The organism is Pseudomonas sp. F(2018), from assembly GCF_005508865.1.
Taxonomy (GTDB): domain Bacteria; phylum Pseudomonadota; class Gammaproteobacteria; order Pseudomonadales; family Pseudomonadaceae; genus Aquipseudomonas.
On the sequence record NZ_SCOM01000003.1, the window covers coordinates 451,950 to 647,976 of the forward strand.

Annotated in this window: 193 protein-coding genes, 1 tRNA gene and 1 pseudogene (1 of these 195 running past the window's edge); 91 read left to right on the plus strand and 104 right to left on the minus strand. The window is 66.2% G+C overall.

Annotation, left to right across the window (positions count from 1 at the left end; all coding sequences use genetic code 11):
• Positions 1 to 898 carry the 3' portion of a Na/Pi cotransporter family protein gene (locus FFS62_RS15965; protein ID WP_137973819.1) on the plus strand. Its footprint begins 785 nt before the window's first position, so the window shows 898 of its 1,683 coding nt (coding positions 786-1,683); the start codon falls outside the window, past its left edge; it ends in the stop codon at positions 896 to 898.
• 3 nt (positions 899 to 901) lie between these two features.
• On the opposite strand, the gene FFS62_RS15970 is transcribed toward FFS62_RS15965, so the two are convergent.
• The gene (locus FFS62_RS15970) at positions 902 to 1,642 is read right to left on the minus strand and encodes an ABC transporter substrate-binding protein (RefSeq protein WP_137973820.1); all 741 of its coding nucleotides are present in this window, start codon (positions 1,640 to 1,642) and stop codon (positions 902 to 904) included.
• A 127-nt stretch (positions 1,643 to 1,769) separates the two neighbouring features.
• Here FFS62_RS15970 and FFS62_RS15975 point away from each other — a divergent pair, with 127 nt between their 5' ends.
• Both FFS62_RS15975 and FFS62_RS15980 read left to right on the plus strand, forming a co-directional pair.
• Positions 1,770 to 2,774 (plus strand): DUF5924 family protein, encoded by a 1,005-nt coding sequence (locus FFS62_RS15975; RefSeq protein WP_137973821.1) that lies wholly within the window; start codon positions 1,770 to 1,772, stop codon positions 2,772 to 2,774.
• Positions 2,775 to 2,835: 61 nt separating this feature from the next.
• Positions 2,836 to 3,438, plus strand: a complete 603-nt coding sequence (locus FFS62_RS15980; RefSeq protein ID WP_137973822.1) for a hypothetical protein — start codon at positions 2,836 to 2,838, stop codon at positions 3,436 to 3,438.
• A gap of 4 nt (positions 3,439 to 3,442) precedes the next feature.
• Here FFS62_RS15980 and FFS62_RS15985 read toward each other — a convergent pair whose 3' ends face one another.
• Both FFS62_RS15985 and hmpA read right to left on the minus strand, forming a co-directional pair.
• Positions 3,443 to 5,059, minus strand: a complete 1,617-nt coding sequence (locus FFS62_RS15985) for a methyl-accepting chemotaxis protein (protein WP_137973823.1) — start codon at positions 5,057 to 5,059, stop codon at positions 3,443 to 3,445.
• 107 nt (positions 5,060 to 5,166) lie between these two features.
• Positions 5,167 to 6,348 (minus strand): NO-inducible flavohemoprotein, encoded by a 1,182-nt coding sequence (gene hmpA / locus FFS62_RS15990; RefSeq protein WP_137973824.1) that lies wholly within the window; start codon positions 6,346 to 6,348, stop codon positions 5,167 to 5,169.
• A 140-nt stretch (positions 6,349 to 6,488) separates the two neighbouring features.
• On the opposite strand from hmpA, the gene norR reads away from it, so the two are divergent.
• Entirely contained in the window at positions 6,489 to 8,054 is a 1,566-nt protein-coding gene (gene norR, locus FFS62_RS15995) for a nitric oxide reductase transcriptional regulator NorR (protein ID WP_137973825.1), read from the plus strand.
• 121 nt (positions 8,055 to 8,175) lie between these two features.
• Here the strand turns inward: norR and FFS62_RS16000 are convergent, their stop codons facing one another.
• The 4 genes from FFS62_RS16000 to FFS62_RS16015 all read right to left on the minus strand — a co-directional run bounded on the left by FFS62_RS16000 (position 8,176) and on the right by FFS62_RS16015 (position 10,447).
• Positions 8,176 to 9,402 carry a nucleoside recognition domain-containing protein gene (locus FFS62_RS16000; RefSeq protein ID WP_137973826.1) on the minus strand — a complete coding sequence of 409 codons (1,227 nt, stop codon included), beginning with the start codon at positions 9,400 to 9,402 and terminating at the stop codon, positions 8,176 to 8,178.
• Positions 9,403 to 9,529: 127 nt separating this feature from the next.
• Positions 9,530 to 9,694 (minus strand): DUF1328 domain-containing protein, encoded by a 165-nt coding sequence (locus tag FFS62_RS16005; protein ID WP_137973827.1) that lies wholly within the window; start codon positions 9,692 to 9,694, stop codon positions 9,530 to 9,532.
• A gap of 91 nt (positions 9,695 to 9,785) precedes the next feature.
• A complete protein-coding gene (locus FFS62_RS16010) occupies positions 9,786 to 9,995 on the minus strand; it encodes a hypothetical protein (RefSeq protein ID WP_137973828.1) in 210 nt (69 codons plus the stop codon).
• A 20-nt stretch (positions 9,996 to 10,015) separates the two neighbouring features.
• On the minus strand, positions 10,016 to 10,447 hold the full coding sequence (locus tag FFS62_RS16015; protein WP_137973829.1) for a PA2169 family four-helix-bundle protein: 432 nt from the start codon (positions 10,445 to 10,447) through the stop codon (positions 10,016 to 10,018).
• Between the two features lie 237 nt (positions 10,448 to 10,684).
• Here FFS62_RS16015 and algB point away from each other — a divergent pair, with 237 nt between their 5' ends.
• The 4 genes from algB to FFS62_RS16035 all read left to right on the plus strand — a co-directional run bounded on the left by algB (position 10,685) and on the right by FFS62_RS16035 (position 15,068).
• A complete protein-coding gene (gene algB / locus FFS62_RS16020) occupies positions 10,685 to 12,031 on the plus strand; it encodes a sigma-54-dependent response regulator transcription factor AlgB (protein WP_137973830.1) in 1,347 nt (448 codons plus the stop codon).
• Positions 12,028 to 13,791, plus strand: a complete 1,764-nt coding sequence (locus FFS62_RS16025; RefSeq protein ID WP_137973831.1) for an ATP-binding protein — start codon at positions 12,028 to 12,030, stop codon at positions 13,789 to 13,791. The genes algB and FFS62_RS16025 overlap by 4 nt, the downstream gene beginning before the upstream one ends.
• Before the next feature lie 123 nt (positions 13,792 to 13,914).
• The gene (locus tag FFS62_RS16030; protein ID WP_137973832.1) at positions 13,915 to 14,571 is read left to right on the plus strand and encodes a DUF3313 domain-containing protein; all 657 of its coding nucleotides are present in this window, start codon (positions 13,915 to 13,917) and stop codon (positions 14,569 to 14,571) included.
• An 86-nt stretch (positions 14,572 to 14,657) separates the two neighbouring features.
• Positions 14,658 to 15,068, plus strand: a complete 411-nt coding sequence (locus FFS62_RS16035; RefSeq protein WP_137973833.1) for a DUF1330 domain-containing protein — start codon at positions 14,658 to 14,660, stop codon at positions 15,066 to 15,068.
• Here FFS62_RS16035 and FFS62_RS16040 read toward each other — a convergent pair.
• The 3 genes from FFS62_RS16040 to FFS62_RS16050 all read right to left on the minus strand — a co-directional run bounded on the left by FFS62_RS16040 (position 15,065) and on the right by FFS62_RS16050 (position 18,148).
• Positions 15,065 to 16,639 (minus strand): EAL domain-containing protein, encoded by a 1,575-nt coding sequence (locus tag FFS62_RS16040; RefSeq protein WP_137973834.1) that lies wholly within the window; start codon positions 16,637 to 16,639, stop codon positions 15,065 to 15,067. The two genes, FFS62_RS16035 and FFS62_RS16040, sit on opposite strands and share 4 nt — an antisense overlap.
• A 105-nt stretch (positions 16,640 to 16,744) precedes the next feature.
• Positions 16,745 to 17,518: an N-acetylmuramoyl-L-alanine amidase gene (locus FFS62_RS16045; protein ID WP_137973835.1), complete on the minus strand. Its 774-nt coding sequence runs from the start codon at positions 17,516 to 17,518 to the stop codon at positions 16,745 to 16,747.
• A gap of 36 nt (positions 17,519 to 17,554) precedes the next feature.
• A complete protein-coding gene (locus tag FFS62_RS16050; protein ID WP_137973836.1) occupies positions 17,555 to 18,148 on the minus strand; it encodes a MarC family protein in 594 nt (197 codons plus the stop codon).
• Positions 18,149 to 18,336: 188 nt separating this feature from the next.
• On the opposite strand from FFS62_RS16050, the gene FFS62_RS16055 reads away from it, so the two are divergent.
• Entirely contained in the window at positions 18,337 to 19,758 is a 1,422-nt protein-coding gene (locus tag FFS62_RS16055; RefSeq protein WP_137973837.1) for a DASH family cryptochrome, read from the plus strand.
• Positions 19,759 to 19,781: 23 nt separating this feature from the next.
• Here FFS62_RS16055 and FFS62_RS16060 read toward each other — a convergent pair whose 3' ends face one another.
• From FFS62_RS16060 to FFS62_RS16080, 5 genes are all read right to left on the minus strand, one after another.
• On the minus strand, positions 19,782 to 21,710 hold the full coding sequence (locus FFS62_RS16060; protein WP_137973838.1) for a GGDEF domain-containing protein: 1,929 nt from the start codon (positions 21,708 to 21,710) through the stop codon (positions 19,782 to 19,784).
• 24 nt (positions 21,711 to 21,734) lie between these two features.
• The gene (locus FFS62_RS16065) at positions 21,735 to 22,580 is read right to left on the minus strand and encodes an endonuclease/exonuclease/phosphatase family protein (protein WP_137973839.1); all 846 of its coding nucleotides are present in this window, start codon (positions 22,578 to 22,580) and stop codon (positions 21,735 to 21,737) included.
• A 10-nt stretch (positions 22,581 to 22,590) separates the two neighbouring features.
• Positions 22,591 to 23,220, minus strand: a complete 630-nt coding sequence (locus FFS62_RS16070) for a thiol:disulfide interchange protein DsbA/DsbL (protein WP_137973840.1) — start codon at positions 23,218 to 23,220, stop codon at positions 22,591 to 22,593.
• 146 nt (positions 23,221 to 23,366) lie between these two features.
• On the minus strand, positions 23,367 to 24,017 hold the full coding sequence (locus tag FFS62_RS16075) for a cytochrome c (RefSeq protein WP_137973841.1): 651 nt from the start codon (positions 24,015 to 24,017) through the stop codon (positions 23,367 to 23,369).
• Between the two features lie 45 nt (positions 24,018 to 24,062).
• On the minus strand, positions 24,063 to 24,356 hold the full coding sequence (locus FFS62_RS16080) for a cytochrome c5 family protein (RefSeq protein WP_137973842.1): 294 nt from the start codon (positions 24,354 to 24,356) through the stop codon (positions 24,063 to 24,065).
• Positions 24,357 to 24,559: 203 nt separating this feature from the next.
• Between FFS62_RS16080 and yihA the strand changes: the two genes are divergently transcribed.
• A complete protein-coding gene (gene yihA / locus FFS62_RS16085; protein WP_137973843.1) occupies positions 24,560 to 25,210 on the plus strand; it encodes a ribosome biogenesis GTP-binding protein YihA/YsxC in 651 nt (216 codons plus the stop codon).
• Between the two features lie 310 nt (positions 25,211 to 25,520).
• On the opposite strand, the gene polA is transcribed toward yihA, so the two are convergent.
• Positions 25,521 to 28,292, minus strand: coding sequence for a DNA polymerase I (gene polA, locus FFS62_RS16090; protein WP_137973844.1), 2,772 nt, complete (start codon positions 28,290 to 28,292; stop codon positions 25,521 to 25,523).
• A 74-nt stretch (positions 28,293 to 28,366) separates the two neighbouring features.
• Between polA and FFS62_RS16095 the strand changes: the two genes are divergently transcribed.
• Both FFS62_RS16095 and FFS62_RS16100 read left to right on the plus strand, forming a co-directional pair.
• Positions 28,367 to 28,651, plus strand: a complete 285-nt coding sequence (locus FFS62_RS16095; RefSeq protein WP_137973845.1) for a DUF2782 domain-containing protein — start codon at positions 28,367 to 28,369, stop codon at positions 28,649 to 28,651.
• A 6-nt stretch (positions 28,652 to 28,657) separates the two neighbouring features.
• The gene (locus FFS62_RS16100) at positions 28,658 to 29,608 is read left to right on the plus strand and encodes a homoserine kinase (RefSeq protein ID WP_137973846.1); all 951 of its coding nucleotides are present in this window, start codon (positions 28,658 to 28,660) and stop codon (positions 29,606 to 29,608) included.
• 129 nt (positions 29,609 to 29,737) lie between these two features.
• Here FFS62_RS16100 and FFS62_RS16105 read toward each other — a convergent pair whose 3' ends face one another.
• Positions 29,738 to 30,088, minus strand: a complete 351-nt coding sequence (locus FFS62_RS16105) for a hypothetical protein (RefSeq protein WP_137973847.1) — start codon at positions 30,086 to 30,088, stop codon at positions 29,738 to 29,740.
• Positions 30,089 to 30,097: 9 nt separating this feature from the next.
• On the minus strand, positions 30,098 to 31,006 hold the full coding sequence (locus FFS62_RS16110) for a zinc ABC transporter substrate-binding protein (RefSeq protein ID WP_256662284.1): 909 nt from the start codon (positions 31,004 to 31,006) through the stop codon (positions 30,098 to 30,100).
• Positions 31,007 to 31,069: 63 nt separating this feature from the next.
• On the opposite strand from FFS62_RS16110, the gene FFS62_RS16115 reads away from it, so the two are divergent.
• From FFS62_RS16115 to FFS62_RS16145, 7 genes are all read left to right on the plus strand, one after another.
• Positions 31,070 to 31,570, plus strand: coding sequence for a Fur family transcriptional regulator (locus tag FFS62_RS16115; protein ID WP_137973849.1), 501 nt, complete (start codon positions 31,070 to 31,072; stop codon positions 31,568 to 31,570).
• Positions 31,567 to 32,358, plus strand: coding sequence for a zinc ABC transporter ATP-binding protein ZnuC (gene znuC, locus FFS62_RS16120; RefSeq protein WP_137973850.1), 792 nt, complete (start codon positions 31,567 to 31,569; stop codon positions 32,356 to 32,358). Before FFS62_RS16115 ends, znuC begins: the two co-directional genes overlap by 4 nt.
• Positions 32,358 to 33,146: a zinc ABC transporter permease subunit ZnuB gene (znuB, locus tag FFS62_RS16125; protein WP_137973851.1), complete on the plus strand. Its 789-nt coding sequence runs from the start codon at positions 32,358 to 32,360 to the stop codon at positions 33,144 to 33,146. The genes znuC and znuB overlap by 1 nt, the downstream gene beginning before the upstream one ends.
• A 53-nt stretch (positions 33,147 to 33,199) precedes the next feature.
• Positions 33,200 to 34,207 (plus strand): hypothetical protein, encoded by a 1,008-nt coding sequence (locus tag FFS62_RS16130; protein WP_137973852.1) that lies wholly within the window; start codon positions 33,200 to 33,202, stop codon positions 34,205 to 34,207.
• Between the two features lie 209 nt (positions 34,208 to 34,416).
• A complete protein-coding gene (locus FFS62_RS16135) occupies positions 34,417 to 35,424 on the plus strand; it encodes a methionine ABC transporter ATP-binding protein (protein ID WP_137973853.1) in 1,008 nt (335 codons plus the stop codon).
• Positions 35,424 to 36,104, plus strand: coding sequence for a methionine ABC transporter permease (locus tag FFS62_RS16140; RefSeq protein ID WP_137973854.1), 681 nt, complete (start codon positions 35,424 to 35,426; stop codon positions 36,102 to 36,104). Before FFS62_RS16135 ends, FFS62_RS16140 begins: the two co-directional genes overlap by 1 nt.
• A gap of 76 nt (positions 36,105 to 36,180) precedes the next feature.
• Positions 36,181 to 36,960 carry a MetQ/NlpA family ABC transporter substrate-binding protein gene (locus FFS62_RS16145; RefSeq protein ID WP_137973855.1) on the plus strand — a complete coding sequence of 260 codons (780 nt, stop codon included), beginning with the start codon at positions 36,181 to 36,183 and terminating at the stop codon, positions 36,958 to 36,960.
• 47 nt (positions 36,961 to 37,007) lie between these two features.
• On the opposite strand, the gene FFS62_RS16150 is transcribed toward FFS62_RS16145, so the two are convergent.
• The 6 genes from FFS62_RS16150 to FFS62_RS16175 all read right to left on the minus strand — a co-directional run bounded on the left by FFS62_RS16150 (position 37,008) and on the right by FFS62_RS16175 (position 41,728).
• Complete coding sequence (locus FFS62_RS16150) at positions 37,008 to 37,685, minus strand: hypothetical protein (RefSeq protein WP_137973856.1); 678 nt, start codon at positions 37,683 to 37,685, stop codon at positions 37,008 to 37,010.
• Positions 37,686 to 37,691: 6 nt separating this feature from the next.
• Positions 37,692 to 38,330, minus strand: coding sequence for an SCO family protein (locus tag FFS62_RS16155; protein ID WP_137973857.1), 639 nt, complete (start codon positions 38,328 to 38,330; stop codon positions 37,692 to 37,694).
• A gap of 70 nt (positions 38,331 to 38,400) precedes the next feature.
• Positions 38,401 to 39,300, minus strand: coding sequence for a heme o synthase (gene cyoE, locus FFS62_RS16160; protein ID WP_137973858.1), 900 nt, complete (start codon positions 39,298 to 39,300; stop codon positions 38,401 to 38,403).
• Between the two features lie 15 nt (positions 39,301 to 39,315).
• On the minus strand, positions 39,316 to 40,374 hold the full coding sequence (locus FFS62_RS16165) for a heme A synthase (protein ID WP_137973859.1): 1,059 nt from the start codon (positions 40,372 to 40,374) through the stop codon (positions 39,316 to 39,318).
• A 42-nt stretch (positions 40,375 to 40,416) separates the two neighbouring features.
• The gene (locus FFS62_RS16170; protein WP_137974017.1) at positions 40,417 to 40,998 is read right to left on the minus strand and encodes a hypothetical protein; all 582 of its coding nucleotides are present in this window, start codon (positions 40,996 to 40,998) and stop codon (positions 40,417 to 40,419) included.
• Entirely contained in the window at positions 40,973 to 41,728 is a 756-nt protein-coding gene (locus FFS62_RS16175) for an SURF1 family protein (protein WP_137973860.1), read from the minus strand. Before FFS62_RS16175 ends, FFS62_RS16170 begins: the two co-directional genes overlap by 26 nt.
• Positions 41,729 to 41,805: 77 nt before the next feature.
• Here FFS62_RS16175 and FFS62_RS16180 point away from each other — a divergent pair, with 77 nt between their 5' ends.
• Positions 41,806 to 42,009 carry a twin transmembrane helix small protein gene (locus FFS62_RS16180; protein WP_137973861.1) on the plus strand — a complete coding sequence of 68 codons (204 nt, stop codon included), beginning with the start codon at positions 41,806 to 41,808 and terminating at the stop codon, positions 42,007 to 42,009.
• Positions 42,010 to 42,018: 9 nt separating this feature from the next.
• Here FFS62_RS16180 and FFS62_RS16185 read toward each other — a convergent pair whose 3' ends face one another.
• Genes FFS62_RS16185 through coxB form a run of 4 tightly spaced genes read right to left on the minus strand, consistent with a single transcriptional unit; the run spans position 42,019 to position 46,241 of the window.
• Positions 42,019 to 42,906 (minus strand): cytochrome c oxidase subunit 3, encoded by an 888-nt coding sequence (locus FFS62_RS16185; protein WP_137973862.1) that lies wholly within the window; start codon positions 42,904 to 42,906, stop codon positions 42,019 to 42,021.
• 12 nt (positions 42,907 to 42,918) lie between these two features.
• On the minus strand, positions 42,919 to 43,497 hold the full coding sequence (locus FFS62_RS16190; RefSeq protein WP_137973863.1) for a cytochrome c oxidase assembly protein: 579 nt from the start codon (positions 43,495 to 43,497) through the stop codon (positions 42,919 to 42,921).
• 10 nt (positions 43,498 to 43,507) lie between these two features.
• Entirely contained in the window at positions 43,508 to 45,112 is a 1,605-nt protein-coding gene (gene ctaD, locus FFS62_RS16195; protein WP_137973864.1) for a cytochrome c oxidase subunit I, read from the minus strand.
• A gap of 4 nt (positions 45,113 to 45,116) precedes the next feature.
• Positions 45,117 to 46,241: a cytochrome c oxidase subunit II gene (coxB, locus tag FFS62_RS16200; RefSeq protein WP_171016355.1), complete on the minus strand. Its 1,125-nt coding sequence runs from the start codon at positions 46,239 to 46,241 to the stop codon at positions 45,117 to 45,119.
• 375 nt (positions 46,242 to 46,616) lie between these two features.
• On the opposite strand from coxB, the gene FFS62_RS16205 reads away from it, so the two are divergent.
• The gene (locus tag FFS62_RS16205; RefSeq protein WP_137973866.1) at positions 46,617 to 47,258 is read left to right on the plus strand and encodes a hypothetical protein; all 642 of its coding nucleotides are present in this window, start codon (positions 46,617 to 46,619) and stop codon (positions 47,256 to 47,258) included.
• Between the two features lie 46 nt (positions 47,259 to 47,304).
• On the opposite strand, the gene FFS62_RS16210 is transcribed toward FFS62_RS16205, so the two are convergent.
• From FFS62_RS16210 to prlC, 5 genes are all read right to left on the minus strand, one after another.
• A complete protein-coding gene (locus FFS62_RS16210) occupies positions 47,305 to 48,030 on the minus strand; it encodes a carbonic anhydrase (RefSeq protein WP_137973867.1) in 726 nt (241 codons plus the stop codon).
• Positions 48,031 to 48,127: 97 nt separating this feature from the next.
• Positions 48,128 to 49,189, minus strand: a complete 1,062-nt coding sequence (locus tag FFS62_RS16215; RefSeq protein WP_137973868.1) for a PA0069 family radical SAM protein — start codon at positions 49,187 to 49,189, stop codon at positions 48,128 to 48,130.
• A gap of 66 nt (positions 49,190 to 49,255) precedes the next feature.
• A complete protein-coding gene (locus FFS62_RS16220) occupies positions 49,256 to 49,744 on the minus strand; it encodes a hypothetical protein (RefSeq protein ID WP_137973869.1) in 489 nt (162 codons plus the stop codon).
• A 65-nt stretch (positions 49,745 to 49,809) separates the two neighbouring features.
• A complete protein-coding gene (locus FFS62_RS16225) occupies positions 49,810 to 50,073 on the minus strand; it encodes a YheV family putative zinc ribbon protein (protein ID WP_137973870.1) in 264 nt (87 codons plus the stop codon).
• Positions 50,073 to 52,121, minus strand: a complete 2,049-nt coding sequence (gene prlC / locus FFS62_RS16230) for an oligopeptidase A (RefSeq protein WP_137973871.1) — start codon at positions 52,119 to 52,121, stop codon at positions 50,073 to 50,075. Before prlC ends, FFS62_RS16225 begins: the two co-directional genes overlap by 1 nt.
• A 124-nt stretch (positions 52,122 to 52,245) precedes the next feature.
• Between prlC and FFS62_RS16235 the strand changes: the two genes are divergently transcribed.
• A complete protein-coding gene (locus tag FFS62_RS16235; protein WP_137973872.1) occupies positions 52,246 to 52,788 on the plus strand; it encodes a gamma carbonic anhydrase family protein in 543 nt (180 codons plus the stop codon).
• Positions 52,789 to 52,871: 83 nt separating this feature from the next.
• A complete protein-coding gene (locus FFS62_RS16240) occupies positions 52,872 to 53,822 on the plus strand; it encodes a hypothetical protein (protein ID WP_137973873.1) in 951 nt (316 codons plus the stop codon).
• A 5-nt stretch (positions 53,823 to 53,827) separates the two neighbouring features.
• Here FFS62_RS16240 and FFS62_RS16245 read toward each other — a convergent pair whose 3' ends face one another.
• Entirely contained in the window at positions 53,828 to 54,058 is a 231-nt protein-coding gene (locus tag FFS62_RS16245; protein ID WP_137973874.1) for a DUF1161 domain-containing protein, read from the minus strand.
• A 31-nt stretch (positions 54,059 to 54,089) separates the two neighbouring features.
• Positions 54,090 to 55,154 (minus strand): aminopeptidase, encoded by a 1,065-nt coding sequence (locus FFS62_RS16250; RefSeq protein ID WP_137973875.1) that lies wholly within the window; start codon positions 55,152 to 55,154, stop codon positions 54,090 to 54,092.
• 43 nt (positions 55,155 to 55,197) lie between these two features.
• On the opposite strand from FFS62_RS16250, the gene FFS62_RS16255 reads away from it, so the two are divergent.
• Together FFS62_RS16255 and FFS62_RS16260 are read left to right on the plus strand one after the other, a co-directional pair.
• Positions 55,198 to 55,611 carry a hypothetical protein gene (locus FFS62_RS16255; RefSeq protein ID WP_137973876.1) on the plus strand — a complete coding sequence of 138 codons (414 nt, stop codon included), beginning with the start codon at positions 55,198 to 55,200 and terminating at the stop codon, positions 55,609 to 55,611.
• A gap of 41 nt (positions 55,612 to 55,652) precedes the next feature.
• The gene (locus tag FFS62_RS16260; protein WP_137974018.1) at positions 55,653 to 56,069 is read left to right on the plus strand and encodes a hypothetical protein; all 417 of its coding nucleotides are present in this window, start codon (positions 55,653 to 55,655) and stop codon (positions 56,067 to 56,069) included.
• A 7-nt stretch (positions 56,070 to 56,076) separates the two neighbouring features.
• On the opposite strand, the gene FFS62_RS16265 is transcribed toward FFS62_RS16260, so the two are convergent.
• The 6 genes from FFS62_RS16265 to FFS62_RS16290 form a co-directional block, all read right to left on the minus strand.
• On the minus strand, positions 56,077 to 56,502 hold the full coding sequence (locus tag FFS62_RS16265; RefSeq protein ID WP_137974019.1) for an OsmC family protein: 426 nt from the start codon (positions 56,500 to 56,502) through the stop codon (positions 56,077 to 56,079).
• A 70-nt stretch (positions 56,503 to 56,572) separates the two neighbouring features.
• A complete protein-coding gene (locus FFS62_RS16270; protein ID WP_137973877.1) occupies positions 56,573 to 57,571 on the minus strand; it encodes an LLM class flavin-dependent oxidoreductase in 999 nt (332 codons plus the stop codon).
• A gap of 125 nt (positions 57,572 to 57,696) precedes the next feature.
• Complete coding sequence (locus tag FFS62_RS16275; RefSeq protein WP_137973878.1) at positions 57,697 to 57,921, minus strand: DUF1161 domain-containing protein; 225 nt, start codon at positions 57,919 to 57,921, stop codon at positions 57,697 to 57,699.
• 91 nt (positions 57,922 to 58,012) lie between these two features.
• Entirely contained in the window at positions 58,013 to 58,228 is a 216-nt protein-coding gene (locus tag FFS62_RS16280) for a dodecin (protein WP_137973879.1), read from the minus strand.
• 73 nt (positions 58,229 to 58,301) lie between these two features.
• On the minus strand, positions 58,302 to 59,189 hold the full coding sequence (locus tag FFS62_RS16285; RefSeq protein WP_137973880.1) for a LysR family transcriptional regulator: 888 nt from the start codon (positions 59,187 to 59,189) through the stop codon (positions 58,302 to 58,304).
• Positions 59,190 to 59,193: 4 nt separating this feature from the next.
• Positions 59,194 to 59,862: a DUF3592 domain-containing protein gene (locus tag FFS62_RS16290; RefSeq protein ID WP_171016357.1), complete on the minus strand. Its 669-nt coding sequence runs from the start codon at positions 59,860 to 59,862 to the stop codon at positions 59,194 to 59,196.
• A gap of 123 nt (positions 59,863 to 59,985) precedes the next feature.
• Here FFS62_RS16290 and trpB point away from each other — a divergent pair, with 123 nt between their 5' ends.
• The 3 genes from trpB to FFS62_RS16305 all read left to right on the plus strand — a co-directional run bounded on the left by trpB (position 59,986) and on the right by FFS62_RS16305 (position 64,298).
• Complete coding sequence (trpB, locus tag FFS62_RS16295) at positions 59,986 to 61,212, plus strand: tryptophan synthase subunit beta (RefSeq protein WP_137973882.1); 1,227 nt, start codon at positions 59,986 to 59,988, stop codon at positions 61,210 to 61,212.
• Positions 61,212 to 62,021 (plus strand): tryptophan synthase subunit alpha, encoded by an 810-nt coding sequence (gene trpA / locus FFS62_RS16300; RefSeq protein WP_137973883.1) that lies wholly within the window; start codon positions 61,212 to 61,214, stop codon positions 62,019 to 62,021. The genes trpB and trpA overlap by 1 nt, the downstream gene beginning before the upstream one ends.
• Positions 62,022 to 62,174: 153 nt before the next feature.
• Positions 62,175 to 64,298 (plus strand): TonB-dependent siderophore receptor, encoded by a 2,124-nt coding sequence (locus FFS62_RS16305; protein WP_137973884.1) that lies wholly within the window; start codon positions 62,175 to 62,177, stop codon positions 64,296 to 64,298.
• Between the two features lie 42 nt (positions 64,299 to 64,340).
• Here FFS62_RS16305 and FFS62_RS16310 read toward each other — a convergent pair whose 3' ends face one another.
• The 3 genes from FFS62_RS16310 to FFS62_RS16320 form a co-directional block, all read right to left on the minus strand.
• Positions 64,341 to 65,318, minus strand: coding sequence for a fatty acid desaturase family protein (locus FFS62_RS16310; protein ID WP_137973885.1), 978 nt, complete (start codon positions 65,316 to 65,318; stop codon positions 64,341 to 64,343).
• A 16-nt stretch (positions 65,319 to 65,334) separates the two neighbouring features.
• Positions 65,335 to 66,165: a PaaX family transcriptional regulator C-terminal domain-containing protein gene (locus FFS62_RS16315; protein WP_137973886.1), complete on the minus strand. Its 831-nt coding sequence runs from the start codon at positions 66,163 to 66,165 to the stop codon at positions 65,335 to 65,337.
• A gap of 153 nt (positions 66,166 to 66,318) precedes the next feature.
• The gene (locus FFS62_RS16320) at positions 66,319 to 67,443 is read right to left on the minus strand and encodes a M14-type cytosolic carboxypeptidase (protein ID WP_137973887.1); all 1,125 of its coding nucleotides are present in this window, start codon (positions 67,441 to 67,443) and stop codon (positions 66,319 to 66,321) included.
• A gap of 172 nt (positions 67,444 to 67,615) precedes the next feature.
• On the opposite strand from FFS62_RS16320, the gene FFS62_RS16325 reads away from it, so the two are divergent.
• The 5 genes from FFS62_RS16325 (at position 67,616) to FFS62_RS16350 (ending at position 72,062) form a co-directional block, all read left to right on the plus strand.
• The gene (locus FFS62_RS16325; protein WP_137973888.1) at positions 67,616 to 68,521 is read left to right on the plus strand and encodes a LysR family transcriptional regulator; all 906 of its coding nucleotides are present in this window, start codon (positions 67,616 to 67,618) and stop codon (positions 68,519 to 68,521) included.
• Positions 68,522 to 68,598: 77 nt separating this feature from the next.
• Positions 68,599 to 69,885 (plus strand): FAD-binding oxidoreductase, encoded by a 1,287-nt coding sequence (locus tag FFS62_RS16330; protein ID WP_137973889.1) that lies wholly within the window; start codon positions 68,599 to 68,601, stop codon positions 69,883 to 69,885.
• 113 nt (positions 69,886 to 69,998) lie between these two features.
• Positions 69,999 to 70,556, plus strand: coding sequence for an XRE family transcriptional regulator (locus FFS62_RS16340; protein ID WP_137973890.1), 558 nt, complete (start codon positions 69,999 to 70,001; stop codon positions 70,554 to 70,556).
• A gap of 16 nt (positions 70,557 to 70,572) precedes the next feature.
• On the plus strand, positions 70,573 to 71,925 hold the full coding sequence (locus FFS62_RS16345) for a glutamine synthetase family protein (protein WP_137973891.1): 1,353 nt from the start codon (positions 70,573 to 70,575) through the stop codon (positions 71,923 to 71,925).
• Positions 71,926 to 71,986: 61 nt separating this feature from the next.
• Positions 71,987 to 72,062, plus strand: a tRNA-Thr gene (locus FFS62_RS16350).
• Between the two features lie 54 nt (positions 72,063 to 72,116).
• On the opposite strand, the gene pbpG is transcribed toward FFS62_RS16350, so the two are convergent.
• The 4 genes from pbpG to hemF form a co-directional block, all read right to left on the minus strand.
• On the minus strand, positions 72,117 to 73,022 hold the full coding sequence (pbpG, locus tag FFS62_RS16355) for a D-alanyl-D-alanine endopeptidase (RefSeq protein WP_137973892.1): 906 nt from the start codon (positions 73,020 to 73,022) through the stop codon (positions 72,117 to 72,119).
• A gap of 76 nt (positions 73,023 to 73,098) precedes the next feature.
• The gene (locus FFS62_RS16360) at positions 73,099 to 73,965 is read right to left on the minus strand and encodes an EamA family transporter (RefSeq protein ID WP_137973893.1); all 867 of its coding nucleotides are present in this window, start codon (positions 73,963 to 73,965) and stop codon (positions 73,099 to 73,101) included.
• A 1-nt stretch (position 73,966) separates the two neighbouring features.
• The gene (gene aroE / locus FFS62_RS16365; RefSeq protein WP_137973894.1) at positions 73,967 to 74,788 is read right to left on the minus strand and encodes a shikimate dehydrogenase; all 822 of its coding nucleotides are present in this window, start codon (positions 74,786 to 74,788) and stop codon (positions 73,967 to 73,969) included.
• Positions 74,785 to 75,702: an oxygen-dependent coproporphyrinogen oxidase gene (gene hemF, locus FFS62_RS16370; RefSeq protein ID WP_137973895.1), complete on the minus strand. Its 918-nt coding sequence runs from the start codon at positions 75,700 to 75,702 to the stop codon at positions 74,785 to 74,787. The genes aroE and hemF overlap by 4 nt, the downstream gene beginning before the upstream one ends.
• A gap of 117 nt (positions 75,703 to 75,819) precedes the next feature.
• Between hemF and FFS62_RS16375 the strand changes: the two genes are divergently transcribed.
• Complete coding sequence (locus FFS62_RS16375) at positions 75,820 to 76,797, plus strand: NADPH:quinone reductase (RefSeq protein ID WP_137973896.1); 978 nt, start codon at positions 75,820 to 75,822, stop codon at positions 76,795 to 76,797.
• A 186-nt stretch (positions 76,798 to 76,983) separates the two neighbouring features.
• Here the strand turns inward: FFS62_RS16375 and FFS62_RS16380 are convergent, their stop codons facing one another.
• The 3 genes from FFS62_RS16380 to FFS62_RS16390 all read right to left on the minus strand — a co-directional run bounded on the left by FFS62_RS16380 (position 76,984) and on the right by FFS62_RS16390 (position 79,776).
• Complete coding sequence (locus FFS62_RS16380; protein ID WP_137973897.1) at positions 76,984 to 77,541, minus strand: L-threonylcarbamoyladenylate synthase; 558 nt, start codon at positions 77,539 to 77,541, stop codon at positions 76,984 to 76,986.
• 43 nt (positions 77,542 to 77,584) lie between these two features.
• Entirely contained in the window at positions 77,585 to 78,673 is a 1,089-nt protein-coding gene (dprA, locus tag FFS62_RS16385; RefSeq protein WP_137973898.1) for a DNA-processing protein DprA, read from the minus strand.
• Positions 78,674 to 78,735: 62 nt separating this feature from the next.
• On the minus strand, positions 78,736 to 79,776 hold the full coding sequence (locus FFS62_RS16390) for a LysM peptidoglycan-binding domain-containing protein (RefSeq protein ID WP_137973899.1): 1,041 nt from the start codon (positions 79,774 to 79,776) through the stop codon (positions 78,736 to 78,738).
• Between the two features lie 133 nt (positions 79,777 to 79,909).
• Here FFS62_RS16390 and def point away from each other — a divergent pair, with 133 nt between their 5' ends.
• From def to FFS62_RS16420, 6 genes are all read left to right on the plus strand, one after another.
• A complete protein-coding gene (gene def, locus FFS62_RS16395) occupies positions 79,910 to 80,416 on the plus strand; it encodes a peptide deformylase (RefSeq protein WP_137973900.1) in 507 nt (168 codons plus the stop codon).
• Between the two features lie 60 nt (positions 80,417 to 80,476).
• Positions 80,477 to 81,409 (plus strand): methionyl-tRNA formyltransferase, encoded by a 933-nt coding sequence (fmt, locus tag FFS62_RS16400; protein ID WP_137973901.1) that lies wholly within the window; start codon positions 80,477 to 80,479, stop codon positions 81,407 to 81,409.
• Entirely contained in the window at positions 81,406 to 82,716 is a 1,311-nt protein-coding gene (gene rsmB / locus FFS62_RS16405) for a 16S rRNA (cytosine(967)-C(5))-methyltransferase RsmB (protein ID WP_137973902.1), read from the plus strand. Before fmt ends, rsmB begins: the two co-directional genes overlap by 4 nt.
• Before the next feature lie 12 nt (positions 82,717 to 82,728).
• Positions 82,729 to 84,102, plus strand: a complete 1,374-nt coding sequence (trkA, locus tag FFS62_RS16410; protein WP_043311939.1) for a Trk system potassium transporter TrkA — start codon at positions 82,729 to 82,731, stop codon at positions 84,100 to 84,102.
• An 83-nt stretch (positions 84,103 to 84,185) separates the two neighbouring features.
• Positions 84,186 to 84,962 (plus strand): hypothetical protein, encoded by a 777-nt coding sequence (locus FFS62_RS16415; RefSeq protein ID WP_137973903.1) that lies wholly within the window; start codon positions 84,186 to 84,188, stop codon positions 84,960 to 84,962.
• Positions 84,963 to 84,992: 30 nt separating this feature from the next.
• On the plus strand, positions 84,993 to 85,322 hold the full coding sequence (locus FFS62_RS16420; RefSeq protein ID WP_137973904.1) for a tetratricopeptide repeat protein: 330 nt from the start codon (positions 84,993 to 84,995) through the stop codon (positions 85,320 to 85,322).
• On the opposite strand, the gene FFS62_RS16425 is transcribed toward FFS62_RS16420, so the two are convergent.
• From FFS62_RS16425 to FFS62_RS16440, 4 genes are read right to left on the minus strand one after another with little or no spacing between them, the layout of a single operon-like run.
• Positions 85,319 to 85,588 (minus strand): PilZ domain-containing protein, encoded by a 270-nt coding sequence (locus FFS62_RS16425; RefSeq protein WP_137973905.1) that lies wholly within the window; start codon positions 85,586 to 85,588, stop codon positions 85,319 to 85,321. The two genes, FFS62_RS16420 and FFS62_RS16425, sit on opposite strands and share 4 nt — an antisense overlap.
• Positions 85,589 to 85,648: 60 nt before the next feature.
• Positions 85,649 to 86,536, minus strand: a complete 888-nt coding sequence (locus tag FFS62_RS16430; protein ID WP_137973906.1) for a lysophospholipid acyltransferase — start codon at positions 86,534 to 86,536, stop codon at positions 85,649 to 85,651.
• A 55-nt stretch (positions 86,537 to 86,591) separates the two neighbouring features.
• Positions 86,592 to 87,143 carry a DNA-3-methyladenine glycosylase I gene (locus tag FFS62_RS16435; protein WP_137973907.1) on the minus strand — a complete coding sequence of 184 codons (552 nt, stop codon included), beginning with the start codon at positions 87,141 to 87,143 and terminating at the stop codon, positions 86,592 to 86,594.
• 48 nt (positions 87,144 to 87,191) lie between these two features.
• Positions 87,192 to 88,406, minus strand: a complete 1,215-nt coding sequence (locus tag FFS62_RS16440) for an SAM-dependent methyltransferase (protein WP_137973908.1) — start codon at positions 88,404 to 88,406, stop codon at positions 87,192 to 87,194.
• A gap of 157 nt (positions 88,407 to 88,563) precedes the next feature.
• Here FFS62_RS16440 and glyQ point away from each other — a divergent pair, with 157 nt between their 5' ends.
• From glyQ to FFS62_RS16490, 10 genes are all read left to right on the plus strand, one after another.
• Positions 88,564 to 89,511 carry a glycine--tRNA ligase subunit alpha gene (gene glyQ / locus FFS62_RS16445; RefSeq protein WP_137973909.1) on the plus strand — a complete coding sequence of 316 codons (948 nt, stop codon included), beginning with the start codon at positions 88,564 to 88,566 and terminating at the stop codon, positions 89,509 to 89,511.
• A complete protein-coding gene (gene glyS, locus FFS62_RS16450) occupies positions 89,511 to 91,565 on the plus strand; it encodes a glycine--tRNA ligase subunit beta (RefSeq protein ID WP_137973910.1) in 2,055 nt (684 codons plus the stop codon). Before glyQ ends, glyS begins: the two co-directional genes overlap by 1 nt.
• Before the next feature lie 46 nt (positions 91,566 to 91,611).
• Positions 91,612 to 92,142 carry a D-glycero-beta-D-manno-heptose 1,7-bisphosphate 7-phosphatase gene (gene gmhB / locus FFS62_RS16455; protein WP_137973911.1) on the plus strand — a complete coding sequence of 177 codons (531 nt, stop codon included), beginning with the start codon at positions 91,612 to 91,614 and terminating at the stop codon, positions 92,140 to 92,142.
• A gap of 15 nt (positions 92,143 to 92,157) precedes the next feature.
• Positions 92,158 to 92,931, plus strand: coding sequence for a 1-acyl-sn-glycerol-3-phosphate acyltransferase (locus tag FFS62_RS16460; RefSeq protein WP_137973912.1), 774 nt, complete (start codon positions 92,158 to 92,160; stop codon positions 92,929 to 92,931).
• A gap of 232 nt (positions 92,932 to 93,163) precedes the next feature.
• The gene (locus FFS62_RS16465) at positions 93,164 to 93,787 is read left to right on the plus strand and encodes a CDP-alcohol phosphatidyltransferase family protein (RefSeq protein ID WP_137973913.1); all 624 of its coding nucleotides are present in this window, start codon (positions 93,164 to 93,166) and stop codon (positions 93,785 to 93,787) included.
• Between the two features lie 10 nt (positions 93,788 to 93,797).
• The gene (locus tag FFS62_RS16470) at positions 93,798 to 95,552 is read left to right on the plus strand and encodes a bifunctional alpha/beta hydrolase/class I SAM-dependent methyltransferase (RefSeq protein WP_137973914.1); all 1,755 of its coding nucleotides are present in this window, start codon (positions 93,798 to 93,800) and stop codon (positions 95,550 to 95,552) included.
• Entirely contained in the window at positions 95,552 to 96,895 is a 1,344-nt protein-coding gene (locus FFS62_RS16475) for a phosphatase PAP2/dual specificity phosphatase family protein (RefSeq protein WP_137973915.1), read from the plus strand. The genes FFS62_RS16470 and FFS62_RS16475 overlap by 1 nt, the downstream gene beginning before the upstream one ends.
• A complete protein-coding gene (locus tag FFS62_RS16480) occupies positions 96,885 to 97,340 on the plus strand; it encodes a hypothetical protein (protein WP_137973916.1) in 456 nt (151 codons plus the stop codon). The genes FFS62_RS16475 and FFS62_RS16480 overlap by 11 nt, the downstream gene beginning before the upstream one ends.
• 13 nt (positions 97,341 to 97,353) lie before the next feature.
• Complete coding sequence (locus FFS62_RS16485) at positions 97,354 to 97,977, plus strand: 1-acyl-sn-glycerol-3-phosphate acyltransferase (protein WP_137973917.1); 624 nt, start codon at positions 97,354 to 97,356, stop codon at positions 97,975 to 97,977.
• Between the two features lies 1 nt (position 97,978).
• On the plus strand, positions 97,979 to 98,911 hold the full coding sequence (locus tag FFS62_RS16490) for a phosphatidate cytidylyltransferase (protein ID WP_137973918.1): 933 nt from the start codon (positions 97,979 to 97,981) through the stop codon (positions 98,909 to 98,911).
• A gap of 353 nt (positions 98,912 to 99,264) precedes the next feature.
• On the opposite strand, the gene gyrB is transcribed toward FFS62_RS16490, so the two are convergent.
• From gyrB to FFS62_RS16515, 5 genes are all read right to left on the minus strand, one after another.
• Positions 99,265 to 101,688 carry a DNA topoisomerase (ATP-hydrolyzing) subunit B gene (gyrB, locus tag FFS62_RS16495; protein WP_137973919.1) on the minus strand — a complete coding sequence of 808 codons (2,424 nt, stop codon included), beginning with the start codon at positions 101,686 to 101,688 and terminating at the stop codon, positions 99,265 to 99,267.
• Entirely contained in the window at positions 101,685 to 102,785 is a 1,101-nt protein-coding gene (recF, locus tag FFS62_RS16500; protein WP_137973920.1) for a DNA replication/repair protein RecF, read from the minus strand. The genes gyrB and recF overlap by 4 nt, the downstream gene beginning before the upstream one ends.
• A gap of 10 nt (positions 102,786 to 102,795) precedes the next feature.
• Positions 102,796 to 103,899: a DNA polymerase III subunit beta gene (gene dnaN / locus FFS62_RS16505; RefSeq protein ID WP_137973921.1), complete on the minus strand. Its 1,104-nt coding sequence runs from the start codon at positions 103,897 to 103,899 to the stop codon at positions 102,796 to 102,798.
• A 30-nt stretch (positions 103,900 to 103,929) separates the two neighbouring features.
• On the minus strand, positions 103,930 to 105,381 hold the full coding sequence (gene dnaA, locus FFS62_RS16510) for a chromosomal replication initiator protein DnaA (RefSeq protein ID WP_137973922.1): 1,452 nt from the start codon (positions 105,379 to 105,381) through the stop codon (positions 103,930 to 103,932).
• A gap of 142 nt (positions 105,382 to 105,523) precedes the next feature.
• Positions 105,524 to 105,910, minus strand: a complete 387-nt coding sequence (locus FFS62_RS16515) for a hypothetical protein (protein WP_137973923.1) — start codon at positions 105,908 to 105,910, stop codon at positions 105,524 to 105,526.
• On the opposite strand from FFS62_RS16515, the gene rpmH reads away from it, so the two are divergent.
• From rpmH to glmS, 21 genes are all read left to right on the plus strand, one after another.
• The gene (gene rpmH, locus FFS62_RS16520) at positions 105,909 to 106,043 is read left to right on the plus strand and encodes a 50S ribosomal protein L34 (protein ID WP_137973924.1); all 135 of its coding nucleotides are present in this window, start codon (positions 105,909 to 105,911) and stop codon (positions 106,041 to 106,043) included. The genes FFS62_RS16515 and rpmH overlap by 2 nt on opposite strands.
• A 13-nt stretch (positions 106,044 to 106,056) precedes the next feature.
• Positions 106,057 to 106,452, plus strand: coding sequence for a ribonuclease P protein component (gene rnpA, locus FFS62_RS16525; RefSeq protein WP_137973925.1), 396 nt, complete (start codon positions 106,057 to 106,059; stop codon positions 106,450 to 106,452).
• Entirely contained in the window at positions 106,445 to 106,681 is a 237-nt protein-coding gene (gene yidD / locus FFS62_RS16530; protein ID WP_137973926.1) for a membrane protein insertion efficiency factor YidD, read from the plus strand. The genes rnpA and yidD overlap by 8 nt, the downstream gene beginning before the upstream one ends.
• Before the next feature lie 3 nt (positions 106,682 to 106,684).
• A complete protein-coding gene (yidC, locus tag FFS62_RS16535) occupies positions 106,685 to 108,355 on the plus strand; it encodes a membrane protein insertase YidC (protein WP_137973927.1) in 1,671 nt (556 codons plus the stop codon).
• A 78-nt stretch (positions 108,356 to 108,433) separates the two neighbouring features.
• On the plus strand, positions 108,434 to 109,801 hold the full coding sequence (gene mnmE, locus FFS62_RS16540) for a tRNA uridine-5-carboxymethylaminomethyl(34) synthesis GTPase MnmE (RefSeq protein WP_137973928.1): 1,368 nt from the start codon (positions 108,434 to 108,436) through the stop codon (positions 109,799 to 109,801).
• A 390-nt stretch (positions 109,802 to 110,191) separates the two neighbouring features.
• Positions 110,192 to 112,084: a tRNA uridine-5-carboxymethylaminomethyl(34) synthesis enzyme MnmG gene (gene mnmG / locus FFS62_RS16545; RefSeq protein ID WP_137973929.1), complete on the plus strand. Its 1,893-nt coding sequence runs from the start codon at positions 110,192 to 110,194 to the stop codon at positions 112,082 to 112,084.
• Positions 112,084 to 112,731, plus strand: a complete 648-nt coding sequence (gene rsmG, locus FFS62_RS16550) for a 16S rRNA (guanine(527)-N(7))-methyltransferase RsmG (RefSeq protein WP_137973930.1) — start codon at positions 112,084 to 112,086, stop codon at positions 112,729 to 112,731. Before mnmG ends, rsmG begins: the two co-directional genes overlap by 1 nt.
• 12 nt (positions 112,732 to 112,743) lie before the next feature.
• On the plus strand, positions 112,744 to 113,532 hold the full coding sequence (locus tag FFS62_RS16555; RefSeq protein ID WP_137973931.1) for a ParA family protein: 789 nt from the start codon (positions 112,744 to 112,746) through the stop codon (positions 113,530 to 113,532).
• 8 nt (positions 113,533 to 113,540) lie between these two features.
• Entirely contained in the window at positions 113,541 to 114,413 is an 873-nt protein-coding gene (locus FFS62_RS16560; RefSeq protein ID WP_137973932.1) for a ParB/RepB/Spo0J family partition protein, read from the plus strand.
• A gap of 154 nt (positions 114,414 to 114,567) precedes the next feature.
• Positions 114,568 to 114,975: a F0F1 ATP synthase subunit I gene (locus FFS62_RS16565; RefSeq protein WP_137973933.1), complete on the plus strand. Its 408-nt coding sequence runs from the start codon at positions 114,568 to 114,570 to the stop codon at positions 114,973 to 114,975.
• 16 nt (positions 114,976 to 114,991) lie between these two features.
• Positions 114,992 to 115,861 (plus strand): F0F1 ATP synthase subunit A, encoded by an 870-nt coding sequence (gene atpB, locus FFS62_RS16570; protein WP_137973934.1) that lies wholly within the window; start codon positions 114,992 to 114,994, stop codon positions 115,859 to 115,861.
• An 83-nt stretch (positions 115,862 to 115,944) separates the two neighbouring features.
• Entirely contained in the window at positions 115,945 to 116,202 is a 258-nt protein-coding gene (gene atpE / locus FFS62_RS16575; RefSeq protein ID WP_003097235.1) for a F0F1 ATP synthase subunit C, read from the plus strand.
• Between the two features lie 55 nt (positions 116,203 to 116,257).
• Complete coding sequence (locus tag FFS62_RS16580; RefSeq protein ID WP_137973935.1) at positions 116,258 to 116,728, plus strand: F0F1 ATP synthase subunit B; 471 nt, start codon at positions 116,258 to 116,260, stop codon at positions 116,726 to 116,728.
• Positions 116,729 to 116,740: 12 nt separating this feature from the next.
• Entirely contained in the window at positions 116,741 to 117,277 is a 537-nt protein-coding gene (locus FFS62_RS16585; RefSeq protein ID WP_137973936.1) for a F0F1 ATP synthase subunit delta, read from the plus strand.
• A 21-nt stretch (positions 117,278 to 117,298) separates the two neighbouring features.
• Positions 117,299 to 118,843, plus strand: a complete 1,545-nt coding sequence (gene atpA, locus FFS62_RS16590) for a F0F1 ATP synthase subunit alpha (protein WP_021702536.1) — start codon at positions 117,299 to 117,301, stop codon at positions 118,841 to 118,843.
• Between the two features lie 50 nt (positions 118,844 to 118,893).
• Positions 118,894 to 119,754 (plus strand): F0F1 ATP synthase subunit gamma, encoded by an 861-nt coding sequence (gene atpG / locus FFS62_RS16595; RefSeq protein WP_137973937.1) that lies wholly within the window; start codon positions 118,894 to 118,896, stop codon positions 119,752 to 119,754.
• Between the two features lie 30 nt (positions 119,755 to 119,784).
• The gene (atpD, locus tag FFS62_RS16600; RefSeq protein WP_137973938.1) at positions 119,785 to 121,161 is read left to right on the plus strand and encodes a F0F1 ATP synthase subunit beta; all 1,377 of its coding nucleotides are present in this window, start codon (positions 119,785 to 119,787) and stop codon (positions 121,159 to 121,161) included.
• Positions 121,162 to 121,202: 41 nt separating this feature from the next.
• Positions 121,203 to 121,622, plus strand: a complete 420-nt coding sequence (locus FFS62_RS16605) for a F0F1 ATP synthase subunit epsilon (protein WP_137973939.1) — start codon at positions 121,203 to 121,205, stop codon at positions 121,620 to 121,622.
• Between the two features lie 117 nt (positions 121,623 to 121,739).
• Complete coding sequence (gene glmU / locus FFS62_RS16610) at positions 121,740 to 123,104, plus strand: bifunctional UDP-N-acetylglucosamine diphosphorylase/glucosamine-1-phosphate N-acetyltransferase GlmU (protein WP_137973940.1); 1,365 nt, start codon at positions 121,740 to 121,742, stop codon at positions 123,102 to 123,104.
• A gap of 114 nt (positions 123,105 to 123,218) precedes the next feature.
• The gene (locus FFS62_RS16615; RefSeq protein WP_137973941.1) at positions 123,219 to 123,986 is read left to right on the plus strand and encodes a DeoR/GlpR family DNA-binding transcription regulator; all 768 of its coding nucleotides are present in this window, start codon (positions 123,219 to 123,221) and stop codon (positions 123,984 to 123,986) included.
• 11 nt (positions 123,987 to 123,997) lie between these two features.
• On the plus strand, positions 123,998 to 125,845 hold the full coding sequence (glmS, locus tag FFS62_RS16620) for a glutamine--fructose-6-phosphate transaminase (isomerizing) (RefSeq protein WP_137973942.1): 1,848 nt from the start codon (positions 123,998 to 124,000) through the stop codon (positions 125,843 to 125,845).
• Between the two features lie 51 nt (positions 125,846 to 125,896).
• Here glmS and FFS62_RS16625 read toward each other — a convergent pair whose 3' ends face one another.
• From FFS62_RS16625 to tssA, 23 genes are read right to left on the minus strand one after another with little or no spacing between them, the layout of a single operon-like run.
• Positions 125,897 to 126,439 (minus strand): hypothetical protein, encoded by a 543-nt coding sequence (locus FFS62_RS16625; RefSeq protein WP_137973943.1) that lies wholly within the window; start codon positions 126,437 to 126,439, stop codon positions 125,897 to 125,899.
• Positions 126,439 to 129,129: a DUF2235 domain-containing protein gene (locus FFS62_RS16630; RefSeq protein ID WP_137973944.1), complete on the minus strand. Its 2,691-nt coding sequence runs from the start codon at positions 129,127 to 129,129 to the stop codon at positions 126,439 to 126,441. The genes FFS62_RS16625 and FFS62_RS16630 overlap by 1 nt, the downstream gene beginning before the upstream one ends.
• A complete protein-coding gene (locus FFS62_RS16635; protein WP_137973945.1) occupies positions 129,114 to 129,659 on the minus strand; it encodes a DUF3304 domain-containing protein in 546 nt (181 codons plus the stop codon). Before FFS62_RS16635 ends, FFS62_RS16630 begins: the two co-directional genes overlap by 16 nt.
• On the minus strand, positions 129,644 to 130,180 hold the full coding sequence (locus tag FFS62_RS16640) for a DUF3304 domain-containing protein (protein WP_137973946.1): 537 nt from the start codon (positions 130,178 to 130,180) through the stop codon (positions 129,644 to 129,646). The genes FFS62_RS16635 and FFS62_RS16640 overlap by 16 nt, the downstream gene beginning before the upstream one ends.
• Positions 130,177 to 130,971 (minus strand): DUF4123 domain-containing protein, encoded by a 795-nt coding sequence (locus FFS62_RS16645; protein WP_171016358.1) that lies wholly within the window; start codon positions 130,969 to 130,971, stop codon positions 130,177 to 130,179. Before FFS62_RS16645 ends, FFS62_RS16640 begins: the two co-directional genes overlap by 4 nt.
• 13 nt (positions 130,972 to 130,984) lie before the next feature.
• Positions 130,985 to 133,102, minus strand: a complete 2,118-nt coding sequence (tssI, locus tag FFS62_RS16650; RefSeq protein WP_137973948.1) for a type VI secretion system tip protein TssI/VgrG — start codon at positions 133,100 to 133,102, stop codon at positions 130,985 to 130,987.
• A 25-nt stretch (positions 133,103 to 133,127) separates the two neighbouring features.
• The gene (locus FFS62_RS16655) at positions 133,128 to 134,087 is read right to left on the minus strand and encodes a serine/threonine-protein kinase (RefSeq protein ID WP_137973949.1); all 960 of its coding nucleotides are present in this window, start codon (positions 134,085 to 134,087) and stop codon (positions 133,128 to 133,130) included.
• A complete protein-coding gene (locus FFS62_RS16660; RefSeq protein ID WP_137973950.1) occupies positions 134,084 to 134,815 on the minus strand; it encodes a PP2C family serine/threonine-protein phosphatase in 732 nt (243 codons plus the stop codon). The genes FFS62_RS16655 and FFS62_RS16660 overlap by 4 nt, the downstream gene beginning before the upstream one ends.
• The gene (tssM, locus tag FFS62_RS16665; RefSeq protein ID WP_137973951.1) at positions 134,815 to 138,336 is read right to left on the minus strand and encodes a type VI secretion system membrane subunit TssM; all 3,522 of its coding nucleotides are present in this window, start codon (positions 138,334 to 138,336) and stop codon (positions 134,815 to 134,817) included. Before tssM ends, FFS62_RS16660 begins: the two co-directional genes overlap by 1 nt.
• 6 nt (positions 138,337 to 138,342) lie before the next feature.
• Positions 138,343 to 139,203: a type IVB secretion system protein IcmH/DotU gene (gene icmH, locus FFS62_RS16670; protein WP_137973952.1), complete on the minus strand. Its 861-nt coding sequence runs from the start codon at positions 139,201 to 139,203 to the stop codon at positions 138,343 to 138,345.
• A 2-nt stretch (positions 139,204 to 139,205) separates the two neighbouring features.
• Complete coding sequence (gene tssK / locus FFS62_RS16675; protein ID WP_137973953.1) at positions 139,206 to 140,537, minus strand: type VI secretion system baseplate subunit TssK; 1,332 nt, start codon at positions 140,535 to 140,537, stop codon at positions 139,206 to 139,208.
• Positions 140,538 to 140,540: 3 nt separating this feature from the next.
• The gene (gene tssJ / locus FFS62_RS16680; protein WP_137973954.1) at positions 140,541 to 141,011 is read right to left on the minus strand and encodes a type VI secretion system lipoprotein TssJ; all 471 of its coding nucleotides are present in this window, start codon (positions 141,009 to 141,011) and stop codon (positions 140,541 to 140,543) included.
• A gap of 18 nt (positions 141,012 to 141,029) precedes the next feature.
• Entirely contained in the window at positions 141,030 to 142,256 is a 1,227-nt protein-coding gene (tagH, locus tag FFS62_RS16685; protein ID WP_137973955.1) for a type VI secretion system-associated FHA domain protein TagH, read from the minus strand.
• Between the two features lie 18 nt (positions 142,257 to 142,274).
• A complete protein-coding gene (locus tag FFS62_RS16690; protein ID WP_137973956.1) occupies positions 142,275 to 142,412 on the minus strand; it encodes a type VI secretion protein in 138 nt (45 codons plus the stop codon).
• A gap of 46 nt (positions 142,413 to 142,458) precedes the next feature.
• Positions 142,459 to 143,964 carry a sigma-54-dependent Fis family transcriptional regulator gene (locus FFS62_RS16695; RefSeq protein WP_137974020.1) on the minus strand — a complete coding sequence of 502 codons (1,506 nt, stop codon included), beginning with the start codon at positions 143,962 to 143,964 and terminating at the stop codon, positions 142,459 to 142,461.
• 22 nt (positions 143,965 to 143,986) lie between these two features.
• Positions 143,987 to 146,563 (minus strand): type VI secretion system ATPase TssH, encoded by a 2,577-nt coding sequence (tssH, locus tag FFS62_RS16700; RefSeq protein WP_137973957.1) that lies wholly within the window; start codon positions 146,561 to 146,563, stop codon positions 143,987 to 143,989.
• Between the two features lie 12 nt (positions 146,564 to 146,575).
• Positions 146,576 to 147,583 (minus strand): type VI secretion system baseplate subunit TssG, encoded by a 1,008-nt coding sequence (tssG, locus tag FFS62_RS16705; protein ID WP_137973958.1) that lies wholly within the window; start codon positions 147,581 to 147,583, stop codon positions 146,576 to 146,578.
• Positions 147,547 to 149,337, minus strand: coding sequence for a type VI secretion system baseplate subunit TssF (gene tssF, locus FFS62_RS16710; protein WP_137973959.1), 1,791 nt, complete (start codon positions 149,335 to 149,337; stop codon positions 147,547 to 147,549). Before tssF ends, tssG begins: the two co-directional genes overlap by 37 nt.
• Complete coding sequence (locus FFS62_RS16715; RefSeq protein ID WP_137973960.1) at positions 149,337 to 149,834, minus strand: carboxypeptidase-like regulatory domain-containing protein; 498 nt, start codon at positions 149,832 to 149,834, stop codon at positions 149,337 to 149,339. Before FFS62_RS16715 ends, tssF begins: the two co-directional genes overlap by 1 nt.
• A gap of 9 nt (positions 149,835 to 149,843) precedes the next feature.
• A complete protein-coding gene (tssE, locus tag FFS62_RS16720; protein WP_021702434.1) occupies positions 149,844 to 150,251 on the minus strand; it encodes a type VI secretion system baseplate subunit TssE in 408 nt (135 codons plus the stop codon).
• 7 nt (positions 150,252 to 150,258) lie between these two features.
• Complete coding sequence (gene tssC / locus FFS62_RS16725) at positions 150,259 to 151,734, minus strand: type VI secretion system contractile sheath large subunit (protein WP_137973961.1); 1,476 nt, start codon at positions 151,732 to 151,734, stop codon at positions 150,259 to 150,261.
• 23 nt (positions 151,735 to 151,757) lie between these two features.
• Complete coding sequence (gene tssB / locus FFS62_RS16730; RefSeq protein WP_137973962.1) at positions 151,758 to 152,264, minus strand: type VI secretion system contractile sheath small subunit; 507 nt, start codon at positions 152,262 to 152,264, stop codon at positions 151,758 to 151,760.
• Positions 152,265 to 152,303: 39 nt separating this feature from the next.
• Entirely contained in the window at positions 152,304 to 153,866 is a 1,563-nt protein-coding gene (gene tssA / locus FFS62_RS16735; RefSeq protein WP_137973963.1) for a type VI secretion system protein TssA, read from the minus strand.
• 504 nt (positions 153,867 to 154,370) lie between these two features.
• Here tssA and FFS62_RS16740 point away from each other — a divergent pair.
• The 3 genes from FFS62_RS16740 (at position 154,371) to FFS62_RS16750 (ending at position 157,456) form a co-directional block, all read left to right on the plus strand.
• The gene (locus tag FFS62_RS16740; protein WP_137973964.1) at positions 154,371 to 154,877 is read left to right on the plus strand and encodes a DUF3617 domain-containing protein; all 507 of its coding nucleotides are present in this window, start codon (positions 154,371 to 154,373) and stop codon (positions 154,875 to 154,877) included.
• Positions 154,878 to 154,958: 81 nt separating this feature from the next.
• Positions 154,959 to 155,525, plus strand: coding sequence for a LemA family protein (locus tag FFS62_RS16745; protein WP_137973965.1), 567 nt, complete (start codon positions 154,959 to 154,961; stop codon positions 155,523 to 155,525).
• Between the two features lie 2 nt (positions 155,526 to 155,527).
• Positions 155,528 to 157,456, plus strand: coding sequence for a DUF2207 domain-containing protein (locus FFS62_RS16750; protein WP_137973966.1), 1,929 nt, complete (start codon positions 155,528 to 155,530; stop codon positions 157,454 to 157,456).
• A gap of 53 nt (positions 157,457 to 157,509) precedes the next feature.
• Here FFS62_RS16750 and FFS62_RS16755 read toward each other — a convergent pair whose 3' ends face one another.
• Entirely contained in the window at positions 157,510 to 157,863 is a 354-nt protein-coding gene (locus FFS62_RS16755; RefSeq protein WP_137973967.1) for an NADH:ubiquinone oxidoreductase, read from the minus strand.
• A 70-nt stretch (positions 157,864 to 157,933) separates the two neighbouring features.
• Here FFS62_RS16755 and FFS62_RS16760 point away from each other — a divergent pair, with 70 nt between their 5' ends.
• Positions 157,934 to 158,896, plus strand: a complete 963-nt coding sequence (locus tag FFS62_RS16760; RefSeq protein WP_137973968.1) for a GTP-binding protein — start codon at positions 157,934 to 157,936, stop codon at positions 158,894 to 158,896.
• Here the strand turns inward: FFS62_RS16760 and FFS62_RS16765 are convergent.
• On the minus strand, positions 158,893 to 159,246 hold the full coding sequence (locus FFS62_RS16765; RefSeq protein ID WP_137973969.1) for a hypothetical protein: 354 nt from the start codon (positions 159,244 to 159,246) through the stop codon (positions 158,893 to 158,895). The genes FFS62_RS16760 and FFS62_RS16765 overlap by 4 nt on opposite strands.
• 81 nt (positions 159,247 to 159,327) lie before the next feature.
• A complete protein-coding gene (locus FFS62_RS16770) occupies positions 159,328 to 160,161 on the minus strand; it encodes a plasmid partitioning protein (protein ID WP_137973970.1) in 834 nt (277 codons plus the stop codon).
• Positions 160,162 to 160,468: 307 nt separating this feature from the next.
• On the opposite strand from FFS62_RS16770, the gene FFS62_RS16775 reads away from it, so the two are divergent.
• Both FFS62_RS16775 and FFS62_RS16780 read left to right on the plus strand, forming a co-directional pair.
• Positions 160,469 to 162,229, plus strand: a complete 1,761-nt coding sequence (locus FFS62_RS16775) for a DUF1302 domain-containing protein (RefSeq protein WP_171016359.1) — start codon at positions 160,469 to 160,471, stop codon at positions 162,227 to 162,229.
• 11 nt (positions 162,230 to 162,240) lie between these two features.
• Complete coding sequence (locus FFS62_RS16780; RefSeq protein WP_137973972.1) at positions 162,241 to 163,593, plus strand: DUF1329 domain-containing protein; 1,353 nt, start codon at positions 162,241 to 162,243, stop codon at positions 163,591 to 163,593.
• 23 nt (positions 163,594 to 163,616) lie between these two features.
• Here the strand turns inward: FFS62_RS16780 and FFS62_RS16785 are convergent, their stop codons facing one another.
• A complete protein-coding gene (locus FFS62_RS16785) occupies positions 163,617 to 164,237 on the minus strand; it encodes a TetR/AcrR family transcriptional regulator (protein WP_137973973.1) in 621 nt (206 codons plus the stop codon).
• 179 nt (positions 164,238 to 164,416) lie between these two features.
• Here FFS62_RS16785 and FFS62_RS16790 point away from each other — a divergent pair, with 179 nt between their 5' ends.
• Genes FFS62_RS16790 through FFS62_RS16800 form a run of 3 tightly spaced genes read left to right on the plus strand, consistent with a single transcriptional unit; the run spans position 164,417 to position 166,531 of the window.
• A complete protein-coding gene (locus FFS62_RS16790; RefSeq protein ID WP_137973974.1) occupies positions 164,417 to 165,217 on the plus strand; it encodes an alpha/beta fold hydrolase in 801 nt (266 codons plus the stop codon).
• 53 nt (positions 165,218 to 165,270) lie between these two features.
• A complete protein-coding gene (locus FFS62_RS16795) occupies positions 165,271 to 166,152 on the plus strand; it encodes an alpha/beta fold hydrolase (protein WP_137973975.1) in 882 nt (293 codons plus the stop codon).
• A 1-nt stretch (position 166,153) separates the two neighbouring features.
• On the plus strand, positions 166,154 to 166,531 hold the full coding sequence (locus FFS62_RS16800; RefSeq protein WP_137973976.1) for a hypothetical protein: 378 nt from the start codon (positions 166,154 to 166,156) through the stop codon (positions 166,529 to 166,531).
• Here FFS62_RS16800 and FFS62_RS16805 read toward each other — a convergent pair.
• Positions 166,528 to 166,932 carry a DUF3301 domain-containing protein gene (locus FFS62_RS16805; RefSeq protein WP_137973977.1) on the minus strand — a complete coding sequence of 135 codons (405 nt, stop codon included), beginning with the start codon at positions 166,930 to 166,932 and terminating at the stop codon, positions 166,528 to 166,530. The genes FFS62_RS16800 and FFS62_RS16805 overlap by 4 nt on opposite strands.
• A gap of 128 nt (positions 166,933 to 167,060) precedes the next feature.
• Here FFS62_RS16805 and FFS62_RS16810 point away from each other — a divergent pair, with 128 nt between their 5' ends.
• The 4 genes from FFS62_RS16810 to FFS62_RS16825 all read left to right on the plus strand — a co-directional run bounded on the left by FFS62_RS16810 (position 167,061) and on the right by FFS62_RS16825 (position 170,703).
• A complete protein-coding gene (locus tag FFS62_RS16810; RefSeq protein WP_137973978.1) occupies positions 167,061 to 167,594 on the plus strand; it encodes a zf-TFIIB domain-containing protein in 534 nt (177 codons plus the stop codon).
• 8 nt (positions 167,595 to 167,602) lie between these two features.
• Positions 167,603 to 168,844, plus strand: a complete 1,242-nt coding sequence (locus tag FFS62_RS16815; RefSeq protein WP_137973979.1) for a hypothetical protein — start codon at positions 167,603 to 167,605, stop codon at positions 168,842 to 168,844.
• Positions 168,845 to 168,906: 62 nt separating this feature from the next.
• Positions 168,907 to 169,272 (plus strand): DUF2946 family protein, encoded by a 366-nt coding sequence (locus tag FFS62_RS16820; protein ID WP_137973980.1) that lies wholly within the window; start codon positions 168,907 to 168,909, stop codon positions 169,270 to 169,272.
• Positions 169,273 to 169,326: 54 nt separating this feature from the next.
• Entirely contained in the window at positions 169,327 to 170,703 is a 1,377-nt protein-coding gene (locus FFS62_RS16825; protein WP_137973981.1) for a PepSY domain-containing protein, read from the plus strand.
• 41 nt (positions 170,704 to 170,744) lie between these two features.
• On the opposite strand, the gene FFS62_RS16830 is transcribed toward FFS62_RS16825, so the two are convergent.
• Complete coding sequence (locus tag FFS62_RS16830) at positions 170,745 to 171,227, minus strand: acyl-CoA thioesterase (RefSeq protein ID WP_137973982.1); 483 nt, start codon at positions 171,225 to 171,227, stop codon at positions 170,745 to 170,747.
• 182 nt (positions 171,228 to 171,409) lie between these two features.
• On the opposite strand from FFS62_RS16830, the gene FFS62_RS16835 reads away from it, so the two are divergent.
• Positions 171,410 to 172,117, plus strand: coding sequence for a tetratricopeptide repeat protein (locus FFS62_RS16835; protein ID WP_137973983.1), 708 nt, complete (start codon positions 171,410 to 171,412; stop codon positions 172,115 to 172,117).
• 4 nt (positions 172,118 to 172,121) lie between these two features.
• Here FFS62_RS16835 and FFS62_RS16840 read toward each other — a convergent pair whose 3' ends face one another.
• Positions 172,122 to 173,489, minus strand: a complete 1,368-nt coding sequence (locus tag FFS62_RS16840; protein ID WP_137973984.1) for a glutamine synthetase family protein — start codon at positions 173,487 to 173,489, stop codon at positions 172,122 to 172,124.
• Positions 173,490 to 173,531: 42 nt separating this feature from the next.
• A complete protein-coding gene (locus FFS62_RS16845) occupies positions 173,532 to 174,923 on the minus strand; it encodes an aspartate aminotransferase family protein (RefSeq protein WP_137973985.1) in 1,392 nt (463 codons plus the stop codon).
• A 189-nt stretch (positions 174,924 to 175,112) separates the two neighbouring features.
• Between FFS62_RS16845 and FFS62_RS16850 the strand changes: the two genes are divergently transcribed.
• The 5 genes from FFS62_RS16850 to FFS62_RS16870 all read left to right on the plus strand — a co-directional run bounded on the left by FFS62_RS16850 (position 175,113) and on the right by FFS62_RS16870 (position 180,560).
• Complete coding sequence (locus tag FFS62_RS16850) at positions 175,113 to 175,775, plus strand: GntR family transcriptional regulator (protein WP_137973986.1); 663 nt, start codon at positions 175,113 to 175,115, stop codon at positions 175,773 to 175,775.
• 103 nt (positions 175,776 to 175,878) lie between these two features.
• On the plus strand, positions 175,879 to 177,477 hold the full coding sequence (locus FFS62_RS16855; RefSeq protein ID WP_137973987.1) for a tetratricopeptide repeat-containing response regulator: 1,599 nt from the start codon (positions 175,879 to 175,881) through the stop codon (positions 177,475 to 177,477).
• Entirely contained in the window at positions 177,474 to 178,154 is a 681-nt protein-coding gene (locus FFS62_RS16860; RefSeq protein WP_137973988.1) for a sensor histidine kinase KdpD, read from the plus strand. The genes FFS62_RS16855 and FFS62_RS16860 overlap by 4 nt, the downstream gene beginning before the upstream one ends.
• A gap of 32 nt (positions 178,155 to 178,186) precedes the next feature.
• On the plus strand, positions 178,187 to 178,867 hold the full coding sequence (locus tag FFS62_RS16865) for a Fe2+-dependent dioxygenase (RefSeq protein WP_137973989.1): 681 nt from the start codon (positions 178,187 to 178,189) through the stop codon (positions 178,865 to 178,867).
• A gap of 307 nt (positions 178,868 to 179,174) precedes the next feature.
• Complete coding sequence (locus FFS62_RS16870) at positions 179,175 to 180,560, plus strand: pectinacetylesterase family protein (protein WP_218569295.1); 1,386 nt, start codon at positions 179,175 to 179,177, stop codon at positions 180,558 to 180,560.
• Positions 180,561 to 180,563: 3 nt separating this feature from the next.
• On the opposite strand, the gene FFS62_RS16875 is transcribed toward FFS62_RS16870, so the two are convergent.
• The 8 genes from FFS62_RS16875 to uvrD form a co-directional block, all read right to left on the minus strand.
• Positions 180,564 to 181,202 (minus strand): hypothetical protein, encoded by a 639-nt coding sequence (locus tag FFS62_RS16875; protein ID WP_137973990.1) that lies wholly within the window; start codon positions 181,200 to 181,202, stop codon positions 180,564 to 180,566.
• A 91-nt stretch (positions 181,203 to 181,293) separates the two neighbouring features.
• Positions 181,294 to 181,701, minus strand: coding sequence for an SMI1/KNR4 family protein (locus FFS62_RS16880; RefSeq protein WP_137973991.1), 408 nt, complete (start codon positions 181,699 to 181,701; stop codon positions 181,294 to 181,296).
• A gap of 234 nt (positions 181,702 to 181,935) precedes the next feature.
• Complete coding sequence (locus tag FFS62_RS16885; RefSeq protein ID WP_137973992.1) at positions 181,936 to 183,933, minus strand: PhoX family phosphatase; 1,998 nt, start codon at positions 183,931 to 183,933, stop codon at positions 181,936 to 181,938.
• Between the two features lie 105 nt (positions 183,934 to 184,038).
• Complete coding sequence (locus tag FFS62_RS16890; protein WP_137973993.1) at positions 184,039 to 184,488, minus strand: hypothetical protein; 450 nt, start codon at positions 184,486 to 184,488, stop codon at positions 184,039 to 184,041.
• Between the two features lie 93 nt (positions 184,489 to 184,581).
• Positions 184,582 to 185,427, minus strand: a complete 846-nt coding sequence (locus FFS62_RS16895; RefSeq protein ID WP_137973994.1) for a Tim44 domain-containing protein — start codon at positions 185,425 to 185,427, stop codon at positions 184,582 to 184,584.
• 114 nt (positions 185,428 to 185,541) lie between these two features.
• Positions 185,542 to 186,117, minus strand: coding sequence for a TetR/AcrR family transcriptional regulator (locus FFS62_RS16900; RefSeq protein ID WP_137973995.1), 576 nt, complete (start codon positions 186,115 to 186,117; stop codon positions 185,542 to 185,544).
• A 74-nt stretch (positions 186,118 to 186,191) separates the two neighbouring features.
• Complete coding sequence (locus FFS62_RS16905) at positions 186,192 to 186,641, minus strand: hypothetical protein (protein WP_137973996.1); 450 nt, start codon at positions 186,639 to 186,641, stop codon at positions 186,192 to 186,194.
• A gap of 27 nt (positions 186,642 to 186,668) precedes the next feature.
• On the minus strand, positions 186,669 to 188,870 hold the full coding sequence (gene uvrD, locus FFS62_RS16910) for a DNA helicase II (RefSeq protein ID WP_137973997.1): 2,202 nt from the start codon (positions 188,868 to 188,870) through the stop codon (positions 186,669 to 186,671).
• Between the two features lie 227 nt (positions 188,871 to 189,097).
• Here uvrD and FFS62_RS16915 point away from each other — a divergent pair, with 227 nt between their 5' ends.
• On the plus strand, positions 189,098 to 191,977 hold the full coding sequence (locus FFS62_RS16915) for a bifunctional diguanylate cyclase/phosphodiesterase (RefSeq protein WP_137973998.1): 2,880 nt from the start codon (positions 189,098 to 189,100) through the stop codon (positions 191,975 to 191,977).
• Here FFS62_RS16915 and yegQ read toward each other — a convergent pair.
• From yegQ to FFS62_RS23460, 5 genes and pseudogenes are all read right to left on the minus strand, one after another.
• Complete coding sequence (gene yegQ, locus FFS62_RS16920) at positions 191,952 to 193,283, minus strand: tRNA 5-hydroxyuridine modification protein YegQ (RefSeq protein WP_137973999.1); 1,332 nt, start codon at positions 193,281 to 193,283, stop codon at positions 191,952 to 191,954. The genes FFS62_RS16915 and yegQ overlap by 26 nt on opposite strands.
• A 73-nt stretch (positions 193,284 to 193,356) precedes the next feature.
• Positions 193,357 to 193,566 (minus strand): hypothetical protein, encoded by a 210-nt coding sequence (locus FFS62_RS16925; protein WP_137974000.1) that lies wholly within the window; start codon positions 193,564 to 193,566, stop codon positions 193,357 to 193,359.
• 77 nt (positions 193,567 to 193,643) lie between these two features.
• Positions 193,644 to 194,528, minus strand: a complete 885-nt coding sequence (locus FFS62_RS16930) for a hypothetical protein (RefSeq protein ID WP_137974001.1) — start codon at positions 194,526 to 194,528, stop codon at positions 193,644 to 193,646.
• Positions 194,525 to 195,445, minus strand: coding sequence for a DUF2515 family protein (locus tag FFS62_RS16935; protein ID WP_256662285.1), 921 nt, complete (start codon positions 195,443 to 195,445; stop codon positions 194,525 to 194,527). The genes FFS62_RS16930 and FFS62_RS16935 overlap by 4 nt, the downstream gene beginning before the upstream one ends.
• Before the next feature lie 86 nt (positions 195,446 to 195,531).
• Positions 195,532 to 196,027 (minus strand): annotated as a pseudogene (locus tag FFS62_RS23460) (type VI secretion system tip protein VgrG); the annotation flags it as partial.

Below are 196,027 nucleotides of genomic sequence, written 5' to 3' on the forward strand. Positions count from 1 at the left end.
CTGGATGGAACAGCTGGACTGGTCCGCCGCGACCCTGGTGATCGGCTTCCACCTGGCCTACAACAGCCTGCGCTGCCTGCTGATGCTGCCCAGCGTGGGGCTGATGGCGCGTCTGTGCAGCCTGCTGCTGCCGGAGCGGACGCGCGACGAAGGCGTGGCCCGGCCGCGCCATCTCGACCGCACGGCGTTGGAGACGCCGAGCCTGGCGCTGGCCAATGCGGTGCGCGAGACCCTGCGCATTGGCGACCTGGTGGAGCAGATGCTGGTGCACCTGCGCGAGGTGCTGCGCGGCGGCTCCGGCGAGGCCAGCCAGCAGTTGCGCCGCCTGGACGACGACGTCGATGCGCTGTACGGCGCGGTCAAGCTGTACCTGGCGCAGATGCCGCGCGACGACCTGCCGGCCCACGACAGTCGGCGCTGGGCGGAGATCATCGAGCTGGCGGTGAACCTGGAGCATGCCGGCGACCTGATCGAGCAGATGGCCGGCAAGCTCGACAATCACAAGCGCGCCCGCCACTACAGTTTTTCCGACAGCGGCCTGGAGGAGCTCAGCGGCCTGCACGAGCTGCTGGCCAACAACCTGCGTCTGGGCCTCAACGTGTTCCTCAACGGCAACCGCGACAATGCCCAGCGCCTGCTGCAGGAGAAACGCCGCTTCCGCCGCGAGGAGCGCAAGCTGGCCCACGCCCATGTCGGCCGCCTCAGCCGCCAGGTGGTGCAGAGCATCGAGACCAGCGCCCTGCACCTGGAGCTGATCGCCGACATGAAGCGCCTCAACTCGCTGTTCTGCGGCAGCGCCTATGTGGTGCTGGAGGACATAGGCAGCGACGGCGCGCAGGAAGAGGAGAACGGCGCCGCGCTGCCCCCGGAAAATGGCGAGGCGCCGCCAGCTGCCTGAGACTCAGTGCTTCAGGTAGCCAGCCTTGATCCGCTCCAGGCTGCCGTCGTCGCGCATGCCCTGTACCGCCGCGCCCAGGCGCTTCACCACGTTCGGATCGCAGAGCCGCGAGCAGGCCAGGTACTGCCCGGTGGAGCCGAGCAGCTCGCTCTGCACCAGATGCAGGCCGCCCTCCTGGCGCTGCAGCAGCTCGGCCTCCAGCACCGGGTTGTACCAGGCATCGACCCGCCCGGCGCGCACCATGTGCAGCGCCGAGGGCCCTTGGTTGACCTCGACAATCTGCGCCGGCGCGAAGCCTCGGGCGAGCAGGATGCTGTGTCCGGCGGAGCCACGCGATACGGCGATGCTGCGCAGCGCACGAGCCTCGGCGAAGGAGCCGAGCCGCCGCGAGCGGGTGTAGAAGGCGCGCTCCACCCGCATGATCTCGGCGATCCAGGTGAACTGTGGCTCGCGCTCGGGCAGCCGCGCCAGGGGAATGATCAAGGTGTCCTGCAGCCCCGGCACCAGCGCCAGGGCCCGCGGGCTGGGCACCACCACCAGCTGGTGGGCGTAGCCGGCGCGGCGCAGGGCCTCGAGGGTGATGTCGCCGACTATGCCCTTGCGCTCGGCCTGGTTGATGGTGATCGGCGGCACCTCCATCAGGTACAGCGGCAGCCCCTCGGCCGCCTGGCCGACGGCCGCCGGCAGCGCCGCCAGGGCGCCCAGGGCCGCTCGCCAGCCCGCCATCCATTGCCACCGCGTCATCGACTGCCCTCTTTCCGCATGCCCTGAAGTGTTGACCCGGTCATCGCGTCGCGCCAGTGCGCCGCGCCATGACGGCGATGCTGCTGGTATCCTGCCGCCCCCGATCACGCCTGCCGCCACCTCTCCGATGCCGCACTGGAAACCCCACCTGCTTCGCCTGCTCGCCCTGCTGCAACGCTACCCCGGTCTGATCGCCGCGTTCGGTTTCTGCTCAGGTGTGGCCAGCTTCATCCTGGTCGACCGCCAGGCGGGCGTGGGCAAGGTGATCGCCGTGCTGATGCTGCTGAGCTGGGTCTGGCTGCTGCTGGAGGGCCTGCTGACCCGCAGCGCGGCGCGCTGGCTGGGGATCGAGGTGCCGCCGCTGCTGTTGCGCTACCTGACCCAGCTGATCCACCAGGAAAGCCTGTTCTTCGCCCTGCCGTTCTTCTTCATCACCACCGCCTGGAACAGCGGCCAGGCGCTGTTCACCGGCCTGCTCGGCGCGGCCGCGCTGCTGGCGATCATCGACCCGCTCTACTACAAGTGGCTGGCCGCGCGGCGCTGGCTGTACCTGAGCTTCCACAGCCTGGCGCTGTTCGCCGTGCTGCTGGTGGCGCTGCCGCTGATCGTCCACCTGACCACCGCCGAGAGCTACCGCCTGGCCCTGGGCATCGCCCTGGTGGCGACTCTGCCCAGCCTCGGCAGCAGCCTGCGCATCCAGCGCGGTTGGCGCTGGGCGACCCTGGCCGGACTGGTCGCCGCCCTCGGCGTCGGCGCCTGGCTGGCGCGGCCCTGGGTGCCGCCGGCGACCCTGTGGCTGACCCAGGTGGCGGTCACCGAACAACTGCAGGAACGCAAGCCCGGGCGCAGCCTGAAGCAGGTCTCCACCGCCCAACTGCAACAGGCCGGGCTCTACGCCTACACCGCGATCAGCGCACCGCGCGGGTTGAACGAACGCATCTATCACGTGTGGAAACGCGACGGCGTAGAGATGGACCGCATCGCCCTGGATATCCACGGCGGGCGCAAGGCCGGCTACCGGGCCTGGACCCACAAGCGCAACTTCCCCGGCCAGCCGGCAGGCGACTGGCAGGTGCAGGTGGTGACCGAGGCCGGCCAGCAGATCGGCGTGCTGCGTTTCCGCGTCGACTAGTCGCTAGCCAGGGCGGGAGCGCTGCGGCAAGCTGCGCCCAGGCACATCGCAAGGAACGCCCATGCTCAGAACCATCACCTGCCTGCTGCTCGTCCTGTTGCTGGGCGGCTGCAGCGACGACTCGCAACCCAGCGCGGCGGAGCGCCAGCTGCTGCTCACCGGCGCCGACTTCGGCTACGGCGAGGAGGCCGGCTACTTCAGCAAGACCACCACCTACTGGACCCGCACCACCGACCTGAGCTACGACTCCGAGCCGCTCAGCGGCCTCTACCTGCACAGCACCGTGTCGCTCACCCCCAGCGCCGGCGAGGCGCTGATGGCCAGCTACAGCTCGCTGCAGGGCGCCGGCATCGCCCTGGGCCTGCTGGGTGAGGGGGTGACCGAGGAGGAGATCGAACTGACCCGCAAGCTCGGCAGCCACGCCAAGCTGATCCTGCTGCGCAAGGACGGCGAGCCCATCGGCAACATGTTCTCCGTCAGCATCGGCAAGAAGCTGCTGTTCACCGTGTTCACCGGCCAGCACCACTTCGACTCGGGGCCAGCCTTCGAGGCCTTTATCGAACCCAAGCTGGCCGCCCTGGAGGCGCACCAGTACGACGACCCGCTGCTGGAGTGGGGCAAGGGCCTGTTCGCCGACGAGGACGACGAACAGGCAACCCGTTGAGCCGCTACAGGCGGAAGCGCTGCACCATGCCGTTCAGCTCGCTGGCCAGGCGCGCCAGCTGGTCGCTGGCCACCGAGGTTTCCTGGGCGCCGGTGGAGTTCTGCTCGGCGATGTCGCGGATCGCCACCAGGTTGCGATCCACCTCGCGCGCCACCTGAGCCTGTTCCTCGGCGGCGCTGGCGATCACCAGGTTCATCTCGTTGATCTGCCCGACCCGCTCGGCGATCAGCGCCAGGGCACCGTCCGCCTGGCTGGCCATGTCGCTGCTGCGGCTGGCGTACTCGCTACTGGCGCCCATGGCATCTACCGACTCCTGGCTGGCGCTCTGGATCGCGCTGATCATCCGCTCGATCTCCTGGGTCGAGCTCTGCGTGCGTTGGGCCAGCGCACGCACCTCGTCGGCCACCACGGCGAAGCCGCGGCCCTGGTCGCCGGCCCGCGCCGCCTCGATGGCGGCGTTGAGCGCCAGCAGGTTGGTCTGCTCGGCGATGGTGCGGATCACCTCCAGCACCCGGCCGATGGCGATGGCCTCGTCGGCCAGGCGGGCGATGGTGCCCGAGGTGATCTGCAGGCGATCACTGAGCTGCTCGATGGTGCTGCGCGTGGTACTGACCTGGCGCCGCCCGGCCTCGGCGGTCTCCTGCGCCTCGCGGGAGGAATCCGAGGTGTGGTTGGCGTTGCGCGCCACCTCGTCCACCGCCGCCGACATCTCGGTGACAGCGGTGGCGGCCATCTGGATCTCGTCGTTCTGCCGGTTGATGCCCTGGGCCGACTGCTCGGTGACCGCGTGCAGCTGCTCGGCCGCCGAGGCCAACTGGGTGGCGGCGCCCTGGATGCCCTGCAGGGTGTCGCGCAGGTTCTCCTGCATCAGCTTGAACGAGGTCTGCACCTCGGTGATCTCGTCGCCGCCGCTGCACTGCACCGGCTGGCTGAGATCACCGGCGGCGTTGCGCGCCACCACCTCGCGCAGCTCGGTGAGACGCAGGTTGATGCCGCGGCTCATCGTCCAAGCCTGAATGCCGCCGCCGATCAGCAGCAGCGCCAGCAGCCCGGCGACCAGGTTGAAGTTGCGCTGGTACAGCGCCAGGCCCCGCTCGTACTGACGCTCAGACTCCTGCAGCTGCACCTCGATCAGCTTGCCGAACTGTTCCGACAGCGGGTCGATGTGCGGATACAGCTCCTGGGCGGTAAAGGCCGCCAGGGCCTCGCCGTCGTTGGCCCGCAGGATCGCCTTGAGCCGTTGTATCGGTTCATGGGCTTGCTGCATCAGGGGTTGGATCTGCTCGATCAGACGCTTCTCGTCGTCGATCAGGTGAGTCGCCAGGTAGGTTTTCCAGATCTGCTGGATCTTGCCTTCCGCCAGCTCCACCTGGCTGGCCGCCTCGGCGGCGGGGATGCCGCCGTTGCGCGCCTTGTGACTGGCGTCGACTATGTTCACCGCGTAGAGATCGGCGATCACCTTGAGGTCGCGCAACGGCACCACGCGATCCAGGTAAACGCTGTTGAGGCCGTCGAGCACGCCACGCAGGCCGGTGAGGCCGGCGGTGCCGATAGCCAAGCTGCCCGCCATCATCAGGACGATGAGAACGAACAACCTTGTCCGTATGGTCCAGTTTTTCATGGTAGGTCACCTACTACAGGCGCAATGCCTACCAGAACCATAGCTGCGTTTTGCCAGCATTGCAGGCCGGCGCATGCATCAGCGATGCATGGCGCCGGCCGCTGGTCTCACGCCTCCAGCGCGGACGCCGGACCGAAGAACTCGTAGCGGGTCTGCGCCTCCGGCACCCCCAGCTCGCGCAGGTTGCGCTTGAGCGCGGCCATGAACGGCTTGGGCCCGAGGAAATAGGCATCCAGGTCGCGCTCGGCCGGCAGCCATGCACGCAGGCGCTCCAGGCCGAGGCGGCCGTGCGCATCGGCGCCGTCGTCCGGGCGCGCCTCCTCGAAGCAGTAGAAGCGCTGCAGCTGCGGATGCGCCGCCGCCAGCTCGTCCACCCGCGCGGCAAAGGCCTGCACGCCGGCATGCCGCGCGCAGTGGATGAAGCGGATCGGCCGGCCGCTGTGCACCGCCGCCTCCAGCATGGTCATCAGCGGAGTGATGCCGACGCCGGCGCTGATCAGCACCAGCGGCTTGCTCGAAGGGGTGAGGGTGAACTCGCCGGCCGGGATGAACAGCTCCAGCTCGTCGCCTTCGCCGACCCGGTCGTGCAGGTGGTTGGACACCCGGCCGCCCGGCTCGCGTTTGACGCTGATGCGGTACTCGCGACCATCGGGACCGGCGGACAGCGAGTAGTTACGGCGTACTTCCTCGCCCTCCAGCGTCAGGCGCAGGCCGATGTACTGGCCGGGAATGAAGTCGAGGATGGCGCCGCCGTCGACCGGCTGCAGGTGGAAGGAAGTGATCTCCTCGCTCTCGCGTACCTTGCGCGCCACGCGGAAGGCGCGGCCACCACGCCAGCCGCCCGGGGCACGCTCACTGGCGGAGTAAACCTCCTCCTCGGCGCCGATCAGCAGGTCGGCCAGCTGGCCGTAGGCGGCGGCCCAGGCGGCGATCACTTCATCCGTAGCGATTTCGGCGCCGAGCACTTCGCGAATGGCGCGCAGCAGGCAGCTGCCGACGATCGGATAGTGCTCGGGGAGGATCTGCAGCGACACGTGCTTCTGCACGATCTGCCCGACCAGCGGGCCAAGGGCCTGCAGGCGGTCGATGTGCTTGGCGTACATCAGCACGCCGTTGGCCAGGGCCCGCGGCTGGTCGCCGCTGGCCTGGTGCGCCTGGTTGAACAGGGGGCGCACCTGGGGGTATTCGCCGAGCATCATGCGGTAGAAATGGGTGGTCAGCGCCTCGCCGCCGCTTTCCAGCAGGGGCACGGTGGCCTTGACGAGGGCGATGTGTTCGTTGGACAACATATGGGTATTCCTCTTGCACGCAGGGTTTTCTGTCAGAGGAATATCAGGATTTATGCCAATATATTTATCCTTATAAATCATATATTTATGTTATTCATAGTCGATTGAACAACAGGTCATATCGACATCACGGAGTCACGATGACTACGAATCCGTTGCTGCAGGCCCTGCTACCGCTGGTCGACGACCTCAGCCGCGAACTGGCCGAGGACGAGCGCTACCGGCGCCTGCTCAGCGCCCTGCGCGCGCTGATCCCCTGCGACGCCACCGCGCTGCTGCGCCTGGATGGCGAGCAGCTGATTCCGCTGGCGGTGGATGGCCTCAGCGCCGATACCCTGGGCCGCCGTTTCGCCCTGGCCGAGCACCCACGATTCGAGGTGCTGCTGGGCGATCGCCGGCCGACCCGCTTCGCCGCCGACAGCGACCTGCCCGACCCCTACGACGGCCTGGTGGAAGAGCACATCGGCCAGCTGGAAGTACACGACTGCCTGGGCTGCCCGCTGTTCATCGACGACCGCCCCTGGGGCCTGATCACCCTGGACAGCATGGAGCCCGGCAGCTTCGCCCAGGCCGATCTGGACAACCTGGAGGCCTTCGCCCGCCTGGCCGCCGCCTCGGTGAAGGCCAACGACCGCCTGCTCAGCCTGACCCAGCGTGCCGAGGCCGAGCGCCAGCTGGCCGCGCGTTTCCGCGAGGTGGCCGGCCAGGCCGTGCATGCCGAGCTGATCGGCCAGAGCGCCGCGCACAAGCGCCTGCAGGCGGAGATCGACACGGTGGCGAGCAGCGACCTGACGGTGCTGATCGAGGGCGAGACCGGGGTCGGCAAGGAGCTGGTGGCCCAGGCCATCCACGGTCGCTCGCCGCGCGCCGGCAAGCCGCTAATCAGCATCAACTGCGCGGCGCTGCCCGAGCAGCTGGTGGAGAGCGAACTGTTCGGCCACGTGCGCGGCGCCTTCACCGGCGCCAGCGGCGAGCGTAGCGGCAAGTTCGAGCTGGCCGATGGCGGCACCCTGTTCCTCGACGAGGTCGGCGAGCTGCCGCTGCCGGTGCAGGCCAAGCTGCTGCGCGTGCTGCAGAGCGGCCAGCTGCAGCGCCTGGGCTCGGACCGCGAGCACCGGGTGGACGTGCGCATCCTCGCCGCCACCAACCGCGACCTGGCCGAGGAAGTGCGCGCCGGGCGCTTCCGCGCCGACCTCTATCACCGCCTCAGCGTCTACCCGCTGCAGGTGCCGCCGCTGCGCGAGCGCGGCCGCGACGTGCTGCTGCTGGCCGGCCACTTCCTCGAACAGAACCGCGCCCGCCTGCGCCTGCGCGGCCTGCGCCTGGCCGCCGAGGCCCAGGCGGCGCTGCTCGGGCATGCCTGGCCAGGCAACGTGCGCGAGCTGGAGCACCTGCTCGGCCGCGCCGCGCTCAAGGCCCTGGCGCGCCAGGTGGAACGCCCGCGCATCCTCACGCTGGAGGCCTGCGATCTGGATCTGGCGCCGCTGGCGCAGGCGCCGGCCGTGGCGGCGGTGGCCGTTCAGGCAGGCGATGGGGCAGGGCAGGAGCCGGTCGGCGATCTGCGCCTGGCGGTGGACGCCTACCAGCGCCAGCTGATCCAGGCCGCTCTGCGGCGTCAGCAGGACAACTGGGCGGCCGCCGCCCGCGAGCTGGGCGTGGATCGCGCCAACCTGCATCGGCTGGCGACGCGGCTGGGGCTCAAGTAGGAGCTCGGCGTGGGGAGGTGGGCTGCCCGCTGCGCGGGCGAGGCCACCCTACGATGGCCGCCAGCTCGGCGCTGAAGTAGGTGGGCCACTCGCCGCAGGCAGCACACCAAACGAGCTCCCCTCAGCCGAAGAACCAGTAGCAGATCAGGATCGAGGCGATCACTCCGACCAGGTCGGCGAACAGGGCGCAGCCCACCGCGTGGCGGGCGCGCTGGATGCCCACCGAGCCGAAGTACACGGCCAGCACATAGAAGGTGGTCTCGGTGCTGCCCTGCATGGTCGCCGCGATCAGCGCCGGGAAGCTGTCGACGCCCTGGGTCTGCATGGTCTCGATCAGCATGGCCCGCGCCGCGCTGCCGGAGAACGGCTTGACCAGGCCGGTGGGCAGCGCCTCGACGAAGCGGCTGTCCCAGCCCAGGCCCTCGACGCACCAGCGGATGCCGTCGAGCAGCACGTCCAGCGCCCCCGAGGCGCGCAGCACGCCCACCGCGCAGAGCATGGCGACCAGGTAGGGCAGCAGGTTCTTGGCGACCTCGAAACCTTCCTTGGCACCCTCGACGAAACTCTCGTACACCGGCACCCGCTTCAGCGCGCCGAGCAGCAGGAAGCATAGGATCAGGCCGAACAGGGTAAGGTTGCCGAGCAGCGAGGACAGCGCGGTCAGCGCCGTGGCGGAGAGACCGGCCAGCACGGCCATAAAGCCGCCGATCAGCAGCGCAGCGCCACCGAACCAGGCCAGCAGCACCGGGTCCCACAGGCGCAGGCGCTGCATCACGCCCACCGCCAGCAGGGCGCTGAGGGTGGACACGGCATTGGCCAGGAGGATCGGCAGGAACACCAGGGCCGGGTCTTCGGCGCCCTGTTGCGCGCGGTACATGAAGATCGATACCGGCAGCAGGACGAACGACGAGGCGTTCATCACCATGAACAGCACCTGGGCATTGGTCGCCGAGGTGGGATTGGGGTTGAGCTCCTGCAGCGCCTTCATCGCGCGCAGGCCGATGGGCGTGGCGGCATTGTCCAGGCCCAGGCCGTTGGCGGTGAAGCTGAGGGTGACCAGGCCGAGCGAGTGATGGCCGCGCGGCACGTCCGGCATCAGCCGGGCGAACAGCGGGCCGAGCAGGCGGGCAAGCACCTCGACCAGGCCGGCCTTCTCGGCGATGCGCAGAAAACCCAGCCACAGCGTGAGCGTGCCGAACAGCAGGATCATCACATCGACGGAGGTCTTGGCCATGGTGAACAGGCTCTCCACCATGGAGGCCCACACCGTGGCGTCCCCGCCGATCCAGCGCACCAGGGCGGCCAGCGCGGCCACCACGAAAAACCCCAGCCACAGGCCGTTGAGCATGCTTCATCTCCCCACAGGTGCAGGGATGATAGCGCGCCCGCCCCCCCGTCAGGCCAGCGCCTGCCGGGCTTTGTTACAGACACACGCCTGCGCCGGGCGGTACGGCCGCCCGGCGCTCGCGGTCAGGTCAAGGACGCGGTCGGCGGCCGAGGATGAAGGACAGGATGAACATCACCAGGAAGACCAGGAACAGAATCTTGGCGATTCCCGCTGCGGTACCAGCGATTCCGCCAAAGCCCAGTACGCCCGCGATGATGGCGACGATCAGGAAGGTGATGGACCAACTAAGCATAATGTTTCTCCTTGGTGGGACCCCGCCGCAAGGCACGGATCGTAAGCGGCGGTGCTGCGACCACAATGGTCCGCGGCATGGCCGTTAATCTTCAGAACACCCAGCGCTGTCGCTGGTTCAGCTGCAATTCGGAGTGCCGTACGGTGGGCAGGTCCGCGGCCACCTGGCGTATTTGCGGCACGGCGGCCGGGGTCTGTGCCTGGCCGGCCTGGCCGGTGGCGACGCCGAGGGCGAACAAGATGGCGGCGCGGGCGAGCAGATCGAACTTGTTGCGAAGCGATGGCGAGCGGAGAACATTCATCCTGGTTCCTCCTGATGAGCTCACAGAGAGCTCTTCAATTCCTGCATCCGCGCATGACAGGCGCGTATCTGGGGCAGTTCACGATCCAACAGCTGTTGCAATGGCGGCGTGGCTTCTGCGCGGGCCTCGGCAAAGGCCCGCAGAAGGCGGTCCTCGGCGTCGGCCAGCTGGGCCACGTAAATGGCGTCTTCGTTGCGGGAGAACCTGGCGCGGGTGTCGACGTACACACGTTGCAGCGCACCGAGCAGCGTTCCACCACGAGCCGGTTCCTCGTCCTGCGCGGCGGTGGCCAGGGCCAACGCCTCGACCAGCTGCTGCTTGGCCCTGGCCAGTTCGCCGAACAGGCTGCGCAGGCTAGGCTCATGAACCTCCTGCGCCGCATGCCGGTAGAACTGTTCGCCATCCCGAGTGATCTCAATCAGCTCGTTGAGGTGGGCCGTCTCGCTGGACATGGAACTCTCTCCCTTCTGCGCGTCGGCTCACGAAACCGGGATTCGCCGAGCGCTCCTGCGGCTGATATCGCAAGCCCCGTGCCAGTCTTTTTTCAGGTGTATTTTCCTTGCATTTCAATAACTTACATATGAAACGAGAGAGCCTTCACCTTGCAATCTGCAACTAAGCCTTGTCACGGCCGTGCAACTTGCACGACTTTTCCTGGCCTAAGCTGAGCTACCGCCTTGGAGAACCTCATGCAAACAACTGGACCGAACAGCGGCCGCATCCTGCTGGTGGATGACGAAGCGGCCATCCTGCGCACGTTTCGCTACTGCCTGGAGGACGAGGGCTACCAGGTAGCCACCGCCGGCAGTGCGACCCAGGCGGACGCCCTGTTGCAGCGCCAGGTCTTCGACCTGTGCTTCCTCGACCTGCGCCTGGGCGAGGACAACGGCCTGGAAGTGCTGGAGCGCATGCGCATCCAGGTGCCGTGGATGCGCGTTGTGGTGGTCACCGCCCATTCCGAGGTGGACGTGGCGGTAGATGCCATGCAGGCCGGCGCCGCCGATTACCTGGTCAAGCCCTGCAGCCCCGACCAGCTGCGCCTGGCCGCCAGCCAGCAACTGGAAGTGCGCCAGTTGGCCGCACGCCTGGAGGCGCTGGAAGGCGAGGCGCGGCGCAACCAGGGCCAGCTGGACTCGCACAGCCCGGCGCTGAAGGCCGTGCTGGAGACCGCTCGGCAGGTGGCCGACACCGACGCCAACGTGCTGATCCTCGGCGAATCCGGCACCGGCAAGGGCGAAGTGGCGCGCCTGATCCACAGCCACAGCCGCCGCGCGAAGAAACCCTTCGTCACCATCAACTGCCCGTCGCTGACCGCCGAGCTGATGGAGAGCGAGCTGTTCGGCCACAGCCGCGGTGCCTTCACCGGCGCCAGCGAAAGCACCCTGGGACGGGTCAACCAGGCCGATGGCGGCACCCTGTTCCTCGACGAGATCGGCGACTTCCCCCTGCCGCTGCAATCCAAGCTACTGCGCTTCATCCAGGACAAGGAATACGAGCGGGTCGGCGACCCGGTGACCCGTCAGGCCGATGTGCGCATTCTCGCCGCCACCAACCTGGACCTGAACGAGATGGTCCGCGCCGGCACCTTCCGCGAAGACCTGCTGTACCGCCTCAACGTCATCACCCTGACCCTGCCGCCCCTGCGCGAGCGCGCCGAGGACATCCTGACCCTGGCCGAGGGCTTCCTCGCCCGCTTCGTCAAGGACTACGCGCGCCCGGCCCGCGGCTTCAGCGAGGCTTCGCTGAACGCCCTGCGCCGCTACAACTGGCCGGGCAACGTACGCGAGCTGCGCAACGTGATCGAGCGCGCCAGCATCATCTGTCCCGGCGAGTGGGTGGAGCCCAGCCACCTGGGCCTGGATACCCGCGACGATGGCGGCGTGGCGCGGGTCGGCTCGGACATGACCCTGGAGGCCCTGGAGAAGGCCCATATCGCCGCCGTGCTGGGCAACAGCCCGACCCTGGAACAGGCCGCCACCACCCTCGGCATCGACGTCTCCACCCTGTACCGCAAGCGCAAGCAATACGGCCTATGAAGCTGCGCAACCAGCTGTTCCTCAGCATCAGCGCGCTGATCACCCTGGCCCTGCTCGGGCTGCTGCTGGGCATGCTCAGCGTGCTGATGCTGGCGCGAGCGCAGAGCGAGTCGATGGACCGCAACCTGCAGATGCTCGAAGCCGGTCTGGTCCTGCGTCAGGAACTGGGCGCCCAGCTGGTCCTGATCCTGCGCGACAAGCTCGATCGGCAGGCACTGGAGGACTCATCCAGACGCTTCCGCCAGGCCCTGACCAACGCCGGTGAGAGCGCCCTGGACGACGCCGACCGGCAGGCCCTGCAGGAGATCGAGCGCACCTACGCGAACTTCGAGAAGCGCCTGCACGACCCCCAGGAAGTGCGCAACCGCCTGTTCGCCGACGACAGTTTCCTCTTGGTGCTGGAGGCCGTGCGCAGCCGCCTGATGGCGACCCAGGCCCGCTATGTGGAGGCGGTGGAGCTGACCCAGGAAGAGTCGCGCCAGCACGCCTGGATGATCACCGCGCTGCTCGGCCTGATCGGCGTAGCCCTGCTGCTGATCGGTTTCATCACCGCCCACAGCATCGCCCGACGCTTCGGCCGGCCGATCGAGGCCCTGACCGAGGCGGCCGACCAGATCGGCCTGGGCAACTTCCAGGTCACCCTGCCGATCACCCGCGAGGTCGAGCTGGCCTCGCTGACCCGCCGCTTCGGCTTCATGGCCGAGGCGCTGAGCCAGTTCCGCGCCAGCAACGTGGCCGCCCTGCTGGCCGGGCAACGGCGCCTGCAGGCGGTGCTCGACGGCATCGATGACGGCCTGCTGATCCTCGACCGCGAGGGCCACCTGGAACACGGCAATCCGGTGGCGCAGAACCAGCTCGGCTGGGAGGAACTGCCCCTGGGCCAGCACCTCAGCCAGCTGCTGCCACAACCGGCATTGCAGGCGCAACTGGAGCAGGCCCTGGAAGGCCACCACCCGTCGCGCCACGGCGAGGACCTGCAGATCGGCGAGCGCCTGTTCAGCTACAGCCTGACCCCGGTCAGCGACGACAGCGGGGCGATCATCGCCGCAGTGATGGTGCTGCACGACGTGACCCGCCTGCGCGCGTTCGAACGGGTGCGCAGCGAGTTCGTCCTGCGTGCCTCCCACGAGCTGCGCACCCCGGTCACCGGCATGCACATGGCCTTCGAGCTGCTGCGCGAGCGCCTGCATTTCCAGCCCGACAGCCGCGAGGAAGACCTGCTGCATACGGTGGGCGAGGAGATGCACCGCCTGCTGCGGCTGATCGACGACCTGCTCAACTTCTCCCGCTACCAGAGCGGCCTGCAGAAGCTCGAACTGCAGCCGTGCAACCCCGCCGAGCTGCTGGAGAAGGCCGCGCGACGCTTCGCCCACAAGGCCGAGGAGCAACAGGTGGAGCTGCGCGTGGAGCCGGCCGAGGACCTGCCGCAGCTGCAGCTGGACTGCATGCAGCTGGACCGGGTGCTGGACAACCTGATCGGCAACGCCCTGCGCCACTGCCATCCGGGCGGGCTGATCGTGCTACAGGCGCGCTGCCAGGGCGATCGCCTGTTCATCAGCGTCGAGGATGACGGCGAGGGTATCCCGCAGAGCCAGCAGGCGCGCATCTTCGAGCCCTTCGTCCAGGTCGGCCGGCGCAAGGGGGGTGCCGGGCTGGGCCTGGCCCTGTGCCAGGAAATCGTCCAGCTGCACGGCGGGCGCATCGGGGTGAAATCGCAGCCCGGGCAGGGTGCGCGCTTCTACATGGCATTGCCGTACTAGCGGCCTGTCGCGCGCCGCAGGGAGGCGGCGCGTCAGCCTACAAGTATGTTCTAAGCAGTCAGGCGAAGGTCACAAATCCCTACTAGGATTTCTGCCAAACCGTCCCGCTTAGGAGTGTCAAGGATGCATCGTTCCAGCCTGCTGTCCCTCGGCCTGGTCGCCGGTCTGCTGCTTGCCGGTTGCGCCAGCAATACCACCCAGCCTTCCCAGTATTCCGGTTTCCTTTCCGACTATTCGCAGCTGCAACCGGCCACCTCGGCCAGCGGCGCGCCGGTGCTGCGCTGGGTGTCGCCGGATTACAACGCCGGCAACTACCGCTCGGTATACATCGAGAAGCCGGTGTTCCATCCCGAGCCCAAGCCCAGCGACGAAGTCAGCCAGGCCACGCTCGATCAGATCACCGGCTATCTGCAGCAGTCCATGCGCCGCGAGCTGTCCAGCCGCATGACCGTGGTCGACGCGCCCAACACCGACACCCTGGTGCTGCGCAGCGCCATCACCGGGGTGAGCACCTCGGCCGAAGGCCTGAAGTTCTACGAGGTGATCCCGATCGCCCTGGTCGCCGCCGCCGCCAGCACCGCCGCCGGCACCCGCGACCGCAACACCGATATCTATGTGGAGCTGGAGGCGCTCGACGCCCGCACCAGCCAGCCGATGGTGCGGGTAGTGCGCAAGGGCCACGGCCTGCAGCTGGAAAACAGCAGCACCCAGCTGACCCTGGATGACCTGAAACCGGCCCTGGATGTCTGGGCCCGCGACGCCCGCGCCTTCCGTCCCTGATATGGCGGGCCATGCGGCCCGTGGATGGCGATTGACCATTGCGGCCAGCCCCTCCAGGCTGGCCGCAGTCATTTGCGGAGATCGCCATGCCCAGCATCAACCCCAGCCGCGAACAACTGGCCGCCTTCGCCGCCGACATGCCCGCAGACCAGCCGATCCTGATGCTCAACCTGCTGCGTTACCACACCGATGCCCGCTATCCCGCGGACTGCCCGCACGCTCCCTGCAGCGGCCGCGAGGCCTATGCACGCTACAGCCGCACGGCGCTGGCCAAGGTGCGTAGCGTGGGCGGCAATGTGCAGCTGCTGGCCCAAGCCAAGGCGGCACTGATCGCTCCGGCCGGCGAGCAGTGGGACGAGGTGCTGCTGGTGCACTATCCCTCGCGCCAGGCCCTTCTCGGCATGCTCGCCGATGCCGAGTACCAGGCCGCCACCGTGCACCGCACGGCGGCCCTGGCTGACTCGCGGCTGATCGGCTGCCTGGCGCCGCCGGCCTAGCCGGCCTGACGCTCCAGCAAGCGGCGGAGCTGGCGCGCGGTCAGCGGCTTGGCGAACAGCCAGCCCTGCCCGCACTGGGCGCCCTGGGCGGCGAGGAACACCGCCTGGGCCTCGTGCTCGATGCCTTCGGCCACCACCTTGAGCTGCAGCGCCGCGGCCATCTGGATGATGTGCGGCGCCACCCCACTGCTGGCCGCGTCATGGCCGAGAGCGTCGACGAACGACTTGTCGATCTTCAGCACATCGGCCGGCAGCTCCTGCAGGTAGGCCAGGCTGGAATAGCCGGTGCCGAAGTCGTCGATCAGCACCCGATGGCCGCTCTCGCGCAATTGCGCCAGCACGCCCTTGGCCGCCTGGATATCGGCCAGGCCCGACTCGGTGACCTCGAAGGCGATCTGCCCGGCCGCGACCCGGTGCTGCAGCAGCAGGCGAGCAGCCAGCACGCTGATGCGCGGCTCGGCGATGTCGCAGGCGGCCAGGTTGATCGAGATATACAGCCCCGGCTGCTGGCGCAGCAGGTCGCCGAGTTGCACCAGCACCTGCTCCAGCATGTAGTCGGTAATCTCGCGGATCTGCCCGCTGCTCTCGGCCATGGGGATGAAGTGGTCGGGGCCGAGCAGCTTGCCGTCGGCCCGGCGCCAGCGCACCAAGGCCTCGGCACCGACGCAGCGGCGGCTCTCCAGATCGAAGATCGGCTGGTAGCGCACGCGCAGGGCGCGGCGGCGCAGGGCGGAGGCCAGCGAACCACCGAGGGACTGGCGATAGCTGACCAGGTGATAGGTACTCAGGCCGGCGAGCAGGGCCAGCAGCAGGGCCACCGGCAACCAGCCGAACAGGCCTTCGCGCAGGCGCTGCTGAAGGAGGCTGCGGTCGGCGAACAGCACTAGGTCGAAGTCCGGGCTGTTGGTCGGCATGCGGTAGATCAGCTGGCCCGGGGTCAGCTGCAACTCCTGGCCCTCGGGCCATTGCGCGGCCGGCGGCCAAGGCTGCGCCGGGCCGAGGATCGGCAGGGCCTTGGCGCCATCGCGCGGCACTATCATCAGGCTGCCGCCGGCCGGCAGCTCGACCATGTCGGCCAGGTGCCCGCGCGAGGTGGACAGGCGGAAGTAGCCGCGGCCGACCACCAGCGCGGCCAGGTCGTCGTCGGGCTGGGCGGTGGTATTCAGCCAGTAGCGCTGGCGCTCGCCCTCCAGGTCCGGCGCCCGCTCCGGCCCCAGCGAGCTGCGCCGCGGCGACGAGGAGCAGCGCTGGTCGCCACCGATGAAGGCCGCCTCGTAGACGAAGCGGTGCTGGAACACCACGCGGCGCAGGGTCTCCACCATGGCCAGGTCGCAACCGCGCAGGGGTTGCTGCTCCAGTTCGTCGAGGGCCGCGCCGAGCTGGCCGAAGATCTGTTCGATGCGCTGCAGAAAGCGCTGGCCCTGCACCTGTAGACGCTCGGCCTCGGCGCGCTGGGCCTGGTTGTTGGCCAGCCACAGGCCGGCCAGGCCGAACAGCAGGATGCCGAGGCAGGTAGCCAATAGCGCCGCCGGCCAGGGACGGAAGAGCAGGCGGCGCAGGCTGAGGGACATGGGTTGGGCTCCGTAGGGAACCCTTCAGGTATAGCGCAGCGGCTGCGCCTGATGCGGCTTCGCTGGCGTGCACGCAGCGCACGCGACAGACGGCGTACGCCGGTCTCAGCGCTGGTTGAGTACCTGCAGGATCGCCGCGCTCTCGGCGTCCGCCTCGCCGTCATAACGGGCCGGGCGGTACTTCATCTGGAAGGCGATCAGCACGTTGCGCGTGGCCGTATCGAGCAGGCCGGTGCGCGGCACCGGGTAGCCGAGTTGGTGCAGCTGCTGCTGGAACCAGAGGATTTCCGGTAGCGCGGCGGCGAAGCGCGCCTGCTCGCGAGCCACAGCGGCGGCCTCCGGCCAACGGATCAGGCCGGCATCGGCCAGGCGCTTCCAGGGGAACAGCGGGCCGGGGTCGACCTTGCGCTGGGGAGCGATGTCGCCGTGGCCGATGATGCTGTCGATCGGCAGGTCGTGGCGCTTGACCAGGTCCTTGAGCAGGGCGATCAGCGCCTGTATCTGCGCCTCGCCATAGGGCTGCCAGTAGCGCCCGGCCGGCCCCTCGTAGTAGCCCTGGTTGACCAGCTCGATGCCGATGGTGCTGGCGTTGAGCCAGGTGCGGCCCTGCCATTCGCTGTCGCCGGCATGCCAGGCGCGGCGGTCCTCGTCGACTAGGCGATAGACCTTGGCCGCACCATCGTCGATCAGGTAGTGGGCACTGACTTCGCCCCGGGTCAGCAGCGCCAGCGAGCGCACCAGATCGGTGGAGGTGTAGTGCAGCACGATGTACTGCACGCGGCTGCTCTGGCCCTGGGCGCGCAGGCTGTCGTCAATCTGCGGGCCGCTGGCGCAGCCGGCAAGGAGCAGGGCGAACAGGGCGAGGGCGGCGAGTCTCATCGGGATCGGCACGGCAGGTCGGGGCGGCAGTGTACCTCAGGGGGCGATGTGCAGAACGCTCTGCAGGTTGTCCAGCAACATGTCGACACTCAGCATGATCAGCAGCATGCCGGTCAGGCGCTCCACCGCAGTGAGGCCGCGGGGACCGAGGAACTTCTGCAGCCAGGAGGCCTGCAGCAGGATGCTGGCGGTAGCCAGCCAGGCCAGGCCGACGGCCAGGTACAGCTCCCACAGCGGCCCCTCGTAGGTGCTGCGCAGGGTCATCAGCACGGCCAGGGCCGAGGGCCCGGCCACCGCCGGCGTGGCCAGCGGTACCAGCAGCGGTTCGCCATCCGGCAGGTCGCCCAGCACGCCCTCGGGACGCGGGAAGATCAGGCGCATGGCGATGACGAACAGGATGATGCCGCCGGCGATGGCCGTGGCCTCGCGCGACAGGCCCAGGCCGCTGAGGATCTTGTCACCGAAGGTGAGGAACACCATCAACAGCACCAGGGCCAGCAGCAACTCGCGCAGGGCCACGCGCATGCGCCGCTCGGGCGCGACGTTCTTCAGCGCGGCCAGGTAGATGGCGATATTGCCGAACGGATCGGTGACCAGAAAGATCAGCACGGCGATGCCGAAAATGTCCATGTAGCGCTCCTCGGGGAATGCTCACAGTTTATCCGCCGCCATCACGCTCGTCTGCGCAGCCGGCAAATGCGAAGTCCGTCACAATCGCTCGACACTTCGGACACGGGGAAGCGGTGCGGGGACAAACGGCCATGCGCGGCGGTCATAGCAGTCGTATCGTCAATTCATGCCTCCTCGAGGATGACGCCATGCGCCGCGTGCTGCTCTGGTTCAAGCAGGATCTGCGCCTCGACGACCACCCGGCCCTGCAGGCCGCCATGGACGCCGACCGGGTACTGCCGCTGTACGTGTTCGACCCCGACCTGCTGCAACCCGGCCCGCTCGGCTGCCGCCGCCTCGGCGTGCACCGCGCGCGGTTCCTGATGGAGAGCCTGGCCGCCCTCGACGGCGAGCTGCGCCAGCGTGGCTCCGGCCTGCTGGTGCTGCAGGGCCACGCCGAGCAGCTGATCCCGCGCCTGGCCGAGCAGCTCGACCTCGACGAGGTACTGACCCTGGAAGAGATCGCGCCGCAGTCGCGCGCCCAGCTCGACGCCCTGCGCCAGGCCCTCGGTCCGGCACAGCTGCGCGAGCTGCCGGGCAATAATCTGCTGCACGCCGCCGACCTGCCCTGTGCGCCCAGCGAGCTGCCGCAGGTGTTCAGCCAGTTCCGCGAGCGCATCGAGCAGCGCCTGCCGGTGTTCCAGCCGCGTCCGGCGGCGATGCGCCTACCGCCCCTGCCGGACAACGCCAGCGCCTATTTCGCCGCCTTGCCCAGCCTGTCCCAGCTCGGCCTTGGCGAGCCGCTCAGCGTGCCCAACAGCGCCTTTCCCTTCTCCGGCGGCGAGCCGGCGGCCCAGGCACGCCTGCGCGACTACCTGTGGCTGACCCAGGGCGTGCGCAGCTATCGCGAGACGCGCAACGGCATGATCGGCAGCGAGTACTCGTCCAAGCTCTCGCCCTGGCTGGCCAACGGCGCGCTCTCACCGCGGCGGGTGGTGGCCGAGCTGCGCCGCCACGAGTCGCAGTACGGGCAGAACGACTCGACCCGCGCCCTGTGGCAGGAAATGCTCTGGCGCGAGTTCTTCCGCTGGACCCTGGTGCGCCATGGCGACGCGCTGTTCCGCGCCGACGGGCTGAAGGCCACGGCACGCGCGCCACAGCAGCTGGATGAGCGCTTCGAACAGTGGTGCCAGGGGCGCACCGGCATGCCGCTGGTGGACGCCAATATGCGCGAGCTGGCCGCCACCGGCTTCATGTCCAACCGCGGCCGGCAGATAGTCGCCAGCTACCTGGTCGGCAACCTGCAGCAGGATTGGCGGCACGGCGCCGCCTGGTTCGAGGAACATCTGCTGGACTACGACCCGGCCAGTAACTGGGGCAACTGGGCCTACCTGGCCGGCGTCGCCAGCGACCCGCATCGCCAGCACCTGGCCAACGCCCTGCGCCAGGCCCGCCAGTACGACCCCAGCGCGGCTTACGTCAGCCTGTGGCTGCCGGAGCTGCGCGAGGTGCCGCAGCACCTGCGGCACACGCCGTTCCTGCTGCCGCACCTGCAGCTGGATGCCATGGGCTATCCGCGCCTGGAGCGAATTCCGGAGGACTGGAAGCCTTATCTGCCGAGCGCGGCCTAGCGCCCGATCACCGAGCGCCTGGGCTAGCCCAGCTCGACGCGGTTGCGTCCCTGGCGCTTGGCTTTGTACAGCGCCTGGTCGGCGCGGCCGAAGGCGGTCTCGCTGCTCTCGCCAGGCAGGAAGGCGGTCAGACCTCCAGATAAGGTGATGGTCACCGGCTCGCCACGGAAGTGGAACGGGCAGGACTCGATAGCACCGCGCAGGGTTTCCAGCAGTTGCTGGCCGCCCTCCAGCGGCGTGCTCGGCACCAGCAGGACGAACTCCTCGCCGCCGAAGCGGGCGAGGAAGTCGGTCTTGCGCAGGCGCTTGACCAGCTCGCCGGCGATGATCTTCAGCACCTTGTCGCCGGCCAGGTGGCCGTAGCCGTCGTTGATGCGCTTGAAGTGGTCGATGTCGAGCACCGCCAGCAGCAGCTCGCCGCCGTAGCGGCGCCAGCGCGCCACCTCCAGCTCCAGGCGCTCGGCCCAGCCGGCACGGTTGGCCAGGCCGGTGAGCGGATCGGTCAGGGCCTTCTGCCGCTGCTCCTCGAGGTGATCGCGGAAACCCTGGGCCTCCTGCTCCATCTCGGCGACCCGCTGCGACAGTGCCTGCAGGCGCTGCGCCACTTCTTCCTCGCGCCCCTCGCGCTGGCGCTGGTGATCGCCCACCGTGCTGAGCAGGCCGTCCAGGCGCTGTTCCAGGGCGCGCTTGAGACTGGGCAGGTCGACCGCCTCCTGCACGCTGGCCTGCAAGCCGCTGACCTGGTCGCGCAGTTCCTGGTTGAAGTTGCGCGCGCTCTCCACCGACTCGCTGTAGCCCTCGTGGGCCTCGGTGAGGGTGCCGAGGAAGGCGGCCAGGCGCTCGTTGAGCTGCTTGAGATAGCCGGCGAACTCGCGCTGGCCACTGTCGGTGACGGCCAGCACCAGCACCGCCAGGTCGTCCAGCAGCGGCACCAGCTCGTACCAGTTCAGGCCGCCGCGCAAGCGCTCGCGCAGAGCCTCGCCCTGGGGCTGGTGGTGCTCCGGCAGCTCCAGTTCGTCGAGCAGACCCAGCAGGCTGTCGGCGATATGCGGCGCCACGGCGCTGTAGCCCGGCTCCGGACGCTCGGGCAGGGCGAAGGCGGGGTCGCCATCGCCGGTGATGATGCGTGCGTCCAGCGGCAGGCTGTCCAGGCTGGCAGCCGAAGGCACGGCGCGGGTTACCGAGGGAGTGACGGCTGGCTGCGGCTGGCCGGGCTCGGTCCGCTCGACCGGCTGCTCTATGGCGACGGGGTTGGCAGAGGCTGCCGGCGGTGGCGCTGCGGGGGCCATTGGAGCCGGTTCGACAACGGGCGCCGCCTGAGCCGGCGCCGGGGCAACTGGTGCCGGTGGCTCGTCGTCCTCGAGTTCGAAGTCCTGCTCGCTGGCGGGTTGTGTCTTGGGCTGCTCGGTCGGCGCATCACCGGCCGCCTCGTCGCGGCCACCGAACAGGCGTTGCAGCAGGCCGGGGCGCGCCACCTGATCGCTGCCCAGCACGCTCAGGGTCTTGCCCTGCAGGCTGCTCAGTTCGGCCAGCAACGCCGGCAATTCGCGGGACTGGCTGGCGCGTTCCTCGATACGCTTGGAGAACTGCTTGAGCGCCTTGCGCACCTCGCGCGGCGGATCGAGCGCCAGCAACTGCTGGGTCAGCCCGGTGATGCCGGCGACGTTCTGCTCGATCCGTTGCTGGCGGCGGTGCTCGGAGTCCAGTACCGCCTTCTCCAGGCGCGGGATCAGGGCCGAGAGGCCGTTGTCCATCTGCTCGCTGCGGATCAGGTCACGCAGCTCCTGCATGCACTGGTCCACCGCCTTGTCGCTGCCCTCGGCCGCCAGGGAGCTGCGCACCAGGCCGCGGCGCAGCAGGTCGAGACGCTCGTTCCAGCGCTGCTCCTGCAGCTCCTGCTGCTCCAGGCTCTCCAGGTACTTGGCTTTCCAGCGCTGGGCATCATCGGTCATGGTGGCGATCCAGTGGCAAAGCCACTACAGCATAGGCAGATTGAGGCCGGTCGGCAGGCGGATATCCACCGCCACCGGCAAATGATCGGAGATCGGCTGACTGAGCACGGCAACCCGCTCCAGCACCAGCTCCGGACTCAGCAGAATATGATCCAGACAGCGCTGCGGACGCCAGCTGGGAAAGGTCGCGTCGATCTGCGGGGCGACCAGACCCAGGTCGCGCAGCGGCGAGTGCTGCAGCAGGTCGATGGCGTGGGTGTTCATGTCGCCCATCAGCACCACGTGGCGAGCGCCGTCGATCAGCTCGCGCACATAGGCCAGCTGGCGGGTGCGGGTGCGCGGCCCCAGGGCCAGGTGCATGTTGATCACCACCAGCGCATCCGCGCCCTCGCCGAACTTCAGCAGCACGGCGCCGCGCCCCGGCGGGCCGGGTAGCGGGTGATCCTCCAGCTGGTCGGGACGCAGCCGGCTGAGCACGCCATTGCTGTGCTGGGCCAGGCGGCCGAGGTTGCGATTGAGCTGTTGGTACCAATAGGGGAAAGCGCCCAGCTCGGCCAGGCGTTCGACCTGGTTGACGTAGCCCGAGCGCAGGCTGCCACCGTCCACTTCCTGCAAGGCGACCAGGTCATAGTCGCCGAGCAGCGCGCCGATCCGTTGCAGATTGCCGGCCCTGCCAGGGTGCGGCAGCAGGTGCTGCCAGCCACGGGTCAGGTAGTGGTGATAACGCTCGGTGCTGATGCCGACCTGGATGTTGAAGCTGAGCAGGCGCAGGCGGCCATCGCCACAGTGGCCGCCGGAGTCCGCGCAAAGACCGTTGACCTGCGTCTGGCGCAGGCCCGCGGAACGCCCGGAACTCCAGCGGCGCAGCATGGTTAGGTACTCAGTTGGCGGAACGCTCTTTCTGGATCAGGAAGTCGGCGACGCCCAGGGTCTCTTTCGGACCACCGGAAGAGCCCACGTCGAAACGATACTTGCCGTTGACGATCAGCACCGGCACGCCGGTGATCTGGTAGGACTTCGCCAGCTGCTTGGCCTTGCCCATCAAGCCTTTGACGGCGAAGGAGTTGAAGGTGCTGATGAACTTGTCCTTGTCCACGCCCTGGCTGGCGAGAAACTCGGCCATCTCTTCCGGAGTTTGCAGCTGCTTGGGATTGCCATGCAGTTTCTCGAAGATCGCATGGTGAACCTTCTGCTCCACACCCATGGACTGGAGGGTGATGAACATCTGGCCGTGTGCGTCCCACAGGCCACCGAACAGGGCGGGGATACGCACGAAGTTGACGTCTTCCGGCAGCTTCTCGACCCAGGGGTTGAGGGTCGGCTCGAACTGGTAGCAGTGCGGGCAGCCGTACCAGAACAGCTCGACCACCTCGATCTTGCCCGGCTGGGAAACCGGTACCGGGCTGCTCAGCTCGGCGTACTGGCGGCCGGCTTCGATGCTCTCGGCCTGGGCGCCCAGGCCCAGCAGGCTGAGGCTGGCGAAGGCGGCGCTGAGAATCAGGTTACGCATGCAGAACTCCTTGACGATGGGAACCGCGCAGGCGGACGCGGCTCGGTTCGACCGGCGGCGCAGCGGCGGGTTCCGGCATTGTAGCGGCAGCACCAACGAAAAAGGGTGGCCGTGGCCACCCTTTTGTTTCCGCTTGTCAGCGCTGCTTAGTGCAGGCCTTGGATGTAGCTGGATACTGCTTCGATGTCCTTGTTGCTCAGCTTGGCGGCGATGGCGCGCATGATCATCGCGTCGCCGTCGTTGGTGCGGTTGCCTTCGCGGAAGTCGGTCAGCTGCTTGGCCACGTATGTCGCATGCTGGCCGCCCAGTTTGGGGAAGCTGGCAGCGGCCAGACCGGCGCCGTTCGGCGAGTGGCAACCGGTGCAGGCCGGCATGCCCTCGGCGATCTTGCCGCCGCGGAACAGAGCCTCGCCACGCTCGACCAGCTTGGGATCGGCGGCGCCGACGCTCATCTGCTGGGAAGCGAAATAGGCGGCGATGTCGGCCAGATCCTGCTCGCTGAGGTTATCCAGCAGACCGGTCATCTCCAGCACCTTACGGCCAACGCCCGGCTCGGCGGTCGGCGTGGAGCCGGCCTTGATGTCGTGCAGCTGCTTCAGCAGGTAACGCTCGCCCTGGCCGGCCAGCTTGGGGAAGTTCGGCGCGGCGCTGTTGCCGTCGGCACCGTGGCAGGCACCACAGACAGCCGTCTTGGCCTTGCCGGCTTCGGCATCGCCGACGATCTTGCCAGCGTCGGCGGCTTGCGCGGCCACGGAGACACCCAGGCTCAACAGGAGACTCACGAGTACTTTGTTCATCAGCTAATCCAATAACGGCTAGAGGTAATTAGGTTTCTTACGGGACTACTCGCTCATCAACTTGATGACGGCCTGGTAGTCCTCGGCACTGCAATCCATGCACAGGCCACGGGGTGGCATGGCATTCAAACCGTTGGTGACGCTCAGCACCAGCGCGTCCATGCCCTTGGCCACGCGTGGCTCCCAAGCTGCCTTGTCGCCTCGTTTGGGCGCCATCGGCAGTTGACCATTGTGGCAGGCCGCACAGGCCTTGGCATAAACCGCTTCGGGATCCTGCGCCGCATTCGCGACACCCGACAACCACAGCAACGCCGCGCCGACGATCAGCACTTTATTCATAGCCTAAACCTCATCAGGGAGGGAACGGCCTGCGTCTAGTCGCGCAGCGTGTTCTGTCTCGTTCCCGGCGGAAGGACAAAGCGCACACAAAATCTGCGGCATTATATACTGGCGTCGCTGAAACGGAAGCGACAGCATGCCGCGCCCCGGGGCCTCCCGGGCCGTCGCCGAGCGCTCCGGCTCCCCGCCCATACGGACTCCCCATGTCATCCAAGAATCCCATTCTCGGCCTGTGCCAGCAGGCAACCTTTCTCATCAGCGCCGCCAAGGTCGACCAATGCCCGGACGATGCGGGCCTGGAAGTGGCCTTCGCCGGCCGCTCCAACGCCGGCAAGTCGAGCGCGCTGAACACCCTGACCCACGCCAGCCTGGCGCGCACCTCGAAGACCCCGGGGCGCACCCAGCTGCTCAACTTCTTCCGCCTGGACGATGAGCGCCGCCTGGTCGACCTGCCCGGCTACGGCTACGCCAAGGTGCCGATCCCGCTCAAGCAGCACTGGCAGAAGCACCTGGAAGCCTACCTGGGCAGCCGCGAGAGCCTGTGCGGACTGGTGCTGATGATGGACATCCGCCACCCGCTGACCGAGTTCGACAGCATGATGCTGGATTGGTCCAAGGCCAGCGGCATGCCGCTGCATATCCTGCTGACCAAGGCCGACAAGCTGACCTTCGGCGCCGCCAAGAATGCCCTGCTCAAGGTGCGCCAGGAGATCCGTAAGGAGTGGGGCGACGACGTCGCCAGCATCCAGCTGTTCTCCGCGCCCAAGCGCATGGGCGTGGAGGAGGCACAGCTGGTGCTGGCCCAATGGCTGGGGCTGATCGAGGACGAGGAAGAGGCCGGCGAACAGGCTTGAATCACGGTAATTTTTGCCGCCGCTTGCGCCGGCCTGCGTGGCCGCCACGCAGAAAATCGCGGGCAAAAAAAACCCCGGGCTTCGTATGGGGAGGGAGAAGACCGGGGTTCAATTCTGAACCGCTAGGGCGGGGTTCAGAGATCTGCCAACACTAAAACACAGCTAGGAGCATCGAAAGGCACGCATGCCATTCGTGATCTCTGACTGGCCAATCTGGCGGTTAGTTCAGTTTTTTTTAAATCGCATTGCCATAAGCATGCGGTGATAACGCTGAAAGCGGCATAAGGCGTGCGACCTTATGCCGCAGCCATCAATGCGCCTCGTCCCAGTTGTCGCCCACTCCGGCCTCGACCACCAGCGGTACATCCAGCGCCGCGGCACCGCTCATCAGCGGCAGCAGGCCGGCCCTGAGCGCATCCACCTGATCCTCGCGCACCTCCAGCACCAGCTCGTCGTGGACCTGCAGGATGACTTTCGCATCCAGCCCGGACTGCGGCAGCCACTGGTCCACGGCGACCATCGCGCGCTTCATGATGTCCGCCGCCGTGCCCTGCATCGGCGCATTGATCGCGGTGCGTTCGGCGCCCTTGCGCAGCGCCGGGTTCTTCGCGTGGATGTCCGGCAGGTACAGACGACGGCCGAACAGGGTCTCGACATAACCCTGCTGGGTGGCCTGCTCGCGGGTGCGCTCCATGTAGGCCAGCACCCCGGGATAACGGGCGAAGTAACGGTCGATATAGGCCTGGGACTGCTTGCGGTCGACGCCGATCTGCTTGGCCAGACCGAAGGCGCTCATGCCATAGATCAGGCCGAAGTTGATCGCCTTGGCGCTGCGCCGCTGGTCGTTGGTCACCTGTTCCAGCTCGACCCCGAACACTTCGGCAGCGGTGGCGCGGTGCACGTCGCGGTCGTGGCGGAAGGCGTCCAGCAGGCCCTCGTCCTTGGCCAGGTGGGCCATGATGCGCAGCTCGATCTGCGAGTAGTCCGCCGACATCAGCTTGTAACCCTTGGGCGCGACGAATGCCTGGCGAATGCGCCGGCCCTCGGAGGTGCGGATCGGGATGTTCTGCAGGTTCGGGTCGGTCGACGACAGCCGCCCGGTGGCCGCCACCGCCTGGTGGTAGCTGGTGTGGATGCGCCCGGTGCGCGGGTTGATCTGCTCCGGCAGGCGGTCGGTGTAGGTGCTCTTCAGCTTGCTCAGCGAGCGGTACTGCATGATCACCTTGGGCAGCTCGTAGTCCTGCTCGGCCAGCTCGGCCAGCACGTTCTCGGCGGTGGACGGCTGGCCGGTGGCAGTCTTGCTCAGCACCGGCAGGCCGAGCTTTTCATAGAGGATGGCGCCGAGCTGCTTGGGCGAACCGAGGTTGAACTCCTGCTCGGCAATGGCATAAGCCTCGCGCTCCAGGCCGATCATCTTCTCGCCCAGCTCCAGGCTCTGCTGACCGAGCAGCTTGGCGTCGACCAGCGCGCCGTTGCGCTCGATGCGCGCCAGCACCGGCACCAGCGGCATCTCGATCTCCTTGAGCACCTTGACCAGCGCCGGCGTCGCCGACAGCTTGGCCCACAGGGTCTGATGCAGACGCAGGGTCACGTCGGCATCCTCGGCCGCATAGGGGCCGGCCTGCTCGATGGCGATCTGGTCGAAGGTCAGCTGCTTGGCGCCCTTGCCGGCGATGTCCTCGAAACGGATGGTGCTGTGCTCGAGATACTTGAGCGCCAGGCTGTCCATGTCGTGGCGGGTCGCCGTGGAATCCAGTACGTAGGACTCGAGCATGGTGTCGAAGGCCAGGCCCTGCACCTCGATGGGCGTGGTGGCGTTGGCCAGCACGTTCATGTCGTACTTGCCGTGCTGGCCGACCTTGGCCTTGGCCGGGTCCTCGAGAATCGGCTTGAGCGCGCGCAGCACCGCGTCGCGGTCGAGCTGCTCGGGCACGCCCATGTAGGAGTGCGCCAGCGGCACGTAGGCCGCCTCGCCGGCGGTAACGGCGAACGACACGCCGACCACCTGGGCCTGCTGCGGGTCGAGGCTGGTGGTCTCGGTGTCGAAGGCGATCAGCTCGGCCTGCTCCAGCTTCTTCAGCCAGGCATCGAACTGCGCCTGCTCCAGTACCGTCTCGTAGTTGCTGGCCACGGCCGGCGTCTCGCTCAGCGGGCCCTCGTCGAACAGGCCGCCGCTGATCGGCGGGGCCGGCGGGTTCTTGGCCTTGTCGCGCAGCAGCTCGTCCTGCCAGCTCTTGAACTCCAGCTCGGTGTAGAGCTGCAGCAACGCCTCGCGATCCGGCTCGCCGGGATGCAGGTCGTCGATCTGGATGTTCAGCTCGACGTCGGTCTTGATGGTCGCCAGCTGATAAGAGAGGAAGGCCATGTCCTTGTGCTCGGCCAGCTTGGCCGGCAGGGTCTTGGCGCCGCGGATCGGCAGCTCGGGCACCTTGTCGAGGTTGGCGTAGAGCACCTCCAGGCCGCCGCCGACGCCGACCAGCAGGCCCAGCGCGGTCTTCTCGCCGACGCCCGGCACGCCGGGAATGTTGTCGACCTTGTCGCCCATCAGCGCCAGGTAGTCGATGATCAGCTCGGGGCCGACACCGAACTTGGCCTTCACCCCATCGATGTCGTAGACGCTGCCGGTCATGGTGTTGACCAGGGTGACGTGCGGGCAGACCAGCTGGGCCATGTCCTTGTCCCCGGTGGAGATCACCACGTCGCGACCGAGAGCCGCGCACTGGCGGGCCAGGGTACCGATCACGTCGTCGGCCTCCACGCCCTCCACGCACAGCAGCGGGTAACCGAGGGCGCGCACGCTGGCATGCAGCGGCTCGACCTGGCCACGCAGGTCCTCCGGCATCGGCGGGCGGTTGGCCTTGTACTCGGCGAACATGGCGTCGCGGAAAGTGCCGCCCTTGGCGTCGAAGACCACGGCGAAGGGGCTGTCCGGATACTGCTTGCGCAGGCTCTTGAGCATGTTCAGCACGCCCTTCACCGCACCGGTCTGCAGCCCCTTGGAGGTGGCCAGCGGCGGCAGGGCATGGAAGGCGCGGTACAGATAGGAGGAGCCGTCGACCAGAACCAGAGGGGCGTTGGACATACGCGAGATCAACCTTTTGCCGGGGGCGAGCGCTAGAATGTGCGCATCAACCTGAAGAAAGGGACAAGGTTACCATGCGCCTGCTCACCCGCCTGACTCTGGCCACCCTGCTGGCCGCCAGCCCCGCGCTCGCCCTGGCCGAGGACGAAGTCACCGGCGACCCGGACGTGACCATCCGCCAGGATGGCGACAAGACCATCACCGAGTACCGGCAGAACGGTTTCCTCTACGCCATCAAGGTCACGCCCAAGAACGGCAAGCCGTACTTCCTGGTACGTGCCGACGGCAGCGAAGGCAACTTCATCCGCTCCGATCAACCGGACATGCTGATTCCCGCCTGGGAAATCTTCAGCTGGTAATACGCCATGTCGGTCTTCACGCCCCTCGAACGCCATGAACTGGAAGTCTTCCTCGAACCCTACGGCCTGGGCCGTCTGAAGGATTTCCGCGGCATCGCCGCCGGCACCGAGAACAGCAACTTCTTCGTCAGCCTGGACGGTGGCGAGTTCGTGCTGACTCTGGTGGAGCGCGGCCCGCGGGCCGACATGCCGTTCTTCATCGCGCTGCTCGAACGCCTGCACCAGGCCGGCCTGCCGGTGCCCTACGCGGTGCCGACGCAGAATGGCGAGGCGCTGCGTGAACTGGCGGAAAAGCCGGCCATCCTGCAGCCGCGCCTGGCCGGCAAGCACGTCAGCCAGCCCAACGCCCATCATTGCGCGGAAGTCGGCACCTGGCTGGCGCGCCTGCACCTGGCGACCCGCGACAACATCCTCGAACGGCGCAGCGACCGCGGTCTCGACTGGATGCTGGAAGAGGGCCCGGTACTGGCCCTGGAGCTGCACGACGAGCAGCTGCCGCTGCTGCGCGACAGCCTGCACGAGGTGGGCGAGCTGAAGGCGCGCATCCTCGCCCTGCCGCGGGCCAATCTGCATGCCGACCTGTTCCGCGACAACGCGCTGTTCGACGGCAACCAGCTGGCCGGGGTGATCGACTTCTACAACGCCTGCTCGGGGCCGATGCTCTACGACCTGGCGATCACCCTCAACGACTGGTGCTCGCAGGCCGACGACGACCTGGACCTGGCCCGTGGTCGCGCCCTGCTCGGCGCCTACGCCGCGCTGCGCCCCTTCACCCGCGCCGAGGCCGAGCTATGGCCGGCCATGCTGCGCATCGCCTGCCTGCGCTTCTGGCTCTCAAGGCTGATCGCCGCCCGCCGCTTTCAGGGCCGCGATGTGCTGGTCAAGGATCCGGCCGAGTTCCAGCGCCGTCTGGCGCACCGTCAGCAGGTCAGACTGCCGCTACCGTTCGCCCTCTGAGAACCTGCTTCCGACCTCCGGACTCGCGGCCAGCCGGCGTTAAAAGCAGCCTGGATCGCCAGCCCGGTAGGGATGCTCATTTACCGCTTGTAAACTGCGCTTCCTCGGCCGCTTTTGCCTTGCCTGACTCTAATTCCGAAGCTCGGAAACGGGTTCTGAGGCGGGCTGCAGGTTGTACAGCCAGCGTTCGCCGCGCGGGTTGTCCACCGGCTGCAGTCGCCCGAACTCGCTCTTGTCGATCAACAGCTCCAGCTGCGCCTGGGCGTTGTATTCGCAGAAGCGCACACGCAGGCGGGTGTCCGCCGGCAACTGCAGGCCGCCGCCATCGTGCAGGGCCACCTCGGTGCGGTACTCGCGGAAATCGCCGGGGCACAGGATGTCCTGCAGCCCGGCCTGCCAGCGCGCAGCCTGGTAACCCACCAGCGCACCGACTCCCATCATCCCCAGCGTCGCCGCCGGCCAGCGCCATCCCTTGCGCATGTTCACTCCTCAGAGGCTTTCCAGGCAGCCGGCCAGGCCGCTGCCCAGATCGGTCAACAACTGTTCGTAGCTCGTGGCCTTGGCACCCAGCGCATCCAGCTCGGCCAGCTTCACCGGCAGGCCGGCGGACAGGGTGTCCGCCAGACGCGGGCGCAGCGGCGGCTCGCTGAACACGCAGGCCGGACCAGTCGCCTGTAGCCGTTCACGCATCGCCGCCACATGGCGCGCGCCCGGCTGCACCTCGCTGGCGGCGGTGAAGACACCGGCGTGTTGCAGACCGTAGGCGGACTCGAAGTAGTCGAAGGCCTGGTGGAAGACGAAGAACGACTTGCTGGCCAGCGGCGCCAGGCGTGCCTCGAGCGCCGCATCGGCGGCGGACAGGCGCTGCTCGAAGGCCTGCAGGTTGGCCCGATAGCGCGCGGCGTTGGCCGGGTCGGCAGTGGACAGATCGGCGGCGATCTTCGCGGCGATCACCCGCGCATTGGCCGGCAGCAGCCAGAGGTGAGCGTCCAGGCTGCCGGGGCGATGCTCGTGGTCGTGCTCGTCCGCGCCATGCTCGTCGTGGTGCTCATGCTCGCCTTCGCTCTCGCCGAAGTGGCGCAGGGTCAGGCCCGGCAGCTCCTGTACCGCCACGCTCGGCAGCTCGCGGCCACTCAGCACGCGCGGCAGGAAAGTCTCCATGTCCGCACCGATCCAGTACAACAGGTCGGCGCTCTGCACCCGGCGCACGTCCGACGGACGCAGGGCAAAGTGGTGCGGCGAAGCACCCGGCGGCAGCAGCACCTCGGGCTGGCCGAGATCGCCCTGCACGGCGGCGGCGATCAGCTGCAGCGGCTTGATGCTGGTCAGCACGCGCACCTCGGCCTGAGCGGTCAGGCTGAACAGGGAGAAAGCGAGAACAACGAACAGACGCGACACGACGGCAAGACTCGGCAGAAAAAGAGTTATAGAATAACGTCTCTTCACCCGGACGTCCTCGTCATGTTCAAGCCGCTGACCGATAACACCCCGCTGGCCTGCCTGCCGCACGACCATTCGCGCTGCGTGGCCGCCGCCCTGGCCGAGGCCGAGGCGCTGTGCGCCAAGCAGGGCACGCGCCTGACCGCGCTGCGCAAGCGCGTGCTGGAACTGGTTTGGGCCAGCCACAAGCCGCTGGGCGCCTACGACATTCTCGGCGTGCTGAGCGACGAGGACGGCCGCCGCGCCGCGCCGCCCACCGTGTACCGCGCCCTGGACTTCCTCCTGGAAAACGGCCTGGTCCATCGCATCGCATCGCTCAACGCCTTTATCGGCTGCGTGCACCCGGGCGAGCTGCACCAGGGCCAGTTCCTCATCTGCCGCACCTGCCACACCGCCATCGAGCTGGAGCAGGCCTCGATCAGCCAGGCCATCGTCAGCGGAGCCAGCCAGGTCGGTTTCGCCGTGGAGAGCCAGACCGTCGAAGTGGTCGGCCTGTGCGCCGGCTGCCAGGGCCCGCGATGAGCGAGGCGCTGATCCATCTCGACGGCGTCGGCGTCGGCTTCGCCGGCCAGGCCGTGCTGCAGGACGTGCAGCTGACCGTGCGCCCCGGCGAGATCGTCACCCTGATCGGCCCCAACGGCGCCGGCAAGACCACCCTGGTACGCACCGTGCTCGGCCTGCTCAAGCCCGACCGCGGCAGCGTGCAGCGCAAGGCGCGCCTGCGCGTCGGCTACATGCCGCAGAAGCTCCACGTCGAGCCGACCCTGCCGCTCTCGGTGCTGCGCTTCCTGCGCCTGGTGCCGGGCGTGGATCGCGCCGCCGCCATGGCCGCGCTGGCCGAAGTGGGCGCCGAGCAGGTGCTGGACAGCCCGCTGCAGAGCATCTCCGGCGGCGAGCTGCAGCGCGTGCTGCTGGCCCGCGCCCTGCTGCGCGAGCCGGAACTGCTGGTGCTCGACGAGCCGGTGCAGGGTGTCGACGTGGCCGGCCAGGCCGAGCTGTACCGCCTGATCACCCGCCTGCGCGACCGCCACGGCTGCGGCGTGCTGATGGTGTCCCACGACCTGCACCTGGTGATGAGCACCACCGACCAGGTGGTCTGTCTGAATCGCCACGTGTGCTGCTCCGGCCACCCGGAACACGTCAGCAACGACCCGGCCTTCGTCGAGATGTTCGGCCAGGACGCCAAGAGCCTGGCCATCTACCACCACCACCACGACCACAGCCACGACCTGCACGGCGCGGTGGTCGAGGCGCCCGGCCTGACCATTCACGGCCCGGCCCATGTGCACGGCCCGGGGTGCAAGCACTGATGCCCGACTTCCTCCTCAACGCATTGCTCGCCGGCCTGGCCCTGGCCCTGGTGGCCGGCCCGCTCGGCTCCTTCGTGGTGTGGCGGCGCATGGCCTATTTCGGCGACACCCTGTCCCACGCCGCCCTGCTCGGCGTGGCCCTGGGCTTCCTCCTCGACCTCAGCCCGACCCTGGCGGTCACCGTCGGCTGCCTGCTGCTCGCCGTGCTGCTGGTCACCCTGCAGCAGCGCCAGGCACTGGCCTCGGACACCCTGCTCGGCATCCTGGCGCCGACCACCCTGTCGCTGGGGCTGGTGGTACTGAGTTTTATGGACGAGGTGCGCATCGACCTGATGGGCTACCTGTTCGGCGACCTGCTGGCCGTCGGCAGCGCCGACCTGGCCTGGATTCTCGGCGGCTGCGCCCTAGTCCTGGCCCTGCTGCTGCCGTTGTGGCGGCGCCTGCTGGCGATCACCGTGCACGAGGAGCTGGCGCGGGTCGAAGGCCTGCCGGTGGCGGCACTGCGCCTGGCGCTGATGCTGCTGATCGCGGTGGTCATCGCCGTGGCCATGAAGATAGTCGGGGTGCTGCTGATCACCTCGCTGCTGATCATTCCGGCCGCCGCCGCCCAGCGCCATGCACGCACCCCGGAACAGATGGCGATCGGCGCCAGTTTCCTCGGTATGCTGGCGGTAGCCGCGGGCTTGAGCCTTTCCTGGTTCCAGGACACGCCAGCCGGGCCTTCTATCGTGGTATCAGCGGCAGCAATTTTCCTCATAGGCTTTGCCCTGCCCCGTCGGGCCCGTTAGCATTGGGCGTTTTTTGCCCAATCCAAAACGCACCGAAACCAACGGGTCACATGATGAACAAGGGAAGCTATCGTTATCTCGCCGCGCTCGGCCTCGGCCTGCTGCTGGGCGAAGCCCGTGCCGAATACTGGACCGTGGATGAACTGGTAAAGGACTTCAGCCAGATCTCCGCACAGATCTCCCGCGGCGAGTTGCAGGCTGCCGAGAGCGGCCTCAATACCCTGCGCCAGCACACCGCCAGCAACGATGTACGCATCGGCCAGTACCAGCGCGAACTGGCCAACGCCTACCTGAAACAGGGTCGCCAGCAGCTGCAGGCCGGCAATGCCGCCGCGGCCAACGCCACCCTGAGTCAGGGCCAGCAGCACCTGAGCGCGGCCTCCCCGGCGCTGAAGCAGGAATACCAGGCCAGCCTGGCCGCCAGCGCCGCCGAGAGCGGTGCCAAGCCGGCAGCAGTGGCCGCAGCCAAACCGCAAGCGCAGCCGGCTCCGGCTCCGGCCAAGGTCGCGGCCAAGCCGGCGGTGGCCGCCGTCGCCGAGAACCCCACAGAGCGTCGCGAGGACGTCGAGCGCCGCCTGCAGGAAGCCGAGGCGATCATCGCCAAGAAGGAGGCCGAGCGCGCCCGCCAGCAGAAGTTGGCCGAGGAAAAAGCCGCCGCCGAGCGCGAGGCCCGTGCCCAGCCGGCCGCCGCCGCGCAACCTGCCGTTGCCCCAGCGCCCGCGGTGGCCAAGGTCGAAGCCGCCAAGCCGGCCGTGGCCGCCGCGCCCCGCGCACGCCTGATCGATCCGGCGGCAGCCAGCAGCAGCGTGCCCATGCCGATGCTCGATGCCAATGACCGCGACAGCCTGCGCAACCTGCTGGATCAGGTGGCCGCCGACGTGGTGGCGTTCGATTGCGCGGTGCGCCTGGAAGTACGCGAGGCCAAGGACTACCCCTTCGTCGCCGCCCTGCTCTCGGCGCGGATCAAGAAGCTCGACCCGGCCTTCGCCCCGCAATTCTCGCCGGTACTGAAGCCGGATCAGGAACCGCGCCTGGTGCTGAGCCCGCAAAGCAACGGCTGATCTCCGATCTGTGTCACCACGGCCGCCCACGAGGCGGCCGTTTCGTTCTTATTCCCTTCTGAAAACAATTCAGGTCAATAAAGACTAAGAGCGTATAAACAAAGCGGCTAAAATGCGCGGCTTTCGGCCAACCGCCTACGCTTGCTGAAATCGCCGGCCCCACCTCCACGCCGGCAGACAGCCTTCAACGTACCCACAAGGTTCGCTCCGTGATCGAGTTTCACCACGTCAACAAGACCTATCGGGTCGCCGGGCGCGATGTGCCTGCCTTGCAGCCCACCAGTCTGCGCGTCAAACGCGGCCAGGTGTTCGGCCTGATCGGCCATTCCGGGGCCGGCAAGAGCACCCTGCTGCGCCTGATCAATCGCCTGGAAGAACCCAGCGGCGGTCGCATCGAGATCGATGGCGAAGACGTCACCGCGCTGGATGCCAACGGCCTGCGCCGCTTCCGCCGCCAGGTCGGGATGATCTTCCAGCACTTCAACCTGCTGTCGTCGAAGACTGTCGCCGCCAACGTGGCCATGCCGCTGGAGCTGGCCGGCGAGCTGAGCCGCGAGCAGATCACCCAGCGCGTCGCCGAACTGCTGGCCCGGGTCGGCCTCAGCGATCACGCCAACAAGTTCCCGGCGCAGCTGTCCGGCGGCCAGAAGCAGCGCGTCGGCATCGCCCGCGCCCTGGCCACCCGGCCGAAGATCCTGCTGTGCGACGAGGCCACCAGCGCCCTCGATCCGCAGACCACCGGCCAGGTCCTGCAGCTGCTGGCCGAGATCAACCGCGAGCTGGGCCTGACCATCGTCCTCATCACCCACGAGATGGACGTGATCCGCCGGGTCTGCGACCAGGTGGCGGTGATGGACGCCGGCACCATCGTCGAGCAGGGCCCGGTGGCCCAGGTGTTCCTCCACCCGCAGCACCCGACCACGCGCCGCTTCGTGCAGGAAGACGAGCACATCGACGAGAACGAGCAGCGCGACGACTTCGCCCATGTCAGCGGCAGGATCCTGCGCCTGACCTTCCAGGGCGAGGCCACCTACGCGCCGTTGCTCGGCACCGTGGCCCGCGAGACCGGCGTCGACTACAGCATCCTTGCCGGGCGCATCGACCGCATCAAGGACACGCCCTACGGCCAGCTGACACTGGCCCTGACCGGCGGCGACATCGACGCCGCGCTGGCGCGCTTCGGCGCCGCCGACGTGCACCTGGAGGTGCTGCGCTGATGCTCGAGCAACTGCTGACCAACTGGCTACCGAATGTCGACTGGCAGGAAATCGGCTACGCCAGCCTCGACACCCTCAATATGCTCGGCGGCGCCACCCTGTTCACCGTACTCCTGGGACTTCCCTTGGGCGTGCTGCTATTCCTCACCGGCCCGCGGCAGATGTTCGAGCAGCGCGCGCTGTACGGCGTGCTGTCGCTGGTGGTCAACGTGCTGCGCTCGGTGCCGTTCGTGATCCTGCTGATCCTGATGATCCCGCTGACCGTGCTGATCACCGGCACCTCGCTGGGCGTCGCCGGCGCCATCCCGCCGCTGGTGGTGGGCGCCACGCCGTTCTTTGCCCGCCTGGTGGAAACTGCGCTGCGCGAAGTCGACCGCGGCATCATCGAAGCGACCCAGGCGATGGGCGCCAGCACGCTGCAGATCATCTTCCGCGCCCTGTTGCCGGAAGCGCTGCCGGGGCTGATCGCGGCCACCACCGTGACCGCCATTACCCTGGTCTCCTACACCGCGATGAGCGGCCTGATCGGCGGCGGCGGCCTCGGCGACCTGGCCGTGCGCTACGGCTACCAGCGCTACCAGCCGGACGTGATGGCGGTGACCGTCATCCTCCTGCTGATCCTGGTGCAGGTCCTGCAGATGGGCGGCGACAAGCTGGTCATCCACTTCTCACGCAAGTAACCCATTCGCACCACCTAGAACAGCGGGCGACCGGCCACCCGTCGCACCCCGCGCCATATCCCACAAGGAGCTGAACATGAAGAAACTGCTGACTGCCCTGGCCGCCGCTGCGGCCCTCACCTCCGCCGCCGCCCACGCCGGCGAGATCAGCGTCGCGGCCACCGCCGTGCCGCACGCGGAGCTCCTCGAATTCGTCAAACCGGCCCTGGCCAAGGAAGGCGTGGAGCTGAAGATCAAGGTCTTCACCGACTACGTGCAGCCGAACGTGCAGGTCGCCGAAGGCCGCCTGGACGCCAACTTCTTCCAGCACCAGCCGTACCTGGACGAGTTCAACACCTCGCGTGGCACCCAGCTGGTGAGCATCGCCGGCGTGCACGTCGAGCCCTTCGGCGCTTACTCCAGCAAGATCAAGAAGCTCGACGAGCTGAGCGAAGGCGCCCAGGTGGTGATCCCCAACGACGCCACCAACGGCGGCCGCGCCCTGCTGCTGCTGCAGAAGGCCGGTGTGATCAAGCTGAAGGCCGACGCCGGCATCACCGCCACCGTCAAGGACATCGCCGAGAACCCGAAGGGCATCAAGGTACGTGAACTGGAAGCGGCCACCCTGCCGCGCGTCCTGGCCCAGGTCGACCTGGCCCTGATCAACACCAACTATGCCCTGGAAGCCGGCCTCAATCCGACCAAGGACGCCCTGGTGATCGAAGGCTCCGACTCGCCGTACGTGAACATCCTGGTGACCACCAGCGAGAAGAAGGACAACGCCGACCTGCAGAAGCTGGCCAAGGCCCTGCACACACCGGAAGTGAAGAAATTCATCGCCGACAAGTACAAGGGTGCCGTGGTCCCTGCGTTCTGATCGCCGTCAGCCGCCAAGAAAAAGCCCGCTCATCGAGCGGGCTTTTTTCATTGCGGATGGCGCCATAGCCATAGCGCCAGCCAGAGGAACCAGAGCAGGGCGAACAACGAGGCGGGCATGCTCCAGTTCATCGCCCGTTCGGAGAAGCCGTCGTGGCCCTGCAGCAGGGCGGCCAGCAGGTTGGCGCTCCCAGCCAGCAGCACACCGAGCGCCAGGCCGCGCGGCGCCGGGCGGCTCAGCCACAGCGCCGGCGCATAGAACAGCAGGCTGATGGCGAAGCCCAGGCCGAACAGCGCGGCCAGGCCCGCCTCGATCTGCCGCACGCCGAAGGTGGCGGCGAACAGCTGGCTCCTGAGCGGCTCCTCGGCCCGCGCCCACTGATCGACCATCAGTTTCAGCGCCACCCCATCCACCGCCTGCAGGGCGAAGGCCAGGGCCAGGCTGGCCACGGCACAGGCGGCGCCGAACAGGGCCCAGACCCCAGCCTTGCCATCGCGCAGGCGCCAGGCCAGAGCCAGCAGGGCGAGCACACCGAGCAGCACGCCCAGCAATTGGATCAGGTGGCTGCTCAGCCAGTGGTGGTCGGCGGCGTATTCGGCGAAGGCCGCGGCAGCATCCCAGGGCGGCGCCTGCATCGGATGCAGAATGGTGCCCAGCATCAGCAACACTGCGCCGAGCAGGGCGGCCACGGCGCCCAGGCGCGAGCAGTACCGCGTATCGGGCATGGCGCCTCAGCTACCGCTCTGCAGCAGGCTCGGCAGTTGCTCGGCCAGCTTGTCGTTGTGCACCGGCGCGCGGATGAAGCCGCGCTGGGTGCCGTCCGGGCCGATGATCACCAGGTTGCCGCTGTGGTCGACGGTGTAGTTTTCCTTGCTGGTATCGGCCGGGATATAGGGAATGCTCACCGCCGCCGCCAGCTTCTGCAGGTCTTCCTGGCTGCCGGTCAGGCCGAGGAAGGCCGGGTCGAAGAAGCCCAGGTATTTCTTCAGCTGCTCCGGGGTATCGCGGTGCGGGTCGACCGTCACCAGCACCACGCGCAGCTTGTCCTTGGCCTCGGCCGGCAGCATGCCCTGCAACTGGCGCAGCTGCGCCAGGGTGGCCGGGCAGATGTCCGGGCAGAAGGTGTAGCCGAAGAACAGCAGGCTCCACTTGTCCTTCAACTGATCGACCTGCAGCGCCTGGCCGTTCTGGTCAGTCAGGGCCAGCGAGGGCAGGCTGCGGCTCTGCGGCAGCAGAACGATGCCGGCATCCAGCAGCGCCACCTTGTCGGTGCCGTCACCCTTGCTGTTGAGTACCTTGTTGACGGTGAGGCCCATCACCAGGGCGACCAGGGCGGCGAGGACGACGACGGTTTTCTGCGTACGACTCATGAACTCTCTCTTGGAAGCGGCGGGCGGCGCGCGACTATCGCGGCCGCCCAGGGATGCGGCGGGGTTGCGCTCAGAGGTTGAGCAGCAGGTAGTGGTCCGCCAGCAGGGCGATGAACAGCAGGAACAGGTACCAGATACTGTACTTGAAGGTGTTGATCGCGGCGTGCGGCCGGCTGTCACGGTACAGCACCCAGGCCCAGAACATGAAGCGCCCGCCGAGCACCAGCGCGGCGGCAAGATAGAGCGGCCCGCTCATGTGGATGGCGTAGGGCAGCAGGGTCACGGCCAGCATCACAGCGGTGTACAGCAGGATGTGCACCTTGGTGTAGTGCTCGCCGTGGGTCACCGGCAGCATGGGGATGTCGGCCTTGGCGTATTCCTCCTTGCGGTGGATGGCCAGGGCCCAGAAGTGCGGCGGCGTCCAGGCGAAGATGATCAGCACCAGCAGCAGCGGCTCGGCACTGATATGCCCGGTGACTGCGACCCAGCCCAGCAGCGGCGGCGCGGCACCGGCCAGGCCGCCGATCACGATGTTCTGCGGCGTGGCGCGCTTGAGGAAGCCGGTGTAGAGCACCGCATAACCGAGCAGCGAGGCCAGGGTCAGCCAGGCGGCCAGCTCGTTGGTGAAGCTGAGCAGCAGCGCCATCCCGGCCACCGCCAGCAGCAGGGCGAAGCCCAGCGCTGCCGGCACCGAGAGCCGCCCGGCGGTGACCGGACGCTTGTGGGTGCGTGCCATGATCGAGTCGATGCGCCGGTCGACCACGTGGTTGACCGCTGCCGCCGCACCGGCGCACAGGCCGATGCCGAGGTTGCCGAACACCAGCACGGTCCAGGGCACGCCGGCTCGGGTGGCGAGGAACATGCCCACCAGCGAGGTGATCAGCATCAGCAGCACCACCCGGGGCTTGGTCAGCTCCAGGTAGTCGCGCCAGCTGGCGGATTCGGAGTGGGCTCGCAGCGCAGTAGCCATGGCGTATCTCCTTGCTTATTTACCCAGCGGAGCGAGGCGGGCAGAGGCCAGGTCGGCCTCCACGCGCTGGCTCGCCGCCAGGGGAACCGCCCGCAGGCGATAGTTGATCAGCACCAGCACCAGCAGCAGCGCGGCGCCACCGGCGTTGTGCGCCACGGCCACGGCCAGCGGCAGGTGCAGCAGCACGTTGCTCACGCCCAGGCTGACCTGCGCGGCCAGCGCCAGCAGTAGCAGACCGGCCAGGCGACCGAGCCCAGCCGCGCGCAAACGCCAGGCCAGCAGCAGCAGGACCAGGCTGAGCACCACCGCGCCGAGCCGATGGGTCATATGGATGGCGGTACGGGCGTCGCTGTCCAGCTGGCCGCCCAGGTAGTTGGGGCCGATGTGCTGGCTCAGGTGGAAGCCGTTGGCGAAGTCCATCTCCGGCCACCATTCGCCATGGCAGGTCGGCAGGTCGACGCAGGCCACAGCCGCATAGTTGGAGCTGACCCAGCCGCCCAGGGCGATCTGGCAGCCCGCCAGCACCAGCGCCAGGCCGGCCAGTGCGCGCAGGCGCAGGGAGAGGCCGGGCAATACCGGCAGCGCGCCGGACAGACGCAGACTGAGCAGAAACAGCAGGGCCAGGGTGGTGAAGCCGCCGAGCAGGTGTGCGGTGACCACCTGCGGCCACAGCTTGAGGGTGACCGTCCACATGCCGAAAGCCGCCTGGGCGATGACCACGCCGAGCAACAGCAGCGGAAGCTTCAGCGGCTGGCCATCGACTCCACGACGACGCAGGGCCTGCACGGCCAGACCGAGGATGACCAGGCCAAGGGTGCCGGCGAAGTAGCGGTGGACCATCTCGTTCCAGCCCTTCTCCACCTCCACCGGCGCCTCGGGGAAGCGCACCTCGGCCAGGGTCTGCTTGTGCTCGCTCATCGGCACGCCGATGAATCCGTAGCAACCCGGCCAATCCGGGCAACCGAGGCCGGCGTGGGTCAGCCGGGTATAGGCGCCGAGTAGCACCACCACCACCGCCAGTGCGGTGGCGAACAGGGCCAGGCGGTAACCGGGCAGGGTCTTGCGTTCACTCATCCGGGGCCTCTCTTGTTGTTATGGGCCGGCAGTCCGAGTCGCTCAGCCGATCTGCGACAGCTTCAGCAGCAGGCGCAGGTCGTTGAGGACGTCCTTGCCCTTGGTCTTGGCGTCATAGCGCAGCACCAGGTTGCCGTTCGGGTCGACGATCCACAGCTGGGCGCCCTCGGCGGCCGGCACAGCCTTCTCGTAACGCAGGCTGTCCAGGCTGTAACGGCCCAGCTGCGGATACTCGCGCTGCAGCTGCTGGTCATAGTCGGCGGCCAGCGGGCGAGAAACGGCCAGACCGTGGACCGCGCGGGCGGCCTCGCGATTGAGGCCGATATGGATCTGCCGGGCGGCGTAGATCAGCTGGCGACAGTCGTCGGCACAATCGCCGCTGGTGGTGACCAGCAGTTGCCAGCGCTCCTGCTGGGCACCGACCACGCCGATGTCGGCCAGCTGGCTGCCGTCGCCGATCAGGGCACCGTGATAGTTGCGCGCATCCGGCACCCAGAAGCGCCACTGGTACATGGCGGTGGCGAGGATCATCGGGCCGATCGCCACCAGCAGCAGCAGGATCAACTGCCAGCGCCCGCGGGCACGCGCCGGCGGCGCCTCAGGAGTGGAAAGGGCCGGATTCATGGCTGGGCTCATGCTGTTTCTCCCGCACGGTCTGTCTTGAATTGTGTATGCCGAGATAGAGGTAGAGGCCGACCAGGGCGCCGGCCAAGGCAAACCACTGCACGGCATAACCCGTGTGCTTTTCCGGGCTCATGGCCACCAGCGGCCATTCGGCCTGGTAGGCGGCGGGGCCGGGCTCGAGGCGCACCTCGTAGGCCATGCCGCCACGACCGAGCTGGCGCCACAGGCGCTCGGGCTCGACGGCGGTGATCAACCGCGGCCAGGTGTTGCCCGCCGGGTCGGCCTGCAGCTGGAAGGCCTCGCCAACCGGCACGTAGACCCGCGCCACCAGTTCCAGCGGCTGTTGCGGGGTAGTGAATTTGGGGGGATTGCGTCGGTCCGGCCAGGGTAGCCAGCCGCGGTTGACCAGCAGCCAGAGGCCGCTGGGCTGGTCATAGAAGGGTTGCAACAGCTCGACGCCGACCTGACCGCCACGCTGGCGATTGTCCAGCAACAGACTGTGGCCCTCGTCGAACTGGCCCTGCAGGCGGATGCGCATGTGGGCGAGATCGCTGCGCCGCTCCAGGTCGGTCACGGCGACGGGCTCGGCGTGCTGGCGCGCCTCGAAGCCGGCGAGCAGGGCATGCTTTTCCTCGGCACGCGTCAGCTGCCAGAAACCCAGGCCGACCAGCAGCGGCAGCAGCAGGGCCACCACGATGCTGGGCAACACGCCCGGGCGAAAACCGCTCATGACCTTCCCCCGAAGATCAGGATGCGGCTGGCTATACTGGAACTGCACACCATCTACCTCGTCCCCCGGAGTCACGCATGCTCAAAGCCGCGATCATCCTCCTGCTGCTGGCCACCCTGGTCAGCCTGTTCAGCGGCCTGTTCTTCCTGGTCAAGGACGACGGCCGCGGCTCGCGGGTGGTCAACGCCCTGACCGTCCGCGTGATCCTGGCCGCCGCGACCCTGGCGCTGATCGCCTGGGGCTTCTACAGCGGCCAACTGGTTTCTCATGCCACCTGGTAGGTGGCCCCGTTACAGCACGTAGACGAAGACGAACAGACCGATCCACACCACGTCGACGAAGTGCCAGTACCAGCTGGCCGCTTCGAAGGCGAAGTGCTGGTCGGCATTGAAGTGCCCGCGCCACACCCGCACCAGCATCACCGTGAGCATCAGCGCGCCCAAAGTCACGTGTGCACCGTGGAAACCGGTGAGCATGAAGAAGGTCGCGCCGTAGATGCCCGAACCCAGGGTCAGACCCAGTTCGCTGTAGGCGTGAACGTATTCCTCGACCTGGAAGAACAGGAAGGCGATGCCGAGCAGCACGGTCAGCGCCAGCCAGATCTTCAGCTGCTTGCGGTTATCCTTCTTCAGCGCGTGGTGGGCGAAGGTCACGGTGAAGCTGGAGGTCACCAGCAGAATGGTGTTGAGCAGCGGCAGCCCCCAGGCCGAGATCACGCCACTGGGCGCGGGGAAGAGTTTCGGATCCGGGTTGTTCAGCAGCGGCCAGGTGTACTCGAAGTTTGGCCACAGCATGTTGGACACGCCCTTGTCGCCCTCACCGCCGAGCCAGGGAGCGGCCCAGGTACGCACGTAGAACAGCACGCCGAAGAAGGCGGCGAAGAACATCACCTCGGAGAAGATGAACCAGCTCATGCCCCAACGGAACGAGCGGTCCATCTGCGGACTGTACAGGCCTTCTCGACTTTCCTTGATCACGTTGCCGAACCAGCCGAACAGCATGTAGGCGAGGATCAGGCCACCGACGAAGAAGATCAGCGGGCCGTTGGACTCGGCGCGATCGGCCTTGAGGTCGTTGAACCAGGTGCCGACACCGTAGACGGTGGTGAGCATGCCGATGGTGGCGATAATCGGCCACTTGCTCTGGGCGGGAACGTAGTAGTTCTCGTGACTCGACATTTCTTGTTCTCCTTATGGAGCCGCCCGGCTAGGGGCTGTCTGGGCAAGAGTCGCCTGCGCGACGGGTGGTTTGCGCGCAGTGATATCGAACAGGGTATAGGCCAGGGTCAGGTGCTTCACATCCTTGGGTAGATCTCTGTCGACGATGAAGCGCACCGGCATCTCGATGCGCTCACCGGGTTGCAGCACCTGCTGGGTGAAGCAGAAGCACTCGGTCTTGTGGAAGAAGGCGGCGGCCTTGGACGGCGCGACGCTGGGGATGGCCTGGGCGGTCATCGGCTTGTCGGTGGGGTTGTAGGCGACGAACAGCATCTCGTTGCTCGCACCCGCCACCACCGTCAGCTCGTCCGCCTTGGGGCGGAACTCCCAGACCATGTCCGCGGCGTTGGTGGCGAGGAACTGCACGCGCACTTGGCGCGCCTCGTCCACCACCTGTGCGCCCTCGTAGGCCCCAGCGGTCTTGCCGTTGATGCCGAAGGCCTGGCACATCACGTCGTAGATCGGCACCAGCAGGAAGCCGAAGGCGAACATGCCGACCACCACCGCCAGCAGGCGGAGGACCAGGCGGCGGTTGTCCAGGGCTTCGCTCACGGGCGTGCTCCTACTTCACTTCCGGCGGAGTGGTGAAGGTGTGGTAGGGCGCCGGCGACGGCACCGTCCACTCCAGCCCCTCGGCACCGTCCCAGGGCTTGGCCGCGGCCGGCTTGCCGCTGCGGATGCACTTGATGACGATGAACAGGAAGAGGAACTGGGTGGCGCCGAAGGTGAAGGCGCCGATCGACGAGATCATATTGAAGTCGGCGAACTGCAGGTTGTAGTCCGGAATCCGCCGCGGCATGCCGGCCAGGCCGACGAAGTGCATCGGGAAGAACGCCATGTTCATGCCGATGAAGCTCATCCAGAAGTGCAGCTTGCCGAGGGTCTCGTCGTACATGTGGCCGGTCCACTTGGGCAGCCAGTAGTACGCCGAGGCGAAGATGCCGAAGATCGCCCCGGGCACCAGCACGTAGTGGAAGTGCGCCACCACGAAGTAGGTGTCGTGGTACTGGAAGTCCGCCGGGGCGATGGCCAGCATCAGGCCGGAGAAGCCGCCGATGGTGAACAGGATGACGAAGGCCACGGCGAACAGCATCGGCGTCTCGAAGGTCAGCGAGCCCTGCCACATGGTGCTCACCCAGTTGAACACCTTCACCCCGGTGGGCACGGCGATCAGCATGGTGGCGTACATGAAGAACAGCTCGCCGGTCAGCGGGATGCCGACGGTGAACATGTGGTGCGCCCAGACGATGAACGACAGGAAGGCGATCGAGGCAGTGGCGTAGACCATCGAGGTGTAGCCGAACAGCGGCTTGCGCGCGAAGGCCGGGATGATCGAGCTGACAGCGCCGAAGGCCGGCAGGATCATGATGTACACCTCGGGGTGGCCGAAGAACCAGAACACGTGCTGGAACAGCACCGGGTCGCCACCACCGGCCGCGCTGAAGAAGCTGGTGCCGAAGTGGATGTCCATCAGCATCATGGTCACCACCCCGGCCAGCACCGGCATCACCGCGATCAGCAGGAAGGCGGTGATCAGCCAGGTCCAGACGAACAGCGGCATCTTCATCAGGGTCATGCCCGGGGCGCGCAGGTTGAGGATGGTGGCGATCACGTTGATCGCGCCCATGATCGAGCTGATGCCCATCAGGTGGATGGCGAAGATGAAGAAGGTCACCGACTCCGGCGCATAGGTGGTCGACAGCGGCGCGTAGAAGGTCCAGCCGAAGTTGGGTCCGCCGCCCTCGGTGAACAGGGTGCTGACCAGCAGACCGAAGGCCGCCGGGAGCAACCAGAAGCTGAAGTTGTTCATCCGCGGCAGGGCCATGTCCGGCGCGCCGACCATCAGCGGGATCATCCAGTTGGCCAGGCCGACGAAGGCCGGCATCACCGCGCCGAACACCATGATCAGGCCGTGCATGGTGGTCATCTGGTTGAAGAAGGCCGGCTCGACGATCTGCAGGCCGGGCTGGAACAGTTCGGCGCGGATCACCATGGCCATGGACCCGCCGAGCAGGAACATGGCGAAGCTGAACCACAGGTACATCGAGCCGATGTCCTTGTGGTTGGTGGTGAGCACCCAGCGCATCAGGCCCTTGGCAGGGCCATGGTGATGGTCATGTCCGGCATGACCGTGGCCAGCATGGCCCGGATCGATCACTGCACTCATGTCCTTACTCCTGAGCCTGTTTGAACGCGAGGATGTCCTTCGGCGTGACCATGTCGTTCATGGCGTTGCCCCAGGCGTTGCGCTCGTAGGTGATGATGGCGGCGATGTCGACTTCCGACAGCTGCTTGCCGAACGCGGCCATGGCGGTGCCCGGCTTGCCCTGGACCACGATGTGGATGTGGTCGGCGACCGCGCCGGTGGCGATCTTCGAGCCCTTGAGCGCCGGGAACATCGGCGGCAGGCCCTCGCCGTTCGGCTGGTGGCAGGAGGCGCAGTTGGTCTGGTAGGCCTTCTCGCCACGGGCCATCAGCTCCTCGCGAGTCCACTCCTTGCTGGTCAGCTCCTTGATCTTGGCGGCTTCTTCCTTGCGCTCGGCCAGCCACTTGGCGAAGTCTTCCTTGCTCTTGGCCTCGACCACCACGGGCATGAAGCCGTGGTCCTTGCCGCACAGCTCGGTGCACTGGCCACGGTAGATGCCGGGCTCCTCGATGCGCGTCCAGGATTCGTTGACGAAGCCGGGGATGGCGTCCTTCTTCACGGCCAGGGCCGGCACCCACCAGGAATGGATCACGTCGGCGGCGGTGATCAGGAAACGCACCTTGGTGCCCACCGGCACCACCAGTGGCTGGTCGACCTCGAGCAGGTAGTGCTCGTCCTTCTCGGCCTTGTTGTAGATCTGGTCGGAAGGCGTGGCCAGGTTGCTGAAGAACTCGACGTCCTGGCCCAGGTACTTGTAGTGCCACTTCCACTGGTAACCGGTGACCTGGATGTCCAGCTCCGATTCGGAAGTGTCGTAGATGTCGATCAGGGTCTTGGTGGCCGGAACGGCCATCGCCACCAGGATGACGAAGGGCACGACGGTCCAGAGGATCTCAACCGTAGTGCTCTCGTGGAAGTGCGCCGGCTGCTGGCCGGTGGAGCGACGGTGGATCAGCATCGACCAGAACATCACGCCGAAGACGACCACGCCGATCACGACGCAGATCCAGAAAATGATCATGTGCAGGTCGAAGACTGAACGACTGACCTCGGTGACACCCGGCAGCATATTCACTGCCCACTCGGCGTGTGCCGAGCTGAGTGTCAACCACAGCAGGAGGCCCATCCAGACTCGTGGATGTCGCATCATTTGCGGGTTCCCCTCGTTGTTCTTGTTATCCCGCCGGCTAAGCCTGCGGCAAAGGGATCGACTGCCAAAACGGCTGGCTACTACTGTCGAAACCTCTCCGTGCCGAAGCCCGTCCGGTTCCATCAGGTAAACGCCTTGCGATTTCGAGTATAGCCAGCGACCGCGTCAGCACAACGCAGTCAGAAAAATAACGCCCCATTTCTGCGCCTGCCGTGCAGGCTTAGAGCGATGCGGGATGCGCCGCAGAGCGGCGCCTTGGATATAGCAACGCCGAATAAAAATTAAATAATTATGACAATCAGGTCTTAGCCGTCGCCCTTGGCCAGCTAACGTGAATTCTCGTTTGCTTGCCTCATGTCCCTGCCCGGAGCCGTCATGAATACCCTCGCCCTGCGCGATCAGATCCAGCGCGCCCTTGTCCACGAAACCTCCACCGGTGATCTGGCCCGCCAACTCGATAGCCAGCTCGACCGCCTCCATCCGACCATCCAGCTACCCACCCGCGATGCCCGTGGCGTGCTCGAACGCTTCGTCGCCGCCTACGTGGAGCAGGTGCCGGACGTACTCGACGCCGCTAATGCCGTGGCCCGCGAGGCCGGCATTGAGGCGCAGGTGAAACCGGTGCTCAAGCTGGCCGAACAGTTCTTCCTCAGCCCGCCGAGCATCATGGAGGGTCACCAGGGCCTTGATGCCTTGCTGGACGAGGCCTACCTGGCCCATCGCCTGGTCGAGGAAGTGAACGACCGCTACATCGCCCACCTGGGCCAGCCGCTGATCCCGCTGGATACCACGGTGGCCAACGTGATCGCCCATCAGCTGATCGGCGAGCCCTTCGCCAACCAGCTGGACGAAGCCGTGCACCATGCGGTGGAGGAGATGCTGGGCGAGCAGGTGTTCCAGCAGGACTCGGTGCAGGAATACCGCGCCCGCCTGAGCAATCCGCAGACGGTCGCGGCCTGGCAGAACTGGCCGTGCCTGTCGCGCCAGCTGGGCGTGGAGCTCGGCCTGCCGGCCTGAGCAAGCCGCAGATACAACGAGGCCCGCGATTGCGGGCCTTGTCGTTTCACTGGGACTGGTAGCGCGCTCTGGGCGTGGCCATCGGCACCACCTCGCCGTCCAGCGGCAGGAAGCTCCCGCTCTCGGCGTCGTAGGCACGGATCGCGCTGGTCTCGATGTCGTAGACCCAGCCATGGATGAACAGCTGGCCGCTGGCCACGCGCGCCGCCACCGAGGGGTGGGTGCACAGGTGGTTGAGCTGGGCCACCACGTTCTCCTCGGTGAGGATGCTCAGGGTGTCGTGGCCTTCGCAGCCGCAGTTGGCCTCGACCACCTTGAGCGCGACCTCGCTGTGGCGCAGCCAGGCCTTCACCGTCGGCATGCTTTCCAGGGTCTCGGGGGCCAGTACCGCCTTCATCGCGCCACAGTCGGAGTGGCCGCAGATGATGATGTGCTGCACGCCCAGGGCCAGCACCGCGTATTCGATGGCGGTGGAAACGCCACCCATCATCTGCCCGTAGGCCGGCACCACGTTGCCGACGTTGCGGGTGACGAACAGGTCGCCGGGCGCGCTCTGGGTGATCAGCTCGGGGACGATGCGCGAGTCGGCGCAGGTGATGAACATGGCGCGCGGGTTCTGCGCGCTGGCCAGCGCCTTGAACAGCTCTTCCTGTTGCGGGAAGACCTCGTTGCGGAAGCGCTTGAAGCCGCCGACGATGGCGTTCAGCGCCTCATCGGCGCTCTCCGGCGCGGTACGCGCCTGCAGGGGAATGGCGTTGTGCTTGTAGGGCATGGCGTCTCACCTCGTGCTGGACCGTCGCGCTTGCGCGCGGTGCGGATTATCGACCTGGCATGCGGACAGTTGCCAGCCCCGGTGAGTCACAATTCGTTTACAGCAACACCAGCTGCCGGCCGGGTGGGGCGAACTGGCCGCAATCGAGGTTGAAACCATCGCGGTGGGCCAGGCCGAGGCGTTTGCGCGCCAGGCTGAAGCGCTGCGACAGCAGATCGGCGAAGGCGCCCTCGCCGCGCATGCGGGTGCCGAAGCGGCTGTCGTAGTTCTTGCCGCCGCGGGACTGGCGGATCAGGCTCATCACATGCTCGGCGCGCTCGGGGAAGTGGCTGCGCAGCCACTCCTCGAACAGCTCGGCGATCTCCAGTGGCAGGCGCAGCAGCACGTAGCCGGCGGAACGGGCACCGGCGTCGCGGGCGGCCTCGAGAATCCGCTCCAGCTCCATGTCATTGATCATCGGAATGATCGGCGCCACCAGCGCGGTCACCGGCACCCCGGCCTGGTGCAGGCTGCGCATGGCCCGCAGGCGCGCACCGGGCGAGGCGGTGCGCGGCTCCATGATGCGCTTCAGCTCGTCGTCCAGGGTGGTCAGGCTGAACGCCACGCTGACCAGGTTGCGACTGGCCAGCTCCTGCAGCAGGTCGAGATCACGCAGGATCAGCGAGCTCTTGGTGATGATGTGCAGCGGATGGCGAAAGCGCAGCAGGATCTCCAGGGCCTGGCGGGTCAGGCGCTGCTCGCGCTCGATCGGCTGGTATGCATCGGTGTTGATGCCCAGGGCGATTGGCTGCGGCACGTAGCCGGGTTTGCTCAGCTCTTCTTCCAGGCGCTCGGCCAGGTTGGTCTTGGCGATCAGCCGGGTCTCGAAGTCGATGCCCGGCGACATGTCCCAATAGGCGTGGCTGGGCCGGGCGAAACAATAGATGCAGCCATGCTCGCAACCACGATAGGGATTCACCGAGCGGTCGAAGCCGACGTCCGGCGACTGGTTGCGGGTAATCACCGTCTTGGCCCGTTCCGCGCGCACCTCGGTGGCGCGGCAGGGTGGCGTCTCCTCCTGGAACCAGCCGTCATCCTCGACCTCGCTGCGGGTCGGGGCGAAGCGGTTGTGCGGGTTGCTGGCGGTGCCGCGACCACGGGGCGGCAAGGTGGCGGACATGGGTAGCGCTCCGAAATACTGTATGCATAAACAGTATTCTGATTCGCCCCCACACGCCAGCGCCGACTACTCTTCCTCGACCGGCGGCGGCGTGAACGGCTCGATCACATACTCGCGACCGTGGCGGCGGCAGTCCTCGAGGGTGCCCTCGGCGTTGCGCCGGGTGACCAGGAAGGTGCTGCCACGCGAATCCTCGGCGTCGATCACGCCGGTCTGCAGGTCAACGCCATCGCTCACTACCGCCGAGAGAAAACCATCGGCCCAGTCCTTCTCGCCATGCCAGCGCAGGATCATCTGTCCCTCGCGCCAGTGCACCGAGACGAACTCCAGTCCCTCGGCCCAGCGATAGCCCAGCAGGCAGAAATGGTTGGTGGCGGCATTCGCCTGCTGATGCGTCAGCAAGAGACGCAGCTCCGCCTCGGGGTGACAGTAGCGGGCCTCGCTGGCCGGATCGAAACGCGCATTCATGCCGGCGTAGATCGAGGGGCCGAATTCTTCGGTACCAGCAAATGAGCTGCTCGCCAGCAAGGCGAGCGCGAGGAGGCAGTTCTTCATTGACGTCCCTGTCGATGACGATGGCGTGAAGCGGCGGCAGGCGAACGACGCGCCGCGCCTTGGCCCTACTCGGGTTTCTTCAGCTTGGGATTGGGGAAGAACTGCACCGTCTGCCCCTTGCTCGCCGCCGGCTTGGGCGCAACCTGGTTGACCCGGGTGCCGACTTCCTTGGGCACCGACTGGCCCTGGGCGTTGAGGGTGTCGGCGTAGCCGCAGGCCACGCACTCCCGGTGCGGCGTGCCGTCCTCGTCCCACATCTTGATGGTGTCCATCGCGCTGCACGCCGGGCACACGGCGCCGGCGATAAAGCGCTTCTTCGGCTCGCTCATCACGCCGCCTCCTGGCTCAGGCCGAGGTGGCGCAGCAGGGCGTCGATGCTCGGTTCGCGGCCGCGGAAGTCGACGAACAGCACCATCGGCGCCTGCGAGCCGCCACGGGCCAGGATCGCCTCGCGGAAGGCGCGGCCGGTGGCCGGGTTGAGCACGCCGTCTTCCTCGAACTTGGAGAAGGCGTCGGCGGACAGCACTTCGGCCCACTTGTAGCTGTAGTAACCGGCCGCGTAACCGCCGGCGAAGATGTGCGCGAAGCTGTTGGCAAAGCGGTTGAAGACCGGCGGACGCACCACCGCCACCTCGTCGCGGATGCCTTCCAGCACCTGCAGCACGCTACGGCCGTCGCCGTGGGTGGCGTGCAGTTCGAAGTCGAACAGGCTGAACTCCAGCTGGCGCACCATCATCAGGCCGGACTGGAAGTTCTTCGCCGCCAGCATCTTGTCCAGCAGCGCCTGGGGCAGCGCTTCGCCGGACTCGTAATGGCCGGAGATCAGCGCCAGGCCCTCGGGCTCCCAGCACCAGTTCTCCATGAACTGGCTCGGCAGCTCCACCGCATCCCAGGCCACGCCGTTGATGCCGGAGGCGCCGGCGTGCTCGACGCGGGTCAGCAGGTGGTGCAGGCCATGACCGAACTCGTGGAACAGGGTGGTGACTTCGTCGTGGGTCAGCAGCGCCGGCTTGCCGCCGACCGCCGGGGTGAAGTTGCACACCAGGTTGGCCACCGGGCTGATCAGCTCACCCTGGGCCGAGCGGCGCTTGTCGCGGGCACCGTCCATCCAGGCGCCGCCGCGCTTGTTGGCGCGGGCGTAGAGGTCGAAGAAGAAGCGGCCAACGTGCTGGCCGTTCTCGCGGATCTCGAACAGGCGCACGTCCGGGTGCCAGGTGTCGAAGTCCTTGAGCTCATTGATCTCGATGCCGTAGAGCTTCTGCACGATGGCGAACAGGCCGGTCAGCACCTTGTCGATCGGGAACCAGGCGCGCACTTCCTCCTGGGAGATGCTGTAGCGCTGCTGGCGCAGCTTCTCGCTGAAGTAGCCGACGTCCCAGCTCGCCAGATCCTGCACGCCTTGCTCGGCGGCGAAGGCCTTGAGCTCTTCCAGGTCCTGGGCGGCGAACGGCTTGCTGCGCACGGCCAGGTCACGCAGGAAGTGCAGCACCTGCTCGGTGGACTCGGCCATCTTGCTGGCCAGGCTCAGCTCGCTGTAATGGGCGAAGCCGAGCAGGCGCGCCAGCTCCTGGCGCAGGTCGAGCAATTGTTCCATCACCGGGCCGTTGTCGTTCTGCCCGGCGTTCGGGCCCTGGTCGGAGGCGCGGGTGCAGTAGGCGGTGTACACCTCTTCGCGCAGGGCGCGATCGTCGGCGTAGGTCATCACCGCGTAATAGCTGGGGAATTCCAGGGTGATCAGCCAGCCGTCCAGCTCCTTGGCCTGGGCGGCTTGGGCCATCTGCGCCTTGGCCGAGTCGGTGAGGCCGGCAAGCAGGGACTCGTCGGTGATGTGCTTGGTCCAGGCCTGGGTGGCGTCGAGCAGCTGGTTGGAGAACTTGCTGGCCAGCTCGGAAAGCTTCATCTGGATCTCGCCGTAGCGCTTCTGCTGCTCGGCTGGCAGGTCGATGCCGCTCAGGCGGAAGTCGCGCAGGGCGTGTTCGAGGATGGTCTTCTGCGCCACGTCGAAGCCTTCTGCCGCCGGGCTCTTGGCCAGGGCGTCGTAGGCCTCGAACAGCGGCTTGTTCTGGCCCATCTCGGTCCAGTACTCGGACAGCTTGGGCAGGCAGGCCTCATACGCATTGCGCAGCTCGGCGTTGTTGCACACCGCATTGAGGTGGCTGACCGGGCTCCAGGCGCGCCCCAGGCGGGCGTTGAGCTCGTCCAGCGCCAGCACCAGGCCGTCCCAGCTCGGGTTGGCCTGCTGGGTCTTGAGCAGCTCGGCAATGGCCGCGCGGCTGTCGGCGAGGATCTGGTCGACGGCCGGCTCGACATGCTCGGGCTTGATCAGCGAGTAGGGCGGCAGGTCGAAGTCTTGCAGCAGGGGATTGGCAGCGGTCACGGCGAGGCACCTTTGATTGTGCGAATGCAGATACAGGTTATGGGGTCGCGAGCGACCTTTAACAACCGGAATGCGCCGAATGTTAATTACAATCGGCGGCAACCGCAGCCTGAAGGAGACTATCGTGGCGATTCGAACTTACCAGGACACCGCCCCGCAGCTGGGCCCGCGTGCCTTCGTCGACGCCTCGGCCGTGGTGATCGGCGACGTGGTGCTCGGCGAGGACGCCTCGGTGTGGCCGATGGCCGTGGTGCGCGGCGATATGCACCGGATCAGGATCGGCGCGCGCACCAGCGTGCAGGACGGCAGCGTGCTGCACATCACCCACGCCGGGCCGTTCAACCCGGACGGCTACCCGCTGCTGATCGGCGACGAGGTGACCATCGGCCACAACGTCACCCTGCACGGCTGCACCCTGGGCAACCGCATCCTGGTCGGCATGGGTAGCATCGTGATGGACGGCGCGGTGGTCGAGGACGAGGTGGTGATCGGTGCCGGCTCCCTGGTGCCGCCGGGCAAGGTGCTGCAGAGCGGCTACCTGTACGTCGGCAGCCCGGTGAAGCAGGCCCGCGCCCTTACCGACAAGGAACGCGCGTTCTTCGCCTACAGCGCGGCCAACTACGTGAAGCTCAAGGACGTGCACCTGGCCGAGGGCTACGACCGGTGAACGGCTTCACGCCCTCCGCCTAGCACACTGGGCGCGGATGGACCCTGCGCCTACTCTGGACGCCCTCGAAAAGGATTTTGCCGATGACCAACCCCTTCGCTACCTCCGCTCCCCAGCCGGCCGCCGAGCGCCCAGCCTCGCAACAGCCCTGTGCCTTCGGCGCCATGGGGGCGCTGGTGATGCTGCAAAGCCTGGTGGTCGGCAATCTGCTGGCCGCGCTGAACCACGCCGAGTTCGGCGACTACCTGCTCGGCAACCTGATGCATCTGCTGCCGGGCTGGCTGTGCAGCATCCTGCTCGGCGGGCTGGCCGCCACCCTGCTGGTCGCCAGCCATCAGGAGCGCCATGCGGCGGTCCTGGTCAAACCCGGCCGGGTGCTACTGGCGGTTGCCGCCGCCATCGTGCTGGCCGGCCTGCTCTACGGCATGTTGTCAGCCTATCTGCTCTCCGGCCTGTATGGCTGGCTCAGTGAGCACGGCAGTCTGACGGGGCTGTACCAGCCGCTGGTGTTCGAGCCGCTGGGCCTGCTGGCCTTCGCTCTGACCAACCTGCTACCGCTGTGGCTCGGCCTGCGCCTGGGCGCGCGGCAAGCCTGCGTACCGGCCCCGGTGGGGCGCACCAGTGTGGCGGCGCTGCTGGCGCTGTGCGTCCTGCTGCTGAGCCTGAAGACCCTGGACATCCTGATCAAACAGGTGGTGCCGGGTTACAGCGCGGCCCTGCCGCTGGCCTTGGCCTGCCTGACTCCTCTGCTCGGCGCCGCGCTGGTGTTCGCCAGCAGCTGGAGCGCGCTGCCGGCGCGCCTGCATCGGCTGAGAGCGGGGCAACTGCTGCTCACCGCCCTGGCGATCTTCGTCGTGTGGATGCTGGCCCAGCTGCTGGTCGCCGGTCTGCTGGTGATGTATGCGCTGGCCGATCGCGGCAGCGAGCTGTTCCATCCCGCGCTGCTGCTGGCTTTGGGCATCGGCGTGCTGGCGCTGCTGTGGCCGCTGACCGTGCTGGGCCTGCGCTGGATCTATCGCGCCGCGGCGGCCTGAGCGACTCACTCGTTCTTCTGGTAGATGATCTTGCGGCTGCCACCCTCGCAGCTGCCGACCACCATGTTGGGGTCTTCCACGTCGGCGGCCGGCACTATCTCCAGGGTGTAGCTGGTCACCTTGGCCGCCTGGATCTTCACCTCGATCTCGCGCTTCAGCGCTTCGCAGGGCTTGGGCGCGGCGAGGGCGCCGCCGCATAGCAGGGTGGCCAGGGCGGCCGCAAACCAGCGCTTCATCGCATGCTCCTCGGGATGGAATCAGGCAGTTCTAGTTCCGATCGGCCAGCGCCGCCAGGGTTCGCTCGCGTTGCTCTGCGTCCAGCTCACCCAGGGCGGCGGCGCGGCGGTAGAACTCCGCCCAGTCGCCGTCGGCCAGGTGGAACAGCGCGGCGAACGCCTCCACCCACTGGTCGTAGAGGCCGAACGGCAGCAGCCGGGCGTTGTTCAGCGGCTGGGCGACCCAGGCGTCGTAGCGCCGATCGCCACCCCACTCGCCGTCGCGCAGGGCGCGGTATTCGGCACGCAGGCGCGCGAACTCGGCGGCCTTGCCGGCGCGCTTGTGTTCATCGCTGGTCGGGCCGTCGTAGAGCGCCTGCAGACGCTCGCGGCTGGCCAGGATCAGCTCGGTGAACTGGCGCCGCTGTTGCTCCTCACCCGCGTCCACCGGAGCCAGGCCGCGGGCGGCACGCCACTGGCGCAGGCCCTCCTGCTCGACGAAGCTGGCGAAGGACTCGTTGAACGCCGTGTCGTCGGCCACGTACAGCTGCTGGTGCGCCAGCTCGTGGAAGATCACCGCGGCCAGGCGCTCGTCGTCCCAGCGCAGCATGGTGTTGAGGATGGGGTCGTCGAACCAGCCCAGGGTCGAATAGGCCTCGATGCCGGCCACATAGGTGTCCATGCCCTCGGCCTGCAGCAGGGCGGCGGCGCCACGGGCGCGTCCCTGCTGGTAGAAGCCGCGGTAGGCCACGCAGCCGGCGACGGGGAAGCAGTGGGTCAAAGGCGCCAGCGACAGCTCCGGCGTGGCGAATACATTCCACACCACATAGGGCCGCTGCAGATCCGCATACAGGCGATAGCTGCGGTTGTCCGGCAACGCCAGACGCGCGCTGGCGAAGTCGCGGGCCCGCTGGGCCAGCGCCAGGCGGCGCTGCAGCTGGGGATCGGCCTGCGCATCGGCGAGCAGCTCGGCCACCGGCTGGCGCGCGGCGAGCAGGTCGAGCTGGCCACGGCTGACCTGGGCGTAATAGTCGAGGCTGGCGCAACCGCTCAGCAGAACGCCGAGCCACAGCGGAACCAGGCACCGCGCGCGGCGGTCGAGTAGGGCGATAGGCATCTCGCGAGCCTATTGCATTGCCCCTCTGCCTAGGAAGCCCGCCATGCGCACACCTCTGTTGCTCTGCCTGCCCGTTCTGCTCGGCGGCTGTTCCCTGCTGATGCCTTTTCACGATCCCGCGCAGGCCTGGATCGAACTGCACGAGCGCCACGACGGCCGCCTGGAGGCGGTGCAGGTAGACGGCAAGACGCTGGACGACGACCGCTACTTCCAGATTCCTCCGGGCCGCCACGAGTTGCAGGTGCGCCTGCGCTTCGAGGTGGCGCCCGCCAACACCGGCGCGCAGCAGAGCCTGCCGCGCACCTGCCTGCTGACCCTCGACTACGCCGACTTCGCCGCCGGCCAGCGCTATCGACTCAAAGCCGGCAGCCGCGGCTTTCGCCCCTGGGCGCAGTTGCAGGACGAGCGTGGCGAAGACCTGGCGAGGGCTCGCGAGGGCCGCTGCGGCGCCGTCTGATCGGCGCTATGCTGGTCTTCTCCATCGTCGAGGAAACCGCCATGCGCCTGCCCCTGTTGCTGCCCCTGCTCGCCCTCGGCGCCTGCGCCAGCCCATTGCCGCCGGCGGACCCGCAACAGGCCTGGGTCGAGCTGTACGCCAGCCCCGGCTACACCCTGATGGCGCACAAGCTGGACGACCAGCAGACTCGCGACGGCCGCTACTTCCAGGTGGCACCCGGCGCCCACGAGCTGCAGGTGCGCTTCCAGTTCGAGGTGGCCGGCGGTGGCGGTGGTGAGTTCAGCAACGAGCCGATCCAGATGACCTGCCACCTGCGCTTCCGCTACGACGGCTTCGCCGCCGGCCAGCGCTACCGCATCGAGGCCCGGCCGCTGCAATACAAGGCCCAGGGCTGGCTGTACGGTGAGGGCCGCCAGGTGCTGGCGCGCGCCGACGTACTGCGCTGCAACACCTTCTGAGCGCCGCTCAGGCGTCCAGCGTCACCTGCAGGCTGATTTCGGCGTTGAGCAGCTTGGACACCGGGCAACCGGTCTTGGCCGTCTCCACCGCCTCCTCGAACTTGTTGCGGTCGGCGCCGGGAATCCTGGCGCGCAGGCTCAGGTGCACGGCGCTGATGCGAAAGCCGCCGTCCTCCTTCTCCAGCCACACCTCGGCCTGGGTATCGATGCTCTCGGCGAGCATGCCGCGCTCCTCCAGCTCCTTGGACAGGGCCATGGAGAAGCAGCCGGCATGGGCGGCGCCGATCAGCTCCTCGGGGTTGGTGCCGGGCTGATCCTCGAAGCGGGTGTTGAAGCCGTAGGGCTGGTCCTTCAGCGCGCCGCTCTGGGTGGAGATACGCCCCTTGCCGTCCTTGATGCCGCCCTGCCAGTGGGCCGAAGCCCTCTTCTTGATGGTCATGTGCTGCTCCTCTCGCGTGGGTGGATACCCAGTTGAGAGGAACGCCGCTGCGGCAAAGTTCGTCCTATCGCAGCCCGGCGACTATCTCGAAGCTGCGCAGGCGGTGCTCGGGCTGGTACAGGTCGCAGGTGAAGATCAGCTCGTCGGCGCCGCTCTGCTCCAGCAGCACCTCCAGACGCGCACGCACCTTCTCCGGCCCGCCGATCGCCGCCAGGCCGAGGAAGTCGCCGACCGCCTGCTGCTCGTGGGGCTGCCAGCGGCCGACCATGCTCTCCACTGGCGGGCGCAGCACCAGGCTTTGCCCGCGCATCAGCGCCAGCACCCGCTGGTAGGCGGTGGTGGCGAGGAATTCGGCTTCCTCGTCACTGGGCGCGGCGATCAGCGGCACGCCGATCATGGCGTAGGGTTTGGCCAGCGCGGCCGAGGGCTGGAAGTTCTCGCGGTAGATGCGCAGCGCCTGGTGCAGGTAGCGCGGCGCGAAGTGCGAGGCGAAGGCATAGGGCAGGCCCTTCTGCGCGGCCAGCTGGGCGCTGAACAGGCTGGAGCCGAGCAGCCAGATCGGCACCTGGCTGTCGACGCCCGGCACGGCCAGCACCGTCTGCCCGGGCTGGCGCGGGCCGAGCAGGGTTTCCAGCTCCTCGACGTCCTGCGGGAAGTCCTCGGCGCTGCCCAGGCGGTCGCGGCGCAGGGCGCGGGCGGTGGCCTGGTCGGCACCCGGCGCGCGGCCCAGGCCCAGTTCGATGCGGCCGGGGTAGAGCGCGGCGAGGGTGCCGAACTGCTCGGCCACCACCAGCGGCGCGTGGTTGGGCAGCATGATGCCGCCGGAGCCGAGGCGCAGGGTCGAGGTGTTGGCCGCCAGGTAGCCGAGCAGCACGGCGGTGGCGGAACTGGCGATGCCCTCCATGTTGTGGTGCTCAGCCACCCACATGCGCGAGAAGCCGAGGCTCTCCACGTGGCGGGCCAGGTCGAGGGATCGCTGCAGGGCGGGCGCGGCACCGATATCGTCGTCGCGCATGGGCGCCAGGTCGAGTACGGAGAATGGCGTGGTGGACAGCTTGCTCATAAGGCCTCCTCGGGTCATACCTGCTTTATGGGGTCGTCCCGGCGAAAGGCAAGCCGCCATTCGGCCGCGCCATGAAAAAGGCCGGAGCCCCTTGCGGAGACTCCGGCCTAGTTGCGGCTAGGTGATCAGCCGCGCTGGTAGACGATTTCCTTGGTGTCGGCTTCGCAGGTGCCAACCACCTGCTTGTCGCCGGCCGCACCCTTGTCGACCACTTCCAGGGTGTAGGCAGCCACGCCCTTGTCCTTGAGCTTGGCGTCGATCTCCGCCTTCAGCTCGTCGCAGGGTTTGCCAGCAGCCAAGGCAGAACCGGCCAGGGTGAACAGGGCCAGGCCCAGCATCATTTGCTTCATGGATAACGCTCCTTCGTAGGTGGACTCGCGGGGCAACCCGCCCCGGACCGACCAAGACTAGCCGACAGGCGCGGGCGAAACCGTGCGCCGCTCAGCTGTTGCTGATGCGGAAACCGACCTTGAGCTCGACCTGGTAATGCGCCACCTTGCCGTCGACGATGTGGCCACGGGTGTCGACGACCTCGAACCAGTCCATGTTGCGCACGGACTTGGCGCATTCGGCCAGGGCATTGGCGATGGCATCCTCGATGCTCACCTTGGAAGTGCCGACGACTTCGATTTTCTTGTAGGTACGGTGATCGGACATGTGCTTCTCCTTGGGCAGGCAGGCCTCTTCTTCACGCTAGCCAAGCCGGGCGAAAGCACAAGCGGGGCGCGACTCAACCCGCCAGTTCGCGGCCCAGCCACTGCGCCAGGCGCTCGGCGCGATCATCGCGGCTGCGCCCGGGCACCCACAGGGCCAAGCGGGCCGAGGTTTCGACAAAGCCCCAGGGCGCGACCAGGCGACCGCCTGCCAGGTCGTCCGCCACCAGCTGCTGCGGGGCGATGGCCACGCCGAGGCCGGCGGCGGCGGCTTCCAGCAGGTAATAGAGATGCTCGAAGCCCTGGCCCTGCTGCAGTCGTGCCACCTCCAGCCCCTGGGCCTCGGCCCACTGCGGCCAGGCCTGGGGGCGTGAGGCAGTGTGCAGCAGCGGCTCGCCGAGCAGGGCGGCGGCCGGTTCTCCACTCAGGCGCGCATGCCCCTGGTAACGCGGGCTCAACACCGGGCCGATGCGCTCCGCCGCCAGCTCGTACACCTGCATGTCCGCCGGCCAGGGTGGGGTGGCGAAGCACAGGGTGGCATCGACACCGGGCCGGCGCGGGTCCAGCTCGCCCTCGCTGGACGACAGCTGCAGACGCAGCTCGGGCAGCTCGCGGTTGAGCCGGTCCAGCCGCGGAATGAACCAACGCGCCAGCAGGCTGCCCGGACAGCCGAGGACGAAGGGCGCACCCTCCTGGCGCTGGCGCAGTTCGGCACAGGTGCTGCGCAGACGCTCGAAGCTCTCGGAGGCGACGTCACGCAGGCGCACCCCGGCATCGGTGAGTTTCACGCCGCGCCCATCCTTGTCGAACAGGCTGACCCCGAGCTGTTCCTCCAGCACCCGAATCTGCCGGCTCACCGCCCCATGAGTCACATGTAGTTCGGCCGCCGCCTGGCTGACGCTGAGCAGGCGAGCGGCGGCCTCGAAGGCGCGCAGGGCATTCAGCGGGGGCAGTTCTCGGCTCATCTCGTTACATCGCCAGGCGCGGCAGGAAACTGGTGTCGACGCTGTAGCGCCGGGGATTATCGGGGTCGATGCGTACCTGCAGTGAGTCACGCTGAACAAAGGGCAGCGGGTCGAACCACAGGTCTTCGCTGTAGAACAGATGTACCGCGCCGTTGGCCGGGTTCTGCCACTGGCAGACCAGTTGCCAGGCCGGCACATTGTTCAGCGTGGCAAAGGGGTTGCGGCGGATTTCGACGATACGCGCCTGCACCGCCTGGCCGCGTCTCTCCAACCGGGAACGCCTGCGCCTGGCTAGCGCTTCAGGCAGCACGAAGACCATGCCCCCCAGCAGAAAGATCGAGCCGAAGCTGCCCAGAATCAGGCTGACGAACCAGTTCTGCGTGAAGCCATCGATATGTGCGTTTTCTGGCTCTAGCGGGTCATAGAGCAGTTCGACCGACTCGCCGATCTCGTAGCCCGGCCGGCTGCATACCTGGCCAGGGAAAGTCACTCGTTCGCCCTGCCCAGTGGAGAACGCAATGCTGGGGCAGCCCCTGCCACTCACGGCCACCACGCTACCAGCCGTCCGCAGCATGCGTTCCTCTTCGTTCCATCTGTGAATCTGCAGCAGCAGTGCAACTATCAAGAGAAGGCCACCAAAGGCAGGAAAGACTAGCAACCAGCGATCATTCATCATCGACTTCCATGTCTTTATATGTCAGAAAAATTCACATATCCAGGCAGATTTATCGGTTTTTATCCGCCCCATCCGGTCTTAAACTGCCGCCATTGTCTGACCAACCTACGGATGACAGCCATGTCTGGTTCACAGAACTCCCTTCGCACCGGCCCTGACGCCACCGGCCTGTTCGGCTCCTTCGGCGGCCAGTACGTCGCCGAGACCCTGATGCCGCTGATCCACGACCTCGCCGCCGAATACGAGAAGGCCAAGGCCGACCCGGAATTCGCCAAGGAGCTGGCCTACTTCCAACGTGACTACGTCGGCCGCCCGAGCCCGCTGTACTTCGCCGAGCGCCTGACCGAGCACTGCGGCGGCGCCAAGATCTACCTCAAGCGCGAAGAGCTGAATCACACCGGCGCGCACAAGATCAACAACTGCATCGGCCAGATCCTCCTGGCCAAGCGCATGGGCAAGAAACGCATCATCGCCGAGACCGGCGCCGGCATGCACGGCGTGGCCACCGCCACCGTCGCGGCGCGCTTCGGCATGGAATGCGTGATCTTCATGGGCACCACCGACATCCATCGCCAGCAGGCCAACGTGTTCCGCATGAAGCTGCTGGGCGCCACCGTGATCCCGGTCACCGCCGGCACCGGCACCCTCAAGGATGCGATGAACGAGGCGCTGCGCGACTGGGTGACCAACGTGCACAACACCTTCTACTTGATCGGCACCGTCGCCGGCCCGCATCCGTACCCGGCCATGGTCCGCGACTTCCAGGCGGTGATCGGCAAGGAAACCCGCGAGCAGCTGGCCGAGAAGGAAGGCCGTCTGCCCGATTCGCTGGTCGCCTGCATCGGCGGCGGCTCCAACGCCATGGGCCTGTTCCACCCGTTCCTCGATGACAAGTCGGTACAGATCGTCGGCGTCGAAGCGGCCGGCCACGGCATCGAAACCGGCAAGCACGCCGCCAGCCTCAATGGCGGCGTACCGGGCGTGCTGCACGGCAACCGCACCTTCCTGCTGCAGGACGACGACGGCCAGATCATCGACGCCCACTCGATCTCCGCAGGCCTCGACTACCCCGGCATCGGCCCCGAGCACGCCTGGCTGCACGATATCGGCCGAGTGGAATACACATCCATCACCGATGACGAAGCCCTGGCCGCCTTCCACCAATGCTGCCGCCTGGAGGGCATCATCCCGGCCCTGGAGAGCTCCCACGCCCTGGCCGAAGTGTTCAAGCGCGCGCCGAACCTGCCCAAGGATCACCTGATGGTGGTCAACCTGTCGGGCCGCGGCGACAAGGACATGCAGACCGTCATGCACCACCTCGACCTGTCCAAATCGGAGAACAACTGATGAGCCGTCTGCAGAGCCGATTTGCCAAGCTGAAACAACAGAACCGCGCCGCCTTGGTCACCTTCGTCACCGGCGGCGACCCGGACTACAACACCTCGCTGGCCATCCTCAAAGGCCTGCCGGCCGCCGGTGCCGACGTGATCGAGTTGGGCATGCCCTTCACCGATCCGATGGCCGACGGCCCGTCGATCCAGCTGGCCAACATCCGCGCCCTCGGCGCCAAGCAGACCCTGGCCAAGACCCTGCAGATGGTTCGCGAATTCCGCGCAGGCGAGCAGAACACCCCGCTGGTGCTGATGGGCTACTTCAACCCCATCCACTACTACGGTGTCGACAAGTTCATCGCCGACGCCAAGGAAGCCGGCGTGGACGGCCTGATCGTGGTCGACCTGCCGCCGGAACATAACGCCGACCTGTGCTTCCCGGCCCAGGCCGCGGGCATCGACTTCATTCGCCTGACCACCCCGACCACCGACGACAAGCGCCTGCCGACCGTACTCAACGGCAGCTCGGGCTTCGTCTACTACGTCTCGGTGGCCGGCGTTACCGGTGCCGGTTCCGCCACCCTGGACCAGGTGGACGAGGCGCACGCACGCCTGCGCCGCCACACCGACCTGCCGGTGTGCATCGGCTTCGGCATCCGCACCCCGGAGCACGCCGCCGACGTGGCGCGCCGAGCCGAGGGCGTGGTAGTGGGTTCGGCACTGGTCGATCAGATCGCCAAGGCCGCCAGCCCGCAACAGGCCGTCGACGGCGTGCTGAACCTGTGCGCCCAGCTGGCCGAGGGCGTGCGCGGCGCTCGGCGCTAACTAAACAGCCGGCTAAATCCGAGCCGCTGCCTGTTCACACAGGCAGCGGCTTTTTTATTGCCTGCGCGCAGCAAGCAGTGAGCCAAAAGATAATCCTTCTCAAGGATATTAATGAATTGTTACCATTTACGAATAATTTACAAATGGAGCTTGATGGTGACTTTCTCGCGTATTCCTTCCACCCTGCCGCTGTTCGGTCTACTGATTGTTCCCACCCTGTCTGCCGCGACCCTTCCTGCCGCAACATTGCCAGCCACCGCCATCAGCGGCGAGTCCCAGCAGCGCAGCTACCAGGCCAGTGAAAGCCGCAGCGCGCTGAAAATCGACGCTCCCCTGCGGGATATTCCGCAGACGGTGAACGTGATACCCGAGAGCGTGATCAAGGATCAGGGCGCCAAGTCGCTGGAGGATGTGCTGAAGAACGTGCCCGGCATCGGTCAGTCCAATGGCGACGGCCAGCGTGACCAGGTCACCATCCGCGGCTTTAGCGCCATCGGCGACATGTTCGTCGACGGCTTCCGCGACGACGCCCTGTACTTCCGCGATCTCTCCAACATCGAGCGGGTCGAGGTGATCAAGGGCCCGGCCGCTGTGCTCTATGGCCGGGGCTCTTCCGGTGGCCTGATCAACAGCGTCAGCAAGAAGCCGAATTTCTCCCCGCAGCAGGAAGTGGGGGTCAGCTTCGACAGCGAAGGGCAGCGCCGTACCCAGTTCGACGCAGGCTGGGCCGACCAGGAGCAGGGCGACAAGGCATTCCGCATCACCGGCGCGCTGGAGGACAGCGACACCTTCCGCGATGACGGTTACACCGACCGCAAGGCCATTGCCCCCTCGGCCTACTTCCGCCTCTCCGATGACCTGGAGCTGAACCTCGGCGCCACCTACCTGTACGACAAGCGCCTGATCGACTTCGGCATCCCGGCGCGCAACGGCCGCCCGGTGGATGTCGATCGCGACAAGCGCTTCGGCTCCGGCGACCCGGATCAGGACTACGCGCGCAGCGAGGTGTTCACCCTCACCGCCGGCGTCGACTATCGGATCAACGACGACCTCAGCCTGAGCAACAACACCCGCTACTACCGCTATGACCTGGATCGCAATAACACCCTGGCCGACTCCAGCCCGACCCGCTTCGTTACCAACTCCAAGGGTGAGTTGCTGGTGAAGCTGAATCGCGGCAATGTCGCCCGCGACGAATACGGCATCTTCAACCAGACCGAGCTGAAGCAGCAGGTGCTGCTGGCAGAGATGCAGCACAGCCTGCTCTACGGCGTAGAGCTGGGGCACCAGGACAAGCACCAGCGGTCATTCAGCCAGAACAACGTGACGCAGGTTCCGGTGTACCGCGACGTCTTGGTGCCGGTACGGGAGCATGCCAGCACCCTGAGCGCCAAGGGCACCAACTTCCAGGAGACCGCCGGCTTCTACGTGCAGGACATGATCGAGCTGAGCGAGCAATGGAAGGCCCTGCTGGGTGTGCGTTATGACATCTTCGGCCAGGAGTACGACGACGAGCGCGCGCTGAATGTCGACCTGGACCGCACCGACAAGACCTGGAGCCCGCGCGCCGGCCTGGTGTTCCAGCCGGACCAGGTGCAGTCCTATTACGTTTCGGTTAGCCGCGGCTACCAGCCTTCGGGCGAAATGTTCGCCGTCAGCGCCACCAATGCCGGCCTGGAACCAGAAGAAACCACCAACTACGAGTTGGGCGCCAAATGGGACTTCCTGGAAAGTCGCCTGTCGGTCACGGCAGCCGTGTTCCGTCTCGAACGCACCAACATGAAGACCGCCGACCCGGTCAACCCGGCCCTGCTGGTGCTGGCTGGCGAGCAGCGCACCGACGGCTTCGAAGCTACCTTCAGCGGCCAGCTAAGCGACAAGTGGCAGGTCTATGGTGGCTACGCCTATCTCGACGCCGAGATCACCAAGTCCAACAGCAAGACCAATGGTGTTGCCAACGAAGGCCAGACACCGACACTGACCCCGCGCAACAGCGCCAATCTCTGGCTGGTCCGCCAGTTGGCCCCGCGCTGGCGCCTGGGCATGGGCGCCAACTACGTCGACGAACGTTACACCGCCCTGGACAACGTGACCGTGATGCCCGGCTACACCACCTTCGACGCCGCGCTGATGTACGACGAACCGACCTGGGATGCGGCGCTGCGCCTGACCAATCTGACCAACAAGGACTACTACGCCTCCGCCCACGGCTCGGTAGACCTGATCACTCCCGGTGCTCCGCGCACCCTCGAGCTGAGCGCGAACTACCGTTTCTGAACCTGCTCAGTGAAAAAGCCGCCCTCGGGCGGCTTCTTCGTTTCAGCGGCTGCTGACGATACGCAGCACCTGCCAGTAGCCCGGCGGCTCCGGGGTCAGGCCGCGCTCGCGCAGCAGGGCGTGCAGCTGTGGCAGGCGGAAGTAGGGTACCGAGGCCATCAGGTGGTGCTCGATGTGGTAGTTGACCCGGATCGGCGCGACGAAGGCGCGGGCCAGCCAGCCGGCGTGCGTGGTGCGGGTGTTGCGCAGGGTATCGCGGGAAGGCTCCAGGCAGGCGTGCTCGGCCATGGAGCGGATGCGCAGGAACAGCGGGAAGGGCGTGACGTAGGCCAGCACCCAGACGCCATACAGCCAGGCGTGGCCGCTGGCCCAGCATGCGGCCAGCAGCAGGCCATTGGTAATCAACATGCCGGCGGCGTTGCCGAGGAACGTCAGCGGGTAGTTCCACCAGCGCCGGCCGTCCTGAGGCAGCACCTGCACATCGTTGGCCACCGTCCACTTGAGCACACCGGCGTCCATCAGCACCCGGCCGAGCATGAACTTGAGCCCGGTGACGCCGAACAGGTCGCGGGCCAGCTTGCGCAGCAGCGAGGTGCGGGTGGTGGGGAAGCCGGATACCAGGGACAGATCCGGGTCATCCACGGTCGAGGTCTTGGCGTGGTGCACCAGATGGTAGGGGCGGTACTTGTGCACCTCGTTCCACACCGGCCGTGCGCACAGCCAGTCGGCCAGCACGTCGTTGCCCCACTTGCTCTTGAACAGGGTGCCATGGGCCGCATCGTGCTGCAGGATGGCCAGGCACAGCTGGCGTCCGCCGATGATCGCCAGGCCCAGCAGCAGTGCGGGAACCAGCGCCCACCAGGGCAAATGCTCGGCGGCCCAGGCCAGCGCCACGAACGTCAGGGTCACGACCGCCCAGGTCGAGCCAACGGCCCAGGCGCCGCGCCAGTCAGAGCGCTGGGTGAGGGCCTTGATCTCGTCGCGGCTGAGGATGTCGCTGATTTTGGTCTTGTTGTTCATGCGAGGCTCTCCTGAGTCAGTGCAGGCGATCGGCCGCCGGCCGGTGCGCTGGGTTGGGGCTGGGGCGGCTGCCGTCAAACAGTCCGCGCCAGATCTGGTGGCCGTGCTCCACGAAGCGCTGCACGCAGGCGAAGAAGCGTGCGCGCGCGGCCGCATCGACCAGGGGCTCGGGCAGAAGGGGGTCGAACGCCGCCTGGCGAATCGCCTGGCGTCCGAGCAGGAAGGCCTCGCGCGCGGCGGTCTCCGGCTCCAGCTCGGCAGCGCGCTGGCGCCATTCCTCCAGCTGCGTTTCCAGCCGGGCGTAGGCGGCGCTCAGCGCGGCGCCATCCCACAGCGCATGGATGCGCCGCTCCTGCTCGGCACCGAACTGGTCGGCGCGGAACAGCAGGGCCTCCGGCTCCAGGCCGAGCTTGTGCAGGCGCTGGCGCACGCCATCGATGTCCGCCTCGATATTGTCCGGGCGCAGGTACAGGCTCTTCTCCAGCTCGACGAAGCCAAGCATGTGCAGGGCCCGCTCGCGGCGCTGCAGAGCGCTGCGGTCGACGCGTCCGAGAGCGGCGCAGGCGACCATCAGGTAGGCACCACTCCAGGGCCGCATGCGCTGCTCCATGCCACGCCAGGCGGCCAGTTCGCTGGACAGCTGCAAGGCCATCGGACCGAGGCGATAGCTGCCGCGCCCGGCACCTTCCACCAGAGCTTCGGCCGACAGCCGGGCCAGGGCGACACGCACGCTATTCTCGCTGATACCGAACAGGGTGCTGGCGGCAATGGCGTCACGAGCCTGCAGCGGCTCGCCATCGCTGGCCATCAGCAGCTCGAGGATCAGGCTCTTGGCGTTGATTTTCATGAGGTGGGCTTCGCCTTAATTACACTTGAACAAATTTATACTTGAACAAATGTAATATTTCAACAGAAAGTTTTTCCTTTGTTCTTTAAGAAATGTTCACCATAAAAAGCCGCTGCACGCGGAGCGGGCAGCGGCTCGGGTACGTCGTGAGCTTCAGCGCAACTTGTCGACCATCGCCGCCAGCACGCTCAGCACATCGCGCGCCAGGCGCTTGGAACGCGCGCCGTTCCAGCCGGTGCGTGGGTCGGGTGAGAGGTTGTGGTCCTTGAACGGCATTTCCACCGTGTAGGCGAGGCAGTCGTAGGTCTGCCCGACCCAGTTGCAGGCCAGCGCCAGGTTGGCCTGGCCCGGCTCGTCGCGCGGGTAGCCGTGCTCCACCTGGAACTCGCCGACGGCCATCAGCCGTTGGCGGAATTCCTGCTCCAGCGCGTCCAGGCGCGGTGTGAAACCGGGGTTGCCCTCGCAGCCGGCGGTGAACACGTAGGGAATCTCTTCGTCGCCGTGGATATCCAGGAAGCAGTCGACGCCTTGGGCGGCCATCTGCTGCTGGACGAACAGCACCTCCGGGCTCTCGCTGGCCGAAGGTGCCTGCCAGGCGCGATTGAGGTCCTTGCCGGCGGCGTTGGTGCGCAGATTGCCGAGAAAGGCGCCGTCCGGGTTCATGTGCGGCACCAGGTACAGGTCGGCTTTGCTGAGCAGTTGCCGCAGCTCCTCGTCATCCTGGTAGAGGCGCTCGATCAGGCCCTCCATGTACCACTCGGCCATATGCTCGCCGGGGTGCTGCTGGGCGATCAGCCAGATCTTGCGCGGCGCGCTGGCCGTGCCGCGCACATGCAGCAGTGGCAGCTCGCGACCCTGTAGGCTGCTGCCGCAGGCCAGCAGCTCGACGTTGGGCAGCGCCAGCGCCTTGACCAGCAACCGCGCATGGCGGGCGCGGGAGTAGGGCTCAAAGTAGGCGAAGCGGGCGGAGCTGTGCTCGGCCAGCAGCTCGAAGTGCAGGCCGTCCGCGTCGAAGGTGGTCGGTACGCGGAACCAGTCCTCGCCGTCGTAGCTGGCCGCCGCCTGGTAGCCGCTCCAGGCGCTCTTGTAGCTGGAGTGGGCGGCGTTGGTCAGGCTGAAACCGTGGCGCTGGCCGACGCTCAGGCCCTCGGCGAGGAAGTGGAACCACTGGAAATGGTCGCTGGCGAAGTCCTTGCGGATGGCCAGGCGCACCTGGCCGGGGTCGCCGGCGTTGATCACCTCGATGTTGCCGCTGTCGAAATCGCTGCGAATCTGCATGGCCGGGGTCCTGATTGCGAGAAGCCGGCAGGATAGCCGTCCCGGCTCGGCTGTGCATGCCGAGCGGCAGGCCATGTCGCATCTGTGCAAGTCGGCCGCGCCTCGGTTGCCGAGGCCAACGGACCAGGCCAGACTCGGCCAATACCCGCGCATTCTTGCTAGAGAATCACGAATGAAGACGACCCTGGACGAGCTGCAGGCCTTTACCCAGGTGGTGGATGGCGGCTCCATCACCGCCGCCGCCGAACAGCTGGGGCAGACCGCCTCGGGCATCAGCCGCGCGCTCGGTCGCCTGGAGGAGAAGCTCGAAGTCACCCTGCTGCGCCGTACCACCCGGCGCCTGGAGCTGACCGAGGAGGGCGCGGCCTTTCTCGCCCAGGCCCGGCGCATTCTCGCCGCGGTGGAGGAGGCCGAGGAACAGATGGCCCTGCGCCGCCAGGTGCCGGCCGGGCGCCTGCGGGTCAATGCCGCCTCGCCGTTCATGCTGCATGTGCTGGTGCCGCTGGTCGCCGGCTTTCGCGAGCGCTATCCGCAGATCGAGCTGGAGCTGAACAGCAACGACCAGATCATCGACCTTCTGGAGCAGCGCACCGACCTGGCCATTCGCATCGGCCCCCTGCGCGACTCCAGCCTGCATGCGCGACCGCTGGGCTGCAGCCGCATCCGCGTACTGGCCAGCCCGGCCTACCTGGCGAGTCGCGGCACGCCGCGCAGCGTCGCCGAGCTGGAGGATCACGACCTGCTCGGCTTCACCCAGCCGGAAAGTCTCAATGTCTGGCCGCTGCGCCATGCCCTCGGCGAGGGCCTGAGCATCAGCCCGGATCTGCGCGCGTCCAGCGGCGAGACCCTGCGCCAGCTGGCCCTGAGCGGCGCGGGGCTGGTCTGCCTGTCGGACTTCATGACGGAACAGGACCGGCAGTCCGGCGCGCTGGTCGAAGTGCTGGCCGAGCAGCATGTCGACAGCCACCAGCCGATCAACGCCGTGTACTACCGCAACACCGCGTTGGCAGCGCGTATCACCTGCTTCCTCGACTACCTGGGCGAGCACCTGGCGGGGCGGGCCTGGGCAAGAAACTGATCGGACGCTCTTGGCCTTATGAATTTTCTTGTGTATTTTTTCATGAAATTAACAAGAAACAATTTCATGAGGCCGTCATGTTCAAGCAATCCGCGCAGCACATAGGCACCTACTACGCCGGCACCTATGGTCCGATTCCGCTGCGCCCGCGCCTGGAAGAACACACCGACTGCGACGTACTGATCATCGGTGGCGGCTTCAGCGGCCTGCACACCGGCCTGCGCCTGGCCCTGGCCGGCAAGAAGGTGGTGATCCTCGAAGCCAGCCGCCTGGCCTGGGCCGCCTCCGGGCGCAACGGCGGCCAGGCGCTGCCGGGCTGGTCCTGCGATATGCCGCCGCTGGAAAAAGCCCTGGGCACCGAGCGCGCCAGGCAGCTGTGGGACAGCATGGTCTGGGCCGCCGAGGAGATGCGCGAGCTGCCCGAGCGCCACCGCTTCGACATCGACTACCGCACCGGCGCCCTCTACACCGCCGTGCTGCCGCGCCGGGTGCGCCTGCTGCAGGAGAACCTCGAAGAAGCCAGCGAGAAGTACGGCTACCAGCAGCTCAGCTTCATCCCCAAGCAAGATCTGCCCGAGTGGATCGCCAGCCCGCGCTATCAGGCCGCGCTGCATGACTCCGGCGCCGCCCACCTCAACCCGCTGAAGCTGGCCCAGGGCCTGGCGGGCGCCATCGAAGCCGCCGGCGGACGCCTCTTCGAGCAGAGCAAGGTGCTCGACTACCGCGAGACCGACGCCGGCTTCGTCGCCCGCACCGAACACGGCGAAGTGCGCGGCGCTGTGCTGGTGCTGGCCTGCAACGCCTATATCGACCGCCTCGACCCGGCGCTGTCCAAGCGCCTGCTGCCGGTCGGCTCCTACCAGGTGGCCACCGCGCCGCTGGACCCGGAACTGGCCCGCTCGCTGTTCCCACGCGGTACCTGCGCCATCGACAACCAGTTCGTGCCCGACTACTTCCGCGTCACCCCGGACAACCGCCTGCTGTTCGGCGGTGGCTGCACCTACCTGGGCGGCATCCCGGCGGACGTGCCGGCGGCCACCCGGCCGTACCTGGAGCGGGTGTTCCCGCAGTTGCGCGGCGTGCAGATCGACTACGGCTGGGGCGGCCATATCGACTGCACCATGCACCGCACCCCGGACGTCGGCCGCCAGGGCCAGCGCTATTGGCTGCAGGGCTTCTCCGGCCACGGCATCCTGCCGACCCTGGCCGCCGCCCGCGCGGTGAGCGACGCGATTCTCGGCGACGAGCAGCTGCTCGGCCTGTACCAGGGCCTGAGCAACCCCGGCTTCCCCGGTGGCGACCTGCTGCGCGCGCCGATCGAGGCGGTGGGCAAGGCCTGGTACCGTCTGCGCGATGTGGTCTGACTCCCCTCTCCCCCAGGGAGAGGGGCCGGGGGTGAGGGTCGAGTGGCCCGCAGCATCCCTCACCCCAACCCTCTCCCAAAGGGAGAGGGAGCTATTCGGAGCAAGCTCTCAACATGGATAAGCAAGACGAAATCGAAGGCCTCGCGATCCTGGTGCGCGACCTGCGCAAGCACAAGAACCTCACCCTCAACGAGCTGGCCGAACGCATCGGCCGCTCGGTGGGCTTCCTGTCCCAGGTCGAGCGCGGCCTGTCGCGCCCGACCGTGGCCGACCTCACCGCCATCAGCGAAGCGCTGAGCGTACCCACCACCTACTTCTACAACCCGGGCCGCCCACGCGCGGTGCGCTGGATCACCCGCCCGGACGAGCGCCGCACCCTGTACTACGCCGGCGGCATCACCGATGTGCTGGCCTCGCCCGGCATGGCCGGCGGCTTCGCCATGCTCGAGAGCTTCCTCGAACCCGGCGCCAGCAGTGGCGACGGCCACCTCGACGACAGCTCCGAGCAGGGCGGCTTCGTCCTCGAGGGCGAGCTGACCGTGTGGTACGGCGACGACGCCGAGCCGGTCACCCTCGGCCCGCGTGACAGTTTCCAGCTGCCGCCCCACGCCAAGTTCCGCTACGCCAACCTCACCGATTCCCCCACCCGAGTGCTCTGGGTCTTCACCTGACCGCGCAGATACCACCATGACAACAACAACGAAATTCCCCGACCTGCTCAGCGAAGTGCGCGCCTTCCGCGCCGCCCATCCGGACGTGCGCTACGTCGAACTGATCTGCCTGGACATTCCCGGGCACTTCTACGGCAAGCGCTACCCCCTCGACATGCTGGAGAAGGTCGCCGCCGGCGGCCCGCTCAAGGTGCCGCAAAACTGCGTGCTGCTCGGCGCCCAGGGCGGCCTGCACCCGATCGGCGACTACTGCTTCAACGACGGCGATCCGGACGCCCCGCGCCGCCTGATCCCCGGCAGTCTCAAGCCGGTGCGCTGGGAGAACCAGCCGCTGGGGCAGATGCTAATCAGCTCCGACGGCACCGAGGCGCCGATCGAGTTCGAGCCGCGCGAGGTGCTGGCCCGCGTACTCAAGCGCCTGGAGGCCAAGGGCATTCGGCCCGTGGTGGCCTTCGAACTGGAGTTCTACCTGTTCGACCGCAAGCTGGATGCCGGTCTGCCGCGCTTCCCGCGCGACCCGCTGACCGACGACGAGGACGACCAGCCGAACATGCACATCGAGCGCCTGTCGCGCTTCTCCGACGTGCTGCACGAGATGGTCGAGGCCGCCCAGGAGCAGGGCGTGGAGGCTAACGTGATCACCGCCGAGCTGGGCCCGGGCCAGTTCGAGATCAACTTCGCCCACTGCGACGACGGCCTGCACGCGGCCGACCAGGCCGCCCTGTTCTGCCGCAGCACCCGCGGCGTGGCCATGCAGCATGGCTACCGCGCCAGCTTCATGAGCAAGCCCTACCTGGACGCGCCGGGCAGCGGCATGCACGTGCACGTCAGCCTGTACGACCGTGACGGCAACAACCTGCTCGACGGCGATCAGCAGCGCCCGCTGCGCCACGCCGTGGCCGGCTGCCTGGAACTGCTGCCGCACTGCATGCCGATCTTCGCCGCCAACCACAACGCCTTCCGCCGCTACGGCGCCATGGTCAACTCGGCGAGCAAGGCCAGCTGGGGCTTCGAGGATCGCGACGCGTGCATCCGCATCCCCGAATCGGACGGCAGGAACCTGCGCATCGAACACCGCCTGGCCGGCGCCGACGCCAACCCCTATCTGGTGCTGGCGGCCATCCTCAGCGGCATGGAGTACGGCCTGGATCAGGCCCGCGAACCCATCCCCTCGCTCAACGAGGACCGCAGCAGCGGCATCACCTTCCCCAAGGACATGCTCACCGCGGTGGCGGCCATGGCGTCCCACGAGGTGGTGAAGGACAAGCTGGGCAGCGAGTTCGTCTTCGTCTACTGCGAGAACAAGCGCCAGGATCACCTGCAGTTCATGCACGACATCAGCGCACGGGAGTATCGCTGGTTCCTGTAAACGCGCAGCGGGCCGGGACGCAATTGCCCGGCTCGCTGCCAGCTGATAACTTGCCGTCCACGCCGGTGTAGCTCAGTCGGTAGAGCAGCGCACTCGTAACGCGAAGGTCGCAGGTTCGATTCCTGTCTCCGGCACCAGCATCCCGAACAAAAAAGCCCAGCATCGAGCTGGGCTTTTTTATGGCTGGCGGGTTACTGCGCCGCCTGCATGGTCCGGGCGCGCTCGGCCTGTTTCTGCTTCTTGTAGGCCAGCGCCGCCGGCGCCACCTTGGTCACCTGGCCGGTTTCCAGCCAGCGCTTGAGACGGTTGGCGTCGGCCATGTGGGTGTATTTGCCGAAGGCGTCCAGCACCACGAAGGCCACCGGCTTGCCGGCCATCTGGGTGCGCATCACCAGGCAGTGGCCGGCGGCGTTGGTGAAGCCGGTCTTGGTCAGCTGGATGCTCCAGTTGTCCTTGTGCACCAGGCTGTTGGTGTTGCGGAAGCCGAGGCTGTAGCGCGGCTTGGCGAATACCTGGACGTGTTCGCGGGTGCTGCTGAACTGGCCGATCAGCGGGTACTGGCCGGCGGCCTTGACCAGCTTGACCAGATCATTGGCGGTGGAGACGTTCTTCTCCGACAGGCCGGTCGGCTCGCGGTAGCGGGTATTGCTCATGCCCAGGGCCGTGGCCTTGGCGTTCATCGCCGCGACGAAGGCCGGCACGCCGCCCGGATAGTGATGGGCGAGGCTGGCGGCGGCGCGATTCTCCGAGCTCATCAGGGTCAGCAGCAGCATGTCGCGGCGGCTCAGCTGGCTGCCGATGCGCACGCGGGAATACACGCCGCGCATCTCGGGCACGTCCTTGATGACGATTTTCAGCTGCTCGTCGAGCGACGGCTTGGCATCCAGCACCACCATGGCGGTCATCAGCTTGGTCACCGAGGCGATCGGTACCTGCAGGTCCGGGTTGCTGGAGTAGAGGATCTGGTTGCTGTTGAGGTCGACCAGCAGGGCGCTGCCGGAGGCGAGTTCCTGGGTCTGCGGCGCCGCCTGGGCGAGGGGGGCGACGAGGGTCAGGCAGGCCAGCAGCAGGCCAGCGAGGGAGAAGGCTTTTTTCACTATCGGGATCCGCACTGTTGAATGAGCCTGGCGGTCCCTGCCGGCGAATGGCGTGAGTATAAGTGTGAGCGCGGTCTCAGGCGAGCGCGGGCGCTCTACGGCGGCCCAGACGCAGCAGACCCATGGCGACCAGGATCACCGCCGCGCCGGCGGCCAGGCGTGGCAGGTCGAAGTCGCGGTTCCAGATCAGCAGGTTGACCAGCAGGCCGGCTGGCACGTGCAGCTCGTTCAGGATCGCCAGCGTCCCTGCATCGACGCGGGTACTGCCCTTGACCCACCAGTACAGACCCAGGGCCGTGGCGAACAGCCCCATCCAGGCCAGCACGCCCCATTGCACGGCGGTCTGCGGCAGCTTGTCCGGATCACCGAACAGCAGGAACGACGGCAATACCAGCAGCAGCGCGCCAAGGAAGAAGTGGCCGAAGAAACGGTGCAGCGGCTGCGTCGGCTGGTAATGCAGCAGCAGACGCCGGCACAGCACCTGGCCGGCGGCGAAGGTGGCGTTGGCGATCTGCAGCAGGACGAAACCGAGCAGGTAATCGCCCTCCAGCTTGTCGAAACGAATGATCACTCCGCCGCCCACGGCGACCAGTGCGGCCAACAGCGCCCAGGGGCTGAAGCGCCGCGCCAGGGCATCGTCGAGCAGGGTCACGTAGATCGGCGTGAGCACGGTGAACAGCAGCACCTCGGGCACCGTCAGCACCTGGAAGCTGCGGTACAGGCACAGGTAGGTGATGCCGAACTGCAGCGCCCCGGCCAGCCAGAAACCGGCCAGCAGGCGCCACGGCAGGCCGCGCCAGAGAGTGAAGGGCAGGAACACCAGGGCGGCGATCAGCACCCGCGCCAGCACGGCGAAGTCGCTGTCGACGCGCCCGGCCAGGTATTCGCCGATCAGGCTAAAGGAGAAGGCCCAGAGGGCCGTGACGATCAGCAGGTAGCGCATGTCAGCTCAGTCGGCTGCGCAGTTCCGCCAGTACCGCCGCGCTCTGCGGGCGCACCCCACGCCAGACGAAGAAGGCCTCGGCGGCCTGCTCCACCAGCATGCCCAGGCCATCGATGCAGCGCGCCGCGCCATGCTCGGCGGCCCAGCGGTTGAAGGCAGTCGCCTGCTTGCCATACATCATGTCGTAGCAGACGGTGTGGCCGGGCTGGATCAGGCTCGGGTCGAGCGGCGGCAGCTCGCCGGCCAGCGAGGCCGAGGTGCCGTTGATGATCAGGTCGACCGGCTCGCTGAGCCAGTCGAAGCCGCTGGCGGCCACCGGGCCCAGGTCGGCGAATTCGCGGGCCAGTTGCTCGGCCTTCTCCACCGTGCGGTTGGCGATGGTCAGGCTCTGCGGGCGCTCGGCCAGCAGCGGCTCCAGCACGCCGCGCACGGCGCCGCCGGCGCCGAGCAGGAGGATGCGCTTGTTGGCCAGGTCGAGACCGGCGTTCACCGTGAGGTCGCGGACCAGACCGGCGCCGTCGGTGTTGTCGCCGAGCAGGCGGCCATCATCGAGCTTCTTCAGGGTGTTCACCGCGCCGGCGCGGCGGGCGCGCTCGCTCAGCTCGTCGGCCAGGCGATAGGCCTCTTCCTTGAACGGCACGGTGACGTTGCCGCCGCGGCCGGTGGCGAAGAAGGCGCGGGCGTAGCCGGGGAAATCGTCCAGCGGCGCCAGCAGCGCCTCGTAGGACAGCTGCTCGCCGGTCTGCGCGGCGAACATGCCGTGGATCAGCGGCGACTTGCTGTGGCCGATGGGGTTGCCAAATACACCGTAACGATCGGTCACTTCGCGGCCTCGCCAAGCCAGTCGCGGTCGGCCAGGAAGTACTCGGTCAGGCGCGCCTCCTCGCTGCCCGGCTGCGGCTTCCAGTCATAGCCCCAGCGCACGTGCGGCGGCAGCGACATGAGGATAGATTCGGTGCGCCCACCAGATTGCAGGCCGAACAGGGTGCCGCGGTCGAACACCAGGTTGAACTCGACGTAGCGGCCGCGGCGGAAGGCCTGGAACTCGCGCTGCGCGTCGGTGAAGGGGGTGTTCCGGCGGCGCTGGATGATCGGCAGGTAGGCCTGGAGATAGGCATCACCGATGGCGCGCAGGAAGGCGAAGCTGGTGTCGAAGTCCCACTGGTTGAGGTCGTCGAAGAACAGCCCGCCGATGCCACGCGGCTCATTGCGATGCTTGAGGTGGAAGTAGCGGTCGCACCACTCCTTGAACTTGGGATAGACCTCGGCGCCGAATGGCGCGCAGGCGTCACGGGCGACCCGGTGCCAGTGCACGCAGTCTTCCTCGTTGGCGTAGTAGGGCGTCAGGTCGAAGCCGCCGCCGAACCACCAGACCGCTTCCTCGCCGGCCTTCTCGGCGCTGAAGAAGCGCACGTTGGCGTGGGACGTGGGGATGTGCGGGTTCTCCGGGTGGATCACCAGGGACACGCCCATGGCCTCGAAGCCGCGCCCGGCCAGTTCCGGGCGATGGGCGCTGGCCGAGGGCGGCAGGCTGTCGCCGAATACATGGGAGAAGTTGACCCCACCCTTCTCGATCAGCGCGCCGTTCTCGATCACCCGGGTACGGCCGCCGCCACCGGCCGGGCGCTCCCAGCTGTCCTCGAAGAAGGCGCCGCCGTCCTCGGCGGCCAGGGCGGCGCAGATGCGATCCTGCAGATCGAGCAGGTAGGCCTTCACGGCCTGGGTACGTTCACTCACGGCTTGGGTCCGGGCAGTTCGGAAGAGGGCGCCAGCATACCATCGTCGTATCCCGCCGGGCTTGACGGGGGTCAGCGCCGGCGCTTGGATGGAGCCCTTTGCAGAGGAGTGCGCGACATGGCCAAACGCATCCAGTTTTCCCGCCACGGCGGCAGCGAGGTGCTCGAACTGGTCGACCAGGCGGCGGTCGATCCGGCCCCGCACGAGGTACGCGTGCGCAACCGCGCCATCGGCCTGAACTTTATCGACACCTACTACCGCAGCGGCCTGTATGTGCCGCCGAGCATGCCGTCCGGCCTGGGCGGCGAGGGCGCCGGCGAGGTAGAGGCGGTGGGCAGTGCGGTCACCCATCTCAAGGTCGGCGACCGCGTCGCCTATGGCACTGGCCCGCTGGGCGCCTATGGCGAGCTGCATGTGCTGCCGGCGCAGCATCTGGTCAGGCTGCCGGAGTCGATCTCCTTCGAGCAGGCCGCGGCGCTGATGCTCAAGGGCCTCACCGTGCAGTATCTGCTGCGTCAGACCTACCGGGTCGAGGCCGGGCAGACCATCCTCTGGCACGCGGCGGCCGGCGGCGTCGGGCTGATCGCCTGCCAATGGGCTCGGGCACTGGGAGTGAAGCTGATCGGCACCGTGTCATCGCCGGAAAAGGCGGCCCTGGCCAAGGCCAACGGCGCCTGGGCGACCATCGACTACAGCCGCGAGGACGTGGTGCAGCGGGTGCTGGAGCTGACCGACGGGGCCAAGTGCCCGGTGGTGTACGACTCGGTGGGCAAGGACACCTGGGAGCGCTCGCTGGACTGCGTGGCGCCGCGCGGCCTGCTGGTCAGCTTCGGCAATGCCTCCGGCGCAGTCACTGGGGTCAACCTCGGCGTGCTGGCGCAGAAGGGCTCGCTGTACGTCACCCGGCCGACACTGGGCAACTACGCCAACAACGCAGAAAACCTGCAGGCGATGGCCGACGAGCTGTTCAGCCTGGTCGCCAGCGGCGCGATCAAGGTAGAGATCGGCCGGCGCTATCCACTGGCCGAGGCGGCACAGGCCCAGGATGCACTGAGCGGCCGGCAGACCACCGGCTCGACCATCCTGATTCCCTAACTAGTCGCCACGATCTCGCGAGCTAGAGAAAAACAAGGCGAAATCGGCTGAGGAAGCGGAGTTGACTATGGTCAATGAGCATGACTCGCTTCGCTCGCCCCTTCGGGGCCGCCCTATGGGCGTTAGCAGCAAGCGGCTTCCGAAGACGATTTCAACGCAGTTTTCCCAACGCGCAGCAGATCGTGGTCAGGACGGGCGGATCACATCGCCGGTCCGCAGGTCGCGAATCAGACTGGGGTTCTTGCGCCCACCCAGAGCGCCACCGAGCACCGCGTCCAGCTGGCGCGGGAAGTACTGCTCGACACGTAGGCGCGAGCGCGCCGATGGGCGCCCGGCGGGATTGGCCGAGGTGGATACCAGTGGGCCGGTAAGGGCGCACAGGTCACGCACCAACGGGTGGTCGCTGACGCGCAGGGCGACAGTGTCGTGCTGGCCGGTGATCCACTCGGGCAGGCGATTCTGGTGCGGCACCAGCCAGGTGTTGGGTCCGGGCCAGGTGCTGGCCAGGCGGTCGATCCAGCGCTCGGGCAGGTCGTCGAGGAGAAAGCCGAACTGCTCGATGCTGTCCGCCACCAGGATCAGGCCCTTGTGCACCGGGCGCTCCTTGAGCGCCAGCAGGCGATCCACCGCAACCTCGTTCCACGGGTCGCAACCCAGGCCCCAGACGGCCTCAGTGGGATAGGCGATCACCCCACCCTCGCGTACCACCCGTGCCACTCGCCGTATGCGCCAACTGCCGTGCATGCTCGCCCCCTTATCTCTACATAGCGCGGCGAGTTTACCCAGCTCAGACGACGCGGTGTACCCAGCGCCCGGCTTCGCAGGCCACCAAACCTTGCAGCTCCAGATCGGTCAGGGCCACCAGCACCTCGCCGATTGGCAATTCGCAGGCCAGGGCCAGGCCTTCGCTGGTTTGCGGCGCAGCGCGCAACTGCACCAGCAACGGGTGGTCGACCTGCGCAGGCGCTTCACTCACTGGAGCGACGCGCTGCCAACCACGCAGGGCTTGGAGGATGTCCTCGACACTCTCCACCAGGGTCGCTCCTTCGCGGATCAGCTGATGGCAGCCGCGCGCACCGGGATGGTGGATGGAACCGGGAATCGCATAGACCTCGCGCCCCTGCTCGGCGGCCAGACGCGCGGTAATCAGCGAGCCACTGGAAGGGCTGGCCTCGACCACCAGCACCCCGACGGACAGGCCACTGATGATGCGATTGCGCCGCGGGAAGTTGCTGGCCTGGGGCGGGCAATCCAGCGGCAACTCGGAGACCAGCGCACCGCCCTGCTCGACGATGCGCGCGGCCAACCCCAGATGGCGCTGCGGATAGATGTGCTGCAGCCCGGTGCCGAGCACGGCGACCGTCGCGCCATCGACATCCAGCGCGCCCTGATGCGCCGCACCGTCGATACCCAGGGCGAGGCCGCTGGTGATCACGAAACCTCCGCCGGCCAGGCTACGGGCGAACGCCGCGGCGGTATCCAGCCCCGGCCGCGAAGCCTTGCGGCTGCCGACTATGGCCAGCTGCGGACGCTCCAGCAGCGCCGGCTCGCCAGCAACGAACAACAGCGGAGGTGCATCGCTCAGCTCGGCCAGCAGGCCGGGGTAAGCAGGATCGTCCCACATCAGCAGCGACTGGCCCGGCTGCTCCAGCCAGCGCAAGGCTGCCGTAGCGTGCTCGCGGATCTCCGCACTGCGCCTGGGTTCGGCACAGGCAGTTGGCAGGCCGAGGGAACGCCAAGCGGAAGCCGGGGCACTGAGAGCGGCAGAGGCACTGCCGAAGGCTTCGAGCAAACGGCGGAAGCGGCGTGGACCGAGCTCCGGCAGGCGGTGCAGACGCAGGCGCGCTTCCAGCTCGGCGGGGGAGATATCGTGCATGTCGATCATCCTTGATCGTGGCGCAGATAGCAGAACCCCCGCGAGAGCGGGGGTTCTGTTGGTTACGGGTTCTTCACCTTGTCCATCACCGCCAGGTCGCGGGTGGCGTAGAGCACGAGGCCGTAGCTGAGCTTCTCGTAAGAGCGGAATACCATCAGCAGGCCGGAACGCTCATCCGGGATTTTTACCGATTCACCAGTGATGCGATCACGCACAGTCTCGCCGGTCTTGTAAATAGCCAAGACATTACCTTCGCTAAGACCATCGATCTTGCCTTTATTGATGGTGACAACGTCATATTGACCGATTCGAGCCACGCCACGCGGCACATCGAGAATCACACCATCGACGTCGGTGGCCGGCTCGCTGGGGGTGAAGATGGAGTTGACTGCACGCTCCTCGGTGGGGAACAGGCGATCCCCCAGGCGCACTTCCTGGGTGGAGCGGGTCAGGTTGAGGGTGGCGATGTCACCCTCTTCAGCCACCACCTCGCCACCACCGATATCGTCGGCATTGATGCCGAGGAACTCTTGTGTTTCCGGGTCGGTGTAGACCTTGCCCTGGCGGAAGATTCCGTAAATGTTCTGCTCGTCATCGAACATGCCGCGAGCATAGATGCGGTCGCCCGCACCACTGACTACACGCTCGGCATTACCGGCCACCACGTAGGGGCGATTATTAAATTCTTCAGCGGTATCAACGATGCGGTTGCTCAGCAAGAAACTGTTGATCGCCTCCAGCGGAATAGTCGGGATTGCCTCGGCCATAGGCATGCTGCGCACCTTCGGCGACAGCTTGATAGTGCCACGCGACTCGCCACGGTTGAGCACCAGACGCGGCTGACCGTCGATGTACACCAGGCTCAGGGTATCGCCCGGGTAGATCAGGTGAGGATTCTCGATCTGCGGGTTGGCGTGCCACAGCTCGGGCCACTTCCAGGGCTGGCTGAGGAACTTGCCGGAGATGTCCCACAGGGTGTCACCCTTGACCACGGTGTAGCGGTCCGGATGACCTTCCTTGAGCTGGACGGCTGCCTGGACCAGGCCACTCTGTACCAGACCGCCCGCGGCAACCAGCAGCAGGGCGAGTAGTGATTTCCTCATGCGGTGAATCCCTTTATTATGTGGCTGGCGCCTGTAAGCCGCAGAAGCCGCGGCTTTTGAGCCGTTTTTCAAAGCTGTTCATCATCTTAGCAGCGGTTTTTTACTTTATTCCACAAGTGCATCACAAACAGCCATGGCGATACTCAACATCCTCGAATTCCCCGATCCGCGCCTGCGCACCATCGCCAAGCCGGTGACCGTATTCGACGCAGCTCTTTCCCAACTGATCGACGACATGTTCGAGACCATGTATGCCGCGCCCGGCATAGGTCTGGCGGCCACGCAGATCAACGTGCACAAGCGTGTGGTGGTGATGGATCTGTCCGAGGACAAGTCCGAGCCGCGGGTGTTCATCAACCCCGAGTTCGAGTCGCTGACCGAGGAAATGGACCAGTACCAGGAAGGCTGTCTGTCGGTACCTGGTTTCTACGAAAACGTCGACCGCCCGCAGAAGGTCAAGATCAAGGCCCAGGACCGCGACGGCAAGCCGTACGAACTGATCGCCGAAGGCCTGCTCGCCGTGTGCATCCAGCACGAGTGCGATCACCTCAACGGCAAGCTGTTCGTCGACTACCTTTCCAACCTCAAGCGCGACCGGATCAAGAAGAAGCTGGAAAAACAGCACCGCCAGCAGGCTTGATTCCCGACTCCCAAAGGCTTGCTCCGGCAAGCCTTTTTCTTTTCATGCAGTGAGTGATCCATGCGCATCATCTTTGCCGGCACCCCGGAATTCGCCGCCCAGCACCTGCAGGCTTTGCTCGACGCGGGTCGCGAGATCGTCGCCGTGTACACCCAGCCGGATCGCCCGGCTGGCCGCGGGCAGAAACTGATGCCCAGCCCGGTCAAGCAGCTGGCCCTGCAGCACAGTATCGCCGTGTACCAGCCGCAGACTCTGCGCGACCCGGCAGCCCAGGCCGAGCTCGCCGCGCTCAAGCCGGATCTGATGGTGGTGGTCGCCTACGGCCTGATCTTGCCTCAGGTGGTGCTGGACACCCCGCGTCTGGGCTGCATCAACAGCCACGCTTCGCTGCTGCCGCGCTGGCGCGGCGCCGCGCCGATCCAGCGTGCGATCCAGGCCGGCGATGCCAGCAGCGGCGTCACCGTGATGCAGATGGAAGCGGGCCTGGACACCGGCCCCATGCTGCTCAAGGTGACCACCACCATTACCGCGGAAGACACCGGCGGTAGCCTGCACGACCGCCTGGCGCAACTGGGCTCGGCGGCCGTGGTCGAGGCCGTGACCAAGCTGGCCGCCGGCGAGCTGCAAGGCGAAGTGCAGGACGATAGCCTGGCCACCTACGCGCATAAGCTGAACAAGGACGAGGCACGCCTCGACTGGAGCCGCCCGGCCGATAAGCTGGAGCGCCTGGTACGCGCCTTCAACCCCTGGCCGATCTGCCACAGCACCCTGAACGGCGAACCGCTCAAGGTGCTGGCCGCGCAGCTGGGCGAGGGCAACGGCACCCCCGGCACCGTGCTCGCCGCCGACAAGAACGGCCTGACCGTCGCCTGCGGCGAAGGCGCCCTGCGCCTGACCCGCCTGCAATTGCCCGGCGGCAAGCCGCTGGCCTTCAGTGATCTGTACAACAGCCGCCGCGAGCAGTTCGCCCCCGGCCTGGTGCTCGGTCAATGAATCCACGCCTGGCCGCCGCCCGCGCCCTGGCGGCGGTGCTCAATGGCAAGGCCTCGTTGGGTAGCAGCCTGCCGCCGCTGCTGGACAGGGTCGACGCGCGCGACCGCGGCCTGGCCCAGGACCTGGCCTTCGGCACCGCGCGCTGGCAGCCGCGCCTGCAACTGCTCGCCGACAAACTGCTGCAGAAGCCGTTCAAGGCCGCCGACCGCGATGTCGAGGCCCTGCTGCTGGTCGGCCTGTACCAACTGCTGCACACCCGCATCCCGGCCCACGCCGCCATCGGCGAGACGGTGGCCTGCGTCGACAAGCTGAAGAAGTCCTCGCTCAAGGGGCTGCTCAACGGCGTGCTGCGCAATGCCCAGCGCGAGCACGAGGCGCTATTCGCCGAGCTGGATCGCGATCCGGTGCTGCACACCGCGCACCCACGTTGGCTGCAGAAGCGCCTGAAGGCCGACTGGCCGGAGCACTGGCAGGCGATCTGCGCCGCCAACAATCAGCACCCACCGCTGATCCTGCGGGTCAATCGCCTTCACGGCAGCCGTGATGCCTACCTCGCCGAGCTGCGCAGCGCTGGCATCGAAGCCGAGCCCTGCGCCTTCAGCCGCGATGGCATCCGCCTGCTGCAACCCTGCGACGTGAAGACCCTGCCGGGCTTCATGGACGGCCGCGTCAGCGTGCAGGACGAAGCCGCCCAACTGGCCGCCGACCTGCTCGACCTGGCCCCCGGGCAGCGCGTACTGGATGCCTGCGCGGCGCCCGGCGGCAAGACCTGCCACCTGCTCGAAGCCGAGCCAGGTTTGCAGGAAGCCATCGCTCTGGATCTGGAGCCGGCGCGTCTGGCCCGAGTGCAGGAGAACCTCGATCGCCTCAAGCTCAAGGCCACCCTGATCGCCGCCGACGGCCGCGACGTGGCCGCCTGGTGGGACGGCAAGCCGTTCCAGCGCATCCTGCTCGACGCACCCTGCTCGGCCACCGGCGTGATCCGCCGCCACCCGGACATCAAGCTGACCCGCCAGGCCGACGACATCACCGCCCTCGCCCAACTGCAGGGCGAGTTGCTCGATGCCCTGTGGCCGACCCTGGAAGTCGGCGGCGTACTGCTCTACGCCACCTGCTCGGTGCTGCCGGAAGAGAACCGCGACAACATCGCCGCCTTCCTCGCCCGCACCCCCGGTGCGCGTGAGCTGGATATCGCCGGCGCCTTCGGCCTCAAGCAGGCCCACGGCCGCCAGCTGCTGCCGCAGGCCGAGGGCCACGACGGCTTCTACTATGCCAAGCTGATCAAGATCGCCGCATCACGCGGCTAACGGAGTGATCGCGTGAAAATCATCATTCTCGGCGCAGGGCAGGTCGGCGGCACCCTGGCGGAGCACCTGGCCAGCGAGGCCAACGACATCACCGTGGTCGACACCGATGCCGACCGCCTGCGCGATCTCGGCGACCGCCTGGACATCCGCACCGTGGTCGGCCGTGGCTCCTTCCCCACCGTGCTGCGCCAGGCCGGCGCCGATGACGCCGACATGCTGGTGGCGGTGACCAACAGCGACGAGACCAACATGGTCGCCTGCCAGGTCGCCTACACCCTGTTCCACACCCCGACCAAGATCGCCCGGGTGCGCGAGTCGGCCTACCTGACCCGCGAGGCGCTGTTCGACAACGAGGCCATCCCGGTCGACGTGCTGATCAGCCCCGAGCAGGTGGTGACCAACTACATCAAGCGCCTGATCGAATACCCCGGCGCCCTGCAGGTGATCGACTTCGCCGAGGGCAAGGCCCAGCTGGTGGCGGTCAAGGCCTACTACGGCGGCCCGCTGGTCGGCCAGCAGCTGCGCCAGCTGCGCGAACACATGCCCAACGTCGACACCCGCGTGGCCGCCATCTTCAGGCGTAACCGGCCGATCATGCCGCAGGGCGACACGGTGATCGAAGCCGACGACGAGGTGTTCTTCATCGCCGCCAAGGCGCATATCCGCGCGGTAATGAGCGAGCTGCGCCGCCTGGAAGACAGCTACAAGCGCATCGTCATCGCCGGCGGCGGGCATATCGGCGAGCGCCTGGCCGAGGCCATCGAGAGCCGCTACCAGGTGAAGATCATCGAGATGAACCCGGCGCGCTGCCGCTACCTCTCGGACAACCTGGAAAGCACCATCGTGCTGCAGGGCAGCGCCTCCGACCGCGACCTGCTGGTGGAAGAAAACATCAACGAGGCCGACATTTTCCTCGCCCTGACCAACGACGACGAGGCCAACATCATGTCCTCGCTGCTGGCCAAGCGCCTGGGCGCGCGCAAGGTGATGACCATCATCAACAACCCGGCCTACGTCGACCTGGTCCAGGGCGGCGATATCGACATCGCCATCAGCCCGCAGCTGGCCACCATCGGCACCCTGCTGACCCACGTGCGCCGCGGCGACATCGAGAGCGTGCACAGTCTGCGTCGTGGCGCGGCCGAGGCCATCGAGGCCATCGCCCATGGCGATTCGCGCTCGAGCAAGGTGGTCGGCAAGATGATCGAGGAGATCGCCCTGCCGCCGGGCACCACCATCGGCGCGGTGATCCGTGACGAGGAAGTGCTGATCGCCCACGACGACACGGTGATCGAGTCCGGCGACCACGTGATACTGTTCCTCGTCGACAAGAAGTACATCCGCGACGTGGAGCGCCTGTTCCAGGTCGGTCTGACGTTCTTCTGAGAATCTCGCCCTGCTGCGCTGGCTCGCCAGCACCAGGGCCTGGTGGGAGCGGCGCGCGGAAGGGCTGACAGGGACTGGCATCCATGATGAAGGCTTCGGTGTTTTTCGTTCTCCTCGCCTCGGCTGCTGCCACGCAGCCCGCCTGGGCGAATTACCCGTGCGGCGGCGGTCCCGGCCCCGGCGAGCGCCAGATCGGCACCATGGGCGGATCGAACGGCATCGCGGTCATACCGATCTGCACATCGGACGGCAGCCCGGAAGGCCCCGAAGCCGCGCCGCGCGGCACCGGTGTGTTGCTCGATCCGCCGCCGGAGCTGATGAACCTCTACCAGGCGATCACCGGCGAGACGCTGGAATACTCGATGGCCAAGCAGGAGCTCGACCGGGAACAGCAGAAGATGGAGGCCGACCCCGAGTATCAGCGCTTCAGGCAGGGCGAATGGAAAATCTTCCAGGGCAAAGCCCATTCCGCCCCCGGCGACAACTGCATCGCGATGTGGAGCAAGGAAGGTGGCCTGGTCAGCATCGTCGGGCCGGGCACGGCCTACCAAGGCGGCATGCTGATCTTCTGGAGTGCCGAGGCGCCCAAGCCGTCATCGACGCAGACCGTGACGGTGACGCTCAAGCAATCGCAGTATCAGCCCCAGACGGTGAAGGCGCTGAACTTCTCGGTGCCCCATATTCCTTTCGGCGCGATAGGCCTGACGGTGCCGACCATCGACGCCGCGCTGCAGACCATGCTCGATGTCGAGCATTTCGAGCTGGAGATGGAAGGCCGGAAAATCGCGCAGGTCAGCTGGACCGGCGGCCTGGCCGCCCGTGACCAACTGCGGCAATGTGTTAACAATCGTTCGAACTGACCCTCAAGGAAGCTCGCCGAGGCCCATGGCATGACGACGCCGGACTCCCTGGAAAAACTGCTGGCCCGCGGGGTGGACAACGCCCTGCTGCGCTTCGGCCTGGGCAAGGCCTACCTGGATGACAACCAGCCGGAAGCGGCTGCCGAGCATCTGCAGAAGTGCCTGGGCTTCGACCCCAACTACTCGGCGGCGTGGAAACTGCTGGGACAGGCCTGCCAGAAGCGCGGCATGCTGGAAGAGGCGCGCCAGGCCTGGCACAACGGCCTGGAAGTGGCGCGCAAGCGCGGCGACAAGCAGACCGAGAAGGAAATGACTGTGTTTCTGCGCCGCCTGGAGAAGGCGACGGGAGAGGGCGCCTAGTCTTCGCGCTGGAAGATCAGCGCCACGCCGCTGGGCTCGAAGCGCACCACCTGCATCTGCACCACCGGCGCCGGTATCGGCAGGCCCTGGACCTGGCCGCTGACCACTTCGCCGATCTGCAGCAGCTTCTGCGCATCGTCGATCACCACGAACACGCCACTCTCGGAGATATCGCGGGTAGTCACCAGCATCTGGCCGTGCAGCGGATGATCGATGCGCAGCTGGACCTTCAGCGGGGTACGCTTGTGATCGCGCTTGTTGTCCATGCCTGTCCTGTTGTTATGGGCGGGAAACTGCTGTGACGGTACTGGCTTACGCCGGCCGTATCAATACCACTTCTTCTCGCCCTCGGGGCGCTTCTTGAAGCGCTTCATGCTCCACAGGTACTGGCTCGGGTAGGCGCGCACGTAGCGCTCCAGCTCGCGGCTCATGGCCGCGGCCGATACCTGCGGGTCCTCGCTGTACATGTCCTCGGGCACCGCCTCGAAGATCACCTTGAAGCCGCTGTTGTCCGGCAGGCGCACGGCGGTGAGGAACACGCCCAGCGCCTTGCCGCCGGCGAGCATGCCGGGGACGAACTTGCTGGTCAGCGCCTGGGTCGCGCAGAAGGGCACGAACAGGCCGCTGGAGCGGCTCGGCTCCGGATCGGCGGGAATGCCCACCACGCCGCCACGGCGGACCTCCTTGATCACGCTGAGGATGCCTTCCTTGGTCGAGGCCGCCACCCGGTTGCCCATCTGTGCGCGCTGCTTCTGCAGCAGCTCGTCGACCGCCTTGAGCTTGGGCGGGCGATAGAAGATCACCGGTTTGCACTGGGAGCAGAAGTAGTGGTTGAGGACTTCCCAGTTGCCTAGGTGGCTGGCCACGCCGACCACGCCCTTGCCGGAGGCCAGGGCCGCGTGCAGCACGTCCAGGCCCTCCACCTCGCGCACCAGCTTGAGGGTGCGCTCGACCGGCCAGATCCAGGCGCAGGCGCTTTCGGTGAAGATCTTGCCGATGTCGCGCAGGGTGGCGCCGACCAGCTGCTCGCGCTCGGCCTCGCCGAGCTCGGGGAAGCACTTGGCCAGGTTGATGCGCACCACCTCGCGCGAGCTGTTCGGCAGCTTCCACAGCAACCAGCCGATGGCCGAGCCGACCGCCTGCACGGCGCCCCAGGGCAGCAGGGCGAACAGGCGCAGGAAACCGACCACCAGGGCGCCTTTGAATTTCTCCACGAGCAACTCCCGAATACGCAAAAGGCCAGCATTGTAACGGCTGTGACCGCCGGGTTCAGCCTCGCAGTGCGTGATAGCGATCGCAGTCGGTCGTATGGTCCATGACCATGCCCGCCGCCTGCATGTAGGCGTAGCAGATGGTCGGGCCGACGAAGGTGAAGCCCAGCTTCTTCAGCGCCTTGCTCATGGCCTCGGCCTCCGGCGTCACCGCCGGCACCTCGCCGCGGCCGCTGAAGTGATTGATCTTCGGCGCGCCACCGACGAATGACCAGAGCAGCGCCACCGGATCGTCCAGCTTGAGCCAGGCCTGGGCGTTCTGCCGCGCCGCCCTGAGCTTGGCGCGGTTGCGGATGATGCCGGGGTCCTGCATGCGCTCCTCGATCTCCGCATCGCTCATCGCCGCCAGACGCTCGGCATCGAAACCGAACAGCACCTCGCGGTAGCGCTCGCGCTTCTTCAGCACGGTGATCCACGACAGACCGGCCTGGAAGCCTTCCAGCAGCAGCATCTCGAACAGCCGCTGCGGGTCGCGCTGCGGCACGCCCCATTCCTCGTCGTGGTAGGCGATGTACAGGGGGTCGTCGTTGCACCAGAAGCAGCGCGGCATGGCGTTCATATCCAGGGGAAGTCGTGCCGCACTGTAGCGCAGAGAGGGTTAAAAGCGCCCGTCGGCCTGCAGCAGGCTTTCCAGACAGTGCTCCTGGATGCCGTAGAACTGCTTGATGCCCTGGATCTTCTCCAGCAGCTCGCCCTGGGCCACCGGCCCGGGGCGTTTCACCGCGAGGATCATCTTGTTCTTGTTGGTGTGCTCCAGCGAGACGAACTCGAACACCTTGGTCTCATAGCCGCAGGCTTCCAGCAGCAGGGCGCGCAGGCTGTCGGTGACCATCTCGGCTTCCTGGCCCAGGTGCACGCCGTATTGCAGCATGGGCTTGAGCATGGCCGGCATATGCATCTGCGGGCGGATCTGCTTGTGGCAGCAGGGCGAGCACATGATGATCGCCGCATCGCTGCGAATGCCCAGATGCAGGGCGTAGTCGGTGGCCACGTCGCAGGCATGCAGGGCGATCATCACGTCGATAGCAGCCGGGGTATAGGTACGCACGTCGCCATGCTCGAAGCGCAGCCCCGGCTGCTCCAGGCGCGCGGCCGCCGTGTTGCCCAGGCGCACCATGTCTTCGCGCAGTTCCACGCCGGTGACCTGGCCCTGCAGGCCCAGGCTGTTGCGCAGGTAGTCGTGCATGGCGAAGGTCAGGTAGCCCTTGCCCGAACCGAAGTCGACGGCATGGATCGGCAGCTGCGGATCACGCTGCTGCAGCGGCGAATGGCTCAGGGCGTGGGAAAACACCTCGATGAACTTGTTGATCTGCTTCCACTTGCGCGCCATCGCCGGCACCAGCTCGTGCTTGGCGGTGGTCACGCCGAGATCGGTGAGGAACGGCCGGCTCAGCTCGAGAAAACGCTTCTTCTCGCGATCATGACCGGCGGCCGGTGCCTCGCGCTCGACCGCCTTGCCGACGAACAGACGCGCCTTTTCCTTCTTGCCGAAGGTCAGCTGCACGTCCTCGGTCAGCGACAGCAGGTGGGCATTCTTGAACGCTGCCGGCAGCAGGCTGGCGATATGCGCCAGAGCTTCGGCTACCGGCAGGTTCTTGGTCAGGTCGCGGGTCTTGTAGGTGGAGACGAACGACAGGCAGGCCTGGCCCTTGACCGTAACCGGGCGAATGGTCAGGCGCTGCAACTCGGCTTCCTCGCCCTGGTACTTGCTCAGCAGCAGCTTGACCAGGGTGTTCTGCACCACGCTGGTTTCCAGCAGGGCAAGAAACTCGTCACGGGCGGCGGTGGCGGAGGGCAGGGATTCGACTGACATGAAAAGGGCCTGAATAAGCGCTGCCGATGCCGGCAAGGGACAGCAATGCTACAGGGTACGCAGCGGCCATGCGCGCCGGGCTTGCCATCACATCCAGCCGAGGTTGATCGGGTATACTGCGCGGCTTTATGCAAACGCCTCGATACCGGTGAAATTCGTGAGCCAGACTACGCCCGACGTAAGCACCTTCCAAGGCCTGATCCTCGCCCTGCAGAGCTACTGGGCCGAGCAAGGCTGCGTGATCCTGCAACCCTATGACATGGAAATGGGTGCCGGCACCTTCCACACCGCGACTTTCCTGCGCGCCATCGGTCCGGAGACCTGGAACGCCGCCTACGTGCAGCCCTCGCGCCGCCCGGCCGACGGACGCTACGGCGAGAATCCCAACCGCCTGCAGCACTACTACCAGTTCCAGGTGGTACTCAAGCCGAACCCGGACAATATCCAGGACCTGTACCTGGAGTCGCTGCGCCGCATCGGCGTCGACACCCTGGTGCACGACATCCGCTTCGTCGAGGACAACTGGGAATCGCCAACCCTCGGCGCCTGGGGCCTGGGCTGGGAAGTCTGGCTGAACGGTATGGAAGTTACCCAGTTCACCTACTTCCAGCAGGTCGGCGGCGTCGAGTGCTACCCGGTCACCGGCGAGATCACCTACGGCCTTGAGCGTCTGGCCATGTACCTGCAGGGCGTCGATTCGGTGTATGACCTGGTCTACTCCGACGGCCCGTTCGGCAAGGTCACCTACGGCGACGTGTTCCACCAGAACGAAGTGGAGCAGTCCACCTTCAACTTCGAACACGCCAACGTCGACAAGCTGTTCGACCTGTTCGACTTCTACGAGTCCGAGGCCAACCGCCTGATGGAGCTGCAGCTGCCGCTGCCGGCCTATGAAATGGTGATCAAGGCCTCGCACAGCTTCAACCTGCTCGACGCCCGCCGCGCCATCTCGGTGACCGCGCGCCAGCAATACATCCTGCGCGTGCGCACGCTGTCGCGGAACATCGCCCAGAGCTACCTGCTGGCCCGCGCCAAACTCGGCTTCCCGATGGCCACTCCGGAACTGCGTGATGAAGTGCTGGCTCAGCTGAAGGAGGCCGAATAATGAGTGCTCAGGATTTTCTGGTTGAGCTGGGCACCGAAGAGCTGCCACCGAAGGCCCTGAAGAGCCTCGGCGACGCCTTCCTCGCCGGCGTCGAGAAGGGCCTCAAGGCCGCCGGCCTGGGCTATGCCAGCGCCCGCGTATACGCCGCCCCTCGTCGCCTCGCCGTGCTGGTCGAGCAGCTCGCCGCGCAGCAGCCGGACCGTACCGTCAACCTCGACGGCCCGCCCGTGCAGGCCGCCTTCGACAAGGACGGCAACCCGACCCAGGCCGCCCTCGGCTTCGCCAAGAAGTGTGGCGTCGAGCTGAGCCAGATCGACACCAGCGGCCCGAAACTGAAGTTCAGCCAGTCGATCGCCGGCCAACCCGCCGTCAGTCTGCTGGCCGGCATCGTCGAAGCCTCGCTGAACGAGCTGCCGATTCCCAAGCGCATGCGCTGGGGCGCGCGCAAGACCGAGTTCGTGCGTCCGACCCAGTGGCTGGTGATGCTGTTCGGCGACCAGATCGTCGACTGCGAGATCCTCGCCCAGAAGGCCGGCCGCACCTCGCGTGGTCATCGCTTCCACGCCAACCGTGACGTGACCATCGCCAGCCCGGCCAGCTACGCCGCCGACCTGCGCGCCGCCCAGGTCATCGCCGACTTCGCCGAGCGCCGCAGCCTGATCGCCGCCCGCGTGGCCGAGCTGGCCAAGGCCGAGAACGGCAGCGCCATCGTGCCGCCGGCCCTGCTCGATGAAGTCAGCGCCCTGGTCGAATGGCCGGTGCCGCTGGTCTGCTCGTTCGAGGAACGCTTCCTCGAGGTGCCGCAGGAAGCCCTGATCACCACCATGCAGGACAACCAGAAGTACTTCTGCCTGCTGGACGGCAACGGCAAGCTGCTGCCGCGCTTCATCACCGTGGCCAACATCGAGAGCAAGGATCCGGCGCAGATCGTCGCCGGCAACGAGAAGGTGGTGCGCCCGCGCCTGACCGACGCCGAGTTCTTCTTCAAGCAGGACAAGCGCCAGCCGCTGGAGAAGCGCAACGAGCGCCTGGCCAACGTGGTGTTCCAGGCCCAGCTCGGCAGCGTGTTCGACAAGGCCGAGCGCGTCTCGAAGCTTGCCGGCTTTATCGCCGGCAAGATCGGCGGTGACGCCAGCCGCGCGTCCCGCGCCGGCATCCTGTCCAAGTGCGACCTGGCCACCGAGATGGTCGGCGAGTTCCCGGAAATGCAGGGCATCGCCGGCTACTACTACGCCAAGCACGATGGCGAGGCCGACGACGTGGCCCAGGCGCTGAATGAGCAATATATGCCGCGTGGGGCAGGGGCAGAATTGCCGCAGACCCTCACCGGTGCTGCCGTGGCCGTGGCCGACAAGCTCGACACCCTGGTCGGCATCTTCGGCATCGGCATGCTGCCGACCGGCTCCAAGGACCCCTACGCCCTGCGTCGCGCGGCGCTGGGCGTGCTGCGCATCCTGATCGAGAAGCAGCTGGACCTGAACCTGGTCGAGGCCGTGGCCTTCGCCATCGACCTGTACGGCGACAAGGTCAAGGCCGCAGGCCTGGCCCAGCAGGTGCTGGACTTCATCTTCGACCGCCTGCGCGCGCGCTACGAAGACGAAGGCGTGGAAGTGGCCGTTTATCAGGCGGTACGCGCACTCAGCCCGGCCGCGCCGCTGGACTTCGACCAGCGCGTGCAGGCGGTGCAGGCCTTCCGTCAGCTGCCGCAAGCCGCTGCTCTGGCCGCCGCCAACAAGCGCGTGTCGAACATCCTGGCCAAGGCCGAAGGCGAGCTGCCGGCCACCCTGAACAGCGCCCTGCTGGAGGCCGGTGCCGAACAGGCCCTGGCCCAGGCCGTGGCCGCCGCCGCGCAAGCCGTGGCACCGCTGGCCGCCGCACGCAGCTACCGCGAGGCCCTGGCCCAGCTGGCCAGCCTGCGCGAGCCGGTGGATGCCTACTTCAACGCGGTGATGGTCAATGCCGACGATGCCGCCGTACGCGCCAACCGTTACGCGCTGCTGAACCAGCTGCGTGGCCTGTTCCTCGGCGTCGCCGATATCTCCCTGCTGGGCTGACGAGTACACCGGGCGGCCCGCGCCGCCCGGTCGCTCGGGTAACTGCATGAAACTGCTGATTCTCGACCGCGACGGCGTCATCAACGAAGACTCCGACGCCTACATCAAATCCCTCGACGAATGGATCCCGATCCCGGGCGCCATCGCCGCCATCGCGCGCCTGAGCAAAGCCGGCTGGACCGTGGCCGTGGCCACCAACCAATCGGGCCTGGCGCGCGGCTATTACGACGCCGCCACTCTCGAGTCCATGCACGCGCGCCTGCGCCAGCTGGTGGCCGAGCAGGGCGGCGAAGTCGGCCTGATCGTGCACTGCCCGCATGGCCCGGATGATGGCTGCAGCTGCCGCAAGCCGAAGCCTGGGATGCTCGAACAGATCGCTGCGCACTACGGCACAGAACTGGCAGGCGTCTGGTTCGTCGGCGACAGCGCTGGTGACCTCGACGCCGCCCTGGCCGTCCATTGCCAGCCCGTGCTGGTGAAAACCGGCAAGGGCCAACGCACCCTGGCCAAGCCATTGCCAGCGGGAACCCTGATATTCGATGATCTGGCGGCGGTTGCCGATCAGCTTCTTCTCTAGAGAACGCGAGCCCCCATGACGACAGTGCAGGCCATCAGAACCTTCTTCTTCTACCTGCTGCTGTCCTCCAGCTCCTTCTTCTGGTGCATCCTCTGCGTGTTCGTCGCGCCCTTCCTACCGTTCCGCGCTCGCTACCGCTTCGTCATCCAGATCTGGTGCCGCTGCGCCACCTGGCTGGCCAAGGTGGTGGTCGGCATCCGCTATGAAGTGCGCGGCCTGGAAAACATCCCGCAGCAGCCCTGCGTGATCCTGGCCAAGCACCAGAGCACCTGGGAGACCTTCTTCCTCTCCGCCTTCTTCGAACCGCTGTCCCAGGTGGTCAAGCGCGAGCTGCTGTACGTGCCGTTCTTCGGCTGGGCCATGGCCATGCTGCGGCCCATCGCCATCGACCGCAGCAACCCCAAGGCGGCCCTCAAGCAACTGGCCAAACAAGGCGCCGAACGCATAGGGCAGGGCGCCTGGGTGCTGATCTTCCCCGAGGGCACGCGCATCCCGCCGGGCCAGATCGGCAAGTTCTCCCGCGGCGGTGCCGCCCTGGCGGTGAATGCCGGCCTGCCGGTGCTGCCCATCGCCCACAACGCCGGCGAGTTCTGGCCCAAGCAGGGCTGGGCCAAATTCCCCGGCACCATCCAGGTGGTGATCGGCCCGCTGATGCACGCCGAAGGTGATGGCCCCCGCGCCATTGCCGAGCTCAACGAGCGCGCCTTCGCCTGGGTGGCCCAGACTCAGCAGGAAATCAGCGGCGTGGCGCCGCAGGTGAGCCCGGAACAGGCCTCCAGCCCGGCCTGAGCCGGTCTGTGGATAAGCTGTGCAAGAAATACCGGCGCAGTGCCATTACAGATCCTAACCAGCTGATCTATATGGATATTCCACCAGCAGGCGCAATTCCTGAACGGGGCATAAGTTTTTCCAGCTCACCTGCCTGAGGGAATTCGGCAGTGCCGCACAGTCTTGCCGGAACGGGCCTTAAGCAAAGCGGTTAAGCTAGGTCCCCTGTAGTCGTGAAAGGGAATTTCGCTTCATGCCATCCATCTACCAGCTCAAGCCACGTTTCCAGAATCTGCTGCGCCCTGGCGTCACCCGCCTGCACGCCCGCGGCGTCACCGCCAACCAGGTGACCCTGGCCGCGGCGCTGGTCTCGCTGCTGCTCGGCGCGCTGCTGGCCTGGCTGCCGCACCGTACCTGGCTGTTCGCCCTGATCCCGCTGTGGATGCTGCTGCGCATGGCACTGAACGCCGTGGACGGCATGCTGGCCCGCGAGTTCGGCCAACAGTCCAAGCTCGGCGCCTACCTCAACGAGCTGAGCGACGTGGTCGCCGACAGCGCCCTGTACCTGCCTTTCGCCCTGCTGGTCGGCGTTTCGCCGCCCCTGGTGGTGCTGGTGGTGGTGCTGGCGGTGATCAGCGAATACGCCGGCGTGCTCGGCCCGATGGTCGGCGCCTCGCGCCGCTATGACGGCCCCATGGGCAAGAGCGACCGGGCCTTCTGCTTCGGTTTGCTGGGCGCCGGTGTAGCGTCCGGCCTGTTGCCGTCGTCTTGGATAAACGGGCTGCTGGCGGTGATTCTCCTGCTGCTGCTGGCGACTCTGGTCAATCGCGTGCGCCAAGGCCTGGCCGAGGTGGCGCAAACCTCCCAATCGGAATAAGGAAATTTCGATGCGTGAAGCCCAGAACCACATCTTCACCACCCATGACGGCGTAGAGCTGCTTTATCGCCACTGGCCGGCCACCACGCCTGCGGCCGGCCCGCGCAAGGCGGTGGTGATGTTCCACCGCGGCCACGAGCACGGCGGGCGCATGGCCCACCTGCCGGGCGAACTGGATCTGCCCGACTACGACTTCTTCGCCTGGGATGCCCGCGGTCATGGCCTGTCGCCCGGCGCCCGTGGCGACAGCCCGAGCTTCGCCACCAGCGTGCGCGACGTGCAGACCTTTATCGAGCATATCGCCGCCACGCATGCCATCGCTGAGCAGGACATGGCCGTGCTGGCCCAGAGTGTCGGCGCCGTGGTGGTGTCGACCTGGGCTCACGACTACGCGCCGCAAATCCGCTGTCTGGTGCTCGCCTCGCCGGCGTTCAAGGTCAAGCTCTATGTGCCCTTTGCCCGCCCCGGCCTCAAGCTGCTGCGCTCCTGGCGCGGCAACTTCTTCGTCAACAGCTACGTCAAGGCGCGCTTCCTTAGCCACGATCCCGAGCGCATTCGCTCCTTCGAGAACGATCCGCTGATCACCCGGCCGATCTCGGTCAATATGCTCCTCGGCCTGTACAAAGCCGCCGACCGCGTGGTGGCCGATGCCCAGGCGATCCAGATTCCCACTCAGCTGCTGATCTCCGGCGCCGACTTCGTCGTGCACCGCAAGCCCCAGGAGCAGTTCTTCGAGCGCCTGGGCAGCCTGCGCAAGGAGAAGCACATCCTGCCCGGCTTCTTCCACGACACCCTCGGCGAGCGCGACCGCGCCCATGCCTTGAGCCGCGCGCGGCGCTTTATCCTGCGCAGCTTCCAGGAGCCACTGAATCGTCCCTCGCTGCTGGATGCCGATCGCCTCGGCGCGACCTGCGCCGAAGCCGAGGAACTGGCGGCGCCGCTGCCGCAGAATTCCCTCGGCGACCTGTACTGGCGCGCTACCCGCGCCGGGCTGAAGCTCGGCAGCGGGCTGTCCGACGGGGTCAAGCTGGGCTTCGAGACCGGTTTCGACTCCGGCAGCACCCTGGACTACGTCTACCGCAACACCCCGAGCGGCAAGGGCGGGCTGGGCCGTCTGATCGACCAGAACTACTTGAACTCCATCGGCTGGCGCGGCATCCGCCAGCGCAAGGTGCACGCCGAGGAACTGCTGCGCCTGGCCATGGGCAAGCTGCGCGAGGCGGACAAGGGCGTGCGCATCGTCGATATCGCCGCCGGCCACGGTCGCTACATTCTCGAATCGCTGCAGGGCATGGAGCACAGGCCGGACGCGATCCTGCTGCGCGACTACAGCGATATCAACGTGCGCGATGGCAGCGCGCTGATCGAGCAGAAGGGTCTGGGCGACATCGCCCGCTTCGTCAAAGGCGATGCCTTCGACAAGGCCGACCTGGCCGCACTCGATCCCAAGCCGACGCTGGCGGTGGTCTCCGGTCTCTATGAACTGTTCGGCAGCAACCAGATGGTCGGCGACTCGCTGGCCGGACTGGCAGCGGCGGTCGAGGAGGGCGGCTACCTGATCTATACCGGCCAACCCTGGCACCCGCAGCTGGAGCTGATCGCCCGCGCCCTGACCAGCCACCGCGAAGGCCAGCCCTGGGTCATGCGCCGGCGCAGCCAGGCGGAAATGGATCAGCTGGTCGCCGCCGCCGGCTTCCGCAAGCTGGAGCAGCGCATCGACGAGTGGGGCATCTTCAGCGTGTCCCTGGCGCAGCGGGTGTCCTGATGGACGCCCCCGCCGCCCGCGAAAGCGGGCTATGGAAACGCGGGGTTCTCTGGCTGTTGCTGCTGGCCCCGCTGTTCTTCGCCAGCTACGGCTTCGCCAACTGGTTCACCGCACAGCGTGACGATGTCGGCAGCCTGGTGTTCGCCTGGGAAAGCGCGACCCCGCTGTGGGCCTGGACCATCGTGCCCTACTGGTCGATCGACCTGCTCTACGGCCTGTCCTTCCTGCTGCCGGCCACACGCCGGGAGATAGATAGGCATGCCCTGCGCCTGCTTAGTACCCAGCTGATCTGCGTGGCTTGCTTTCTGCTCTGGCCGCTGCGCTTCACCTTCGAACGTCCTGAGCTGAGCGGCTTCTTCGGCTGGATGTTCGATGTGCTGATGGGCTTCGACAAGCCATTCAACCAGGCGCCTTCGCTGCACATCGCCCTGCTGGTGGTGATCTGGACGATGTTCGCCCGGCATACCCGTGGCCCGCTGTTGCGCGGCCTGCTGCATGGCTGGATGGCGCTGATCGGCCTGTCGGTGCTGACCACCTGGCAGCACCATTTCATCGACGTGCCCACCGGCGCCCTGGCCGGCTGGTTGTGCGTATGGCTGTGGCCGGTCGAGGGCCGCAGCCCGCTGCAGAACCTGCGCCTGGCCCGCGTGCCGCAGTGCTGGCGTCTGGCCCTGCGCTATGGACTGGGAAGTGCCATCTGCGCGGCCCTGGCGGTCAATCTCGGCGGCGCCTGGCTGTGGCTGCTGTGGCCCTGCGCGTCGCTGTTATTGGTCGCCCTGAACTACGCGCTGTTCGGTGCGGCCGGCTTCCAGAAGCGCGCCGACGGCTCCCTCGGCTCCGCCAGCACCTGGCTGCTCGCGCCTTATCTGCTCGGTGCCTGGATCAACTCGCGGCTGTGGACACGCAAGCATCCACAGCCGGATCAGATCGTGGAGGGCGTATGGCTGGGGCGGGTACCGACCGAGCAGGAAGCAGCGCCCTTCACCGCCGTGCTGGACCTCAGTGCCGAGCTGCCGGTTCGCCTGCCCGGCAAGGTCTACCGCAGCCTGCCGCTACTGGACTTGGTCGCTCCCGATACCGAGGCCTGCCGCCAGGGCGCCGAGCTGATCGAGCAGTTGCGCCAGCAAGGACCACTGTTAGTCTGCTGTGCCCTTGGCTATTCGCGCAGCGCCACCTTGGTTGCCGCCTGGCTGCTGCACAGCGGCCGTGCCGGCGGTGTCGAGCAGGCCATCGAGCTGATCCGATCCGCGCGTCCGCAGATCGTGCTTGGTGAGGCCCAGCGCCTGGCGCTACAGGGCCTGCTGCAGCCCAGCGCCGTTCTGGAGGTTGCCCATGGCCTCTGAGATGCAACTCGCCCTGGTGGCCGGTCTGCTGCGCCGAGGGCGCGGGCTGGATCTGCTGTCTGCCGCCATCACCCTGCTGGCGCTGGCCTATGGCCTGGCGCCGCTGTTGGGCATCTCATACAGCCCCGCCGCCAGCATCCTCTGTAGCCTGCTGGTGATGTTCGGTCTGGCCCAGAAGTACTGGGCCATCCGCGTGGCGCTGGACGCCGAACTGTTCACCCACCTGGCCGCTGACGCCCCACGTCTGCAGGAGCGCACCGGCGAGCTGGACCAGGCGCTGCTGCAGCTCGGTCTGCAGAAGACCACCGCTGTTTCACGTGACTGGGACGACCGCTGCCGCGGTGCTCTGCGTCTGCTGCGCCTGCAGGCCGCTTGGTTGGTAGCACAGCTGCTGCTCGCCCTGGCCACCATTCTCGCCACACCCTGGCTTTCCCTGGCTGGATAAAGGAGTCGTATCCATGCTCGCTTCGATCACCGCCTTCGCCATCACCTCGGCAGCCCGCCTGCTGACCGGTGCGCGCGCCCTCTGGCTGGGCTGCACCGCTCAGCCGGTGCAGCGCCTGTACTACGCCAACCACAGTAGCCATGGCGACTTCGTGCTGCTGTGGGCCTCGCTGCCGCCGGAGCTGCGCCGCCGCACCCGGCCGGTGGCCGGCTCCGACTACTGGATGAACGGCGACCTGCGGCGCTTCCTGATCCGCGACGTGTTCAACGGCGTGCTGGTCGACCGCGACCGCAGCGATCCGAATGCCAATCCGCTGCAGCCGATGCTCGACGCCCTGGAGCAGGGCGACTCGCTGATCATCTTCCCGGAGGGCACCCGCAACCTCACCGACGAGCAGCTGCTGCCCTTCAAGAGCGGCCTGTTCCACCTCGCCCAGGCACGCCCCGAGGTGGAACTGGTGCCGGTGTGGATCGCCAACCTCAACCGGGTGATGCCCAAGGGCAGGGCGCTGCCGCTGCCGCTGCTGTGTACCCTGAGCTTCGGCGCACCGCTGGAGCGCCTCGACGGCGAAGACAAGAGCGCCTTCCTCGAACGCGCACGCAACGCCCTGCTGGCCCTGGCCCCGGAGATCGTCTGACATGGATCGCAATACCATCCTGCTGTTCGCCGGCATAGGCGCCGTCCTGCTGCTGGCCACCCTGATCGCCCGCTACCTGCGCCGCCGAGCAGGCGATGGGCCCAACGCGGTAATCGACAACCTCAATGCGCGGATCGATGCCTGGTGGGCCATGGTGCTAGTGATCGGCATCGCCTTCCTGTTCGGCAACAACGGCGTGATCCTGCTGTTCTACTTCGTGTCGTTCTATGCCCTGCGCGAATTCCTCACCCTGACGCCGACCCGGCGCAGCGACTACCCGGCGCTGGTGGCGGCCTTCTACTTCGCCCTGCCGATGCAGTACCTGCTGATCGCCCTGGACTGGTACGGCCTGTTCGCCATCTTCATCCCGGTCTACCTGTTCCTCCTGCTGCCGATCCTCGCCTCGCTGGGCGGCGATACCACGCGCTTCCTCGAACGCGCCTCGGAAGTGCAGTGGGGGATGATGATCGCGGTGTACTGCGTGTCCGCCGTGCCGGCATTGCTGACCCTGGACATTCCTGGCTACGAAGGGCGCAACCTGCTGCTGATCGCCTGGCTGATCATCGTCGTGCAGCTGTCGGACGTGCTGCAGTACGTCTGCGGCAAGCTGGCCGGCAAGCGCAAGATCGCGCCCAAGCTGTCGCCGTCGAAGACGGTGGAAGGCTTCGTCGGTGGCGTGGCGCTGGCCAGCCTGATCGGCGCCTCGTTGTTCTGGATCACCCCGTTCAGCTTCTGGCAGGCGGCGCTGATGGCCCTCACCGTCAACCTGCTCGGCTTCGCCGGCGGCCTGGTGATGTCGGCGATCAAACGCGACCGTGGGGTGAAGGACTGGGGCCACATGATCGAGGGCCATGGCGGCATGCTCGACCGCATGGATTCGGTGTGCTTCGCCGCGCCGATCTTCTTCCACTTCGTGCGCTACTGGTGGGCCTGAGCCCACCATTGCACAGGCAACAAAAATGGCCTGGATCCATTTTTGACGTCACCTAAGGCGACGGCCAGAAGGGTCGCCGCCTGAATGGCAGGCAACAAAAAACCCGCCGAGGCGGGTTCTTTATGACCTTCCGACATCCTGTCGTTTGCCATCCTGGCGCGGTCTGTCTTCCTTGACCCGGGACATCCAGTTCCCGGCAGGTGTGTGTAGATTAGCCAGGCAGGCCGGATGGCAACAGGGAAGCCTTCCACCTCGTCGTGTAAGCCATTGGCTATTCGGCTCGCAGCAGGATTCCAATGAAAACAAAAACCCCGGCGCTCAGGCCGGGGTTTTCATTTACAGCGACTCCGCAATCAGAAGTCCAGGTTCGACACCGCCAGAGCGTTGCTCTCGATGAAGTCGCGACGCGGCTCCACGGCATCGCCCATCAGCGTGTTGAAGATCTGGTCGGCGGCGATGGCGTCCTCGATGGTCACCTTGAGCATGCGGCGAACGGTCGGATCCATGGTGGTTTCCCACAGCTGCTCCGGGTTCATCTCGCCGAGTCCCTTATAGCGTTGAATGCTATGGCGCTTGGTGCTCTCGACCTTCAGCCACTCGAACGCATCCTTGAAGGTGGAGACCGCCTTCTTGCGCTCGCCACGCTGCACGTAGGCTCCTTCTTCCAGCAGGCTGTTGAGCTGATCGCCCAGAGCGGTGACCGACTTGTAGTCGTTGCTGGCGAAGAAATCGCGGTTGAAGGTGATGTAGCTGGAAAGACCGTGGGCCAGCACTTCCACCTCGGGCAGCCAAAGGTGACGCTCGCGATCTTCACGCAGACTGGCGGTGTAGGTCTGGCCGGACTTCTCCGCGCCCTTCAGGCGCGCCTGGAAGGCCTCCAGCCAGCTCTGCATGGCGGCCTGGTCGGCCAGCTGCTCGACCGATACGCGCGGCAGGTAGACCATGTGCTCGGTGATGTCCTGCGGGTAGACGCGGGACAGGCGGCCGAGGGTCTTGATCACTGCACGATATTCGTTGACCAGGCTTTCCAGCGCGGCGCCGGACAGGCCCGGCGCGTTCTCGTTGACGTGCAGGCTGGCATCTTCCAGGGCCGACTGGGTCATGTACTCGTCCATGGCCTCGTCGTCCTTGATGTACTGCTCCTGCTTGCCTTTCTTCACCTTGTACAGCGGCGGCTGGGCGATATAGATGTAGCCACGCTCGACCAGCTCCGGCAGCTGACGGAAGAAGAAGGTCAGCAGCAGGGTACGGATGTGCGAACCGTCAACGTCGGCATCGGTCATGATGATGATGTTGTGGTAACGCAGCTTGTCGATGTTGTATTCCTCGCGACCGATACCGCAGCCGAGGGCGGTGATCAGCGTGCCGACCTCCTGGGAGGAGAGCATCTTGTCGAAGCGTGCCTTCTCGACGTTGAGGATCTTGCCCTTGAGCGGCAGGATCGCCTGGGTCTTGCGGTTACGACCCTGCTTGGCAGAACCGCCCGCGGAGTCACCCTCCACTATGTAGAGTTCAGACAGCGCCGGGTCTTTTTCCTGGCAGTCGGCCAGCTTGCCGGGCAGGCCGGCGATATCCAGCGCACCCTTGCGGCGGGTCATCTCGCGGGCCTTGCGCGCGGCCTCGCGGGCGCGCGCAGCGTCGATCATCTTGCCGACCACGGCCTTGGCTTCGTTGGGGTTTTCCAACAGGAAGTCGCCGAAGTACTTGCCCATTTCCTGCTCAACCGCGGTCTTCACCTCGGAGGAGACCAGCTTGTCCTTGGTCTGCGAGCTGAACTTCGGATCCGGTACCTTGACCGAGATGATCGCGGTCAGGCCTTCACGGGCGTCGTCACCGGTGGTGGCGATCTTGAACTTCTTCGCCAGGCCTTCCTGCTCGATGTAGTTGTTCAGGTGGCGGGTGAGGGCGGAGCGGAAGCCAGCCAGGTGGGTACCGCCGTCACGCTGCGGAATGTTGTTGGTGAAGCAGAGGATGTTCTCGTTGAAGCTGTCGTTCCACTGCAGAGCCACTTCCACGCCGACGCCGTCTTCCTCGCGCTGGATGTTGAAGTGGAACACCTGGTTGACGATGGTCTTGTTGGTGTTCAGATACTCGACGAACGCCTTGAGGCCGCCCTCGTACTTGAACAGTTCTTCCTTGCCGCTGCGCTCGTCCTTGAGGACGATGCCGACACCGGAGTTGAGGAAGGACAGTTCACGCAGGCGCTTGGCCAGGATGTCCCAGCTGAAATGGATGTTCTTGAAGGTCTCGTCGGACGGCTTGAAGTGGATCTGCGTACCGGTGCCTTCGCTGTCGCCAACCGGGGCCAGCGGAGCCTGAGGCACGCCGTGCACATAGGTCTGCTCCCAGATCTTGCCGCTGCGGCGGATGGTCAGGACCAGCTCCTTGGACAGGGCGTTCACCACGGAAACACCCACGCCGTGCAGGCCGCCGGAGACCTTGTAGCTGTTGTCGTCGAACTTACCGCCGGCGTGCAGCACGGTCATGATGACCTCGGCCGCGGACACACCTTCTTCTTTGTGCGTGTCGACCGGAATGCCACGGCCGTTATCGCGGACGCTGATCGACTCGTCGGGGTGAATGGTGATGCTGATCTCGGAGCAGTAACCGGCCAGCGCTTCGTCGATGGAGTTGTCCACCACCTCGAACACCATGTGGTGCAGGCCGGTGCCGTCATCGGTGTCGCCGATGTACATGCCCGGGCGCTTGCGTACGGCATCCAGACCTTTGAGTACCTTGATACTCGAGGAGTCGTACGTGTTGTTCTCGTCGCTCATGCGTTCACTCCCGATGCGGTGATCACTCCATGTTCCACGTGGAACATGGCGACTGGCGTATCCGTGCGCCAGCCATCCTTCAAAAATTCTTGGTCGACGCAGGTGATGAACACCTGACACTGCAAATCATCCAGCAGGCGGCACAGGGCCCGTCGATGTCGCTCATCCAGCTCCGACGGCAAGTCGTCCACCAGATAGATGCATTGGCCATGTTTGGCCTGGTTCAGCAGATGCCCCTGGGCGATGCGCAACGCGCAGACCACCAGCTTCTGTTGTCCGCGGGACAGAATCTCCGCGGCATTGTGAGCCCCCAAACGCAGACGCAGGTCGGCACGTTGCGGACCTGCCTGGGTGTGTCCCAGTTGCTGATCGCGGGGCAGGGTCGAAGCCAGCACATCGGCCAGCGGCTTGTCCTTGTCCCACCCGCGGTAGTAACTGAGGGACAGCCCCTCCAGTTCCACCAGCTCCCTCAGCACCTGCTCGAAAACCGGCTTCAGCGCCTGGATATAGGCACGGCGATAGCCATCCAGCTCGTCGCTCGCCAGGCACAGTTCACGGTCCCAGGCCGCTTGCGACGCGGCGTCGAGTGTACCATGCCGCAGCCACGAGTTCCGCTGCCGCAGGGCCTTCTGCAGGCGCTGCCAGGCCGGCAGAAAGCGTTGTTCCACGTGGAACACCCCCCAGTCGAGGAACTGCCGGCGCACCTTGGGAGCGCCTTCCAGCAGGCGGAAGCTATCGGGGTTGATCACCTGCAGCGGTAGCAGCTCAGCCAGCTGCGCTGTACTGCGAGCGTTCTGCCCGTCGATGCGAATCTGCAGCTCGCCCTGACGGTCGCGCGAAATGCCGAGGTTGCTGTGCATGCCTTCCGGCTGCTGCACCTGGCCGAATACGGTACAGGCTGGTTGCTCGTACTGAATCATCGGCAGCAGCTTGTTGCTGCGGAAGGAGCGGGCGAGGCCGAGCAGGTGAATGGCTTCCAGCAGGCTGGTCTTGCCGCTGCCGTTGGCGCCATGAAGAATATTGATGCGGGGGGAGGGGGAGAGCGTCACCGGGTGCAGGTTTCGCACCGCGGTGACGGTGACGCGGGAGAGGGACATTCAGCGGCGATTACAGACGCATCGGCATGACGACGTAGGACGAATCGTCGTTACCGGCTTCCTGCACCAGGGCGCTGCTGTTGGCATCGGAGAGGATCAGGCGCACCTGCTCGGTGGTCATCACGCCCAGCACGTCGAGCAGGTAGCTGACGTTGAAACCGATCTCCAGGGAGCCGCCGTTGTAGTCGACCACCACTTCCTCTTCAGCCTCTTCCTGCTCCGGGTTGTTGGCCTGGATCTTCAGCAGGCCGCTGGCCAGCTGCAGGCGAATGCCACGGTACTTCTCGTTGGACAGGATCGCAGTGCGGCTGAAGGCTTCGCGCAAGGCCTGGCGATCGCCAACCACCAGCTTGTCGCCGCCGCGCGGCAGCACACGCTCGTAGTCCGGGAACTTGCCGTCCACCAGCTTGGAGGTGAAGGTGAACTCACCGGTGGTGGCACGGATATGGTTCGCACCGAGGACAATGGAGACTTCTCCGTCCTGCTCGGTGAGCAGGCGGGCCAGCTCGAGAATGCCTTTGCGCGGCACGATGACCTGGTGCTTCTCGGTGTGCTCGATGGCCGCTTCCATGGCGCACATGGCTAGGCGGTGACCGTCGGTGGCGACGGCGCGCAGCACGCCGGTCTGCACTTCGATCAGCATGCCGTTGAGGTAGTAGCGCACGTCCTGCTGGGCCATGGCGAAACTGGTGCGTTCGATCAGGCGACGCAGCTTGCTCTGCACCAGGCTGAAGGTCAGCGAACCCGGGCCTTCCTCGACGGTGGGGAAATCATTGGCCGGCAGGGTGGACAGAGTGAAGCGGCTACGCCCGGCCTTGACCACCAGCTTCTGCTCGTCGACACGGATATCGATCAACGCATCGCTCGGCAGGCTCTTGCAGATGTCCATCAGCTTGCGCGCGGGGACGGTGATCTCGCCCGGCTCTGCGCTGTGTTCGAGAGTGACGCGACCAACCAGTTCGACTTCCAGGTCGGTGCCGGTCAGCGACAGCTGCTGGCCTTCCACTACCAGCAACACGTTCGACAGAACCGGCAGGGTCTGGCGGCGTTCGACGACGCCGGCGACCAGTTGCAGGGGTTTCAACAGGGCTTCGCGTTGAATGGTGAAATGCATGGTCTCGTCCCTTGCCTTGTGGGCTGCGTATCAGGTGGTCAGGGTGCGCAGCAGGTTCTTGTAGTCCTCGCGGATATCCGCGTCGGCTTCGCGCAATTCTGCAATCTTACGACAGGCGTGCAGCACTGTGGTGTGGTCTCTTCCGCCAAAAGCATCACCGATTTCCGGCAGGCTATGGTTGGTCAGTTCCTTGGACAGCGCCATGGCCACCTGGCGTGGCCGCGCCACCGAACGGGAGCGCCGCTTGGAGAGCAGATCGGCGATCTTGATCTTGTAGTACTCGGCCACGGTGCGCTGGATATTGTCCACGCTCACCAGCTTGTCCTGCAGGGCCAGCAGATCCTTCAGCGACTCGCGGATCAGCTCGATGCTGATCGGCTGGTTGGTGAAGTGCGAGTGAGCGATCACCCGTTTCAGCGCACCTTCCAGCTCACGCACATTGGAACGGATGCGCTGGGCGATGAAGAAGGCAGCGTCATGCGGCAGGTCGACCTTGGTCTGCTCGGCCTTCTTCATCAGGATGGCGACGCGGGTCTCCAGCTCCGGCGGCTCCACCGCCACCGTCAGGCCCCAGCCGAAGCGCGACTTCAGGCGCTCTTCCAGGCCTTCGATTTCCTTCGGGTAGCGGTCGCTGGTGAGGATCACCTGCTGGCCACCTTCGAGCAGGGCATTGAAGGTGTGGAAGAACTCCTCCTGGGAGCGCTCCTTCTTGGCGAAGAACTGGATATCGTCGATCAGCAGCGCATCCACCGAGCGGTAGAAACGCTTGAACTCGTTGATCGCGTTGAGCTGCAGCGCCTTGACCATGTCGGCGACGAAGCGCTCGGAATGCAGATACACGACCTTGGCGTTGGGGTTCTTCTTCAGCAGGTGGTTGCCCACCGCGTGCATCAGGTGAGTCTTGCCCAGGCCGACGCCACCATAGAGGAACAACGGGTTGTAACCGTGCTTGAGGTTATCCGCCACCTGCCAGGCCGCGGCGCGGGCCATCTGGTTGGACTTGCCCTCGACGAAGTTCTCGAAGGTGAAGGTGCGGTTCAGGTAGCTGGTGTGCTTGAGCGCACCCTCCACCTGCACGGTACGCTCGGTCGGACGGGTGGGAGCGGGCGTCGGCGCGACCACGGCCAGCGGGTCGCTGCTCGGCGGCTCATCGATCACCGTCACGGGAGCGGCGGCCATCAGTGCACTATTAATAGAAGGAGAAGGCGCCGGTGCGGCCATGCGCGGTGCGGCACTGCGCTTGCTGCCAATCAACAGCGAGAGCGCGGGGGCCAGGCCATTGGCCCGCTCGGCCAGAAGCTCGAGCAGACGCACCATGTACTTCTCGTTGACCCAGTCGAGCACGAAGCGGTTGGGCGCATAGACGCGCAGCTCGTCGCCAGCGGATTCCACCTGCAAGGGGCGAATCCAGGTATTGAATTGTTGGGCAGGCAACTCGTCGCGAAGCAGCTCCACACACTGCTGCCAAAGTTCTACGGACACTGATATCCCCTGGGATCGCTACGGTCGGCGAAGCTAAAAATCAGCCCGCATTGTAGCCCCGTAGCCCCCGAGTTATCCACACGAATCCGCGATTTCAACCGAGCAAAATCAAGGATTTATTTATGTTTCCACTCTTCCCAGATCAATCCCTGCAAAGCTGTGGATAAAGGTAACTGGAGGCTGGGTAAAAGCCTGGGCGTAACACCGTGGAAAAACCATCTGTGGGTAAAACGGCGATTCCTGCACAGGCCTTGCACCTGCTGCGAACATCCAGCGCACTGCTTGCCGACAGCCTTATCCTTCCCTGAAGGCCCTGCCGGACAAGCCCTGCAGCGACTTCTCCACAGCCTGGAGGGCCGCTATTAAGTTTTATCAGTACAAGCTCTTTAAAGAATTTCTTTCCTTTTATCTTCTTTATGCATTCCAGGCTGGTTGGAAATTGACCTGCGCCCTCGGTTTCACTAGAATCGCCGGTCTCTTTAAACGGGGGCCATTTCCGGCCCTTCGAACCATCCAGGTAGATCACCATGAAACGCACTTTCCAACCCAGCACCCTCAAGCGCGCTCGCACCCATGGTTTCCGCGCTCGCATGGCCACCAAGAACGGCCGTGCCGTCCTGTCGCGTCGTCGCGCCAAGGGCCGCAAGCGTCTGACCGTCTGATAAACCGGAACGGATGGTGAGTCGAGACTTCAGTCGGGAAAAGCGTCTGCTAACCCCCCGGCACTTCAAGGCAGTTTTCGACTCACCGAGCGGCAAGGCACCCGGCAAGAACGTCCTGCTCCTCGCGCGTGCCAACGATCTCGACCATCCCCGCCTGGGGCTGGTGATCGGCAAGAAAAGCGTCAAGCTCTCCGTCGAGCGCAACCGTCTGAAACGCCTGATCCGGGATTCCTTCCGGCTCAACCAGGAGTTGCTGGCTGGTATGGACATTGTCGTGGTGGCACGCAAAGGCCTTGGCGATCTGGACAACCCCGAATTGCATCAGCAGTTCGGCAAACTCTGGAAACGCCTTGCCAAGCAGCGTCCCGAGGCCGCTCCTCCCGGGGTAAGCGACAGCCCCCATGCGTAAACTGGCGATCCTACCGATCCAGTTCTACCGCTACGCCATCAGCCCCTTGATGGCCAGTCACTGTCGCTTCTATCCCAGCTGCTCCTGCTACATGCAACAGGCCATCGAGACCCATGGCGTGTTGCATGGCGGTTGGCTCGGCCTGCGTCGCCTGGGCCGCTGCCACCCCTGGAATCCCGGTGGTTATGACCCGGTTCCGCCCCCTTCTTCCCCTTCGATGACCGAGTAATCCATGGATATCCAACGCTCGATCCTGCTCGTCGCCCTGGCCATCGTGTCCTACCTGATGGTTCTGCAGTGGAACGAGGACTACGGCCAGGCTGCCATTCCGGCCAGTGCCAGCGCTACCGTCGGCGGCAAACCCGCCACCGACCTGCCGGACGTACCGACCAGCAATGCCGCGGACGACGTGCCGACCGCCAATGGCGAGGCCAACCCGCAGCTGGCTGCGCCGGCCGCCGTCAGCGACGAGCTGATCCGCGTTAAGACCGACGTCCTGGAACTGGCCATCGATCCGAAGGGCGGCGATATCGTCCAGCTGACCCTGCCGAAGTACCCGCGTCGTCAGGACCATCCGGAAGTGCCGTTCCAGCTGTTCGACAACGGCGGCGAGCGTACCTACCTGGCGCAGAGCGGCCTGATCGGCAGCAATGCCCCGGACAAATCCAGCGGCCGTGCCCTGTGGAGCAGCGACAAGCGCAGCTATGAACTGGCCGAAGGTCAGGACCAGCTGGTAGTCGAGCTCACCTACGCCGAGGCGGGCGTCAACTACGTCAAACGCTTCAGCTTCGAGCGCGGCCAGTACGACCTGGGCGTCACCTACAAGGTCGACAACCAGAGCGGTCAGGCCTGGAGCGGCAACTTCTACGCCCAGCTCAAGCGCGACAACAGCGCCGATCCTTCGTCCACCACCGCCACCGGCACCGCCACCTACCTGGGCGCCGCCCTGTGGACCGCCGAAGAGCCTTACAAAAAGGTCAAGATGGGCGACATGGACGACAAGAACCTGCGCGAAACCGTGCAGGGTGGCTGGGTCGCCTGGCTGCAGCACTACTTCGTCACCGCCTGGGTCGCCGACAAGGACGACAGCAACAGCGTGCAGACCCGCAAGGACAGCCAGGGCAACTACATCATCGGCTTCACCGGTCCGCAGCTGAGCGTCGCCGCCGGTGCCAGCGCCGAGACCGGTGCCGTTCTCTATGCCGGTCCGAAGATCCAAGAACACCTGAAGCAGCTGTCTCCGGGCCTGGAACTGACCGTCGACTACGGCATCCTGTGGTTCATCGCCCAACCGATCTTCTGGCTGCTGGAACATATCCACAACCTGCTCGGTAACTGGGGCTGGTCGATCATCGTCCTGACCATCATCATCAAACTGGCGTTCTTCCCGCTGTCCGCCGCCAGCTACCGCTCCATGGCCCGCATGCGCGCCGTGTCGCCGAAGCTGGCCGCGCTGAAGGAACAGCATGGCGACGATCGCCAGAAAATGTCCCAGGCGATGATGGAGCTGTACAAGAAGGAGAAGATCAACCCGCTCGGTGGCTGCCTGCCGATCCTGGTGCAGATGCCGGTATTCCTGGCCCTCTACTGGGTGCTGCTGGAAAGCGTCGAGATGCGCCAGGCCCCGTGGCTGGGCTGGATCACCGACCTGTCGATCAAGGATCCGTTCTTCCTGCTGCCGATCATCATGGGCGCCACCATGTTCATCCAGCAGCGTCTGAACCCGACTCCGCCGGACCCCATGCAGGCCAAGGTGATGAAGCTGATGCCGATCATCTTCACCTTCTTCTTCCTCTGGTTCCCCGCCGGTCTGGTGCTGTACTGGGTGGTCAACAACGTCCTGTCCATTGCCCAGCAGTGGTACATTACCCGGCAGATCGAGGCCGCGACGGCGAAAGCCTGAGTCCGCTGAAGCTGCACAAGACGCCCCCTCGTGGGGCGTTTTGCTATCCGCAACATATTCACAGTCGAGAAACCGCCCATGTCCACCGTTCGCGAAACCATCGCCGCCGTCGCCACCGCCCAGGGCCGCGGAGGGGTCGGCATCGTGCGGGTCTCCGGGCCACAGGCGCGGGCCATCGGTGTCAGCCTCGGCGACCTGCAGCCGAAGCCGCGCCACGCCCACTATGGCGCCTGGCACGACGGCGATGGCCAGGTGATCGACCAGGGCCTGCTGTTGTTCTTCCCCGGTCCCAATTCCTTCACCGGCGAGGACGTGCTCGAGCTGCAGGGCCACGGCGGCCCGGTAGTGCTGGACATGCTGCTGCAGCGCTGCCTGCAGCTGGGCGCCCGCCAGGCCCGGCCGGGTGAGTTCAGCGAGCGCGCCTTCCTCAACGACAAGCTCGACCTGGCCCAGGCCGAGGCCATTGCGGATCTGATCGAGGCCAGCTCGACCCAGGCCGCACGCAATGCCCTGCGCTCGCTGCAGGGCGAGTTCTCGCGGCGGGTGCACGAGCTGACCGAGCGCCTGATCCAGCTGCGCATCTATGTGGAGGCGGCCATCGACTTCCCCGAGGAGGAGATCGACTTCCTCGCCGATGGCCATGTGCTCAGTCAGCTCGATGGCGTACGCGACTACTTATCCACAGTCATTCGCGAAGCAGGCCAGGGGGCGCTGCTGCGCGACGGCATGAACGTGGTGATCGCCGGCCGCCCCAATGCCGGCAAGTCGAGCCTGCTCAACGCCCTGGCGGGGCGCGAGGCGGCCATCGTCACTGATATCGCCGGCACCACCCGCGACGTGCTGCGCGAACATATCCACATCGACGGCATGCCGCTGCACGTGGTGGACACCGCCGGCCTGCGCAACACCGACGACCAGGTCGAGCGCATTGGCGTGGAGCGTGCGCTCAAGGCCATCGGCGAGGCGGATCGGGTACTGCTGGTGGTGGATTCCACCGCACCGGAGGCGGCCGATCCCTTCGCCCTGTGGCCGGAGTTCCTCGATACCAGGCCCGATCCGGCCCGGGTCACCCTGATCCGCAACAAGGCCGACCTGTCTGGCGAAGCGGTGCTGCTGGACACCAGCGACGACGGCCATGTGACCATCTCGCTGTCCGCCAAATCGGCCGAAGGGCTGGATCTGCTGCGCGAGCACCTGAAGGCCTGCATGGGCTTCGAACAGACCGCCGAGAGCGGCTTCAGCGCCCGTCGTCGCCACCTCGAAGCCCTGCGCCAGGCCCAGACCAGCCTCGAGCACGGCCGTAACCAGCTGATCCTGATGGGCGCCGGCGAACTGCTGGCGGAGGACCTGCGTCAGGCGCAACAGGCGCTCGGCGAAATCACCGGGGCCTTCAGCTCGGACGACCTGCTGGGACGGATCTTCTCCAGCTTCTGCATCGGCAAATAAGCTTTCTGAACCCTGTGGAAAACCACGCCTGAGCCCGGTCGATAAGCCTGGTGATAAGGGGTTGGAAAACCCACCTGTGCATAAATAGCTTTTTCATCCACAGGCGTTATCCAGCTTGCCCAGCGGATAGGGCCAGGAATGGCACAGCCTTATACATCGCGGCAGGCCCTGGTATATGGCGCCTGTAGCGATCTATCCACAGAAAAGCGCTGCACCATACATAAACATAAAAACTAGGCTTTATAAGATTTCTCTCTTTTATTCTCTATTTCTCTGAAAGAGCGCAGCCTGGCTATTTTTTGTGCAGAAGGCTTCATTCGGGCAGACCAACTCCCTATACTTGCCACCCCTTTTTCCAATCCCCCTTTCTCTACAGGCACGAGGTGCGTGGTGGACTTCCCTTCCCGTTTTGACGTGATCGTGATCGGCGGCGGCCATGCCGGCACCGAGGCTGCGCTGGCAGCCGCACGCATGAGCGTGAAGACCCTGCTGCTGACCCACAATGTGGAAACCCTCGGCCAGATGAGCTGCAACCCAGCCATCGGCGGTATCGGCAAGAGCCACCTGGTCAAGGAAATCGATGCCCTCGGCGGCGCCATGGCGCTGGCCACCGACAAGGGCGGCATCCAGTTCCGCGTGCTCAACAGCCGCAAGGGCCCAGCCGTACGCGCCACCCGCGCCCAGGCCGACCGCGTGCTGTACAAGGCGGCGATTCGCGAGATCCTGGAAAACCAGCCGAACCTGTGGATATTCCAGCAGGCGGCGGACGACCTGATCGTCGAGCAGGACCAGGTCAAGGGTGTGGTTACCCAGATGGGCCTGCGCTTCATGGCCGACAACGTGGTGCTGACCACCGGCACCTTCCTCGGCGGACTTATCCACATCGGTCTGCAGAACTATTCCGGCGGCCGTGCCGGCGATCCACCCTCGATCGCCCTGGCCAAGCGCCTGCGTGAGCTGCCGCTGCGTGTCGGTCGACTGAAGACCGGTACCCCGCCGCGCATCGATGGCCGTTCGGTGGACTTCTCGGTGATGACCGAGCAGCCCGGCGACACACCGATTCCGGTGATATCCTTCCTCGGCAACAAGGACATGCACCCGCGGCAGATCAGCTGCTGGATGACCCACACCAACGCGCGCACCCACGAGATCATCGCCAGCAACCTGGATCGCTCGCCGATGTACTCCGGTGTGATCGAGGGCATCGGCCCGCGCTACTGCCCGTCGATCGAGGACAAGATCCATCGCTTCGCCGACAAGGACAGCCACCAGGTATTCATCGAGCCGGAAGGCCTGACGACCCACGAGCTGTATCCCAACGGCATCTCCACCTCGCTCCCGTTCGACGTGCAGCTGGAGATCGTGCGCTCGATCCGCGGCATGGAAAACGCCCATATCGTCCGTCCCGGCTACGCCATCGAGTACGACTACTTCGACCCGCGCGACCTCAAGTACAGCCTGGAGACCAAGGTTATCGGCGGCCTGTTCTTCGCCGGTCAGATCAACGGCACCACCGGCTACGAAGAAGCCGGCGCCCAGGGCCTGCTGGCCGGGGCCAACGCCGCGCTGCGCGCCCAGGGCAAAGACGCCTGGTGCCCGCGTCGCGACGAGGCCTATATCGGCGTGCTGGTCGACGACCTGATCACCCTGGGCACCCAGGAGCCGTACCGCATGTTCACCTCGCGCGCCGAGTACCGCTTGATCCTGCGCGAGGACAACGCCGACCTGCGCCTGACCGAGAAGGGCCGCGAGCTGGGCCTGGTCGACGACACCCGCTGGGCCGCCTTTGAGGCCAAGCGCGAGGGCATCGTCCAGGAAGAACAGCGCCTGAAGAGCACCTGGGTGCGCCCGGGCACACCGCAGGGCGATGCCATCGTCGCGCGCTTCGGCACCCCGCTGGCCCATGAGTACAACCTGCTCAACCTGCTGGCCCGCCCGGAAATCGACTACGCCGCCCTGGCCGAGGTGACCGAAGCGCCGCAGGTCGATGCCCAGGTCGCCGAGCAGGTGGAGATCAAGACCAAGTACGCCGGCTACATCGACCGCCAGCAGGAAGAGATCGAGCGTCTGCGTGCCAGTGAAGACACCAAGCTGCCGGCCGATATCGACTACGCCAGCATCTCCGGCCTGTCCAAGGAGATTCAGCACAAGCTCGGCAATGCCCGCCCCGAGACGCTCGGTCAGGCTGGCCGCATCCCGGGCGTGACGCCGGCGGCCATCTCCCTGCTGCTGATCCACCTGAAGAAACGCGGCGCCGGCCGCCAGCTGGAGCAGAGCGCCTGATGTCCGTGGTCACCCAACGCCATGCCGATGAACTCGCGCAGGGCGCGCAGACGCTTGGCGTAACGCTCACCGCCCAGCAGCACGAACAGCTGCTCGGTTACCTGGCCCTGCTGATCAAGTGGAACAAGGCCTACAACCTGACCGCCGTGCGCAACCCGGACGAGATGGTTTCGCGCCATCTGCTCGATAGCCTCAGCGTCGTGCCCTTTGTCGCCGAGCGCGGCGATAGCTGGCTGGACGTCGGCAGCGGCGGCGGCATGCCCGGCATCCCGCTGGCCATCCTGTTCCCCGAGCGACGTTTCACCCTGCTCGACTCCAATGGCAAGAAGACCCGCTTCCTCACCCAGGTGAAGCTGGAGCTCAAGCTGGCCAACCTGGAAGTTGTCCACAGCCGCGTCGAGGAATTTCGGCCACAGCTACCGTTCGCCGGCATCTGCTCGCGCGCCTTCAGCTCGCTGGAAGACTTCAGCTACTGGACTCGCCACCTGGGCGACGCCGATACCCATTGGTTGGCGATGAAGGGCGTGCAGCCCGACGACGAGCTGCAGGCACTGCCGGCGGACTTCCGCCTGCAAAGCTGCGACGTGCTCAAGGTTCCCGGTTGCCAAGGCCAGCGTCACCTGTTGATACTGCGACGCTCGGTCTAGGGGGAAGCACAGATGGCCAAGGTATTCGCGATCGCCAATCAGAAAGGCGGGGTCGGCAAGACCACCACCTGCATCAACCTGGCCGCCTCGCTGGTCGCGACCAAGCGCCGCGTGCTGCTGATCGACCTCGATCCACAGGGCAACGCCACCATGGGCAGTGGTGTGGATAAGCAGGCCCTGGAGCACTCCATCTACGACGTGCTGATCGGCGAAAGCACCGTCGGCGAAGCGATGCAGTTCTCCGAGCACGGCGGCTACCAGCTGCTGCCGGCTAACCGAGACCTGACCGCCGCGGAAGTCGCGCTGCTCGAGATGAAGATGAAGGAGAGCCGCCTGCGTTACGCCCTGGCGCCGATCCGCGAGAACTACGACTACATCCTCATAGACTGCCCGCCGGCGCTGTCCATGCTCACGGTCAACGCCCTGGTCGCCGCCGATGGGGTGATCATCCCCATGCAGTGCGAGTACTACGCACTGGAAGGTCTCACCGACCTGATGAACAGCATCCAGCGCATCGCCCAGCTGCTCAACCCGACCCTGAAGATCGAAGGCCTGCTGCGCACCATGTATGACCCGCGCATCAGCCTGACCAACGACGTCTCGGCCCAGCTCAAGAGCCACTTCGGCGAGCAGCTGTACGACGTGGTCATCCCGCGCAACGTGCGCCTGGCCGAGGCGCCCAGCTTCGGCATGCCGGCGCTGGCCTACGACAAGCAATCCCGTGGCGCCATCGCCTATCTGGCCCTGGCCGGCGAACTGGTACGCCGCCAGCGCTCCGCCGCGAAAACCGCAACCGCATAAGGAATCCCATGGCCATCAAGAAGCGCGGACTCGGCCGCGGACTGGACGCCCTGCTCGGCGGCAGCACCGCCGCTGTCCTCGAGGAAGAAGCGGTCAAGGCCGATAGCCGTGAGCTGCAGCACCTGCCGCTGGACCTGATTCAGCGCGGCAAGTACCAGCCGCGCCGCGACATGGACCCGTCCGCCCTGGAAGAGCTGGCCAACTCGATCAAGGCCCAGGGCGTGATGCAGCCGATCGTGGTGCGCCCCATCGGTGGCGGCCGCTTCGAGATCATCGCCGGCGAGCGCCGCTGGCGCGCCAGCCAGCAGGCCGGCCTGGACAAGATCCCGGCCATGGTCCGCGAAGTGCCGGACGAAGCCGCCATCGCCATGGCGCTGATCGAGAACATCCAGCGCGAGGACCTCAATCCGATCGAGGAAGCCGTGGCCCTGCAGCGCCTGCAGCAGGAGTTCGAGCTGACCCAGCAGCAGGTCGCCGATGCGGTGGGCAAGTCGCGCGTCACCATTACAAACCTGCTGCGCCTGATCGCCCTGCCGGAAGAGATCAAGACCCTCCTCGCCCATGGCGATCTGGAGATGGGCCATGCCCGTGCCCTGCTCGGTCTGCCCCTGGAACAGCAGGTCGAGGGCGCGCGACATGTTGTCGCACGGGGCCTCACCGTGCGCCAAACCGAGGCACTGGTGCGTCAGTGGCTGAACAGCAAGGAAAAGCCCGTCGAGAAGGTCAAGGCCGATCCGGACATCAACCGCCTGGAACAGCGCCTGGCCGAGAAGCTAGGGGCCCCGGTGCAGATCAAGCACGGGCAGAAGGGCAAGGGTCAGCTGGTGATCCGCTACAACTCGCTGGATGAACTGCAGGGCGTGCTGGCTCATATCCGCTGAAATCCGGACACAATTGCTCATGTAGCGAGCGGTCGGAATTCGCTACCGGCCAGTTGAACGGGTGGGGAACCCCCCCTATACTCTGCGCGCATTTTGTCGGCACAAAGTATGCCAAGTTGTTGATTTAACGTGCCGACCCAGAGGAACAGCGAAGATGGATGCCCGCACGCAGAAGCGCCTGCCCTTCCATCGTTTACCGGTCTTTCCGGTGCTGCTGGCCCAACTGGTCGTGATGCTGTTGGCCGCCGCCGTGCTGTATGGCTGGCGTGGCCCGGTAAGCGCCTATTCGGGACTCTGCGGGGGGCTGATTGCCTGGCTTCCCAACCTGTACTTCGCCCACAAGGCATTCCGCTTCAGCGGGGCCCGGGCCGCCCAGAACATCGTCCGGTCCTTTTATGCCGGCGAGGCGGGCAAGCTGATTCTGACGGCAGTGCTGTTCGCACTGACGTTCGTGGTGGTGAAACCACTGGAGGCGCCGGTTCTGTTCGGTGTCTTCGTGCTGGCGCTCAGCGTTGGCTGGTTCGCTCCGCTGCTGATGAGAACAAGACTTTCGAGACCTTAGAGCGTTTGAGGCAAACATGGCAGAACAAACCGCTTCGGGCTATATCCAGCACCACCTGCAGAACCTGACCTTCGGGAAACTGCCGAACGGTGACTGGGGCTTCGCCCACACTGCGCAAGAAGCAAAGGAAATGGGCTTCTGGGCCTTCCACGTCGACACCCTGGGCTGGTCCGTCCTGCTCGGTCTGGTGTTCATCCTGCTGTTCCGCATGGCCGCCAAGCGTGCCACCAGCGGCCAGCCGGGTGGCCTGCAGAACTTCGTCGAAGTACTGATCGAGTTCGTCGACGGCAGCGTGAAGGACACCTTCCACGGCCGTAACAACCTGATCGCTCCCTTGGCCCTGACCATCTTCGTCTGGATCTTCCTGATGAACCTGATGGACCTGGTGCCGGTGGACTTCCTGCCGATGGCCGCCGCTGCCATCACCGGCAACGATCACCTGTTCTTCCGCGTGGTACCGACCACCGACCCGAACGCCACCCTGGGCATGGCCCTGTCGGTGTTCGCCCTGATCGTGTTCTACAGCATCAAGGTCAAGGGCATCGGCGGCTTCCTCGGCGAGCTGACCCTGCACCCGTTCGGCAGCAAGAACATCGCCGTGCAGATCCTGCTGATCCCGGTGAACTTCCTGCTGGAGTTTGTCACCCTGATCGCCAAGCCGATCTCTCTGGCTCTGCGTCTGTTCGGCAACATGTATGCCGGCGAGCTGATCTTCATCCTGATCGCCGTGATGTTCGGCAGCGGCCTGTTCCTGCTGAGCACTCTGGGCGTGGCGCTGAACTGGGCGTGGGCGGTGTTCCACATCCTGATCATCACCCTGCAGGCCTTCATCTTCATGATGTTGACCATCGTCTACCTGTCGATGGCTCACGAAGACAACCACTAAGCGGCCGCCGCCGCTTTAGGTAAAACGAAAACCGCTTTATCGCTTCAACCTAAACCAATACGACGTAAAAGTCGGGAGGAAAAATGGAAACTGTAGTTGGTCTCACCGCGATTGCTGTTGCCCTGCTGATCGGTCTGGGCGCTCTGGGTACTGCCATTGGCTTCGGTCTGCTGGGCGGCAAGTTCCTGGAAGGCGCTGCTCGTCAGCCGGAAATGGTTCCGATGCTGCAGGTGAAAATGTTCATCGTCGCCGGTCTGCTGGACGCCGTGACCATGATCGGCGTTGGTATCGCTCTGTTCTTCACCTTCGCGAACCCCTTCGTTGGTCAAATCGCCGGCTAATCACTCGCTTGCGAGCTGATTGGTTTGACGAAACAACGAACAGCGAGGTACTGGCGTGAACATTAATGCAACCCTGATTGGCCAGGCCGTTGCGTTCTTCATTTTCGTGCTGTTCTGCATGAAGTTCGTGTGGCCTCCGGTCATCACGGCTCTGCGCGAACGCCAAAAGAAGATCGCCGATGGTCTGGACGCCGCCAACCGTGCGGCTCGCGATCTGGAACTGGCCCACGAGAAAGTGGCCCAGCAACTGCGCGAAGCCAAAACCCAGGCTGCTGAAATCATCGAGCAGGCCAAGAAACGCGGTACTCAGATCGTCGACGAAGCCCGTGATCAGGCTCGTGTCGAAGCTGACCGTGTGAAGGCTCAGGCTCAGGCCGAGATCGAACAGGAACTGAACAGCGTCAAAGACGCCCTGCGTGCCCAAGTGGGTGCCCTGGCCGTCGGCGGTGCCGAGAAGATCCTGGGTGCGTCCATCGATCAAAACGCGCATGCGGAGCTGGTTAACAAACTGGCCGCCGAAATCTAAGCGAGGGCGATCATGGCAGAACTGACCACGCTGGCCCGACCTTACGCCAAGGCAGCTTTCGAGCACGCTCAGGCCCACCAGCAACTGGCCTCCTGGTCAGCCATGCTCGGCCTGGCTGCAGCGGTGTCGCAAGACGACACCATGCAGCGCGTGCTCAAGGCCCCGCGTCTGACGAGTACAGAAAAGGCCACCACTTTCAATGAAGTGTGTGGTGACAAGTTCGACGCCCAGGCACGTAACTTCATTTCCGTCGTCTCCGAAAACGATCGTCTCGATCTGTTGCCGGAAATCGCCGCCCAGTTCGAGCTGTACAAGGCCGAGCAGGAGAAGTCGGTAGACGTGGAAGTGACCAGTGCCTTCGCATTGAGCACCGAACAGCAAGACAAACTCGCCAAGGTTCTCAGCGCACGGCTCAGCCGAGAAGTGCGTCTGCACGCGACGGAAGACTCCTCCCTCATCGGTGGTGTCGTGATCCGCGCGGGCGACCTGGTTATCGATGGCTCGGTTCGCGGCAAAATCGCGAAACTGGCCGAAGCGTTGAAATCTTGAGTTTGAAGGGGCAGCAGAGCAATGCAGCAACTCAATCCTTCCGAAATTAGTGAAATCATCAAGGGACGTATCGAGAAACTCGACGTCTCTTCCCAAGCCCGCAACGAAGGTACCGTGGTATCCGTTTCCGACGGTATCGTGCGTATCTACGGTCTGGCCGACGTTATGTACGGCGAAATGATCGAGTTCCCGGGCGGCGTCTACGGTATGGCGCTGAACCTGGAGCAAGACTCCGTCGGCGCCGTAGTGCTGGGTGCATACACCAGCCTCGCCGAAGGCATGAGCGCCAAGTGCACCGGCCGCATCCTGGAAGTCCCGGTTGGTCCGGAACTGCTGGGTCGCGTAGTCGACGCACTGGGCAACCCGATCGATGGCAAAGGCCCGATCAATGCTCAAGCCACCGACGCCGTCGAGAAAGTCGCTCCGGGCGTGATCTGGCGTAAGTCGGTCGACCAGCCGGTGCAAACCGGTTACAAGTCGGTAGATGCCATGATCCCGGTAGGCCGTGGCCAGCGCGAGCTGATCATCGGTGACCGTCAGATCGGTAAGACCGCCCTGGCCGTCGACGCCATCATCAACCAGAAGAACAGCGGCATCCGCTGCGTCTACGTTGCCATCGGTCAGAAGCAATCGACCATCGCCAACGTGGTTCGCAAGCTGGAAGAAGCTGGCGCCCTGGCCAACACCATCGTTGTCGCCGCGTCCGCGTCCGAGTCGGCTGCCCTGCAGTTCCTCGCTCCGTACGCCGGTTGCACCATGGGCGAATACTTCCGCGACCGCGGTGAAGACGCCCTGATCGTGTACGACGACCTGTCCAAGCAGGCCGTTGCCTACCGCCAGATCTCCCTGCTGCTGCGCCGTCCGCCGGGCCGCGAAGCCTACCCGGGCGACGTGTTCTATCTCCACAGCCGTCTGCTGGAGCGCGCTTCCCGCGTTTCCGAAGAGTACGTCGAGAAGTTCACCAATGGCGCCGTGACTGGCAAGACCGGTTCTCTGACCGCTCTGCCGATCATCGAAACCCAGGCTGGTGACGTTTCCGCGTTCGTTCCGACCAACGTGATCTCGATCACCGACGGTCAGATCTTCCTGGAATCGGCCATGTTCAACTCGGGTATCCGTCCGGCCGTCAACGCCGGTATCTCGGTTTCCCGCGTGGGTGGTGCCGCTCAGACCAAGATCATCAAGAAGCTGTCCGGTGGTATCCGTACCGCTCTGGCTCAGTACCGTGAACTGGCGGCCTTCGCCCAGTTCGCTTCTGACCTGGACGAGGCTACCCGCAAGCAGCTGGATCACGGTCAGCGCGTTACCGAGCTGATGAAGCAGAAGCAGTACGCGCCGATGTCGATCGCCGACATGTCGGTGAGCCTGTACGCCGCCGAGCGTGGTTTCCTGGCCGACGTCGAAGTCGCCAAGATCATCAGCTTCGAGCAGGCCCTGATCGCCTTCTTCAACCGTGAGAACGCCGCTCTGATGGCGAAGATCAACGAGAAGGGCGACTTCAATGACGACATCGATGGCCAGCTGAAAGCCGGTATCGAGAAGTTCAAGGCCACCCAAACCTGGTAAGCCGCAGTGGGGGTCGCGAGGCCCCCGCTTGCTAACCTGATAGGTGTTACATGGCAGGCGCAAAAGAGATTCGCAGCAAGATTGCGAGCATCAAAAGCACGCAGAAGATCACCAGCGCCATGGAAAAGGTGGCGACCAGCAAAATGCGCAGAGCTCAACAGCGCATGGCGTCTAGTCGTCCCTACGCGGAGCGTATCCGCCAGGTGATTGGTCATCTGGCCAACGCCAACCCGGAATATCGTCACCCGTTCATGATCGAGCGTGAAGTCAAGCGCGTCGGTTACGTGGTGGTGAGTTCGGACCGTGGTCTGTGCGGTGGTCTGAATACCAACCTGTTCAAGGCTCTGGTCAAGGACATGGCGAGCAATCGCGAGCAAGGCGTAGAGGTTGATCTCTGCGTGATTGGCAGCAAGGGTGCGGCGTTCTTCCGCAACTTTGGTGGCAATGTCGTTGCTGCGATCAGCCACCTGGGCGAAGAACCGTCGATCAACGATCTGATCGGTTCCGTCAAGGTCATGCTCGATGCTTACCTCGAAGGTCGCATCGATCGTCTGTCCGTGGTCTCGAACAAGTTCGTCAATACCATGACGCAAAAGCCGACAGTGGAGCAGCTCGTTCCCCTGGTGGCGACTCCGGATGAAGGTCTCAAGCACCACTGGGACTACCTGTACGAACCCGACGCCAAACAGCTGCTCGACGGCCTGATGGTGCGCTACGTGGAATCGCAGGTGTACCAGGCAGTGGTTGAGAACAACGCGGCTGAACAAGCGGCCCGGATGATCGCGATGAAGAACGCCACCGACAACGCTGGCGATCTGATCAAAGACCTGCAGCTGATTTACAACAAGGCGCGTCAGGCAGCGATCACCCAGGAAATTTCGGAAATCGTCGGCGGCGCTGCCGCGGTTTAAGAACGGTTCAAATATTCAGAGGAACCAAAGATGAGTAGCGGACGTATCGTTCAAATCATCGGCGCCGTTATCGACGTGGAATTCCCGCGTGATCAAGTGCCGAGTGTTTATGAAGCGCTGAAAGTAGTCGGCGCCGAGACCACCCTCGAAGTTCAGCAGCAGCTGGGCGACGGCGTGGTTCGCTCCATTGCCATGGGTTCGACCGAAGGCCTGAAACGCGGCCTGGACGTCACCCGTACCAACAAGGCCATCTCCGTACCGGTTGGTAAAGCGACCCTGGGCCGGATCATGGACGTGCTGGGCAACCCGATCGACGAAGCTGGCCCGATCGGCGAAGAAGAGCAGTGGGAAATCCACCGCGCTGCTCCGTCGTACGCCGAGCAAGCTGGCGGCAACGAGCTGCTGGAAACCGGTATCAAGGTAATCGACCTGGTCTGCCCGTTCGCCAAGGGCGGTAAGGTCGGTCTGTTCGGTGGTGCCGGCGTCGGCAAGACCGTGAACATGATGGAACTGATCCGTAACATCGCCATGGAACACAGCGGTTACTCCGTGTTCGCTGGTGTGGGTGAGCGTACTCGTGAGGGTAACGACTTCTACCACGAGATGAAGGACTCCAACGTTCTCGACAAGGTAGCCCTGGTTTACGGTCAGATGAACGAGCCGCCAGGCAACCGTCTGCGCGTGGCACTGACCGGCCTGACCATGGCCGAGAAGTTCCGTGACGAAGGTCGTGACGTTCTGCTGTTCGTCGACAACATCTACCGTTACACCCTCGCCGGTACCGAAGTATCCGCACTGCTGGGCCGTATGCCTTCCGCAGTAGGTTACCAGCCGACTCTGGCCGAAGAGATGGGCGTTCTGCAGGAGCGTATTACCTCCACCAAGAACGGCTCGATCACCTCGGTACAGGCCGTATACGTACCTGCGGACGACCTGACCGACCCGAGCCCGGCGACCACCTTCGCCCACTTGGACGCCACTGTCGTACTGTCGCGTGACATCGCCTCCCTGGGTATCTACCCGGCTGTGGACCCGCTGGACTCCACCTCCCGTCAGCTCGATCCGCTGGTGGTTGGTCAGGAGCACTACGAGACCGCCCGTGGCGTGCAGTACGTTCTGCAGCGCTACAAGGAGCTGAAGGACATCATCGCGATCCTCGGTATGGACGAACTGTCCGAAGCGGACAAGCAGCTGGTATCCCGTGCTCGTAAGATCCAGCGCTTCCTGTCCCAGCCGTTCTTCGTGGCCGAAGTCTTCACCGGTTCGCCAGGCAAGTACGTTTCCCTGAAGGACACCATCGCTGGTTTCAGCGGCATCCTGAAAGGTGACTACGATCACCTGCCGGAGCAGGCGTTCTACATGGTTGGCAGCATCGAAGAAGCCATCGAGAAAGCCAAGAAACTGTAATCCCCTGTGCGCCCGGCAACGGGCGCTCGTGAGGCAAGCGTATGGCCATTACTGTCCATTGCGACATCGTCAGTGCCGAAGCGGAGATCTTCTCCGGTCTGGTCGAGATGGTGATCGCGCACGGCAACCTGGGCGATCTCGGTATCGCTCCGGGCCACGCCCCGCTGATCACCGACCTGAAGCCGGGCCCAATTCGCCTGGTCAAGCAGGGCGGCGAGCATGAGGTGTTCTACATCTCTGGTGGTTTCCTCGAAGTGCAGCCGAACATGGTGAAGGTCCTGGCCGACACCGTGACTCGCGCTGGCGACATCGACGAAGCTGCTGCCCAGGAGGCCCTCAAGGCCGCCGAGAAGGCGCTCAACGAGAAAGGCTCGGAATTCGACTACGGTTCCGCCGCCGCTCACCTGGCCGAAGTGGCAGCTCAGCTGCGCACCGTGCAACAGCTGCGCAAGAAGTTCTGAGGCTCGTCCTCCGTCTTCAGCGTTAGCGAGTAAAAGGGTAGCCTTGGCTACCCTTTTTCTTTTCTGCCGTTTTTATCCACAGGTGCTCCTGCGCCTGTGCCCGTTCAGGATTCCGCCATGTCCCTCGATATCGTCATCCTCGCCGCCGGCCAGGGCACCCGCATGCGCTCGGCCCTGCCCAAGGTCCTGCATCCGGTCGCCGGCAAGCCCATGCTCGGCCATGTCATCGACACCGCTCGCGCGCTCGCGCCGCGCAAGATCCACGTGGTGATCGGCCACGGCGCCGAATTGGTCCGCGAGCGCCTGGCGGCCGACGATATCCACTTCGTGCTGCAGGCCGAACAGCTGGGCACCGGTCACGCCGTGGCCCAGGCGCTGCCGGCGCTGGAAGCGGACAAGGTGCTGATCCTCTACGGCGATGTGCCGCTGACCCGGGTAGAGACCCTGACCCGCCTGCTTGAGCAGGCCAATGAATCCCAGCTGGGACTGCTGACCGTCAACCTGGCCGATCCCACCGGCTATGGCCGCATCGTGCGTAACGCCAACGGCGTGGTGCAGGCGATCGTCGAGCACAAGGATGCCAGCGAGGCGCAGCGCGCCATTCGCGAAGGCAATACCGGCATCCTCGCCGTACCGGGCAAGCGTCTGGGCGATTGGCTGAGCCGGCTATCCAACAGCAATGCTCAGGGCGAGTACTACCTCACCGACGTGATCGCCATGGCGGTGGCCGACGGCCTGGTGGTGGCCACCGAGACCGCTCAGGACGAGATGGAAGTGCTCGGCGCCAACGACCGCATCCAGCTGTCGCAGCTCGAATGTCACTACCAGCAGCGCATGGCCCGCCAGCTGATGGCACAGGGCGTGACCCTGTTCGACCCGCATCGTTTCGACGTGCGTGGCGAGGTGAGCATGGGTCGCGACGTCACCATCGACATCAACGTGATCCTCGAAGGCCGCGTGGTGATCGAGGACGATGTGCAGATCGGCCCGAACTGCGTGATCAAGGATTCCATCCTGCGCCGCGGCGCCATCGTCAAAGCCAACAGCCACCTGGAAGGTGCCGAAATGGGCGAGGGCGCCGACTGCGGTCCGTTTGCCCGCCTGCGTCCCGGCGCCAAGCTGGGCGCCAAGGCCCATGTCGGCAACTTCGTCGAGCTGAAGAACGCCGTGCTGGGCGAGGGCGCCAAGGCCGGTCACCTGAGCTACCTGGGCGACGCCGAGATCGGTGCGCGCAGCAACATCGGTGCCGGCACCATCACCTGCAACTACGACGGTGCCAACAAGCACAAGACGGTGATGGGCGAGGACGTGTTTATCGGCTCAAATAGCTCGTTGGTAGCCCCGGTCACCCTGGGCAATGGCGCCACCACCGGCGCCGGTTCCACGGTGACCCAGGACGTACCGGCCGCCACCCTGGCCGTGGGCCGCGCCAAGCAGCGCAACATCGAAGGCTGGAAGCGCCCGCAGAAGACGCCGAAGTAGTCGGCTGCGAGCAAGCAAAAAGGCGGCCTTGGCCGCCTTTTGTGCATTCGGAGCTTGACCAAAAGCTTTCATTAGGTTTTGATTCGCGCACCTATCTTTCGAATCGAAACTTAAATGTCGAAACGCAACACGCCCCAGCGCCGCCACGCGATTCTCGCCTTGCTCAACGAGCAGGGTGAGGTGGTCGTGGATGCCCTGGCGCAGCATTTCTCCACCTCCGAAGTTACGATTCGAAAGGATCTGGCCGAGCTAGAGAAGAACGGTCTGCTGCTGCGTCGCTACGGCGGCGCCGTGCCCATGCCGCAGGAGCTGATCGGCGAGCCGGCGCAGCCCATCTCCCGTCACAAGCAGGCCATCGCCGGCGCAGCGGTCGGCCTGATCCGCGAGCACGCGCGCATCATCATCGACAGTGGCAGCACCACGGCGGCGATGATTCCGCAGCTCAGCCACAAGCCCGGCCTGGTGGTGATGACCAATTCGCTGAACGTGGCCAACGCCCTGCGCGACATCGAGCACGAGCCGGTGCTGCTGATGACCGGCGGCACCTGGGATCCGCACTCGGAATCCTTCCAGGGCCAGGTCGCCGAGCAGGTACTGCGTTCCTACGACTTCGACCAGCTGTTCATCGGTGCCGACGGCATCGACCTGGCGCGTGGCACTACCACCTTCAACGAGCTGCTGGGCCTGTCCCGGGTCATGGCCGAGGTGGCCCGTGAGGTCATCGTCATGGTCGAGAGCGACAAGGTCGGCCGCCGTATTCCCAACCTGGAGCTGCCCTGGAGCAGCCTCCATACCCTGATCACCGACGACCGCCTGGATAGCCAGGTGGCTGAACAGATACGCGCGCGTGGGGTCCAGCTGATCCTCGCCGCCGCTTCCTGAGGAGAACCCCTATGTGTGGCATCGTTGGCGCCGTCGCCGAACGCAACATCACCCCGATCCTGGTCGAAGGCCTCAAGCGCCTGGAATACCGCGGCTATGACAGCGCCGGCGTGGCGGTCTTCACCCAGGCCGGCGAACTGCAGCGCCGCCGCCGCGTCGGCAAGGTCGCCGAGTTGGAACAAGCCCTGGCCGGCGAGCCGCTGACCGGTCACCTGGGTATCGCCCATACCCGTTGGGCCACCCACGGCGCGCCGAGCGAGCGCAACGCCCACCCACATTTCTCCGGTAAAGAGTCCGGTGAGCAGCTGGCGGTGGTGCACAACGGCATCATCGAGAACCACGAGGAACTACGCGAGCGCCTCAAGGGCCTCGGCTACGTCTTCACCTCCGATACCGACACCGAGACCATCGTCCACCTGCTGCACCACAAGCTGCAGCAACTCGGCGACCTGACCACCGCGCTCAAGGCCGCCATTCCCGAGCTCCACGGCGCCTACGGCCTGGCCGTGATCAGCGCTGCCCAGCCGGACCGCATCCTCGCCGCCCGCAGCGGCAGCCCGCTGGTGATCGGCCTGGGCCTGGGCGAGAACTTCCTCGCCTCCGATCAGCTCGCATTGAGACAAGTGACGGACCGCTTTATGTACCTGGAGGAGGGCGATATCGCCGAGATCCGCCGCGACAGCGTGCAGATCTGGGACCTCGCCGGCCAATCCGTACAGCGTGAGGCGGTGCAATACCACGAGGGTGCCGAGGCCGCCGACAAGGGCGAATATCGCCACTTCATGCTCAAGGAAATCCACGAGCAGCCCAAGGTCGTGCAGCGCACCCTGGAAGGCCGCCTAGGCGGCGACCACGTGCTGGTCCAGGCCTTCGGCCCGCAGGCCGCCGAGCTGTTCGCCAAGGTACGTAATGTCCAAATCGTCGCCTGCGGTACCAGCTACCACGCCGGCATGGTCGCCCGTTACTGGCTGGAAGCGCTGACCGGCATTCCCTGCCAGATCGAAGTGGCCAGCGAGTTCCGCTACCGCCAGGTGGCCGTGCAGCCGGACAGCCTGTTCGTAAGCATCTCCCAGTCCGGCGAGACCGCCGACACCCTGGCCGCCCTGCGTAACGCCAAGCAGGCTGGTTACCTGGCCAGCCTGACCATCTGCAACGTCGGCACCAGCTCCCTGGTGCGCGAATCCGACCTGTGCCTGCTGACCCAGGCCGGCCCGGAGATTGGCGTGGCCTCGACCAAGGCCTTCACCACCCAGCTGGTCTCCCTGCTGCTGCTGACCCTGGCCCTCGGCCAAGTACGTGGCACCCTGCAGGCCGGTGTCGGCGCCGAGCTGGTGGAAGAGCTGCGCCGCCTGCCGACCCGCCTGGGCGAGGCGCTGGCCATGGACAAGACCGTGGAGAAAGTCGCCGAACTGTTCGCCGAGAAGCACCACACCCTGTTCCTCGGCCGCGGTGCCCAGTACCCGGTGGCCATGGAAGGTGCGCTCAAGCTCAAGGAAATCTCCTACATTCACGCCGAAGCCTACCCGGCCGGCGAACTCAAGCACGGCCCACTGGCCCTGGTCGATGCCGATATGCCGGTGGTCACCGTGGCACCGAACAACGAACTGCTGGAAAAGCTCAAGTCCAACCTGCAGGAAGTCCGCGCCCGCGGCGGCGAGCTGATCGTCTTCGCCGACGGCGCCGCCGGCCTGGGCAACGGCGAGGGCACCCAGGTGATAAACATGCCGCACATCCATGATGTGCTGGCACCGATCCTCTACACCGTGCCGCTGCAGCTGCTGTCCTACTACGTGGCCGTGCTCAAAGGCACCGACGTGGACCAACCGCGCAATCTGGCCAAGTCGGTGACGGTGGAATAAGCCGGGAGCGAAACTAGAAAGCGGGCCGATGGCCCGCTTTTTCTTTGTCGATCAAGGCAGCGGAGGGGCTTCGTACTCCAGCATCTCCAGGTCCGCCTTGCCCTGATAGGTAACGCGGAATACGTGATCCTCGATGCCCGTATCGGCGATGCTCTCCAGCAGGCTGTAGCCGCCGAACTCGGGGGTTATCTCATACAGCGGTTTATCGCTTGCCTCGAACATCCGATAGAAGCGCACCGAGCTGTCGCCCATGCTCATCACCACTTCCCGCTCGCTGTCGGCGACTTCCACCAAAGGGAAGGGGCCGCCCAACTGGCCGCCGAGTTTGTAGGCATAGGTTGCCGAGCAGGCGGTGCCGCAGCCGAATGTGAGCAGGAAGATGCCGGACTCATGGCTTGCGTGACTTGGCGGCGATGGAAACTGCAGTACTTGTTCCGAAGTAGCGCCATCAGTCAGCGAGATTTCACAAACGTTTTTTCTGCAATGCGATTCGACCTGCCAAGGGCTGCCGGGTATACCCAGCAGCTCTGCCTGGCAAATCCCTGCCGCTAGGCTTATTAGAAGAACTACGGCGGCCCGGACTACTGGGGGCATCAACCAATCCCTAGTTTGTCGCCAACCATATCACCAGCCATATCGAGCCAATCTGGCGACTTGGTATTGCCGGGTGGCTCCGTGTCACCCAACTGCCCCGCGAGCATATCGACCAGCCCCATCGGGTTGCCTTCCTTGGCATCGGCCACCGCCTTGGCTGCTTGAGCAGCCTGGAAGATCTTCTTCAGCTCGGGCGTGGTTGCGGTCTGTTCGGTCAGCTCGATGGGTGCGGGTAGGCTGTCTACCAGCCTGTTCAGGCTGCCAGTGTCCTTGCTAAAGGTACGCACTGCTTCCAGACCGGCCTGCATGGGCAAAGCCAGACCGGTCTGCGGGTCGAAGGCGCTGATCTCGGGGAAGCCGACCTTGCCGCGCAGCACCGGGATAGCCAGCGAAGGCAGATTCAGTCCAAGCAGGTAGCGTGGGTCGCGACGCTTGATGCTGAGGCCGATGCTGGCTAGGGCAATACCGACTCCGACCACACGACCGGTCTTGGCCAGCAGCGAGAGGCGTTTGTTGGACTCATTGTCGAAGTGCACCAGGCGATAGCGGAAGTAGTCGGTGAAGGGTTCGCGCTCTGCGATAAAAGATGAGTTCATGAACCAGGCCCGTGAGTCGTGTACATGGTCATCGAACAGCTTCACCAGATCCTCTTTTCCCGGTGCGATCTGATTCCCCTGGGTGAAGAGCCTGCGGTATTCCAAGGTGCCCTGATCCCAGATTTCCTTGTATTCCTCCGCTTCGTCTTCCTCGTTGATTAGGTAGACGAGGCCGCCGAGGGCGATATTGATAATGCCGCCGACCGAGAGGGTGTCTTCGCCCATTTCCCAGGATTTCTCGTAGTCGCGGCGGAACTCGTCGGCGGCGCGGCGTAGCTGGCGCCTGTCCAAGGTCGGTTCGTAGGTCTTGTTGGTGTTGAGGCCTTCATACTTCTCCGGGCCGACCAGCTTGAAGTCTTCCTCGAAGCAGAAGCGTTTGCCCGGGCTGCCCACCTCCCAGGATTCGCCGGTCGAGTAACCTTGGCAGTCTCCGGCGCCGACAGTTCTGCCGGCCGCTATACGATCGGCACAGCTGACCTCAACGATACCTTCGCGTTTACGCGCCATCTCCGCATGTCTGTGAGCATGGAGGCGACGCTTGGCGTCCCATATTTCCTGGGTCTCGTCGCCCGTCTGGATGGCTCCATAGAAACTGGTCTTCCCCACACCACCTGCATAACGATCAATCCGCCAGCCGGTAATCAGGGCCGTTTCGCGCTCCACCACGTCTTCGAGTGGCCCTGGCTTGGCATTGGATTGCCAGGCGTTAAAGCGGCGAGTAACCAATTCGCTCAGGCTAAATTCCAAGAGTGATTCATCACTCATCTTTCGCCAGTCTTCGCATTTTGCAGAAAGTATCGGAGGAACTTGTAACGGAGCTCCCGAAGCAAATGCCTCGCGATACATGTGATGCAGCGGCAATTGCGACATCAGCTCGCCTTGCCCCCCCATGGCCTTGCCTTGGTCGCCGGGGGGATAGCCGCCGCCGACATCAGAGTGCATGCCGGGATAGACATATTCGACGGTGTCGGCCCGATAGCTAGATTTCTCGTCCAGCGAGCCATCGGCCAGGCGGGCACGGCGACGAATCGAGTCCAAGGGAAAGCTGGCACGCTGCTCATGAGCGGAAACCAGATGCACGCAGCGCTTGAGGAAGCCGCAATCCTCGGGCAAAGCAGTTGGCATGCAACTCTGTGCAGCGCGTTCATCTGGCAGGCGCATGGTGCCGTCGGCCCAGTCCATATGTCCGGCGGCAAAGGGCGCACTGTCGGCGATACCTACCGCCGCCACGGTATCGAACAGCCCGAGAAACTCGATGGAGATGGGGAGGCCGGCAAAGCGGTACTGTTCTCCGTTCTCCGTCGAGCTGCGGGTCAGATCCGCCAGCCAATTGGCGAAAGTGCGCGCCTCGGCAGCGCCACGGGAGAAGCCGTAGACGTAGAGGCGCAGGGCCAGGATTTCCGGTTTCTGCTGTTGCTGTCGGCGTTGCTCCAGCAACTGGGTCAGCTTGTCCAGTTCGGGGATCAGGGTGGCCTTGCGCTTGGCCTCGCCTCTTTCCAGCAAGGTGCCGGTCAGCATATGGCCGAACCAGCAGGTGCTCATTTCATTGACCAGCCCATAGGCCTCGTCTTCGAGAAGAGGCTTTTCGGTCAGGGTGCGCCGGAGGGCATCAATTAGGCGGAGCAGCCCCCAATTGATCCGGTTCTCTCCGCCCCTAGCACCCTTGAGGCCATTGTCATCGGGGATATGCTCCTGGATTTCCTTGAAAACCGTGCCGACCCCGGGGATGTAGTAACCAAAATAGCCGGACTCGGACGCCTTCTTTTCTCCATGGTCGATGGTGGCGTGATAGAGGCGGGCAATATTGCTGGTGCAGCGAGGATTGGCGTTCTTGTCACTGGGCTCATGGTTATTGGTACCGTCGAAAAACAGGCTGATATGCAGTGCCTTGGCACAGGGCTCGATGGCTTCCTCACCATTGCAGGATGCCTTCTGGATGGCCTGGTTCCAGCAGAGTTTCTCGTCTGCTGTTTGTTTATCCAGATTGGCTTTGACCGCTTGTGCGTCCTGCGGCAGCCCCGATCGGGTAAAGCGGGGTGCGATAAGCACCTGGCTTGCGGCTGGCGGACGTTCGGTTGTCAGGGTTTTGGACATTTCTCAGGCTCCTCCATGTTGAGCGCATTGATAACGTCGTTGTGGGGGTAGCCTGGGTAGCCCGGAAGCACACCATTGACGGCGACCAGCACCTGATCGCAAGGCAAGAAGTGGACATTCATGCTGCCCACGTCCTCATAACGAGGAATCTCGACGGTGACTTGATGGCGGGTGTATTGAGCCCTATGAGCTTCCGCCTGGTTATTCCAAGCTTCCGAAAACATGGGTTGGGGCCAATTTACGGAAGAGAATGGCTCGGGATCCTTTTCCCATTCCACAGTGGCCTTCATACCCGGTTGCCATTGACGAGGCACAGTGGTGCAGCAAGTGAATTTCCCCCCACCTTGATGAGGTCCCAGATTAGGCCCGCCATCGCCGTTGACCTTGAACCAGTTGATCGCTGCGGAGGTGTGGTTGTAACCGGTGACCTGGGGATTGAGCAGCTTGGGTGGCTGAGTCTTGCAGCCACTTACCAACAGCAGCGGCAGTACCAACAGGCAATAGCGGGCAATGTTTATGGGCTGGGACATGGTTCCGGCTCCTTCAAATTGAGCGCATTGATAACGTCGTTGTGGGGGTAGCCTGGCTGGCCAGGAAGCGCGCCGTTGACGGCGACCAACACCTGATCGCAGGGCAGGAAGTGGACATTCATGCTGCCTACGTCCTCATAGCGAGGAATTTCGACGGTGACGCGATGGCGGGTGTATTGAGCCCTATGAGCTTCTGCCTGTTTATTCCAGGCTTCCGAAAACATGGGTTGGGGCCAATTTACGGAAGAGAATGGCTCGGGATCCTTTTCCCATTCCACAGTGGCCTTCATACGCGGCTGCCATTGGTGGGGCACTGTCGTGCAGCAGACAAAGCTTCCCCCGCCCTCGTGAGGACTAATGTTGCCGCCACCGGAGCCGTTGACGGTGAAGCTGTTAATGGCGGCGGAGGTATGGTTGTAGCCAGTGACCGAGGGGCTGAGCAGCTTGGGCGGTTGGCTGCTACAGCCGGTGACCAGTAGCGGCAAGAGCAACAGGCAGATTGCTCGGTAGAGAGCGCTCATGCCGCCGTACCCTTCGAATGTTGTTGCAACCAGCCTTCGACGAATTGCTCGCGCTGGTCGAGGTTGAGGATGTTTTCGCGGCTTGCGGCCTGCTGGGCGTGAACCAGATGGCGCATCAGAGCTTCCTGCTTGTTCAGACCGTAATCACAGGGTTCGACATCCTTGCTGCTGTAATAGCGCTCGGCCAGGCTCCAGGCCTGCAGCTGTGCGACCTGAGTGCGTTCGAGACGCAGGCTAGGCAGGGGCGATGGGAGTTCCGCGCTGCGCCGTAGGTGCCCGGCAAGCTGTTGCATCTCACTGTCGCGGTCCCGCCAGTGCCAGGCGATGACCGGTGCATGGAACCAGGCTTGCTGTGGATTCAATGTCTCGCTCACGGCGATAAACAGACGCGGGTCGTAGTAGCGCAATAGGCCGCTACTCCTGCCATCGTTCCATTCCGCCTGGGTGCAATGGCCCAGGTGAGCTGAGAGCTCATGAAAATCCCAAGGGCTGGTCAGCGCCAGCAAATGTTGGTTGCTGCGCGATGCATTTGCTAGATCGGTCAGCAGCTGCAGCTGCTGGGTATTGGCGTGATCGAGACGCAGCAGCCAGGGGCCGCTTTGGGCAATCTGATGCTCGGGAGTGTGCTGCAGAATGGCGGATTGCAGGATGGGTTGTTCCAGCCTGGCAATACGATCGGTCAGGGGAAATTCCAGATTGGTGGTATCCACCAGCAGATCGAGATAAGGCAGTCGCGCCTGGGCCGCGCTGCGCTGCAGTTCACCAAGCCAGAGAGAAGTAGAGGTGCTCACTATTTACTGCTCCTCACCGTGCAACCAGAACTTGTGCTTTAGCCTGCGCTCGACGCAGGCATTCCTCGCAAACGGCTGGTGGCTTGTTCGGCATGCTCAATGGATTGAGTAATGCCTCATCCAACAGATTCCCAGCCTTATCTTTGTCCGCCATCCCCGGCTGCAACGGCTGTTTGATGGCGATCCCAGTACCTGAGCCCGGGGCGCCGCCGGCGTTGAGTTTGGCCAGGGGGCCGACCAGGGTGATGCCGCTGGGGTCGAGTTTGATGAAGCTGCCGCCGGCCTTGAGGGTGAGTTCGACGCCGGCCTCGATGACCATCTTCTGTCCGGCCTTGAGGTGGATCTCGCGGCCGGCCTTGGTCAGCTGGGCGGTGCCGAGCTTGATGTGCTGGTTCTGGGCGATGGTCAGGTGGTCTTCGGCCTTCACTTCCACCTTGCGCTCGGCGTGGGTGGTGTGGTGTTCCTCGGCCTTGAGCTCGGTGTAGCTGTTGGCCTCGACGGTGTCGTGGCGCTCGTGGCCGATGCGGATCTTCTGGTCGTGCTCGACGTTCTCGTCCCAGTCCTTCTGGGCGTGGATGTAGATCTGCTCCTGGCCCTTGCGGTCTTCGATACGTAGCTCGTTGTAGCCGCCACCGCCCGGGCTGCTGAGGGTCTTGAACACCGTGCGGGTCTTGTTCGCCGGCAGGTCGTAGGGGACGACGTGTTCCTTGTGGTACAGGCAGCCGGTGACCAAAGGCTGGTCGGGATCGCCTTCGAGGAAGGTGACCAGCACCTCCATGCCGATGCGCGGGATGGCGATGCCGCCGTAGCGGTCACCGGCCCAGCTGGAGGACACGCGCAACCAGCAGCTGGTGGTGTCGTCGGCCTGGCCTTCGCGGTCCCAGTGGAACTGCACCTTGACCCGGCCGTACTGGTCGCAGTGGATTTCTTCGCCCTTGGGCCCGGTGACTACGGCGCTCTGGCTGCCCAGTACCTTGGGTTTCGGGTGGCGCAGGGCAGGGCGGTGCAGCACGTCCCAGGGGGTGGCGCTGAAGCGGTTGCGGTAGCCCTGCTTGAAGTTGTCGTGGGCTGCCCCCTCTCCCTGGCCCTCTCCCCGCAGGGGAGAGGGGATATTGGCGCCGCCGAGGAAGCTGGTCACCGACTCCTCCAGCACCTGCGGTTGCTTGCCCTCGTGCACCACTTCCTGCAGCAGCCAGAGGTCGTTCCATTCGCGGCGCGGGTGGTCGGAGATTTCCAGCAGGTGGCCGGTCACCAGGCGCGGCTGGTCGCTCTCGCCCTGGGCCAGCTGGTAGTCGGCGCGGTGGCGTTCCAGCGCGCGTTGCGACAGGTGCTTGCCGCGCGTGCGCTCGGTGTAGCGGCCGGGGTAGTCGTAGTCTTCCAGCTTGGGCTGGAAGTCGGCCTTGGCGCCGGTCTCCAGCAGCAGGCGCGGTTGCTCGAAGTCGTAGTCGCGGCGGCTGACCTGGTTGGTGCGGGTGGCCAGGCGCAGGTTGAAGCGCTTGATCACCGGCTCGTCGGCGACCATGCCGCTGTCCTGCACATAGGCGGTGGGTTGGCCGAGTTTGGGGAAGCCGGTCTGGTCGTCGCCGAATACCAGCACGTGGCCCTTGGCCGAGTGTTCGAAGTGGTAGTGCAGCCCCTCTTCCTCGCACAGGCGCTGGATGAAGTGCAGGTCCGTCTCGTCGTACTGCACGCAGTAGTCGCGCTCGGGGTAGACGGTCGGGCCGAGCTGGAAGCGATACGCGCCGCCGAGGATGCCGTGCTCCTCCAGCACCAGGGCGATGATCTGCGGCACCGTCAGGTGCTGGTAGATGCGCTGGTTGGTGCGATAGCCGAGCCAGGTCAGCTTAGGGCTAAGGGTGAGGTGATAGCGGGTCAGGCGCTTGCCCGATTCGCCCTGGCCTACATCGTGGATCAGGCCGTGGATGCCGCTGCCGTCCGGGGCGATGGCGAGGAAGGCCGGTTTGCCGAGCAGCTCGTCCAGGTCCAGGTCGGGCTTCTCGCTGACCAGTTCCACCTCGAAGCGGTAGGGCTGGTCGAGGGCTTCGCGGCCGTTGAATTCGAGCACCTGCAGGTCGTGCTCGAGGCCTTCGAGATGCAGGCTGAAGTGGGTCTGGTTGGCGGGGTTGAACATGCGATCGTCCTTGTCGGTAGGCCTGTCAGGCCGGGCGGCGCAGCCAGCGCGCGAGCAGCGAAGTGGTAGGGCGCTGGTTGCGGAAGGCGCGCAGCAGGTCCGGCAGGGTGCTGCGCCGGGCCGGGTCGAATTCCAGCGCGGCGCGCAGTGCCGGCCACAGTGCGCGGGGCAGGTCCGCGGGGGCCGTCAGCGGCAGTTCCATTGCCAGCGCCTGTTTAGCACTTTGCCGGCGGAAAGGATGCTGGCCGCTGCACAGTTCGTAGATCACGCAGGCCACGGCGTAGACGTCGGCGGCGGCGTTCAGGGTGGCGCCGTCGAGCAGTTCGGGGGCGGCGTAGCGTGGCGTCCAGGCGGCGAAGCGGCTGCGCGCCAGGCGTGGCAGGCCCTTGAGGAAACCTTCGCGGGCCTGGCCGAGGCCGAAGTCGAACAGGCGGATGCCGTCGTCGCCGAGCATCAGGTTGCTCGGCTTGAGGTCGCCGTGCAGCACGCCCTGGTCGTGGGCGTAGCGCAGCGCCTCGAGCAGGCTGAGGGCGACCCGCTGTGCCTCGGGCCAGGGCAGGCCGCTGGGGTACTGATGCAGCACGTGGTCGAGGGTGTTGCCCTTGAGCAGCTCCATGGTGATGAAGGCGCGCTGGCAGGCCGGGTCCACCTCGAAGCTGTAGAAGCGCACCAGGTTGCGGTGGCTGAGCCGCGCGGTGAGGGCGAACTCGCTGTAGAGCAGGGCGCTGGCGTCCGGGTATTCGGCGAAATCCTCGCTGAGGGTCTTCAGCGCCACCCAGGGCTGCGGCTCGCCGAACTGTTCGCGCAGCAGGTCGCGGGCGCGGTACACCGCGCCCATGCCGCCGACGCCGAGCAGCCGCTCGATCTGGTAGCGGCCGCCGAGCAGCTCGGGCAGGTCCTTGGGCAACGGGCGGGCGACACGCGCCGGGTTGGCGCCGGCCATCACCGTGAGGTCGGCGCTGACCACCTTGGCTTCGGCGTTCATCGGTTGATCACCACGCCGCTCAGGTTGTCGCGGGCCGGACCCTGCAGGGCTAGGTCGAACAGGCGTTGCAGGGCCAGCTGCGGGCTGGGGCGCAGCAGTGCGGCGGTCATGTCGTCGTGGTCGAGATCCTGATAGAGGCCATCGCTGCACAGCAGGAACACATCGCCGGGCAGGCTCTCCAGTTCGAGGATGTCCAGCTGCAGATCTTCGGCGGCGCCGATGGCCCGGGTCAGGGCGTGGGCGCCGGGTTGGCGCGCGGCGTCCGCCGGACTCATGCCGCGCTCCTCGACCAGTTGCTGCAGCAGCGAATGGTCGCGGCTGAGCTGGAACAGCTGGCGCCCGCGCAGCAGGTAGCAGCGGCTGTCGCCGGCCCACACGCAGGCTACCCGACTGCCTTCGGCGAGCAGCGCTACCACCGTGCTGCCGACCAGCAGGTCGGGGGTGGCCTCGGTCAGGGTCAGGCCCAGACTGAGGTGGCGGTTGAGGCGATGCAGGCAGTCGCGCAGGGCGTCCAGGCGGTCCTCGAAATCCAGCTCTGCGGGCAGCTCGGCCAGGCTCTCGACGATCAGGCGGCTGGCCAGGTCGCCTGCCTGGTGGCCGCCCATGCCGTCGGCGACCACCCACAGGCCCTGCTGCGGCTGGTCGAGAAAGGCATCCTCGTTGCGCTCGCGCACCTTGCCGGTGTCGGTGCGCCCGGCGCTGGACCAGAGGCGTTGGGCGACCTTCATCAGAGGGTCGCCGGCAGCTTGAACTGGCGCAGCAGGCTGGCATCGAACGGGTTCGGCGAGCGCTGGCTGTGCAGCAGGTACTTGGCCTGCAGACCGTCGAGGTTGGCCTTGAGCAGCAGCACGTCGCGGCCGCTGTGTTGCTCCACCTTCATCATGTCGATCAGGCGGAACAGTGCCCAGGGCCCGCTGTTCTTCTCGATGCCGACGCGGCGGCCGCCCTGTTCCTCCAGCACCAGGCTGCTGCGCTCGCTCTCGCCCTCGGCCGGCCAGCGGAAGGCGGTGGCGATGATCGGGCCGTGGCGGTACTCCATCTGCTGGCCGCCGAAGCGGAAGTCGGCGCGGTTGAGGCTGTAGTCGAGGGCGAACGGCTCCAGCTTGAACAGTACCAGCGGCTCGGCCGGGTTCTCGGCGAAGAAGCTGCGGCGGATCACCTGGGTGCGGTTCATCTGGGTCAGGAACACCGGCGACAGCGGCAGGCCCTGGCCGTCCATGCGGCGCAGCTGGTACTCGCCGTCGCTGTCGCTGACGAAGTCCTTGAGGTAGCGATCGACGAAGGCGTCGGCCACGCCGTCGGCCTTGAAGAACTCGCGGAAATCGGCGATGGCCACGTCGCTGTCGCTCTTGGCGCTGAACGGATAGCGCTTGAACAGCGACTCCTTGTAGAAGGCGTACAGCTCGTTGCGGTAGCGCTTGTTCAGGTAGCCGTAGGCGTCGTTGAGCACCAGCTGCCAGCTGTCGTCGGCGATCAGCGTCAGCCAGTTGCCCACCGGTTGCGGCAGGCGCGCGGCGGTGCCGCGGACCTGGTTGATCGCATCCGGGCGACCGCCCATGCGCGCCTTGGCCAGTTCGAAGGCGGCCTGCTCCGGCGAGCTGGCGTGAGCCATGCCGCTCAGTTGCAGCTGCAGGGCGTCCAGTGCCTGCAGGGTGGCGGCCAGTTCCGGGCCGGCGCCGCTGTTGTCGTCGAGCAGGCGGTGCAGCGGCTCGAAGCGTCGTTGCAGCGCACGGCGGGCGGTGTCCGGCAGGCTCTTGGCGATGGCGTCCAGGCCCTTGCCGGCCGCGGCGGCGGCCAGCTTGCCCTTCTTCCCGAGCTTGGCCTGGGCGGCCAGGTCATCGGTCTGGTCGGCGGCGGCCGGCAGGTCGAAGCGGGTGTTCTCGCGCACTTCCACCAGCACCTGCAGCAGCGGCGAGTTGGCCGCGGTCAGGGCAGTGAGCACGGTGATGCCCTGGGCGGTGTTGCCGATCGGTTCCAGGCTCAGCTGGGCGATGGCCTCGCCCCAGTAGTTGGCGTAGTCGCGGAAATACAGCTGCTCCAGTTCCACCATCAGGCGGCCGAGGTCGCGGTCGCTGAGCTGGTTGCCTTCGCCCAGTACCCAGTTGTCTTCGAGGATGTCGCGCACCAGGCCGAGGCCCTGGGCGACGAAGAACTGCTGGTAGCCCTTCTGCGTGTACAGGCCAGGGATGGCGTAGTCGCTGCCGAGCAGCAGCGGCGCCTGGGCACCCAGGGCCTGGGCGATGCGGTAGTCGGGCAGGCTGCGGGCCTGGTCGCGGAGCATGCGGTAGACCACGTTGGCCAGCGACTCGCTGCGCAGGATCTGCCGGGCTTCGGCCACCAGGTCGTCGTTCAGCGGGTAGGCGGCGAACGGCTCGGCCAGCAGGCGCTGGAAGTGCGCGTTGAGACGCTTCTGGGTCGGCTCGTCGCCGGCGTAGCGCAGCGACCAGTCGGCGGCCAGCCAGTCCTGCAGGAAGGCCGGGTCGCGGCGCTCCTCCAGGTTGAGCATCAGGTAGGCGCGCAGGCTGCCGAGCAGCAGCTCGCGGTCGTCGCGGTTGGCGCGGATCTGCCCTTCCAGCTGGCGCGCCACCCGTGGCAGCAGCTCGCTTTCCAGGCTGCGGCGGTAGGCGGCGTGCACCTGCGGCTGCACCTGCGGGCCCTGGTACAGGCCGCCGCGCTCCAGCAGGCTGGCGTCGCCGGTGCTGGGGAACACCTGGGTAGCGGTGTAGCTGCCGTCGAGCAGCGGCAGGGCGCGCTGGGCGTCGTCCTTGGCGCTGATGCCCTCGCCGTCGCGGCCCAGCTGCAGGGCCAGCTCGCGCAGCTGTTCCAGGCGGCCGTGGTTGGCCGAGTAGCTGGTGCCCCAGAGCAGGCCGAACAGCACCAGGCAGGCGGCAGCGCCGGCGTACAGGCCGCGCTGACGCCAGTCGATGCGGCGCACTTCCTTGTCGTCCAGGCCGGCCAGTTCGGCCTCGGGGAAGATCACCCGGCTGAGCAGCTGGTTGATGAAACGCGCACGGCCGCTGCGGTAGGTCGGCAGGCTGCTGCCGGCCAGGCCGAGGTTGCGGCCGATGCCGGTGGTGCTCGGGTCGAGCAGTTCCTGCAGCTGCGGCGCGCTGGTCAGGTAGAAGCCGCGTAGCTGGCTGGAGCGCTGGTAGCGGTTGCCGCTGAAGGCCAGTTCCACCAGCAGGCACAGGCGCTCGCCGAGCTGGCCGAGCTGGTGCGGGAAGTCGAGGATGCGGCCGCGACGCTGGGTGTCGCGCTCCTGGTGCAGGCGCATGATCACCTGGCTGTTGAGGCGGCGCAGCAGCTCTTCGAACTCCTGGCGCACCACGCTGGCGTCAGTGGCGCTCTGGCCCTTGCGGAAGCTGGTGCCGAGCACCTGGTCGCTCTCTTCGCGGCTGAGCTGGTCGAAGAACTCGTCGAAGCCGATGACCTTGTCGGCCTTGCTCAGCACCAGGTACACCGGCACTTCGGCGCGCAGCTCGGCGTGCAGCTCGTGCAGGCGCTGGCGGATCTGGCGGGCCAGGTTTTCCAGCTCCAGTTCGCTGGCGTACAGCAGGGTGTCGACCGGGATGTTCACCAGCACGCCGTTCAGCGGGCGCGCGCGGCGCTTGCGCAGCAGGCTCAGCAGGGTGTGCCAGGCGCGACTGTCCACCGCCACGTCGGGCTGGGTCAGGTAGCGGCCGGCGGTGTCCAGCAGCACGGCGTGGTCGGCGAAGTACCAGTCGCAGTAGCGGGTGCCGCCGACGTCCTTGGTCAGGCGGCGCTCGTCGCCCTTGTTCAGCGGGAAGTCCAGGCCGGAGAAGTCCAGCAGGCTGGTCTTGCCGCTGCCCTCGGGGCCGAGCAACAGGTACCAGGGCAGGTCGTTGCGCCACTTCTCGCTGCGCCCGCGGTACAGGCTGGAGGTCTTCAGGGTGCGCAGGGCCTGCTTGAAGCGGCCCTTGAGCTCCAGCTGCTCCTCGCTGATCAGGCCGTCGCGGCGCAGGCGTTCCTGGGCGTCGGCATCGTCCGCCTTGGCCTTCTTGCGCACGTTGGCGCGCCAGCTGACGAACACGATGAACAGGCCCCAGGCCAAGAACAGCAGGCTGATGCTGACCAGGCGGTTGGCCGCCGGCGCCCAGAACTTGGAGTCGGCCACCGCCAGCAGCGGGCCGACGAACCAGATCAGCAGGGCCAGCACCAGGACCAGGCACAGGCTCCAGACCCAGGTCTTGCGGAAGAACGCCGCGGTTTTCTTGAGAAAGTCCTTCATCTCAACTCATCCCTGAACAGATGGGGCAGGGGCGGCTTCTACCGCCTGATAGGGTTGCAGTACGGTGCCGCGCTGCTCGTGCAGCACCCAGCTGAAGCCGGCGTAGAGCAGTGCCAGGCCGGCCACCGTGGCCACCGCCACCAGCCAGCCGGGAACGATGCGCACCAGCCGGCGGCGACCTTCCTTGAGGCCCTCCCAGTGCGGCGACAGCTCGCGCGGGATATCGCCACGCAGCTGGCGGATCTGTCGGTACAGGCTGTCGCGGATCGCCTCCAGTTCGAGCATGCCGCGCGGCAGCACGCGGTACTTGCCCTCGAAACCGAGCGACAGGCAGATGTACATCAGCTCGAGCATGGCCAGGTGCTTGACCGGGTTGCGCGACAGGTGCTCGAGCAGCTGGAAGAACTTCTCGCCGCCGAAGGTCTCGTTGTGGAAGGTCGACAGCAGGCTCATCTGTGACCAGGCACTCTCGTTGCCCCAGGGCGTGGTCACCACGGCCTCGTCGACCACGGTGCACAGCACGTAGCGCGCTGCCATTACCTGGCCGCCCTCGACGCCTTCCTGCAGGGCGCGGTGCTCGAACAGCTTGATCGCCACGTTGAGGCGCTCGTTGAGCGCGTCGAAGTTCTCCGCGCTGGCGTGGGTCTTCAGCCGCACCATTTCCGAGAGCAGCAGCGCGCTGGCGGCCACCAGCGGGTTGAAACTGATGTTGAAGACTTCCGCCGGGCGCATGCGCGCGGCGTAGACCATGCGCTCTTCGAGCTGCTCGAAGCGCGGCGTGGCGAAGTCGGTGAGCGGGCCGCGTGGTGCGGCGCCTTCTCCCTGGCGGTTGAGGACGACTGTCTTGTCCTGTGCTTCCCTGATCATGTTCAGCTCCTGATCGCCCAGAATTTCAGCTCAAGCCCGGCGAAGTCGCCGGACACGTGGAAGGCAAAGCCACCGGAGCTCTCCAGCTGCGCCAGTTCCTCGGCGCTGAACTCCAGGGCGAAGTAGGTCTTGCCGGCGTGGAAGGGGATCTGCCGCGGCGCGACTGGCAGCGGCTTCACCTTGATGCCCGGCAGGTGCAGGTTGACCAGCTGGCGGATGCGCTCCACCGCGCCGATCTTCAGGTGCGCCGGCAGGCGCTTGCGCAGCTCTTCGGACTCGCACTGGGCATCGGCGGCGAGGACGAAGGTGGCGTTGCCCAGCAGCGCGTGGTCCTGCAGCGGCGAGACCTGGATGCCGTACTGGCGCTGCTGCAGCGGCAGCTCGATGGCGTGCTGCTCCAGCACCATGGACAGCACCTGGCGCAGCGCCTCCATCAGCTTGCGGAAGCTGGCGGCCTGGTCGTTGTGCAGGTAGCGGCCGTCCAGGCGCGGGCGCTTGTGGTCGGCGGCGAAGGTGGCCAGCTCGCCGAGCAGGCCGACCAGCTCGCGATACAGCAGCTCCGGATGCATCTGCTCCAGGCTGAGGTAGTGGCGCAGCTGCGGCTCGTAGCGGTTGACCAGCTGCAGCATCAGGAAGTCCCCTACCTCTGTGTTTCCCAGCTTGCCGGCGGCGCGGACCCGCTCGGCGAGGATGTCGCCGCGGTGGCCGAGCAGGCTGATCACTTCCTTGAGGCAGGACAGCAGGTAGCTGGACGCCTGCACATGCAGGAAGGTCGGGCTGAAGTCCTGGTCGAGGCTGATCACCCCGTCCGGGCTGGTGTCGAAGATTTCCGCCACCTTGAGCTTCACGAAGGCCTGGTCGTTCTGCTGCTCGCCGAGCAGCAGGCGGAAGTCCGGGCGACCGCAGCTGACCTGGCTGACGGTGACGTCGCCGGCGTTGGAGTCGGCCACCTCCAGTTCGTGGGCGCGATAGCGGGCCAGCACGTCCTGCTGTTCGCTGCGACGGCTCTCGATGTGGTTGCCGGTGACCAGCGGCAGGGCCAGGTACACCGGGGTGGCGGCGGTGTTCGGCGGGATGTCCAGGGCCAGCGGCTCGCGGCTGGCGTCCAGTTCGAACAGGCTGCCGTCGGGCAGCACGCCGCTGGCCTGGCTGAGCACCAGCTTGCCCATGCCGAGGAACTGGCGGTCCACCTCCAGGCTGAAGAAGCCCCAGGGGTAGATGTCCTGCAGGCGCGAGCGCGACTTGAGCTGATGCTCGAAGTAGCGATCGTTCTGCTGGAAGTGCTGGGGTCGCAGGAGCATCCCTTCCTGCCAGACAACCTTGAGCATTTCCATTGCTCAGTCCTCTTCCTTGAGCGGCTCCAGGCCGCGCTTGCCGAGCACCACGCCGGCCTGGTTGATCTCGCCTTCCTGCAGCGACACCACGTAGCGCCAGCTGGCTTCCGGCAGGTCGCGGTAGGCGGCGATCACGCCGACGTAGCGGCTGCCCGGCTGTACCGAGAGCTTGAGGTCGCGCTCCTCGCCGGGGCGCACTTCCATCTCCTCGAAGCTGACCAGGTCGGGCATCAGCGACTCCTTCGGCCGCTGGTACAGGGAGAAGAATTCGGCGTTGTTGAACGACGACGGATTCTTCAGCTCCAGCAGGCGCACCACGATGGGCGAGGGGCGGCCGGCCAGGTCCGGGTTGAGGTCGTCGCTGGCCTGCAGGCGCAGGTCGAGCTTGGTGGTGTCGGAGTAGGGCGACAGGCTGGAGCAGCCGCCGAGGGCGGCGAGCAGACTGAGCAGGCTAAGGCTGATAAGACGGCGCATGGCATTCATCCTTGCTTCTTACGAAGGCTGGTAATCGGTGTTGAGGGTGGCGATCAGGCGGACCTGCTCTTCGTAGGTCTTGGCGAAGTCGCGGGCGAACAGGCGCTGGCTCCAGTCGTCGTCCTTCTCCAGCGCACGGAAGTGGCGCTGGTAGGCGCGCCAGCGGCTGCCGGAAGTGGCCAGCAGCGGCTTGCGGTCCTGCTCGAAGCGCAGGGTCAGCTGCTCCGGCGCGAACTGTTCGAACAGGCCCTGCACCGCCGTGCGGCTGGCGGCGAACAGCGCCACCTGGTGCGCCTGCAAGTCGCGGTAGGCGCGGCCGACGGCCTGCTCGGCCGGCAGCTGGCCGGGCTTGTTGCCGCGCAGCATGGCGGTGAGCGCCTCGCCGGCGTCGCCGACCTGCTTGAGCGGGTTGTTGCCGGCGCTCTGCACGGTGGTCAGGGCCAGGCGCAGTTCGTTCTTCAGCTCGCTGCGGGTGCGCAGGCTCTGCTGCAGGCCGGCCACGCTCTGCTTGAGCAGGCGCGCGGCCTGCAGGGCCAGGGCCTCGCGGGCCTCGGCATCGAGGTCATCGACTTTCACCCCGAGGGCATCGCCGAAGCGCTGCCAGAAGCCCTGCGGCAGCGGCTCGGCGGCTACCGGCACCTGCGCCGGACGGGCCTGCGGGCGCGGCACTTCAACCGGCGTCGGCTCCGCTTCGCGGACCAGTTCGGGCACCAGCAGGCTTTCCATGTCGATGCGCGCGTACTGGGTGCGTTCCTGCTCTTCCTCCGGCGCCTGCACCAGGCCGGCGAACTCGTCCAGCTGGCTGTAGCCGCGCGGGCGCTGTTCGAGGGCGGCGATCGGGTCGAGGTCGAGGAAGGCGTCGTCGGGGATGATGCTGCCGGCGTGCTGGCGCTGGCCGATCTGCTCCTCGAACTGGGCCGGGTCCTGCAGCACACGGGCGCGGATCTCCAGCTCGCCGAGGCAGTACACGCAACCGTGCTCGATGCGCTGCGGCTCGCCCTTGGGCAGGCGCGCGCCGTTGTCCTTGAGGGTCACGCCATTGCTGCTGATGTCGGTCAGGTAGAAGTGACCGTCGGCGTAGCTGACCTGGGCGTGGCGGTTGGAGAGGATGCGCTTGCTGTCCGGGATGGCCCAGTCGCATTCCTCGCCACGGCCGATCATGCCGCCGGCCTTCTTGAAGCTCTTGCTGGTCAGCAGACCCGGCGCGTACTGCTGGGCGCTGACGATATCGAATACCAGTTCCATGGTAGGGGCTCCTTGCGCTCAGTCTTCGCGCTGCTGTTCGGCGTGCGGGTCACCCAGCGGGCGGTACTCGTCGTCGCTGGACTTGTAGTTGCCGCCGCAGCCGGCGAGGCCGAGCAGGGCGGCGAGCAGGGTGGCGGTCAGAAGGCGGTGGGACATCGCGGGTTCTCCACTGGCGGTGACGGATAGGGAATTCATGGCGGCCTCAGACATCGGCCGGGCTGATGTTCAGCCGGTCCATGCGGTACAGCAGGGTGCGGCGCGGCAGGCCCAGCTCGCGGGCGGCCTGGCTCTGGTTGCCGCGGTTCTTGCGCAGGCAGTCGAGCAGCAGGTTGCGCTCGACCTTTTCCATGCGCTCGCGCAGGTTCATGCAGCTGTCGTCGGCCAGGCTGGTGGGGTGCAGGTTGAAGTGCTCGGGCAGCAGCTCGCCGCCCTCGCACAGCAGCACGGCGCGCTCCACCAGGCCCTTGAGCTCACGCACATTGCCGGGGAAGGCGTAGCCGGCCAGGTGGTCCAGCGCCGCCTCGGACCAGCGGCAGGCGTCGCGCTGCAGGAAGCTGGCGGCCTTGGCGGCGAAATGCCGGGCCAGTTGCAGGATGTCCTCGGCGCGGGCGCGCAGCGGTGGCAGCTCGATGGGGAAGTGCGACAGGCGATAGAACAGGTCTTCGCGGAAACGGCCTTCCTCGACCAGGCTGCGCAGGTCGCGGTGGGTGGCGGCGACGATGCGCACGTCGACCTTGTGCGTCTGCGTGCTGCCCAGCGGGCGCACTTCGCCTTCCTGCAACACGCGCAGCAGCTTGGCCTGCAGGGCCAGGGGCATGTCGCCGATCTCGTCGAGGAACAGGGTGCCGCCGTCGGCCGCGTCGAACAGGCCCTTGCGGTCGCGCTCGGCGCCGGTGAAGGCGCCCTTGCGGTAGCCGAACAGCTCGCTCTCCAGCAGGTTCTCCGGCAGCGAGGCGCAGTTCTGCACGATGAACGCCTGGCTGCGGCGGAAGCCGCAGTCGTGGATGGCGCGGGCGACCAGCTCCTTGCCGGTGCCGGTCTCGCCGGTCAGCAGCACGCTGGTGGGGTTGTGCAGCACCTTGCCGATCAACTGGTACACCGGGCGCATGGCCGGGCTGTTGCCGATCAGGCCGTAGTCGCTGGGCAGCGCCGGGCTGACCGCTTCCGGTGCGGCCGCCTTGGGTGCGCGCAGGCGTTGCAGCAGCTGGTGCTGGGCCAGGGCGAAGGCACCCAGGCTGGCCAGCGAGGCGGCGAAACCGTCGAGGTCGCGAGTGCCGCTGCTGGCCACCAGCAGCAGGCCGGCAACGCGTGCCTGCTCATCCTGCAGCGGCAGGCACAGCAGGCTGCGCCAGGGTTTTTCCGCGGCCGGCAGGAAGCTGGTTTCGTGCAGGCTGGGGTCGAGGCTGGCCAGGCTCAGGTGGCGGTTCTGGCACAGGCAGTACTGCAGCAGCTGCTCGCCGTCGTAGTCGCTGGGCAGGCTGGTCTCGTGCTCGGCGAGCCGGCCATCCAGCCATTCGGCGGCCAGGGTCAGCCGGGTGTGGGTGCTGTCCAGCAGGTAAAGCTGGGCCAGGCGGCAGCCGGACAGCTGCGCCGCCGCCTGGGCCAGGGCCGCCGGCAGGCGTTCGGCAGCGGCCAGGCGCGACAGGCGGGTGAACTGCTGCAGCAACTGTTCGGCATAGGCCAGCGGCTGGGCGATCTGCCCCAGCAGCGGCGCGGCTTCGACGATGCGCTCAATCGAACTCACAGGCCAGCGCTCCTTCACCGTCCAGGGTGGCGTGTACACGGGAGATGGCGGCGCCGCTGGCCATGGCATCCAGCAGGCGGTCGGCGATGCGCGGCAGCACGCTCTGCTCCAGCAGCTGGTCGATCAGCCGCGCGCCGCTCTCGCCGCTGGCGCAGCGCTCGGCCAGGTGTTCGAGCAGCACCGGGCTGTGGCTGAAGGCCAGGCGGCGTTTGCCCAGGCGCTGGCCGAGGCGCTCTAGCTTGAGCTGGATCAGCTCGCGGAGCACGGCACCGGCCACCGGGTAGTAGGGCACCACGCGCATGCGCGCCAATAGGGCCGGCTTGAAGTGGCGGCTCAGGGTCGGGCGGATCGCCTCTTCCAGCTGCTCCACTGGCGGCCGTTGCTCGCCCGCGCAGAGCGCTTCGATCTTGTCGCTGGCCAGGTTGGAGGTGAGCAGGATCAGGCAGTTGCGGAAGTTGATCTCGCGGCCTTCGCCGTCGTTGGCCACGCCCTTGTCGAAGATCTGGTAGAAGACGTTCATCACGTCCGGATCGGCCTTCTCCACCTCGTCAAGGAGGATCACCGAGTAGGGCTTCTGCCGCACCGCCTCGGTGAGCATGCCGCCCTCGCCGTAGCCGACGTAGCCGGGCGGCGCACCGATCAGCCGCGAGACGGTGTGCTTCTCCTGGAACTCGGACATGTTGATGGTGGTGAGGAAGCGCTCGCCGCCGTACAGCAGGTCGGCCAGGGCCAGGGCGGTCTCGGTCTTGCCCACGCCGCTGGGGCCGACCAGGAGGAACACGCCGGCCGGCGCGTCGTCCTTGTTCAGCCCGGCGGCGGCGGCGCGCATGGCGCGGTCGAGCACCTGCACCGCCTGCTCCTGGCCACGCACGCGGGCGCGCAGGTCGCTGGCGAAGCTGGCCACCTTGGCGTTGTGTTCGCGAGCCAGCTGGCTCAGTGGCACGCCGGTCCAGTGACTGATCACCTCGGCCACCAGGCGCGGGCAGACTTCGAAGCTGACCAGGCGCTCGGCGCTCTGGGCGCTGGCCAGTTCGGCCTGGACTTCGCGCAGTTGGCTTTCCAGCGCGTCCAATTCATCGCTGCCTTCGGCGCGGGCCTGGGCGCATAGCTGGCGCAGGTCCAGCAGGCGCTCGGCCAGCTGGCGCTGTTCGCTCCAGCGCGCATCGATTTGCTGCAGTTCGCTTTCCGCCTCGGTCAGGCGCTGTTCCAGGGCGGCCAGTGCGGCTTCGTCCGCCGCCAGGCCGGCCTGCAGGTCGCGGCGCAGGGCCAGGCGCTGGCGCTCGCCTTCGGCCAGCTCGCCGCGCAGGCGCTCCAGTGCTTCCGGGGCGGCGGCCAGGCTGATGCGCACGCGGGCGCAGGCGGTATCCAGCACGTCCACCGCCTTGTCCGGCAGCTGGCGGCCGGCCAGGTAGCGCGCGGACAGTTCGGCAGCGGCCACCACCGCGTCGTCGCGCAGGTAGATGCCGTGGCTCTGCTCGTACACCGGGGCCAGGCCGCGGAGGATGGTCACGGCTTCCGGAACTGTCGGCTCGTGCAGCTGCACCGGCTGGAAGCGCCGGGCCAGGGCCGGGTCCTTCTCGAAGTACTTCTTGTATTCGCTCCAGGTGGTGGCGGCGATGGTGCGCAGCTCGCCACGGGCCAGGGCCGGCTTGAGCAGGTTGGCCGCGTCCGAGCCACCGGCCTGGGCGCCGGCGCCAATCAGGGTGTGGGCCTCGTCGATAAACAGGATGGTCGGCTTGGCCGCGCCCTTCACTTCGTCGATCACCCCCTGCAGGCGGCGTTCGAACTCGCCCTTGACGCTGGCGCCGGCCTGCAGCAGGCCCATGTCCAGGCCGAGCAGTTCGACGCCGCGCAGCACTTCCGGTACTTCGCCGGCGGCGATGCGCAGGGCCAGGCCCTCGACCAGTGCGGTCTTGCCCACACCGGCTTCGCCAACCACGATCGGGTTGTTCTTCCGCCGGCGGGCGAGGATGTCGATCATCTGGCGGATGGCGCCGTCACGGCACAGCACCGGGTCGAGCTTGCCGTCGCGGGCGCGCTGGGTGAAGTTGTGAGTGAAGCGCTGCAGATTGGATTCGCCGGGCGCGGCCTGTTTGCCGGCGGCGGTCTGCGGCTGCTGGCTGATGGCGAAGTCGCGCAGGCGCTCGGCATCGATCTTCGCCAGCATTGGCTGGTAACGCGTGCCGGCATAGCGCAGCGGGTTGCGCAGCAGGGCGAGGAGCAGCGCGGCCTGTTCGATCTGGCTCTGGCCCAGTTCCAGGTTGGCCACCAGCAGGGCGTCCTGCAGCCACTGCACCAGCTCGGCGGAGAACACCGGGTTGCGCGACTCGCTGGCCTCGCCGCGCGGCTGCAGGGTGGCGGCCAGCTCAAAGGCGTCCACCTCGGCGTCCTGCAGGGCGCGGGCCAGCAGGCCGTCGCGGCGCTCGAGCAGGCCGAGCAGCAGGTCTTCGACCAGGATCTTGCTGCCACCGCGCTGCAGGCAGCGTTCGGCGGCGGCTTCCAGCTCGCGGCGGGTCTCGGCGTCCAGTGCCTGGACCAGCTGTTGGAGGTCGACGTTGATCATTTCATCAGTCCTTTAATGAGTCTTGCTGCCGATGGTGACGACGCCATCGGCCTGTTCGTGGCCGAGCCAGGAGGTCCAGCCGAGGTGGCAGGGGTTGTCCTGGCCGATGCGCAGCTCGCGGATTTCCTCGTGGCGCAGGGCCAGGCGGATGTCGTAGTCGAGCGGGTCGCGCAGGGTGAAACGCACCAGCGCGCAGAGCGGCTGGTAACCGCTGCCGATAGGCAGAAATTCGTGGAAGCGCGCCCAGCTCAGCTGGCGGATATGGATGCGGAACTTGCCGCCGCGGTCGCGCACCGAGTCGCCCAGCACCAGGCTCTCGCCCAGCTGGCTGTTGGCCAGGCCGAGGCGGTTGCGCTGCTCGGCGATGATCTCCACGCGGCGCTCGACGCACTGCTCGATGCGCAGGTCGGCGTGCTTGAAGTAATAGCGCAGCACCGACTCGACCAGCGCCGCCGAGTGGGCGCGCAGACTGAGCAGGCCGAGGTAGGGCAGCAGGCGCCGCCAGTTGAGGTCCTCGGCGGCGCGGATGCGTTCGCCGCCCAGGCCGATCAGGGCGAACAGGCGCGCGGAAAACAGGTCGCGGGCGCCCTGGTCGTAGTGCGCGTAGTAGCGGTACTTGCGCCAGATCGGCAGGAGCAGGCGCTGCAGGCGGTCGTTGAACAGGTCGAGGAAATCGCGGGTGGTGTTGCCATCCGGACCATCGCCGAGCGCCTGCTCGCTGTAGAACGCCGGCAGCGGCGAGCCGGAGCCGAACAGGCCGACCAGGTTGATGCGCAGGCGCGCGCGCAGCTCGCCGTGTTCCTCGAAGAACTCCAGGCGATCGGTATCGCTGCCGGGGAAGCCCAGGCTGGGGTTGGCCTGGAATTCCAGGCGCTCGTACAGCGCCTCCTCATCCAGCTCAGGATGGGCGGTGCGCAGACGATCCAGCACCTGCAGCACACCCTGGAACAGGCTGTACTCGCGGATGCCCCGGCTGAGCCGGTTCAGAGCAGGGGCTGCTGCCCCATGCGCGGCGTCCATTGGTACACCTCTCCCTGTGTGCTCTGTACGCGCAGCTCGTGATACGAGTTGAGGCTGGCGTAGAGGGCGAAGAATTCATTGAGCACCGAGGCGAACAGGAACAGGTCCCCTTCGCCCAGGTAGCCGTCCGGGTCCATGGTCAATTCGGTGCGCACGCCGCGAATTGGCAGCCCGCGGTGCAGGCGGTCGACGTGCTGGTGGGCGATCTTCTTCAGGCCGCCGAGCATGCGCTGGCTGACCTTGAGCGCGTGCTGGTCGTAGTGGCGCGGCAGGTCGTAGGTCTCGAGGATGACCTTGAGCGCCTCGACGTCGGCCAGCGACAGGTAGTTCAGCGACATGTTGGAGATCAGCTTCCACAGGTAGTCGCGGTGCAGCGGCGGCGCGTAGCTCGGCGTCACCGTGCCGATATTGCGAAAGGTGAGGAACTCCGGGGTGTCCTCGCTGGGCAGGCAGATGTCGCCCGGCTTGAGCTGGCGCGCCAGGCTCTGGTTGGTGCAGGTCAGCTCGATCGACAGGGTCTCCTGGGCCTCGCCACCGCGCTGGCCGAAGCTCAGCCAGGTCTCCATGCCGTCGCCGAGCAGCGACGACTGCTGGCGCACGCTGTAGTGCGGCCGCGCGCGCGGCTGGTCGAAGCTGGTGTCGTGCTCGAACGACTCGAACGGCACGTATTCCTCGTAGCCCATGCCGCCTGGTTTCCAGCCGGTCACCCGGTCCACCGAGAAGACGCCGCAGTGCTGCGGGTCGAGCTCGGCCGGCAGCAGCAGGTACTGGTCCTGCTTGCCGTCCAGGCGAATCGGGATGGCGTCGTGGGCGAACAGGTTGACCACCGGCGTGCAGTACAGGCGCACGTTGTCCAGGGTCGGGCGGATGCGCTGCAGGCCGGTCTTGCGGATGTCGAAGCGCAGCTCCAGGCCGCGGGCGCGCTCCAGCACTTCTTCTGGCTGGCGGGCGATGGCGTCCAGGCCCTTGAGGTCGACGAACAGGAACTTGTCCTGGAAGGCGAAGTATTCCTGCAGGTGGCGGTAGCCGCGGAAGGTGTTGTGCGGGTAGGGGATCAGCGCGTGGTCTTCGCTGAAGCCGACCGCCTCGACCTGGTTCGCCGGCAGAGCCATGGCCGGCAACGGCAGGCCGTGTTCGCCGGTCAGCGGTTGGCCCTCGCCATCCAGCAATACCAGCTGCAGGCCGCCGAGATGACGCAGCAGGCCGAGGTAGAGCAGCTGAGCGATATAGCGCTCGCCGGCCAGGTGCAGGCGCAGGGTACTCAGGCCGATCTCGCCGAGATGGCCATCGGCGCTCATCGCCAGGCGCAGGCTGAGCAGCGCGCCGCCGCCCTTCACCGAGTAGTCCAGGCCACTCAGTGCCAGTGGCAGCACCTCGGTGGCGTAGGCGGTGCGGAAGCGGCAGGTCACACCCTCGATGGCGCGTGATTCCACCGGCGTATGCCGCGGCACCGGCAGCGCCGGACCGGGACGCTTGAGCGGGTCGAATTGCAGCATGCTGAAGGCCGGCAGCGGGCGCATGTAGTTCGGCCAAAGCAGGTGCATCAGCGAGTGGGTCAGCTCCGGCAGCTCGTCATCGAGCTTCTGCCGCAGGCGCCCGGTGAGGAAGGCGAAGCCTTCCAGCAGACGCTCCACATCCGGATCACGGCCGGCCTGGCCAAGAAACGGCGCTAGCGCCGGGCTGCGCTCGGAGAAGCGCTTGCCCAGTTGGCGCAGGGCGGAGAGTTCGCTCTGGTAGTGGTGGTTGAACGACATTAGTGGGCCTGCTCCTTGGCCGATTCGAGACAGAGCCAGTAGCCCTCGATGGACTCTGTTTCTGAGGTGGCCATGTGTTCCGGCCGCAGCATCAGTCCCGATAGTTTCATTGGCGCCGACGGACACCCATATGAGCTCATCCAGATGCAATGGCGGGTGTGATAGAGGGGTGCGCTGACCTTGATATCGGTCCGGCACTGCGGCGCGTCGGCCAGCAGGGCGAACAGGCGATAGTCGCGGTGTTTGGCAAAGGCGAAACGGCCCTCGGAGTCGCTGCTGGTTTCGTAGCGCCAGGACTCGTCGCTGCCGATAGCCAACTCGATCTTGGCATTGGCCACCGGCTGACCCGTTTCGGCGGACAGCACACGGCCCTCGATGGCCGGGTTGCGGGTCACCGAATGCGGGTAGGGCACGCAGGCACCGAGCATCAGGGCGATGCCGCAGAGTGCGAGGGTGTCCCGTCCCGCATGCGGGAGAGTGGTATGGCTGGCGAACATCCTTGTTTCCTACCTGACCTTCACTTGCCCGCTGCCATCCAGCTGCGCGGCGAAACTGACCTGGCGCTTGATGCCATCGACCTGCAGCAGCCCTTCGATGGCGAAGTTGAGGCTGAGGGGGTCGTGCTCACGCGGCAGGGAAATGACCCGCACCTGCTTCAGGCGCGGCTCGTATTGTTCGATGAAGCGTTCGATCGCCATGCGCGCCTGCTGCAATGCGTCGTGCAGCGACAGGCGCATGTCGTTGAGATCGGGCAACCCGTAGTCGGGCAGCGTCTGCACGCTGCCCGCCCGGGTGCTGAGCATCTTGGCCAGATGGGCAGCCACCGAGGCCATCACGCTCACCTCGTGGTCGAGGCGGGCGCGGCCGACGGTGTCACCGCCGAGGCGCTCGAACAGGCTGCCGTATCCAGTCATTTAGCCCTCACTCCTTGTCCAGCTTGCCGACCAGCGACAAGGTGAAGTCGGCACCCATGTACTTGAAGTGCGGGCGCACGTTGAGGCTGACGCGGTACCAGCCCGGCTCGCCTTCCACGTCGCTGACGATCACCTGTGCGGCGCGCAGCGGACGGCGGCTACGGACTTCCGAGCTGGGGTTCTCTTGGTCGGCGACGAACTGGCGAATCCACTTGTTCAGCTCCAGCTCCAGGTCGGTGCGCTCTTTCCAGGCGCCGATCTGCTCGCGCTGCAGCACCTTCAGGTAGTGCGCCAGGCGGTTGACAATGAACAGGTAGGGCAGCTGGGTGCCGAGCTTGTAGTTCAGCTCGGCGGTCTTGCCTTCCTCGCTGATGCCGAAGAACTTCGGCTTCTGGGTGGAGTTGGCGGAGAAGAACGCGGCGTTGTCGCTGCCCTTGCGCATGGTCAGGGCGATAAAGCCTTCTTCGGCCAGCTCATATTCGCGACGGTCGGAGACCAGTACTTCGGTGGGAATCTTGGTCTCGATCTCGCCCATGCTCTCGAAGTGGTGCAGCGGCAGGTCTTCCACCGCGCCACCGCTCTGCGGGCCGATGATGTTCGGGCACCAGCGGAACTTGGCGAAGCTGTCGGTCAGCTTGGAGGCGAAGGTGTAGGCGGTGTTGCCCCACAGGTAGTGCTCGTGGTTGCCGGCGACGTTCTCCTTGTAGACGAAGGTCTTCACCGGGTTTTCTTCCGGATCGTAGGGGTTGCGCAGCAGGAAGCGCGGCAGGGTCAGGCCGACGTAGCGCGCGTCTTCACGCTCGCGGAAGCTCTGCCACTTGGCGAACTGCGGGCCCTCGAAGTGATCCTTGAGGTCCTTCAGGTTGGGCAGGCCGGTGAAGCTCTCCAGGCCGAAGAATTTCGGGCCGGCAGCGGCGATGAACGGCGCGTGGGCCATGCAGGCGACGGAGGCCACGTGCTGCATGCACTTGATGTCCGGCGAGCTGGGGTCGAAGAAGTAGTTGGCGACGATGGCGCCGACCGGCTGGCCGCCGAACTGGCCGTACTCGGCGGTGTAGATGTGCTTGTACAGGCCGGACTGGGTGATTTCCGGGCTGTCCTCGAAGTCGTCCAGCAGGTCCTGCTTGGAGGCGTTGAGGATCTCCAGCTTGGTGTTCTCGCGGAAGTTGGTGCGATCGACCAGCAGCTTGAGGCCGCGCCAGGATGATTCCAGGGCCTGGAAGTCGGCGTGGTGGAGGATCTCGTCCATCTGCCGGCTGAGCTTGGCGTCGATCTCCGCGATCATGCGGTCGACCATGGCCTTCTTCACCGGCTCGTTCTGGTTGTGCGGCTTCAGCAGCTCTTCGATGAAGGCGGACACGCCACGCTTGGCGATGTCATAGGCTTCGTCGTCCGGGGTCAGGCGGGTTTCCGCGATGATGCGGTCGAGAATGCCGGCTTCGGCGACATTCCGGGTGCTTTCCACTACTGCACTGGTGCTCATGCTCGGGCTTCCTTGTCGAGAATTCAGGCGTCTTGCTGGGCTTGGGCGGCGAGGCCCAGTTCACCCAGTACGCGGTCACGGGAGTCGTCGTCGGAGAGGACGCTTTCGATCGCCTTGCGGAAGGCCGGGGCGTTGCCCAGCGGGCCTTTCAGGGCGACCAGGGCATCGCGCAGCTCCATCAGCTTCTTCAGCTCGGGGACCTGGTCGACCACGGCGGCCGGGTTGAAGTCCTTCATCGAGTTGATGCGCAGCTGCACCGGCAACTCGTCGGCGCTTTCCTCGTCCTGCAGACGGTTGGGCACGTTGAAGGTCAGGCTCAGCTCCTGCTTGCCCAGCACTTCGTCGAAGTTGTTCTTGTCGATGCTGATCGGCTTGCGATCCTCGATCTTGCGGTCGTCGGCGCGCTGGGTGAAATCACCCAGAACCATCAACTTGAGGGGCAGTTCGATCTCTTCCTGAGCACCACCGGTCGCCGGTTTGAAGGTGACGTTGATGCGTTCCTTGGGTGCTACCGAGCCTTCTTTGGCCATGGTTGTTCTCCTTTACTGTTAAGCGGAGGCCTTGCGGCCTCAATCCAGCACCACTTCGAGATCGAGGTGGCACAGCCTGCGGTGGATCTCTTCCTTGCGCTCGCGGATCGCATGGTTCTGCGGCAGCAGCTCGTAGCAGTTGTGCAGCAGACGCAGCACTTCCAGGGCGAGATCGGGTTCCCACTCGCCGAGGCCGGAGGCCTGCAGCGTCTGGTCGAGGGATTCGAGTTGGGTCTTGGCCAGTTCGTGCTTCTTCGCCGCGCTGCACAGGCGCGCCAGGGCGAGCTGCCAGAAGAACCGCGCGCGGCCGCCCTGGGCCTGGGCCATGCCCTGCTTGAGCTGCTGCACGGCGGGCTTCAGGCCGTCCTTGCGCAGGCGTGGCAGGGCGGCTTGCAGGGCGATTTCCCAGGCCGGCAGTTCGCCGCCGGCGCTGACCTGCACGGTCGGTTCGGCGCTCGGCGGCTGCAGGTGCGGCATGACGCTGGCGCCGATCCAGGCGCGGGTCTCGGCATCGGCGAAGGGCACGCCGTCGTGGAAGCGCAGCTCGTCCAGGCCGGGCACGCGCTGGAGGAACAGCGCCAGCTGCATCTCCACCTCGACCATGGCGGCCTCGGCGTTCAACTCCTGCAGGCATTCCCAGGCCAGGCGCTGGCCATCCAGCCAGAACGGCGCGCGGGCGATGCTGGCTTCCACTTCCACCAGCAGGTCGGCGTACTGGCCGGCGGCGAAGCGCTCGGCGAAGCCGGCCAGCTTGTCGGCCGGCAGGCCGCGCAGGGTGGTGATCTGTTCGGTATTGCTCTGCGGCAGGCCGTCGATCGGCAGCCACAGCAGGGTGCGCGCCAGGCGCAGGGCGCGCAGGTCGCTGGCCTTCTGCTTCAGCCACCAGGCGCACAGCGGTCGGGCGCCGTCCTGCAGGGCGCGCAGCGACTTGTGCGCGTCGCGCTCGTTGTCCAGCGGGGCGCTGGGGTTGATCACCTGGGCGGCGGCCTGCTTGACCTGGGCCAGGGCGGCACCGACCACGCCGGGCTCGGTCTGGCCCTGGGTGGCGCGGGCGATCTGCTCGTCCAGGCGGCGGCACAGCGGCAGCAGCAGCGGCGCCTGTTCGCCCAGTTGCGCGGCCAGACAGGTTTCCAGGCCGCGCAGCAGCTCGGCCAGGTTGCGGAACAGTGGCAGCTGGCTGGCGACGGGAATGTCTTCGCCCAGCACCTTTTCCAGACGCGGGGTGAGCCAGGTGAGGGCGGCGGCACGGGTGCGATCCTTGAGCGGATGCAGGCTGCTCCAGTGCTGCTGGCAGAGTTCGAGCAGCAGGCCCAGGCCGGCCTGCAGGCCATTCAGGCCTTCGCGCTGGTGCAGGCTCCAGACCAGCCAGCAGGCCACGCGCAGATCCTTGGACTGATGGCGGAGCAGCGCCTCGCTCTGGTCACGCACCTTGTGCCAGTCGATGGCCTCGGTCTGGTGCATGGCGGCGGCCTTTTCCAGCTCGCCTTCGAGGGCTTCGAATTCGCCGGAATAACGCATGTCTTCGCCGGCAAAGTTCCCATCGTTAATGGGTGTTTTCGCCAGCTGCAGATAATGCTCGGCCAGGGGTGAAAGTGCAGTCATTCCATTGACTCTATATATATGTCCAGCAACTTCGAAAACTTCTCATATAAGCGAGAAGCAAGCGGTTGCTTGGTCTGTGTGTGCAACTTTTTGCGCAGTTTTTTGCGCAACTACTTGCACAGCGTCCTTATGCGGTGGGCATCCTAGCCCCAGGATGGGAGGTGGGCAAGGCGGAAAATGTGAAGCGCTAGACAAGCGGGAAGATTGCTGGAAGTTGTTCGTCGGCAGACCGCATGGCCGTTTTGGCGCCAATTAAAAGTTGTTATGAGGGCGTATTCGTATATATGGGAAAGTGCAAGTTTACTTGTAAGAAAATGCTTACCGTCAACTTTGCTCTGTTTCACACTTGGCCTGGTCGGTAAGTTCACTTATGTGAACTCGCACAGCAAATAATGGCGCCTGTGTGCACGAAAACGTGACCCGCTTCCGCCTGCCGCACCGGCGCCGAAGCGCCCGGGCTGACCTAAGCTGGCTGGGTCAGTCACCGTCGCGAGGAGCCGCACCATGACCATCATCCGCACCCTGTTGCTGGGCACCTGCCTGCTGCCGGCGCTGGCCGTGGCCGAGTTGCGCCCCGGCCTGTGGGAGTTCACCAACCAGGTGCAGAGCGGCGGCCAGGCCATGCCGGACATGCAGGAACTGCTGGCGCAGATGCAGAACATGCCGGCCGAGCAGCGCCAGATGATGGAGCAGATGCTCAAGCAGAAGGGCGTGCAGATGGGCAGCGGCGGCGGAGTGCAACTGTGCCTCAGCGAGGCCAGCGCCAAGGGCCAGAACATTCCCCTGCAGGACCCCAACTCGGGTTGCACCCACGAGATCACCGAGCGCAGCGCCGAGGTATGGAAGTTCCGCTTCACCTGTCCCAACGGCCAGGGCGAGGGAGAGACTCGCTTCGCCAGCGACACGGCCTTTAGCACCACGGTGAAGGGCGTCTATGACGGCCGCGACAGCACCATGAACAGCCAGGCGCGCTGGGTTGGTGAAGACTGCGGGGGCCTGCCGGCCCGCTGACCACCTGTGGCGCAATCGGCGGTGCCCGGCGCAGCGCTGCGGTTACACTGCCGCTTCAGTCAGAGGGCCGAGGGCGAAGGAATGCAGGTAATCGGGTGGTGGTTGTTCGGTGCGGCCAGCGTGCTGGTGCTGCTGGTCGGCATCCATCTCTACAACCGTCTGGTATTCAACCGGGCGCGGGTGGCCGAGGCCTGGAGCGGCATCGACGTGCAGCTCAAGCGCCGCTCCAGCCTGATTCCGGCACTGGTCGCCTGCCTGCGCGCCTACATGACCCACGAGCGCGATACCCTGGAGGAGCTGACCAGCCGCCGCGGCGAAGCCCAGGCCCACGAGGGCGAGAGCGCCGCCAACCGCGCTGCGTTCGAGGGCCAGCTGTCGTCCTCGCTGCTGCGCGTGTTCGCCGTCGCCGAGAACTATCCCGAGCTCAAGGCCGATGCGGTGTTCCTCGATCTGCAGCGCAACCTCAGCGAGGTCGAAGACCATATCCAGATGGCCCGCCGTTACTACAACGGCGCCGTGCGCGAACTCAACGTGCTGGTCGAGTCGGTGCCGAGCAACCTGCTGGCCGGCGCCTTCGGCTTTCGCTGCGCCGACTATTTCACCCTGGAAGACCCCCGCGACGGCCAGTCGCCGAAGATGGAGTTCTGACCATGTCCGGACGGCTCAAGCTGCTCTTGCTGTTGTGCTGCCTGCTGCCCGGCATGAGCCTGGCGCAGGAGGTGATCGAGGATTTCGCCGTGGAGCTGCGCATCGGCCGCGACGGCATGCTCGATGTGGTGGAGCGCATCGTGGTGCGGGCCGAGGGCGACCAGATCCAGCGTGGCATCTACCGTGACCTGCCAGTGATCTATCGCTTGCCCGGCGGCCTGCTGCGCAAGACGCCGATCGACAGCCTCAGCGTCACCCGCGATGGAGTGCCCGAGGAGGTGCATCGCGAGAGTGTCGGCGCCTACCAGCGCTTCTATCTGGGCTCGGCCGATCACTATCTGCAGCCGGGTCGCTACCGCTACGAGCTGAGCTATCGCGTCGACCCGCAATTGCTGCAGCGGCCGGGCGAGGACGAGCTGTACTGGAACGTCACCGGCAACGCCTGGGCATTCCCCATCCTGCATGCCTCGGTGCGGGTGCAGCTGCCGCCCGGGGCGCGCAGCGACAGCGTCTATGCCTACACCGGCGCCGGCGGCGCCCAGGGCCAGGACTACCGGGTGCTGGAGCAGGGCGAGGATGTCGTGCGCCTGGAGACCACCGCGGCGCTACCGGCGGAACACGGCTTTACCATCGGCATCGACTGGCCCGCCGGGCTGATCGACAGGCCGAACGTCCTGCAGCGCACGCTGCGCCTGCTGTTCGACAACGCCGGCGTGGTGCTGGGTGGCGCGCTATGGCTGTGGCTGCTGGGCTACTACCTGCGCACCTGGCGGCGCGTCGGCCGCGACCCGCGCAAGGGCCTGCACATGGTGCACTTCGAGGCGCCGGACGACCTCAGTCCGACTCAGGTCGGCTACCTCTGGCACCGCGGTTTCCGTGGTGCCTTCGACGAGGCGCGTGCCCTGGGCGTGTGCTTCACCGACTGGGCGATTCGTGGGCTGATCCGCCTGGAGGATCGTCCGCGTGCCGACGGCTTCATCCTGCAGCGCGGCAAGACGCCAATCGAGTCGGCGCGGGTCGGCGAGATCGAATGGCTGCGCCTGCTGTTCCCGGCCAGCAAGGGCGATGCGCCGCTGGAGCTGGGTAGCAAGTACCAGCCGCGCCTGGCCGAGATGAAGGCGCGCATGGTCGACAGCCTGGATACCCATGGCCGCCTGTGGCACGCCAACAACCGCGGCGCCTGGGCCACCGGCCTGGCCTTGGCCGTGCCCGGCATCCTGCTCAGCGTGCTGACCGGGCTGCAGGGCGAAGAGCAGTGGGGCCTGGCCATCGGTGGCCTGATGTTCAGCCTGGGCTTCGGCATTCCTACAGCCGTGATCCTGGTCATGGCGGCGCGCCAGTCGAGCTGGGGCAAGAAGATCGGCCTGGGGTTGGTCGCGCTGATGTTCGGCTGGCCGGTGCCGATCGGCCTGTGGATGCTGCTGTCCACCACCTCGGTGCCGGTGGCGATGCTGCTGTTGGCCTATGTGTTGGTGGTGGGGCTTTTCTATCGCTGGCTGGAGGCGCCTTCGGTGAAGGGCCGGCAACTGCTGGATGCACTGGCCGGCTACCGTGACTACCTGCAACTGGCCGAGCGTGATGTTCTGGAGCGTGCCGGCGGGGCGCCGGCCATGAGCATCGAGCTGTACGAGCTGCACTTGCCCTACGCCATGGCGCTGGGTGTCGAGGAGCAATGGAGCGCGCGCTTCGCCACGGCGTTGGAGGCCGGCCTGATCGACCCGAGCCTGCGCGAGTACCAGCCGGACTGGTATCAGGCGCGCAACAGCTTCAGCTCGCCGTCCACCTTTGGCAGCGCCCTGGCTTCCAGCCTGGTCAGCGCCAGTGCCAGCGCGTCCACGCCGCCGGCCAGCTCATCGTCGTCCAGTGGAGGCTCGTCGGGTGGTGGTTCGTCTGGAGGCGGCAGCGGTGGTGGGGGTGGCGGCGGCTGGTAGAACTATCCGCATGTTGTGGTGGGTTCCACGTGAAACTCATTCATGTCGCGCGCTCAGCGCGCCATCCACACGCCCTTGCTCTGCTGTTCGCATGCAGGCTTCAGATAGCGGGCGTCGCTGGCCACGCCGTAGTAGTGGATGTCCTGCTGGTAGGGCGTGCCCTGGACCTTGGCGTTGCGGCATTCGCCGAAGGCGCCGCTGGGGCACTGCTCGACGAAGCTGACTTCGACCTTCTGCCCCTGCAACTGCGGGGCGCAGAAGCCGGTGCGGAACAGGTTGGCGGGGATGCTGCGGTTCTGCTGGCAGAGCTTCACTTCCACCTGCTTGCCCTCGCTGTGCACCACGCAGGCTTCGGCCCAGGCCTGGCCGGTCAGGCCCAGCAGCAACAGGGCGGCAATCACACGCATCGTCTCTCTCCTCGAACAAAGCGGCGACTTTAGCCTTTCCCGGCGCCGCGTGAAACCGCACCATAGGCCCATGCTCGCCAATATCCCCACCCACCTGATCGCCGGCCCCTTGGGCGCCGGCAAGACCAGCCTGATCCGCCACCTGCTGGCCCACAAGCCGGCGGCCGAGCGCTGGGCGGTGCTGATCAACGAATTCGGCCAGATCGGCCTGGACCAGGCCCTGCTGACCAGCGACCAGGACGGCGTCAGCCTGGCCGAGATCCCTGGTGGCTGCCTGTGCTGCGTGGGCGGCGCGCCCTTCCTAGTCGGGCTCGGCCGTCTGCTGCGCCAGGCCAGGCCGGATCGGCTACTGATCGAACCCTCCGGCCTCGGCCATCCGGCCGAGCTGTTGCGTCAGCTGAGCGAGGCGCCCTGGCGCGGGGTGCTGGCTCTGCAGCCGGCGGTGCTAGTGCTGGATGCGGCCGCCCTGGCGGCAGGCCAGCCGCTGCCGGAGAGCCAGCGGGAGGCGCTGGCGCTGGCCGGTCTGCTGCTGCTGAACAAGGCCGAGGCAGTGGATGCGTCGACGCGCGCAAGCCTGCAGGCGCAGCTGCCGACGCGGCCGTTGCGCTGGACCAGCCAGGGCGAGCTGGATTTCGCCGAGCTGCCTGGCAGCGCTGCGCAGGCCGGGCCGGCAAGCGAGGACTTGACCGTGCCGCAGGGCAGGGCGCCGCTGGCACAGGTATGGAGCGACCCGCGCCAGCCTATCTGCCAGGTACAGGAGCAGGCCGAGGGCTGGAGCATCGGCTGGCGCTTCCATCCATCCCAGGTGTTCGAGCTGATGCGGGTGCAAACCTGGCTGGCCGGGCTGCCCTGGCGCCGCGCCAAGCTGGTGCTGCACAGCAATGCCGGCTGGCTGTCGGCCAATGCGCTGGAGGGCGAGGCGCCGCACTGGCAGGCCAGCGAGTGGCGCAAGGATTCGCGGCTGGAGCTGATCTTCGCTGCGCCGCAGGACGGGGCGGCGCTGGCGGCGGTATTGGCGGAGTGCCGGCTCTAGCCGGCGAGCAGCGCTTCCACGCCCGCACCGACCAGCACCAGGAGCAGCAGGCCGACGCTGCAGCGGCGTACGGCGGGCGAGCGGCACAAGGCGATCAGGCGGTTGTCCCGCGCGTCGCCGAGTTGCAGATGATGGTCGTATTCGCTGGGCGCCTCGGTGAGCGCCTGCCAGGCCCGCGGGGCGTCGCCGTCATGCGGCAGCAGCAGGGCGTAGCGGTGACCGCGCGCCTCATCGCCCAGGTCGCAGGCGATGGCCTCGATGCCCTGTGCGTTGAGCCGGTCGCGGAGAAAGTCGATGTAGGTGCCGTTGTCGGAGGTACGCAGGTTCTGCAAGACGTGGTCCTTGTCCACGGTGGATCGGTCCGGCCGCCGGGCGGCCGGGCTCGATGGTAGCAGAACGCCAGTGCGTGATGCCGTGGGCATTTTCCCCGGTCAGGGGTGAGCGTTGAACCAGGCGAGGATCTTGCCCGGCGAGGCGGCGAACCACTCGTGGCCGCCCAGCGCCTCGGTGTGCCGCGCGGTCTCTACGCCCTGCTGGAGCAGGCGGTCGTAGTACAGGTCCATGCTCCACCAGGGCACCACCACATCGACGAAGCCATGCAGGAACAGAGTGGGCGGATGATCGCTCGGCAGCTCCGGTATCACGCACAGCGGCCCGCCGCAGGTGGCGTAGGAACCGGACTGGATGGCCAGGGCGCGGAACCTGCCGGGGAACGACACGGCCATGCGACTGGTGTTGTAGCCGCCGCTGGAGATGCCGGTGGCGTACTGGCGCTGGGCGTTGAGCGGGCCGAAGTGGCCGGCGGCGATGGCTGCCAGCACGTTGCCGAGGAAGCCGTAGTCGGTGCTCAGCTCATAGGCCTGGGCCAGGCCGGGGATGTTGGTTTGCCAGAACAGGTCGGCCGGTGCGCTGGGAGCGATCACCGCGTAGCCATTGTCCAGCAGGGCGCGCACCAGCTTGCCCTCGTAGAAGCCGCCGAACGGCTGGTTGCTGTAGTAGGTGAAGTTGTCCAGCGGGAAGAACGAGCCCTGATAGATCAGCACCACCGGCCAGCCACCGCTCGGCGGGGTGCCCAGGGGAGTCTGGTAGATCACCTGGCGGGCGCCGACCACGCCGGAATCGATCCAGGTGGTCTGGTGGCTGCAGCTGACCTTGGCCGGTAGCAACAGTGACTTGGGTCGTTCGCTGCAGCGTGAATCGGCCATCGCGGCAGGCAATGTGAAGCACAGGAGCAGGCAGCAGAGCAGGGTGCGGAAAGCGATCATGGGAGTGATCTCCGTCGTTGTTGTTAGGGCGTTGCTCTTAGAATAGAAACTGGAATTCCGATTCCGTCAAGTGTTCCGACACCACGAACCACGCGGGGTGTATCGGTAGACATACGGAATGTGGCGAGCTAGAGATGCGCCGTCCGTTCGAATCGGGACGGGTGATCGGAGGAGTTCTGAATCAGTCGAGAATCTGCCGAAGCGGCAGAAAATTATCGCCCGGTGCCTTGCCAGATTATTGGTTGAGTTCTATCTTTCATCGGAACCGATGTTCCGATTCCGATAAAAACAACAGCTGGAGGTCATCGTGGCATATCAAGGAAGAGGCCTGGCGGTCGCCGGCCTGGCGTTGCTGGGCGCGCTGCCTGTCGGGGTGGCGCAGGCGTTTCAGGTGCGTTCGGGGGACTGGACCACCTCGCTCGACACCACCGTCTCCTACGGCGTCAGTTACCGCATGGAAGGCCAGGACGACAAGCTGATCGCTCGCGCCAATGGCGGCAGCGGCAGCAACGCGGGGCTGATCAACTCCGACGACGGCAACCTGAACTTCCGCAAGGGCGACCTGTTCTCCGAGATGGTCAAGGTCGTCTCGGAGATGGACCTGCGCTACCAGGAGCGCCACGGCGTGTTCATCCGCGGCCGCGCCTTCTACGACTTCGAGCTGGAAGACGACTCGCGCCGCCACCGCGAGATCAGCGACGGCGGCCTGGACGAAGCCGGCTCCAGCATCGATCTGCTGGATGCCTTCGTCTACGGCAGCTGGACGGTCAACGAGCGCGACCTCAACGCCCGCCTGGGGCGCCAGGTGATCAATTGGGGCGAGGGGCTGTTCTATCAGAACGGCATCGGCGCGACCAACCCGGTGGACATCAACGCCCTGCGCGCACCCGGCTCGGAAGTGAAGGAGGCCTATATGCCGACCTTCATGGTCTACGGCTCCTACGAGCTGCGCGACAACCTCACCGTGGAGGGCTACTGGCAACCCGGCAAGGCCTGGGAGGCCTCGAAGATCGACCCCTGCGGCACCTACTTCTCCACCCTCGATCCGCTCGGCGAAGACTGCGAGTACCTGTCCGCCTCGCCGCTGCAGGAGCAGGCCACCGGTCTGGCCGGCCCGGCCATGGCCTTCGACAGCCCGGAGGCGGCCCAGGCCTATGTCGACAGCCTCGGTCCCGGGCTGGTCAATGGCCTGCTGCGCGCCTATCTGCCGACCACCTTCATCCCGCGTGCCCAGGACATCGACGGCAACGACTCGGCCCAGTACGGCCTGGCCCTGCGCTGGTACGTGCCGGAGCTGAACGACACCGAGCTGGGCTTCTACTACCTGCGCTACAACATGCAGGTGCCGATGATCGGCCTGACCGTCGGCCAGCCGGTGATCCTGCCGGTGGTGGGCGCGCTGCCCAACGCCAGCAGCTCGCGCTACTACGCCGAGTACCTGGAGAAGCGCGACCTGTTCGGCATCAGCTTCAACACCTCGATCGGTGGCGACAGCATCTTCAACGGCCTGTCCCTGGCCGGCGAGCTGAGCTACCGGCCGGACACGCCGATCGCCCTCGGCCTCAACGAGTACCTGCCGATTGCCCTGCTCAATCCCCAGGGCCTGCCGACCGGCACCCACATCGACGGCTATCGCGAGAAGGACATGTTCCAGGCCTCGCTGGCCACCATCTACAACTTCAACGGCCTGCTCGGCTCGGACTCGGCCGCGCTGTTCTCCGAGCTGGTGGCCAGCCGCGTGCAGGGCCTGGAGTCCGACGTCGACTACTACGAGGCCACCAGCAGCGCCTATGGCGCCCAGGCCAGCCTGCAGCTGACCTATACCAACGTGTTCAACCTGGTGAACCTGGTGCCCAGCCTCGGCTACCAGTACAGCATCAACGGCGTGGCGCCCCAGCTCACCAACGGCTTGGACGAGGAGGCGCAGAGCTGGTCGGTGGGCCTGGACGCGATCTACCAGGAGTCCCTGACGGTCGGCGCCAAGTACGTCGGCTACAGCGGTGGCGGCATCTCCAACAAGCGCACCGACCGCGACTACCTGACCTTCAACGTCAAATACAGCTTCTGAGAGGGAACGCCATGCATCGCCTGAGAATCACCCTGCTGGCCGCCGCCCTGCTGGCCGCCGCACCGACCATGGCCCAGGTCGGCGCTGACCAGGCCGCTCGCCTCGGCCAGGACCTCACCCCGCTGGGCGCCGAGAAGGCCGGCAATGCCGCCGGCACCATCCCCGCCTGGGACGGCGGCCTGCCCCGCGACAGCGCCGCCTTCGACGCCAAGGCCGGCTACAAGGACCCCTACGCCGCCGACCAGCCGCTGTTCAGCATCAGCGCCGCCAACGCCGAGCAGTACCGCGCCAACCTCAGCCCCGGCCAGCTGGCCATGCTCAAACGCTATTCCGCGAGCTGGAAGCTCAACGTCTACCCGAGCCGCCGCTCGGCCTCCTACCCGGACAAGGTGTACGCGGCGATCAAGGGCAACGCCACCAGCGCCAAGCTGATCGAGAACGGCAATGGCATCGCCGATTTCCATACCGCCACGCCGTTCCCGATCCCGCAGTCGGCGCTGGAAGTGCTGTGGAACCACCTGGTGCGCTACCGCGGCGACAGCGTCAAGCGCTACTACGCCCAGGCGGTGCCGCATGCCAGTGGCGACTACTTCATGACCCAGATCGAGGACCTGTTCCTGTTCAACCAGGACGCCGGTGACTACGCCAAGGACAACGGCAACGTGCTGTTCTACTTCCGCCAGTCGGTATTGGCGCCGGCGCGCCTGGCCGGCACCGAGCTGCTGGTCCACGAGACCGTCAACCAGGTCAAGGAGCCACGCCTGGCCTGGCTCTACGCCGCCGGCCAGCGCCGCGTGCGACGCACGCCGAACGTGGCCTACGACTCGCCCGGCACCGCCTCCGAGGGCATGCGCACCACCGACAACTTCGACATGTTCTCCGGCGCGCCGGACAAGTACGACTGGCAGCTGGTGGGCAAGCAGGAGCTGTACGTGCCCTACAACAGCTACCGCTTCGCGGCCAAGACCAACAAGTACAGCGACATCGTCAAACCCGGCCACGTCAACCCGGACCTGCTGCGCTACGAGCTGCACCGCGTCTGGCACGTGCGCGCCACCCTCAAGGCCGGCCAGCGCCACCAGTACAAGCAGCGCGATATGTATTTCGACGAGGACAGCTACCAGATCCTGGTGGTGGACCACTACGACAACCGCGACAACCTGTGGCGCCTCGGCGAGTCCTACACCATCAACCTGTACGACCAGCCGCTGGTGTGGACCAAGGGCGACGCCGTATATGACCTGATCGGCGGCCGTTATGTGATCGGCATATTGTCCAACGAAGAGCCGGCAGACCAGTTCGATATCGCCCTGCGACCGACCGACTTCACGCCGGCGCAATTACGCCGCGACAGTCGCCGCTAAGTTAGACAGATATATAAGCGAGTTTAACTTTGCGCAACTTGCAGGTAGTTGCAGACCAGCCGGGAAAGTTCTGCCGGGAGAACTTCCCGGGGGGTCACGCCGAGGCTGCCGACCATGGTGAAGTAGTTCAGCCCGGAGAGCAGCAGATGGGCGCTGAGATCGGCGGCCTGTTCGGGGACAGCATGCTTCAGGCTGTCGCGGTGGCTCAGCACGATGCGGCCGAAGGCCTGGCCGATATAGGCGTTGAGCTGGTGGAAACGCTCGCGGAACTGCGGGTCCATGGAGCTGCGGCGGATCAGGGCGCGGAGCAGGCCTTCGCTGCCGTCGAACAGGCGCACCACGCCGCGGATGAAGGCCTCCACCTGGGCGTCCAGCGGCAGCGCCTGGCGCGTCAGGTCCGCCACCAGGGCGTCGACGGCGGCGCGGCTCTGTTCGACGAAGCGCTCATGCACGGCGTACAGCAGGACGTCCTTGTCACCGAGCAGGCGGTAGAAGGTGCCGACCGAGGACTCGGCCAGCTGGGCGATCTGGGAGATGCCGGTCTCTTCGAAATGGTTGTTGGCCAGCAGATCGGCAGCGACGTTCAGGAAGCGTTCCAGAGCCTTCTTGCTGCGTGCCTGGGTGGGACTGGCAATGCTGTACATGATCAATTCTCGATACGGCGCAGGTCGATTCTAGGGGGTTTGCCAGGGCAAGGCAAATAACGCAAGAGTGCAATAAGAAGACGCCGGAAAGTTATCCGAACGAGCAACTAATTTAATGGCCGAAGTATGCTCGGCAAGTCCGGTTTATTGTCATTGATAAATGCAGGGAAGAACTTTTCATGAACTATCTGAACTTGCCCAATGGCCGTTTCGCCTATATCCGCCAGGGCCAGGGTGCCCCCGTGTTGCTGTTGCACGGGCTGGGTTCTTCGCTGCTCGACTGGCAACCGCAGATCGAGCATCTGGCGCAGCATTGCGAGGTGATTGCCATGGACGTGCGCGGCCACGGCCAGAGCGAGCCGCTGCGGGCGCCGGTGAGCATGGCCGAGCTGGCCGGCGACGTCGCCGCGTTCATCCGTGCCCTGCAGATCGCGCCGTGCATCCTGGTGGGCATCTCCATGGGCGGCATGCTGACCTTCCAGCTGCTGGCCGAGCATCCCGAGCTGGTGCGCGCGGCGGTGGTGATCAACAGCGCGCCGAGCTTTCCGGTGGACTCCTGGAAGGTGCGCGGGCAGATCTGGCTGCGCCTGGGCCTGGTGCGCCTGCTCGGCCTGCCGACGCTGGCGAAGGTGCTGGCCGGCAAGCTGTTCCCCAAGCCCGAGCAGCAGGCATTGCGCGAGCTGGTGGCGGAGCGTCTGGCGAGCAACGACCGCACCTCCTACCTGCACGCCATGCGCGCCATTCCCGGCTGGTCGGCACTGCCGGCGGCGGGCAGGGCGCGGGTGCCGCTGCTGGTGGTCAGCGGCGACCGCGACTACACCCCGCTGGACTACAAACGCGGCTATCTCGATCAGCTGCACGACGCGCGTCTGGAGGTGATCGAGGACTCCGGCCACGCCACGCCGCTGGACCAGCCGCAGCGGCTGAACCGGCTATTGCAGGCCTTTATCGCCGAGCATTCGGCACCTTTGTCGGCCTGACTCGCCCGCGCCGCGCCGCTACACTGGCCGCAGTTTCCGCTGCGGCTTTTTCTATGCAACTGCTCCCCTGGTCCCATCCGACTTCTGCCGGCTTCACCCTCACCGGCTGGCACAGCCCGCCCTCCGGCAAGCCGCTGCTGCACTTCCTGCATGGCAATGGCTTCTGCGGGCGCACCTACGAGCCGTTGCTGGCCGACCTGGCCGCGCACTTCGACCTGTGGCTGTGCGATGTGCAGGGCCATGGCGACACCGAGCACGGCGGCCGCTTCCATGGCTGGAACCGCAGCGCCGAGCTGGCGGTGGAGGCCTTCGAGGCCGGCCGCGGGATCTTCGGTGAAGTGCCGCGCTTCGCCCTTGGTCACAGCTTCGGCGGGGTGCTGACCAGCCTGATCCTGGCGCGCCATCCGCAGCTGTTCCGGCGCGCCGCTTTGCTCGACCCGGTGCTGTTCAGCAAGGCGATGATGGGCGTGATGGCGCTGTCCGAATTGGTCGGCCTGCACCGGCGCAACGTCATGGCGCAGAAGTCGGCGGCGCGTCGGCGCCACTGGCCGGACCGCGCCAACGCCTTCGACCTGCTGCAGGGCCGCGGCATCTTCCGTGGCTGGACCGATGCCGCGCTGCAGGCCTATGTCGATCATGCGTTGAAGGAGGCGGCGGACGGCGGCGTGGAGTTGAAGTGCCGACCGAGCCGCGAGGTGGACATCTTCAGCTCCTTCCCGCGGCGCCTGTGGCCGTCGCTGGCCCGGCTGAGCACCCCGACCCTGCTGCTGTACGGCAACAAGACCTATGCCTTCGTCGGCCAGTCGGCCAAGCGGCTCAGCGGGCTGAACCCGGCGGTGAGCATCGCCGAGGTGCCCGGCGGGCACTGCTTCATGCAGGAGCATCCCGCCGACACCGCCGCGCGGGTGCTGGCCTTCCTGCAGTCCGAGGCCTGAGATGGGCGCCAGCCGCGAGGATGTGTGGCTGGCGCTGTCCGAACTGTGGCTGGACAACCAGCTGGACCAACACGACCACCGCCATATCGCCGCCGTGCTGCACGCCAGCGCCTTGCCGCTGGCCGAGCTGCAGGCCGTCTATCTGGAGGAGGTCGCGCCGTTGCTATGGGGCAACCACTGGGTGACGGCGGGTGTCTGGAGCGGCTTCGACCCCCTGTGGCTGAGTGCCGGCTGCCGGGTCAACCAGGCGCGCCGCGCGAGTCGCTGGCACCGCTGGCGCTGCCGTCTGCTGCGCAAGCCGATGACCTACGCGGCCGAGCCGGAATGGCGACAGGTACTGCTGTGCCTGGAGAAATTGCAGGGGCAAGGAGAGGCTTAGTCGACCCGGCGCTGATCGTCCGGGCGCGGGTGGCTGCGCCGCCAGTCGTCGAGCTGGATCACCTTGTCGTCCAGCTGGGGCGCGGCGTGGAAGGGATGCGCCTGCAGCTCGATGCCGCCGAACTGGCGGCCATACATGCTGATGCTGCCGCTCAGGCGCTGCTCGCCGGTGACGGTGAACTCGAAATCGTAGATGCGCGCCACCCGGCGCTGGCCGCGGGCATCGCGGACCAGGGCCAGGCGGCGGAAGGCGACGTTGCCGTCGAGCAGCTCGATATCCAGCTTGGCGCAGTGCTGCTTGGCCAGGGCTAGCGCGCCCTCGCGAATGCCATGGCCACGCCACAACCAGGCGCAGGCGGTGGCGAACAGCATCAGCAACAGCACATCCAGCAGATCGATCATGGGGGCTCCGGCAGTCACAGCCCAAGCTTAACCGATCCGTGACGCCTCGCTCAGCCCGCGCTTGAGCCGGCCGGACTTCTTGGATAGGGTCGCGCCCAGCGCTTCATCACCGAGAAAAGGACTTTTCCATGCATTGCCCCGCCTGCCGCGACTCGCAACTCAAACCGACCAAGCTCGACGACGGCCTGCTGGCCCATGGCTGCGAGCAGTGCTCCGGCGCCCTGGTATCGCTGCTCTACTACCGCGACTGGGCCGAACGTGCGCCGCACAGCGAGGTGGCCGAAGCCGGATTGCAGGCCGAGCCGGCCAGCGAAACGCCGCAGGCGCTGACCTGCCCGAAGTGCGCCAAGCTGATGAGCAAGTTCCAGATCAGCGGTACCCGCGGCAATCGCCTGGACCTGTGCAGCTCCTGTGACGAGGCCTGGCTGGATGGCGGCGAATGGCAGCTGCTCAAGGCCCTGGAGCTGAGCCGCAAGATGCCGGCGATCTTCAGCGAGGCCTGGCAGCGCCGGGTGCGCCAGGAGAGCGCCGAGCAGGCCCGCCGCGAACGCTTCACCCGCCTGGCCGGCGCCGAGGCCGTGGCCCGCGCCGACGAGATCCGCGCCTGGCTCAAGGACCATCCGCAGCGCCGCGAGCTGCTGCACTACATCGGTCACGAGTGAGGCGGGCGATGAAGAAGTGGCAGAAAACCCTGCTCGGCACCGTGCTCGTGCTGGGCGCGGGCGCCTGGCTGTGGTGGCAGGACGAAGCGCTGAACCCGCAGGCCAAGGCCTGGCTGGAGGAGCCGGCGGCACCCGCCGACAGCGCCGCCTACTACCAGTTGCTGGGCCTGGATGCGCCCGCCGGCCAGGACCCGCAGAAGGTCGGTCGTCAGCTGGCGCAGGCGCACCGCCAGTGGCGGGCCGAGCATGGCCCGTACGATCTGATGGCTCCTGCCACCGAAGGCGCACATATCGAGCTGCCCGGAAAAGAGCTCTGCGCACTCGGCGAAGTCGATTGCCTGCAGCAGCTGCGCGAGAATCGCGAGGGGCTGGCCGCTTTGCTGAACCGCCATGCCGAGCTGTTGCGGCGCTACGAAGACCTGCTGGTGCTGAACGACTACCGCACCCTCAGCCCGCCGCGCGTGGACGAGCCGCTGGCCAACTTCACCACCCTGGATCGTGCTAACCGGTTGCGTGGCGCCCAGGCCCTGGCGCTGGCCGAAGATGGGCGCGGCGCCGAGGCCCTGGCCCTTTTGCAGCAGGACGTGCGCCTGCTGCGCCAGTGGCTGGCGCGGGCCGACAACCTGATCCTGAAGATGGTGCTGGTACGCCAGCTGGGCAACAAGCTGGATGCCATCGCCGTGCTGCATCGCGCCGGTCTGGTGCCGCGTCCCGCGGCGCAGCCAGCGTTGAGCGAGGCGGAGCGCTCGTTGGAGGCTCCCATGCAGCGCGAGTTCGCCCTGGTGGGCTCCGGCCTGCTGAGCCTGGTGAACGATCCGCAGTCTGCTGGTGTACCCGAATGGCAGCTGCGCCTGATGTACAAGCCACATATGACGGTCAACGACAGTCTGCCGGACTACCTGCGGGCGGCCGCCAATTCGCGTCTGGACACCGCAGCCTTCGTGCGGGTCCTGAGAATCCCGGTGCGCAGCAAGACGAGCTTCTGGCGCCGCCTGCGCAATCCGGTCGGCGCGATTCTCGGTGACGTCGCTATGCCCGACTTCAACCTTTTTCTGGCGCGCCTGCACGATCTGGACGCCAAGCTGACCTTGTTCAACGCCCTGGGCCAGGCGGTTCCCAAGGCTGACAATCCCTACCGGCCTGGCCAGAGAGCGCTGTGGAACGAGAAGTTCCAGGCCTACTGCTTCAGCGGGCCGCTGAAGGACAAGCAGGGTTGCTGCCTGCCCTGGCCTGCGCCGCCGGTGCAATAGCGGCTATGCTTGCACCCGGGGCGCGCTGGCGCCCCTTCCTTTGCCGAACCGGATAGCCGTCCTTGCCCTCGACCCGCCACCTACAGAGCACCGCGCGCCTGGCCCTGCTGGCCATGTTCCTGCTGCTGGCCGCGCCGCTGTTTTCGCAGGGCCTGGCGAGCGCCGCGTCGACGCCCGCCTGGCTGAGCGAGATGGCCTGCGGCGAGGGTGGCCACGACCAGCTGCCGCACGACCAGCCGCTGTGGGCCCAGTGCGGCTACTGCACCCTGCTGCTGTCCAGCCCGGCGCTGACCGGCACCCTGCTGGGGCTGGATGGCGCGGCGATCTTCGTTGCCACGATTCCCGCCATGGTGCTGTCCACAGTGCCGGGCGAACCGGTCATCCCTCACGACGCGCCGCCGCGCGCACCGCCGCAGCGCTCCGTCTGATCCTTTCCATAGGGCCGCAGAGCCCTTCGATTCGACCATCGCGGAGCATCACTCGTGAGCAAGCCCAAGGTTTCCTTCTACAACCTGGCCTGGCGCTGGCACTTCTACGCCGGCCTGTTCGTCATTCCCTTCATGATCCTGCTGGCGCTGACCGGCATCGTCTATCTGTTCAAACCACAGCTGGACCAGCTGATGTACGCCGAGCTGCTTCAAGTACAGCCGGCTGGCACGCCGCTGTCCGCCGATCAGCAGCTGGCGCGCCTGCAGCAGGCACTGCCCCAGGCCCAGGTCAGCCAGTACCTGCCACCGGCAGCCGCCGAGCACAGCGCGCAGTTCGTCGCCACCCTCGACGGGCGCAAGACCAACCTGTTCCTCGATCCCTACAGCGGCGCGCTGCTCGGCCGGCAGGATGCGCAGAACAATCTGCAGGCCATCGCCCGTGCCCTGCACGGCGAGCTGCTGATCGGCCCGCTCGGCGACCGCCTGATCGAGCTGGCCGCCGGCTGGGGCATCGTCCTGGTGGTGTCCGGCCTGTATCTCTGGTGGCCGCGCGGGCAGGGTGGCGCCGGCGTGCTGTGGCCGCGCCTGTCCGCCCGCGGGCGTCTGCTGTGGCGCGACCTGCATGCGGTGACCGGTTTCTGGGGCAGCGCCGTGCTGCTGTTCATGCTGCTCACCGGCATGACCTGGACCGGCTTCTGGGGCGCCCAGTTCGCCGGGGCCTGGAACCATTTCCCAGCGGCGATGTGGGATGTGGTGCCGCAGTCCGACCTGCAGGCGCGCAGCCTCAACACGGCGGCCGACCAGACCGTGGCCTGGGCGGTGGAAAACACGCCGCTGCCGCAGTCCGACCCGCACGCCGCGCACAACGGCCATGCCCCGGCTGCCGCGCCGGTTGCGGCGGCGCGCATTGGCCTGCAACAGGTGGTCGACACTGCCAGCCGCCTCGGCGTGCAGCCGGGCTACAGCATCAGCTTCCCGGCGGACGACAAGGGCGTGTTCACCGTCGCCCTCTTCGCCGACGACCCGCGTAACGACGCCACCCTGCACCTGGACCAGTACAGCGGCAAGGTCCTGGCGGACCTGCGCTGGGCCGACTATGGCCTGGTGGCGCGGGCGGTGGAGAGCGGCGCGATGCTGCACGAAGGCAAGATGTTCGGCCTGGCCAACCAGTTGCTGATGCTCGCCGTGTGCCTGCTGATCCTGCTCGGCTCGATCAGTGGCCTGGTGATGTGGTGGAAGCGTCGACCCCAGGGAAGCCTGGGCGTGCCGCCGCTGCGTCACGACCTGCCGCTGTGGAAGGGCGGAGTGGCGATCATGTTCGGTCTCGGCCTGTTGTTCCCGCTGGTGGGCGCCTCGCTGTTGCTGGCGCTGCTGCTGGACTGGCTCGGCCAGCGCCTGTCCCGGCGCGGAGCTGAGGCAGTCGCCAGCTGAGAGCTGGCGCACCCGCCATTGCGGCGGGTGCGCCGGAGTGCTCAGCCCTCGCTGTCCAGGGACTGGTAGCGCTGCTCCAGTTCCTGGCGGATGGCCCGGCGTTTCTGCGCCAGCTGGTAGCGGCGCTGCTCCTCCGGGGTTTCCGGCTGCAGGGCCGGTACCGGCATGGGCTGGCCGTGCTCGTCCATCGCCACCATGGTGAAGAAGCAGCTGTTGCTGTGGCGCACCGAGCGCTCGCGGATGTTCTCGGTGATCACTTTGATGCCGATCTCCATGGAAGTGCGCCCGGTGTAGTTGACCGAGGCGAGGAAGGTTACCAGTTCGCCGACATGCACCGGCTCGCGGAAGATCACCTGGTCCACCGACAGGGTCACCACGTAGCAGCCGGCGTAACGGGCGGCGCAGGCATAGGCCACCTCGTCGAGGTATTTGAGCAGGGTGCCTCCGTGTACGTTGCCGGAAAAGTTGGCCATGTCCGGGGTCATCAGCACGGTCATGGAGAGTTTGCTGGTTGCGAGTTCCATCTTGTGTCTCATAGGCAGTTTTAAGGTGCTGGCGATGCAGTCCTGCGGGGTCTGCTTGTTGTTATAGGTGCTGCCTGTGTACTTCGCTTTGCCAGCGCGGCGCACCATGCAACTTTGCGGCCGTTGCCCGGCGGCTGCGCGGCGGAGCCGTTAAGCTTGGGCTTTCGCCAGGGAGGACGGACATGCGCATTCATCTACTTGCCCTACTGCTGCTGCCTTTTGGGGCGCCCTGCACTGCGGCGCAGCAGCCTTGCGACAGCCCCGCCGCCTGCAACCAGGCCGGCACGGCCGCCTACCAGGCGGGCCTGTACGCCGAGGCCATCGAGGCCTTCGAGCGGCAGCTGAACCGTGCCGAGCAGGCTGAGGATCGGCCGGCCCAGGAGCTGGCGCTGAACAACCTGATGCTGGCCAACCTCAAGGCCGGGCATGCCGGCATGGCCCGCGCCTGGTTGCAGGTGGCGCTGCGCAACGACTTCGATGGCCCCGCCACCCACCACAACCTGGCCAAGGTCGGCGAGCGCGACCTGTCCGTGCTGTCCGGCGTGGTGGAGGGCGAGTATCGACGCTACGCCGGCCAGGCGGCCTGGAGCACCCTGCAGATCCGTCGCGAGGGCACGGGTTATCGCGCCTCCTTCGCACCGATCCGCGCCGGCCGCGATGTGCAGGAGTGGGGACCCGCGGCCATTGGCGAGCTGGACGGGCGGCTGAGTGGCACCGGCGATTATTTCGAGCTGCAGGATGCCGGCCTGGCGACCGAGTGCAGGGTGCAGCTGCTGCGTGACGGTCTACGCCTGCGGGTGCTGGAGGTGTTCGCCGACGTCTGCCAGGAATACGGCGGCGCCGGCATCAGCGTGGCCGGCGACTACTTCAAGGTAGAGGCCGGCCGCTGATCTCTCAGGCGTGGGTCAGGTACCAGCGCCAGTCCTGCTCGCCGACCTCGCCCATGAACTGGCCGAACTCGGCCCACTTGATCGCCAGGAATACCTTGAGGAAGTCCTCGCCCAGTGCCTGCTTGGCCCAGCTCGACCGCTCCAGGTTGCGTAGCGCGGTCAGCCAGTCGGTCGGCAGGGTCTCGCGGGCCTGCTCGTAGCCGTTGCCGACGATGGCCTCGCCTGGGTCGATCTGGTTGCGGATGCCGTGGTGGATGCCGGCGAGGATCGCCGCCGCCGCCAGGTAGGGGTTGGCATCGGCGCCGCAGATGCGGTGCTCCACATGCCGGCTCTTGGCCGGGCCGCCCGGCACGCGGAACGACACGGTGCGGTTGTTCACCCCCCAGCTCTTGGCCAGCGGCGCGTAGCTGTTGGCCTGGAAGCGGCGGAACGAGTTGGCGTTGGGGCAGAAGATCGCCAGGGCGTCGTTGAGCGTGGCCATCATCCCGCCGATCGCATGTTTCAGCAGCGGTGTGCCGTGAGGGTCTTCCGAGGCCATCAGGTTGTTGCCTTCGGCGTCGGCCAGCGACACGTGCATATGCAGGCCGCTGCCGGCCAGGTCGCCAAACGGCTTGGCCATAAAGCAGGCTTGTAACCCATGTTTATTGGCCACGCCCTTGACCAGGCGCTTGTAGCGCACGCCTTCGTCGACCGCCTGCAGCGCGTCGAAGCGGTGCTCCAGGGTCAGCTCGACCTGGCCAGGGGCGTATTCGGAGATCGCCGTGCGCACCGGCAGGCCCTGTACTTCACAGGCGGCGTAGAGGTCGTCGAGGAACGGCTGCAGCTGCTCCAGTTCGTACACGCCATACACCTGCGGTGCCTGCGGGCGCACGCCGTTGGCCTGCAGCGCCGGCTGCGGGCGGCCATTGGCGTCGCGCTGCTTGTCCAGTAGATAGAACTCCAGCTCCACCGCCATCACCGGGTGGTAGCCGTCGGCCTTGAGCGCCTCGATGGCGCGCACCAGCACGTGGCGCGGGTCGGCCGGACTGGCCGGCAGGCCCTGGGTCGGGTGCATGCTGACCTGCAGCTGGCCGGTGGGCACCGTGCGCCAGGGTTGCAGGGTCAGGCTGCCGGGGATCGGGTAGGTCCAGCAGTCGGCGTCGGCCACTTCCCAGACCAGGCCGCTCTCTTCCACGTCCTCGCCCTGGATGGTCAGCGCCAGGATCGAGCTGGGCAGCGGCCGGCCGTTCTCGTAGATGGCCAGCAGCTCGTCGCGGTGCAGCAGCTTGCCGCGCGGGATGCCGTTGGCGTCGATCAGCATCAGCTCGATGCTGCGCACTTCGGGATGGGCGGCGAGGAAGTCGCGGGCTTCCTGGGGATTGGCGAATTGCATGGATACCTCTTCGTGTTCTGTAGCCCGTGCTCGTTGTTCGGATTATTCGCGGGCGCCGGGGATGGCCAGCAGCTCGGTGAGGGCCTGGTCGAGCATGCCGATCAGCTTGTCCACGTCGTCTGCCGTGGTGCTCGGGCAGCACAGGGTCATATTGTGGAACGGGGTGATCAGGATGCCGCGGTTGATCAGGTACAGGTGCAGAGCCATCTGCAGCTCGTCGTGGAAGGCCGCCTCGGCCTCGGCGCCGGTCTTCGGCGACACCGGGCAGAACTGGAATTCGCTGCGCGCGCCCAGCTCGGTCACCGACCACTTGAGGTCGTGCTTGCCGATCAGCGTGCGGAAGCCGTCGGCCAGGCGTTTGGCCAGCGGCAGCATGTGCGCGTAGGCGGCCGGGGTCATCACCTGTTCCAGGTTGGCGCGCATGCAGTGCATGGCCAGGGCGTTGGCCGACAGGGTGGTGCCCATGCCGCTGTGGCCGTGACCGTGGCTGTCTGCGCTGGCGCGTTTGCGCGATTCGGTCATGGCCTCGGCCATCGCCGCGCTGCAACCGAAGATGCCGCACGGCACGCCGCCGGCGATCGGCTTGCCGACCACGAAGAAGTCCGGGTCGAGGTTCCACAGCTGGGTGCAGCCACCGATATCGGTGGAGATGGTGTGGGTCTCGTCGATGATCAGCAGCGCGCCGTATTTGCGGGTCAGCTCGCGGCACTTCTGCATGAAGCCCGGCTCGGGCAGCACCATGCCGATATTGGTCATCGCCGGCTCGCAGAGCAGGGCGCAGACGTCGCCTTTCGCCAGCGCGGCCTCCAGCGCCTCGACGTCGTTGAACGGGATCGAGCGGCTGTACTGGGTCAGGTCGTAGGCCTGGCCGACCAGGCCGGAGCGCGGCACGGTCTCGCCTTCGCGGTAGCGCACCATCACGTCGTCGACGGTGCCGTGGTAGCAGCCGTCGAACACCAGCAGGGTCTTGCGCTCGGTTATCGCGCGGGCCCAGCGCAGCACGTAGCGGTTGGAGTCGGTGGCGGTGGCCGTGACCTGCCAGAATGGTAGGCCGAAGCGCGCCGCCAGCAGTTCGCCGCAGACCACGGCGTCTTCACCCGGTAGCATGGTGGTCAGGCCGTTGTTGCCCTGTTCGGCGATGGCGCGGGCGATCGGGTCCGGGGAATGGCCGAACATGGTGCCGGTGTCGCCCAGGCAGAAGTCGATGTACTCGTGGCCGTCCACGTCATAGAAGCGCGCGCCCTTGGCGCGTTCGACGAACAGCGGCACCGGGGTCGACCAGTCGGCCATCCAGTGCATCGGTACGCCGCCGTACAGGGAGTGGCGCGCACGCTCGGCCAGAGCCACCGACTTCGGATTGCGGGCGAGGAAACGCTCGCGCTCGCGGTCGGCGAAAGTCTCCACGGCGGACGGGCTGATACCACTGGCAGTCATGTTGCACACCTCGTTCGAATTTCCGCACATGCTATTTTGTGATCACAGAAATAGCAATGAGTGGTTTAATCGAGCCTAGAAAGCGCTTTTGGCGCATTTATGTGATCACAAATTATCAGGAGTAGACCATGCGTGAATGTTCCCTGACCCTCAGCCAGCTTCCCGCACCGCCACGGGGCCACTGAAATCATGGCCGATAATCTGCAGGAAAGACTGTACCAACGAATCCGCGAAGGGCTACTCGCGGGGCGCTTCCAGCCCGGCGAGCGCCTGAAGATCCGCGACCTCGCCGCGGAGTGGGGCACCAGCCCGATGCCGGTGCGTGCCGCGCTGCAACGCCTGGTCGCCGAGGGCGCGCTGGAGGGCGAGCCACAGCGCTCGGTGCGGGTGCCGCTGATGACCCGCGAGCGCTACCAGAACATCTTCCAGGTGCGCCTGGGCCTCGAAGGCCTGGCCGTGGAGCTGGCCACGCCGCACCTGAGCCCCGCCGACATGGCCGAGCTGCGCGACTGCGTGCAGCGCATGGATGTGGCCATCGAGCAGCGCCAGGTGCAGGACTACCTGGAGGCCAACAGCCGCTTCCATCTGCGTCTCTACGGCGCCTGCGGCAATCCGGTGCTGCTGCGCAGCATCGAGTCGCTGTGGCTGCAGATCGGCCCGTTCTTCAACCGCCTGTTCACCGGCGCCGATCTGTCGCTGCGGCTCAACGACTTCCACGAGGAAGCCTTCGCCGCCATCGAGGCCGGCGACGCCAAGGCCGCGCGCAAGGCGATGGAGCAGGACCTGATCTACTTCGCCCGCTTCCTCCTCAACCTGCTGGAACTGGAAGGCACGCAGCCGCGCGCCCGCTGAGGCCGGGGTCCAGGGGCCTGTCTCGACTGGGTAATAGTCCTGATCGAGACAGGCCCGATTCCTGGCTTACACTGAACCTCCCCGGCCCCAGGAATGCCCTTCGATGCAGGATTACAGCCAGCAGCGCTTTCTGATCGTTGACGACTTCAACGACTTCCTCAGCTCGGTCAAGGCCATGCTGCGGGAGATGGGTGCGCGCGACGTGGATACCGCCAACCGTGGCGAGGAAGCCATCGCCATGTGCCGGCAGAAGCGCTACGACATCATCCTCCACGACTACAACCTGGGCGCCGGCAAGAACGGCCAGCAGGTGCTGGAGGAGCTGATCGCCGCACGCCTGATCAGCCACCTGTGCATCTTCGTCATGGTCACCGCCGAGAGCAGCCAGGCCATGGTGCTCAGCGCCCTGGAGCACGAGCCGGACGCCTACCTGACCAAGCCGTTCAACCGTGCCAGCCTGGCCCAGCGCCTGGACAAGCTGATGGAGCGCAAGACGCTGCTCAAGCCGGTGCTGCAGGCGCTGGACAAGCAGGACCCGGCCGAGGTGCTGGCCGCCTGCGACCGCCTCAGCCAGCAGGACAAGCGCCTGCTGCCGCTGTGCCAGCGCTACAAGGCCGGCGCCCTGCGCGAGCTGGGCCGCAGCGAGGAGCTGGAGCGCCTGCTCAATGCCGTGCTGGCCGACCGCGCCATTCCCTGGGCCTACCAGGGCCTCGGTGCGCTGCTGCTGGCGCGGGGCGAGCACCTGCATGCGCGGCAGATCTACGAGAAGGCGCTGCAGACCTTTCCCATGCAGCCCGGGCTGTACGACGGCCTGGCCGCCGTGCTCGACGCCGAGGGTGACGCCAAGCGCGCCCAGGAAATACTCGAGGACGCCGTGCGCCTGTCGCCCCTGGCCATCCGCCGCCAGGCCCAGCTGGGCAAGCTGGCCATGCGCAACGAGGATTTCGCCGGTGCCGCCAAGGCCTATCGCAGCGCCATGGAGCAGGGCCGCCACTCGCGCTTCAAGAGCCCGGAAAACTACCTGGGCCTGAGCCAGGCGCTGATCGCCGGCGCAGGCGAGGAGGGCCTGGACAAGCGCGCCCAGGCCGAGATCAACCAGACCCTGGCCGAGTTGGACAACCAGTACGCCAACGACCAGGCGCTCAAGGTACGCTCCCGCCTGATGCAGGCCAGCAGCCTGCACAAGTCTGGCGACCCGGTGCGTGCCGCGCAATTGGCTGAGCAGGCGGTGGCCGGCCTCGATCAGCTCGGCGAGTTCTTCTCCGCCGAGGCGGCCCTGACCCTGGCCACCCAGCTCAAACAGCTGGGCGAGGCCGAGGCCGGCGAGGGCCTGCTGAAGAGCTGCGTGGAGATCTATGGCGATGACCCGGCCGTGCTGCAGGGCGTGGCCAGGCTGACCAGCGATCCGTCCATCCTCGGCAGGGCCAAGGAGGCGGTCGAGCTCAACCGCCAGGGCGTGCGCGCCTACCAGCTGAGCCGTTTCGGCGACGCCCTGGAGCTGTTCCGCCGGGCCCTGGCGCTGCAGCCGAAGAACATCAGCATCGCCCTCAACGCCGCCCAGTCGCTGCTGCGCGCGGGTGGCGAGCAGGCGGAGCTCGCCGAGGAATGCCGCGCCTGCCTCGACGCAGTGCGCATGATCCCGCCCAGCGACCCGCGCTACGAGCGCTACCAGCAGCTGCGCCGTCGGGTGTTCGGCGAATGAGCGGGCTGGACTTCTCCACGGTCATCGCCTCCACCGTGCACGACATGAAGAACTCCCTGGCCATGCTCGGCCAGGCCCACGCCCAGTGGCTGGCGCAGTTGCCGGAAGAGCTGCGTGGCGGCAGCGAGCGCGGGGTGATCGAATACGAGTTCGCTCGTCTCAACGGCATGCTGGTGCAGCTGCTCGGCCTGTACAAGCTGGGGGTCAACCAGCTGCCGCTGCGCCCCGGCTACCAGGAGGTGGAGGACTTCATCTGCGCCCAGCTGGCGCGCCACGACGAGGTGCTGCACAGCCGCAGCATCGCCGCCCGCTGCGAGGTGGAGGAGTTCGACCTGATGGGCTTCTTCGACCAGGAGCTGCTCGGCTCGGTGGTGGCCAACGTCATCGCTAACTCGATTCGTTACGCGCGCAGCGCCCTGCTGATCAGCGCCCGCGAGGAAGACGGCCAGCTGCTGCTGAGCATCAACGACGACGGCGTCGGCTACCCGACGGCCATGCTCGACCAGCAGGCCGACTACGTGCTCGGCCTCAACCAGAGCAGCGGCAGCACCGGCCTGGGCCTGTACTTCGCCGCGCGCATCGCCGAGCTGCACGAGCGCAACGGCGTGCGCGGGCGCATCGAACTGCGCAACGGCGGGCCGCTGGGCGGCGGCGAATTCCGCATTTATCTGCCCTAGCCCGGCCTCATGCGCATTCGAGAGGTGCCCCGATGCTGTTGCATGTTCCAAGGGTGCTTAATGCGCAGCAGGTCGCCACGTGTCGACAGCTGCTGGAGCAGGCACATTGGGTGGATGGAAGACACAGCGCCGGGCCAGCTTCGGCGCGGGTGAAGAACAATCTGCAGTTGCCTGCCGACAGCGCCGAGGCACAGCAGCTGGGGCAAACAATTCTCTCCGCGTTGGAGAGCAATGCGTTGTTCCTGTCGGCGGCATTGCCGCGCCGCGTATTGCCGCCGCGCTTCAACTGTCACAAACCGGGCCAGGCCTATGGGCTGCACGTGGACAACGCGGTGCAGCGCCTCGCCGATGGCGAGCTGTTGCGCTCGGACCTGTCGGCCACCCTGTTCCTCACGCCCCCTGAGGAGTACCAGGGCGGCGAGTTGGAGATAGTTGCAGGCCTGGCCAGCAACCGCATCAAGCTGGCGGCGGGCGACCTGCTGCTCTATCCGGCCACCAGCCTGCACCAGGTCTGCCCGGTGACCCAAGGTAAGCGCCTGTGCGCGTTCTTTTGGCTGCAGAGCATGGTGCGCGATGCCGAGCAGCGGCGCCTGCTGTTCGAGCTGGACCAGAACATCCAGCAACTCTCCCGGGAGCTGAACAAGGATCACGCCAGCCTGCTGCAGCTCCGTGGTCTGTACAGCAACCTGGTGCGCCGGTGGGCGGATATCTGAGCGGAGTTCCCGGCGTGGCCGGATGGCGGTTACGGCACCTGCCCCAGGCCACTTGCGCGGGGCGTCAGCAGCCAGTGGTGTCTCTTCTCTGCCTTGCTGCCGATGCCAGGCGATGCCAGTGCTATCGCGGTGGTTAGCATCTTTTGCCGGTCTATCCCGAATCAATATAAGGGCGCTTTGGGCCTTCACGGCGCCATGTACTAGCGTGCCTCTGGTACCCCGTCCCGCACGCGGGACCATCGCGCAGCATGGAGGCGTCCGGCAGTAGTCCGTGCTCGTACAACAAGAACAAGACGAGGACACGCTGATGAAGTCTGCCTTGCTGACCTGCTGCCTGTGCGTCATGGCCCTGCTGGCCACCCCGGCCCACGCCGAACTGGGTGACTACAGCTTCTGGAAGACCCTGCTCAACCTGACCATGCCGCCGCCGGCGGACAACAAGGTCACCCCCGAACAGGGCCTCGGCCCCTATCCGCTGCTGAACAACCCGGGCGGCTTCAACGCCGGCTTCAAGCCCGGCAACTACTACGGCTGGCAGACCGTGCAGCTGGCGCCGCAGACCGGCGCGGTGTGCGGCAACGGCTCGCCCTACAAGTTCTTCGTCAACCGAGTGCCCAATACCACCAACACCATCATCTACCTGGAAGGTGGTGGCGCCTGCTGGGACTACGCCAGCTGCACCGGGCAGAACGGCATCCGCGGGGCGCGCAACCCCGACGGCATCCCCGACGACTACATGAGCCTGCTCAACCCCGGCGCCAGCCTGGTCAGCCCGCTGGTGGTGCGCCTGCACCCCTGGACGCGGACCAAGCCGCAGAACTGGAACATGATCTACGTGCCCTACTGCACCGGCGACATCTACTCCGGCGACAAGGTGGCGGTGTACGAGGACCCGCAGAACCAGAAGCCGCCGCTGATCTGGCACCATAACGGCCTGCGCAACACCCGCGCCGTGGTGGCCTGGCTGAAGAACAACCTGCCGCGCCCGGCCCAGCTGCTCACCACCGGGTGCAGCGCCGGCGGCGCCGGCAGCCTGACCAACTACGTGGGCATCCGCCAGGACATGGCGCCGACCCGCGGCTTCCTGCTCGACGACTCCGGCCCGGTGTTCAGCGCACCGCCCGGCAGCGATATTGCCCAGTACCCGTCGCGGCCGCTGCAGGACTATATCCGCGCGGCCTGGGGCCTCAACGAGGGGCCGGTGCCCTACCTGCAGAGCCGCCTGCCGGGCCTCGATGGCGCCGACCTGGGCAGCCTCTATTCGGCGCTGTCGAGCAACCTGCCAGGTGATCGCCTGGGCCACACCCACTTCTGGCAGGACCTCAACTACTCGTCCTACTCCTACGAGCGCTTCCATCCGGACATCATCAACGCGCCGGACGCCGCCACCAAGGAGGCGCTGATCCACGCCAAGTGGGCGGTGGACACCGAGCGCCTGCGCGGCCAGCTGACCAACCTGGGCAACTTCGGCGGCTACTTCCCGCAGTACCGGGCGGTGAACGAGAGCCACTGCACCAGCATCATCGAGTTCGCCAACTCGGATATCCAGGAGCAGAACCTGCAGCTCGACCACTTCGTCAACAACCTGCTGGAGGGCAGCGGCACCGTGCTGTCGGCCTCGGAGAGCAGTGACGCGGCGGACAAGGCCAAGCCGTTCAATCTGCTCTATTACATCCTCGACCAACTGCTCTAGGGCTTATTGATACGCCTGCTCTCGCGCCTCCTGCAGGCGCTGGCGCAGGTACTGGTCGCGGCTCAGGCCGTCGGGAATGCTGTCCATGCTCAGCACCTCGTCGACGATGCGTTTCTCGTCGGACTTGTACTGGGAGAAGCGTGCATCGGAGGTCTTGTTGCGCGCTTCGCGCTCCTGGCTGAGCGCCTGGTAGCGGGCGACCAGGGCATCGGCGCGGGCCTTCTGCGCGTCCTCGTCGCCACCCTCGGCCTGGGCCAGGCCGACCTGCAGCAACAGCGCCTCGCTCAGCGCCAGCTCACCGGCCGCCTCGCGCCGGTCAATCTCCTTGGCCAGGGCCGCCGCGCGCTGGCGCCGCTGCGCCTCGTCCAGGTCGGCGGCGGACTTGATGAAGCCCTGGTAGTCGGCGCCGAACTGCAAGCGGGCCTGGTAGTCCTGCACGGCGGGAGCGTCGAGCAGTGCCCGCTGGGCGCTCGGGTCGAGTGAAGGGGCGTCAGCACTATCGCTGGCCGGACTCGGCGCCGTTGCTGCGGTGGACGATGTGTCGCTGGCCGGCTCGGAGCCGGCCAGGCCCAGCCACAGGCCGCCGCCGACGGCGAGGCCCGCGAGACCGGCGGCTAGCAGGCGGGAAGTGATCTTGGCCATTGCCCTGAGTCCCTGGGGTGCACAGGTTGCCAGTTAAGCCCATGGCCAGGGCGGCTTCCAGCGTGGCGGCGGCGGTCGTCAGCCGGCCGGCTCAGCTCTCCAGCCACACGTCGCGGCACCAGTGCCACACCGAGTCCCAGCTCTCGTCGGTCAGCTCGCCCTCGCTGCCGTCCCACAGCCAGACGGTGCCTTCCACGTCCACCGCGTAGTAGTCGCGGCCGTCCTGGCACAGCGGCACCAGGTCCCGCGGCAGGCCGCGGTCCCAGGCTACCGAGGCGACTTCCGGCAGGTAGGTGTGCGAATGCGGGTCGCTGGCGGTCACCGGCTCCAGGCGGCCGTAGACCACGTCGCTGACCTTGAGCAGGTACTCGCGCAGCTCGAAGGGCAGGTGGATGAGAAGCTGCTCCTGGATCTCCACCAGGGTCTCCTCTTCCGGTAGCTCCAGCGGCACCGGCACCGGCTCGTTGAGTTCGCGCAGCTGATCGATGACTTCTTCCACGGGGCGTCTCCTGGCAAGCGGGATTCGGCTAGAGGGTAGCCGATTGGAGGCGCGTTTTACCCTGTGTGACGGCCAAGGGGAAGTAGCCCGGATGCAATCCGGGGGCGGAGTTGCCGGCTTTCCCGGATTGTATCCGGGCTACGACCTCGAGCTGCCAGGCTACAGAAGCGAGACCATGCCCGTCTTCAAACAGAAAACCCGGGCAAGCCCGGGTTTCGTTGGTGCAGAGCGGCCCTACATCAGGCGCTTGCCGTCCTCGCGGGTGATCACCACGGTGGCCGAGCGCGGGCGGCGGCCCGGGCCGTCCGGCCAGGTGCTGAGCAGGTTGCTGGCGGTGGAGCCTTCGCCCGGGTGCTGGATATTGACGAACAGGGTGCGGAAGTCCGGCGTGGCGCTGATGCCGGTGACCTCGGCGCCGATCGGGCCGATCAGGAAGCGCTTGATCTCGCCTGTGCGCGGGTCGGCCACCAGCATCTGGTTGTGGCCGAACGGGCCGCTGGCCAGCTGGCTGCCGCTCATGTCGGTCTGGATCCACAGGCGGCCGTCCGGGTCGAACCACAGGCCGTCCGGGCTGGCCAGGATGCTGGCGTCGCCGAGTGGCTGGCCGTTGGGGCCGCGGCTGTCGGACTGCGGTCCGGCGAGCAGGAAGATGTCCCAGTTGAAGCGCTTGCCGGCGTGGTCGCGGCGGTCTTCGCGCCAGCGGATGATGTGCCCGTAGGGGTTGGCCGCGCGCGGGTTGGCGGCGTCCGCCACGGTGCGCGAGCTGTTGTTGGTGAGGGTGAAGTAGACCTCGCCGTTGTCCGGGTTGACCGCGCCCCACTCCGGGCGGTCCATCTTGGTGGCGCCGGCGATGTCGGCGGCCAGGCGGGTGTTGATCAGCACCTCGCCCTGGTCGGCGAAGCTCACCCCGGCGGCGGCGCAGGCGGCCTGGAAGGCCTTGTCGCGCAGGTCCAGGGCCAGCCAGTCGCCGCTGCCGTCGGCATTGAAGCGCGCCACGTAGAGGGTGCCCTCTTCGAGCAGGCGACCGGGCTGACGCAGCAGCGGCAGGTACTTGCCACGGCTGACGTACTTGTAGATGTACTCGTTCTGCGAGTCGTCGCCGGAGTAGCACACCAGCGGGCGCCCGGCCTGCACCGGGGCGAAGATCAGGCCTTCGTGGGCGAAGCGGCCGAGGGCGCTGTGCTTGACCGGGGTGGAGTCCGGGTCGAAGGGATCGATCTCGACTATCCAGCCGAAATGGTTGGGCTCGTTGCGATAGTCGCCGCTGGCGTCGGCGGCCTTGCGGGTGGCGTCGAAGCGCTGGAACTCGTCGCCGGGCAGGGTCTCCCAGCCGAAGCGGCTGGTGCTGCGCAGGCCGTAGCGCTTGAGCTCGCGCGGCAGCTCGGCGTCGCGCGTGGCGAAGTAGCCGGCCCAGTTCTCCTCGCAGGTGAGGTAGGTGCCCCAGGGCGTGTAGCCGTTGGCGCAGTTGTTCTGGGTGCCGCGACTGGCGGTGCCGTTGGGGCTGTGCAGGGTCTTGAGCAGCGCATGGCCACGGGCCGGGCCGACCATCTGCATCGGCGTGGCGGCGGTGACGCGGCGGTTGTAACGGCCGGGCACCACCTGCCAGTCGCCGAAGCGGTCGCGGCGGATCTCGACGATGGTCACGCCGTGGGCGTTGATTTCCTTGCGCACTTCGTCGGCCACGGTACGCAGGCCGTTGACCGTGGTCGGACCGTTGGGGTGAAGCAGCGGCGCGTCGATGTACTCGTTGTTGAACACCAGCAGGCCGTGGTTGGAGCGGCGCCCGCCGCCATGGCGGCCGTCGATGGGGAAGAAGTGCATGCCGTCGTGGTGCATGCCGACCTGCTCGGCCTGGTCCTGGGCGCTGTTGCTGGCGTCTTCGAGGAAGGCCGGGAAGCGCCCGCTGATTGGCGTGCCCCAAGGCACGCAGACGCTGGCGCGGTAGCCGGCAGGCACCGTGATGCTGTCGGCGCGGCCCACCGGCAGGGCGTCGAAGGGCAGGCGGTTGCGCTTGCCCCAGCCGTGCCTGACACCCTTGGCGCTCTGCTCGGCCGCCTCGACGGCCTGCGGCAGCACGCCGAGAAAACCGAGCGCGCCGACGGCCACGCCACCGGCGAGGATCTGCCGGCGGCGCTGGTCGATCAGCTCGCTCATGTGCGGGTTGCTGGAATGGTTGCTGGGGAGTTCATCACCGCTGCCAAACAGCACGGCGTTGTGGTCATCGAGGCTCACGGTTCGGTTCCTTCTGCGGAGGAGTTGCGGCGGAGCCATGACGCTAGCGAGCAAAGAAGACGGAACGATGACGCTGCTGTGGCGAATCGACGGGGTGCGTGCTGGTTAACGTTTCTGTTGGCGGCGCTGTGCGGCGCCGCTCATCAGGCGCGCGTCGAGCAGGGCGTGGTGGGGGATGTCGGCCTCGGCCAGATCACTGAGCAGCTCGGCGTCTTCGCGGCAGCGGACATGCTGGGGCAGGCCGCCCGCGCCGAGCAGTTCGAGCAGCAGTGGCCAGTCCCAGGCCAGGGCGTCGCTGACGATTTCCACCTCGGCGTAGTTGGCGAGGAAGGCACGTAGCGCGTTGCCCGCCTCGGCGCGGCTGCGCCCGTGGCGGGCCAGGTCCAGCTGCGGCAGGACAATCTCGTGGACGAAGGTGGAGCAGTCGGCCGGGCTCCAGCCGTCGCTCAGTTCCACGTAGAACTCGGCGCCGTTCGGGTCGACCAGGGCCAGGCTGATCAGCCGGTTGTCGGCCGTGAGGTTGGTGAATTCGGTATCCAGGAACAGGGTGCGCATCGCCGCTTCCTTGCCGTGATCTGGCGGCACTCTAGCAGCCGTGCGGGCAGAAAAAACCCGGGACTGGCCCGGGTTCTTCACTGCGCGATGGGATCAGCCGTTCTGGCGGATACCGGCGACCAGCCAAGGCTGGTTGTCGCCCGTGGCGCGCTCCATGCGCCAGCTTTCGCTGAAGGGCTCGCCCTGGTCGAAGCGCGAGGTCTTGGCCACGCCGCGGAAGGTCAGGGTGGCCACGGCCTTGTCGGCCAGCTCGTCGATGCCGTCCAGCTGCACTTCCAGGTCATCGATGTAGGTGGACTGGTAGCCATCGCCCATGCTGGCGCGTTCTTCCTTGAGGAAGCTGAGCATCTGCGGGGTGACGAACTCGGCGATCTTGTCCATGTCGGACGCGTCCCAGTGCTGCTGCAGGGCCAGGAAGTGCTCGCGGCCGGCGTTGACGAAGCGCTGCTCGTCGAACCAGGCCGGGGCATTGAAGGCCGGGCGCGCAGCTGCGGCGGAACCGCCGAAGATCGGCTGCTGTTGCGGCATCTGGCGCTGGAACGGAGCACCGGCGCCGGCGGGTTGGCCGTGCGCCTGGCGCTGCCGACGGGCGGCCAGCAGGCGGAAGATGACGAAGGCGATCAGGCCGATGATCAGGAAGTCGAAGATCTGCATGCCCTGGAAGCCGTCGCCCATGAACATCGAGGCGAGCAGGCCACCGGCGGCGATGCCGGCCAGCGGGCCGAGCCAGCGCGAGGCACCACTGGCGGGGCGGCCAGCAGCGGTGGTGCTGTTGGTGGCGGCCGGCTGGCTGGCCTTGGGCGCATCCGCCTGGCGGGTCTGGTGAGTCGGCGCGGAGCCGAACGATTTGCCGCCGCCCATGCGCTTGGCGGCGCTGGCGTCGAGGCTGAGGGTCAGACCCAGGCACAGGGCCAGGGTGATGCTGAGAAAACGCTGCATGAGGGGTAATCCCGCTGAGGTTGTGATTCGCGCGCCATGCTGCCGCAGTGTTGGGACCCTGGCCAGTCGCAGAATGTTTCCGGATTTATGTGCGGCCGCTCCGACCCGCTCCGCCTAGCGCAACAGCCAGCCCAGCGGCCCGCAACGCAACAGGCGGCGCAGCAGGGCCCGCTGGTCGGCCTCGTTCTCCTCGGGGTGGCGCAGCCAGTGCACGAAACTGCGCAGGAAGGCCGCACTGAGCAGGCTCTCCTCGGCCACACGTGACAGGTGCAGGTTCTGCCGCCGCGCCGCTTCGCGCCACCACTGCACGGTACGGCTGACCCGCAGCAGGGCGCCGGCCTGCAGGTGGATATGGCCGAGCTCCAGCTTGTACAGCAGCATCTGCCCGGTCAGCGCGCGGTGCGCGGCCATGCCGGCCAGCCAGGCCATATGTAGTTCTTCCAGGCGCTTGCTGGCACTCAGGGCGGCGAGATCGGCGCCCTTGGCGCGCTCGAACAGCGCCTGGTCGGCGCGATCCAGCCAGGCTTCGACCAGATCGTCCTTCTGCCCGTAATGCCGGGCAATGGCGCCCAGGTCGCAGTCCAGCGCTGCGGCCACGTCATGCAGATACAGGCGCTCCCAGCCGCAGGTTTCGGCCAGGTCGAGGGCGGTATCGAGGATCTTGTCGGCGGTTGGCGTCGAGCGGGGCATGTGGATTACCTCCGCTCGACAGTATGGTCAGTCAGCCCTGTCAGGTGCGCCAGGCTGACGGGCGGAGACTTCAATTAGGGCGCGGTTGCGTCATACAGAGTGATCGGGCCGAGATCTTTCTCATCATTGGTCATGTTTATCCCCAAGTAGTACCACTGGCCTTTAACTGTTCGGAATCTTACGGTCAGCTGCATGAGCTTGCCTGCGTCGTTCTCAATCAGATACCAGCGCTTTTGGAACACCTCACCCGAACTCTTGCGGGTAATGGGGTGGACCTTGTAGACCGTGCCCATCCATTTCTCCAGGGCATCTTCCAGCTTGCCCAGGTTGGCGGGCTTTTCCCAAGGCAGAGAGTGTTTCGCGAAAAGCTCGGTCAGGCATCTGTCGGCAAACGCCTTCTCATCCTCGATACAGGCGATATAGCTGGCCTCGAACTTGTCGAGATCGGCAATCGGCTCGCCGGCCTGGATGGTGTGGCAGAACAGGCCGAGCGACAGCCCGGCCAGCAGCTTCCTTGCATTCATCTGGTTCTTCCTTGTGAGTGAATCTGCTTACATTGCTTCCAGCTTGGCGTAGGCCAGCATCAGCCACTTGCTGCCTTCGCTGGCGAAGTTGACCTGCACCCGGGCCTGGGCGCCGCTGCCTTCGAAGTTGAGGATTACGCCCTCGCCGAACAGGCTGTGGCGCACGGCCTGGCCGAGACTGAAGGGGGTTTCCGGCACGGCCGCGCCGGCGAACATCGAGCCGCCACTCATGCTTCGGCTCGGTGCCGCATAGGGGCGGCTGACGCTGTTGGACAGGCGCACTTCCTGGATCAGCGCCGGCGGAATCTCGCGGACGAAGCGCGAGACTTTGTTGTAGGTCTCGCTGCCGTACAGGCGGCGGGTCTCGGCGTAGGTCAGCACCAGGTTCTGCATGGCGCGGGTCACGCCGACATAGGCCAGGCGGCGCTCCTCCTCGAGGCGGCCGGGCTCCTCCAGGCTCATCTTGTGCGGGAACAGGCCTTCTTCCATGCCGACCAGGAACACCAGGGGGAACTCCAGGCCCTTGGCGCTGTGCAGAGTCATCAGCTGCACGCAGTCCTCGTGTTCCTCGGCCTGGGCGTCGCCGGCTTCCAGGGAGGCGTGGGTGAGGAAGGCGGCCAGGGGTGACAGCTCGTCGTCTTCGTTGTTCTCGAAGTTGCGTGCGGCGCTGACCAGTTCCTCGAGGTTCTCCACCCGGGCCTGGGCCTTCTCGCCCTTCTCGGCCTGGTGCCAGGCGATCAGCCCGCTCTGCTCGATGACGGTCTGGGTCATCAGGTGCAGCGGCATATCCAGCACTTTTGCCGCCAGGTTCTCGACCAGCTCGACGAAGCCGCTCAGCGCGCTGGCGGCGCGACCGGTCAGGCCCTTGTTGGCGATCAGCTGCTGCATCGCCGCCCACATCGACAGGTCGGCGTGGCGCGCGTGCTCGCGAATGGCCTCGACGGTCTTCTCGCCGACGCCGCGGGTCGGCACGTTGATCACCCGCTCTAGCGCGGCGTCGTTGTGACGGCCGTCGAGCAGGCGCAGGTAGGCCACCGCATTCTTGATCTCGGCACGCTCGAAGAAGCGCTGGCCGCCGTAGATGCGGTAGGGGATGCGCTCGCGCAGCAGGGCCTCTTCCAGTACCCGCGACTGGGCGTTGGAGCGGTAGAGGATGGCGATCTCGCTGCGCTTGAGGCCGTCCTTGCGCAGCGCCGACTCGATCGACTCGACCACGTAGCGGGCCTCGTCGTGTTCGTTGAAGGCGGCGTACAGGCTGATCGGCTCGCCGTCGCTGCCGTCGGTCCACAGTTCCTTGCCCAGGCGCCCGTTGTTGTTGGCGATCAGGGCGTTGGCGGCCTTGAGGATGCCGGCGGTGGAGCGATAGTTCTGCTCCAGGCGGATCATCTGGGTATCCGGGAAGTCGCTGGAGAACTGCTGGATGTTCTCGATCCGCGCGCCGCGCCAGCCGTAGATCGACTGGTCGTCGTCGCCCACCACCATCAGGCTCTCGCCGCCCTTGGCGAGGAAGCGCAGCCAGGCGTACTGCACGGCGTTGGTGTCCTGGAATTCGTCGACCAGGATGTGCTTGAAGCGCTTCTGGTAGTGCGCCAGCAGGTCCGGCTTGTCGCGCCACAGATCCAGGGCGCGCAGCAGCAGCTCGGCGAAGTCGATCACCCCGGTGCGCGCGCAGGCGGCCTCATACGCCTCGTAGATCTTCAGCATGGTGGCGAGGAACAGGTCACCGCCGGGCTGGATGTTCTTCGGCCGCAGGCCCTCGTCCTTCTGCCCGTTGATGAACCACTGGGCCTGCTTGGCCGGCCAGCGCTGTTCGTCCAGGCCCAGCTCGCGGATCACCCGCTTGACCAGGCGCTGCTGGTCGTCGGAGTCGAGAATCTGGAAGTTCTCCGCCAGCCCGGCTTCCTGCCAGTGCGCGCGCAGGATGCGGTGGGCCAGGCCGTGGAAGGTGCCGACCCACATGCCGCTGGGGCTGAGGCCGAGCATCTGCTCGATGCGCTGGCGCATCTCGGCCGCGGCCTTGTTGGTGAAGGTCACCGACAGGATGCTGTACGGCGAGGCGCCGAGGAACTGGATCAGGTAGGCGATGCGGTGCACCAGCACGCGGGTCTTGCCCGAGCCGGCGCCGGCCAGCACCAGCTGGCGGCCGAGCGGGGCGGCCACGGCCTGGCATTGCGCATCGTTGAGGGAGGCGAGGAGGAGTTCTGGGTCGAAGGCGGGATTGTTCTGCATCGCGGCATTCTACGGGCCGGGTAGGGGGGCGGCAAACCGCGGGCGGACGGGCGAGAGCCTGCTGCGCTCTAACTCGCGAGACCGCCAGCGGCTCTGCCGATGTCAGTGAACAAATGTTCGCCATCTATCGCGCCGAGCTGGTAAAAAGCCATCATCGGACTTGGGCAGCCCCTCTAGCTCGGGTATGCTCGGGAAAAGTCAGGCATCCCATTACAAGAACATCGCCTATGACCCAGTCTCTTCGAGGCGCCTCTGCCAACGTGGTGGCGGAGGAGTCGCGCGCCATCCATCAGCAGTTCGCCACCGAGATCGCGGTGGAGCGGACTCGTCTGCTTTATCAGGGCTCCCAGGTCCCCACCTTCTTCATGCTGCTCAGCGCCCTGGCCTGTGCTGGCCTGCTCTGGCAGCCCCAGGGCGGTCTGCTGTTGGCCGGCTGGCTGGTGTGGGTGGTGTTGCTGGCGGTGCTGCGCCTGATCCAGATGACTGCCTTCAACAGCGCGCTGCCGTCGCGCCAGGCCAACCCGCACTGGCGTCGGGTATTTCTGGTGGGCGCCGGGTTGTCCGGCCTGACCCTGGCGTGCGCGGCGATCTTCCTGGTGCCCGCCGACCGCTTCCTGCTGCAGGCGCTGGTCTACGGCCTGATCGCCGCGGCCATCCTCTCCGCCAGCGTGGCCTATGCGGTCAGCCGCTCGGCCTTCCTGGCGTTCGCCCTGCCGTGTCTGGTGCCCTCCATCGTCTACCTGTTGCTCAGCGACAACGCCCGCCAGCAGGCCTGGGGCGCGCTCGGCCTGCTGATGCTGCTGAGCCTCTGCGTGGTGGCCTGGCAGGTCAATCGCCTGGTGCAGGGCAGCCTGGTGCGGCGCTTCCAGAACCAGGCGCTGATCGAGCGCCTGGAGCATGCCCGCGAGAGCGCCGAAGGCCTCAACCAGGAGCTGGCCCGCGAAGTGGAGCAGCGCCGCCGTGCCGAGCGCGAGCTGCGCAAGGCCCATGGCGATCTGGAGATTCGCGTGGCCCAGCGTACCCTGGAACTCGACGACGCCAGCCACGCCCTGGGCAAGAGCGAGGCGCGCCTGGCCCTGGCCCTGGAGGCCAGCGAGCTGGGTCTGTGGGACTGGGATCTGCAGACCGACGAGGTGCACCACAGCCACCTGGAGAGCATCTTCGGCATCAGCCAGGACGAAGTGAAGGGCGTGCTCAGCCACCTCAAGCCGCGCCTGCACCCGGACGATCTGCCGCTGCTCCGTCGGGCCCTGGTCGAGCACCTCAAGGGCCGCACCGACGGTTACTGCGTGGAGTACCGGGTGCGCCACGCCGACGGCCGCTGGCTGTGGGTCGAAGACCGCGGCCGTGCCGTGGAGCGCAACGCCCAGGGCCAGGTGGTGCGCATGCTCGGCACCCGCCGCGACATCAGCGAACGCAAGCGCCAGGACGAGGAGCATCGCCTGGCCGCCACCGTGTTCGAGGCCACCAGCGAGGGCATCGTCATCCTCGATGCCGACTACCTGCTGCTGTCGGTCAACCAGGCCTTCAGCGAGGTCACCGGCTACCGCAAGGACGAAGTGCTCGGGCGCAGCGTGGCGACCCTGATCAGCAGCCGCGACGCCCGCCGCCAGTACCAACTGATCCGCCAGGAACTGGAGCGCCACGGCAGCTGGCGCGGCGAGCTGACCGAGACGCGCAAGAACGGCGAGCTGTATCCGCAGTGGCTGCAGCTCAACGTGGTGCGCGATGGCCGCGGCCGCGTCAGTCATATCGTCGGCTTCTTCTCCGACCTGTCGCAGCGCCGGCAGACCGAAGAGCGCCTGCGCTACCTGTCGCACTACGACGAGCTCACCGGCCTGGCCAACCGCAGCCTGTTCCGCGAGCGCCTGCACGAGGCCGGCGAGCGCTCACGCCAGGACGAGTCACGCCTGGCCCTGCTGCACATCGACCTGGACCGTTTCAAGCTGCTCAACGACAGCCTCGGTCATGAAGTGGCCGACCAGCTGCTGCGGCAGATGGCTCGTCGCCTGATCCAGGCCGCACCGGAGGCCGACACCGTGGCGCGTCTGGCCGGCGACGAGTTCGCCATCCTGCTCGACGACTACGGCAGCCTCTCGGCCCTGGCACGCACCGCCAGCCGATTGCTGAGCAAGTTGCGCACGCCGATGGACGTGGGCGGCCATGAGCTGGTGATCAGCGCCTCGATCGGCATCAGTCTGCTGCCGGACAACGCGCGGGAAATCTCGGCGCTGATCAGTCAGGCTGGCATGGCCATGCAACACGCCAAGCACCTGGGCGGCAATACCTTCCAGTTCTACACCGACAATCTGCAGGCCTGCACCCTAGAGCGCCTGCAGCTGGAAACCCAGCTGCGCAAGGGCATCGAAGACGGTCAGCTGGAGGTGTTCTACCAGCCCAAGCTATGCCTGGTCGACGACAGCCTCAACGCCGCCGAGGCGCTGGTGCGCTGGCGCCATCCGGCCCTGGGCCTGGTGCCGCCCGGCGAGTTCATCCCGCTGGCCGAGGAGACCGGGCTGATCGCGCCGATCGGCGAGTTCGTCCTGCGCCAGGCCTGCCTGCAGGCGCGCGAGTGGCAGCGCCAGGGCCTGGCCGACCTGCGGGTGTCGGTCAACCTGTCGGTCCATCAGCTGCGCCAGGGCAACCTGATCGGCCTGGTGCGCCAGGTGCTCGACGAGACCGGTCTGCCGCCGCGCCTGCTGGAACTGGAACTGACCGAGAGCCATCTGCTGGACAACGTGGAGAACGTCATCGCCACCTTCCAGCAGCTGCGCGACCTGGGTGTGAAGCTGGCGATCGACGACTTCGGCACCGGCTATTCCTCGCTCAGCTACCTCAAGCGCTTCCCGGTGGACTACGTGAAGATCGACCAGACCTTCGTCCGCGACCTTTCCGCCGGCGGCGAGGATGCGGCGATCACCCGCGCGATCATCGCCATGGCCCATGGCCTGGAGCTCAAGGTGGTGGCTGAAGGCGTGGAGACCCAAGCGCAGATGGACTTTCTCAAGGCCCAGCACTGCGACGAGATCCAGGGCTTCCTGATCAGCCCGCCGGTGCCGGCCGAACGCTTCTCCGAGCTGCTCAGGGCGCAGGCGGAGATGTGTTGAAGCGCAGCAGCAGGGCGTGATTCAGGTCGAGATCCGCCGCTAGCGGCAGGTAGACGATATGGCCGTCGCCCGGCGCGATGTCGGTCGCCGTGCCGTCGACCTTCTCCAGGCTGTTGAGCAGGAAGCTGCGGTTGCCGCGCGGGGTCATCAGTTCCAGGCGGTCGCCGACGGCGAAGCGATTCTTCACCCGCACCTCGACCAGCTCGCCGCGCCGCTCGCCAGTGAACTCACCGACGAACTGCTGGCGCTCCGAGATCGAGTTGCCGCGCTGGTAGTTCTGGTATTCGTCGTGCACATGGCGGCGCAGGAAGCCTTCGGTGTAGCCGCGATTGGCCAGGGATTCGAGATCGTCCATCAGGCTCAGGTCGAAAGGCCGGCCGGCCGCGGCATCGTCGATGGCCCGGCGATACACCTGGGCCGTGCGTGCCACATAGAAGTGGCTCTTGGTGCGGCCCTCGATCTTCAGCGAGTGCACGCCCATCTGCAGCAGGCGCTGGACATGCTGCACGGCGCGCAGGTCCTTGGAGTTCATGATGTAGGTGCCATGCTCGTCTTCGAAGGCTTCCATCAGCTCGCCTGGCCGAGTGGCATCCTCCAGCAGGAAGGTGCGCTCGGTCGGCAGGCCCTCGCCGAGTGTCGGCGGGCAGCCGCGGACGATACCGCCCAGCTCGTTCTCCTGGCCAGCAAGGGCCTGGTACTGCCAGCGGCAGGCATTGGTGCAGCTGCCCTGATTGGGATCGCGCTTGTTGAGGTAGCCGGACAGCAGGCAGCGCCCGGAATAGGCCATGCACAGGGCGCCATGGACGAACACCTCCAGCTCCATGGCGGGCACTTGCTGGCGGATCTCCGCGATCTCCTCCAGCGCCAACTCGCGGGACAGGATCACCCGGCTCAGCCCCTGGCGGCGCCAGAACTCCACGCTGGCCCAGTTCACCGCATTGGCCTGCACCGAAAGATGCACCGGCATCGCGGGGAAGTGTTCGCGCACCAGCATGATCAGCCCCGGGTCGGACATGATCAGCGCATCCGGCGCCATGGCCACCACCGGCTCCAGATCCTTTATGAAGGTCTTCAGCTTGGCATTGTGCGGCGCGATGTTGACCACCACGTAGAAGCGCTTGCCCTGGGCATGCGCCTCGGCGACGCCGATGGCCAGGTTGGCGTGGTCAAACTCGTTGTTGCGCACCCGCAGGCTGTAGCGGGGTCGCCCCGCGTAAACGGCGTCGGCGCCATAGGCAAAGGCATGGCGCATGGATTTGAGGGTGCCGGCGGGGGAGAGCAGTTCGGGGGCGTGCGGCGGGAACATGGCTGCGCTTGCATGAAAATGAGCGCAGATGGTGCCCGCTACCGCACCGCCGGGCTTTGATCCAGCGCAGCTCTTAGCGTGATGGGGAGCGGATCAGCCAGAGCACGCCGAGCAGTAGCGACAATCCCAGCAGCGCCTTGGCGAAGAAGAACATGACACCAACGGCACCGCTGGCTTGCCCGCCACCGGTAACCGCGCCAGCAACACCGGCTCCGCCGAGAAGCAGGCAAAGGATCGATAGGCCAAGCACGCCGAGGGCACCGACGAGGAGGGGGCTTGTCAATGGTTCCATCCTTGTAGGTGTACCCCAATCAGGGCTCGAAGCGCCTTCTGGATACTGTTGTGGTCGGTGGGCCGCCGTTAGTCTGCCAGCGCTTTAATAGGTGGGTCCTGGTAGGCCTCATCAATCTCTATCCCAGCGGCGCGGGCTCTAGCCTCCAGCTTTTCACGCTGCTGCCGATATTCGTCGAGGCGAGCAGGCAGTAGTTCTTTCCAGCGTTCTTTGTCTTCTTCTTCGCTGAAGCCGCTGAGCCAATACGCGCTCTCGGTTAGAAATTCCAAAGTAATCAGGTAGGTGGCTTTTTCCATGGGAGCATTTTCTGAATCACGCCGCCAGGCTCTGAGATGCAGATAGGCACCATCGTTGTAGAAGTACCAATTGTAGAAGGAGCCTAATTCCAGCCAGCGCTGCAGATCAATCTGATGATCAGGATCAAGCCATGGGTGGCTCATTACGTAACTCCCCAACACATCATCCGGGGAGTCGATCTTGTCGGCTTGCGAGCCGGAAATTCGCGGATCAGAGGGGGAATAATAGTGCTGCCAGCCTGCTTCTTCTATGTCGCTAATCAGGGTGTAAAGGAACTCTTGTGTTGCTTCGTGGGTGCTGTTGTCCGGTAATCCGCGCAAGGTGATATTGAAGTTCTGCACGGATTCGTCGATGCGTTGGTTGAAAGCTATCGATATGTCGGTGGCCTGCTGTAGAAGCAATACGCGGCCGCCTTGCTGGACCTCGAAAGTTGGCAGAAGAGGATCGCTGCCGGCACGGCTGATCTTGTACCAGCACATACCTGCTTCATCCAGGCATTCTTTGGAAAACTCAATGGGACTTTCTGCTGCGAGAGTCTCAATGGGCTGTTCAAGTTCAAGCTTGATTAGCGCGTGTTCCGAGTTCATGTTTCTTCCGTTGCTATCGTCGTTGCAGCCAACAAGTAAGCCCATCACGAGGGCCAGGTAAAATTTCATACGGCATTCCGCCAAGTGGCAATGGTGGAGATAGTGCTTTCCATGTAGCTGCGCTGGCCCATCATCAATGAATGGTATTGTCTGGCTATTCCATCAATGAACTTCATGCGATCACGCTCTTTGTAGAGATCACCTTCGGTCATTTGTACCCTTAGCGCTGGCTTCTCTGTATCACAGGCCGTGCTGAATGCAGCAACGCGCAATGGTACGAATGGCAAGACTTCGGCTATGGCTTGCGCATCCAGAACGAGCTTGAATGCAAGCTCCTCATATATCAGAGGCTGCAGTATTTTCCGTTGCTCATGATCTGCAATATGCATGAGTGAAGTGAGCTGCATGTCACTTTTGGCTGGGCTCGCAGGCATCCCCTCCAACTGTCGTATCAATTTGAAGGCTTTCTTTATCTCAATAGTAACCTGCAAGTTGTTAATAACGGGTAAGGCTTCTTTTGCCCATGGCAGAGAGGAGATATTGACTTGCACTTGCGGTACACAGTCTTGTGCATTTCTTTCGGGCGCACATTCGTCAAATTGCTCTGGAAATTGGTTGTAGAACCAGTGCCAGACAAAGATGTCTTGGAACAGCCAGAAATTTCCCTTGCCCAGCGCGTTTTTGCCAACCCTCATGGCGGGTTGAGCGATGGGTGGTGTGGCAATGGTTAGATAGGGTTCGCTAGGGATAAAGTCGAGGCCACACTTGACCTGCTTGCTGGCAAATGCGGCCAGTCCCATCCAATAGAAGCGCCCCTTCAGGTGTGGTTTGCCGCCTTGTTCCTGTTCTAGATAGAAGCGAGCATAACTGGCGGCAATGCGCGCGGCTCGCGCGCTAAAGTCCGAGACCAACTCTTGCTTCGCGGTGCCGAAGAAGAAGCTGCGTTTTTCGACGCTCAGTCGGCGAATTGCTTCCTCCTGACCCATTGCCCAAAGCTTGTCGCACTTAAGCGCTATCTCATGCACTGAGCCGGAGCGTGTATTGGTGGTAAAAGTTGTGATTGGGCATGTGGTCATTTATTTCGACTCGTTGCGTAGTCATCGGCGCCGGACGGAATAACCAGCTCATCCCATACCAAGTGGACATCGGCAGTTTCCATGGCGCTGGTCTGTAGGCGTGGATGACGGCCGTCAAGGTCGCTTCTCGACAGCTGGGGGGCACTTTCACTAGGCAGGATGATGGCGGCTTTGACGCCTGGTATTGGATTGCCGTGGCGGGTGACAAAGCGGACTTGCTCGTCGTAGCGCTCCTGTCTCTGGGCATGATCAAGCAAGTTACCTGCACGGGCCTGATCGGCGATCCAGGGCAGCACGGCAGGGAGGATGGAGAGGCCGCTGCCTGCGCCTGGCGCACCGCCGGAGTTCATCTTGATCGTCGCGCCGCTGAGGGTGACGCCACTGGGGTCGAGTTTGAGCCAGCTGCCGCCGCCCTTGGCGGTGAGTTCCATGCCGGCGTCGATGACTACCTTGCTGCCGGCGTAGTAGTGGATCTCGTTGCCCGCCTCAACA

Bases quoted from the DNA above. Each gene is read 5' to 3' on its own strand.
- FFS62_RS15970 (WP_137973820.1), bottom strand. From the start codon at position 1,642: ATGACGCGGTGGCAATGGATGGCGGGCTGGCGAGCGGCCCTGGGCGCC.
- FFS62_RS15975 (WP_137973821.1), top strand. From the start codon at position 1,770: ATGCCGCACTGGAAACCCCACCTGCTTCGCCTGCTCGCCCTGCTGCAA.
- FFS62_RS15980 (WP_137973822.1), top strand. From the start codon at position 2,836: ATGCTCAGAACCATCACCTGCCTGCTGCTCGTCCTGTTGCTGGGCGGC.
- FFS62_RS15985 (WP_137973823.1), bottom strand. From the start codon at position 5,059: ATGAAAAACTGGACCATACGGACAAGGTTGTTCGTTCTCATCGTCCTG.
- hmpA (WP_137973824.1), bottom strand. From the start codon at position 6,348: ATGTTGTCCAACGAACACATCGCCCTCGTCAAGGCCACCGTGCCCCTG.
- norR (WP_137973825.1), top strand. From the start codon at position 6,489: ATGACTACGAATCCGTTGCTGCAGGCCCTGCTACCGCTGGTCGACGAC.
- FFS62_RS16000 (WP_137973826.1), bottom strand. From the start codon at position 9,402: ATGCTCAACGGCCTGTGGCTGGGGTTTTTCGTGGTGGCCGCGCTGGCC.
- FFS62_RS16005 (WP_137973827.1), bottom strand. From the start codon at position 9,694: ATGCTTAGTTGGTCCATCACCTTCCTGATCGTCGCCATCATCGCGGGC.
- FFS62_RS16010 (WP_137973828.1), bottom strand. From the start codon at position 9,995: ATGAATGTTCTCCGCTCGCCATCGCTTCGCAACAAGTTCGATCTGCTC.
- FFS62_RS16015 (WP_137973829.1), bottom strand. From the start codon at position 10,447: ATGTCCAGCGAGACGGCCCACCTCAACGAGCTGATTGAGATCACTCGG.
- algB (WP_137973830.1), top strand. From the start codon at position 10,685: ATGCAAACAACTGGACCGAACAGCGGCCGCATCCTGCTGGTGGATGAC.
- FFS62_RS16025 (WP_137973831.1), top strand. From the start codon at position 12,028: ATGAAGCTGCGCAACCAGCTGTTCCTCAGCATCAGCGCGCTGATCACC.
- FFS62_RS16030 (WP_137973832.1), top strand. From the start codon at position 13,915: ATGCATCGTTCCAGCCTGCTGTCCCTCGGCCTGGTCGCCGGTCTGCTG.
- FFS62_RS16035 (WP_137973833.1), top strand. From the start codon at position 14,658: ATGCCCAGCATCAACCCCAGCCGCGAACAACTGGCCGCCTTCGCCGCC.
- FFS62_RS16040 (WP_137973834.1), bottom strand. From the start codon at position 16,639: ATGTCCCTCAGCCTGCGCCGCCTGCTCTTCCGTCCCTGGCCGGCGGCG.
- FFS62_RS16045 (WP_137973835.1), bottom strand. From the start codon at position 17,518: ATGAGACTCGCCGCCCTCGCCCTGTTCGCCCTGCTCCTTGCCGGCTGC.
- FFS62_RS16050 (WP_137973836.1), bottom strand. From the start codon at position 18,148: ATGGACATTTTCGGCATCGCCGTGCTGATCTTTCTGGTCACCGATCCG.
- FFS62_RS16055 (WP_137973837.1), top strand. From the start codon at position 18,337: ATGCGCCGCGTGCTGCTCTGGTTCAAGCAGGATCTGCGCCTCGACGAC.
- FFS62_RS16060 (WP_137973838.1), bottom strand. From the start codon at position 21,710: ATGACCGATGATGCCCAGCGCTGGAAAGCCAAGTACCTGGAGAGCCTG.
- FFS62_RS16065 (WP_137973839.1), bottom strand. From the start codon at position 22,580: ATGCTGCGCCGCTGGAGTTCCGGGCGTTCCGCGGGCCTGCGCCAGACG.
- FFS62_RS16070 (WP_137973840.1), bottom strand. From the start codon at position 23,220: ATGCGTAACCTGATTCTCAGCGCCGCCTTCGCCAGCCTCAGCCTGCTG.
- FFS62_RS16075 (WP_137973841.1), bottom strand. From the start codon at position 24,017: ATGAACAAAGTACTCGTGAGTCTCCTGTTGAGCCTGGGTGTCTCCGTG.
- FFS62_RS16080 (WP_137973842.1), bottom strand. From the start codon at position 24,356: ATGAATAAAGTGCTGATCGTCGGCGCGGCGTTGCTGTGGTTGTCGGGT.
- yihA (WP_137973843.1), top strand. From the start codon at position 24,560: ATGTCATCCAAGAATCCCATTCTCGGCCTGTGCCAGCAGGCAACCTTT.
- polA (WP_137973844.1), bottom strand. From the start codon at position 28,292: ATGTCCAACGCCCCTCTGGTTCTGGTCGACGGCTCCTCCTATCTGTAC.
- FFS62_RS16095 (WP_137973845.1), top strand. From the start codon at position 28,367: ATGCGCCTGCTCACCCGCCTGACTCTGGCCACCCTGCTGGCCGCCAGC.
- FFS62_RS16100 (WP_137973846.1), top strand. From the start codon at position 28,658: ATGTCGGTCTTCACGCCCCTCGAACGCCATGAACTGGAAGTCTTCCTC.
- FFS62_RS16105 (WP_137973847.1), bottom strand. From the start codon at position 30,088: ATGCGCAAGGGATGGCGCTGGCCGGCGGCGACGCTGGGGATGATGGGA.
- FFS62_RS16115 (WP_137973849.1), top strand. From the start codon at position 31,070: ATGTTCAAGCCGCTGACCGATAACACCCCGCTGGCCTGCCTGCCGCAC.
- znuC (WP_137973850.1), top strand. From the start codon at position 31,567: ATGAGCGAGGCGCTGATCCATCTCGACGGCGTCGGCGTCGGCTTCGCC.
- znuB (WP_137973851.1), top strand. From the start codon at position 32,358: ATGCCCGACTTCCTCCTCAACGCATTGCTCGCCGGCCTGGCCCTGGCC.
- FFS62_RS16130 (WP_137973852.1), top strand. From the start codon at position 33,200: ATGAACAAGGGAAGCTATCGTTATCTCGCCGCGCTCGGCCTCGGCCTG.
- FFS62_RS16140 (WP_137973854.1), top strand. From the start codon at position 35,424: ATGCTCGAGCAACTGCTGACCAACTGGCTACCGAATGTCGACTGGCAG.
- FFS62_RS16145 (WP_137973855.1), top strand. From the start codon at position 36,181: ATGAAGAAACTGCTGACTGCCCTGGCCGCCGCTGCGGCCCTCACCTCC.
- FFS62_RS16150 (WP_137973856.1), bottom strand. From the start codon at position 37,685: ATGCCCGATACGCGGTACTGCTCGCGCCTGGGCGCCGTGGCCGCCCTG.
- FFS62_RS16155 (WP_137973857.1), bottom strand. From the start codon at position 38,330: ATGAGTCGTACGCAGAAAACCGTCGTCGTCCTCGCCGCCCTGGTCGCC.
- cyoE (WP_137973858.1), bottom strand. From the start codon at position 39,300: ATGGCTACTGCGCTGCGAGCCCACTCCGAATCCGCCAGCTGGCGCGAC.
- FFS62_RS16165 (WP_137973859.1), bottom strand. From the start codon at position 40,374: ATGAGTGAACGCAAGACCCTGCCCGGTTACCGCCTGGCCCTGTTCGCC.
- FFS62_RS16170 (WP_137974017.1), bottom strand. From the start codon at position 40,998: ATGAATCCGGCCCTTTCCACTCCTGAGGCGCCGCCGGCGCGTGCCCGC.
- FFS62_RS16175 (WP_137973860.1), bottom strand. From the start codon at position 41,728: ATGAGCGGTTTTCGCCCGGGCGTGTTGCCCAGCATCGTGGTGGCCCTG.
- FFS62_RS16180 (WP_137973861.1), top strand. From the start codon at position 41,806: ATGCTCAAAGCCGCGATCATCCTCCTGCTGCTGGCCACCCTGGTCAGC.
- FFS62_RS16185 (WP_137973862.1), bottom strand. From the start codon at position 42,906: ATGTCGAGTCACGAGAACTACTACGTTCCCGCCCAGAGCAAGTGGCCG.
- ctaD (WP_137973864.1), bottom strand. From the start codon at position 45,112: ATGAGTGCAGTGATCGATCCGGGCCATGCTGGCCACGGTCATGCCGGA.
- coxB (WP_171016355.1), bottom strand. From the start codon at position 46,241: ATGATGCGACATCCACGAGTCTGGATGGGCCTCCTGCTGTGGTTGACA.
- FFS62_RS16205 (WP_137973866.1), top strand. From the start codon at position 46,617: ATGAATACCCTCGCCCTGCGCGATCAGATCCAGCGCGCCCTTGTCCAC.
- FFS62_RS16210 (WP_137973867.1), bottom strand. From the start codon at position 48,030: ATGCCCTACAAGCACAACGCCATTCCCCTGCAGGCGCGTACCGCGCCG.
- FFS62_RS16215 (WP_137973868.1), bottom strand. From the start codon at position 49,189: ATGTCCGCCACCTTGCCGCCCCGTGGTCGCGGCACCGCCAGCAACCCG.
- FFS62_RS16220 (WP_137973869.1), bottom strand. From the start codon at position 49,744: ATGAAGAACTGCCTCCTCGCGCTCGCCTTGCTGGCGAGCAGCTCATTT.
- FFS62_RS16225 (WP_137973870.1), bottom strand. From the start codon at position 50,073: ATGAGCGAGCCGAAGAAGCGCTTTATCGCCGGCGCCGTGTGCCCGGCG.
- FFS62_RS16240 (WP_137973873.1), top strand. From the start codon at position 52,872: ATGACCAACCCCTTCGCTACCTCCGCTCCCCAGCCGGCCGCCGAGCGC.
- FFS62_RS16245 (WP_137973874.1), bottom strand. From the start codon at position 54,058: ATGAAGCGCTGGTTTGCGGCCGCCCTGGCCACCCTGCTATGCGGCGGC.
- FFS62_RS16250 (WP_137973875.1), bottom strand. From the start codon at position 55,154: ATGCCTATCGCCCTACTCGACCGCCGCGCGCGGTGCCTGGTTCCGCTG.
- FFS62_RS16255 (WP_137973876.1), top strand. From the start codon at position 55,198: ATGCGCACACCTCTGTTGCTCTGCCTGCCCGTTCTGCTCGGCGGCTGT.
- FFS62_RS16260 (WP_137974018.1), top strand. From the start codon at position 55,653: ATGCGCCTGCCCCTGTTGCTGCCCCTGCTCGCCCTCGGCGCCTGCGCC.
- FFS62_RS16270 (WP_137973877.1), bottom strand. From the start codon at position 57,571: ATGAGCAAGCTGTCCACCACGCCATTCTCCGTACTCGACCTGGCGCCC.
- FFS62_RS16275 (WP_137973878.1), bottom strand. From the start codon at position 57,921: ATGAAGCAAATGATGCTGGGCCTGGCCCTGTTCACCCTGGCCGGTTCT.
- FFS62_RS16280 (WP_137973879.1), bottom strand. From the start codon at position 58,228: ATGTCCGATCACCGTACCTACAAGAAAATCGAAGTCGTCGGCACTTCC.
- FFS62_RS16285 (WP_137973880.1), bottom strand. From the start codon at position 59,189: ATGAGCCGAGAACTGCCCCCGCTGAATGCCCTGCGCGCCTTCGAGGCC.
- FFS62_RS16290 (WP_171016357.1), bottom strand. From the start codon at position 59,862: ATGAATGATCGCTGGTTGCTAGTCTTTCCTGCCTTTGGTGGCCTTCTC.
- trpB (WP_137973882.1), top strand. From the start codon at position 59,986: ATGTCTGGTTCACAGAACTCCCTTCGCACCGGCCCTGACGCCACCGGC.
- trpA (WP_137973883.1), top strand. From the start codon at position 61,212: ATGAGCCGTCTGCAGAGCCGATTTGCCAAGCTGAAACAACAGAACCGC.
- FFS62_RS16305 (WP_137973884.1), top strand. From the start codon at position 62,175: ATGGTGACTTTCTCGCGTATTCCTTCCACCCTGCCGCTGTTCGGTCTA.
- FFS62_RS16310 (WP_137973885.1), bottom strand. From the start codon at position 65,318: ATGAACAACAAGACCAAAATCAGCGACATCCTCAGCCGCGACGAGATC.
- FFS62_RS16315 (WP_137973886.1), bottom strand. From the start codon at position 66,165: ATGAAAATCAACGCCAAGAGCCTGATCCTCGAGCTGCTGATGGCCAGC.
- FFS62_RS16320 (WP_137973887.1), bottom strand. From the start codon at position 67,443: ATGCAGATTCGCAGCGATTTCGACAGCGGCAACATCGAGGTGATCAAC.
- FFS62_RS16325 (WP_137973888.1), top strand. From the start codon at position 67,616: ATGAAGACGACCCTGGACGAGCTGCAGGCCTTTACCCAGGTGGTGGAT.
- FFS62_RS16330 (WP_137973889.1), top strand. From the start codon at position 68,599: ATGTTCAAGCAATCCGCGCAGCACATAGGCACCTACTACGCCGGCACC.
- FFS62_RS16340 (WP_137973890.1), top strand. From the start codon at position 69,999: ATGGATAAGCAAGACGAAATCGAAGGCCTCGCGATCCTGGTGCGCGAC.
- FFS62_RS16345 (WP_137973891.1), top strand. From the start codon at position 70,573: ATGACAACAACAACGAAATTCCCCGACCTGCTCAGCGAAGTGCGCGCC.
- FFS62_RS16360 (WP_137973893.1), bottom strand. From the start codon at position 73,965: ATGCGCTACCTGCTGATCGTCACGGCCCTCTGGGCCTTCTCCTTTAGC.
- FFS62_RS16375 (WP_137973896.1), top strand. From the start codon at position 75,820: ATGGCCAAACGCATCCAGTTTTCCCGCCACGGCGGCAGCGAGGTGCTC.
- FFS62_RS16380 (WP_137973897.1), bottom strand. From the start codon at position 77,541: ATGCACGGCAGTTGGCGCATACGGCGAGTGGCACGGGTGGTACGCGAG.
- dprA (WP_137973898.1), bottom strand. From the start codon at position 78,673: ATGCACGATATCTCCCCCGCCGAGCTGGAAGCGCGCCTGCGTCTGCAC.
- FFS62_RS16390 (WP_137973899.1), bottom strand. From the start codon at position 79,776: ATGAGGAAATCACTACTCGCCCTGCTGCTGGTTGCCGCGGGCGGTCTG.
- def (WP_137973900.1), top strand. From the start codon at position 79,910: ATGGCGATACTCAACATCCTCGAATTCCCCGATCCGCGCCTGCGCACC.
- fmt (WP_137973901.1), top strand. From the start codon at position 80,477: ATGCGCATCATCTTTGCCGGCACCCCGGAATTCGCCGCCCAGCACCTG.
- rsmB (WP_137973902.1), top strand. From the start codon at position 81,406: ATGAATCCACGCCTGGCCGCCGCCCGCGCCCTGGCGGCGGTGCTCAAT.
- FFS62_RS16415 (WP_137973903.1), top strand. From the start codon at position 84,186: ATGATGAAGGCTTCGGTGTTTTTCGTTCTCCTCGCCTCGGCTGCTGCC.
- FFS62_RS16420 (WP_137973904.1), top strand. From the start codon at position 84,993: ATGACGACGCCGGACTCCCTGGAAAAACTGCTGGCCCGCGGGGTGGAC.
- FFS62_RS16425 (WP_137973905.1), bottom strand. From the start codon at position 85,588: ATGGACAACAAGCGCGATCACAAGCGTACCCCGCTGAAGGTCCAGCTG.
- FFS62_RS16435 (WP_137973907.1), bottom strand. From the start codon at position 87,143: ATGCCGCGCTGCTTCTGGTGCAACGACGACCCCCTGTACATCGCCTAC.
- FFS62_RS16440 (WP_137973908.1), bottom strand. From the start codon at position 88,406: ATGTCAGTCGAATCCCTGCCCTCCGCCACCGCCGCCCGTGACGAGTTT.
- glyS (WP_137973910.1), top strand. From the start codon at position 89,511: ATGAGTGCTCAGGATTTTCTGGTTGAGCTGGGCACCGAAGAGCTGCCA.
- gmhB (WP_137973911.1), top strand. From the start codon at position 91,612: ATGAAACTGCTGATTCTCGACCGCGACGGCGTCATCAACGAAGACTCC.
- FFS62_RS16460 (WP_137973912.1), top strand. From the start codon at position 92,158: ATGACGACAGTGCAGGCCATCAGAACCTTCTTCTTCTACCTGCTGCTG.
- FFS62_RS16465 (WP_137973913.1), top strand. From the start codon at position 93,164: ATGCCATCCATCTACCAGCTCAAGCCACGTTTCCAGAATCTGCTGCGC.
- FFS62_RS16470 (WP_137973914.1), top strand. From the start codon at position 93,798: ATGCGTGAAGCCCAGAACCACATCTTCACCACCCATGACGGCGTAGAG.
- FFS62_RS16475 (WP_137973915.1), top strand. From the start codon at position 95,552: ATGGACGCCCCCGCCGCCCGCGAAAGCGGGCTATGGAAACGCGGGGTT.
- FFS62_RS16480 (WP_137973916.1), top strand. From the start codon at position 96,885: ATGGCCTCTGAGATGCAACTCGCCCTGGTGGCCGGTCTGCTGCGCCGA.
- FFS62_RS16485 (WP_137973917.1), top strand. From the start codon at position 97,354: ATGCTCGCTTCGATCACCGCCTTCGCCATCACCTCGGCAGCCCGCCTG.
- FFS62_RS16490 (WP_137973918.1), top strand. From the start codon at position 97,979: ATGGATCGCAATACCATCCTGCTGTTCGCCGGCATAGGCGCCGTCCTG.
- gyrB (WP_137973919.1), bottom strand. From the start codon at position 101,688: ATGAGCGACGAGAACAACACGTACGACTCCTCGAGTATCAAGGTACTC.
- recF (WP_137973920.1), bottom strand. From the start codon at position 102,785: ATGTCCCTCTCCCGCGTCACCGTCACCGCGGTGCGAAACCTGCACCCG.
- dnaN (WP_137973921.1), bottom strand. From the start codon at position 103,899: ATGCATTTCACCATTCAACGCGAAGCCCTGTTGAAACCCCTGCAACTG.
- rpmH (WP_137973924.1), top strand. From the start codon at position 105,909: ATGAAACGCACTTTCCAACCCAGCACCCTCAAGCGCGCTCGCACCCAT.
- FFS62_RS16515 (WP_137973923.1), bottom strand. From the start codon at position 105,910: ATGGTGATCTACCTGGATGGTTCGAAGGGCCGGAAATGGCCCCCGTTT.
- rnpA (WP_137973925.1), top strand. From the start codon at position 106,057: ATGGTGAGTCGAGACTTCAGTCGGGAAAAGCGTCTGCTAACCCCCCGG.
- yidD (WP_137973926.1), top strand. From the start codon at position 106,445: ATGCGTAAACTGGCGATCCTACCGATCCAGTTCTACCGCTACGCCATC.
- yidC (WP_137973927.1), top strand. From the start codon at position 106,685: ATGGATATCCAACGCTCGATCCTGCTCGTCGCCCTGGCCATCGTGTCC.
- mnmE (WP_137973928.1), top strand. From the start codon at position 108,434: ATGTCCACCGTTCGCGAAACCATCGCCGCCGTCGCCACCGCCCAGGGC.
- rsmG (WP_137973930.1), top strand. From the start codon at position 112,084: ATGTCCGTGGTCACCCAACGCCATGCCGATGAACTCGCGCAGGGCGCG.
- FFS62_RS16555 (WP_137973931.1), top strand. From the start codon at position 112,744: ATGGCCAAGGTATTCGCGATCGCCAATCAGAAAGGCGGGGTCGGCAAG.
- FFS62_RS16560 (WP_137973932.1), top strand. From the start codon at position 113,541: ATGGCCATCAAGAAGCGCGGACTCGGCCGCGGACTGGACGCCCTGCTC.
- FFS62_RS16565 (WP_137973933.1), top strand. From the start codon at position 114,568: ATGGATGCCCGCACGCAGAAGCGCCTGCCCTTCCATCGTTTACCGGTC.
- atpB (WP_137973934.1), top strand. From the start codon at position 114,992: ATGGCAGAACAAACCGCTTCGGGCTATATCCAGCACCACCTGCAGAAC.
- atpE (WP_003097235.1), top strand. From the start codon at position 115,945: ATGGAAACTGTAGTTGGTCTCACCGCGATTGCTGTTGCCCTGCTGATC.
- FFS62_RS16585 (WP_137973936.1), top strand. From the start codon at position 116,741: ATGGCAGAACTGACCACGCTGGCCCGACCTTACGCCAAGGCAGCTTTC.
- atpA (WP_021702536.1), top strand. From the start codon at position 117,299: ATGCAGCAACTCAATCCTTCCGAAATTAGTGAAATCATCAAGGGACGT.
- atpG (WP_137973937.1), top strand. From the start codon at position 118,894: ATGGCAGGCGCAAAAGAGATTCGCAGCAAGATTGCGAGCATCAAAAGC.
- atpD (WP_137973938.1), top strand. From the start codon at position 119,785: ATGAGTAGCGGACGTATCGTTCAAATCATCGGCGCCGTTATCGACGTG.
- FFS62_RS16605 (WP_137973939.1), top strand. From the start codon at position 121,203: ATGGCCATTACTGTCCATTGCGACATCGTCAGTGCCGAAGCGGAGATC.
- glmU (WP_137973940.1), top strand. From the start codon at position 121,740: ATGTCCCTCGATATCGTCATCCTCGCCGCCGGCCAGGGCACCCGCATG.
- FFS62_RS16615 (WP_137973941.1), top strand. From the start codon at position 123,219: ATGTCGAAACGCAACACGCCCCAGCGCCGCCACGCGATTCTCGCCTTG.
- glmS (WP_137973942.1), top strand. From the start codon at position 123,998: ATGTGTGGCATCGTTGGCGCCGTCGCCGAACGCAACATCACCCCGATC.
- FFS62_RS16625 (WP_137973943.1), bottom strand. From the start codon at position 126,439: ATGCCCCCAGTAGTCCGGGCCGCCGTAGTTCTTCTAATAAGCCTAGCG.
- FFS62_RS16630 (WP_137973944.1), bottom strand. From the start codon at position 129,129: ATGTCCAAAACCCTGACAACCGAACGTCCGCCAGCCGCAAGCCAGGTG.
- FFS62_RS16635 (WP_137973945.1), bottom strand. From the start codon at position 129,659: ATGTCCCAGCCCATAAACATTGCCCGCTATTGCCTGTTGGTACTGCCG.
- FFS62_RS16640 (WP_137973946.1), bottom strand. From the start codon at position 130,180: ATGAGCGCTCTCTACCGAGCAATCTGCCTGTTGCTCTTGCCGCTACTG.
- tssI (WP_137973948.1), bottom strand. From the start codon at position 133,102: ATGTTCAACCCCGCCAACCAGACCCACTTCAGCCTGCATCTCGAAGGC.
- FFS62_RS16655 (WP_137973949.1), bottom strand. From the start codon at position 134,087: ATGAACGCCGAAGCCAAGGTGGTCAGCGCCGACCTCACGGTGATGGCC.
- FFS62_RS16660 (WP_137973950.1), bottom strand. From the start codon at position 134,815: ATGAAGGTCGCCCAACGCCTCTGGTCCAGCGCCGGGCGCACCGACACC.
- tssM (WP_137973951.1), bottom strand. From the start codon at position 138,336: ATGAAGGACTTTCTCAAGAAAACCGCGGCGTTCTTCCGCAAGACCTGG.
- icmH (WP_137973952.1), bottom strand. From the start codon at position 139,203: ATGATCAGGGAAGCACAGGACAAGACAGTCGTCCTCAACCGCCAGGGA.
- tssK (WP_137973953.1), bottom strand. From the start codon at position 140,537: ATGGAAATGCTCAAGGTTGTCTGGCAGGAAGGGATGCTCCTGCGACCC.
- tssJ (WP_137973954.1), bottom strand. From the start codon at position 141,011: ATGCGCCGTCTTATCAGCCTTAGCCTGCTCAGTCTGCTCGCCGCCCTC.
- tagH (WP_137973955.1), bottom strand. From the start codon at position 142,256: ATGGAACTGGTATTCGATATCGTCAGCGCCCAGCAGTACGCGCCGGGT.
- FFS62_RS16690 (WP_137973956.1), bottom strand. From the start codon at position 142,412: ATGTCCCACCGCCTTCTGACCGCCACCCTGCTCGCCGCCCTGCTCGGC.
- tssH (WP_137973957.1), bottom strand. From the start codon at position 146,563: ATGATCAACGTCGACCTCCAACAGCTGGTCCAGGCACTGGACGCCGAG.
- tssG (WP_137973958.1), bottom strand. From the start codon at position 147,583: ATGGACGCCGCGCATGGGGCAGCAGCCCCTGCTCTGAACCGGCTCAGC.
- tssF (WP_137973959.1), bottom strand. From the start codon at position 149,337: ATGTCGTTCAACCACCACTACCAGAGCGAACTCTCCGCCCTGCGCCAA.
- FFS62_RS16715 (WP_137973960.1), bottom strand. From the start codon at position 149,834: ATGTTCGCCAGCCATACCACTCTCCCGCATGCGGGACGGGACACCCTC.
- tssE (WP_021702434.1), bottom strand. From the start codon at position 150,251: ATGACTGGATACGGCAGCCTGTTCGAGCGCCTCGGCGGTGACACCGTC.
- tssC (WP_137973961.1), bottom strand. From the start codon at position 151,734: ATGAGCACCAGTGCAGTAGTGGAAAGCACCCGGAATGTCGCCGAAGCC.
- tssB (WP_137973962.1), bottom strand. From the start codon at position 152,264: ATGGCCAAAGAAGGCTCGGTAGCACCCAAGGAACGCATCAACGTCACC.
- tssA (WP_137973963.1), bottom strand. From the start codon at position 153,866: ATGACTGCACTTTCACCCCTGGCCGAGCATTATCTGCAGCTGGCGAAA.
- FFS62_RS16740 (WP_137973964.1), top strand. From the start codon at position 154,371: ATGACCATCATCCGCACCCTGTTGCTGGGCACCTGCCTGCTGCCGGCG.
- FFS62_RS16745 (WP_137973965.1), top strand. From the start codon at position 154,959: ATGCAGGTAATCGGGTGGTGGTTGTTCGGTGCGGCCAGCGTGCTGGTG.
- FFS62_RS16750 (WP_137973966.1), top strand. From the start codon at position 155,528: ATGTCCGGACGGCTCAAGCTGCTCTTGCTGTTGTGCTGCCTGCTGCCC.
- FFS62_RS16755 (WP_137973967.1), bottom strand. From the start codon at position 157,863: ATGCGTGTGATTGCCGCCCTGTTGCTGCTGGGCCTGACCGGCCAGGCC.
- FFS62_RS16760 (WP_137973968.1), top strand. From the start codon at position 157,934: ATGCTCGCCAATATCCCCACCCACCTGATCGCCGGCCCCTTGGGCGCC.
- FFS62_RS16770 (WP_137973970.1), bottom strand. From the start codon at position 160,161: ATGATCGCTTTCCGCACCCTGCTCTGCTGCCTGCTCCTGTGCTTCACA.
- FFS62_RS16780 (WP_137973972.1), top strand. From the start codon at position 162,241: ATGCATCGCCTGAGAATCACCCTGCTGGCCGCCGCCCTGCTGGCCGCC.
- FFS62_RS16785 (WP_137973973.1), bottom strand. From the start codon at position 164,237: ATGTACAGCATTGCCAGTCCCACCCAGGCACGCAGCAAGAAGGCTCTG.
- FFS62_RS16790 (WP_137973974.1), top strand. From the start codon at position 164,417: ATGAACTATCTGAACTTGCCCAATGGCCGTTTCGCCTATATCCGCCAG.
- FFS62_RS16795 (WP_137973975.1), top strand. From the start codon at position 165,271: ATGCAACTGCTCCCCTGGTCCCATCCGACTTCTGCCGGCTTCACCCTC.
- FFS62_RS16800 (WP_137973976.1), top strand. From the start codon at position 166,154: ATGGGCGCCAGCCGCGAGGATGTGTGGCTGGCGCTGTCCGAACTGTGG.
- FFS62_RS16805 (WP_137973977.1), bottom strand. From the start codon at position 166,932: ATGATCGATCTGCTGGATGTGCTGTTGCTGATGCTGTTCGCCACCGCC.
- FFS62_RS16810 (WP_137973978.1), top strand. From the start codon at position 167,061: ATGCATTGCCCCGCCTGCCGCGACTCGCAACTCAAACCGACCAAGCTC.
- FFS62_RS16815 (WP_137973979.1), top strand. From the start codon at position 167,603: ATGAAGAAGTGGCAGAAAACCCTGCTCGGCACCGTGCTCGTGCTGGGC.
- FFS62_RS16830 (WP_137973982.1), bottom strand. From the start codon at position 171,227: ATGGAACTCGCAACCAGCAAACTCTCCATGACCGTGCTGATGACCCCG.
- FFS62_RS16835 (WP_137973983.1), top strand. From the start codon at position 171,410: ATGCGCATTCATCTACTTGCCCTACTGCTGCTGCCTTTTGGGGCGCCC.
- FFS62_RS16840 (WP_137973984.1), bottom strand. From the start codon at position 173,489: ATGCAATTCGCCAATCCCCAGGAAGCCCGCGACTTCCTCGCCGCCCAT.
- FFS62_RS16845 (WP_137973985.1), bottom strand. From the start codon at position 174,923: ATGACTGCCAGTGGTATCAGCCCGTCCGCCGTGGAGACTTTCGCCGAC.
- FFS62_RS16850 (WP_137973986.1), top strand. From the start codon at position 175,113: ATGGCCGATAATCTGCAGGAAAGACTGTACCAACGAATCCGCGAAGGG.
- FFS62_RS16855 (WP_137973987.1), top strand. From the start codon at position 175,879: ATGCAGGATTACAGCCAGCAGCGCTTTCTGATCGTTGACGACTTCAAC.
- FFS62_RS16860 (WP_137973988.1), top strand. From the start codon at position 177,474: ATGAGCGGGCTGGACTTCTCCACGGTCATCGCCTCCACCGTGCACGAC.
- FFS62_RS16865 (WP_137973989.1), top strand. From the start codon at position 178,187: ATGCTGTTGCATGTTCCAAGGGTGCTTAATGCGCAGCAGGTCGCCACG.
- FFS62_RS16870 (WP_218569295.1), top strand. From the start codon at position 179,175: ATGAAGTCTGCCTTGCTGACCTGCTGCCTGTGCGTCATGGCCCTGCTG.
- FFS62_RS16875 (WP_137973990.1), bottom strand. From the start codon at position 181,202: ATGGCCAAGATCACTTCCCGCCTGCTAGCCGCCGGTCTCGCGGGCCTC.
- FFS62_RS16890 (WP_137973993.1), bottom strand. From the start codon at position 184,488: ATGCGCACCCTGTTCCTGGATACCGAATTCACCAACCTCACGGCCGAC.
- FFS62_RS16895 (WP_137973994.1), bottom strand. From the start codon at position 185,427: ATGCAGCGTTTTCTCAGCATCACCCTGGCCCTGTGCCTGGGTCTGACC.
- FFS62_RS16900 (WP_137973995.1), bottom strand. From the start codon at position 186,117: ATGCCCCGCTCGACGCCAACCGCCGACAAGATCCTCGATACCGCCCTC.
- FFS62_RS16905 (WP_137973996.1), bottom strand. From the start codon at position 186,641: ATGAATGCAAGGAAGCTGCTGGCCGGGCTGTCGCTCGGCCTGTTCTGC.
- uvrD (WP_137973997.1), bottom strand. From the start codon at position 188,870: ATGCAGAACAATCCCGCCTTCGACCCAGAACTCCTCCTCGCCTCCCTC.
- FFS62_RS16915 (WP_137973998.1), top strand. From the start codon at position 189,098: ATGACCCAGTCTCTTCGAGGCGCCTCTGCCAACGTGGTGGCGGAGGAG.
- yegQ (WP_137973999.1), bottom strand. From the start codon at position 193,283: ATGTTCCCGCCGCACGCCCCCGAACTGCTCTCCCCCGCCGGCACCCTC.
- FFS62_RS16930 (WP_137974001.1), bottom strand. From the start codon at position 194,528: ATGAAATTTTACCTGGCCCTCGTGATGGGCTTACTTGTTGGCTGCAAC.
- FFS62_RS16935 (WP_256662285.1), bottom strand. From the start codon at position 195,445: ATGGGTCAGGAGGAAGCAATTCGCCGACTGAGCGTCGAAAAACGCAGC.